Origin of the sequence: Flavobacterium hibernum, from assembly GCF_000832125.1 — a bacterium.
In the GTDB taxonomy this organism is placed as follows: domain Bacteria; phylum Bacteroidota; class Bacteroidia; order Flavobacteriales; family Flavobacteriaceae; genus Flavobacterium; species Flavobacterium hibernum.
On the sequence record NZ_JPRK01000008.1, the window covers coordinates 57,672 to 288,357 of the forward strand.

Sequence of the window (230,686 nt, forward strand, 5' to 3'; positions counted from 1 at the left end):
GAGCCGGAATCGGGATTTTGAGTACAAAACTGGCGTATTGGATGAATCCGTATATTACCAGAAAATTATTCAAATCATCGTCTGAAAGTAAGTCAACTTCTATGGTAATGCCTTTTTATAATGGGCAACAATATGGATTGGGATTTGTGAAGGTTTTTTAGATTCTTTATCTGCCACAGATTTCACAGATTAAAAGGATTTTTTTTTGAATGGCTTTATCAAGTTTTTCTGCCACGAATTACACAAATTTGCACAAATTTCATTCAAAATATAATCAATATAATTCGTACAAATTTGTGTAATTCGTGGCAAACAAACAATCCTTTTAATCTGTGAAATCTGTGGCAAAAAACTTTTTTATGTATTCGAAGTATTATTCTTAATCTCCATCACCTCTCTTTTTACCTCTAGAAGCAAATCTTTCATACTTTGAGATTCTGTCACTTCATGTCGTTTATCGCTTCGGCCAATGCTGCATTCGTATTCCCAGATTTCAAGAATATCTGAGGCTTTGACCTCATAATTTGGATAAAAACGATTATCTGATTCCAGAACCAAAGCATTCTTTTTATTCTTATTCAGACGTTTATACACCATTCCTTCATTTTTGGTAATCAGGATATAGGTTCTACCATCCATAACCTCTCCCAGCCTTTCGACATAACGACCAATAATAATCGAACCGTCTTCGTGTGGTGGCATCGAATCGCCTTCAACAGGAAATCCGCGGTGTTTTCCAGGTCCTAAAAACGGAAGAGAAACTTGCTGTAGACTTTCAATATATTCCGGATCGGCATAACCGTTTAGATAACCCGCTTTTGCTTTTTGAGATACAATTTCGATATAATTTTCTCCAAAACTATCTACTTGTATTGGTAAAATAAGTCGGTTACCTTCTAATTTTATAAGGTTTTCAATGTGTATCTTTCGTATATCGACAGACAATAATAAATCGATACTCATATGAAAATATAAAGCAATCTGCTTTAAAATGTCATACGGTGCCTCGGAGGTTCCATCTTCGTATTTAACGTATCTTCCTCGGGTAATTCTAAGGTTTTCAGCTAATTTCTCCTGAGATATTTTATGCTTAACCCTCAATGCTCTGATGTTATCTGAAAATAAGGACATAATTAATTTGTTATAATTTGGAACAACAAATATACAAAAAAATGTTCTTATCTGTACTAATTTTGTTTCATACAAAAACAAGGAGATGGCACGGGCAATTGTACACATGGATTTGGATACTTTTTTTGTATCCTGCGAAAGGTTAACAAACTCAGAATTAGAAGGAATAGCTCTAATTATTGGAGGCGGAGATCGTGGCGTTGTGGCCTCTTGTTCGTATGAAGCCAGACGTTTTGGAGTACGCTCAGCAATGCCCATTCAGATGGCAATGAAACTTTGTCCGCAGGCGAAAATTATTAAAGGTGATATGGAATTATACTCCCGATTATCGCATGATGTTACACAGGTTATTCAGGAAAAAGCACCGATAATGGAGAAAGCCAGTATCGATGAATTCTATCTTGATATTACCGGAATGGATAAATTTCACGGCAGTTATAAATGGACAGATGAACTAGCTCAATCTGTAATTAGAGAAACCGGATTACCTATTAGTTTTTCGTTATCTATCAATAAAACGGTTTCTAAAATCGCAACTGGCGAAGGAAAACCAAAAGGAAATTTAGAAATTCCGGAAAGTAATGTACAAGCGTTTTTAAATCCGTTATCGATCCAGAAAATACCAATGGTAGGAAATGTAACTTTTCAGCTTTTATCCAGAATTGGGGTTCGTACGATTCAGACTTTATCTGAAATGCCTGCCGAGGTTTTACAACAAATGATTGGCAAAAACGGTTTGGATATCTGGAAAAAAGCCAACGGAATCGATAATACGCCTGTAGAACCTTACACAGAAAGAAAATCAATTTCTACTGAACATACTTTTTCTCAAGACACGATTGATATTGAAAAACTCAAAAGAATACTTATAGGAATGATTGAAAAATTGGCTTTTCAATTGCGATCAGAACAATGGTTAACTTCAACAATTACGGTTAAAATACGTTATGCCAATTTTGATACCGAAACCAAGCAATGCAAAATAGCGTATACGTCAGCAGATCATATTCTGACCAAAAATGTAATGGAACTTTTTGATAAAGTATATCAACGTCGGATGCGATTGCGCTTGATTGGCATTCGCTTTAGCGGATTGGTTCGTGGTACGTATCAAATTGATCTTTTTGAAGATACAGAGGAAATGCTTTCGCTTTATGCTGCGATGGATAAAATGAAAAGCCGTTATGGTTTTGATGCCGTAATGCGTTGCGCCGGAGCTTCTTTTAAACCTAATAATAAAGATGAAATTTTAAAACGTATCAAATAAATGTATCTCAACTGTCATTCTTTTCATTCACTACGCTACGGCACCATTCCTCTTAAGGAGTTGGTTGACCAAGCCGTTTCTTGCGGTGTAAAAGCTATGGCGCTTACAGATATTAATACTGTAACGGGAATTTATGATTTTATAAGAGCCTGTTATAAATTTGAAATTAAACCTCTTGTAGGAATAGAATTTCGTTCTAATCATCAATTACATTATGTTGGTTTAGCCAAAAATGCAAGCGGACTTGGCGAAATGAATCGGTTTTTAACGAATCATAATTTCAGTGGAGAATCTCTGCCTATGATTTCTCCAGAATTCGAGTCGGTTTTTGTGATTTATACTTTAGAAAATGCACCGGCGGCATTGCGTGAAAATGAATTTATCGGAATTCGTCCAGATGAAGTTTCTAAACTTTTTACTTCTGAATTTAAGCGTAGAATTCCGAAAATGGTGATTCTTCAATCCGTAACTTTCAGTAACAAAAGAGAATTTAATCTGCATAAAATTCTACGTGCAATTGATACAAATATCATTTTATCAAAACTTACAGAAGCTGATTATTGCAGAACTTCTGAGAAAATGTTGCCTTTAGAATCGCTTTTACCTTATTATGAGAATTATCCCGAAATTATAGCCAACACTCAGCACATAATCGATTCTTGCAATTTTGAATATGATTTTACAACTCCTAAAAACAAAAAGTTCTTTACTGAAAATCGTGAAAGTGATATCGCAAAACTTAGAGAATTGGCTTATGAAGGTTTATTATGGCGTTATGGAAAAGAAAATACGCTCGCAGAAGCACGTATAGAAAAAGAATTAAAAGTAGTTGATGAATTAGAGTTCAGCGGTTATTTTTTAATCACTTGGGATATTGTTCGTTATAGCAATAGTCTGGGTTTTATGCATATTGGTCGTGGTAGCGGCGCCAATAGTATTATTGCCTATTGTCTGGGAATTACTGATATCTGCCCAATAGAATTAGACTTATATTTTGAACGTTTTTTGAATTTAAATCGAAAAAGCCCTCCTGATTTTGATATCGATTGGAGTTGGAAAGAACGCAACACAATTTTAGAATATATATTCGATAAATACGGTCGCGATCATGTTGCTTTTTGCGGAACTAATGTAGAATTCAAACATCGCTCTATTTTTAGAGAAGTCGGAAAAGTATTTGGTCTTCCAAAAGAAGAATTAGACATGCTGGCCAAAAATCCGATGGCATTACATGAAACCAATTCTATCGTAAAATTGGTTCAGGAATACAGTATTATGATGAATAAATATCCAAATCAGCGTAGTATGCATGCTTGTGGTATTATCATTTCTGAAGAACCAATTACCAATTATACGCCTCTAGAAATGCCTCCAAAAGGTTTTCCAATTGTGCTTTTTGACATGCATATTGCTGAAGAAATTGGTTTCGAAAAATTCGATATTCTAAGTCAGCGTGGTATAGGCCATATTGATGACAGCGTAAAACTAATTGAGAAAAACCGTGGTATAAAGGTTGATATTCGTAATACTTCAATTTCTAAAGACGAAGCTATATGTAATATTCATTTGGCTCAAGGCCTAACTATTGGCTGCTTTTATATTGAAAGTCCTGCAATGCGCGGATTATTACGTCGCCTCAATTGTGATAATTATAAAATTCTTGTAGCAGCTTCCTCAATTATTCGTCCCGGTGTGGCACAATCCGGAATGATGAAAGAGTATATTTTTCGTCACAATAATCCAGATCAATTTCAATATTTTCATGATGTTTTTAAAGAACAACTTGGCGAAACCTATGGTATTATGGTATATCAGGAAGATGTTATAAAAATTGCACTGCATTACGGAGGTCTTCCTGCAGCAGATGGCGATATCCTGCGTCGTGCCATGTCCGGAAAAGGACGTTCTATGGAGGCTTTGCAAAAAGTAAAAGATAATTTCTTTACCTGTTGTGCTCAGAAAGGACATCCCGAAGATCTTAGTCAGGAAATTTATCGCCAGATTGAATCTTTTGCCGGATTTTCATTTTGTAAAGCGCACTCGGCTTCTTATGCTGTCGAGAGTTACCAAAGTTTATATCTTAAGATTAATTATCCTGTAGAATTTATGACAGCGGTAATTAATAATCAGGGCGGATTTTACAGAACCGAAGTCTATGTGCACGAAGCGCGTATGTCTGGAGGAACGATCATGAATCCGTGCGTGAATAAAAGTGAATATCAGACTACGGTTTACGGAACTGATGTTTATCTTGGTTTTATGCATTTGCAAAGTCTTGAATCTAAAACGGCACATTTAATAGAATCTGATCGGGAGAAAAATGGTGATTTTCTTTCTTTGGAGGATTTTATTAATCGCATACCTATTGGAATTGAAAGCATGAAAATCCTGATTTTTATAGATGCTTTTCGCTTTACAGGAAAAACCAAAAATCAGCTTTTAGTAGTTGCCAGTTTGCTTTTAAATAATTTCAAACCCGAAAACAGAAGTTTAATGCTGATGCAGGAACCTGTAAAAGAATACAAACTTCCAACTTTAGAACGCTCTTTATACGAAGATGCTTTTGATGAGATCGAACTTTTAAGTTTTCCTGTATCATGCACCGTTTTTGATTTATTACAAACCAAATATCGAGGAAATATTATGGCGAAAGATCTTGTCTTATATCATAAAAAACAGGTACGCATGTTGGCTTATTTAATTGCCAGAAAACAAGTTCCTACCAAAAAAGGGAATATGTATTTTGGAACCTGGATTGATCATGAAGGTTCTTATTTTGATACGGCTCATTTTCCGGATAGTTTGGCACAATATCCTTTTCAGGGCGGAGGTTGTTATTTGCTTTTAGGAAATGTCGAAGTCGATTATCATTTTCCAACAATCACGATTATTAAAATGGCTAAGATGCCTTTTATTCCGGATCCTCGTTATATGGATGCTAAAGATCAGTTTAAAACACAAAGATTAATAAAAGAAGATGTGAGTCCTACGCATCGCGAGCCTTATCCGCAAGGACATGAAATTAATTTGCCCAGACATCGAATGAAATTTCAAAACACATAACTCGAAATTTGACACGAATAAAAATAGTTTTCACGTTATATAAATAAGATGAAAAAGCAAGAATACGCCATAGTAGATATCGAAACCACTGGAGGTAATGCCAGTGACAGCCGCATTACCGAAATTGCGATTATCATTCATGACGGAGAAAACGTGATTGAACGATATGAAACGCTTGTTAATCCCGAAAAAGAAATACCTATTCCAATTTTTGCCTTAACAGGAATTAATAATGAAATGGTAGCTAATGCGCCAATCTTCGATGATATTTCAGAGAAAGTATTAGAGATGCTCACAGATCGTGTTTTCGTGGCGCATAATGTTAATTTTGATTATTCGTTTGTTCGTCATCAACTTGAACAAGCAGGCTTTAAATGGACAGCAAGAAAGCTATGTACTGTTCGTGCAGCTAGAAAAATCAGACCTGGTTTTCCCTCTTATAGTTTAGGAAAACTGTGCAATTCGCTCGACATAACTTTAGAAAATCAGCACCGTGCTGGTGGAGATGCAGCGGCTACGGCTATATTGTTTTCACGATTACTCGTATGGGACGATGAAGGTCATATCGAACAAATGATCAAAAATACGGCACAAGATCAGCGTTTACCTCCTAACCTTCCTCCTGAAGATTTTAATAATTTACCCGAAAAACCAGGTGTATATTATTTTTATAATGAGGTAAAAAAAGTAATCTATGTGGGAAAAGCGGTTAATATAAAAAAGCGTGTTGCTTCTCATTTTAGCGGACATAAAATTAATCCGCAAAGGCAACATTTCTTACGTGATATTTATTCGATTTCTTTTGAAGTTTGTGGCAACGAGTTAATGGCTCTCTTGTTAGAATGCACCGAAATTAAACACCTTTGGCCAACTTACAATAGAGCTTTAAAACGATTTGAGCCAAAATTTGGACTGTACCAATACGAAGCCCGCAACGGATACAAATATCTCGCTATTGGAAAACTCAACAAATTTCAATCGTGTATTGAGCAGTTCAGTAGTTTACATGAAGCAACAAATATAATGCGAGGTCTGGCAGAACAATTTGAAATTGATTATAGATTTTGCAAATATTCAAAACCTCAAGAAGGAGAAATATTTCAAAATAATGATATAAAAGATTTGCCGAATGTTTTGCATCATAATGAGCAAGTCGACAATGCTATTGATTTTTTATTAAACAACAGACCTACTTTTGCCATTATAGAAAAAGGAAGAACAGCCCACGAACGCAGTTGTATCTGGATAGAAAATGGTCATTTTTATGGTATGGGATATATTCCTTTAGATGTCGCGATTACTGATCCTTTAGAAGTAAAAAATTATGCTACGCCGTATAAAAGCAATCAATACATTGAGCAGTTAATTTTTGCTTATGCAGAGAAAAATCCCCGAAAAGTTTTTTTCAATAAGAACTTGCTAAAATCAAGGATATGAAATTAATCTAATTTTAAAAATAGAGCTATAAACTTAAAGTATTGACTTATGACACTATTTAGCGATACCGAATTATTTGCTACAGGTTTAAAAGGAAAAAAAATATTTGACCTCCCTGATGCAGAACTTATTTTGATTGATAACTTTTTTACCAAAGAAGAATCTGATCGATTTTATGAAAGATTACTTCATCAAACTAAATGGAGAGAATATGAAATGGAAATGTATGATAAAGTTGTTACCGCTCCTAGAATGATTTCCTGGTATGAAGATAAAGATAATGTTGGTGCAGATCAAAATGGTCCTGACTGGACTTATGAATTATTAACTATTAGAGGCCGAGTTGAAAGAGAAACTCAGCTTGATTTTAATAGTTTATTGCTTAATTTATATCGAAACGGAAATGATGGCGTTGCCTGGCATAGCGATAAAGAACATAATTCAGGCCCAAACCCAATTATTGCTTCGGTAACTTTTGGAGAAACCAGAATGTTCAGACTTCGTCATAAATTTAGAAAAGAGATTCCGCAGGTCGAAATTCCGCTTCATCACGGGTCTTTTTTATTAATGGCGGGAACAACTAATAGTTTCTGGCAGCATCAGGTTCCTAAAACAGCTAAAAACGTTTTACCCAGAATCAATTTAACCTTTAGACGAACTAACCGAAGCGAATGATTTGTAAATCACTCTAAATGAGTTTTTTTTGACTTTGAAACGAAGAGGAAAATTCCTCCTCTAAAAGTTAAAATACTCAGTGTATGAACCTTTTATTAGGCAGAACCTATCTTTTTTACTACTTTTGCAACCTTTTTTTACATATACATTACCACAATGGCTCACTCAAACAATGATTTATTGCGTTTTTTAGATGCGCAAAACAAACTTTATCTTACTGCTCTTTCTGAAATCAAAAAAGGAAAAAAAGAAACACACTGGATGTGGTTCATTTTCCCACAGATTAAAGGATTAGGCAAGAGCGATACTGCAAATTATTATGCCATTAATGATCTAAAAGAAGCTACTGAATTCTTGGAACATCCTATTTTAGGAAAACATCTTATTGAAATTTCTGAGTTATTTTTAACTTTTAAAAGAAAATCAGCAGATGGAATTCTAGGAGATTTAGACGCACGAAAATTGCGTTCTTCAATGACTCTTTTCTCTTTGGTAGAAAACACAAATCCTGTATTTCAAGAAATATTAGATGCTTTTTTCTCTGGAGAAACAGATTCTCTTACATTATCTATTATTAATTCAACTATAAAATCTCCTGTAGAAACTGAAATGGCATAATTCCCATTCTCAATTTATTAGATTTTTTTCAATTAAAAAACACTACTTTTTTTTGCTTTTGCAATGGGTAGTGTTTTTTTTATGTTCAAACTTTAACGCTAAGGTTCTATAAAAATAATATCATTCGTTTTAGCCCAAAAAAATGCACGGCCTTTAAGGTGGTTGTTTTTATATAATTAAATTCTATATTCGTAATTCTAAAAATTAAACGCCTAACCTAAACCAAAGAAATAATGAACGAAAAAATTAGAATCCTTAAAGTTATCCATCTTGCTATTTGCGCGGGAACAATCATTGTCTATTTTATATTAGGACAAAACTCAATTACGAATTTAAAAATTCCTACTATTGACTCTACCTCGATTGTATATTTGGCTATTCCTATTTTAGCATTTGGTTTAAGCAACTTTTTATTCAAATTACGACTAAAGCAAATTGACCCAAAATTAAAACCAGAAGAAAAATTACCTCTTTACCAAGCTGCATCAATTACACGATGGGCAATTCTTGAAGGAAGTGCTTTTGTTATACTATTCCTAAAACCAGATTTTATAGCCTTTGGAATACTTATCATATTGTATCTTATCTTTTTAAGACCAACAGAAGAAAAAATAAATAATGATTTAAGCAATTAAACTTATTATCGTTTCTAAGAACTATAATGATTCAAACAGTTTAAGTTGACTTTTTTATTACTCAAAATAAAACACAAAAAAATGCCTTGCTAAAAACAAGGCATTTTTTGTGTTTAAAAAAACTTAGAAGCTTAGTACATCTTTTAAGATTCATTCGGTTTCGTTAAGTAATATATAGGAATCCCGCTTAACATAATTAATACTCCCCAACCACAAGTTGAGAATTTTGTCCATAATAATGAAATACAAATTGCTGTTGCAATAACAATGTACAGCATTGGTAAAAACGGATAACCAAAGGCTTTGTACGGTCTTTCTGCATCAGGCATTTTTTTACGTAAAATGAAGATTCCATAAATCGTCAAGATGTAAAAAATCAAAACAATGATAATTACAAAATCTAATAAATCGCCATATTTTCCAGTCAAACACAAAGCCGAAGCCCAAATACATTGCGCCCACAGCGCCCAAGCAGGAACACTTGATTGGTTTAAAACAGCGGCTTTTTTAAAGAATAAGCCATCTTTTGCCATCGTATAATATACTCTTGCACCTGCCATAATTAATCCGTTGTTACAGGCAAAAGTCGAAATCATAATCATAATCGCAATAATTAAGGTTCCAATATTTCCAAAAATATATTGTGAAGCCACCACTGCCACTCTATCAGATTTTGCGGTTGCAATTTCATCAAACGGAATAACAGCCAAATACATCAGATTGGTTAAAATATAAATAATCGTTACAATAAAAGTCCCTAGAAATAAACTGAAACCAACATTACGTTTTGGATTTTTAATCTCACCTGCTATAAACGTTACACCGTTCCAGGCATCACTTGAGAATAACGACCCAACCATTGCTGCCGAAATCCCACTAATTAAATCTGTTCCGCTAATTGGTAACCATGAACCGCTCTCTTTATTAAAAGAACGTGTTGTCCAGGCATCAGCCCAGTTCGCATCCCAAATCGAAGCTTTTGCTGCAAGCGTTAATCCAAAAACGATTAAACCCAACAAAGACAAGATTTTGATAATGGTTAAAATAGTTTGCAAAATTTTACCATCTTTTACACCACGGCTATTAATATAAGTAAGTAAAATAATGGTGAAAATTGATACAATCTGCGCTGCATTGAGTTTAAAAGAGCCTAGTTCCCAAAGTATATTTTCGTCACTTAATGGTTCATATAAATAAGCGGCAAACTTTGAGAAAGCAACACCAACGGCAGCAATAGTTCCGGTTTGAATTACAGCAAAAAAACTCCAGCCGTACAAAAAGGCAATTAATTTATTGTAAGCTTCTTTTAGATAAACGTACTGCCCGCCAGCTTTGGGAAACATCGCGCTTAACTCTCCATAACTCACTGCGGCTATAATAGTAATTAATCCTGAAATAAGCCAGATTAGTGTTAGCCAACCCGCAGAACCTACTTGTCTGGCTATATCGGCACTCACGATAAAGATTCCGGAGCCAATCATAGAACCTACAACAAGCATGGTTCCATCTAATAATCCGAGTTCTCTTTTAAAATTTTCTTGGTCGTTTTCTTGCATGTTTTTGGTTTTTGGTTGGTTAAAGATATACTTTTTTCTTAAACTCTAATTCTTGAAATTCTAAATTATAAAAGAGTAAATTCTGAGAACAGAAATTGAAATTCCAAAACAATAATTCTATATCTTCGAATCCTATTTTAAAAAACGATAATGAGCCTAAATCTTTTCCCAAACGAAACTTCAATCTTTGAATCAGAATATACATCTTTGGAAACAATACAGCTTTTAAAAGAGAATACTCTCGAAGGAACTATTAGTAGTACAGCACATAAAACAAATAAATTTTTTATTGGAGAAGTTGAAAAATATAGATTTAAAATTATCTCTTCTTACCCCAAAACTTCGATGTTTTGCGTTTTTGAAGGCAAAATTGACGAATCAATACCAACTCGAATTACGTTAACCAAAAAATTCCATTCTGCCTTTAAATGGCTTTTTATAATGTGGTTTTTGGGATTAACTGCCGTTATTTTTATAACTCCTAATAAAACAATGGAACAAAAAATTACAGAGGCTATTGTGTTTGCCGTTGTCGCATTTTTTGTTCGTTATTTCATCGTAAAATTATTTTTTAGAAAATCTGAAGAAATCGGTACAGAAGCTTTAGAAAACCTTTTAAAACTAAAAGAAATTCTATAATTTTTTTAGACTTTTACGTCATCCCGTATTAGAATAATACTTCAACTATTTATATTTGAAACATTAAAAATTTGTTCTTCTTAGCTATAAAATAAAGTTTTAACTTAAACCTTAATCCAACTAATAATCCTTTAATCTGTTTAAATATGAAAAAAGCATTACTTTTTATTTTGTTGTTCAGTATAAACTCTTATTCTCAAAAAGATTTAACCAAAAAAATTGCAGCTGTAGTTGTTGAAGGCAAAAACTTGTACAAATCAGAAATGGCTTCGTGGTACGGAACTGATTTATTTATTGAGCAATATAAAAATCAAGAAAATATTTGCGGTTACTTTTCTTATTCAGAAGGCGAAAATGCAAAATGTATATTCTTCTCAAAAGGTGATAATCCAAAAGTTATTGGTACAATAATCTTTGACAACACCTATAATATTAAGACTGCAAAATCAGAATTAGAAGAAAGAAGCTTTTCGAAAAATGAAAATGATTTATATTTAATACGTTCAAAGGCAATGAACGCTATAAAATCTGACACTATTTTTAAGCATTACAATAACTCAAATCTTAATTTGATTCCGTTAATCTCAAATAACGAAAAAAAAGTTTACGTTTTAACAGGACCAACTAAAAGCGGGGTCGTAATTTATGGAAATGACTATTTGCTAACTTTTAATAATGAAAACGAATTAAAAAGTACTAAACGTTTACATGCTAATATTATTCCTGTAAATTATGGTGACGACAAAAACATATCGGTAGCCGCAATGCACAGTCATTTACCGGAAACTGGTGAGTTAATTACCGCTACAGATATCTGCACTACAATGTTGTACGAAAAATTTACGGGCTGGGAAAACGTTTATGTAATGTCTAAGGAATACGTCTCGATATGGAATTGCAAAACTGACGAACTTAACGTTATGAAAAAAGAGGCTTTCGAAAAAATCAACAAATAAAACTATGTTTGAGTATGTTGGCTTAAACGAAAAACAATATTTTTTTAGAACCTTCTTATTACTCCTTTGCTACAACCAAAATCATGCATCACAAACTCAAATCAATTGATAAAACAGTACTAATTAACTGATTTTTAATTGATCTTACTTTTACATTGTTTAACAACAAATAATGCATTATTTTTATAAAATTTCAAATAATAGCTAATACGTGATATAAACCTGAAATAACTCATTAACAAATGTTTATCTTTTTTCACTAATACGCATCGCAATTGCCCCAAACGATTGTTACTGCAAAGTGATTCCGAAAGAAGTAATCTTTATAAGGCATCGCATCAAATTATTAACCTACAAATCCGAAAATTATGCCTCGAAGATTATTTTTTAAAAATTTTCGTCTTCCTAATGTTTTTGTTCTATTACTAATTGTATTATTTTCCTGTGCATTACTAATTTGCATTAATTTTTTTACGATAAAAATACTTTCAGCCAGTAGAGCTTATGTCAATGGAGAATCACATTACTCTAAAGGACAAAAAGATGCTTCAAGACATCTTATTACATATCTCTACACCAAAGAACTCAATCATTGGAAACTGTATATCGAAAATCTAAAAATCCCACAAGGCGACGGAATTGCACGTAAAACGCTTTTAAAAGTTGGCGATAATGAAGTAGCCCGAATTGGTTTTACTGCGGGCCGCAATCATGAAGACGATCTGGATGATCTTGTTTGGTTGTTTGTGAATTTTAAAGAGGTTTCGTTCTTCGCAAAAGCAATTCGAGAATGGGAACAGGGCGACAATTTAATTAATGAACTTTTTATTATTGGAACACAGATAAACGCAAAAATTCAGCGTAATACATTAACACCTGCAAATCAACAAAAGTTTATAGCCAGAATTAGTAACATCAGCGATAAACTAACTATTAATGAGCGTAACTTCTCCAATACTTTGGGCGAAGGAACACGAAAAATTAAAAACTTATTAATTATAACTAATATCATTTTTGTTTTAATTATCATTCTAAGTGTCTGTACCTATTATTTTATAATGGTAAAACGTTTACTTGTTTCAAAAAAAGAAATTGAGGTTAAAAACGAAGATTTAGTATTAGTGAATCGAGAATTAGATCGCTTTGTTTATAGTGCTTCACATGATTTAAGATCGCCCATAACTTCGTTAAAAGGCTTAATTGAAATTACGCAACTAGAAGATGATGTAAACCAAATTAAAGATTATTTGGACTTAATGCAGCAAAGTCTCACAAAGCAAGATCAATTTATAAATGATATTATTGATTATTCTAAAAACAAGCGTAAACAAATCATCATACAACCTGTTAGCCTACGCAAATTATTTGACGAAGCGATCTCTCAATTAACACATATAGAAAACGCCAGCAGAATCATTATTAAACAAGAAATATTAACTGACGAAATTTATAGCGACGGATTACGCTTAAAAATAATTATTGGTAATCTAATCTCTAATGCTATAAAATATGCCGATACTAATAAGCAGGAAATGTTTATCAATATTAAAACATATACTACCGAGGGTGCCCACAAAATTGAAGTTGCCGATAATGGAATTGGAATTAAGGAGGAATATAAGGAATCTATTTTCGAAATGTATTTTGGAACAAACAAAAATAAGGGCTCAGGATTGGGCTTATACATTGTAAAAGAAGCCGTTGAAAATATTAAAGGAAATATAACTGTAGTTTCTGAAAAAACTATTGGCAGCAAATTCATCGTAACAATCCCTAAAACACATGGAGTTTAAGGAAACTTTTTTGTTGATTGAAGATAATTTTATCGACTAACTTATTGTAAAACAATTATTTAAAAATGTACTAAAGATTGATCAGATTGCAATTGCAAATAATGGAAAAGAAGGGATTCAATGGATCATCGAAAATAAAAACAAAAAATCCTTAATTATTCTATTGGATATTCAAATGCCAATAATAGACGGATTTGATTTTTTGGAGTTGTATGCGAAATTGAAGAATGAATTAAAAAAAGATACTCAAATTTATGTTCTTTCGTCAACTTTGGATCCTGATGAAATCGACAGAATTAATGGAAATAATTATATTACTGGTTTTTTAAGTAAACCTTTCCCTACTGAAGAGTTTAAAATAATACTAATGCAAAAGTTAACAGATTATTCTAAAACACGATTTACTTGTGTAAAAGCTCTTTGATAATATGGCTCTTTGGTTGAAGAAATCATTACTCCACCGTGTGTAGAAGAATGAACAAATTTAATTTCGCCATCAACAACTTCTACCACCATTCCTACATGATTGATTTGACGTCTTCCGTTTGTTTTAAAAAAGATTAAATCTCCTTTTTTGGCTTCATCTGTTCCTACTTTTGTACCTACTCGAGATTGCTCTATTGAGCTTCTTGGCAATCTTATATCAAAGTTGCTAAAAGTACAAATCATTAATCCTGAACAATCAAAACCAGCTTTTGAAGTTCCGCCAGACCGATAACGAGTTCCAATATTTTCAGTCGCATTTACAATTAATTGATTTACTAAATCAGAATGATTGCTAACTCTAAATACTGTAGTTGTATCTTTTTTTACTTCAGAATTATCAGCAAGTTGTGTTGATTCTGATAAACCTTCATTAATTTGAGGATTTATTATCGAAGCCGAAGCTGCATCTGCCTTTTCTTTTGTAGTATTAATTTTTAGAAGATAACCAACTGGCAATTTTCCTTTTATAAATGGATTTTGTCGTTCCAGTTCTGCAACCGTTAATCCATATCTTTTTGCAATTGCGTATTTTGTTTCTTTTGGCTGCACCTCAACAACTACATCAACCTTATTTGAAGATTCATTTCCGCTTTTTACATCATCTGTTTTGGTAATGATTTCTGGAACTACATCTGTTTTCTCATTAATTTGAAATTGAGATGCAATAGCGGTATCATTTAGTTCCTGATTTGCTTTTTCTTTAGACGTTCTAATTTTTAAAACATAACCAACTGGCAACTTTTTCTTAATAAGTGGATTTTGTCGTTCCAGTTCTGCAACTGTTATTCCGTATTTTTTGGCAATAAGATATTTTGTCTCTTTTGGTTTTACCTTAACTTCTACTTCAACATCTTTTGAAGCGATTATTTCCGGTTTTTCTATTTTTTGATTTTTAGTTGTTTTTTCAGTCGACGCAATAGCATTGGAAGGAATATTAAGTTTCTGTCCTATTTTTAAATCTTCATTTTCAAGCGACAGATTTGCTTTTTTTAAATTTTCAACAGATACATTATACTTTTTTGAAATAACCCAAAGATTTTCTTTTTCAACAACTTCATGCTGACTTGAACTTACAGCTGCAACTTTGGTTGAATGTGCAGTCGTTTCATTTTTCTTTTCAGTATTTTTGATATTGTTATTCGGAATTAACAAAACCGAATTTAGTTTTAAAACTTTAGGAGCATTAGGATTTGCTTCTGTAATATCTTTTATTTTAACTCCATATTTTTTTGCAATAATAGAAAGATTCTCTCCATTTGAGATTTTATGCTTTGTGAACTTTTCTTGAGAAAAGACACCTACACTAAAAAAAAACAAAACTATTATTAGCCTAAAAACCATTATCTATTACATTTTAATACTTTATTATTCTTTTTTGAATTTATTCTCTAATTTTAAACTCAAAAAAACCAACTTTATTACTGAATAAGCGAATTTAACTTTTTAAAGTAAAAAAACCATGCTTTTTAACAACTAATTTGGTTCAAATTAACAAATTCGGCATAAAAATTGAGTCAATTGGCTGAAATAATGCTTCTTATAATATCAAGCATTTTTTTCTAGCCAAAAACCAACTTTAAACCTAAAATAGTGTGAAAAAATTACTTTTATTTTTCGTCCTGTGCCCTTTATTATCAATCGCTCAGAACATAAATGGCTCTGTAGTTTCGCAGAGAAACAACCTTCCCGTTGAGAACACTAATATATATGCACTATCAAGCAAAGTAGGAACTATAACAAATCAAGATGGTCAATTCTCTTTAAAACTCCTTACAAAATTTAAGGACGACGAAATATTAGAATTTTCGCATATTGGCTATATTACTGCACGATTTACTTTAAACTATTTAACAAAACACAACTATAAAATTTTCCTCGAAGAGGAAGTTCAAAATTTATCAGGTGTCACTATTACCGCCACTAAAAAGTTGAAGCTAAAACTTGGATTCAAACAATTAAATTCTATGAAAAGTCCCATTTCTGCATTTGGGTCTTTTTTGAAAGATGATAAAATGTATCTTGTTGGTGGTGATGCTTCTTATGAAACTGATTTATTTGAAAAATACAGAGCTGAAAGAGCCGATGCTGATTTATTCAATTTTCTTAAAGTTGGAAATGATGCTTATGTTCAATTTTACAAACGAGATTTATGTATTTATGATTTTAAAACAGATACTTGGGAATTACAGAAATTAGATTTAGAAAAAAGAGCATATCATAATATTCATTTTTACGATAATGCTATTTATATTTTAGGTGGAAAAAAAATTCTCATAAATAAAAGTACTACTTGGGAATACATCCAAGATAAAATTGAAGTTTTAAACCTTACCAATCAATCCATTCAAATAGACAAAACAAATCCGCATCAAGCTGCTAATTTTGCTTCGTTTTCATATAAAGACAACATTATTGTTATGGGAGGTTATCTGAGAACGGCAGAAAATGGCGTAAAAGATTTTACGAGTAAAATTCACCTTTATAATATTACTTCTGGCTACTGGTACGAATTTGGTAATCTGCCAACCCCTCGCGAGACTACAGGTGTTATGATTGGAGATCAAATATATCTGATAGGTGGAAATGACGGAAAACCTATTACCAAAATTCAAAGTTTTGATATTAATACACAAATATGGCAAACAGAAGCCGAATTATTTTCTGATTTTGAGAGACCTGCTATAACGCATCATGATGATATTATTTACTTTTTTGAAAATCAGAAAATGTGTACTTATAATCTCAAAACAAAACAACTTAAGGAATATGAAATTGAGCTAGGATATAAATATTCTACTATGTATTTCTACAATCATAAATTGTACATTTTTGGAGGTCGTACGGAAAATGAATATTCTAAAATTTCTTCTTCAAAAGTATTTAGCGTTGACATAGGTGAATTTAAAAATACGATACCAACTAGAACCAAAACTTTCTTTCAAGAAATAAATTTAGCAAAGGCTGATTAACACCTTTTAAATAATCCAAACTAGAAAACAAGCCACCCAATTATACCTTTAAATATTGTGAAAAAACTACTCTTTATTTTTCTTCTCTCTCCTTTATTATTAACCGCGCAAGATATAAAAGGAACTATCGTTTCTCAATTGAGCAATTTACCAATTGATAATACAAATGTTTCTGCATTATCTAGTAAAAGTGGAACGGTTAGTAACGACAAAGGAGTGTTTTCGATCTATATTCTTCCAAAATTTAAGGATGATGAAATACTAGAATTTTCTCATTTGGGTTACATTACTCAAAAACTATCTATAAGCTCTTTAAAAAAGAATGCTTATAAGGTTGTGCTTGAAGAAGAAATCCAAAATTTATCTGATGTTACCATTGCACCTAATCAAAAATTGAAGACCAAACTTGCGTTCAGTGAAATAAGTACTCTAAAAAATCCTATCTATTCATTTGGCTCTTTTTTTAACGAAGGAAAAATTTATGTTAGTGGTGGCGATGGTTATGAGGATATAGACAAAATGGCAAAAGTTCGAGCAGAAAAAGCCGTCCCTACTATGGGTGACTTTTTGGATGCCAATCAAACCAGTGTAAAACGTCATTATAAAAAATATCTTTCTATCTATGATATTAAAACAAATTCTTGGGAATTTCCAGAACTAAAATTACAAGGGAGAGCTTACCATAATATTCATTTTTGCAATAATTTGATTTATGTTTTGGGCGGAAAAAAAGTGTTCGTAAACAAAATTAGCAGTTGGGAATATTTGCAAGATCAAATTGAAGTTTTAGATCTTGATAAATTGTCTGTCAAAATCGACAAAACCAATCCGCATCAGGCCGCTGATTTTGCTTCGTTTACTTATAATGATAATATTATTGTAATGGGCGGTTCTGTAAAAATGACCGAAAGTGGCAAAAAAGATTTTACCAACAAGGTACATCTATACAATACTACTTCTGGTTACTGGTATGAACTTAACAATATGCCAACTGCAAAGGAAACTACCGGGATCTTGATTGACAATAAAATTTATTTGATTGGGGGAAACAATGGAAAAGCGATTTCGCAAATCGAATCGTATGATTTATTAACTGAAAAATGGAAAACGGAAGGTGAATTATTTTCGCCATTTGAACGTCCGGCTATCACTTTTCATGAAAATATGATTTATTTTTTTGAAGATAGAAAAATGTGCACTTATGATTTGAAAACAAAACTTTTGAAAGAATATGAAATTGATTTGGATTTAAAATATGCTGCTATTTACTATGACAATGATAAGTTATACATTTTGGGCGGACGTATTGATAATAGTTACTCTAAAATACCTTCTGCAAAAGTTTTAAGTATTGACATTAATGAGTTTGAAAATACAAAACCTACGAGAATTAAGACGCTGAATAACGAAATATAGCTAAAGCAAATTAAAAAGCTTTTCCTTATTCGAAACTAACTTACTTTTTACAAATCCAAAACATAAGAAGTTTACAGATTTTTCAAAAAAGATAATCTTCAACTAAACATATTTTTTAAGTTTATTATTCCAAAAATCTCAAACAAAATTAATCAATTTAAAAAACAGGCTCTATAAAAATAGCGCCTGCTTTACTATTAAATAGATTGTACAACTTCCTCTAATTCAAAACGAGATTTTGGCAAAACAGATGGATGTGCCCAATCACTTAAATCCGCATATCCAACTGAAACAGAAAACAAAGGTGTATAACCATCTTGAGACAATATTTGCTTGTATGCTTCAATATTAATTCCCTCCATTGGCGTAGCATCAAGTCCCATGCTTATACAGGCACTCAAAAAATAACCTAAAGAAAGATAAACCTGATGTTCCATCCAAGATTTTGTTGCCACATCTCCGTTCGACTTTATCATTGGTTCGTAAAAAAGCTTCCTCCACGCTTCTGGCAAAATGGAGATATTACGTTTCTCAAAATACTCAATATCTTCCATTACACTAAACACAACTAAAAGATTAACATCATTAATCGATTGTTCATTCATATAGGATTGAGCTGCTAATTCTTTTTTCACAGCCTCGTTGGTAACAAAAGTAAATTTCCATGGCTGGCTGTTTATAGAAGAAGGACTTAATCTTATTATTTCTTTCAACTCTTCAATTTTTTCTTCGCCTATCTTTCTAGTAGCATCGTACTTTTTTGTTGCATATCTACTTTTTGCAAGATCTAAAAAACTCATATTTCTATTTTTATGTTATATACTATACTTTTTACTGTTGCAAAACTAAGTATAGTAATCTATCTTTGCAATAACGGTTAAAGTTGATAGTAACAGATGTATAGTATAGACAATAAGCAATATCCTTGTAGCACTAGCCTAACAATGAAGTATATAGGCGGTAAATGGAAGGCAGTAATTCTAATTCATTTAATCGAAAAAAAGCGATATAGTGAATTACGAAGAGAATGTAAAGTTATTACAGAGCGAACATTAAGCCTTCAATTAAAAGAACTTGAAGAAGATGGTCTTATTATACGAACCGTACATACAAATAAACCTCCACTAAAGGTTGATTACGAATTAACCGCATTTGGCAGAACATTAATTCCATTACTTCAAGCCATTGCTCAATGGGGCATTGAAACAGCTGAAGTTTTAAAACTCTAAAAAAAATTTGATTAGTCTGTATAAAAAAACGCCCTGTTTTCACAGCGCGTTTTTTTTATAATTAGTTTTAAAGAATTAAGCTTTTCCAGCAGCAATTAAGTTTAATGCTGAACCTGCAACGAACCAGCCAATTTGACCTGCGTTGTAAGTATGGTTTGCCAAGATAATATCTTTTGTACCATTTGCATGAACAAACTCTAATGTTAATGGTTTTCCTGGAGCAAAATCTACTAAATCAAGGAAATTGATTGTATCATCCTCTTGGATTTTATCATAATCGGCTTCGTTAGCAAATGTTAATCCTAAAAGACCTTGTTTTTTAAGGTTTGTTTCGTGAATACGAGCAAAAGATTTCACCAATACTGCTTTAACTCCTAAGAAACGAGGTTCCATTGCAGCATGTTCACGAGAAGAACCTTCGCCATAGTTATGATCTCCCACAACAATAGACGGCACTCCAGCCGCTTTGTAAGCACGTGCAACCGCAGGAACAGCGTCGTAAGTTCCTGTTAATTGATTTTTAACTGAATTTGTTTTTTGATTGAATGCATTTACTGCTCCAATCAGCATATTATTAGAAATATTATCTAAGTGTCCGCGGAAACGTAACCATGGTCCAGCCATAGAAATATGATCTGTCGTACATTTTCCGAATGCTTTGATTAATAATTTTACACCTGTAATGTTTTTACCATCCCAAGCATCAAACGGAGCTAATAATTGCAAACGCTCTGATGTTGGACTAACTACTACCTGAACTCCTGAACCGTCTTCAGCCGGAACTTGAAATCCTGGATCTTTAACATCAAATCCTTTTGGAGGCAATTCGTCTCCTGTAGGCTCATCTAACATTACTTCTTCTCCATCTTCGTTGATCAAAGTGTCTGTTAACGGATTAAATCCTAAATCTCCTGCAATAGCCATTGCGGTTACCAATTCTGGAGAACCAACAAATGCAAGTGTATTTGGGTTACCATCGGCACGTTTTGAGAAGTTACGATTGAATGAGTGCACGATTGTATTTCTTTCTTCTTTCTCTGCACCATCTCTATCCCACATACCAATACATGGTCCGCAAGCGTTAGCAAAAACGGTTGCTCCAATTTTATGGAATGTATCGATAAATCCATCGCGCTCGATAGTATAACGAACAACCTCTGAACCCGGAGTAATTGTAAACTGTGATTTTGTTTTTAAATTCTTAGCACTTACTTGTCTGGCTAAAGACGCTGCGCGAGAAATATCTTCGTAAGAAGAGTTTGTACAAGAGCCTATTAAACCAACCTGAATTTGTAGTGGCCAGTTATTTTTGATCGCCGCTTCTTTCATTTTAGAAATTGGAGTAGCTAGATCAGGAGTAAAAGGTCCGTTTAAATGTGGTTCCAATTCAGATAAATTGATTTCGATAACCTGATCAAAGTATTGCTCTGGATTAGCATAAACTTCTGGATCTCCTGTTAGGTAAGAAGCTACTTTATCTGCAGCATCTGCAACATCTGCTCTATTAGTAGAACGCAGGTAACGCCCCATAGAAGCATCGTAACCAAAAGTTGAAGTTGTAGCTCCAATCTCGGCACCCATGTTACAAATCGTTCCTTTTCCTGTACAAGACATAGAAGTTGCTCCTTCTCCAAAATATTCAACGATTGCTCCTGTTCCTCCTTTTACGGTAAGAATACCGGCAACTTTAAGGATAACATCTTTAGGAGCTGTCCATCCTGATAATTTACCAGTTAGTTTTACTCCAATTAATTTAGGAAATTTAAGCTCCCAAGCCATACCAGACATAACGTCTACAGCATCTGCTCCACCAACACCAATGGCCACCATTCCTAAACCACCTGCATTTACAGTGTGAGAATCAGTACCAATCATCATTCCACCAGGGAAAGCATAATTTTCAAGTACTACTTGGTGAATAATTCCTGCTCCTGGTTTCCAGAAACCTATTCCGTATTTATTAGAAACTGACGACAAGAAGTCGAAAACTTCATTACTTTGTGTCTTTGCCCTAGCCAAATCTGTTTCAGCATCTACTTTTGCCTGAATCAAGTGATCACAGTGAACCGTTGTAGGAACTGCTACTTTTGGTTTTCCAGCATGCATAAATTGCAACAATGCCATTTGAGCAGTTGCATCTTGACAAGCTACACGATCGGGCGCAAAATCAACATAATCAACTCCTCTTCCAAACGCCTTTGTTGGATTTCCATCCCACAAGTGATTGTATAAAATTTTCTCTGTTAATGTAAGTGGACGACCAACAATCTCGCGTGCTTTATCAACACGACCTGGCATGTTCTCATACACTTTTTTAATCATTTCAATATCAAAAGCCATAAGTATAATTGTTTTTGTTTTTTTTATTTTGAACATACCAAGTTACAAAAAATAGAACAGCTAGAAAAGAAAAAGCCTGAGTTTATAAACTCAGGCTTTTTATATATAATGATTATAACTAATCGTATGATTACATTACTAACAGTTTGTGAGAAGGTGCAAACCTAGTTAGGCTAATACCATCCACTGCAGCTGTATATTCAGCAAGTGTAGGAGTTCTACCCAAAATTGTAGATAAAACAACAACTGGTGTAGAAGAAAGCAATGACTCTCCTTTTTTACCTTCTGTATCTTCTACAACTCTTCCTTGGAAAAGACGTGTAGATGTTGCCATCACAGTATCTCCTTTTGCTGCTTTTTCCTGATTACCCATACAAAGGTTACATCCTGGACGCTCTAAGTACAACATGTTCTCATATTCAGTACGTGCAGCTCCTTTTGGTGCAGCATCGTTGAATTCGAAACCTGAGTATTTTTGTAAAACTTCCCAGTCACCTTCAGCTTTAAGCTCATCTACAATATTATATGTAGGTGGCGCTACTACTAACGGCGCTTTGAACTCGACTTTACCGTGTTGCTCTTCGATATTTTTTAGCATTTGAGCTAAAATTTTCATATCCCCTTTGTGAACCATACAAGAACCAATAAATCCAAGATCTACTTTTTTATCTCCTCCGTAGAAAGATAAAGGTCTGATAGTATCATGAGTATATCTTTTAGAAACATCAGCATTATTTACGTCTGGATCTGCAATCATAGGCTCGATAATTTGATCAAGATCAACCACAACTTCAGCATAATATTTCGCATTTGCATCAGGAGTTAAAGCTGGTTTTTCAGCCGATTTAATCTCTGCAATTCTCTTATCTGCTTTGTTGATCAATCCTTGAAGAACTTGTTTTTCATTGTCCATTCCTTTGTCGATCATGATCTGGATTCTACCTTTTGCAATCTCTAGAGATTCAATTAAAGTATCATCTTCAGAAATACAGATAGAAGCTTTTGCTTTCATCTCTGCAGTCCAGTCTGTAAATGTAAATGCCTGATCAGCAGTAAGAGTTCCTAGATGAACCTCAATAATTCTACCTTGGAATACATTTTCTCCACCAAACTTTTTAAGCATTTGAGCTTGTGTTGAGTGAACTACATCACGGAAGTCCATGTAGTCTTTCATCTCTCCTTTGAATGTAACTTTCACGGATTCAGGAATTGGCATTGAAGCCTCTCCTGTAGCAAGTGCAAGCGCAACTGTTCCTGAGTCAGCACCAAAAGCAACACCTTTTGACATTCTTGTATGAGAGTCACCACCAATAATGATCGCCCACTCATCAATTGTAATATCGTTAAGTACTTTATGAATTACATCTGTCATTGCGTGGTAAACTCCTTTAGGGTCACGTGCAGTGATTAAACCGAATTCGTTCATGAATTTCATCAATTTTGGAATATTTGCCTGAGCTTTTTTATCCCATACTGAAGCAGTGTGACATCCAGATTGGTATGCACCATCAACGATTGGCGAAATTACTGTAGCCGCCATAGACTCTAATTCCTGAGCAGTCATAAGACCAGTCGTATCCTGAGAACCTACAATGTTTACTTCTACACGAACGTCTGAACCTGCATGTAAAACTTTACCCGGAGCAATTCCAACAGCATTTTTGTTGAAGATTTTTTCTACTGCCGTAAGCCCTTGTCCTTCAATAGAAATCTCTTTTGATGGAGCAAATACAAGCGGAGCTTCGACATCTAAAATTTTTGCTGCTAATGTTTGAAGCTTTTTACCAAATACAATTGCATATGATCCTCCAGCTTTTATAAATTCCATTTTCTGAGGCGTAAATGCCTTAGAAATATCTATTAATTCTTTGTCACCATTATAAAGTTTCTTAGTCTTTGTATTGATCGTCAATACAGTACCTGTAGCAACAGAATATGTTTCTTCAAGAACAGGGTCACCGCTTTCGTTACGAACTACGTTACCCTCTGCATCTAATTTTTTAACCCAGTTTTTAAGGTCTAAACCAATACCACCAGTAACATCAACAGTTGTTAGGAAAATTGGAGAAATACCATTTGTACCTCCTACAATTGGAGCAATGTTTACGAATGGAATGTATGGACTTGCTTGTTTACCACTCCAAAGTGCCACGTTGTTTACACCTGACATTCTTGAAGATCCAACACCCATTGTACCTTTTTCTGCAATTAACATTACGCTTTTATCTGGATGTAATACTTGTAATGCCTTAATTTCTTGTTGTGCCTGAGGCGTAATCATACATTGCCCGTGAAGTTCACGGTCTGAACGTGAGTGAGCTTGATTACCCGGAGAAAGTAAATCTGTAGAAATATCTCCCTCTCCAGCAATAAAAGTAACTACTTTAATTTCTTCAACTACTTCTGGCAGTTTTGTAAAAAATTCTGCTTGTGCATAGCTTTCAAGAATTTCTCTAGCTATTGCGTTATCATTTTTAAATGCTTCTTTTAAACGATCTGTATCTGCCTCATAAAGATAAACTTGTGTTTTAAGTACATCTGCTGCTTGTTGTGCAATAGCAGCATCATCACCTAAAGCTAAATCTAACAATACTTCGATAGACGGCCCACCTTTCATGTGTGATAATAACTCAAACGCAAAAGCAGGGGTAATTTCTTTTACTACAGATTCTCCAAGAATAATTTCCTTTAGAAACTTAGCTTTTTCACCAGCAGCACTTGTAGTTCCTGGTATAGTATTATAAATAAAGTACTTAATCGAATCTTCTCTATATTCGTTATCTAAATCTTTAATCTGTGCAATGATTTCACTTAATAATTCAGCTCCATCAATTGGCTTCGGGTGAAGTCCCTGATTTTTTCTTTCTTCAATTTCTTGGATATAATCCTGATAAATATTCATAATAAAGGCAGATTTATTTTTTTACGCAAATTTAAGCATTAATGACGATAATTAAAAATTATATAACAGAACTCACCTTTTCAAAAATTATTATTGCTAAAAAACGATTTTGACTGCTTGTTTTTGTCAAAATATCAATTTTGTATTAAAAAAATGAATTATTGATATTTAAAAATCTTTTCTTTAACAAAGTCGAAATTTAATGTTATATCAGAAGTGAGATTTTACCTCTATTTTACCTAAGAACCTTTCTAAATTAGCAATTATAACGTTATAGTTAGCTTTTAATCTTCTCATTTTACTTCCACTCAACCAAGTTCATCGCATTAAAAAATATGTCTAAAAAAACTTGTAATTCAAATTTTCTTATAACTTTGTAATTCAAAGTACTTTTAAATAAATACAACTATGAAAAACAAATTAGATCTTTTTAAAAATTACACTCAAAAAACCGGAGTCACAATTAGTTTAGCAGTAGCCACCTTTAGTACTATCTTACTAATAAGCTCCCTTTCTTGCAAAAAAATGTTTTTTTACAATTTCGACTCCATTGTAATCATAAGCTTGGTGATTGAATTTATTTATGGAGCCAGCCTTTCCTTTATGATTCTAAGGGATAAAGAACGATACATTCATTTAACTCCATTTTTGATTTTGAACTGGTTTATTGGATGTTTTTGCTTAAATATTTTCATTCCTGTTTTCAATGATTTACCAATATGGGTTTATTTCGCAACGTTGGCCTTTTGCTTATCTAATTTCTTCATTTATAGAAATTCAGAAGACGAATACAACATTTCGATTCCGCTTTTCATAAACGGTTTGTCCTTCACAATCATTTTATATTTTGCAATTTTTTTAATTCCAATAATACCCGTTTCCTTTGCTGCTATACTAGCTTTAGGAATGGGCTTTTATGGATTAGTTCCGGCGATAGTACTTATTATTCATTCACTAACAATTATTAGGCATTTATCTCACAACAGAAATTATTCCCTTTCATTTGGCGCAGGATTCTTAATTGTATTAGTCGGATTGACAATATTCACCATTGGCTTAAGTCTCGAAAGCAATAAAATTGCCAAAGTCAATGCCTTAAACTCTTTCAGCAGCGATAGTGATTTACCTAACCATATAGCAATTTCGCAAAACTTAAAACCTAACTTTTTTAATGAAATTCTCTTAAAAAAAGGTATTATCTATGTTCCGCTACACGATATATTCAGACTTGGAGGATTTGATTCTTTCGGAACGAAACAATTCAATGAAAGAAAAACGCACAACCCTTTTATAGCTATTGCTTATTTATTCTGTCATGATCTCGATTTAAGCAGTGATGAACGTATAAATATTTTGAAGTCAAATTTTGATAAAAGATTAGAAACTGAAGAGCAACTTTGGAGCGGTGAGGATTTAGTAACAAAAAGTATTAAAGAAGATGTGAAAATTTATGCAGATGCTCGTTTAGCTTATACCGAAATCACGATGCAAATTGCCAGTACTAAAGATTCGTCGCTCGACAAAGAAGCAATTTACTCTTTTCAGCTACCCGAAGGCTCAGTTGCAACTTCTCTATCGTTATGGGTTAATGGAATCGAACGAAAAGGAGTATTAACAACTAAGGAAAAGGCTCAAGCCGCTTACAAGCAAATTGTTGGAGTCGAAAGTCGTGATCCTTCTTTAATGCAATGGAAAGAAGGAAACAAAGTCGTAGTACGCGTTTTTCCCATCAATTTTAAAACTCCAAGAACTTTTAAATGCGGTTTTACAACTCCTTTACAAGTCGAAGATAATGAAATGAAGTACAAAAGTCTTTCTATAAAAGGACCAAACATTTCAAATGCCGAAACTATTTCGAGAATTGAAACTGTGGGGAATGCAAAAATAAAAACCACTAAAGATTTCGAACTTACCAAACACTATTACATTAACCAATCTGAAGGATTAGACGACTGGGAAGCTTTTGTACCACTAACAAAAAATACAAAATCAAATTCGTTTGCCTGGAAAGACAAAATTTATGAAATAAGAGACATCAGTAAATCAGTGGTTCCCTTTAAGCCTTCAGAAATCATTTTAGATTTAAATAGCAGTTGGACAATCAAACAAATTGAATCTTTTGTCAACCTGAACAAAAAGAATGTGTTTGTTTTTTTAAACGGCAAAAAAACTGCTATTAATAAAGAAAACCTGAGAGCTATTGAATTGGATTTTGAGGATTTACAATATTCATTGTTGCCTCTTTATAAAATTACACCAAATAGTTTAATTGTTACAAAATGCGGTTCATTTTCGGCCAATTTTGAAGAGCTTGAGGATTCTGATTATCTAAAAAAAATAAAAACAGAAACAAAACAGCGAAATCTAAAAGTAATTAACATCTCGTCAGATATTAATCCGTTTTGGCAAACGGCGAAAGAACAGAAATATGTAGATTACTTTCAGACCAGTATTACAGATTGCTTGAAATTAATCAACCAAAATCAATTTATACTGTACAAAACCGAAAAAAACACAGTTAATATTGAGCCTGCTCATATCTCGATTACTGAAAATCTAAAAACGGACTCTCTTAAAAGCAAAGGGCCAGATCACATTTATAGAATGTATGCTTTTGGAAAAGTTCTGGAGGAACAAATTAAAATACAAAATGAAACTTTAGCAAATAATCAATATGTTGATTTAGCCAAAGATGCCAACATTGTTACGCCTATTTCATCACTAATTGTTCTAGAAACCGATGAAGATTACAAAAACAACGGAATTGAGAAAAACGTCAATACTTTAGGAAATGCATCAATCAACAATGACGGAGCGGTGCCGGAACCACACGAATGGTTATTAATTATTATTGGCTCTACAATTCTGTTTTTCTATTATCGAAAATCAAAACAAACGATTTAATGCATAACTTCATTATTCAACATTCTAAAAAGATTGCTCTAATTATTTTAGGTTGCCTTCTGGCAATCAACTATATTATTATAGTAAACGGAATTAACAGTAATCTTTTTGGAATTTTATTTTCGATACTATTATTTCTAATTGGAGGTAGAAAAACTTCCTTTAATATGAATTACCCCCTTTTGGGATTAATTTTTCTATTAGAATTTATCAGTTTTCGTTTGCACACCAAATCCATACATTTTTTAGCTTTATCTCTATTTGTCTGTTTTGTATATTATAGTTTTACGCAACGATTTTCGTTTATTTCTTTTATCTGTATTCTGTTATTTTCCTCGCTCTTTAATACGTTTTTTGATTATCTAACTGTAGAAATTAAGCAAACACTTTGTTATAGTGTTTATTTAACTTTGAAAAACTTTATTCATTTTGATAAAATTGAAGGTGTAAATTTTTACATCAATAACGCAAAAATCACAATAGATACTGCCTGTATGGGATTGTCTATGTTTAAAACCGGTTTACTTGCCGGTGCTTTTTTACTAACTCTAGAAGAGCGAAAACAACAAAAATACTTCAACCTTAAACAAATTTTATTGTTTTGCTTTTTCGTCATTCTATTAAATATTATTTCGAATTATTTCAGAATTATAACTTTGATTTTATTTAATTGCACCGAAGAGAATACTTTTCACCATACTATTGGTTTGCTTTGTTTTGTATTTTATCAAATGGCACCAATGTTATTTTTAATTCGTTTTTTTAAACCTTCAAAAGAAACCATTACAGATTCTAAACCTGAATATTTAAAATTGTTACCGTTTATTACAGCAATAATAACTCTTATTGCAACAAGTCTGGAAATCCAAAAAGATCAAGATCATAAATTGCTTGATAATATAAACCCTACTTATAATACGAGTAAAGGAATTTGGGTTAACAAAGAGGTTTTTAAAATCGTAACTCCAAAAAAACTTATTTATATAAAAACTCCATCGCACAACCCCTTAGTTTGCTGGACTGGAAACGGATATAAAGTGATCGAATCAAAAATTATTGAAAAGAACAATGAAGAAATCTGTTTTGTGAGAATGGAGAAAAACGGCGTGCAATATTTTTCGTATTGGTGGTATGAATGCAATAATAAAAAGTACACTTCTCTTATTGAAGTTTCACTAATAAAACTCTTTTACAATAAACCCATTCGGCTTATAAATGAAACGAATAAAGCACAATAAAAAAAGCCTAACAGATCTTAAAATCTATTAGGCTCTTTTTTCTATTTGCATAAAACTTACATTAGTTTCTGAATAATAATTTCTTCTGTTATTCCTTCAGCATCTGCTTTGTAATTTTTAATAATTCTGTGTCTCAAAATTCCGGTTGCAACTGCTTTTACATCTTCGATATCCGGAGAAAATTTGCCATTAAATGCAGCGTGTGCTTTTGCGGCCAAGATTAGATTTTGAGAGGCTCTTGGTCCAGCTCCCCAATCTAAATAATTCTTTACAAAATCATTAGACAAAGCATTATCAGGACGTGTTTTACTTACTAAAGTTACTGCGTATTCAATTACATTATCTGCAACAGGAATTCTACGAATTAAATGCTGAAAATCGATAATTTCCTGAGCTGTAAACAATGGATTTATAGTTGTTTTTGCATCAGAAGTTGTACGCTTTACAACTTGTACTTCTTCTTCGAAAGTTGGATATTCTAGTTTAATTGCAAACATAAAACGATCTAATTGTGCTTCGGGCAAAGGATAAGTTCCTTCTTGCTCAATTGGATTTTGTGTTGCTAAAACAAAGTATGGTAAATCTAATTTATAGTTTTGTCCTGCAATTGTTACTGAACGTTCCTGCATGGCTTCAAGCAAAGCTGCTTGCGTTTTGGGCGGAGTTCTATTAATCTCATCTGCCAAAATTATATTAGAGAAAATTGGTCCTTTAATAAATTTAAATTGTCTGTTTTCATCTAAAATTTCACTTCCTAAAATATCAGAAGGCATTAAATCCGGCGTAAACTGAATTCTTTTAAAATCTAAACCTAAAGCCTGAGACAAAGTGTTTATCATTAACGTTTTTGCCAAACCCGGAACACCTATCAAAAGGGCATGTCCTCCAGAAAATATACAAAGTAAAATTTGATCTACAACTGCATCTTGGCCTACTATAATTTTTGCTATTTCGTTTTTTAATTCATTTCGTTTTTGAACTAAATTATGAATTGCTGTTACGTCAGACATTTAAGTATGTTTTAAAATTAAAAAAGAGTTAGCTCTACTAATTCATAAAACTAACTCTTTTTATTTATTTAATAAAAATTATTTTTTCAACCAATTGTATACAAAATTACAATCTCTGTACTCTCCAACAATTTTAATGTAAGTATCTTTTATTTTAGTATCAAACCACTTTGAAATTGTTGTGATTTGTTTTTCTTTCAATGCTAATTCTTTAATTTTAGTATAATCTTTAGCATAATCTGCCACGTGCTGATCAATTCTATTGGTAACCGTTATTAGCTTGTAAGTCTTTTTACCTTTATCATCTGTGTTTAAAATAGGCTGCGAAACCTCGTCATCTTTTAGATTAGAAACCTGGCTATACAAAGTAGGATCCATTTTTGTCAATTCAAAACGTGTGTCTTGAGTATTTGGGTTTACTAATGTTCCTCCGTTTGCTCTTGTTTCTTTTTCATCAGACTCAGTTCTTGCTGCATCTGCAAAAGAAATTTCCTTGTTTACAATCTTATTTCTAATATTTGTAATTCTTTCTTTAGCATCTTTTAGTGCATTTTCAGAAACTGTTGGTGCAATCAAAATATGACGCAATTCAACTTCTTGTCCTTTTATTTTGTCTACCATAATAATATGGTATCCAAAATTAGTTTTAAAAGGTTCTGAAATTTCTCCTTCACCTAAACTAAAAGCAACATCTTTAAACTCTTTTACGAAAGGAGTTTTTCTCGTCATTTTATAAAAACCTCCGTTTGGTGAAGATCCTGGATCTTGTGAATATAAAACTGCTTTTGTTGCAAAACTAGATCCTTCTAAAACATCTTTTCTAATCGCATTTAATCTGTCAATTACCTTTTGTTCGTCTTCTTTAGAAACTTTAGGTTCTACCACAATTTGTGCAACTTCCATTTCTGCTCCAAAAGTTGGCAATTCATCTTTTGGTATCTTTTTAAAGAAATTACGAACTTCTTCTGGTGTTATCTCTACAGCATCAACGATTTTCTTGGTCATTTCCTGAGCTAATTTTTGCTCTTTTAAGATATCAGCAAAATAAGTTTTAAACTCTTCTACTGAATTCTTTTTGTAATAAGCCACAACTTTATTAATATCTCCTACTTGTTGAAGCATATAATTCAATCGTTCATCCATCATACCTTTAACTTCGGCATCACTAACTACAATACTATCTTGAATTGCCTGATGCGCATAAAGTTTATCTTCTAAAAGTTTTCCAAGCATTTGGCATCTTGTAATATCTTTAATAGAACCACCTTGACTAGAAATCTCTAAATATCCTTTGTCAATATCAGAATCTAAAACAATATAATCTCCAACATTTGCAATAATACCGTCAATTTTTAATTTCTGCCCTGATGGCGCAGCTACAACCGGTTTCTTAGCTACTGAATCTTTAATGACTTCCTGAGCCGTAATAATTGAGCTGAAAAAAAATAAAAAACACATCGTCAACACTAACTTGAAATCAATTGTTTTTAGCGGTAATTTTTTTAATAACATTATTTTAAATTTAATTTGAATGTAAGGATCTTGCTTTAGAATTTCGTTTTAAACCAAAACCCTTTTAAATGCATTTTCAATCAACAATACTGAAAACACTAAATAATTAAGATCTAGTTCTTTTTAACTTATAACGAACAAAAATAACAATTCAATTACATAATACAACTATCGACTATACTATTAACAAAAAATTATATGGATAGCTCTTTAATCTTATAAAAGGAATCTTGATTTGAGGAACTAAATACTTCCAAACAATGAAAATCTACCTCTTTTAAAAACTTAAAAACAGCTCTTTAGAAACTCTCACAAAAAAATCTAAGTCCCTAGTTTACTTTATAATAAAAAAAAGTTCTCAACACTACAACGTTTTCGTAATATAAATATTTTCTGATAATTTTAATCAAATCAAAAAATACATACTTTAGATGCATAATTAATAATTTACAGAGCTAAAATTGAGAATTTCACTTTTTAACCGACCCGTAAATATGTAATTATAAATTTATTAACCTTAACCCAATCTATTATGAAAAAACCTAATGCAAAGATTTACTTTTTTGCAGCAATTACGGCAATCTTTGCTGCTTGCTCGCAAAACGAACCAAATGAGGTAGATGCAAAAGCTGAAAGTCACCAGTTTCAAATTATTAACGTTACACACGACGGAAAACCTTTTAGTACCGGACTTTCTAAATCGTCATCAACAGGAAAATATGTAGATAATCCAGGCGGTGGCGTTATGATGCAGGCTTTTTATTGGGATGTTCCTGCCGGTGGAAATTGGTGGAATACGGTGAGTACAAAAGTAACGGACTGGTCAAATGCCGGAATTGGCTCTATTTGGTTACCACCAGCTTCGAAAGCCCAAAATGGTGCTTTCTCTATGGGATATGATCCAACCGATTATTTTGATTTTGGAGATTACAATCAGAATGGATCTATAGAGACCCGTTTTGGATCTAAAACCGAATTGGTAAACCTAATCACAAAAGCACATACTGAGAATATGAAGGTTTATGCTGATATTGTTATCAATCACAATAGCGGCGGACAATCTGAAGCGAATCCATTTACTGGCACTAATACTTGGACTAATTTTACAGGAGTTGCTTCGGGTAAATTTCCTCGTAACTATAATGATTTTTACAAAAACAGTTACGGAAACAATGACGAAGGATCTTTTGGAGGGTTTCCGGATTTATGTCATGCTGCGCCAAATGTGCAAAACTGGTTATGGTTGAGGGCAGATGGTGTGGGTAAATATTATAAAAACACGATGAAATTCGATGGTTGGAGGTTTGACTATGTTAAAGGTTTTGGTGCTTGGGTTGTAAACTCTTGGAACGCAAATGTTGGTGGTTTTTCTGTGGGAGAACTATGGGATTCGAATGTAAATGTATTAAATGATTGGGCAAACAATGCCAATAGTTCTGTATTTGATTTTGCATGTTATTATAAAATGAATGATGCTTTTGACGGAAATAATCTTGCTCTTTTAAATGATGATATGATGTGGAAAAGAAATCCGTATAAAGCGGTAACTTTTGTGACCAATCATGATACTGACGAAATCTACAGTAAACTATTAGCCTATTCTTATATTTTAACGCATGAAGGATATCCAACAATTTTCTATAGAGATTATGAAGAATGGTTGGATAAAAGCAAATTGAATAATCTAATCTGGATTCATAATAACAAAGCGACAGGTACTACGTCAATTTTATATTCAGATAATGACGAATACTTGGCAAGAAGAAATGGATACAACGGAAATCCAGGATTAGTAGTTTACATTAACAACTCTGATACTTGGCAAGAAAGATGGATTCAGACGAATTGGGCAAATACCCAGATTAAAGATTTTACAGGAAACTCCACTTGGTATCCAACAACTCAGGCGGATAAATGGGTAAAAATACAATGTCCTCCAAAAGGATATTCAGTTTGGTCAATTAATCAATAATTCTCTTTTTGAATATCAATTTAAGGCTGTTTTAAAAAACAGCCTTATTTTTTTATAAAAAACTGAGGTTTTTAAAAAAGGCTCAGCACTTAATTTAAGAAGTGAATATTTTTATTAAGCCGTAATTAATAGTACTTTTGCAACCTATTTATACGAAATATGAGCTTTTTAAAAGAAATACAACGCAGAAGAACATTTGGAATTATATCGCATCCTGATGCCGGTAAAACAACTTTAACTGAGAAGTTATTGTTATTTGGAGGTGCAATTCAGGAAGCTGGAGCTGTAAAAAACAATAAAATAAAAAAAGGAGCAACGAGTGACTTTATGGAAATCGAACGCCAAAGAGGTATTTCGGTTTCGACATCTGTACTTGCTTTTAATTATCAAGATAAAAAAATCAACATCCTTGATACTCCCGGACACAAGGATTTTGCCGAAGATACCTTTAGAACTTTAACTGCTGTTGATAGCGTTATTGTTGTAATTGACGTTGCAAAAGGGGTTGAGGAACAAACTGAAAAATTGGTTGCAGTTTGTAGAATGAGAAATATCCCGATGATTGTTTTCATCAATAAGTTAGACCGTGAAGGAAAAGATGCTTTTGACTTAATGGATGAAGTGGAACAAAAACTAGGTTTAACCGTTACTCCTTTGAGTTTCCCGATTGGAATGGGTTACGATTTTCAGGGAATTTATAATCTATGGGAACAAAACATCAATCTTTTTAGTGGAGACAGCAGAAAAAATATCGAAGAAACAATTGCTTTCTCTGATGTTCAGAACAATCCGGAACTAGATAAAATTGTAGGTGAAAAAGCAGCTGAAAAACTTCGTGAGGAATTAGAACTAATTGATGAAGTTTATCCAAAATTTGACCGTCAGGATTATTTAGATGGAAAGCTTCAACCTGTATTTTTTGGTTCGGCTTTGAACAATTTTGGGGTTCGCGAATTGCTAGATTGCTTCGTTCAAATCGCTCCGTCTCCAAGACCAAAAGATTCTGAAACTCGTTTGGTTGATCCGGCAGAGGAAAAAATGACTGGTTTTGTATTTAAAATCCATGCTAATATGGATCCAAAACACAGAGACCGTTTAGCCTTTATAAAAATCGTTTCGGGAACTTTTGAAAGAAACAAACCTTACTACCACGTTCGTCAGAAGAAAAATTTAAAATTCTCGAGTCCAAATGCTTTTTTCGCAGAGAAAAAAGAAATCGTAGATATTTCGTACCCTGGTGATATTGTAGGTTTACACGATACCGGAAACTTTAAAATTGGTGATACTTTGACTGAAGGAGAAATCATGAGCTTTAAAGGAATCCCAAGTTTCTCTCCAGAACACTTTAGATACATTAACAATGCTGATCCTATGAAAGCTAAACAGCTTGATAAAGGTATTGATCAGCTAATGGACGAAGGTGTTGCACAGTTATTTACTCTTGAAATGAATAACCGTAAAGTTATTGGAACTGTTGGAGCACTTCAATATGAGGTAATTCAATATCGTTTGGAACATGAATATGGTGCAAAATGTACTTACGAAAACTTCCCTGTACATAAGGCATGTTGGGTAAAACCTGATGATGCTAAAAATAATGAGTTTAAAGAATTTAAACGTATTAAGCAGAAATTCTTAGCACACGATAAGTATGGTCAATTGGTATTTTTAGCCGATTCTGATTTTACAATTCAAATGACACAAAGTAAATATCCAAGTGTGAAGTTATTCTTTACTTCAGAGTTTGATTAAATCTACTTGAAAAAGACAAAAGCATAAAAAAGACTTTCTAAATTTTAGAAAGTCTTTTTTATCTCTACAAAAATCTAAATGTTTCTTTTTGTCTTTTTTAATTCCTTTTCATGCGAATAATTAACTCCTAATCCACCTAAAATCATAGTGCTCAATTTCGAAAGCTCATCTTCGTCAATAATTATGTTTTGTTCTAATGTATTATTCTTAACAGAGTTTATAGAAAAAGGTATCTCTTTTGAAAAATAATAATCATCACTCGTGATTGTAATCACAAGAGTTTTACTACTCTTCAAAACTTGCACAGGAATAGAAAACTTACCCGTTTTTGAATCTATTTTTAATGGACTTTGTGAACCATTAATCATAAGTACTAAATTTGAGTATTTCTTATCTGTAAATGGTTTATTTGTTTTAGTCTCCAATAATTTTCCTTTTACAACAACAAGTATTTCCGCAGAATCAGTCCCATTATAAGCCACTTTACCCATAATCAGCATATTTGGATCTGCACTATTAATCTCAGTTTGAACCGGTGTTTTTTCTTGCCCAATAGCATTTGATGCTAATAAAATTGATGCTGCTACGGCTGCGTATTTAAAATTATTAAGTTTAGAAGTTTCTCTGCACTCAAACTCTTCTTCTAATTGTGTCACTTTTAATCGCGCACAAATATTTTGATCTTTATTTTCTGAAATGAATTTAGCTACTTCAGAATTTGTTTTTCTACTCAAATCTATTACATTCTTTGCACAAGAATTACAAAATGAACCATTAGTACTAGGAATCATTTTATCAAAATTTTCAGAGCAAGGATTTATTATTTCTAAAGTGAATTTCTTTTTCATACTGTATTTTTTAAATTACATTTTATCAAAAATGACTGTTAAATATATAGAGTACGTTTATTAGGAAAAGGTTGGAAAGAGAATAAAAATATTTTTTTTTCGAAATTTAACTTCTTCTGGAAAAGGTTTAGAAATCAATAAAAAAAGCGCCAATTTTACAATTAGCGCTTTTTTTTAATTTGAATTAATCCAACCTTAATGAGTTATTATATTCCAAAAAAATGATCCTTTTTTATAGGGAAACCGAATTTAAAAAAATAATACTAAAACAAAAAAAATAGCCGATGAAAACTACATTAAATCAGTTGAAATACATTTTTCAATTTCTTTGAAATAAAAAGCCCCATTTAAAAAATGGGGCTTTAAAAATTTATGCTTGTCCTGCCGGACCAAAATTAAGCGGTATTGGTGCTTGTTCAGTTTCTTTGATTTCGCCATGAGCGCTTTCAAATCGATGAATATTTTCTCCAATTGCTTTTAATAATCTTTTAGCATGTTGTGGTGTCAAGACAATTCTTGACTTTACTTTGGCTTTAGGAATACCAGGCATAATACTCACAAAATCTAAAACAAATTCTGATGATGAGTGATTGATAATCGCAAGATTAGAATAAATTCCCTCTGCGACAGTTTCGTCTAACTCAATATTAATCTGTTCTTGTTGTTGGTTCGGATTACTCATAGTTTCCTAATTAATAAATATATTCTTCTTTATTAGCCATCATTTCATTGTAATCGTCTTTAGATCCTACGATAGTATTATCATATTCTCTCATACCAGTTCCCGCAGGAATTCTGTGTCCAACAATTACATTTTCTTTCAATCCTTCTAAATCATCTACTTTACCAGCTACAGCAGCTTCGTTAAGTACTTTTGTTGTTTCTTGGAAAGAAGCAGCAGAGATGAATGATTTAGTTTGTAGCGAAGCTCTTGTAATACCTTGTAAAACTGGCGTTGCAGTTGCAGTAATTACATCTCTAGCTACAACTAGATTTTTATCATTTCGTTTCAACAATGAGTTTTCATCACGCAATTCACGAGGCGAAATAATCTGACCTGGTTTCAATACAGCAGAATCCCCAGCGTCTTCAACTACTTTCATACCATATAATTTATCATTTTGAACGATAAAATCTTTAGTATGAATTAATTGATCTTCTAGGAATAATGTATCACCTGGATCTTGAACTCTTACTTTACGCATCATTTGACGAATAACTACCTCAAAGTGCTTGTCATTAATTTTTACCCCTTGTAAACGGTATACCTCTTGAATTTCATTTACCAAGTACTGTTGAACAGCAGCTGGACCTTGAATTCTTAAGATGTCGTCTGGTGTAATTGCACCATCAGACAATGGTACTCCTGCTCTTACGAAGTCATTTTCTTGTACTAAGATTTGGCTTGAAAGTTTAACTAAATACTTTTTAATCTCACCAAATTTAGATTCGATAACGATCTCACGGTTACCTCTTTTGATTTTTCCAAAAGAAACAACACCGTCAATTTCAGAAACAACCGCTGGGTTTGAAGGGTTACGAGCTTCAAGCAACTCAGTAATTCTTGGTAAACCTCCCGTGATATCGCCTGCTTTAGAAGAACGACGTGGAATTTTCACTAATACTTTACCTGCTTTAATTTTCTCACCGTTCTCAACCATAAGGTGGGCTCCTACTGGTAAGTTATACGAACGAATCAATTCACCTTCTTTACCGTAAACCAATAAAGTTGGAATTAATTTTTTATTTCTAGCTTCAGAAATTACTTTTTCCTGGAATCCTGTTTGCTCATCGATTTCAACCATGAACGATTGTCCTTGCTCTAAATCCTCGTAAGCAATCTTACCAGTAAATTCAGAAACAATTACACCATTATATGGATCCCACTTACAGATCACAGATCCTTTAGTAACTACTTCACCATCCTTAACGAAAATACTAGATCCGTAAGGAATATTGTGTGTATTTAAAACGATTCCAGTTTTCTCATCAACTAATTTTAATTCAGTTGAACGTGATACTACGATATCAACCGCATTACCTTCACTGTCTTCACCTTTTACAGTTTTTAAATCTTCAATCTCAAGTCTACCGTTGAATCTTGTAACAATACTAGACTCTTCAGAGATACCTCCAGCAACCCCTCCAACGTGGAACGTACGAAGTGTTAACTGTGTACCTGGCTCTCCAATAGACTGAGCTGCAATAACTCCTACTGCTTCACCTCTTTGTGTCATTTTACCAGTAGCTAAGTTTCTACCGTAACATTTAGCACAAATACCTTTTAAAGCCTCACAAGTTAATGGAGATCTAACCTCTACTTTTTCAATCGGAGAAGCTTCGATAACTCTCATGATTGCTTCAGTAATTTGTTGTCCAGATTGAACCAGAACTTCATTAGTAAGAGGATTAATAACATCTTGCAAAGCAACACGTCCTAAAATTCTTTCTCCTAAAGATTCAACAATTTCCTCATTTTTCTTCAAAGCAGAAACTTCAACACCTCTTAAAGTACCACAATCTTCGATGTTTACAATAACATCTTGTGATACGTCATGAAGCCTTCTTGTCAAGTATCCAGCATCGGCAGTTTTAAGAGCCGTATCCGCAAGTCCTTTACGAGCACCGTGAGTAGAAATGAAGTACTCAAGGATCGAAAGACCTTCCTTAAAGTTAGAAAGAATCGGGTTTTCAATAATCTCACCACCACCAGCAGTAGATTTTTTAGGCTTAGCCATCAAACCACGCATACCAGTTAACTGACGAATTTGTTCCTTAGAACCCCTCGCTCCAGAGTCAAGCATCATATATACAGAGTTGAAACCTTGTTGGTCTTCTCTAATATTTTTCATTGCTAATTCTGTTAACTGTGCATTTGCTGAAGTCCATACGTCAATAACTTGGTTGTAACGTTCGTTATTGGTAATAAGACCCATGTTATAATTCACAGAAATACCTTCAACTTGCTCTCTGGCGTCTGCAATTAATTTTGTTTTTTGTTCTGGAATTCTAATATCACCTAAAGAGAATGATAAACCTCCTCTAAATGCAAATTTATACCCCATATCTTTCATATTGTCCAAGAAAGCAGCAGTAGTAGGTACATCAGTCACACTTAAAATGTGTCCGATAATATCTCTAAGGTTTTTCTTAGTCAATACATCATTGATATATCCAGCTGCTTCAGGTACTACTTCATTAAATAATACACGTCCTGCAGTTGTTTGAATAATTTTGAACACTAATTCTCCAGCTTCATTAAAATCTTTTGCTCTGATTCTTACACGAGCATTCAATTCTAATCTTCCTTCGTTTAATGCAATATTTACCTCTTCAGCAGAATAGAAAGTTAAGTCTTGACCTAAAATTATGTGTTCTGGTGTCGAGATACGTTCTTTGGTCATATAATATAGACCCAAGACCATATCCTGAGAAGGTACAGTAATTGGAGCACCATTTGCAGGATTCAGGATATTATGAGAAGCCAACATTAATAATTGTGCCTCTAAAATAGCCTCTGGTCCTAATGGCAAGTGAACTGCCATCTGATCCCCATCAAAATCGGCGTTGAAAGCCGTACATACTAATGGGTGCAATTGGATCGCTTTTCCTTCAATTAATTTTGGTTGGAAAGCTTGAATACCAAGTCTGTGTAACGTAGGAGCACGGTTAAGTAATACAGGGTGTCCTTTAATTACATTTTCAAGGATATCCCAAACTACAGGCTCTTTTTTGTCTATGATTTTCTTAGCAGATTTTACTGTTTTAACAATACCTCTTTCAATCAATTTACGGATAACGAAAGGTTTGTATAATTCAGATGCCATATCTTTTGGCAATCCACATTCGAATAATTTTAATTCAGGACCAACAACAATTACCGAACGAGCAGAATAATCCACACGTTTTCCAAGTAAGTTTTGACGGAAACGTCCTTGCTTACCTTTTAAGGAATCAGATAATGATTTTAATGGTCTGTTTGATTCTGTTTTAACAGCAGAAGCTTTACGAGTGTTATCAAATAATGAATCTACCGATTCTTGTAACATACGTTTTTCATTTCTTAAGATAACTTCTGGAGCTTTAATCTCCATTAATCTTTTCAAACGATTATTACGGATGATTACACGACGGTATAAGTCATTTAAATCTGAAGTTGCAAAACGACCTCCATCAAGTGGCACAAGCGGACGTAATTCTGGTGGAATAACAGGAACCACTTTCATAATCATCCACTCAGGACGGTTTTCACGGTTTAAGTTAGACTCACGGAAAGACTCAACAACTTGTAATCTTTTTAAAGCTTCAGTTTTACGTTGTTTAGATGTTTCGTTATTAGCACTGTGTCTCAATTGGTAAGACAACTCATCTAAGTCGATACGTGCTAATAAATCCATAATACATTCTGCTCCCATTTTGGCAACAAATTTATTAGGATCCATATCATCTAAATATTGATTTTCTTGCGGAAGAGTATCTAAAATATTCAAATATTCCTCTTCAGTTAAGAAATCTAATCTTTGTAATGATTCTCCATCTGCATTCTTAGCAATACCTGCTTGAATTACTACGTATCTTTCGTAGTAAATGATCATATCTAATTTCTTAGATGGAAGACCAAGGATATAACCAATTTTGTTTGGAAGAGAACGGAAATACCAAATGTGAGCAATTGGCACAACAAGGTTGATGTGTCCTACTCTATCACGACGTACTTTTTTCTCAGTAACTTCAACACCACAACGGTCACAGATAATACCTTTGTAACGAATTCTTTTATATTTACCACAAGCACACTCAAAATCCTTAACAGGTCCGAAGATTCTTTCACAGAAAAGTCCGTCACGCTCAGGTTTGTGAGTTCTGTAGTTAATAGTTTCAGGTTTCAGAACCTCTCCTCTTGATTCTTTCAAGATAGATTCTGGTGAAGCCAATCCAATAGAGATTTTATTAAATCTTTTTACAGGATTTTTATCTTTATTATTATTTCTATTATTCATCATAGTTTTTACTATTGATTTATCTGCAATTAAAAATTGATTTTATTTGAGTCTAAAGTCAAATGTCATAAAGTTTTTAAAGTCACGAATGACTTTAGACTTTGGACTTTCAAACTTTCGACTAAACACTACCTCGGATTACTTCTCTAAACTTCAAACTAAATTGAAGTGCTAATTATAAAACTTTTCAGGTTTAAATAAAAAATCGGAACGGGTTACGGGTATAAATCCTAAAAACTTTTATAAATGAGTAATCAGCCCCGATAAAAATCGGGACTGATTACTTCTAATACTTATTATTCTTCTAAACGAATGTCAAGTCCAAGACCTTTCAATTCATGCATTAATACATTGAATGATTCTGGTAATCCTGGTTCTGGCATAGACTCTCCCTTAACGATAGCCTCGTAAGTTTTAGCTCTACCAATAACGTCATCCGATTTAACTGTTAAGATCTCACGAAGAGTACTTGATGCTCCATAAGCCTCAAGTGCCCAAACCTCCATCTCTCCAAAACGCTGACCTCCAAATTGAGCTTTACCTCCAAGTGGTTGTTGAGTAATCAACGAGTATGGACCGATAGAACGTGCGTGCATCTTATCATCAACCATGTGTCCTAATTTAAGCATGTAAATTACACCCACAGTTGCAGCTTGATGGAAACGCTCTCCAGTACCACCATCATAAAGGTGTGTATGTCCGAAACGTGGCACTCCAGCTTCATCAGTCAAAGCATTGATTTGATCTAAAGAAGCACCATCAAAAATTGGAGTAGCAAATTTTCTACCTAAATTTTGTCCAGCCCATCCAAGAACAGTTTCATAAATCTGACCAATGTTCATACGTGAAGGTACCCCAAGTGGATTCAATACGATATCTACTGGTGTTCCGTCTTCAAGGAAAGGCATATCTTCATGACGAACGATTCTTGCAACAATACCTTTGTTACCGTGACGTCCTGCCATTTTATCCCCTACTTTCAACTTACGTTTTTTAGCGATATAAATTTTCGCTAATTTCAAGATTCCAGATGGTAATTCATCTCCAACTGTAATAGTGAATTTTTCTCTTCTTAAAGATCCTTGTAAGTCGTTCAGCTTAATTTTATAGTTATGAATCAAATCATTAACCATTTTATTAGTAGCATCATCAGCAACCCATTGACCTTTGCTTAAGTGAGCAAAATCTTCTACTGCATAAAGCATTTTTTGAGTATATTTTTTACCTTTTGGTAAAACTTCTTCACCCAAATCATTCATTACACCTTGAGATGTTTTTCCGTTAACGATCAAGAATAATTTTTCAACCAATCTGTCTTTTAATTCAACAAATTTAGTTTCGAATTCCATTTCTAAAGCGCCTAAAGCATCTTTATCCTGAGTACGTTTACGTTTATCTTTTACGGCTCTTGCAAATAATTTTTTATCAAGAACTACACCGTGTAAAGATGGAGAAGCTTTTAATGAAGCATCTTTTACATCACCTGCTTTATCCCCGAAGATTGCACGAAGCAATTTCTCCTCTGGAGTAGGATCTGATTCTCCTTTTGGTGTAATTTTTCCGATCAAAATGTCACCAGGTTTAACCTCTGCTCCAATTCTGATCATACCGTTTTCATCTAAATCTTTAGTAGCTTCTTCAGAAACGTTAGGAATATCGTTTGTTAACTCTTCATTTCCTAACTTAGTATCTCTAACCTCTAATGAATAATCATCAACGTGGATAGAAGTAAAAATATCATCACGAACTACTTTTTCAGAAATTACAATCGCATCCTCAAAGTTATACCCTTTCCATGGCATGAACGCAACTTTTAAGTTTCTACCTAAAGCTAATTCTCCATTTTGAGTAGCATATCCTTCAGACAATACTTGTCCAGGAATAACTCTATCACCTTTTCTCACGATTGGCTTCAAGTTAATACTTGTACCTTGATTGGTTTTTCTAAATTTAATAAGGTTGTATGTTTTCTCATCAGCATCAAAACTAACCATTCTCTCGTCTTCTGTACGATCGTATTTAATAGTAATGATATTAGCATCAACATATTCAACAGTTCCATGCCCTTCAGCATTGATTAACACTCTTGAATCTGAAGCTACCTGACGTTCTAAACCTGTACCAACAATAGGTGCTTCCGGACGGATCAAAGGAACCGCCTGACGCATCATGTTTGATCCCATCAACGCACGGTTCGCATCATCATGCTCCAAGAAAGGAATCAATGACGCAGAAATCGAAGCAATCTGGTTAGGCGCAACGTCTGTATAATGAACTACAGATGGCTCAACAACCGGGAAGTCACCTTCCTCACGAGCAATAACATTACTAGCTGTAATTTTACCAGTTTCATCCATTTCAATGTTTGCCTGAGCAATCATTTTACCTTCTTCTTCTTCAGCACTTAAGTAAATTGGAGTGCTTTCTAAATCAACTACACCATTAGTTACTTTACGGTATGGAGTTTCGATGAAACCCATTCCGTTAACTTTTGCATAAACACCAAGAGATGAAATCAAACCAATGTTTGGTCCCTCTGGAGTTTCAATCGGACATAAACGACCATAGTGCGTATAGTGAACGTCACGAACCTCAAAACCAGCTCTCTCTCTCGAAAGTCCACCAGGTCCAAGTGCAGAAAGTCTTCTTTTGTGCGTAATCTCAGCTAATGGATTCGTTTGATCCATAAATTGAGATAACTGGTTAGTACCAAAGAAAGAGTTGATAACCGATGATAATGTTTTAGCATTAATCAAATCGATTGGTGTAAACACCTCGTTATCTCTAACGTTCATTCTCTCACGGATAGTTCTAGCCATACGAGCTAAACCAACACCGAATTGTTGAGACAATTGTTCTCCAACTGTTCTAACACGACGGTTTGACAAGTGATCAATATCATCAATCTCTGCTTTAGAGTTGATCAATTCGATCAAATATTTTACAATGGTAATGATATCTTCTTTGGTAAGCACTTGCTTTTCCATAGGGATATCTAAACCAAGTTTTTTGTTCATTCTATAACGACCAACTTCACCTAAGTTATAACGTTGATCAGAGAAGAACAATTTATCTATAATACCACGAGCAGTTTCTTCATCAGGCGGTTCTGCATTACGCAATTGTCTGTAGATATGCTCAACGGCTTCTTTTTCAGAGTTTGTTGGATCTTTTTGTAATGTATTGTGGATAATAGCATAATCTGCTTGGTTATTATCCTCTTTATGTAACAAAATAGATTTAACGTTAGAATCGATGATTTCTTCAACATTATCTTTGTCGATAATTGTATCACGATCAAGGATGATTTCGTTACGCTCGATAGAAACTACTTCACCAGTATCTTCATCAACGAAATCCTCGTGCCATGTGTTCAATACACGCGCAGCAAGTCTTCTTCCAATATATTTCTTGATACCAGTTTTAGAAACTTTAATTTCCTCTGCTAAGTCGAAAATTTCAAGGATATCCTTATCTCTTTCGAATCCAATTGCACGGAATAAAGTTGTTACAGGTAATTTTTTCTTTCTATCGATATAAGCGTACATTACACTGTTGATATCTGTAGAAAATTCTATCCAAGAACCTTTAAAAGGAATTACTCTGGCAGAATAAAGTTTTGTTCCATTTGCGTGGAATGATTGTCCAAAGAAAACCCCAGGAGAACGGTGTAGTTGAGATACTACTACACGCTCAGCACCATTGATAACAAAAGTACCGCTTGGAGTCATGTAAGGTATTGTTCCAAGATAAACGTCTTGTACAATAGTTTCAAAATCTTCGTGTTCTGGATCTGTACAGTATAGTTTTAACCTTGCTTTTAAGGGCACACTATAAGTAAGACCTCTCTCTATACATTCTTGAATTGTATAACGTGGTGGATCAACAAAATAATCTAGGAATTCCAATACAAAGTTATTTCTTGTATCTGTAATTGGGAAGTTTTCCATGAAGGTGTTGTATAACCCTTCGTTGCCTCTTTCGTCAGATTTCGTTTCTAATTGAAAGAAATCTTTAAAAGATTTAACCTGAACATCTAGAAAATCTGGATAGTCAGGGATATTTTTTGTAGAGGCAAAATTCAATCTTTCAGTCTGATTTGTTATCATCAATGGACAAAATTTTGATTAAAAAAAAGTAATTTTTTTGTGTAAAACACACTGTTTAATCTATACTTTCTTATTATAATCAATACATCTTTAAAATAAACCAGTATAAGACAGTTTAATTTTTTTCTTCGTATTGATCAAAAACTTTTTCGTATTTTAAACTATTTGATAATAAAACTTGATCTATTTTATTATACGAAAAATGGTTTAGGTCATTGAGTTAACTCAAGACCTAAACCTAGTTCTTAAAACTGAGTTGAATTATTTAAGCTCAACTACAGCTCCAGCTTCTTCTAATGATTTTTTAAGACCTTCAGCCTCTTCTTTAGAAACACCTTCTTTAACGTTACTTGGAGCACCGTCAACTACATCTTTAGCTTCTTTCAAACCTAAACCTGTAAGTTCTTTTACTAATTTCACAACTGCTAATTTAGAAGCACCAGCTTCTTTTAATACAACTGTAAATTCAGTTTGCGCTTCTTCAGCAGCACCTTCTCCACCACCAGCAGCAACTACTACAGCTGCAGCAGCAGGCTCGATACCATACTCGTCTTTTAATATTGTTGCTAATTCGTTAACTTCTTTAACTGTTAAGTTAACTAATTGTTCTGCGAATTGTTTCAAATCTGCCATTTTTTCTATCGTTTAAAATGATTTGTAAAATATAATTTATTTATTGTGCGCTAATTAAGCTACAAGGAAATAAAATCCCTCGTACGAATTATTATGCCTCAGCTTCTTCTTCGCTACCAGCGAATTTGTTTTGTAAAGCTGAAATAATTCTTTGTGCTGGTGATTGCAATAATCCAATAAGTTCTCCAAGAAGTTCTTCTTTAGATTTAATAGTTGCTAATGCATCTAATTGATCATCTCCAATGTAAACCTCAGAATTAATATAAGCTCCTTTTAATACAGGTTTAGCTGATTTTTTTCTGAAATCTTTAATAATTTTTCCAGGTGCATTTGCAACATCTGAAATAAATATAGCACTGTTACCTGTCAATACTGAAGGTAAATCTCCATAGTCATTAGCAGAAGCTTCCATTGCTTTTGCAAGCAAAGTGTTTTTTACAACCTCTAATTTAATACCTGCTTTAAAACAAGCTCTTCTCAAGTTTGAAGTTGTTTCTGCATTTAATCCAGAAATATCAGATACATAAATAATATTTGTACCAGCTAACTGTGCAGTTAAATCTTCAATCGCGATTGATTTTTCTTCTCTAGTCATACTAAAAATTATTAACTACCAATTATACTGCTTTAGGGTCCAATGCAATTGCAGGACTCATAGTGCTTGTAAGGTGAATACCTTTAATATAGGTACCTTTAGCAGCAGTTGGTTTAAGTTTGATTAATGTTTGAATAATTTCGTGTGCATTGTCATAAATTTGCTCAGCTCCAAAAGAAACTTTACCAATTCCTGCATGTACGATACCAGTTTTATCAACTTTAAAGTCGATTTTACCAGCTTTAACCTCTGCAACAGCTTTTGCAACATCCATAGTTACAGTACCTGTTTTAGGGTTCGGCATTAAACCTCTAGGTCCTAAAATACGACCTAATGGACCTAATTTACCCATAACAGCTGGCATAGTGATGATTACATCAACATCTGTCCAACCATCTTTAATTTTTTGTAAATAATCGTCAAGACCTACATAATCAGCTCCAGCTTCTTTAGCTTCCGCTTCTTTATCTGGAGTAACTAATGCTAATACTTTAACGTCTTTACCAGTTCCGTGAGGTAATGTAACTACACCTCTAACCATTTGATTCGCTTTTCTTGGATCTACACCCAAACGAACTGCGATATCAACAGACTCATCAAATTTTGCAGAAGCTATAACTTTAATTAATGCAGCAGCATCTTTTAAAGAGTATAGTTTGTTCTTTTCAATTTTTGAAGCAGCCTCTTTTTGCTTTTTTGTTAATTTTGCCATTTCTTTCTCTTAATTAAAAAGGAGCATCTCCTGATACAGTTATACCCATAGATCTAGCAGTTCCAGCGATCATGCTCATTGCAGATTCGATTGTGAATGCATTTAAATCTACCATTTTATCTTCAGCAATTGCTTTGATAACGTCCCAAGTAACACTAGCTACTTTTTTACGATTTGGTTCACCTGATCCAGACTTTAGCTTTGCAGCTTCCAATAATTGGACAGCAGCTGGAGGAGTTTTTACAACAAAATCAAATGATTTGTCTTTATACACAGTAATTTGTACTGGGCATATTTTGCCAGGTTTATCTTGTGTTCTAGCATTGAACTGCTTACAGAACTCCATGATATTAACCCCAGCAGCTCCTAAAGCAGGTCCAACCGGTGGCGACGGATTCGCAGCACCTCCCTTAACTTGTAGTTTAACTACCTTACTAATTTCTTTAGCCATTTTTTAAAAAATTTAACACTATAATCATTGGAAGCGATTACAGTGGTTATTATAGATGTAACAAAAATTATACTTTTTCAACTTGCATAAAACTTAATTCTAATGGAGTTTTTCTTCCGAAAATTTTCACCATTACTTCAAGTTTACGCTTTTCTTCATTAATTTTCTCAACTGTTCCGTTGAAGCCGTTAAATGGACCATCGATCACTTTAACAGTTTCTCCTAAGTTGAAAGGAATAGCACGAGTATCTGTATTTACAGCTAATTCATCTACCTTACCCAACATTCTATTTACTTCAGAAAGTCTCAAAGGAACAGGTTCTCCGCCTTTGATCTCACCTAAAAATCCAATTACACTAGTAATAGATTTAATAATATGAGGTATCTCACCAACTAAATTGGCTTCGATCATAACATATCCAGGGAAATAAACTTTATCCTTAGACATTTTCTTTCCTTCTTTTACAGTAACTACTTTTTCCGTAGGTACTAAAACTTGGGAAACATAATCACCCATACCTAATCTGGCAATCTCAGTTTCGATATAAGCTTTGACTTTATTCTCTTGTCCGCTTACAGCTCTAACTACGTACCATTTTTTCACATTATTATCTGCCATCACAAAAAAATTATCCTTTTAACCAGTTAAAAAATCCGGCCAAAGCTTTTGCAAAAAATTCGTCTACTCCCCATGTTGCCAAAGCGAATAAAACCGAAAATACAGCCACAACAATTGTCAATTTTTGAACCTCAGCCCAAGCAGGCCAAGTAACATTTGACTTTAACTCTTCGAAAGCCTCTGATAAATAATTAGTAACTTTTGTCATTTGATATATTTTTTATTGCACGGGCGGAGGGATTCGAACCCCCATCAACGGTTTTGGAGACCGCTATTCTACCCTTGAACTACGCCCGTAATTAAAGCCAGTGATCTCAATTAAGAAAATCAACTGGCTTTTATAATTATTTATAGGATTATCCTACAATTTCAGTTACCTGTCCAGCACCTACAGTTCTACCACCTTCACGGATAGCGAAACGTAAACCAACACTCATTGCGATTGGGCTTAATAAAGCAACATTAATTGTTAAGTTATCTCCTGGCATTACCATCTCTACTCCTTCTGGTAAAGTAATAACTCCTGTTACGTCAGTTGTACGTACGTAGAACTGTGGACGGTAGTTATTATGGAATGGAGTATGACGTCCACCTTCTTCTTTTTTCAAGATATAAACCTCAGCTTTGAAAGTAGCGTGTGGTTTTACTGATCCTGGCTTAATGATAACCATTCCTCTTTTGATAGATTCTTTATCAATACCTCTTAACAATAAACCAACGTTATCTCCAGCTTCACCTCTATCAAGGATTTTACGGAACATCTCAACTCCTGTAATAGTAGAAGTTAATTTATCAGCTCCCATACCAATGATTTCAACTGGATCTCCTGTATTAGCAATACCTGTTTCGATACGACCTGTAGCAACAGTTCCACGACCAGTAATTGTAAACACATCTTCAACCGGCATCAAGAATGGCTTAGCTACGTCACGCACTGGCTCTTCGATCCAAGCATCAACAGCTTCCATTAATTCAATGATTTTTGGTACCCAAGCAGGATCATTATTCAATCCTCCTAAAGCAGAACCTTGAACTACAGGACCATTATCTCCATCATATTCGTAGAAAGATAATAAATCTCTAATTTCCATTTCAACAAGCTCTAACAACTCAGCATCATCAACCATATCCACTTTGTTCATGAAAACAACGATTCTTGGAATACCAACTTGACGACCTAAAAGGATATGCTCACGAGTTTGTGGCATTGGACCATCTGTTGCAGCAACTACTAAGATAGCTCCATCCATTTGAGCCGCTCCAGTAACCATGTTCTTTACGTAATCCGCGTGACCTGGACAGTCAACGTGAGCGTAGTGACGGTTAGCTGTTTCATACTCTACGTGAGATGTATTAATAGTAATACCTCTTTCTTTCTCCTCTGGAGCGTTATCGATTTGATCAAACGATTTTGCTTGACAGTAACCAGCATCAGACAATACTTTTGTAATTGCTGCAGTTAATGTAGTTTTTCCGTGATCCACGTGTCCAATTGTACCTATGTTTAAGTGCGGTTTGGAACGATTAAAATTCTCCTTTGCCATTTTACTTAATTTTTAATCTTAGTTATATATTAATTTCAATTTCCTACTTACTTGAGCCAATGTCGGGAATTGAACCCGAGACCTCTTCCTTACCAAGGAAGCACTCTACCCCTGAGCTACACCGGCAGAGTTCTAATTTTAGGTTTTTGATTTTAGATTTCGGATTTTTAAAAATCTAAAAACTAAAAACTTACCTTCTTATTTTGTGGGGAGAGCAGGATTCGAACCTGCGAAGTTCACACAGCAGATTTACAGTCTGCCCTCGTTGGCCGCTTGAGTATCTCCCCGTTTTTTTATCAATAATTACATGAACGAATTTCAAATCGCATTTGAAACATTTTGAGCCGGCGGAGGGACTCGAACCCACGACCTGCTGATTACAAATCAGCTGCTCTAGCCAACTGAGCTACGCTGGCAATATCAATAAAAAAGTCCGCTATTTCTAACGGACTGCAAATGTAGGTATTTTATCTTTTAATCAAAACATTTTTTTAAAAAAATTTTCAATTATATGTGTGTTCTTATTTTTTCTTTCCTTTTTACCAATAAACGTTCTAAAGATTCTGCAGAAAGCTCTATTGCCTCCTCAAAAGTCTTACATTGCTTTTTAACCAAAAAATCATCTCCAGGAACATTAATCTTTATCTCTACTGCCTTATTCTCTTTATCACTTGTTCTTTCAACTTTTAAAAAAACATCGGCCGAAACAACTCGATCATAATATTTTTCTAGCTTATCCATTCTTTCCTGAATAAAATCTACCAATTTTCTGTCAACAGTGAAGTTAACTGCATGAACATCTACCTTCATAATACTAATTTTAGGGTTAAACATTTCAGAACCGTTATTTGTTCCGAGGATGCGCATCTGCATATACTTTTTTAAGCTCTGCTAAGCTATTATGAGTATAAACCTGCGTAGACACTAAACTCGAATGCCCTAACAACTCTTTAACTGAATTTAAATCCGCTCCGTTATTTAGCAAGTGAGTCGCAAAAGTATGCCGAAGCACATGCGGACTTTTTTTTACCTTTTCAGAGACTTTACTAAAGTAAGAATTTATTAATCGATACACAAAAGATTCACTCAATTTTAACCCTTTTCTGGAAATAAAAAAATATTCCTCATCAACAATAACATCAACAGAAGCACGCTCCTTTAAATACACATTAAACTGCTCAACAATTATTGGCAAAACAGGAATAATACGCTCTTTATTTCGCTTCCCTAAAACCTTAACTGCATTTGAAGACAAATCAACATTACTCTTCATTAAATTTATCAATTCCGCCCGACGCATTCCCGTAGTATAAAACAAATCTATAATCAATTTGTCACGAACTCCTTCAAACCCATCCAGGTCACCAAACTGCCCCATCAAATCCACCAACTCTTTTTCAGAAAAAGGAACCTGAACAATTTTAGGCGTTTTTAACGCCTTATGTTTCAGCATCGGACTCACCTGTATTTGTTTTGTTTTTAAAAGAAATCTATAAAAAGCTTTCAAAGAAGACATTTTTCGATTTATGGATACATTAGAAATACCATCATCAACAAGCGAAACAATCCAACTCCTGATTTGACTATAATTCACCTGCTCAATACTACCCTGCTCAAAACAAACCTTGTTAAACATTTCAAAAAACAAGATATCATTCAAATAAGCATTGACCGTATGTGAGGAATATTTTTTCTCCAACTGAAGATAATCACGAAATGCATCTTTATTATTTAATTTCATAAGAATATACACTTTATCATTTCACACAAATCCACATTCCATCACTAAACAAATATTAGTTATCTCAAAATTAAACATAAAAAAACCGTTAGCATCAAAATTTTGACAACTAACGGTAATTATTTCTGAAAAGCTAATACTAACTCTCTAAACCATCTCTCATGTTTTGGATGTAAGCAGCTTTTTGAATTTGTGCTCTTTTGATAACAGAAGGCTTAATAAAAGCAGTACGTGCTCTTAATTGACGAACAGTTCCTGTTTTATCAAATTTTCTTTTGTAGCGCTTTAATGCTCTATCTATATTTTCTCCGTCTTTAATTGGTATAATTAACATAATATTGACACCTCCTCTCGTTAAGGCTGCAAAAGTATATATTAATTATTAATTATGAGTTATGAATTCTTGTTTTTTTTTAGAAAAAAAGAAAAAAGAGAAAAGATTTCAACTAAATCATTACCCTTTACTCTTTATTACTCTTTACTCTTTCAACAAATTCCTTGAGATAACTAATTTTTGAATTTCAGTTGTTCCCTCTCCTATTGTACATAATTTAGAATCACGATAGAATTTCTCTACGGGATAATCTTTCGTGTAACCATAACCACCATGAATTTGAACAGCTTCGTTGGCTATTTTGACACAGGCTTCTGAAGCATACATTTTTGCCATTGCACCAAGTGTTGTAACTGGCTTGTGCTGTTGTTTTAAAAATGCAGCCTTATGCAACAATAACTCTGAAGCTTCAATTTCTGTAGCCATATCAGCCAATTTAAATGAAATACCTTGAAAACTACTAATAGGTTGTCCAAATTGATGTCTTTCTTTCGAATATTTTAAAGCAGCCTCGTAAGCACCCTTTGCAATACCTAATGACAGTGCACCAATTGAAATTCGTCCTCCGTCTAATACTTTCATTGCCTGAATAAATCCCTGCCCCACTTCACCTAATCTATTTGCATCTGGCACTCGACAATTATCAAAAACAAGCTCTGCTGTTTCGCTGGCACGCATTCCTAATTTATTTTCTTTTTTACCCGAAGTAAATCCAGGCATTCCTTTTTCAAAAACAAAAGAAGTCATTCCTTTCGAATCACCTTTTTCTCCAGTTCGCACAATAACAACTGCAACGTCTCCAGAGATCGCATGTGTAATAAAGTTTTTCGCTCCATTTACAATCCAATGATCTCCATCTTTTACTGCTGTAGTATTCATACCTCCCGCATCTGAACCAGTATTATGTTCCGTTAATCCCCATGCACCAATATACTCTGCAGTTGCTAATTTTGGCAACCACTTTTTCTTTTGCTCCTCGTTCCCAAAAGTCAAAATATGATTTGTACATAATGAGTTATGTGCGGCTACCGACAAACCGATTGAAGGATCAACTTTTGAAATTTCCTCTACCACGGTAATATATTCATGATATCCTAATCCTGATCCTCCATATTCTTCAGGAACCAGAACCCCCATAAATCCCATTTCACCTAATTTTTTAAATAAGGGAATTGGAAAAATTTGAGCTTCATCCCAATCCATTATATAGGGCTTAATATTTTTCTCGGCAAAATCTTTTATAGATTGAGCAATCATAGACTGCGTTTCGTTATAATCAAAATTCATTGTGTGATGCTTTTTTAGAACTCCAAATATAAACTAATTATTTTTGCTTTATCAACAGGAAAATCTTTAATTTTTGCTAAATCCTCAATATTATCAAAATTTCCATTCATACTTCGAGCAGTTACAATTTGTTTCGCCAATGCATATTTGAAATAAGGAAACTGAGATAATTCTTTTAAAGAAGCATCATTTATTTTAATTCTTTTAAAGTTTGGAGGTAGCAAAACTTTAAAATGCTTATTTAATTGTAACAAAACTTCTGGAGAAAGCCCCCAAATATCGTTCATTTGTTCCATCGAAACAAAACAACCAAAGATTTCTTTTTGTTTTAAAATTCGCGAAGACAATGCTTCTCCTATGCCATATAATTTAATCAAATCTTCTTGATTAGCTTGATTTATATCTGAGAGTATTATTTTTTCCTTCTTCTCGTAATCTTTCTTAGTATATTCTTTTTTCTCTCTATTATATACACTTTTATTCTGAATCCAATCGGGAAACTTGAACAAAGGTGATATCGCTGATAATAATGAATCTGATATTTTGGTCACTCCCTGAAATTCTTCCGCAGAACTAACATACTTATTCTCTTTTCGAAAAGATAATAAACGATCTATTTCTTGAGTAGACATTCCTAATTTATACCCTTTATAATCTGAAATAAAATTAGGATTAAAAGTATAGACTTTTGGTTTTTCATTAAATCTAGATGATTTCATAGAATCTATCTCTGATTGCAAAGCCATCCATTGTTGTTTTTCAGGATACTCTTTTTCAGCAAAACTAAAATCAGCAAAAAAATAAACTCCTTGTAAAATAATGATAATTACAAACAATAGAAAAACCCCTGTACGTTGTTGATTGGTAAATTTAAAATAAGCCGATACTACTTTAAGATTCATTGATAAATATTTTTTTGCATCTATTACATTAAAACAAAAGTAGCTGAAAAAACAAATAAATTATTAAGAAAATTACTAAAAATTATTACATTTACAAAATTATCATTCTGACATTAAATAAGAAATAATTTAATAAATAAATGATGCTTGACTAGGTTTATCGGCAGTTTTATTAGAATTTTAAATATTTTATAACTTAAAAGAAGATAATTGTTTTTATTTTTTACAAAAAACGATACATTTGGAGCTTAATAACAATAAACCAATAAAATTATATGTCAATTTGGAAAACTAAACCACTTTCGGTATTGCTTGACGAAGCATCCGAATCTGAAAAAGGCTTAAAAAGAACATTATCTTCACGGTCGCTTGTTGCGCTTGGAGTTGGTGCCATTATTGGAGCCGGATTATTCTCGCTAACAGGAATTGCAGCAGCAGAACATGCTGGACCAGCAGTAACTCTTTCTTTTATTTTAGCAGCTGTTGGATGTGCTTTTGCAGGACTTTGTTATGCAGAATTTGCCTCTATGATTCCAGTTGCAGGTAGTGCTTATACCTATTCGTATGCTACTATGGGAGAATTCATGGCTTGGATTATCGGTTGGGATTTAGTTCTAGAATATGCTTTGGGTGCAGCCACAGTTGGCGTGAGTTGGTCCCGTTATTTACTTGAATTATTAAATAAATACGGAATACATCTCCCGCACGAGTTTATATGCTCTCCTTGGGAAACTTTAAAATTAAGTGATGGTACCGTAATTGAAGGCGGAATAGTAAATCTACCTGCAATCTTTATTGTTTCGATGTTATCTCTATTATTAATTAGAGGAACAAAAGAATCTGCGTCATTAAATAACTTTTTAGTAGTTGTAAAAGTTGCTGTTGTAATTGTTTTCATTGTTTTAGGATGGAAATTTATCGACACATCAAACTACACTCCATACATTCCAGCAAACACAGGTGTTTTTGGTGAATTTGGATGGTCAGGAATCGCTGCTGGAGCTGGAACTGTGTTTTTTGCTTTTATTGGTTTTGACGCTGTATCGACAGCTGCTCAAGAAGCTAAAAATCCACAAAAAGGAATGCCGATTGGTATCTTAGGATCATTAATAATTTGTACTTTATTATATGTGTTTTTTGCTCACGTTATGACTGGTCTTGTTAATTATAAAGAGTTTGCAGGAGATGCAAAACCAGCTGCAACTGCATTTGCAAAAACGGGTTACGATTTTCTACAAACAGGTTTAATCGTTGCTATATTAGCTGGTTATACTTCTGTAATGTTAGTAATGCTTATGGGACAAAGTCGTGTATTTTACACTATGAGTAAAGATGGTTTATTACCTCCATTCTTCAGTTCAATACACTCTAAATTCCGTACTCCTTGGAAAACAAACCTTTTCTTCTTAGTATTTGTAAGTTTATTTGCTGGTCTTGTTCCAGTAAGTGATCTAGGTCATATGGTAAGTATTGGAACTTTATTAGCGTTTGTACTGGTATGTATTGGCGTAATGGTAATGCGTAAAAAAATGCCGAACGCTCCAAGATCATTTAGAACTCCTTTGGTTCCTTTTGTACCAATTGCAGGTATCATAATCTGTCTAGCTTTAATGTATTCATTACCTAACGAAAGCTGGTTAAGACTTGTTGTTTGGATGGCACTAGGAGTTGTAATTTACTTTGTATATGGTAAGAAAAACAGCAAACTAAACAATCCACAAGAATAGATAGTTTCAACATAAAATAAAAAAAGGGCTTTAAAAGTAATTATTTACTTTAAAGCCCTTTTTTTATGCTTAAAACTTTCTTTTATAAATCAAAAACCGAAGTTCGTTTCGCACGAATTAAATCCTTTAATCGAATCCAGAAAGCTAACGTAAGATAAACACCAAAACCTAAGCCGGCTGTTACGAATGAAATATAAATAAAAAACAGCCTAACACTTGTTACACGCATACCCAATTTGTCTGCTAATCTTGAAGAAACATGAAATCCGTATTTCTCGAAAAAGAACTTTAGTTTTAAAATAGCTGACATGTTTTTTATTTTTAAGTTTTATCCTTCGGCTAAGCTCGGGACTGCAAAAGTACAAAATTATCTCATCGACACATTTTCTAATTATCTAATTATTCTTCAATAGCTCCATTCCTATTGCACATTTAAGACATGCTTTTTGATTGCAATATTCATTTTTTAATTCTAGCAATGTTTGAGTTTCAAATGCACTATTTGAAGCTATTCCAAACGATTCAAATTTACTTATGATGGCATTTTTCTCTGGAGCCACTTCATTCAGAAAAGCAATTAGCTCTTCAGAAATCGATTCTCCCATTACACTCGAATAAGCAAACTGAAGTGGAATTATCGTATTTATAATTAATAAATCTATGAATGATTTAGATAATAACTTTACTTTTTTCGGGCTTTCTTTATCAAACTGATAATGATTTTGCCAATACAAACCTGTACAAATATTTAACAACTGATAAACTTCTTTAACTGATTTTAAAGTGATTATTTTTGAAAAAAGATTCTGATGTTTGTGATATAAATTAGCCAATTGAGAAAGACGAATTGTTGGAAAATTATCCGGACGATGTTTAAAAAACTGGACTGGATCTGCATAACTTCTATTCAATTGATATTTATTCAAAAGATAATAACATCTGATTTTAAGGTCAGTAAAATAAACATCTTCTTTCTCAGAATCCAGCAAACCTGAAAAACCAAAAAGCAATGCCTCAAGATTTTCAACTTCAAAACTTTCTTTTCTAACAATTGAAAACGGAATAGATTTCGCAATCTGAAAAAAGATATTTCCGTTTGTATTCAAACCAAAATTCTTTGATAATAAACAAAATAAAACGGCTTCCCAATCTTGATTTGTCTCTTCGAGCAGATCGTATATAATTTTTGATTTTCGCTCTAAACGATCGAAAAACAATCGTTCTTGCCAATTTTTAAATGTAAACTCATCTATTTCGCTTATATTTTTCTCACAAAATATCCAGGATTTTGGAGTAATTAAGGAATTATAACTAGAGATTATGTCTTTGGAAACATAGTCTTTTAAAACTAGAACAGGAATTTCTGAATTATTCTTGCCAAATATTTCGGTATCATGCTCCCAGACTACATGCAAAATGACATTATCATAAGCCGGGTCTTTCTCATGCCCATGAACATACCAATCTGAAGATTTTATGTGAATTTCGATATTTCCTGCCCATTTCTGATTTCCAATCTTAATTTGAGCATTAAAAAAATCAGGGCCAGAGAGTTCTAAATAATCACCTGTTTTCACAATTGTAATTATTTCATTTTGAGTAGTTCTTAAATTTAGAGCATCAAATTTTTTGAATCTCCAGAGATAATGAAGAAAGTCTTCTTTCATATTTAGGCTTATACAAGGATTTATAAAAGTCTAAATTAATTAAAATAATATTAATCTTACAAATAACTAAATGTTTTTTACTTTAGTAAATACAATTTCGCGCACGCTCGAGCATCAGATAATGCCTCGTGATGATTTAATTGGATTTTCATTTCACGACAACAATCACTTAGTTTGGTAGGTTTTAAACCTTTTGCTTTATAAATTTTAACGGTACACTCCCAACGTTCAGCAATATTTAAATCTTCGTACTGTAGGCCATAAAGTGCCATTGATTTAGCTAGAACATTACGATCAAAGCTTTCATTATGCGCAACCACAACTCTATTTTTTATTCTTTTTTCAATTTCGGGATACACTTGCAAAAATGATTTTGCGTTAACCGTATCTCGTGGATAAATTCCGTGAACCTGGATCGTAAACGGATTATACACGTTATTTGGCGGTTTAATCAATGTAACAAACTCATCTACAATTATTCCGTTTTCAACAGTAACAATCCCAACAGAGCACGGATGATATCCTGTTGCAGTTTCAAAATCTATAGCCGTAAAGTTCATTTTTAAAATTTAGTTAAGCGAAAAATCCATAAATCTAATCTTGCAAACTAGATTTATGGATTTATAATATTACAAAAAACTGTCTTATTTTATTGATCCAATAATATCATATTTTGTAATAATATGATGATTTCCATTTTCTAAATCAACCAAAACAGCGTCATTTTCTTTCGTAAATAGTTTAGAAACTTCTTCAATAGGCGTTCCTAGTTTCACTATAGGAAAAGGTTTCCCCATTACTTCTTTAATTGGTTTTTCGGCTACGTTTTTATCAGCAACATAACTTCTAAACAAATCTGTTTCATCAACAGAACCAACAAATCCGTTAATATCTACTACCGGAATTTGCGATATTTTATATTTACGCATACGCTCGATTGCGTGCGAAACTAGCTCTTCGGTACGAACTACGATCAATTGTTTGTCGAGATGGTCTTTAATAACGTCTTCTGCTTTTGTAACGTTTTCTTCTAAGAATCCGCGTTCACGCATCCAATCGTCGTTAAACATTTTACCAACATAACGGCTTCCTGAATCGTGAAAAAGAACTACAACTACATCTTCTGGTTTAAAATGTTCTTTTAACTGCAACAATCCTTTTATACAAGCTCCTGCTGAATTTCCAACAAAAATAGCTTCTTCAAGTGCAATTTTTCTGGTATAAACTGCTGCATCTTTATCGGTTACTTTTGTAAATCCGTCTATTAAAGAAAAGTCAACATTTTTAGGCAAAATATCTTCTCCAATTCCTTCTGTAATGTAAGAGTAAATTTCGTTCTCATCAAAAATTCCAGTTTCATGATATTTTTTAAAAACGGAACCATACGTATCAATTCCCCAAATTTTAATATTTGGATTTTTCTCTTTTAAATATTTTCCAACTCCGGAGATTGTTCCACCTGTTCCTACTCCTACAACAAAGTGAGTGATTTTTCCGTCAGTTTGTTTCCAAATTTCTGGTCCTGTTTGCTCATAATGTGCCAAAGAGTTTGACATGTTATCATATTGATTTACATACCAAGAATTTGGTGTTTCACTCGCCAAACGTTTTGAAACTGAATAATAAGAACGTGGATCTGTAGGTTCTACATCTGTAGGACAAACTACTACTTTGGCTCCAACGGCACGCAAAATATCCATTTTTTCTTTAGATTGTTTATCTGATATTACACAAATTAACTTATATCCTTTAATGATTGCAACAAGTGCTAATCCCATTCCGGTATTTCCAGATGTTCCTTCAATGATTGTTCCTCCTGGTTTTAATCGACCATCGGCCTCTGCATCTTCAATCATTTTTACGGCCATTCTGTCTTTTACTGAATTTCCAGGATTAAAAGTTTCGACTTTTGCCAATACTAGCGCATCAATTTCAGCAACAATTTTGTTGAGTTTTACCAATGGTGTATTACCAATTGTTTCTAAAATGTTATTTGAAAAGTCCATTTTTATTTTAATTTAAATATTTGGTTTTTAATATAAAGAGAGTCCTAATTTATTGGAAGAAATTCCAAACTAAACCAAATCGGATAACAAAATCACGATATGGATTATTAGGCGCTGAGTAATAATCGCTTTTTGAAAAAAGTGCGTTTATATGTTCTGCTTTTAGATAAAATCTTGTCTGTCTAATTCTGGCATTAAGGAAAAGATCGAATAATGGATAACCTCCAATTTCTTTTTTGTTTTGCACAAAGAATTCTCCAATAACCGGGTTATAATCGTTTGCGTAATACTTTGTAAAATAGTTAAAAACTACACCGGTTTGCAAATACAATGCTTTATCAAAAAATTGACTTGAATAATAAAATGTATTTCTGGTAACAAAATGAGGCACATTTAAAATTTGATCTGATTGACCTACTTTTTGATACAATAAAGTATTATCTAATGCAAAATGACCAAACTTAAATTCGCGACTTGCTTTTATTTCTAAATAGTTGATTGCATTTCCATATTGTGCAGGATTAACAATTTGTGTATTTACCGCTGCTTGTGCCGGTTTAGAAACATCTTCAAAATACAAATGATCTTTTAAAACTGTGTATTGAACCTCAGCATTTAACCACGGAGTTAAAACACTAGCGCTTAGAGAATTAATTTTCTCGTTTTTGAAATTTTTCGACCAATTATATTCTACATAACTACTTTGATATAAGTTGTAATTATTGTTTGGCAATTTATTTATGTTACGATATCTAAAATCAAACTGAATTTTATCATTATAATCATATCGCAGTTTTGCATCTAAATTAGAAAGCGACTGATTTGTAATTGATCTTGAATATAAAAATCGACCATTCCATTTATTTTTTTGATATTCGTATTGACCTCCAAAATTATTAATTTGAAGGAATAGATTATTTGGAACTACATCACCAGAAGGATAAACAATAACTCTTCCGTATTCATAATTTGATCTAAAATCGTCTACAAAAAAATTAAATTTTCCTAAAAGAGTGTTTTCATACGCTACTCCTACCTTATTATAAAGTCTTTCGTATTTTGTTTGATCATTTATACCACTTGTTAGATATGACTCTCCAAATCGCATTACAGGTGATGTACCCACGGTTGATAACACTGTAGCTTGATTGTATTCGAAAAACTTATTCTCGTAATTAAATTGATGTGTTACATACAAATTATTATTTCCTTCTTTAGAATTGATTCTGAAAGCGTGATCAAAAAATAAACGTCTTCCTTTTAAAAATGATTTTGCATCCGTAAGATATACTTGCAATCGCTGACGATTTTTAAAATCCTTGTTGTCACTCTCAAAATCTGCGGGTGTTGTAATTCCGCCATTCTCTTCATTCGAGATATCCTGAAAAGCATAATGAGCATTTATCGAATATCTTCTATCTGTTGTAAAATAACTGGTCGTAAATCTAAAGTTTCCTGCACTAACCAATTGATTTATATAGTCTCCCTCTGAACGCAAACCTTTATATGCAATAGAAAAGTTAAGGTTCTTTGAGGTATTTAAGGTTATAAAAGAATCTACGTTTTGTCCTTTATTTATTGTTGTATTAAAGAATAATTCTGTTAACGGTGTTGGTACTGAATAGTATCTGATTTGATCAGCTTCCATGTAATTAAAATGCTTACCACTAAAACCAATTTCAGGATAAGGAGAAAAATTAGTTAAACTATATTGTAAGGTATTATAGGTTTGTCCAATATTTGAAAAAGGCAGAAGTCCAAACTCATCCTTTCTAAGATGGTTTTGTTTGTAGGCACTTTTTATGGTTAATGAAGTATCAACATGTATACTATCATGCTCTAATGTAATAATTTGATATTGCTCTATTTTTGCGACTAATGATTTTTTCTTTTTTACGGTATCAGTTATGCTAGAATATTTTGTATTCATATCTAAACTATTCTTAGGAGCTTTTTTTTCTTGAGAAAACAATAAAGTTGGTACAACTAATAGATATAGAAAAACGAATATTCTCATTTGATGGCTTTATATGTAATTATTTTGACAAAATTTATCAGGCAAAGGTAAAAGATAAAAACGTATAAAAAAACAAATCATTGTTATTGAAGTCTTTTTCAAATCATAATATTTTAAGGAAAAAACCCCCAATCAAAAAAGTGATTGAGGGTTTTAAAAAAAATGAAACTTCTTTTCTAATACTTCCAGAAATATTTTATCAAAATCTCCGGTTAGTATTTAATCCAAGCTAAAATATTGTCTATAAAAATGAGCCAATACTTTAAGTGTTCTTACTGTTTTTTAAAAACTATAGTTCGTTTTGAACAATTAATGGATTAGCATTAATCTCTGCTCTAGGAATTAACCATTGCCATCTTTTATCTGTAGCCGGAACATTTATAACTCCGTTTGTAATTGCAGAATCATGATTAGCGCCTGATCTGTCTAAAGCAGAATTTGTTCTCTTTAAATCGTAAAATCTAAATCCTTCACCCCATAATTCAATTCTTCTTTGAAACCAGATTTCATCAACTAAGGCCTGACCTGTTTTTGTAGATAAAACATAAGACGGATTTCTAGTTTTTACCAAATTAAACAATACTGTGCTTGCATCGGCTAATCCTAATTTTGCTTTTGCTTCTGCTTCTATAAGATACATCTCTGCAACGCGCATGTAAGGAATATCACACCTACTGTCACCAGTACTAATTGCTAAATATTTTTGACTTGTATAAGGAAACTTAGCAAAAGTTGAAGGTAAATTCAATGCTGTATGTTTTCCTGTTTTGTCAAACAAAGCTGCACGAATATCAGTTGCAGGGATTAAATTATAAAGTTTACTATTGATTGCTTTTGGACAAGAACGAATAACTGTTGAATTATAGTTTCTTGACATGTAAGCTCCAAAATTACCAAAATAATCAGTTTGAACTTCGTTGATATGGCTACCCCACATCCACTCTACATTATTATAATCATTAAATCCTTTTACATATTCAGTTGTAGCCATCAAACTAATGCCTGTTTTAGCTTTGGCAGCATAATCTGCAGCTATTGCCCAATTTCCTTGAGTTAGTGCTACTCTTGCTTTTAAACCTTGCGCGACTTTTAAACCTAAATGAGAATTGTTTGGTTTTACGTAATCAACTAATAAAACATTTGCCTCATCTAAATCTTTATTAACCTGAGTATACACTTCTTCAACTGTAGAGCGAGGAAAATTATCATTACCTACTGTTAAGATAACTGGCACTCCAAGTTGAGAGTTAACTGTTCCGTTTATATATCTTTTTCCAAACAACTGAACTAATTGATAATGACAGAAAGCTCTATAAAGTAAAGCTTGACCTTTTACTATTTTTTTATCAGCATCAGAACCAATTGCTGCATCTGTAGCATTAATAATAGTATTTGCATTTCTGATGATTCTGTAGTAAGTTCTGTAAGGGAATCTAATATCCTGAGAATTCTCATTTGCTACACCATTCCAGTTATACACTTGTAAAAACCATGAATTAGTAACTGGATAAACGATGTCATCTCCAGCAATGTCAACTTGTTCCATCAAACTTCCTAATCCATTTTCATTTTGATTTGATTCATATCTCACATAAAGTGATCTGTGAATACCATTTAAAAGAGTCATTAAATTTGCGGTCGTTTTTGTCGAAGCCTCATAATCTATAAATTCTGTAGGTTTTTTTTCTAAAAAATCATCCGAACAAGAAGTAAGTATCAACAAGGATATTGCAAAAAATATCTGTTTTATATAATTTGATTTCATAATATTAAATTTTAAAAGTTTAAGTTTAAACCTAACGAGATAATTCTAGAAGGAGTAAATCTATTTTGAGTAGTTCCATTAAAAGTTTGACTTGGATCTAATCCTTGACGCTTAGTAAACAACATTAAGTTTTCACCATTTACATATAAAGTAGCATTATCTACACCTAATTTAGAAATTAAGTCTGATGGCATACTATAAGATAAATTAACTTGTCTTAATGATAAGTAGTCAGAACCAATTAACCATCTGTCAGAAGCTGCAGTAGACTGTGTATTTCTGTTAATATCCATTCTTGGAACATCTGTTATGTCACCAGGTTTTTGCCATCTTTTAAGTGCATCAACACTTAGAGCAGAACCGTAGTTATTACCAGTATGCATAAGGGCAGAGTAGTTAGTATCATACATTTTTCCTCCTATTTGATAAGCAAATAAAACGTCTAATTTTAAACCTTTGTATTTTACATTAGTTCCAAAGCTTCCAAACAAATCAGGAATTGCAGACTCTGCATAATGATATAAAGCTTTGTTTTGATCTGTTGTTACATTAACACCATTCACAACTCTTTGAGTAGCATCACCCGCAACAATTAAAGTTGGATCTGAAACGTACAAAGCATATCCATCAGTAGCGTCTACACCATACCAATCTCTCAACCAATAATCGTAAATAGAATGCCCTGCCATTAATTTTTTAGTTCCATTAATGATCTCTTTTTGAGGCAAACTTGTAATCTCATTTTGAATTGTAGAAGCATTGATACTCAATCCCCAAGAAAAATCATTAGTTCTAATAACTGTTCCATCCAATGAAACCTCAAAACCTTTATTAACCATAGATCCAATATTCTCAACTCTATTATCTAATCCTGAAGATAATGGATTTGGCACAGAGAATATTAAGCCATCTGTATTTCTATTATAATACTCAACACTTCCTCTAAGTCTATTTCTAAATAATCCGAATTCAACAGCGATATCTTTTTGTGTATTTTTCTCCCACTGTAATTCTGAAGCACCAGCAGCATTTGTTACAACTCCACCTTCACTACCATTATCATATCCTAAACTAAATGTTGGTTGACTAACGTAAAAACTTAAACCATCATTACTAGTATGAGAGTCATTACCCACCTCTCCCATCGAAGCTCTTAACTTCAAGTCATTGATCCAAGAACTGTTCTCTAAGAAACTTTCTTTAGAAAGCACCCAAGCACCTCCAACTGACCAGAAATTTCCCCAACGATTATCTTTTGCAAATTTTGAAGAACCATCTCTTCTTAAAGATGCTGAAACAATATACTTGTCTTTATAATCATACCCTACTCTTGAAAAATAAGATTCAGTACCATAATTTCTAGTATAAGAAGTTAAATCTGTAGTGGTTGCATAGTTAATAAACTCTGGATTATCAGGAGAAACTTGTCCAGTTTTTGTACCTGTAAGCCAATTTCTTTCGTAATCAAAACTCTCATGACCTGCTAAAAAAGAAATCGTATGGTTTCCGATTTTTTTATCATAATTCAACAATTGGTTATAAGTAACACCTGTTAAGATTCTATCTTCTTTTGATATTAATCCTGTAGGTGCTCCATCTCCAATTTGAGTATTATAAGTATACGTTCTGTTATAATATGATTTATCTAAAGACGCATTAAATGTAAATTTGAAATCTTTCAAAAATTTAATTTCGGCATACGTTCTTGCAGAAAGCGCCAAACCTTTTTGGTTATCTGTATTATTTAATGTTTCGTAAACAATATTCCTACCATTCGAAGCTCCTGAACCTCTTACAGTTGAATATACTTTATTACCAGTAACATCGTATACATAATCTCCATTTGCAGTGTGATCAAAAACCGGGTAAATTGGTCCCATGTATCTGATAGATCTAAAAGGATTATTAAAAGAACTTGTATTATCAACACCATCAACAGCTAAATTTGAATCTGTAGTTGTTCCTGATAAGTTGATACCAGTTTTGAACCATTCTTTCAAAGAAGTATTAAGATTTAAACGAGCAGCAATTCTTTGATAATCAGATTTCTGAATATATCCATCTTCATTCAAATAACCAATCGAAGCAAAATAATTAGATTTTTCAGATTTACCTTGATAAGAAAAATCAACATTCTGACGAACTCCAGCTCTCTCTAAGGGAGCAGCCCAATCTAAATCTTGTGGATACAATAATTTAGCAGCTGGATTCATTTTACCATCTGTACCTACAATTTGAGCATTTGGTACATTAAACGGATTTGTTACCAAAACAACCGGTACTCTTCCAGAAGCAAATAAATTTGCTGCATCAATTTGAGTCTGATTTGCCATTGGACGGCTATTTCTAATTGCTTCCCACTCTAAAGGATAATAATCAAAAGCATCAACTCTTTCATATTCTTTAATCAATCTTGAAGTCATACCCTGACTAACATTCAAAGAAAATTTATCTTTTGACGATTTACCAGTTTTTGTGGTAATAATAACAACTCCATTTGCAGCTTTTGATCCATATAGAGAAGTTGAAGATGCATCTTTTAAAACTGACAAGCTTTCAATATCATTTGAACTCAAGTTACTAATGTCTCCCGCAAAAGGAACTCCATCAACAACATACAAAGGAGTATTTGATCCGTTTACAGAACTAAATCCACGAATTCTAATAGCTGGAGCCGAACCTGGTTGTCCTGCAGCACTTTGTATTTGAACGCCTGATGTAGCACCCTCAATAGCAGACAGGACATTAGTCACCGCTCTGTTTTGAAAATCTTCGCCTTTAATCGAAACTGCCGAACCTGTGTAAGAACTTTTCTTAGCCTGACCGTAAGCAATAACAACTACCTCATCTAGAGATTTTCCAGAATCTTTCATTTTAACACTCACTATAGAAGATGGACCTACAACAGCTGAAATATCTTCCATTCCAACGTAAGAAAAAAGCAGAACATCACCAGCCTTAGCTTTGATAGAATAACTTCCGTCAAAATCTGTTTGGGCACTGACTTTTGTCCCTTTAACAATAACATTTACCCCTGGAATAACTCCCGTATCTCCAGAAACAGTTCCTGAGACAGTTTTCTCTTGAGCATAAGAAAACTGAATGAACAACGCTACTAGTAGCGTAAAAATCCAATGTAATTTTAATTTCATTTTAATTTGTTTTGAATTAGCATCCGACAAACATCATAATAATTTCTTAAAATAACAAAGCGATTTTAACACAGAAGCAACTTTTCTTTAATGTAATTTTAACACAAAAGAATAATAAATAAACATTTAGCTACAAAAAATCATTTTTCATAACAATTAACACAAAATATAGCGTTTTCGTCAAAAAAAATTTTAACAAATAATTAACATAAAGTACAGGATGGATTTCTAATCTAGATCTAATTTTATTCAAAAAACAGATCGGTTTTCTTACTAAAATAAAATTCAAAAAACACCTTTTTAACACAAATCATCTTCCTCATTCTATTTTTAATTTTTTAAGCAAAATAAGATCGTTAGTTCTTGTAAAATTAATTGCACAAAAAACAAAGTTAAATAGATCAAAAATGCTCCCAATCAAACTTAATTCGCACATAAACACTATAATAAAGCAAAGTAAAAACGCATACAATACTTACAAATAGCACTTAAAGGGACTTGATGCAACGCTAAAAAACTAAAACATTTAAACCTATTAATGAGTTAGTAAAACATATTTTATTTTTGAATAATTGTTTCTCAAAAAAATTCACAATATTTGCCCATTAAAATTCAAAAAGATGCTTCAAAAAAATTATTCGGGCTTTATTCTTGAAACAGGAACCGACGAAGCTGGCCGTGGCTGCTTGGCTGGACCCGTAACGGCAGCTGCTGTAATTTTACCGGAAGATTTTGAAAATCAGATTTTAAATGACAGTAAGCAATTGTCTGAAAAAACAAGAGTTCATTTAAAACCAATTATTGAAGAACATGCCGTTTGTTTTGCAGTTACACATCTATTACCTGATGAAATTGACGAAATAAATATATTGAACGCATCAATGAAAGGAATGCAGGAATGTATCTTGAAACTAAAACATGTTCCAGAATATATTATTGTAGACGGAAATCGATCTTTAAATGCTAAATTAGGTTTGAAGAATACTTTTGGCAAACAATTTTCGATGGAAGAAATCGAACTCTTAAAATCAATTCCTAATCAAAGTATTATAAAAGGTGATGCTAAATTTTTAAGCATAGCCGCAGCTTCTGTTTTAGCAAAAACGTATCGCGACGAGTATATGGATCAAATTCATGAAGAATTTCCAATGTACAATTGGAAAAAAAATAAAGGCTATCCAACCAAAGAACATCGTGAAGCTATAAAAAAACATGGCACAACAAAATACCATAGAATGAGTTTTAGACTCTTACCGGAACAATTAAAATTAGAATTTTAAATAACGAAAAAAGCTTCTCAAAATTGAGAAGCTTTTTTTATTATACACATGATTAATTATCAAAACTGATTAAACAAATTCAGCTTCAAATAACTGAGTCAAATGTTTTACTATTTTAGCTTTTACTTCGGCTTCATCTACTTTTTCTACACCAAGTTCAACGTTTAATGAAGTAACGCCTTTTCCGCGAATTCCACAAGCAATAATATTATCAAAATAACCCAAATCGACATTTACATTTAAGGCAAATCCATGCATGGTTACCCAGCGTGACGCACGTACACCAAGCGCACAAATTTTACGAGCAAACGGAGTTCCAACATCTAACCAAACTCCGGTTTCACCTTCACTCCTACCACATTTCAATCCATATTCTTCCAAAGTTAGAATAATAGATTCCTCTAGAAAACGTAAATATTTATGAATATCAGTAAAGAAATTTTCTAAATCTAAAATTGGATAACCTACTATTTGACCAGGTCCGTGGTACGTAATATCTCCACCACGATTGATTTTATAAAAAGTTGCACCTTTGGCTTCTAGTTGCTTATCGTTTAAAAGCAAATTTTCCAAATCTCCACTTTTGCCCAAAGTATAAACGTGCGGATGCTCTACAAACAATAAATAATTTGGCGTTGGTAAATCAAGTTCTTCTCTTCTGTTTTTGATTTTTAGGTCGACTATGTCCTTAAAAAGTTCTTCTTGATATTCCCAAGTCGATTTATAATCTTTATTACCTAAATCTTGAAGTTGAATTTTTTTGTTCATTTTTATTATTTTTCAAACTCTACTTCAAAGTTGAGTTTGTCAGGATTCTCCATATAATCCGTGAAAGGGTATTGAATTGTAATTGATTTTCGATCTTCACTAAACAAAGCACTCGGATTTGATACTTTCTTGATTCGTTTAGGAAAATGATACTTTATAATGTAATTTGATGAAGCAAAAATCATTTTAGACATATCTGCCGAAGAATCTTTTGCTTTTGCAGCTAGCTTTTGTTTATCGATAACCGCTTTACGTGTAAATTTCTTTCCATCATAAGTATAACTTAGCTCACTATTATTATCTCCTAAACCACCCGAAAAAGGTGCCGAAGGATTACCATTGCTTTCTAATTTCTGAAGTGTGCTTAAAGCTTGTAACGCATCTTGTAACTCATTTACATTTTTAAAGTCAGTAGAAAGCGTCATTAAGAACACTTTTTTCTCAGCATTCATTTTGGTATTTACCACAAAATTTTCAAGCTTTTTTAGCTCTTTCTGAGCCTCCGGAGATAATTTTGCAATACTATCTTTTTTCTCTTCAAATAATTGTTTGAAGGTAAAAGTAGAATCTACATTTTTTTTAAGATCATCACCCATTTGATCTCCAAGTTGATCTCCAGCCATTGCCATTAAAGATGAACCATCCATATCAATAGAGAACTTTCCGGTTCCGTTATCACTTATATAAATGTTTTCGGTTAAAGTACAACTCGTTAATGTTGCTATTAAAAATAAAAAACTAAGTAATTTATACAATCTCATATGGCTAATTTTTTATCAAAGATACAAACTCTATTTCAAAGAATAGTAGTATTCCTGCTTTGCTATTAATTTTCAAATACTACTTTAAAACCAAGTTTTTCTTCATCATCCGGAAAATCTTTCATCGGGATTTCAAGAATAAAACTTTTTCTGTCTTTTGAAATTATGGCATTTTTTAATGAAACTGTTTTTATCTTTTTCGGAAATTGATATTCAATCGAGTATTTACATTCCTTTAAAATATCATCCATTTTTTTAGAAAAATCATTATCCGGATTTTTCTCTTTCTCTTTCTTCTTCTTATTTACTTTAGCATCCTCAGGCAATAAAATCACTTTCTCAAAAACCTTCCCATCATAATTATACGAAAACCTTGTTTTTTTATTTTCTTTTTCAGGAACACTTAAAGAGCCCAACTGCTTGCCAGGGCCAATTTTAGGCATTGATTCAAGCACCTCCAACGGCGATACTACCTTTTTAAGACTATCAATTGACGAGAAATTATATTCCATGTCAAATCTTAATTGTTGTTTAGCCTCGTTTGCTTTTGCACTGACTTTAAAGTTTTCAAGCATTTTTATTTTTTCCCTCTCCAGCTCTGGCAGTTTAGCAATACTATCTTTTGCTTTTGCAAAAACTTCTTTAAAAGTAAAAACCGTATCAATAACTTTATTCTTTTTTGTCGAATCAGAACTCTTAAAACCCAATTTAAATATTCCTCCCAAATCAAATCCATAAGAAAAACTTCCCGAACCATTTTCATTCAGTATCAATTTCTCTTTCATTACACAATTAGAAAAAGTAAAAACAAGCAACAAGCAAACTAAAATTTTCTTCATTCTTTTTTATATATTTAAATTTATTTATTCTAAAATCACTTCTAAATTTGTCAATTCTGGATTTTTCCAACAATCAGAAAGTTGAAATTCTAATGTCATTGTTTTCTTATCCAAACTTACAATCGCTTTTTCATTTGAAACAGATTTTATTTTTCTTGGAAACTGATATTTTAAAGTATAGGATTGCGTCAATTTATATTTCGAATACATTTTTTCTCTTTCTTCAACATTTCTTTTATCCAGATCAAATTTTTCCTGATCTGTAATTATCCCCTTTCTTTTAAAAATTGATCCATCAAAACTGTAATTAATTTTATAGAATTGCTTCACTATCGGATAATTTTCTTTTAAAGAATTTGCCAACCTAAGACTTTCATAAAGATTAGGAATCTCATCCAACTTCTTGAAATCTAACGAAACTATATTAAAATTTTCTACTTGAATTGGATCTACTTTTATATGCATTTTTACATTAGCATGCTCTTGAAAAAGTGCTTGATCGGATTTATTGTATTTTATAAAAGTTCCCTGATACTGTAAGATATAATCCTGAAAAACAAATGTTGTGTCTCTAAATTTATCCAAACCAAAGCGTTGTTTTCCTAATTGCTGAAAACTATTTTCGTCGCGAAGACTATAAACTTCAATACTGCCACTTCCGTCAGAATTAAGGCAAATGGTTTCCGTAATTTGACAACTTACAAAGAGAAATAGAATTATTAAAACGGATATATATATCATTTTTTTCTGAAAGATTCTGAGGTTCTGAGTGGCTAAGATACTGAGCTTTTTATTTAATTTCTTATCGAAATTAAATTCCATCGAGTTGTTTGTCATTCTGACGAAGGAGAAAAACAATGTCAAAAATCTAACTATACTACAACTAAAAGCTCTTTTGAAAACTAAAATTTCTTGAATAGCCCGATAGAAATAAAATCCTTTTATGCCAGTCCAAAGGCTTCGCGAGGCATCAAAGATTGAAATGGATAGCAGACCAAAAGGCAATTGAAATACAATAATTTGATGCTTTAAAAAATCTAAAAACAGCATTCTAAAATCTACATTCTTTTCTTTATCTTTGCACACTTAAAAAAGAGCACAAAATGGCATTATCAGAACAAGAAATCATCCGAAGAGAAAAACTTCAAAACTTACGCAACTTAGGAATCAATCCTTATCCAGCTAATCTTTTTCCTGTAAATCATACTTCGAAGCAGATTAAGGAATCTTTTGAAGAGGGTAAAAAGGTGATTGTTGCCGGGCGTTTGATGAGTGTTAGAGATCAAGGAAAAGCTTGTTTTGCTGAATTGCAGGATAGTGAAGGACGTATTCAATTGTACGTTAATCGCGATGTTTTATGCGAAGGTGATGATAAAACTTTATACAACACCGTATTTAAAAAATTAACCGATTTAGGTGACTTTATTGGTATCGAAGGAGAATTGTTTACTACACAAGTTGGTGCAAAATGTATTCGCGTTAGCGGATTTACTTTCTTAAGTAAAACATTACGTCCGCTTCCTTTACCAAAAGTTGATGAAGATGGAAATATTCACGATGCATTTAATGACGCTGAATTACGTTATAGAATGCGTTATGTAGATTTAACAGTAAACCAACACGTTAAAGAAACCTTCATCAAACGTACCAAGTTATTTACTGCAATGCGTGGTTATTTTAACGACGCTGGATATCTTGAAGTTGATACTCCGGTTTTACAATCGATTCCTGGTGGTGCTTCGGCAAGACCATTTATCACGCACCATAATTCACTTGATATTCCGCTTTACATGCGTATTGCAAATGAGTTATACTTGAAAAGATTAATCGTTGGTGGATTTGAAGGTGTTTACGAGTTCTCTAGAAACTTCCGTAACGAAGGAATGGACAGAACACATAATCCTGAATTTACCGCAATGGAAATATATGTAGCTTACAAAGACTACAACTGGATGATGGAATTTGCAGAAGGTTTATTGGAACATTGTGCAATAGCTGTAAATGGCACAAGCGAAGTTACTTTTGGCGAACACCAAATTAATTTTAAAGCGCCTTATGCACGCGTTACAATGACAGATTCGATCAAACATTTTACTGGTTTTGACATTTCTGGAAAAACTGAAGAAGAATTGTTTGACGCTGCAAGAGGAATGGGAATTGAAGTTGATAAAACAATGGGTAAAGGAAAATTGATTGATGAAATTTTTGGAGCGAAATGCGAAGGAAATTACATTCAACCAACTTTTATTACAGATTACCCTAAAGAAATGTCTCCTTTATGTAAAGAGCACCGCGATAATCCTGAACTTACGGAGCGTTTTGAATTAATGGTTTGTGGTAAAGAAATAGCAAATGCTTATTCTGAACTAAATGACCCAATTGATCAGCGTGAGCGTTTTGAAGACCAAATGCGTTTGGCTGCAAAAGGTGACGACGAAGCTAACGGAATTATTGATGAAGATTTCTTAAGAGCACTTGAATACGGTATGCCTCCAACTTCTGGAATGGGAATTGGTATGGATCGTTTAATTATGTACTTAACAAACAATGCATCTATTCAAGAAGTTTTATTGTTCCCGCAAATGCGTCCGGAGAAAAAGCAATTAATTGAATTATCTAACGAAGAGAAAGCAATTATTCACTTCCTTAAAGAAAACGAAAACAAAATGGATTTAGCGCAACTAAAAGTTACAGCAAATTTAAGCGGTAAAAAATGGGATGCAGCTATGAAAAATTTATCAAAACATGGTTTGACTAAAGTTGCTGTTGAAGGTGATTATAAAATGGTTGAATTGGTATGATAATTTTTCTATTCTAAATAATATTCAAACCCGACAAGTTTTAAAAACCTGTCGGGTTTTATTTTTTTCTAAAACGAGTACTTCTCCAACTTCTTCCCATCAATATCCAAAACTTTTGTACTTTCTCTTGAAGCGTCTTCTTTGACAACTTCCTGAACAGATGGATTTGACGGATATTTTCCATTTTTCAATTTTAGAAGATGAAATTTTCCTCCACTTACAGCTATTAAATCATAGAATTTTTCAGATACAGAAGTGGTTACATAAATTGGGAAATCAGTTACCGTAAATTTATTGATTAAGCTCCCGTCGTTATTTAGAATATATCCTGAGCAACCGCCGCTTCCGCAAAAATAAGGATTTGAGAAACCTACAAAATACTCGTCTTTTTTATCATTATTTAAATCGAAAGCACTATAATAAAAATATCGATCGTCTTTGGTCAAAGCTGGTAAATCTGCTTTTAGCAAAACCAAAAGCTGTTTTCTAATTAACTCGACCGCTTTATCATCCTTTACAGGAGCATCACTTACATCTGCACTACCCGTCGCTGTCTTTGTCAACGTATCGTTTGCAACTGCTTCAACAACATTTTCTTTTTCTGTTTTTACTTTATTCTGACACGAGATCATTCCTAAAATCACAAATGCCACTAAAATTTTTCTTTTCATAATTTCTTTTTTATAAGTTTAAAACACAACGAATATTCACCATCAAAAACTCGATAGTCCTGAAGTCTCGGGATAAAAACCTGTCGGGTTTACTAATCTGATTTCAATTAAACCAACAATGCCGCTTTATTTTCAATATCATTTTGAGTCAATAATGATTTTATATTACCAAAAGTAACCAAAGCAATTTGCGTCAACGCTTCATTCGTAAAAAATGCCTGATGAGCCGTTACCAAAACATTTGGAAAACTCATTAAACGCTGAATTGCGTCGTCCTGAATAATATCATCCGAAAGATCTCTAAAGAATAGTTTTTCTTCCTGTTCGTAAACATCAATTCCCAAATAACCAATTTTACCTTCTTTCAAACCTTCAATTACTGAAGCAGTTTCGATCAAAGCACCGCGACTTGTATTGATAATCATAACACTATCTTTCATCAAATCAATTGACTTTTTATTGATCACGTGTTTGGTTTGATCGTTTAATGGGCAATGAAGCGAAATAATATCACTCGATTTAAAAATTTCTTCTAAAGAAACAAATACAACTCCGTCTTTTTCCATTTCCGGATTTGTAACAATATCATATGCCAAGACCTTACATCCAAAACCTAAGGCAATTTTTGCAAAAGCTTTTCCAATATTTCCAGTTCCAATAATTCCAATAGTTTTTCCAAATAAATCAAAACCTAACAATCCGTTTAAAGAGAAATTTTGCTCTCGAACCCTGTTATAAGCTTTATGCGTTTTTCTATTTAAAGTCAAAATCATTGCCATAGCATGTTCAGCCACAGCTTGCGGAGAATAAGCTGGTACGCGACAAACTTTTATATTATATTTTTTAGCCGCCTCTAAATCAACATTATTAAAACCTGCACAACGTAAGGCAATAATTTTTACATTTTTTTCCGACAATTGTTTTATAACTGCTTCGTTTACAATATCGTTCACAAAAACACAAACTATTGCTGCGTTTTCAATTAAAATCACAGTTTGAGGATTTAATTGTGTTTCGAAAAAGTCTAATTCAAAACCAAAATCTTCATTGTACTTATTAAAGAAAATCTTGTCGTAAGGCTGTGTTGAAAAAAAGGCTATTTTATTATTACTGGATGTGGTATTTAAACTCATAGTAGTTTGTTCTAGATTCTTAGCTTGTTTGTACCCTAAAAATAAACAATTAATTCTACAATTTAAACCAAAAAGAGTCGTTTTAATCTTCTACGGTTCAATATGTTAAATAAAATACAATTCTGATGATCCAATTAAACCTATTTAATTTGATAAAGTCTAATTGGTATAACAATTAAAAAACTTACATCATGAAAAAATTATTTATCGCAGCTCTGTTATTCGTTGGAATGGCAAGTTTTGCGCAAGAAGCGGACCAAAAACCAACACGCGAACCAAGAGAAAAACTGACTCCGGAACAACGTAATGATAAGCAATTAAAAAAACTAACATCTGAACTAAACTTAGATGCTAATCAACAAGCTCAGGTTAAACAACTTTTAGTAGATAGAAGTGCTAAAGCAGAAAAAATTAAAGAGGAACGAAAAGATAGAAAAGACAGTAATGTAAAACCTACTGCTGCTGAAAAAGATGCTTTCAAAAAACAAATGATGGATGAAAAAGATGCTAATGATGCAAAAATGAAATCTATACTAACTGCTGACCAATACAACAAATGGAAAAGCATTCAGAAAGAAAATCAAGATAAGATGAAAGACAAAATGAAAGAATACAAAAAAGAAAACAACTAATTTAATACAACAAAAAAGAGGCTAAATAGCCTCTTTTTTATTTAATATAATATTATTTCGGATTTAAAATCAAATCAATTCTTTTGATACAATCTTCATAATGATATTTTGTTTCAGTATTTACAGGTCCTACTTTTGCAGTTAAAAGTGTCCCTTTTAAAGCACTTAATTCTCCACGTACCAAAGCTCTCAAATCAGATTGTGCTACATTATAATATACTGTAGATCTGTCTGTAGGTTTAATTTCCTCAGTCATCAAAGCGCCCATTCTATCAATATAACCACGCTGTAAATTTCTTCTGTATATCGTTACATTTCCTGCTGCAGATGCTTCTTTCCAAATTCCTTTTCGAGTATCTCTAAATAAATCTAAAGCTTTATAAGTATCTGTTCCCAGAATTTCATTGTCCATCAATCGGCCAATGCGTCCAAGACTTAATAAATTATTTAAATGACGAACCTGTAAACTTCTAAATTTTTCAGTGTAACCTGCAACATCAGTATTTTTAAGCGTATTAATATTAACAATCCATGTTGGCGAAGCAAAAGCATTTGCCTGAAGCCAATTCATCGCTTCTATTTGTTTTGCTTTTGGTACAACTTCATAAATATTCCCAGCCTGATTTGGCTTTTTCGTATTTTCATAAACACCACCAACATTAGTCACTACATGGCCAACATATCTGCTCCAAACGTCAAGAAATTCCTTGTACAACTCATCTAAATCATCATAATTATTAGTCACAGTACTAGTCCATTCGCTTAAATGATTGGCTACATATTCCAGATTTTTCATTCCATAAGAACTCGCTTTCATCGAATTATTTCCAATATCCTCCGTTTGAGTTGTTGGGTCAAATGCACTACTCTGTTTTCCGTATTTATAAACAGGATTCCCTGCTTTATCTAAAATCCATTTGTCTAAAGTTTTAACTTCATCCTGAGGCGATTTTGTATTAGGAATCACACGGTATCCCCAATTTAATGCATAATGATCGTAAGCTCCCATTTTACGAATAAAACGAATATTTTTATCTCCCGGTTGTGCAATATAATTAAAACGAGCATAATCCATTATACTAGCCGAGATTCCGTTTTGCTGTGTAAAATTACCGTTTCTGTAACTTTCAACATCATAAGCACAACTTGCGCCCATATTATGCGGAAATCCTAAGGCATGTCCAACTTCGTGAGCAATAACCATTCGCATCATATCGCCCATTTCTTCATCACTGGTTTGTAAAGTTCTCGCTGAAGGATTTGCTGCTCCTGTTTCTAACATATATCTATTTCTATAAGAGCGTAAATGATTGTGATACCAAATTACATCACTCTCGATAATTTCACCCGTTCTTGGGTCTGAAACACTTGGCCCAACCGCATTTCGAGTTGTACTTGCTACGTAACGAATAACAGAATAACGAACATCTTCTGGGCTAAAATCAGGATCTTCTTCTTTAGTTGGAGCATCTTTAGCAATAATAGCATTTTTAAAACCAGCCGTTTCAAAAGGTTTTTGCCATTCCTCGATTCCTAATTTTATATATTTTCTAAGTTTTTCAGGCGTTGCAGGATCTAAATAATAAACAATAGGTTTTATAGGCTCAACCAATTCTCCTCTTGCATAAGCTTCCGGATCTTTTGGCTCCAATCTCCAACGACGAATATAAGTTTTAAGATCAGATTTTAATTCATTACTTCCATAATCGTATTGGCTTACACTAAAATAACCAACTCTCGAATCCGCCAATCTTGGCTTCATTGGTACTTCTGGCAATAAAACCATCGATTGATTCATTTGAATACTTATCGACTCAGTTGCCTCCAACATTGATGGTTTCGAAGCATTATAAGTCATATCCTGAATTACTTCGATATTCATCGGAAAACTTTTAATTCCATTAATAAAACTTCTTGAATCATCAAGTCCTTTTACTTTATAAGTTTCGCGCATTTCGGCAGATATTCCGCTAATTGCTTTTACATCTGTACTATAAAACTTAGTAACATCTATTACAGTATTGGCAGAATCTTTACTAAAAGCAACAATATCAAAAGCAAATAAAGTGGGCTCGTAATTGTTTGATTTTACCGAAAGACTAATGGGCAAAGTATCATTTGCAACAGCATTATATGATTTTGATTTAATGAGAATTTTATCCTGAAAACGTTGCCAAACGATCAATTGCTCGTTCGTTTCAGATCCTGCATTTACATATCCTCCACCCAAATTAGCAGGAAGTTTAGACAATCTGCTTACTAAAAGCATATCCTTATCTAAATATTTATTTGGAATTTCGAAGTAGTATTTTTTGTCTACTTTGTGAACTTTAAAAAGTCCATCATCAGAAACAGCATCTTTTGTAATTACTTTACTATAATCTTTAATTGTCGATTCTGATTTTTTTTCTGTTGGAGCAACAACAGGTTCTCCTTTTTTTGGCTCTTTCTTATTTGATTGGGCAAACTGTTGAGCAGGAAACAGCATAAATACTGTCATTGTAATAAAAATGAAAAATTTATTCATTTATGGTAGGTTTAATGGTTATTTGACAAACAAAAATAATTTTTATTCTAAATATATGCAGAAAAACATTACCGTTAACATTTTATTAACTATTACGCTTTAAAACATAAAATCATAAAAAAAGGTTCAACTTTACTAAAAAGCTGAACCTTAAATTGAAAAAAATATATTCTAGTTTTTACGTTTTAAAATGTCTTTGAAACCTTATCAATAGCATTAATTGTAAAATCTAAATCTTCATAAGTTAATGCATCTGTAATAAACCAAGTTTCGTAAGCAGATGGAGCAATATAAATTCCTTCTTGCAATAAACCGTGGAAAAATTTCTTGAACGTTTCATTATCTCCTTTTGCTGCGGTTTGAAAATCTACAACCGGATTTGCATCAAAGTGAACAGAAATCATTGATCCTACTCTATTAATAGTAAAATCGACATTGTTTGCTTTTAAAACGCGATCAATTCCTGCTTCTAAGTAAGCCGTTTTTTCTTCTAAACGCGTAAAAATTTCACGGTCATTATTTAACGATTGCAACATTGCTAATCCCGCAGCCATTGCTAACGGATTTCCAGACAACGTTCCTGCTTGATAAACTGGCCCAAGCGGCGCCAAATAATTCATGATTTCTTCACGTGCAGCAAAAGCACCAACTGGTAAACCTCCACCAATTACTTTCCCGAAAGTTACAATATCAGCATTGATATTATACAATTCCTGAACTCCACCGCGAGCCAAACGAAAACCTGTCATTACCTCATCAAAAATTAATAAAATTCCGTTTGCAGTACACAATTCTCTTAAACCTTCAAGGAAACCTTTTTGAGGCGGAATACAACCCATATTTCCTGCAACAGCTTCGATAATAATGGCTGCAATTTCTCCTTTATTCGCTTCGATTAAAGTTTTTACATTTTCTAAATCATTGTACTTTGCCAACAAAGTATCTTTTGCAGTTCCCTCCGTAACTCCAGGACTATTTGGAGAACCAAATGTTACAGCTCCACTTCCAGCCTGAATCAAAAATGAATCAGAATGTCCGTGGTAACAACCTGCAAATTTTATAATTTTATCTCTTTTTGTAAATCCACGAGCCAAACGAATCGCGCTCATACAAGCTTCTGTACCAGAATTTACAAATCTAATTTTATCAATATTTGGAACCATCGAAACCGCCAAAGCAGCAATTTCAGTTTCCAGTTCAGTTGGCATTCCAAATGAAGTTCCCAACTTTGCTTTTTCGATTACAGCATCAACAACAGGTTGGTAAGCGTGACCCAAAACCATTGGTCCCCAAGAGTTGATATAATCTATCAATTTATTTCCGTCCTCATCATACAAATAAGCACCTTTGGCACTTTTTACAAAAATTGGAGTTCCTCCTACTGCTTTAAAGGCTCTTACTGGCGAATTTACTCCTCCCGGAATTACTTTTTCTGCTTCAGCAAAAAGCTGACTACTTCTTTTATATAACATTTTTATATTTTAGATTTCTTGATAATTGTTAATAGTCAATTATCAATTGATAATTATTTCACTTTCAATCGCTGCCCAATAGAAATTGCATTATCTGAAAGATTATTTTTTTGTTTTAAGTCATCGACCAATAAGTTGAATTTTTTTGATATCGAATATAGAGTATCTCCTTTTTGAACCTCGTATAAATTTGGATCGTTCGAATTCGAATTTGCAATGCTTCTGCTTGGAGTTGATGTACTTCTATTTGGAGTCGAAGTACTTTTTGTTGCTGCCGATTTCTCAAAAGGTTTATAGTTTCTTCCTGTAATCAGACAATCGTATTGATGCAAATTATAACGTTCGATATAACTTATTAATTTATCAGGATAATTTGGATCTGTAGCATATCCGCATGCTCTCAATCCTTTTGCCCAAGCTTTATAATCGTCTTTTTCGTAAGTAAATAAACTTGCGTATCTATTTTTTCCAACCAAAAACAAAGCATGATCACGATAAGATTCTGAAGCCTCTGAATATTTTCTAAAACATTCCTGTTCCGAGTCATCGTCATGACGTACACTTTCGCCCAGCCAATCTTTATGACACTTAATTCCAAAATGATTATTAGCCGTCATAGCCAAATCTCCTTTTCCTGCACCAGATTCTAAAATTCCCTGTGCCAAAATTATACTAGCCGGAATGCCGTATTTTTGCATATTGCCCATTGCAATATCCTTAAACTGTAAAATGTAATTATTGATTAAATCGCTGTTTACAACTGTTTTTGAAGTAGATTGAATAACCTCAGTTGTATTATTTGTAGAAGGGTAATTTTTAGCTATTGGCTTAATTGGAGCCTGTTTTTTAGTAGTTGCGACTCTTGTTCTCTGAATCTCTGCTGCCCTTTTTGTCGTCGCAATTGCAGGTTTACTAGAAGAACAACTTACTAAAGTTGCCAAAATTATGAATGTAAATATTTTTTTAACCATTGCTTTTGAGTATTGGTAATTTTTTCTGCTTCAATTTCATATTCATCCCTTCAATTCCTTGTAATCCGCCGGTATGAATGAGTAATATTTTTGAATGCTCAGGAAAATAGTTTTTATGTATTAAATCTATAACGCCAAAAACCATCTTTCCTGTATAAATTGGATCTAAAGGCACTTTTGTTTCTTCAAAAAAACTATTGATAAATTCAATTAATTCTAAATTTATCTTGCCATAACCTCCAAAATGATAGTCAGATATTAAATTCCAGTTGTCTTTCTTTGCAAAAATACAAATTTCATCGTTTAAAAAGTCACCTTTTAGCGCAGGAAACCCTAAAATTTTCTGATTTGGCAAGGCGCTATTAATTAATCCGGAGATTGTTCCGCCAGTTCCAACCGCACAGCAAACATAATTATAGATAGAATCTTCTTCAGTCAAAATCTCTTCGCAGCCTTTTACCGCCAACTCATTTGTACCGCCTTCAGGAACCAAATAAAAATCGCCAAACTTATCTTTGAGCTTTTCCAAAAATGAAATTTCACTTTTAAGTCGGTATTCCTCCCTCGATACAAATTCAAATTGCATTCCGTTTTCCTGAGCAAATTTTAAAGTTGGATTCTCTTCAATTTTAGCTCTTAATTCATCACCACGAATAATACCAATCGTTTTAAAACCTTGCTCTTTTCCAGCATACGCCACCGCAGCAATATGGTTCGAAAATGCACCTCCAAAAGTCAATAAAGTTTCTTTATTTTCGGCTTTCGCCTGAAGTAAATTATACTTTAACTTCCTGAATTTATTGCCCGAAACAAACGAATGAATTAAATCTTCGCGTTTTATGGTTAATGAAATATCATTTGGAAAAGTGATATAAATTTCTTGATTCAAAGTCTATTATTGTTTTAATGTTAAGTACTTAAAAAAGCCTAAAAAAGAGCGGTTTTTTAAATAATTTAAATCTGTTTCATTAGCATAAGCTTCTCTTTCAAAACTAATATTTCGATAGGCCAAAGCTGCATTTTTGTATTGCACAAGACGTAGTAAATACTCTAAAAAATACCAAATAAAAAAAGGCAGAATCAACAGTTCCAATTGCTGTCTTAAATGTATTTTTTCGTGATTTATAAAAATCTGATTTTCTCTATCAAAATCGTATTTCATCAATACAAAGGGAAACACAGTCATTCCTCGATATCCTTTAGGAATTAAATATTTAGCAACAATCAGAAACATTGGCTGTAAAATTTATAAATTTGTAGATAAAAAATGTTCGATTTCATTAAAATCATAATAAATTTGATTCTAATAAAAGAAAAACGCTAACTCTAAGCAGATTTATGAAAGAGCAAAGTAATGAAAATAAATTAATCGAAGGCGAAGATTTTTACTATACGCCCGAAGGTTATAAATGCTTTACTGAAAAACACCACCTAAAACGTGGATATTGTTGCAAAAGCGGCTGCCGTCATTGTCCGTACGGATTTGATAAAAACACAGGTCAAATTAGAAAAAAATCTAATTAGAGAATGTGTCAATTTGATAATGAGATAATTTTAAAAAATAGATCAACAATCTAAAATCTAAAATCACCAATCTAAAATATTATATGGATATTCTCTTGCGAAAATTTAGGATTACCATCCACAAATCCTATCATAGGTCGGATATCCGTTATCCCTAGTTTTTTTAATTAGAAAATGTGACAATTTGAAAATGAGATAATTCGAATAAATTCCAAATTCCAATTGCATCAATTAACCGTTAGTCACATTTAAGTCCTAGCAGGACAAAATAATTTTAAAAAACAAAAAATTAATCTGTTGTTAATCTAACTAAAATACCTTAGCGTCTTAGATTCTTAGCAACTTAGCATCTCTTAAAAAAAAATGACTTTTCAAGAACAAATAAAACAAGGAATTCCATCTATATTACCTCCAAAGGCAACTTACGATTTGGCAATTAACCACGCGCCAAAACGAAAAGAAATACTTTCGGCAGAAGAAAAAAAACTCGCTTTAAAAAATGCATTACGCTATTTTGAACCAAAACATCATGCGGAATTAATTCAGGAATTCTCTGAAGAATTAGAAAAATATGGTCGTATATATATGTATCGTTTACGTCCGGATTACAGAATGTATGCGCGTCCAATTGACGAGTATCCAGGAAAATCAATACAAGCAAAAGCCATTATGCATATGATTCAGAACAATCTGGATTATGCTGTGGCGCAACATCCGCATGAATTAATTACATATGGTGGTAACGGAGCTGTTTTTCAAAACTGGGCTCAATATTTATTAACGATGCAATACTTGTCTGAAATGACAGACGAGCAAACTTTAACAATGTACTCAGGACATCCAATGGGATTATTCCCTTCTCATGCTGAAGCACCAAGAGTTGTAGTTACCAACGGAATGGTTATCCCAAATTATTCTAAACCGGACGATTGGGAAAAAATGAACGCCTTGGGTGTTTCGCAATACGGACAAATGACGGCAGGAAGTTATATGTACATTGGACCTCAAGGAATTGTACACGGAACTACGATTACAGTTTTAAATGGTTTTAGAAAAATAAAACTAAATCCCGAAGGTAATGTATTCGTAACTTCAGGACTTGGCGGAATGTCTGGCGCACAACCAAAAGCCGGAAATATTGCAGGCTGTATTACTGTTTGTGCCGAAGTAAATCCTAAGATTACTAAAATTCGTCACGAACAAGGATGGATTAACGAGATTGTAACTTCTACTGAAGAATTGGTAAAAAGAGTCACTTTGGCGAAAGCCAATAAAGAAGTGGTTTCTATTGCTTATTTAGGAAATGTAGTTGATGTTTGGGAATGTTTCGATCAGGAAAATATCAAAATTGATTTAGGTTCTGACCAAACTTCGCTTCATAATCCTTGGGCTGGAGGATATTATCCTGTTGGAATTTCGTTTGAAGAGGCTAATGAAATGATGGCCAACAATCCTGAGTTATTCAAAGAAAAAGTACAAGAATCTTTACGCCGACAAGCGAAAGCAATAAACAAACATACCGCAAAAGGAACGTACTTTTTTGATTACGGAAATGCCTTTTTACTAGAAGCTTCTCGTGCTGGTGCAGATGTAATGGCAGAGAATAATATCGATTTTAAATATCCGAGTTATGTTCAGGATATTATGGGACCAATGTGTTTTGATTATGGTTTTGGACCTTTTAGATGGGTTTGTACTTCAGGAAAACCCGAAGATTTACAAAAAACAGATACCATTGCAAGTCATGTTTTAGAAGAATTGGCAAAAACTTCTCCAAATGAAATTCAGCAACAAATGCAGGATAACATTAAATGGATTAAAGGCGCGCAGGAAAATAAATTGGTGGTTGGTTCTCAAGCCAGAATTCTTTATGCTGATGCCGAGGGAAGAATTAAAATAGCAGAAGCTTTTAATCAAGCGATTGCCAAAAGCGAAATTGGAACTGTTGTTTTGGGGCGCGATCATCATGATGTTTCTGGAACTGATTCTCCTTACAGAGAAACTTCAAACATCTACGACGGATCACGATTTACGGCCGATATGGCGATTCAAAACGTGATTGGAGATAGTTTTAGAGGAGCAACCTGGGTTTCTATACATAATGGTGGCGGAGTTGGCTGGGGAGAGGTTATAAATGGTGGCTTTGGTATGGTTCTTGATGGTTCTAAAGAGGCTTCAAAACGTTTAGCATCAATGCTTTTCTGGGATGTTAACAACGGAATTTCAAGACGAAGCTGGGCTCGAAACGACGAAGCTATTTTTGCCATAAAAAGAGCGATGGAAGTTCAGCCATTATTAAAAGTAACTTTACCTAATATAGTAGACGAAAAGCTATTTTAGATAAAGATTTTCACCTTGAGCGAAGTCGAAAGGCTTACCAAGAAAAAAAAGAACATTAAAATTTTAAACATATGAAAACATTCAAATTAGTACCCGTTTTTTTGCTTTTGATACTAGCCTCTTGCAGCACTGTTAGTGTTTACTCTGATTACGATAAAAACGTAGATTTTGCTCCTTATAAAACCTATGCTTTTTTTAAGCCTGGAATTGACAAGGTCGAAATTTCTGATTTGGATAAAAGACGTATTCTACGTGCTATAGATGAGCAAATGCAAGCCAAAGGTTTAACCAAAAGCGACAATCCTGATTTATTAATTAACATTTTTACTAAAGCAAGAGAGCAAGTTAATGTAAACCAGTTTAGCGCCGGATGGGGTTACGGTTGGGGTTGGGGATGGAATCCTTACATGATGTACGGAGGAAACCAAACTACCGTTTCTACTTCTACAGAAGGAACTTTATTCATTGATTTTATTGATGCCAAAAAGAAAGAAATGATCTGGCAAGGTGAAGGTGTACGAACCTTAACCAAAAACGTAGATAAAAAAGATGCAAAAGTTGCCGAGTTTGTTGCTAAAATTTTAGCACAATATCCTCCGGTAAAAAAATAATTAATACATTTGCGATTCAATTATCTAAAATGAAAAACTTAAATATCATTATTATCTCTATTAATATTATTGCTATTCAGCAATAATAGTGAGGTATTATATAAATAAGTAAACAAAATACAATTTATTAAACCTCCCAAATCGGGAGGTTTTTTATTTTAATTATTTTGCCACAGATTTCACGGATTCTCACAGATTAAAAATTCTTATAATCTTTTTAATCTGTGGCAAGAAACAACAACATAAAATTATGAATCTATTTAACGAAGTACTTGCTGCCAAAAAGCAACTGGAAAATGTAGTTGCCGCTACTCCACTCACACAAAATCTCAACCTTTCGGATGAATTTAAATCTACAATTTTATTAAAAAGAGAAGATTTACAAATTGTACGATCGTATAAAATTAGAGGTGCTTACAACAAAATTTCTTCGCTAAATGATACCGAAAAAGCAATTGGAATTGTTTGCGCCAGCGCGGGAAACCATGCACAAGGCGTAGCATACTCTTGTAATCTGTTAAAGATAAACGGCAAAATTTACATGCCTAAAACCACTCCAAAACAAAAAGTAAAACAGGTACAACTATTTGGGAAATCATTTGTTGAGATCGTTCTTACGGGCGATACTTTTGATGATGCTTATGCATCGGCAACTGCAGATGCAATCCAAAACTATAAAATATTTATTCATCCTTTTGACGATGAAAAAGTAATTGCAGGTCAGGGAACTGTTGGCTTAGAAATTCTTGAAAGCTTTAAAGAACCTATCGATTATGTTTTTGTTCCAATTGGCGGCGGCGGATTAGCTTCTGGTTTATCTGAAGTTTTTAAACATTTGAGTCCAAATACCAAAATCATTGGAGTTGAACCAAAAGGTGCTCCATCCATGAAAACTTCTATTGAAGAAAACAAAAATACAGCCTTAAAAACAATAGACAAATTTGTTGATGGCGCTGCCGTAAAACAAGTTGGCGACCTCACTTTTGAAATCTGTCGTAATAATCTGGATGATATTATCCTCGTTCCCGAAGGCAAAGTATGCACTACCATTTTACGTTTGTATAATGAAGAAGCAATGGTTGTAGAACCTGCCGGAGCATTAACAATTGCAGCACTGGATTTTTATAAAGACAAAATTAAAGGCAAAAATGTAGTTTGCGTTGTAAGCGGAAGCAACAATGATATTGAAAGAACTGCCGAAATAAAAGAACGTTCATTACTTTATGAAGGTTTAATGCATTATTTTATGATTCAGTTTCCGCAACGTCCCGGAGCTTTAAAAGAATTTGTAAACAATATTTTAGGACCTGACGATGACATCACTTATTTTCAGTTTGCCAAGAAAAACAGTCGAGAAGTGGGTTCTGTAGTAGTTGGATTAGAATTAAAAAACAAAAAAGACATTCAGGCAATTAAAATGAATATGACCAAAAACGGTTTTGAGTTTCAATATTTAAACGACAAGCACGATCTATTTGCGCAGTTAATTGGATAAAAAAAAGTTAAATGATAATTATCAGAAAACAAAGACTCAGTTGTATTGTATTTTTGCCATCTGAATTTTATACCAAAGAAAATGGCAACTCAAGATATTTCAAGCTTAGGCGATATTAAACTTTTAGTAAATACTTTTTATGCAAAAGTGCAGGACGACGATTTGATAGGTCCAATTTTTAACCAAAAAATGTTAGGAAGATGGCCTGAACATCTCGAAAAAATGTACCGCTTTTGGCAGACTATTTTATTAGAAGAACACACTTATTCTGGAAGTCCATTTCCTCCACATAAACAACTACCAATAGATCAAGCTCATTTTGATCGCTGGATGGAAATTTTTACTTCGACTGTAGATTTTTTATTTGTTGGAAAATTAGCCGAAGAAGCAAAAGTTAGAGCGGCAAATATGGCATATATGTTCAATTATAAAATTGAATATTTTAGAAATGCTGAAAAACAATAAATTAATTCGAAAAAAGCAAAAAATATCATTTCGAATAAAACTTTTGTGATTATTATCACAAAAAAGGTAGCTTAAATTCGTAATTTTACAATCTAATCTACAACGTTTTCAAGATGAATGCAAGCATTGAAACAAATCCATTATTAGAGCGATTGCCTAAACATTTAAAGCAATTTATTAAGCCACAAGATTATAGCGATTACACGCCCATTAATCAGGCGGTTTGGCGATACGTAATGCGCAAAAATGTAGATTATTTATCAAAAGTAGCACATAGCTCGTATTTAGACGGTTTACGCAAAACTGGAATCGAGATTGATTCTATTCCAAGTATGTACGGAATGAATAGAATTCTGACTGAAATTGGCTGGGCTGCTGTTGCCGTTGACGGATTTATTCCGCCAAATGCATTTATGGAATTTCAGGCTTACAACGTTTTGGTTATTGCCTCAGATATTCGTCAATTAGAACATATAGAATATACACCAGCACCGGATATTATTCACGAAGGTGCAGGCCATGCTCCTATTATTGCAAATCCTGAATATGCTGAGTATTTGCGCCGTTTTGGTGAAATTGGTTGTAAAGCGATTTCATCTCATAAAGATTATCAAATGTACGAAGCGATTCGTTTGCTTTCGATTTTGAAAGAGGCGGAAGATACACCTCAGGAAAAAATTGATGAAGCCGAAAAAGCGGTTGCCGATTTACAAAATAATATGGGCGAATTGTCTGAAATGGCTCAGATTCGAAATCTACATTGGTGGACTGTTGAATATGGCTTGATTGGAACTGTCGAAGACCCTAAAATATACGGTGCAGGATTACTTTCGTCTATTGGTGAAAGTGCTTGGTGCATGACCGATAACGTGAAGAAAATTCCTTATGACATCTCGGCCGCGAATCAAAATTTTGATATTACGCAGTTACAACCTCAACTTTATGTTACGCCTAATTTTTCTTATTTAAGTTTGATTCTGGAAGAATTTGCCAATAAAATGGCGTTGAGAACCGGAGGTATTTCTGGAATTCAAAAACTAATTCATTCTAACGCTTTAGGGACTATTGAATTGAGTACTGGTTTACAAATCTCAGGTGTTTTTACAAATGTTGAAGAAGAGGAAGGAAAACCTGTTTACATTCAAACCACAGGAAAAACGGCTTTATCTTATCGTGAAAAAGAATTAGTTGGTCACGGAACTTTAACGCATCCACACGGATTTGGAAGCCCGATTGGGAAACTGAAAGGCTTTAATTTAGCGATTGAAGATATGAGCCCGAAAGATTTACAAGCGTATAGTATCGTCGAAAACGAAACTGTAAAATTGGAATTTGAAGGCAATATTATTGTTGAAGGTGAAATTATTACTGGTTCGAGAAACTTACACGGAGAAATTATTTTAATCAGTTTTAGAAATTGTACCGTTACTCACGGCGAAACAGTTTTGTTTGCGCCAGAATGGGGTAATTATGATATGGCAATTGGTAAAAAAGTTGTTTCTGCTTTTTCCGGTCCAGCCGATGTGAATAGCTTTGACCTTATAAATACAGTTCCAAAAACTACTACTATAAAAGCAAAACACTCAGAAGAGCGTGATGATTTAGAAGTTCTTTATCAAACAGTTCGCCTGATTAGAGAAAATAAAGATTCTAAATCTGAGCTAAAAGCTGTCTTTGAAAAACTTCAAAAAAATCATACTAACGATTGGTTGCTTTCTGTTGAAATTGCAGAACTTTTGAAAGATTCTGATGAAAAACAACTTTTACAGGAAGTATTGGTTTATCTGGATCAATTGAAAATAAAACGTCCTGAAGTGGCGCATTTAATTTCTGGAGGTTTAGATTTGATTTTTGATAAAGAGAAATGCTAAAACTATAGTTTGTCATTTCGACCGAAGAGAGAAATCACACCTAATAGACCGAGATTAAAAACTTTCTTTGTCGAGTTTCTTTTGTGATGTCTCTCTTCGGTCGAAATGACAAGTTTGCAAAAAAGCTATGACCTCTGAACCTTTGTCACTTTGAACCTTTGTTACTCTGAACCTTTGTTACTCTGAACCTCTAAACCTCAATTTACAACTTTAAATCCTGATTCAATTCTTTTTCAGATTCGATAGTTTTTCCGTTGTATTGTAGTTTCCAACCCATAGAATTGGTTAAAATTAAAATTTTAGACAATTCGCTGATTAGTCTGTTTTGCGCGTTTGTTTTAAGTGTAGAATTTTCAATCTTTTTAGCCAAATTTGCTTTTACAGATTTATTTATTTTATTGTAATCGTCTCCTGTAAACGGATTCAGTTTACTTTGTTCTACATCATAAAACTGAATATCGGGATTGATTGTAATTTCTTCTTTTGGAATATTTAAAATCGTGATTGTTTTGTTCTTCTCGTCAATATCATATTTCATTTTATGCAAATCATACGCTACGGTAACATTTGCATTAACAACCACTAGAGCTTTCTTCTCAAAAGAAACCATATCCATTAAATATTTCTGCTGATTTTTATAGGTTATAACTTCAGAGAAATGTCCTTCGGTAACTACCAATTTACCAACGTTCAAGATTTGTTGTTGAATTAAATTGGTGTTATAATCGATTGTAGAATCGTCGGCTTTTTTGAATTCGCAATATTTGAAAGCCAAAATAATGGCTAAAACAATAACTCCGATTCCTATAATTCTTTTGACTAAGTTTTGCATTCTATTAAATTGTTTAGACGAATTTACTTCTTTTTTTTATTTTTACATGGCATGAATTATTATTCTTTTGCCACGAATTTCACGAATTTTCACTAATGCTTTGTCTATAATTTATTAATGATACGAATTTAAAATTTGTGAAATTACTTATTATACACAAACTGCGAATTAGTGAAAATTCGTGAAATTCGTGGCAAAAAAACATCAAAAATTTTCTAAAAAGGATATCCAATTGCGATATTAAGTATCAGGTTTTCTTTACGCCACGGGCCGCTTCCAAAATTAATATCGTCAATTACCCATCGATCTCCTTGAGGCAAATACGGTTTTCTAAGTGGGAATGCTAAATCTGTTCGTAAAACAAAAAACGATAGATCGAAACGTAAACCTGCTCCTGCACCTACGGCAATATCCTTCATGAAATCTTTAGTAATTTCTCCGCCAGGTTTATTTGGATCGGCATTCATAAGCCAAATATTTCCCGCATCGACAAATACTGCACCACGAACAATACTAAATAATTTCGCTCTGTATTCTGTACTAAATTCAAGTTTTAAATCTCCTGATTGATCTGGCAAAAACGAATTATCTGTTTTTGTATTTAAATAACTTCCCGGTCCAATTGATCTCGCTCTAAAGGCTCGAATACTATTGGTTCCTCCAACTACAAATTGTTTTGATGTTGGCAGAGCACCAGAATTCCCGTATGGAATTCCAATTCCTAAAATGATTCTGCTCGCTAGTTCACTATTCTTAGTAAGTTTTAGGTAATGTCTAAAATCACCTCTCATTTTTACATATTGACTAAACGGAACGTCGAATATTTTTATAGTGTCATTCTTTTTGACATTTGCGCCTGTTGCCAACCCTGTTATGTTTCCTGCCAAATCTAAATCTCCACTAAAATAAAACGTATTTTTTTTACGCTTCTGCATGGTGTTCGTATACGTGAAGTTGTACGTTGGACCAAATATCAATTGTTTTTCAATTACTTTAGCCAATGATTCATCTTCTTTTATATCTGCCAAATACTCAGCCGTGACATGGTTTGGACTTACATATGTAACATCAATGACATTTAGCTGGTGCTCTTTTCTAATATTTTCTTTCCATAAATAACCAAAAGAGGTCTGAAAGGAATTCAAGGCATACAATTGTGTTCTGTTTTGGTATTCGTAACGCAATGTGGCTTTGGTTCTTGGCACATATTCACTCGAACCTTCGATACGAAATGGCGTTACAAATCTAGGCCACGTCAAACTGGTTTCTGTACCTAGTTTATATATATTTTTTCCGCTATTTGCTCCTGAAAGCTGAAAATCGGCACCACCAAAAACAGATACTGTTAGCAATTCGGCACCGCCAAATAAATTTCGGTTGTTCCAGTTTACATTAATCTCTGAACCTGTATAACTCGCTGAATTGGTTTTTCCTAAAACCTCGACACGAATAAATTTTTTCGGCAAAAGCGTCAAATAATAATAGGTATCTAAAGTATTGGGTAAACTGTCAGATAGTTTAAACTCATTTTTTACGAAACTGAAAGTTCCGAGATTTACAAATCGGTTTAAAGTTAAATTGTGATCTTTACGGTTGTAAAGATCACCTTGTTTAAAATATATGGCACGATCGAAAACTCTAGGATTAAACGTATTTGCGGTGTCAATAATTGTAAAATCTTTATATTGTACAATGTCTTCTTTTCGATATTTCACACTATCTTTTGAAAGTGTAAAATTAGGATACACAACAATTTTATTAATCTTATATGAAGTAAGTGCTTTTGGCGGCGTATCGGCTTTTATTACCAATCTAATTTTTACTTCATAATCTCCTTTAGTACTGTCCACCTGAGCTAAAATATAATCAGGATTAAAATAATAATATCCTTTTTCTTTTAGTCTGGCATCTATACGTTCGCGTTCGGCTTTAATAACATCCAAATCATAAGGTCTACCTACTTTTAATAAACTTCTTCGGCTTGATCTTCCAATAATTCTTGACATTGCCAAAGAATCGTCAGGAAAAGTCACGCTTTTAATTTTATATTGCCTCTTAGGTTCAACAGTATATTCTGCAGTTACTCTTTTATTACTAACAGTGGAATCTGAACTTACACGGGTTTTAAAATAACCTTTGTTTTCTGTAAAATTTCGCAAAACAGATGCATTATAATCTAAATCGACTTTACTAAAAAGCACTGGCGGTTCACCAACTTTAGTCCGCAACCAATATCGAATTCCTTTTTGTTTTTTGGGTTCGCCTGCAATATTGTAAAACCATAATTTAGGTCGCAATCCTAAAAATTGTTTATTGGGTAAAGGGCGCAACAAAGCGGTAAGATTTGCTTCTAATTCTTTTTTTTCTTTCTTTGTTATAATGGTATCCTTTATTGTAACAGAACCTCCTGTGTACAACAAATCGCCTTTAGGCAGGTATTTTGTATTGCTGCATCCAAAAACAAAAAATAAGGATATCGCAATAAAACATCTGATACATTTTGTTTTCATATTGCTATGTTTTTTGCTCATTTCCTTCTATTTGATTTTCCTCTTTGTCCTTCTCTTCTTTTTCTTTCTGTTTGTTTTTTTCCTTACGTATTTTTTCTTCTTTAATCATCTCCTTTTCTGCGGCACTACGACGAAAAAGTTCTCTGAATTTATTATAACTCATGGTAATAATAAAGGCAACTCCCGTTTCAACAACTTGTCCTTCTACAGCAACCTGATATTCATTTTTTCTATAGGCACGAACCATATAACGCCCGTCTTTTGTAAGTTGATAATCTAGCGCAACGTCGCCGGCAATATTGGTGCTTTGCTCATTGGCGCGTTCCTGGCCTTCAACTGCAAAACTACTACCAACTGTTACTTTTAATCGGTCGTTTAAAAGTTTTTTAGAAACACCAACATTCAAATCAGTTCTGTTTTCTTTTGCACCTGTTGTATAATCTTCTGTAGATTCCAGATCAAATTCTAATTGAACTCCCGAAATCAATTCTCCAGCCAAATCATTCAATTGTTGCGAAAGTATTTTACTCACACTTTGTCTTGCCAAAGATTCGGCACTTGTTCCGCCGCTCTCGCTCGCAAAAGGATTTTCACCAATAAATCGATTCAAAAGCAAAAGTGCAAATACTTGTTTATTTAATTCAGCAGGTTCTTGACGAAGCTGTTCTAGTTTCGTTTTAGACTTTGTAATAATATCTGGCGAAACATCATAATTTCCATCCGGAAGCACGATATCAAAAGTTATTTCCGGCTTTAATAATTCGCCATTCATTTTCAAATGTGTCTGAAATGGGATTTTTTGTTTGTATGTGTTTTTCTCCGCCGGACTCATAGTTCCCAATTGATTTCCTAATAAATCAATTGGCGCTGTATTTACTTTATAAATTGCAGTAATATTCAAATTCGCCATTGTTGGCTCTCCATTCCAAATGATGTAACTTCCTTTTTGAATATCAAATTTTCTGCGAATCATATTAAAACTCATTTCATATGCTCCTTCTGAAAATTCATATTTACCAGTTAAAGTTGTTTTTCCGGATGGGTCTATTCCTCCAATAAGTTCAGCTTCACCTTTTAGATTCAAATAATCTCCATTTCCTTTATCGATCACTAAGGTAAGTTCTGCTTTTTTGTCTATAGAGATCGCAACGCTTACATCCATACCAATTAATTGCGATTGATTAAGCTTATTCTCGATCGCAATGGTTTGTTTAAGTTGTAAATCATCTTCGTTTACAAATTCTACAATTCCTTCTCGCTCTGCAATTGATGGATCTGACTGCGGCAAAACAACTGTAAATTTGGTATCTTCATTGATTTTGATCGTTCCGCCCACAATAGGGTTTGCAAGTGTTCCCTTGATATTTAGTTTGGTATCTAAAATCAAGTCACCGTAAAACATGTCATTGTCGATTTCTTTAGAATGAATTGCTCTAAAATCGTCTGCTACAACCGTTAAACCAAAATCAAAGTTGCTATAATCAGCAGATTTTATTGTTCCATCTATGGTTAACTCATTATCATTTTCGTCATGAAAAGAAAATTTATCAAACGTAATTACGTCGTTCTGAACTGTTATTTTCTCGTCTACTGTTTTAAAGTATGAATTGAATTTTGTTACTCTGAAACCTGCTTCTTTAAAATTTAATTCGCCATTAACTTTTGGTGCGGTTGCTTTTCCTGTAATTTTAAAATTTCCAGCCAAAAATCCTTTTCCTTCAGTAAGATTTCCCATACTGAAACCTTGAATACTTTTAATTGTAAGTTTATTTACATCTAAATTAAAATCAAGATTTCCATCGTCAATTTTGTAATCGCCTGTCAGACTTACGTCATTTTCTTCGCCGGTAAGCGTTACATTTGCCGCTAATAAATTATCGGTCTTATTGTCTACTTTTATTGCAATATCTCCAACCGGTTCGCCTTTAAAAGCAAATTTTTCTACTTTTATATCTGATGTAAATATTGGCTTTGTCATTATGTTTTCAACCAAAGCTGATCCATTTATCAAACCTTGCATTAAAAGTTCGTCTTTTTTAACGAGGTTCATAATAGTCTCGATTTTGAAATTCACAAAATCGACTTTCAAAGGAGAATTATTTCCTTCATTTTGAGATTGTACTCTTAGTTCATTGCCTGAATTCTCTAAGAAAAATTTATTTACATAAAGTCTTTTATCATCGAGTTCTATACAGTTTTCCGGATCAAGATTCCATTTATCATAATTTAGCACAAAATTATTCGAATCCAATTTCAAGGTGTTTTTACCATTCTCATGCAGTAATTCTCCTTTTATTAAATACTGCTCTTTTTGTTCTTTATCTTTTACTTGTAAAGCGTAAGAAAGAATATTATTCTGAATATTACCGGACAAACCTGCAAAAGGAATTTTAAAATCTCCGCTTTCTACAGGCGCGATAGAAACTTGATATTCTAATGCATTTTCTTTGGCTTCGATATTTATTTTACCATCAGAAATTGTGTTTCCTCCATAAACGATTTTCGGAATTGTTCCTTTTATTGCTAAAGAATCAACAACATTATTGTATTTTCCGGTAAGGATAATAGGTTCTAAACTTGTTAATTTTGGAACGAGTTTAAAAAGCAACGGATCGTTGTCTATTTTTAATGTAAAAGCCAACCTTTGCTCATCTGATTCTCCATTTACTTTAGGATTTTTTAAATCCATGTATTTAGACAATGATTTTTTTATGGCTGCGGATAATGTCGTCAGTTTGTATTTTCCATCAACTTCTGCTTTTAAGAATTGAGAAGAGATTTTGATATTGTTTCGATTATTATCTGCAAAAGCAATTACGCTCATTGAGTCCAAAACAATTGGTTCTGCACCTTGTGCTACCTGAATGTTCGAAAGAAATACTTTTCCGTTTAAGAAATCAGGATTACTATTAGCAATATCGGCATCGACATTTCCGCGCAATTTCATTGGTCCCGCATGTAGATTTAGCTTTTCGAGATCTGCAATATCCAGATTTAGTTTTAATTGAATGCTTGGGTATTTATCTTTTGTGTCACCGCTGGCTACTAAATCAAAATGCAAATTAGGGTCTTTCATTCCAGATTTAACAGCAAATGACCCGTTTGCTATATTTCCTTTTAATGCTAAATCTTTATAGGTGTATTTATTAAATACGGCTTTCTGCACCAATCCGTCAAATTCAGCCTGAGCTGTTTTCGGATCTAAACCTTTGCCTTTTACTTTCGCTTTAAGCGTAATTTTTCCAATTGAATCATTTTTGATCAATCGTCCTAAATCGAAATTTAATAAATAAACAGTTGCATCATAGCGTTCTTTGTTTTTAACGCGTTGATCGAATAATCCGTCTACTTTTGCATTTCCAAAACTACTGCTTAAGATCAAATTGGTATTAAAACTCTGAGCTGAACCTTTAAATTTTCCTTGTAAATTTAATTGCGATGGTATCTGAATATTTTTTGGAATTGTTCCTGCTGGCACAAACGAATAAATATCTTTTGAGGTGCTGGATAGTTTTTTAATGTCTAAATCGTAATACGCTTTTTGAGCATCAGGCAAGCCTTTTATTTTTCCCGAAAGAGAAACTTTTGTTGTTCCTATTCCGCTCATTTCGAATTGCGTAATATTCAAATCATTTACTTTTCCGCTTACGCGTGTATTCAAGTACAAAATGGCATTTGGATTTGTTTTAAATGGATTTGTTTTTTGCAAATCCGGCACAAATAATAATATGTCTTTAAATCCTATTTTAGATTGCTTTAAATTGGCGTCGACAGAAAGCTTTTCGATATTTTTAGAAACTGCTGCAATTGATGGATAACTAACTTTTACTTTATCCTGAAGTAATGTTTGTGGGGTTTTTAAATACAAATCAGTTAAATATGCATTTTTTGGACCGTAAAAGAAATTGGTTTTGAAGGACTCAATCTGCAATCCGCTTTTATCATTTGCGGTTAAGGTTTTTATATTTCCAGAAATAGTATCGTTTCCGTAATATAATTTCTCTGCTTTAAAATTGATTTTATCCAAATCCATATGACTGTAATCGATACCTTTTAAAATAGGCTTCGATTGCATATCATCAAACTTGAAAGCGATATTTTCCAGACTAACATCGTTTAATTTTGCCTTCCAACCAGCCTGTTTTATTGCTGTTGTATCTAAATTTGGAGTTTGAATTTGTTTGTCTTTTGCTCCTAATCGAAGATTTCCTTTTAAATTTTTTAATTCGAAAGTTTCTAAATCTACAAGCTGATTATTGAGGTCTATTGTATTGAATACTAAATTCAGGTTTCCTAGTTTTATTCCTGAATCTAGTTTGGAATCTTTATTATCATAAGCAATATCAATTTTAGACAAACTGATTTTACCTAATTTTAAATTGAAGTCGTTTCTTTTAGAAATTGTATCGGCAGTTTTTACTGAAACTTCGGCTATTTTCTCGACAACATCTTGGTTTAAAACAACTTTTAGTCCGCTTAAATTTATGCTCGGAATATCGAAATCCATTTTATCCAAATCGAATTTATTGAATTTGGTATCGAAATTGGAAAGTTTTAGGCGAACGTCGTTTTTAGAAAAATCGTCTTTAAAATTAAAATTAACATTTTTCAAATCTATCTTGACTACCGAAATTTTAAATGGTTTACTATCCGGATCTTCGACTTTGGGTTCTTTAGATTCAAAAGCTTTTATGATATAATCAAAATTAAAAACGCCATCTTTATTTCTGGAAATATTCGCTTTTACATTTTCTAATGAAACTGAATTGATTTCGAGTTCACTGCTAACTAATTTAAACAAATCGACATCTAGCTCTAATCGTTTACCTGCCAATAGAGTATCTTTTTTTTGATCTTCAAAATAAAAACCTTCTAAAACTATGTCTTTTGGAAATTTAATAGAAATATGGTCTAACGAAACTTTAGTTTTAATTTTTCCTTGTAGATAGTTAATCGCTTTGTCCTTGGCGAAATTCTGAACTGATGGAACCTGAATTAAAACAATAAGAAGTAGTAAAAGTGCAATAATCGAAACCACGCACCAAAGTAGTATACGCAGTGCTTTTTTTAGAAAATAAATTGGTTTCTTATTCATACGGTAATAAAACACTTTTAGACAATTGCGTTACTAATATTGTAGTCTTATACAATTTACAAAATTGTAAAAAATATAGCTCAAATTTTTATATAATTAAGGTCAATTATTCTATAATTCTATTTATATGTAACTATTTTCTTATTTAAACTAGAATCTGATATGCGGAAGCTTCTTTTCTAGAAGTTCCATTTTTTGTTGAAGTTTGGCTAAGAATTTCTGATGTTGTTCAGACTCCGGATTAAAACTTCGATGGCGCAGACTTTTTTGAATTTCATCGACTTCCTGCATCAATGAAACACTACTTTCATCAATATAATTTTCACTAAATCTATTCCAGATATAATCTATTGCAACCTGATTGGGATGCAACATATCCTCCGAATAAAAACGATAATCACGAAGTTCATCAATCATAATTTCGTACGAAGGAAAGTATTCTAATTTTAGATTGCTGATTTTAGATTTTAGATTAAAATGAAGTGCTGCAAACAAATGCGATTTGCTTAATTGGTTTTCGACAAATCCGTCTTTTATGTGACGAACCGGCGATATTGTAAAAATGAAGTTTATGTTTGGATTTAAAGTTTGAATGAATTCGATGGTATTTTGAATACTTTTCTGAATAACTTCTACTGATAATAATTCCTTTAAAAATTGCTTCTGAGGTACTTTATGACAATTGGCTACAATTTGATCGCTTTCTATATTTCTATAAATCCATGAGGTTCCATAGGTTATAATAATATGTGTCGCTTCGGTTAATTGCTTGTAAGTTTCTGAAAGTGCTTTGTTTAAAGTTTCTAATAATTCTTGTCTGTCAGAATTACTTAAATCCGAATGTACTTCATAGCTATGCCAACGTTCGTTGTAAAAGAAAACATCTTTCTCTGTGTAAAATTCTTGCTGTACAACTCTTTTAATTATGGTTTCGATCGAAACGGGATTGAAAATAATTCCAAACGAATTGGTTTCACTTTGAAACTTAAAATAATCGAATTTCTCAGCCATATTTTCTGCAAAACAAGAACCAAGTGAAATTACTTTCGAATTATAATCGATTGGATTATTTGTTTTAGAAATTGGAATTTGGGTTCTGAATTGCATGAAGTTTTATTTAAGTACGAATTTCGCCTATTTTCATCAATAAAAAAACCAAATACAGAAGTATTTGGTTTTTAATATAATTTTGAATTTCGATTCGTTAATACGTGTATTCTATTTCATATTCTACAGTTTTACCGTCGCCTGCTAATGACGTTTGTTTCGTTGGAAAACCTTTATCATTATAAATATAACTTGTTAAATAAACAGAAGAATTAGGCAAATCACTATCTACTCTTTTAATTTTTAATATGTTGTTATTAGAAATTTCTGTTTCTTTTAATAATAAATCTAAGCCTAAAATATTTTTTAGAGGATTATTTTTGGTGTCATATTCATAAGTTCTTGTCGATGTTACAACTCCTCTAACATTTTTATCTTCGATAAGATTACCGTCTTTATAAGTAAAACTTCCTTCGCTAATTTTTGTTTCATTTTTAGTATCTGGATCAACTTTGTAATCTATATATGAAATCAAATTATTAGAAACATGAGTATAAACTGTTTTGCCAATGTATTGTCCGTTGGGATATTTAGTTGTGAAAGATTCTCTTGTAATTCTGGTTTTTAATTTCCCGTTTTCATAAGTATATTCAGCCTCCATATCTTTAGTTTCTAAACCTTTAGAATCCACATCAAATAACTGCTGTTTGGTAATAAAATTTCCTGTATATGTAAAATTTACTTTTGAAATTTGTGATACACTACTTACTATTTTATTTCCATCATAAGTCAAAGTATTTTTAGTATTTGTTCCTAAATATACTGAAGGATAGATATAAGAAATTGTTTTAGGCAATATCGATTTATCTTCAGAAGAAGAGTTTTCGTCGCTTGAACACGACGTGAACACTAAAGTAAATGCACAGAAAAGCAATAAAAGTTTTTTCATATTTTTTGGTATTTGTTTTTGGTCGCGCAAATATAATTTAAAATAATATGAATACTAAAAATTAATATTCTCGCGTAAAAATCAACGATATATAGCCAAACTATTCACTACTTTTGCATCTTCAATAAATTTAAATTCACTTATGAAATTACTATATTCCTATATAATCAAACATAAAATGCTTCTGTTTTTTGCTTTGATTATGGCTACAATAAACATCTGTTTCAGCTTATCAGACTCTGTAATTACTGGAAAATTAATGCAAGACTGCGGTGTTGGTTTGCATAAATACGAAGGAAACGAAATGGGTTTCATAAAATCATTATCGTTTTGGCTCGGACTTTCGCTTGGTGCTGCAATGATTTCCAGAATTACGAAAAACTTTCAGGATTATTTTACCAATGTTGTGATCCAGCGAACTGGAGCTCAAATGTATACGGACGGAATTAAAAAATCTCTCGATTTACCTTACGCAGAATTTGAAGATCAACGCAGTGGTGAAACTTTAAGTAAATTAACCAAAGTACGTACTGACTCTGAAAAATTAATTACGCTTTCGATTTCTCTAATTTTTCAAACCATAATTGGGTTCATATTTGTAATTGTATATGTTGCCAGAATCGATTATCGTATTTCGATTATCTTTTTGATTACGGCGCCTATTATTGCTTTGATTAGTTCGTATTTAGGAAAAAAAATAAAAATTGTTTCTCGAAAAATTGTCAATCAAACTAATGCTCTTGCAGGTTCTACAACGGAGAGTTTAAGAAATATTGAACTTGTAAAAAGTTTAGGTTTAACGTATCAGGAAGAAAAACGTTTGAACTTAAATACTTTTAAAATTCTACATCTTGAACTGGAAAAAATTCGTTTCATTAGAAGTTTGAGTTTTATTCAAGGTACAACCGTACACTTTTTAAGAACTTGTGTGGTTTTTACTTTGTATTATTTTTTGTTTGGGAATAAAATTATTGTGGGTGATTTACTAACGATGGTATTTTTTACTTTTTTCATCTTTGGACCTTTACAAGAATTAGGGAATTTTATCATTGCCGTAAATGAGACTAAAGTTTCGATGGAAAACTTCAAGACTTTATTGAGTGCTCCAAAAGAATTTCGCCCAAAAAATCCTAAACATGTTGGAGCAATTCAGTCTTTATTATTTTCTAATGTGAGTTTTCAGCATAAAACGGCAAAATTTAAAGCGGTCGAAAATATCAATTTTGAAATCAAACAAGGGCAAACTGTTGCTTTTGTTGGGCCATCCGGTTCTGGAAAAACAACTTTAGTAAAATTATTGGTTGGATTATATACGCCCGCTGAAGGTCGTGTACTCTACAATGATATTGATTCTACAGAAATTGATTTATTGGATTTAAGAAAACAATTAGGATTTGTAACGCAAGATGCTCAGTTATTCTCCGGAACTATTCGTGAGAATTTATTGTTTGTAAAACCAAATGCAACCGACGAAGATTTATACGATGCACTGAAAAGAGCAAGTTGTGACAAACTATTAAAACGTGCCGAAGATGGTTTAAACACTACAATTGGCGAAGGCGGAATTAAGGTTTCGGGTGGAGAGAAACAACGTTTATCGATTGCTCGCGCGATATTAAGAAATCCGAATTTATTGATCTTTGATGAAGCAACGTCTGCATTAGATTCTATTACCGAAGAAGAAATTAATACTACCATCAGAAACATATCTGACAAAAACAGAATCACGGTTTTAATTGCTCACAGATTATCTACTGTAATGCACGCCGATAAAATATTTGTTCTGGAACAAGGAAAAATTATTGAAGAAGGAAAACACGAAGATTTAATTGTTGAAAAAGGTTTGTATTACGCTATGTGGCGCCAGCAGATTGGGGAGAGAAAATAGTTTTTTTTTAAATCTCGCAAAGACGCAGAGTCGCAAAGTTTTCTTTAATTCTTTGCGACTTTTTTTATTACTAAGTTTTTAAGTTTAAAAAGCTAGAGATTTGAAACTACTCTTTTTATACCAAGTTTTATTATTGGTACATTAAAGTTTATAAGTAAACCTAACTTCATTTTCGTGATTTTGAGATAAGTCAAAACTTGCTTTGCATGAACATCGGTAAGTTGTTGAATTGATTTGATTTCTAAAATTACCTTATTTTCAACTATTAAATCTGCTCTAAAGCCAATATCTAAGTTTATTTGATCCCAAATAACAGGTAAAACTTTTTGTCTTTCTACATTCAAACCTCGCTTAGTTAATTCATGATGCAGAATTACCTCGTAAACAGATTCTAACAATCCTGGACCAAGTTTTACATGGATTTTATAACATACATCGACTACAATAGCTGAAATTTCATTTTCTATCATTTTCTCTTTTTTATAAAATTAAAGAAAAAACTTACATAAAACTATTAAACTAAAAAAAAGTCGCAAAGCATATAAAATACTTTGCGACTCTGCGTCTTTGCGAGATTAAAAAATTACTTCACAAAATCTACGGCTTTAGCCAAAGCTTCAGCGATTCCATCAACGTTTTTACCTCCTGCAGTAGCAAAGAAAGGTTGTCCTCCTCCTCCACCTTGGATATATTTTCCTAATTCACGAACAACTTGTCCTGCGTTTAAGTTTTTCTCAGCAACTAATTCTTTAGAAATATAGCAAGTTAACATTGGTTTTCCTTCATGAGCTGTAGCGAAAACTACAAATAAGTTATGATAAGAATTACCCAATTCGTAAGCCAAATCTTTTGCTCCTTCCGGATTCAAATCAACTTGTTTTGCTAAGAATTGAACTCCGTTAATTTCTTGCAATTCTTTAGCCAAATCAGCTTTCATGTTTTTAGCTTTATCTTTCAATAAAACTTCCAATTGTTTTTTCAACTGAGCGTTTTCATCCTGTAATGCCAAAATAGATTTTACAGGATCCTGAGCATTTTTAAGTGCTTCTTTAATTTCACTTAACGCAACAGCTTGTGACTCAAAATATTCTTTTGCAGCTTCACTTGTAATTGCTTCAATTCTTCTAATTCCTGATGCAACAGCACCTTCTGAAACGATTTTGAAATGCCAAATATCAGATGTATTTGCTACGTGTGTTCCTCCACATAATTCGACAGAATCTCCAAACTTAATCATACGAACTAAATCTCCGTATTTCTCTCCAAACAAAGCAATTGCTCCTTCTTCGATTGCCTGATCTTTTGGAATTGCTCTTTTCTCGATTAATGGCAAACTTTCGCGAATCCTTGCATTTACAAAGTTTTCTACCTCTAATAATTCCTCATCAGTAACTTTAGAGAAGTGAGAAAAGTCAAAACGCAAAGAAGCATTACGAACCATCGAACCTTTTTGCTCAATATGCGTTCCTAAAATCTTGCGTAAACCTTGGTGCAATAAATGCGTAGCCGAGTGGTTTGACGAAGTTTTTGCTCTTTGATTAGCATCTACAACAGCATTAAAAGTTCCGGTAATGTTATCCGGTAACGATTGTGTTAAATGTATTGTTTGATTATTTTCTTTTTTAGTATCAATGATATAAATGATATCTCCGTTTTGAGCTTCTAAATATCCTTTATCTCCCGTTTGTCCTCCGCTTTCTCCGTAAAATGGAGTTGCATTGAAAACCAACTGATAAATTTCACCATCTTTTACACTATCAACTCTACGGTATTTAGTAATTTTTACTTGGTGTGATAATCTATCGTAACCAATAAATTCCTGAATATCATCTTCAACAATTACATTCCAGTCTCCAGCCGTAACTTTTGATGCAGCACGAGATCTTTCTTTTTGCAATTGCAATTGTTCCTGGAATCCTGCTTCGTCTAATTTTAATCCTTTTTCAGAAAGAATCAAAGCCGTTAAATCGATTGGAAATCCATAAGTATCATACAATTCGAAAGCTTTTTTACCATCGATTGTATCTCCTTGATTATTTAAAATTACAGCATCTAACAAGATTAATCCTTGATCTAGTGTACGCAAGAAAGAGTTTTCTTCTTCACGAATTACATTCGAACAAAGGGCTTTTTGAGTTCTGATTTCTGGGAAAGAATCTCCCATTTGCTCGCTCAAAGTTTCAACCAATTTAAAAATAAATGGCTCTTTTGTGCCTAAGAAAGTAAATCCGTAACGAATTGCACGACGCAAAATTCTACGAATTACATATCCAGCTCCGGTGTTAGACGGCAACTGTCCATCGGCAATAGCAAAAGCTACAGCACGAACGTGATCTGCAATAACACGAATTGCAATATTTACTTTTTCCTCAGCTTCATTTGATGCTTTAACAGTATAATTTGCTCCAGTAATAGTTTCAATTTCTCTAATCAAAGGCATGAAAACATCAGTATCATAGTTTGATGTTTTTCCTTGCAAAGCCATACACAAACGCTCAAATCCCATTCCGGTATCAACGTGTTGTGCAGGAAGTTTTTCCAGAGAACCATCTGCTTTACGGTTGAATTCCATGAATACATTGTTCCAGATTTCAACAACTTGCGGATGATCATTGTTTACTAAACTTTTTCCTGAAACGGCTGCTTTTTCTTCTGGAGTACGTAAATCAACATGAATTTCAGAACAAGGTCCACATGGTCCCTGATCTCCCATTTCCCAAAAATTATCTTTTTTATTTCCAAGAATAATTCGGTCTTCATCGATCAATCCTTTCCAAATATCCCAAGCTTCCTGATCAAAAGGAACGTTATCTTCTTTACTTCCTTCAAAAACAGAAACATAAAGATTTTCTTTTGGGATTTTATAAACTTCAGTCAATAATTCCCAAGCCCAGTTAATTGCTTCTTTTTTGAAATAATCTCCAAAAGACCAGTTTCCTAACATCTCAAACATGGTGTGGTGATACGTATCGATACCAACCTCTTCAAGATCGTTATGTTTTCCTGAAACACGAAGACATTTTTGCGTATCGGCTATTCTAGGACTTTTTGGAGTTCCGTTTCCTAAAAAATATTCTTTAAACTGGGCCATTCCCGAGTTGTTGAACATTAAGGTTGGATCGTCTTTAAGTACAATAGGAGCCGATGGAACAATTGTATGTCCTTTGCTCTCAAAAAAATCTAAAAATTGTTTACGTACGTCTTGTGATTTCATGTTATAATTAGAAAATGTGTCAATTTTGATAATGTGATAATTCGAAAATTTGTCAATCAGATAATTAAAATTTATTGTAACAATAATTATCTAATTGTCGCATTATCTAATTATCTAATTGTTTTTTATTCTTGAAAAAAAGCTTCGAACAACTGAAACATTTATTAATTTTGTTCGACTCACTAATTTTACAAGCTGCAAAAATAGGGTATTTTAAAATATGGCGAAAGTAAAATATTATTACGACTCAGAAAATCTGGCTTATACGAAAATAAAAACCAGAAAACGGGCTAAATTTGGCTATGCATTGTTGTTTTTGGTGGCTTCGGCCTTGTTTGGTTTTTTAGTTTTTATACTCTTAATCAACACTCCTTATTTCGAAACTCCAAAAGATCGTTTGCAAGCGCGTGAGATTGAGAACCTAAAACTGCAATACGCCATTTTGAACCGAAAAATGGATCAAATTGATGATGTAGCCGAAACATTAGAAGAGCGAGACAATAATATATACAGAGTTTATTTTAATAAAACCGAAATACCGGATTCGATTAGAAAAGCAGGTTTTAGAGATTCTAAACGATACAAAGATTTAGAAGGCTATAACAACTCACAACTGGTTTTAAATACAACAAAACGAATTGACCGATTATCTAAAGAATTAGCCATTCAATCTAAATCATTAGATGATATTTTGAAATTGGCAAGCACAAAAGGAAACTTATTATTAGCCATTCCGGCGATTCAGCCAGTTCGAAATGAGAATTTAAAACAAGTCGCATCGGGTTTTGGGTATAGAACTGACCCTTTCACGAAAGTGCGAAAAATGCATAACGGAATGGATTTTACTGCTCCAACAGGTTCACCCGTTTATGCCACAGGTGACGGCGTTGTTGACAGAGCTGACGCTTCTGCATCGGGATTTGGAAATCATGTCGTGATCAGGCATGGTTTTGGATACGAAAGTTTATATGCACATTTAAGCAAATACAACTGTAGACCAGGACAACATGTCAAACGCGGTGATGTTATTGGATATGTGGGAAGCACAGGTAGATCTGAAGGACCGCATTGTCATTACGAAGTGCATAAAGATGGAAAAGTCGTGAATCCGCTAAATTTTTACTACGGAAATATTTCGGCAGTCGAATATGTGGCGATTTCGCAAATGGCAAATCAAGAGAATCAGTCATTAGATTAATACTCGAAAAAGTAGTATTTTTGAAATTAAAATAGAAAATAAAGAAACATGCATATTGAGCTTTCAAAAGATAAAAGATATTATAGCATTGGCGAGGTTGCCAAGGCATTTAATGTCAATGCATCATTAATCAGGTTTTGGGATAGTGAATTTGATATCTTAAAACCAAAGAAGAATGCCAAAGGCAACAGAATGTTTACTCCGGACGATATTACAAACCTGCAATTGATTTATCATTTAGTCAAAGAAAGAGGTTTTACACTCGAAGGTGCCAAAATACATTTGAAAGAAGGACAAAAGAAAACTTTAGATAAATTCGAAATAATACGTAAATTAGAGACCATAAAAACACAATTAAACGAAATTAAGAACGAATTATAGTATATTTATTAAAAATTAGAAACAAACTTAAATTAAATACACATGAAAAGATTTTTGCCTTGGATTATTGGAGCAGTTGTGATTATTGGAATATACAGCTGGGTTAAAGGAATAAACAATACTGCCGTTACATTAAATCAAACTGTAGAGCAATCTTGGGGAGATGTTCAAACGGCTTACCAAAGACGTAATGACCTTATTGGAAATTTAGTGAACACAGTAAAAGGTGCTGCTGATTTTGAAAAATCTACATTGACTGCCGTTATCGAAGCTCGTGCAAAAGCAACAAGTGTAACGGTTGATCCAACGAACATTACGCCAGAACAACTTGCTGAATTCAATAAAGCACAAAGCGGTGTATCTTCATCTCTATCTAGATTATTAGTTTCTGTTGAACAATATCCAACACTAAAAGCTAATGAGAACTTCTTAAAATTACAAGACGAATTAGCTAGTACTGAAAATCAAATTTTAACAGCTAGAACTCGTTTCAATGAAGCTGTTAAACCATACAACAATCATATTAAAACATTCCCAAATAGTTTGTTTGCTGGTATGTTTGGATTCAAAGAAAAAGCATATTTTAATGCTGTTGAAGGTGCTGATAAACCAGTTGAAGTAAAATTCTAAAGATTTAATATTTTTGATTAACGATTTTAGATTGCAGATTAAATCTAAAATTTAAAATCGTTAATCTAAACTCTAAAATTACCCAAATGTCAAAAGTAGAAGATTTTTTAACCAAAGAAGAAGAACAAGATATTGTTGAAGCAATTCGTGTGGCCGAAAAAAATACTTCTGGCGAAATTAGAGTACATATAGAACAAACAACTTCTAAAGTTCCTTATGATAGGGCTTTAGAAGTTTTTTATGATTTAAAAATGAATGAAACCCAACAACAAAATGGTGTTTTATTTTATTTTGCCGTAGAAGATAAAACTTTTGCCATTTGCGGAGACAAAGGTATTCATGACCTTGTAGCCACAGATTTTTGGGATTGTACCAAAGATGCTATGGTAGCTCAGTTTAAATCAGGAAACTTTAAGCAAGGTATCGTTGATGGAATTCTAAACGCCGGAGAACAATTAAAAAAATATTTCCCTTGGTCTGAAGGCGACACCAACGAATTATCTAACGAAATCTCAAAAGGATAAATAATGAAAATTTCCAAAAACAAAACATCATATTCAAAAGGACTTTTTCAACTATCCTTTCTATTCATAGCATTCTTTATTACCAATTGTACTTTTGCACAATTTGAGATTCCTAAAGTCCCAGAAATACAAACTTCAGTTTATGATTATGCCAACGTTTTAAGCGCATCTGAAAAAGCTCAACTTGAAGAAAAACTAATTCGTTACTCAGACTCCACAACAACTCAAATTGTGGTAATTACAATTGAAAGTTTGAAAGGTGAAGATGTTAGCCAGTTAGCCACAAAATGGGGACAAACCTGGGGAATTGGAGGAACTGCAAAAGATGATAATGGTGTAATAATTTTATTGGCAAAAAACGAAAAAAAGATTGCCATTAATCCCGGTTATGGCGTTGAAGATCGTTTGACTGCCGGAATTGGCGGAACCATAATTCGAAATATAATTATACCTGAATTTAAAGCCGGAAGTTTTTACAACGGTCTTGACAAAGGAACTGATGCTATAATTGATGTTTTTAAAGGAAAATTTAAAGGCGAGCGTAAACAACAAGCAAAAGGAAAAGATTTTCCAATATTACCTTTTATTGTAATTATTGTTATTGTTTTAATTCTGCTTTCTCGAAATAAAGGCGGCGGAGGAAATTCGGGCAACAATGGTGGTGGAGGCCCTAGCCTACTCGATGCTATTATTCTAAGTAATCTTGGAAGAAGTAGCGGAGGCGGATTTGGAGGTTTCGGTGGCGGATCATCTGGTGGAGGTTTTGGCGGTGGAGGAGGCTTCGGAGGAGGTTTTGGCGGCGGCGGATTCTCTGGTGGAGGTTCTAGTGGAGGCTGGTAGATTTCAGTTTTCAGTCGCAGTCTCAATTTTCACTTTTTTATTTCATTAAAATCTATTTATGAGAATTAGTATTTATTTCTTTATTTTTTGTTCTTATTTTACCTCTTACTCGCAAGAGTTTATTGATAATGATAAGATCGAAGCTGGCAAGCAAATTGAAGAATTAAATACTATAATCGCTCAGAATCCAAGTGCCGAAAACTATTATTACAGAGGTTATAATAACTATGTAAATGAAAATTATTCTGATGCACTTGAAGATTACAACAAGGCGCTTTCAATAACGCCAAATGATTTTAATATCTATTTTAGTAGAGGAAATCTAAACATTAAAACACAGAATTATAAAAATGCCGTTGCAGACTTTTCTAAATGTATTTCATTAAATAAAGATTCGCAAAAAGCATATTTTAACCGAGCGTATGCGGAACGAAAACTTTTTAATCGTACGGCTGCAATCGAAGATTATACTAAAAATATCGCGCTTAAACCTGATAACTTAGCTGCTTACCAAAATAGAGGATTACTAAAAAAAGAATTAAATTTACATAAAGAAGCAATTGCTGATTTTGATAAAGTAATTGAAATGGATCCAAAATCAGTTGACGCCTATCAAAACAGGGGAATTTCAAAAGCAATGCTTAACTCAAAAGACGCTTTGACTGATTTTAATACAGCAGTAAAATTAGCGCCGGAAAATGCGGAAACTTATTTTAATAGAGCACTTTATTTTATTAATTTCAAAATAAAAGGAGATTATTGTTCAGATTTAAAAAAAGCGTTTAATTTTGGGTATTTATCAGCACAGGAATTAATAATCGAACTTTGTAAAAAATAATACGGAAAAATGTTATCACATAAAGCAAAATACGCCCTTAAGGCCTTACTTTATCTAGCAGAACAAGATGAGAATCACATTTCTAGAACTATAGAAATTGCTGATGGCGCCAATATTCCTAAAAAGTTTTTAGAACAAATTTTATTAGATCTAAAACGAGGACGTTTTGTGAGCAGCAAACAAGGAAAATTTGGCGGATATTACTTGATACGTTCAAAAAACGACATTACTTTGGCAGAAATTCATCGTTTATTTGACGGTGCAATTGCGCTTTTACCATGTGCTTCGTTAAACTTTTACGAGCCATGCTCTGATTGTAAAACCGAGGAAGAATGTAGCCTGAGACACGGTTTAATGATCATTCGTGATGAGACTTTAAAAGCAATGCAAGGCATCACAATCGCCTCACTTGTAAAGAAATAAAAAAATATTTTCTAATTCCTAGTAAATCGATAGAATTAATATTTATATTTGCAGAAAATAATTAACAAACCATTTACAAAATTTTAACCCTATGAAAGTACATTACAATCTATCTGGTGGATCTAAAAATCTTTTGCAAAGAAACCAAAATAGTCAATTTACAACCTTGAAAAATAATTCTTCTATGATGTGTATGTGTTGGTAAAAAAAATTTATTATAAATTCTACTAATTACATATACTTAATATAAAAATGAAAAATTCTATCAAAAATATACTTACCCTATTATCTTTTTTAACTTTCTCAATATCATTCGCACAAAACATAGATGGTGTTGTTAAAATAAACGATAACACACCTTTAGAAGCAGCAAATGTCGTTGTAAAAGGAACTACTTCTAACACTACCACCGATCAAAACGGAAAATTTAGTATTGATACAAAAGGAAAACTTCCGTTAACTATTTTAGTTCAATACGTAGGATATAAAACTACAGAGATTCAACTTACAGATTTACCAACATCTCCTTTACAAGTTTTCTTAAAGGAAGAAAATGAACTTATTGAAGTTGTGGTTTCATCAAGACGTAGAATCGAGAAAGTTCAGGATGTGCCAATTGCTATCTCTGTAATTACTGGTAAACAAGCAGAACAAACAGGAGCTTTTAATGTTAATCGTATTAAAGAATTAGTTCCATCTGTACAATTGTACTCTTCAAATCCTAGAAATACCGGTATCAATATTCGTAGTCTTGGTTCGCCTTTTGGACTTACAAATGATGGAATTGATCCTGGAGTTGGTTTTTATGTTGATGGTGTTTATTATGCTCGTCCTGCTGCCACTACTCTTGACTTTATTGATGTAGAGCAAATTGAGGTTTTACGTGGGCCACAAGGATCTTTGTTTGGAAAAAATACAACATCTGGTGCTTTTAACATTACTACTCGTAAACCAAGTTTTACTACTGGAGCTGACTTTGAGGTGAGTTACGGAAATTACAATTTTCTTCAGGCAAAAGCTTCGGTTACTGGAGCATTGAGCAGTAAAATTGCAGGTCGTATTTCCTTTTCAGGTACGCAACGTGATGGTTTAATTGATAATGTTGTAACAGGAAGACCAACAAATACTTTAAACAATCAAGGAATTAGAGGTCAATTACTTTTTACTCCTTCAGAAAATACTAACATTATATTTGCCGGTGATATTACTACTCAACGTCCTGATGGATATGCTCAGGTTGTTGCAGGTGTTGCACCAACACAAAGAGCTGCTTACAGACAGTTTGATGCTATTATTAAGGATTTAAACTACCAACTTCCAAGCCGTAATGCTTTTGATCGTAAAATTGATCATGATACGCCATGGCGTTCTGGACAAGATATGGGAGGACTTTCTCTTAATATTGATACAAAAATTGGAACAGGAACTCTTACATCAACAACTGCTTGGCGTTTTTGGAACTGGGATCCATCAAATGACAGGGATTTTACAGGATTGCAAGTTTTGGCAAAATCACAAAATCCTACAAGACAAACTCAATTTACTCAAGAAGTTCGTTACGCAGGTCAACTTACCTCAAAAATAAGTGGTGTTGTGGGTGTGTTCTTTATTGATCAAACATCTCAAACAGACGGAACTGAGGAATCTGGTAATGCACAATGGAGATTTGCTCAAAGTACGACTAGCCCATTATGGAAAACTCCGGGTCTTTTTGAAGGATACGGAATTAAAACGGATGCCAACATTAGATCTTCAAGTGCGGCAGTTTTTGGTCAAATTGATTGGGCTATTACAGATCGTTTACACATTTTACCAGGTTTAAGATATAACTTCGATAAAAAAGATGCGCATTATGCTCGTACAACTTACGGAGGTTTACAAACTACTGATCCTGCATTATTGGCGTTGAAAAAACTAGTTTATTCTGATCAGGCATTTGATTCTAGTACTGATAACACTGACTTTTCTGGAAACTTAACATTGACTTACAAAGCTTCGGACAAAATTAATTTTTATGCTACTTATGCAAAAAGTTACAAACCAGTTGGTGTAAACGTAGCTGGACTTCCTACTGATGCAAAAGGTCAGCCATTATTAGATCTTGCGGTAATTAAACCCGAAAAAGTTAATCACTATGAAATTGGTGTAAAAACTTCTCCTTTTAAAAATTCAGTATTTAACCTTGCGTTCTTTGATACGGATATTAAAGATTTCCAAACGAATGTACAAGCTGCAGAATTGGGTGTAAACCGTGGATATCTTGCAAACGCTGACGAAGTACGTGTAAAAGGGGCTGAACTTGATGCTAGTTTTGTTTTTAGCCAACACTTTACTTTAAATGCTGCTGCAACGTATACTGATGGTAAATATGTTAAGTTTACAAATGCACCACTTCCATTAGAAGAAACTGGAGCTCCTGTAGCTTTTAAAGATGTTTCCGGAACTGAATTGCCAGGTGCTTCAAAATGGGCAGGATCTTTGGGTGGTGAACTTTCAAACACTGCAAAATTCTTTGGAAATAAAGGAAAAGTTTTCGTTGCTCTAGATGGCTACGCCCGTTCTAAATTTTCATCAAGTCCATCGGCTTCAAAATATTTAGTTGTTCCGGGTTATGCAATTTTTAATGCTCGTATTGGTTTTAGAGCATCTGAAGGTTTATCAATTCATTTCTGGGGACGTAACCTTTTAAATAAAGATTACTACGAACAATTGTTACCAGCAGGTGGAAACACTGGACAATATGCAGGTGTAATTGGTGACCAAAGAACTTATGGAGTAACTTTAAAATATTCATTGTAAGCACTTAGTTAATTTTATATAAAGTAAACGAGGTCGGTTTTATAAACTTACCTCGTTTTTTTGTTTTACATCAAATTCGTAAAAATTCAAAATCAATATTGCTTACGCATTTCGCAAAAGGTTTTCATTTTATTAAATCGAATTCATAGCACAAAAAAAAAAAAGCACAACTGTACGTCTCTAATTTAAAACCTTTGTCCCTCTGAACCTTTAAAAAAGCTATTCCTCTCCTCTTTGTCTTTTCTTTTTTCCTTTTTCAGCAGCAGCAAAATTTCCTATTTTATAACTCAGTGAAAACATTACGTAACGCTTTAGAACTGTATTTTCTTCATCGCGAATTGAGGTTGCCGAGATAGTTCTGGTTGCACTTTGGTTCTGATTTAAAACATCATATACTTTTATTTTAGCATATACTTTTTTATCAAAAAAACCATAAGACAAACTTGTATTCCATAAGTAGAAATCTTTTTTGAAATTACTCGAAATACTAGAATTGTATGTGTAACCAAAATCGTTTCCAAAAATTAAATTTTCTGGCCAGTAACTTGTTGTTTGAAAATTGATTCGATGCACAACGTTTGAACTCGCATCTCGTGAAGAATTCTCATAATTGGTTTGATTGTATGATAAACTATATGATGGCGAAATAACCAAAACTTCTCCATACTCATAAGTAAGATTTACTTTTGGCGTAATGGCTGTAGATTTTGCGTTGTAAATAATAGCATTGGTATAGCCTTTATCAAACGAATAACTACCGTTTAGCCCAAAACCATATCTAAAAACATTAGCATCTTTTTTTATCGATTGATTCCAGTTTCCACCAACAGATGCGATGTAAGTGCCCGAAATATTTGCGTATGTAGTAGTTCTTTTTCCACTGTCATCATAAATCGAAGTCGAAACCACATCGTTATTATAGTAATCTCCTTTTACATACAAACTATATCCGGAACGCGTACGGAAATCATAATTTCTAAAACTAAAGTTCGCACTATTTTTCTCGATCGGTTTTAAATTAGGGTTTCCAATTAAAGTATTTAACGGATTGCTTAAATTTAATACCGGCATTAATTGCACTGCAGATGGAAGTGCGTTCGAATAATCGTATTTGAATGATAGATTTTTTGATCGGCTAAACTTATAACGTATCTGAAAATCTCCATATGGCAACGCATATTTCTTGTTTAAATCTGTCGCATTGTTCAAATATAACGAATGATTATCAAACTGAATAAGTGCTGTTCTAGTGTTTAAATTGACTGTAAACTTACTCTTCTGCCATGTAATCCCCACTTTTGGACTAAAGGAATTTTGCCTTGAAGTAGTGTAATTAGACAATGAATCATTTAAACTAGAATAAGATTGCGATGTAGCATTATAATCGAATGTTTTTGTATCCTTCATGTCATTACTCCAATCAAAATCAGATCCAAAACGAATTCTTAACGAATCTGTAACAGGCTCTGTATATTCAAGTTCAAGAGAGTAAGTATCATTTTTATTCTTATTGATACTTTTCTGATTTCTATCATCGTTGGGCTTGTTGTCCTTATAAAAAATAGTTTGAGAAAGATTCAAGGCATCAGCATCAGTATTAGAATTGTTGTTATCAAAAACAACACTAAAATTACGTGACTTTTTCTTGAATGCTTTATTAAAGTTAATGGTATTGGTAAAACTTGTATTGGTACTTTCTGAGAATGATTTAGCGTTACTTTCGTTCAAAGCAACTCCATTCTCATCTTCTGAAGCACTCGATGAAGACGAATTACCATTCGAACGGGATTGATTAACTTTTGGCACAATTACCAATCGTGTCGACGGATCTATTTTATACTCCAATTCTAAATTTACATTATTACTTGTGCTTTCATTTCTAGTTTTTGAATCGGCCGAAGTTGCAATGTTTCCTGTGGGTAAAAAACTAACCTGATCTGATTTGCTTTCGTTATTATTAATGGAATTCGAAAAATTATAACTTCCCATAGCCATTAACTTCTCCGTCCAATCGTCAGAATAATTAAGCCCAACTAAATTCGATTGTGTAATTCCTTTACCGCTTCCGGAACTTCCGACACTGCCTTTGCTGTTTCGGCCGCCGCCCATATTATCAAAAACCTCATCCATTGCAAAACCGGTTGAGTTAATATTATTTGACGATGCCAAAACACTTATTTTTTGTTTGTTATTGAAAAAGTTTAACAGAAGACTACTTTCATAACGTTCATCAGAACCATAGCCTCCAAGTATTTTTCCAAAATATCCCTTGTTTTTCTTTTCGTCGATTGTAATATTGATACTGGAATAATCTGAAGTCGATTCTTGTTTAGAGAGTTCCTCTTTCTTTGTTTTAAAATCTGAAACTTGGATTTTTTTAATAATTTCAGCCGGAAGATTTTTCAACGCAATGGCACCATCTTTGTCAAAAAACGTCTTTCCGTTTACCAAAACCTGATTTACCTCTCGTCCGTTTACGGTAACTTTACCATCTGTTCCCACATCAAAACCTGGCAATTGTTTTAGCAGCGTTTCTACATTAGAATCTGGGCGAACTTTATACGATGCAGCATTAAACTCTAAAGTATCTTTTTTTATAGTAATTGGCGGAGCTTCACTTTTTATAACTACATTATCTAAAGCATTTGCAGCCTCGAGCAAATATAATTTACCGTAATCCTTATTTTCTAAAAGACTTTTTTCTTCTTCAAAATAAGGTTGATACCCCATATAATTTACCTTCAAAAAAACGGGCTTATCAATTTTTTTAGTTCTAATGCTAAAAGCACCGTTTTTATCGGTTGTAGCATATTCGATTACTGTAGAATCTTTGACTGTTGTAAAATAAACCGTTGCCAGTTCTAGCGGCAATTGTGTATTAATATCGACAACTGTTCCTTTAATAACAATTTCGTTCTGAGCACTTGCCGAATAACAAAAGAGGGAAAAAATTAGAAAATAATAAATTTTGGTCATAAAATGGTTAGTTAGAAATAGTAAGACCCAAATAGAGTCAAATGGTTTAATTGTAAGTTTAACATTTACTCAAACAGTGTGCCACTAAACTCACCAAAAACATTTCTGATTAATAAAAGGCATAAAAAAAGTCCCCATTTCTGAGGACTTTTACTTTTATTTTTCTCTGATATAAATATCAATTGGCACTCCTGCAAAGTCCCAATTTTCTCTAATTTTATTTTCAAGATATCTTTTATATGGTTCTTTAACATATTGTGGCATGTTAGCAAAAAACACAAACTGAGGCGTTAATGTTGGTAACTGCATACAATATTTAATTTTTACATATTTACCTTTTGTTGCTGGCGGTGGATAAGCTTCGATTACCTTCAACATATATTCGTTGAATTTTGAAGTTGCAATTCTTTGTTTTCTGTTTTCGAAAACCTGAACTGTAGCTTCTAATGCTTTCAATAAACGTTGTTTCGTTAAAGCCGAAACGAACAAAATTGGCACATCTGTAAAAGGCATTAATTCTTTTTTGATTTTCTCTTCGTAATCACGAGTCGACATGGTATCTTTTTCAACCAAATCCCATTTGTTTACTAAGATTACAACACCTTTACGGTTTTTCTCGGCCAACCAAAAAATACTTTGATCCTGACCTTCAAATCCACGAGTTGCGTCGATAACCAAGATACAAATATCTGCGTGCTCAATTGCACGTACAGAACGCATTACAGAGTAAAACTCTAAATCTTCTTTAACTTTTGCTTTACGACGGATTCCCGCTGTATCAACCAAGTTAAATTCGAAACCAAAACGGTCAAATTTTGTATCAATTGCATCACGAGTTGTTCCTGCAATATCAGTTACCATGAAACGTTCTTTACCAATTAATGCATTGATAAAACTTGATTTTCCTGCATTTGGACGACCTACAACAGCAAAACGAGGCAAAACCACTTCTTCCTGTACTGGCTCTGGTTTCTCTGGAAAAGATTCAATTAAAGCATCTAACAAATCTCCTGTTCCACTTCCTGAGATACTTGCAAACGTAAAATAATCTCCTAAACCAAGATTATAAAACTCAAGCGCATCTTTTTCACGCATTGCGTTATCTACTTTATTTACAGCCAATAAAACTGGTTTTGTTACTTTACGCAATAAACGTGCAACAACATCATCCATCGGTGTAATACCTTCTTCTACATCAACAACAAAAATAATAACATCTGCTTCGTCGATAGCAAGCTCCACTTGTTTACGGATTTCACCTTCAAATACGTCATCAGATCCGCGAACGTATCCGCCGGTATCAATTACAGAAAACTCTTTTCCGTTCCACTCGCTTTTACCATAGTTTCTATCACGGGTAACCCCAGATACTGAATCTACAATAGCTTCTCTTCTTTGTATCAGCCTATTAAAAAGGGTTGATTTCCCTACATTAGGTCTTCCTACTATCGCAACAATGTTATTCATTTTTTTGAATTTTTGATTTCAGATTATAGTTTTTAGTTTTTTAGTTTCCTAAAAAGCTAATCTCTTGTAATCCAAAATGCTTTATTTTAATTTTTTGCAAAGGTAGTCTTTTTTAGTTTGCAGTCACAGTTTTAAGTATTCAGTAAAAAAACTGATAAAAATGTAACTCTAAACTCAAAATTGACTCCTTTTTTCTAAGAACTATTTCCCGTTTTATTTTAGTTTTCAGACAGAGACTGTTTACTGAGACTGAAAACTTTTTATTGGTTATATCCAAATCGTTTCAACATATTAGCGTTGCTTCTCCAGTTTTTATTCACCTTAACAACAAGTTCAATATGAATTTGTTTTCCGAAGAATTTCTCTAGATCGGCGCGAGCTTCTGTACCCACTTTTTTCAAAGCAGCACCTTTATGTCCAATAATGATTCCTTTTTGAGTTTCGCGTTCTACCATAATAATCGAACGGATTCTGATAATATTCTCGTCTTCAAAAAATTCTTCTGTTACGATTTCAACCGCATATGGAATCTCTTTGCTGTAATTCAACAAGATTTTCTCACGAATAGTTTCGTTTACAAAAAAACGTTCTGGTTTGTCTGTTAATTGATCTTTTGGATAATATGCAGGAGATTCTGGCAGCAATTCGATGATTCTTCCAAAAACTTCCGGTACATTAAAGTTTTGCAAAGCCGAAATTGGGAAAATTTCAGCATTTGGTACTTTAGCAGTCCAAAATGCTACTTGCTCTTCTAATTGTTCTTGGTTTGAATTGTCAATTTTATTCAACAATAACAAAACCGGAATTTTAGCGTGAATGATTTTATTAAAGAAAGCTTCGTCTTTTAAGTCCTGCTCTCCTATCTCGACCATGTAAACTAGTATATCAGCATCTTCAAAAGCCGATTTTACAAAGTTCATCATCGATTCCTGCATTTCATAAGCGGGTTTGATGATTCCTGGAGTATCCGATAATATAAGTTGAAAATCTTCGCCATTCACGATTCCAAGAATACGGTGACGCGTTGTTTGTGCTTTTGATGTAATAATCGATAACCTTTCTCCAACAAAGGCGTTCATCAATGTTGATTTTCCAACGTTTGGATTCCCGATGATGTTTACAAAACCTGCTTTATGTGACATTTGCATATTATTTATTTTGCAAAGGTAGTCATATCAACTCAATACAGAAAATAAAACATTTTTTTAAGTTTTCGTTGGATTTCTAGAAAATCGGCGTATCTTTGCACCCGAAACATCGCGGGATAGAGCAGTAGGCAGCTCGTCGGGCTCATAACCCGAAGGTCACAGGTTCGAGTCCTGTTCCCGCTACTAAGAGAAAAAGCTTCAGAGAAATCTGAGGCTTTTTTTTTACTGGATTGCTTACTCTAGCTTTATTAAATTATCTTTTACTTTAGCATAAATGTCAAGACTTATAAACTTGCCATTTTTAATTTCACAGTCTTTCATAGTTCCTTCGTATTGAAAGTCAAGTTTAGCCATTACGCTTTTACAATTTTTATTTTCAGACTCAACAAATCCTTCAATTCTGTGAAGTCCTAAATTGTAAAACCCATAATTACAAATTAAAGGTATTGCTTCTTTAATAATTCCATGTCCCCAAAAATTTGGTATTAACCAAAAACCGATTTCTGCTTTTTTATGTTCTTTACTTAAATTACTTAATCCGCCCGCTCCGTAAAATGTTTTGTTATCGGCCGAGCAAATAGCAAACCAAATTCCAGTATCGTTTTTTTCAAGATCAGCAAAAAAAAGCATTTGTTCTTTAGTTGCTTCTAATGTTTGAAAACTCACTCCATAATATTTGATAACTTCTGGATGCGAAAGTCCTTCGAAAACATTTTCAAGATCATTATCTGCAAATTGTCGCAGTAAAAGTCTTTCGGTTTTTATAGTTGGAAATTCTTTCTTCATGATTTTTTTTTCGTGTCAGATTATCCGTTTTCGTCATCACACTTCACAAAGGGAAATTACCAAATCGTTATTCTGTCTTTCTCTGGCAAAAACATTTTATCTCCAGGTTTTAGATTAAATGCTTCATAAAAAGGTGTTGTATTCATTAAAGGACCATTAACACGCCAGTTTGGTGGAGAATGCGGATTGTTGTTAATCCACAAACGCAGAAATTCGTCTTTCATTTTTACTCTCCATATTTTGGCCAAAGAAATAAAGAAGCGTTGATCTGGGGTATAACCGTCAATTTTGGTATTCCCTTTTCCTTGTTCGGTCATTTTAAAAGCATCGTAGGCAACTGCTAATCCAGCAATGTCTGCCGTATTTTCGCCAACTGTCATTGCGCCATTAATGTGTAAATCGCCTAAAACGGTATATGTATTGTACAAATTGATAACTTGTTGTATTCTTGACTTAAACTGTGCATAATCCTCTTTTGTCCACCAGTTTTTTAAGTTGCCATTCTTGTCGTATTGAGCACCTTGATCATCAAAAGTATGGGTTATTTCATGTCCTATAACCATTCCGATACCTCCATAATTAAGGGCATCATCGGCATTATTATCAAAATATGGAGGTTGCAAAATACCTGCTGGAAAAACAATTTCATTTGCAGTAGGATTATTATATGCCGTAACTGTTGGAGGTGTCGTAAACCATTCTGATTTATCGACCGGTTTGCCCACTTTTGCCAATTGAAATTGATATGCCGCTGTAGCAGCCGAAACCATATTTTCAAAATAGGTGTTTCTAGCTACGTGTACATTGCTATAATCTCTCCATTTATCGGGATATCCAATTTTCTTAGTAATGGCTGCCAATTTTTCTTTAGCTTTTTGTTTTGTAACCGGACTCATCCATTCTAATTTGTCAATTCTTTTAGCATAGGCTTTTTGCAGATTATTCACAAGTATTAACATGCGTTTTTTAGCATCTTCCGAAAAATATTTCTTTACATACAATTCGCCCAACGCTTCGCCTAAATAAGTATCAACGGTATTTGCCATTTTTTCGCCACGTGATTTTTGAACAGCCTGACCAGAAAGCACTTTGGTATACTCAAATGAAGCATCGACAAAAGGTTTACTTAAATCATCGGCATATCTTTCCAGAGAATTTGCTTTCAAATAAATTTTCCAATTATTAATAGGAATGGTTTTTAAAAGTTTATTAAGAGCATCATAATAAGCTGGTTGACCTACATTAATCGAATCGGTTTTAGCACCTAAATTATTCAAAAAAGTAGCCCAGTCTATATTGGGATTTCGTTTTGCAAGAGCCGCCAGAGCCATTTTATTGTAATTTGCCTGCACATCTCGAAGTTCAACTTTTGTTTTATGCGAAACAGCAAGTTGTTTATCAATATCGTAAACCAAATTGGCATTCTTTTCAGCCTCTTTGGCGTTGCTGCCTATTTGCTGAAATAATGTAGCAAGGTATTTTTTGTACGATTTCTGTATGGCAACAGTTGATGAATCTGATTTAAAATAATAATCTCTATCTGGCAAACCAATACCCGTTTGATAAATTTGGGCAATGTTCATACTACTGTTTTTTTCATCGGGCGAGACTCCAAAACCTATAATCGAAGAATTATTTACTTTTACCTCATTTGCCACAAAGTTCATTAAGGATGGCAAATCGTTAATTGCTTCAATTTTGGCAAGTAATGGTTTGATAGGTGTATAACCGCGTTTGTCAATCGTTACAGTATCCATACCTGATGCATAAAAGTCTCCTACCTTTTGCGCTATTGTTCCTGCCTGATTCTTGCTTTGCGAAATGCTATCTAATATTCCTTGTAGGCGCATTCGTTGTGGGTAATTCATAAACATATAAACACCTACTCCCGCTTGAGATGCCGGTATTTGTACAGAATCGTACCATTTGCCATTTACATATCTAAAAAAATCATCACCAGGTCGCAATGTGGAATCTATGCCTGTGATTGTGATATTTTTCTTTTCTTGATGTTTTGAGCACGATGTAAGAGATAAGAATGCAATGAAGAGTATTAATGAATTTTTCATAATCTAGATTATTTCTATTAAAATGAACCAAAAAATATTTTAAGGCAAACATTTTAAATTGTATATACTTGGTATAGTTAGTTTTACCAGAACAATATACGAATTCAGTTTTTAATACTAAAGTTTTTGTTAGAATGCTTCCCTTTTACGAAGTAAAAAACTTCAGAGAAATCCGGAACTCTTTTCTTTGTTAGCATCCCGTTGTGTTCACCAGTGAGGTGCTCGCTCCAGCTACTAAGAAGAGCATTGAAATAAATAAGCTATAAAAGCGATTTTCATCGAAATCTCTTCTACTTTTGCCAAATGTTAGAAATTCTTTATCAAGACGAATATATTATAGCCATTAATAAACCAAGCGGATTATTGGTTCATAAATCCTTTTATGCACGCGATGCAAAAGTTTATGCCATTCAGGAATTGAGAAATCAAATAGGACAGCATGTTTATCCTATTCATCGGTTAGACCGTAAAACATCTGGCGTTTTGTTATTTGCATTGGATAAAGATGTCTTGAAAATTATGAATGATCGCTTTGCCACACGCGAAGTCGAAAAAAAATATTTAGCAATTTTACGTGGTTGGTCTCCCGAAGAACTTACAATTGATTATGATTTAATCAATGATGACGACATTAAACAAAATGCAATAACATACTTTCATCGTTTGCAAAACACCGAAATTGAGTTAGAATTTAACAATAAACCAACGTCACGATATTGTTTGGTCGAAGCGATTCCCGAAACTGGCCGTATGCATCAATTAAGAAAACATTTCAAACATATTTTTCATCCCATTTTAGGAAGCCGTCCTCATGGTTGCAACAAACAAAATAAATTATGGTTGGAGAATTATGACTTAAAAGGAATGATGCTTCATGCACATCAATTAATTTTTAATCATCCAATAAGCAATAAACAACTTATCCTGAATGCAAAGATTAATGAAGAATTTAGCCGAGTAGGAAATATTCTTAACCTAGATTTGAGTAAATATAATTAGAATAATAATCCTCAAAAACGGACTGGATATTTCGGCACTTCCTGCTACTAAAACAAAAAACACCACTTAAAAAAGATGGTGTTTTATTATTTCGACTTGCCTATTTTAGTTTCCTAATTTAAATTCTAGCTATTGGTGGCAGTTTATTTAAGTACGGTATTTAATTCAACAACTTCAAAGTCGTCATTATTTTGTAATAGGTGTTTTAATATAGGAATATGTCCTTGTCCAAATATTAATATAACGTATTTGTCATTTGCATTTACTTGTGTCGTGATATTAGCATAAATAGCAAGATTTCTTAAATACCAATCTGATACAGATTCTGCTCCGGCATAATTTTTACCTGCTCCAATCTTTGCCATAAATTTTAAATAAATCGATAAATTTCTTTTTAGTTGGTCAGGTTTATTTATGTACTTTAAAACTTCGGTTATTGTACCTTTCTTCAATTGATTATCAAAATCACTTATCATTGCTTTTGCATGAGTCCCTAAATCTTTTAGTAAATAAAGTTGATTGTTTTCTTTTGCGGTTGCTCCCACTAAACTATCGCTCATTCCATAGAATTTGTCTACACAGTTTATTTGATTTAGTTTTAATTTTTTACCTAACCTAAAGCCAATTTGTTCTCTCTCTGAAACTGTAAGTTTATAATGACCTGTTAAATATAAATTATACAAACTATCGGTAGAACGTTGATTTTCGAATGGCTTTTCAATCATCACTTTAGTCGCTTTTGTTTGAGATAAAACATTCGTTAAATCTTCTAATTCATTTTGTCGTTTAGCACTTAAAAAATCGTCTACTTTTAGTTCAAAACTATCTGTATGAGGCGTTTCGAAGTGAATTGTCCCAATTAATAAGATTTTAGTTTTTTGTTTAGATTCTTGTCCAAAAGTTGTTGTTACAATTAAAAGCGCAATTAAAAATGTAGAAATTGTTTTAATGAAATTCATTTTTTTTAGTTTATTTTTTATTATTGTCGTTCCTCAAAATTGCCAGCAACTTATTTGTATGTGTGATAAGTATTACACTTATTTGTTTTCAAATATATAATTTTTCTATTGTAAATCATCGTAAGGACTTTTTATTTACTAAATGTTTTTGACACATAAAATGAAGGTGGATTTGTAAATAAAAAGAAGAGAAAAAATTAAGCTGCCATTTTATAATTCTTCATTCTTTTAGTTAATCATTTCTTAATCCCGTAAGAAAGTCATTTGTATTAATATAAATTCGTTCTGTCAATTCGTATGAAAAAGCTATGTTTTAAAACTACTAATTAGCATAATATCACAAAGCAAATCTTAAAAACAACTTTTAAATTTAAAAATTGATTTATACCACACTTTTAAATATTGCTGTATTTCAGGGAATAGTCTTAGGCTTAATTATTTTAAAGTCTTCTGTATTCAATAGTAATTCAAATAAATATCTGGCGTACTTACTATTTACGCTTTCAATTATTTTACTAAATCATGTTTTTGAGATTGAAGATGTGTTTACCGCCCATCCTTTTCTACGCTTTATTGATAACATCGAGTGGATATTTCTATTACCTCCATTTCTATTCCTATTTATTGTAAACCGGATTGATAAAATTGCAAAAAGCAAGCAAAAATTCTATTTGTATTTCACTCCATTTGCTTTTTCTGCCATCCTTAATATTGCCCGTGATCTTGATCTTGTTGCAGGAATATATACTATTCCTGAGTCAAGCATATATATATTCAAAATACTTGGTGTAATTCATCTTATCCTAGCAGTTACATTTATTCCATTTCTTCTTTGTTATTCTTATTTTATGATAAGACATTTAAAAGATCCACAGGAAAAAAAATGGATCATTACCTTACTAACAATCATTTCTTCATCGATATTTGCTTTTCTTATTATCTACCTAACCAGCTTATTTATTCAATTTGACCTTTCTGCCACTATGAGCATTTTGGCTTTAGCTGCAACATTCATAATTCACTGGACGTCTTATATGGGTATCTACAAATACAAACTTGCCAAAAACAAAGAGGCTGTCTATAATTTTCTAAACCAGGAGTTAACTATTTCATATAGTAATACTCAAATGTTAAAAGATGTAAGAGTCGAAGAATATAGAGAATCTATCACAGCAGATAATCCTTATTTTCAAAAACTGGAACTTCTTTTTAAAGAACAGCACATTTATACTGACAGTACATTAAACCGAGAAAAAGTCGCTGAAAAATTAGACATAAGCGCGGGATATGTTTCGCTAATTGTAAACACGATAACGGGAGACAACTTTGCCAATTACATAAATCAATATCGGGTTGAAGCTGTAAAGGAAATGATTTCAAATTCTGAATACGAAAACTATAATTTGCTGGCAATGGGATTGGAATCTGGGTTTACTTCAAAAACAACTTTTTATAAAGCTTTTAAAAAAATTACCGGTCAAACACCAAATGAATATAAAAATACCAGTAAATAGGTACCATTTTATACATTTTTGAGCTTTTGAAACCTTTTCTATTTTTTCTTAAGTGAATTTTGGAGCAAAATAATTCAAATCACTTTTTATGAAAAAAATTTTATTCCTTATCATTTTGTCTACTTTTTATTCTGTCAATGCTCAAAATGAAACTGATCCTTATCAGAAAAACAATGAAATTAAATTAAATGCACTTGCACCTTTATGGCAATCTTTTCAGCTTAGTTACGAAAGACATTTAAATCATAATTCCTCATTAGGGCTTTCTTTTTATTATGTATTTGATAATACAAAAAATGAAAAAGATTTAAATTATTCAATATCTCCGTATTACAGAAGATATTTTGGTAAAAAATATGCATCAGGATGGTTTGTTGAAGGATTTGGAATGCTAGCTTCAACAGATGGCAAAAAAATATACACATCAGAAGATCATTCAATATATACCGAGAATCCCGACGTTATTAATTTTGCTCTCGGTGCCGGCGGAGGCTGGAAATGGGTCAGTAAAAGCGGATTTCTTTTTGAAGCAAATGTTGGTTATGGCGGTATATTAATCAATGCAAAAAAAACAGACCATACTATTGTTGCAAAATTTGGACTGAGTGCTGGATATAGATTTTAATAAATAGATATTACCGATTCAATCAAAAAAATGAAGTCAAGTTCTTGTTGGAGCTTTATAAAAATCTATGATAAACTGGTTAGATATTTAATTGTTTCCTGCCACTACAACAAAGCTCCAGTAAAATCTGGAGCTTTGTTTATTATTCAATTGCATACATTGACGCTACCTCTATGTATTTCTTTTTTCCAAAAGCTTCTTCAACCAGAACTACAACATAGTTATTAAAATGTTCCCAAAGCTTGTAATCATTTAATTTTTCTTTTCTATTATCATCATATGACTTCGAAGATCTTACATATTTCTCGAGACTTAAAATTTCTTTAGGACTAAAATTATTGAGCGCTTGAACTGTTTCGAAATAAAAACCACCGAAAGTAACATCATGACTATCTTTAAGCAAAAAAGATGTTGATTTAGATGAAGGTTTAAAAATATAATTATTATCCAATTTAAAAAAAAGCGTGTCTTTTATTTTATTGGTAATGATATTCTCGCCATCGCGTATAGGATAATATGATGAATATTCTAAAAATCTAGGCTGTATAAATTCATCACCATTCACAAAAAAAATAGTATACTTGTTGGTCAACGAGTCTTTTAGTTTTTCTTTATCTATGATTTTATTGTATTTACCATCAAAATAGAATTTCCTGTTTTCTATGTAATCTTTGATCGACAAGATTTTTTTTGGCTTCAAGCCTTTTACCAAATAACCATCACCAACAAAAAAAATATAACCATTTGTTTTAGTTTGCTTCATTTGCTCTTTTTCAAACTCTAGCCTTTCTGGATAAGTTTGTTTTGAGAGATTTGCAGTTATTGTTGGAGATAAAGTATAATATTTATCAATACTAAAAAACAAAGTATCTTTTGATCTCTCTTGTGCTTTTAGTTCCCCAATAGAAAATAATATTAGTAAAAAAAGTGAGATGTTCTTCTTATTTAACATTCTTATTCGATTTCAAAACTTGATTTTACTTGAATATATTCCACTTTTTTATCGATAGTTTTAACGAAAAACACAAAATAATTACTAAAAAAATCGGCAATTTTTTCATCGTTCAATTTTTTCGTTTTATCATAAAAAACCGAAGAGCGCACATACTTTTTGAGTGACAAAATACTTTTAGGGTTTAGATTGCTTTTAACATCTCCTTTTCCGAAGAAAAATGTTCCATGACTGCCACCACTACTATCCTCTAAGTAAAAATGGTTTGGCATTTCTGCAAACGTCTTTATATACTTATTGTCATATTTAAAAAATAAAGTATCTTTTTTTTCTTGAGCTTTTAAAGTCGTATTGAACAAAAAGATAAAATAAAACAAAATAAAAAAACAAACCTTTTCATAATCAAAGTTATATAATAATATTATTAATTAGAACAAGAACTGCATTACTCAAGTATTTCGATTTACTTGCATGAGCTATAATTTTCTTATTTCTGACAGATTTGACAATCCTAGCAAGTAGTTGTAAAAATTCGTAAAACTTGTATTTTTTAACAACACAAAAAATTGTGTAAAAGCGGAGACATCAGTTTAGCTTTTTACAAGGAAATCCTAACAAAGCAAAAAGGTAATTTATTTTCAATAATAATTTCCGTCATTTATTTCTTTTAAGAATTTCCATTTCCCGTTTTTCATTTTCATTATAATTATTGAATTTGGTATAATAAATTGTTTTTTAGTTGTAGTTTCAGATTTTGCAAATATTGCATATTTGTTGTTTTTATAAAAAATTGGATCAGAAAATGCAAAGACAGTAACTTCAGCTTTTTTTTCGGTCATGTATTCATTATATGTTGAAGGTTTAGGAAAAGCATCTTCTTCTATGAATTTTATTTTGATGTTTTTGAAATTATTTTGGTCCCAAAAAACGCTTTGTAACCAAATTTCGTTTGTTTTATCATTGCGATATTTTTTATTCATGATGTCCCAATACTTTTCATGAAATGTTGGATCTTTTAATATGACGCTATTTTCGAGAGTGTTGATGTTTGCGGGAGTAATAGATCTTGTTTTAAAAAGATCTATCGCATAATTATTGTTTATCTTATTTGTAATAATAATGATAGTGTCATTATTGCTAAGTTTAGAACTAAGGTATGTGCTTACAGGAGATTGTAAGTTTTCTTTAATAGAAGAACAACTACAAATTGACAAAATTAAAATTAATACGAGAATGATGCGTTTGTTCATAGTGTCAAGATTAGTTAATGATGCATGGTTTTCCTATAGCAGTTTAATTATTAATTAATGGTTGAGTTTCTACTTTCATCATTATATTTAGTTTAAAAAAATTGCGCAAAAGCGGAGACATTTACGCAGTTTTTCATAAGAAACTATTGCGAGAGAGAAACATCTTAATTTTAATTTTACTACTCCTTTATTGGTTGAATTACTTTAATTCGGATTACGGTAAGATTACCATATTTTTGAATATCTTCTTTTGTCAATAATAATTCTTTCCCTTTCGGTCTTTTTTCAAAATTCCAGTCAATAGGAGCTTCTTTTACATACACATATAATGACACGCGATCATCTTCATCTCCTTCATTTCTTTTTACTTGCTCTGGCGTTATAAATTTAAAAGTAAAATAGGAATGACCTTCATCATTATTTCCATAACCCATTTTTATCTCAGGCTTTATTTCTTTTAAAACATTTTCTAACGGCTTATTAAAAAACTGTTTTTGTAGTTCTTTTAGCTTATAAACATCTTTTGTTGTTTGAACCATTTGTTGTGCTTTGCAACTAGTGTTTACTAGTAAAAATAGAATTGCGAATGTTTTTAATATATTTTTCATTTTTCCCAGTTGTCTTATGAGTTTCAAAAATGTAGCAGGTTTAATTATATACACCATTTACAGCCCCTTGTACAACCACCCATTTACCATCTTTTTTCTCTAAAACTAATATCGAAGTATTTCCAAGAATCATATTAGTTGTATTTGTTTTTTGCACGGTAAAAACGGCATATTTTTTAGCATAATATATTGGCTCAGAAAAAGAAAAAACAATATAATAATCGTCAAAATTAAATTTTTCATATTCCCCTGGATTTGGAAACTTAGCACGTTCAAAAAAGAGGATATTCTGAATTTTAAAATCTTTAGAGGTCCAATTATTATTCCGAATCCAAAAATCTGTAATATATTTACTCTCGTATTTTGATTTCATTTTTTCCCATTTTGTTTTAACAAATAATGGTTCTTTTATTCCTTCATTACGTTCGTATTTATTTGATAATGGCTCAAAATAAAATTTACCTTTAAAAATATCAATAGTAGTATTGTTATTTATTTTTTCTTGAATAATCATTATTTTTTGATCTCCTACCTTTTGAGATTCCAAATAATCATTTATTGGAGCATTATTATTTTTTGTAACTGAGCAGCTACAATATAAAACAATCAAAAACAAATATTTAATTTTTTTCATAGTAAAAATCAATTACAAGGTTTACCAACTACGTTTTGAAGCTGTCCATTATTATATTCAATAGAATTTCCTGTTTGTTCTGCCGCATATCGATTCTCAACTCTTAATCTTTCTGGAGTACCAACTTTAAATTTCTCATCAAATACGGGAGTTCCTATTGATCCTCCCCAAGCTAAGTCTGTATAAACTTCATATGGTATACTACCACTTGGGTCTGCAGATTTATTGTACTCTTGTAAAGTTTGTGCAATTACATCAATTAATGTTTTATTCCTGATTCTCATCATTTTAATAATTGATTAATACCATTACTAAAGCAAAAATAGATACTCTTTATATAAGTTTTAACTTCTCTAGTTTTTTATTCTCATAATATATTTTAAGATTTTTCTTTCCAAATCAAATTTATACATTTTGTGTACTTAAAAAAATCATTCACTGTTTTTTTACTATTTTATTTACAAAAACAAATTCAATTACTTAAAAACTAAAACATCTATCAATATACCTCGATCGAAAAAAGGAGATTTTGAAGGTTAACTTTCGACATCACTAGAAGCAAGAACCTGATTGATTTCGCTCAGTAAATCAAACTCGTCGTTAGGAAAAAGCTGAAGCGCAACTTCCAACACAAGACCTACATCGATAGCGGGTTGTTTAACAGTTTCCGAAATTTCATACTCATCTTGATTTAGTGCCAAAATGCATAATTTGAGCATGTTTGTAATAATACAACCAAGTTCAGAATAGTTCATTACTTTGATTTCGGCAGTATAAAATTCTCTTTTATCATTAGTTGGTTTTAGTGTATTTAAATATCCATCGGCTAATCTTTTAAGATTATCTAGATTTTTGGTTTCATTTATTTTCATCGATATATTTTGAATTAATTTTACTTTTTTTGATAATTCAAATTTTATGATATAATTTCAAAAAGTGGTTATCTTATATGATAAGTTCGAAAATAAAATCTATTTTTCCACTAGAAAACAGATTTTGATTGAGAAATCGGTTAGCATCCAAAGAAAGAGAGCAACAACATTAGAAATGAAAATTTACAAAATATACTTATTACTTCTTATTTTAAACATTTTGGTTCAGCCCATAATCTTACTGTTTACCGCATACAAACAGTATTATTATTTTACGAATGGATACAAAACTGAAATTATGAGTGTCGAAAAATCTACAAGTGGTTCTAGCTCAAAAAGAAAATCTGTTAGTGTAGAAGGCACGATAAATAAGAAACCTGCCTTTTTTGGATTATTTGATGATGATGCTTATAATTTTCTTTCTTACCTAAATGATTCTCAGCTCGAAAATCTACAAAACATTGATTACGGAAATTTAAAACCGCTCAACTTACATGTAAGAGTTGTTCAATTTGGCGATTCAAAAAACGTAATGTACATCAAGAAATACCAAACGGCAGAAGAAGCTTTAGAAAAAAATTTACTTCCCTGGATTATAATCGAATTTGTTTTTGCAGGTTTATTATTAATCTTTTATTTTTTAAAACCGAAACAAACTAAAAAGTAATTACTTCTTTTTATCCAACGGATTTCCAACTATTATTTAATTACTTTTTGGGCTTTCGATTTGGTTGAATGGCTTTCCTGCAAGGATTAATTGTATTGAATTACTAATTTCATCCAAATTATTTTGCTTGTTATTTGTCATTAAAATAATTGTGAAATTTGGATTACTGACTAGTAAGGCTTGATAATTGAACACGGCACCATCGTGTATATGGTTTTTTACCTGACGATCTTGAATTTCTCCTTCTCCAAGACCGGTTTGATTTCCTATTGAAAAAGGAACAAAAAGTTCATGTGTCGATTGGGGCGTAATAAGTTTAAAAGAATTAATTGCTTCAGACCATTTATAAAAATCTTCCAAATTTAATGCGGTCCAACCAGAAATATTATACTTAAGAATGTCTTGTTTTCCTTTATTATTAAAGGATTTTGCAAAGAGTTTCTCATTTTCAGTAGGATCGACAACTCCGTTTTTTATCCCTGCTGGACGAAGTATTTCTTTTACAACAAAAGAATTGAAAGGCACATTGGTAATTTTTTCTATAATTCTCCTTTGCAAAAACACATTGTTATTGTTATAATCATACTTTGTCCCTGGTTCGAAATCGAGAGCTACCGTTTTTTTTAACGCCATCATATTATCAGAATCCTGATTCACTTCATTCCATTTTATTTGCGGAAGACCACTTGTATATTGAAGCAAATGGATGATTTTAATTTTGTTTGCCCAAGAAGGCAACTCAGGCAAAAACTTCGAAATTGAATCTTCTAGTTTTAACTTTCCTTGCTCTTTAAGCATCAAGATACTAACGGCATTAAATTCTTTGGCGATTGAACCTATATGAAAACGGTATTTTTTATTTAGCTCAGTTATGCCACTTGCATCAGCGCGTCCAAAGGCTTTCTCGTAGATAATTTTTCCGTTTTGAGAAACTAAAACATTTCCGTTAAATGCTTTTGAGTTATATGCTTTTAAGAATAAACTATCAAGATTTGCTGATTTTTGAGAGGATTGACTGAAACCACTATTACAAACGATTAGCAAAAAAGTAAAAAGTAAAATTCTGTTTGTTTTAATTATATCCATTGTATGAAGTTTCAATAAATATAACAAAATTGTACAAAGAGAAAGATAGTTGTAAAACTTTTTTCTTAGGAATATTAGAGAATACAATTGTCACAAGTCTGGTTTTTATTTACGCCAATCTAGAATTATTTTGTAGTAAAATTAATTCTATATTAGCTATCGAAATGAGCTTACTGATCGTTGCTAAATTAACAATCCTGTTATTCTTGATTCTAAAAATAACCACAAACTATTTATCCTAAAACTAAAAAATGAAATCAAAACTTTTTTTTATTAACCGCTTACTACTAATTACATTTTGTTTAACTGCATTATTTTGCAATGCTCAAACAGAGAATAAAAAGAAAAAACCAGAATTAATTGTTATTGGAACTGTACATTTTCCAACAAAAAATATAAATGCAGATACAATCTACAAGGTTCTAGAGAACTTAAAACCCGATATCGTTTTGATGGAATCTGATATGACAAATTTCAATTCAGATTTTACGTTTAAAAAAACTTACGACGAAAATGAATGGAATGCGGTTTTGAAATATAAAGCCAATTTCAAGAACACCTTATTTAGACCAATAGAATTTGAAGGGAGAAATGATTACAGAAAACAAAACGGAATACAGAATTCTGATGCAGTTGTAAATGAAATAAATACGCTTGATTCATTAAATACCCTTTCGATAAAACATAAAAAAATATGGAATAGATTTGTTGATTTATCCAATTCGTTAAACGAATTAGACAATAGTTCATTAATAGAAATAAATTCTATTGCCACATCAAATTTGGTAAATGAAAGACAATTTTATCAATATCAAAAAATAAATGAGATCGTTGACGAAAATAGCGAATTTGCCAAATTAAAAATAAAAACCGCTACTAAAGACGCCATTTCGTTTAGAGAATTATATAAAAGATACTGCTATTTTGAAACGCTAAGAAACAGAACAATCATTGACAATATTTTAAAATGGAAAACTCAATATCCTGATAAAAAGATAGTTGTTTTGATTGGTTTCTATCATAAATACTTTCTCGTAAATGAATTAAAATGGAAGCAAAAAGAATATAATTTTGAGTTAAAAGAATTTTAAATAATAGTCTTGTTCTCCGAACATTTTTTTTGAAGCTGCACAAATATCTCTGACTTTGCGCTGTTTTAAATTTTCATTTCATTTAAAATCACCCTATTTTCCATGATAAATTTTTAATATCTTACAATCACTTTTTTGTATTTCTATATAAGCAACGCCTCCTTTAGCTCCAAGATCAAGATCTTTTAAAGTTCCTTTTACAATCCATACTCCAGAAGCACTAAGTTCAGCTACAAATGGCTTTTCATTATATATTTTGTTTCCGTAAAGTGGCAACCAAATCGCTTCAGCAATTTTAATGGCTGTTTGTTTGTTAGGGACTAAATTATTCGGAAGAGGATCATCAGGATGTGTATCAACTCTTTCATAAACGATTTTTTTTTCATCTTTTTCTTGTGCGCTTAATTGATAATTAATAAGTAAAAGAATAAAAGCCAATAAAATTTTCTTGTTCATATCTCTTAAAATTAAATAATTTATATTCCACAATTCACTCCCAAATCATCATTGTGCTAAAGGCAAAGTAAACTTAAAAGTACTTCCTTTTCCGGGTTCTCCATTTGCCCAAATTTCGCCTTTGTGTTTTTTTATAAATTCATGGCAAAGTAATAAACCCAAACCACTTCCTGTTTCATTTTCTGTTCCTTTTTGAGTCGCTTTTCTGTTTATTTTAAACAACTTTTCTTTTACTGTATCTGTAATTCCAATACCGTTGTCTATAATTGATATTTCGGCCTTTTGATCTTTCTGATTTAATGTTACAGTAATCTCACCATTTTTTTCGGTAAATTTAATGGCATTGGTTAGTAAATTACGCACCACGGTTTCAATCATATTTTTGTCAGCTTCGACTTCAACAATTTCGGCCGATTCAAAACGAAGATTGATGTTTTTATGTAATGCTGCATTTTTATTGAGTTCTATATTTTCATTAATCAACGTATTCAATGTTATTTTTTGAGGACTAAATTCGATCATTCCGGTTTGCACTCGCGACCAATCTAAGAGATTTTCGAGCAATTTATAACTGTTTTTGTTCGATTGATGAAGCATCTCTGTAATTTCCTTAATTTCTTCAAGACTATAACCGTCGATCTCTTCAACTAATATTTCCGAAAGTCCTACTGATGATCCTAGCGGTCCTCGCAAATCATGTGCTATGATGGAAAAAAACTGATTTTTGTCGTTTAAAAGTTTCCTGATTTTAAGATCTTGTTTTTCTTTTACCAACAATAAAAATCCAACTGTACCAATAAGCGTTAACAAAAAGAGACTAACACTGTACAAGCTGTCAAAAACAGTATGATTAAAAAACTGTTCCTGCGGATTGAAATAATTATAAACTGCTCTTATAGTAATTAGAATTTCGAACGCAGCATAACAAAACACATAGAAGCTTCTGAAAAAGTTATTTTTCTTTTCAAAAATATATCCAATGGTTGGCGGTAAATAGATTGCAAATATTCCGGCAGAAACTACTAAAATTCGTGTGTTAATTGTACCGTTTAGTAATACTACTATATTAAAAATTATTGCTGCAAGAATTGTTATTGCAATTTGCAATTTGTAACATTTTTTTGATTTGTTTTTAAGCAATGACAGCATTGCTATAGTCTCATAACAGCAGGCCGAAAAAAGTATTGTATTGGCTATATTGATGGAGACAAAATCTGGAATTAAATTTCGCAAAGCAATTAATATCCAACCCATCGTTAATAACAATTTTCCTAAGCCGAAAATTTTTAAGATTTTCCTATTATCACTGGTCGCATAAGAAAACGAATAACTAAAAATAAGAATGCAGATAAAAAAGTTTGCCCAAAAATAAAGGAGAAAAAGTGTTTTTGGATCTAGCGGTAATAATTCGAACATTATAGACTTTAGTTTATTTAAAAAACTGATGCCCAAATATACGAATAAAGCCAATAGCCAAATGTCGTAAGTTTTGTTTTACGGAAAGGTTTTCATTCGATACAAAATAAGAATCTATTTTCCTGTATTCTCTAATTTTTCAAATGCATTTGCACTTAACTCTTTTGCTTGTTTAAAAAATGCAATACACTTATTTTCAAGGAATTTATTGTCCAAAATATTACCATTGACTTTCTTTTTTTTAATTGAAACTTCGGTAGTTTCAATTAAATATTGATAAAGCGTACTTTCTTTTCCATTATCACAATCAAAGGGAAAATCTACTTCATCAATATATTTTAAAAGCGAAAACAAATAGTTTATCGAAAACTTCCCTGCATGATAACTCAAAAACAAATAAATAAGTCCAATTGCAATTTGCTCTATAACTTTTCTAAAAAGTACTTTTTTTATAATAATCGAGTCATCGCTAAAACAATTTTGCGCAAGGCTAAACAATTGTTGAGCTATCAAGATTCTATGTTCTACATATTTTTTACAAAAATTAAGGTCTCGTTCTCCTATATTCGTTTCGGGATAAGCCAAATACAGCGGATTATTATAGACCAAAAGTCCGTTTGTTATAATAGCATCAAAAAAGTATTTCTGATTTTGATTTTTCTTACGCACAAAATTGGAGTTATGATACAAAATTGTGACTTTGTACTTTTTACCAAATTTAGCCTGAATCAAATTCTGCATTAACAGTATCGCTTTTTCCGTATGCTCCAGATAAACTACTAATAAATAAAAGTGATAATTGGGTACTTTTTTAGAATAGCTTTCTTTTTTCGTTTTCTTATTTTCATTGTGAAAAGTATTATAACCAAAACAATAAACAGATCGTATTTTAAAACACTCTGCCAGTACTGTACTTACCTCATCCAAGGCATTATCTATAATATAATTGGGTGAAATTTTATGGTTAAAAATGGCTCTTCCAAGGAATTTTTGACGATTTAGTTCTCTTACCTTTTCCTTACACAACTCAACATATTCTGCAAAAAGTCTTTTTAGTTCTCGTTGCATTAACTCAATTTTTGCTTTTGCTGTTGCAAGCATTGCATTATCGACATTACTAATTGATTTATTGTGCACTATACAGTTGTAAGCAGCATTTAGCATCATCAAAATTTCTTTATCCTCTTGAGATTCTTTATTAAGTATATTTTTAAATGTGGGTGCAAAATCATTTATATAATCGTAATGTATGAGTAAACAAGTCGAACTAATAAATTCAGGACTCATAAACTCTGAGGCGCAAATATAAATGTAACGCAAGGTTTGGTGTAATGCAAAAGCTGCTTCGACACTTTTTTGGTTTCTGGCAAAAATAGACACGTTTCGCAAAGAAACTGTAGCCGCTTCAAAATCTGTATTAAATCTCTTTTTTGCTTTTTGAACCAGAACCTTCGACGTATTTTTGTAAGGATAAAATACTTTTGCATTTGGCTCAAAATAAACCAATTCTTTTAGTGTACAATGCTGAATAAAATAGGGCTTTCCCTTTTTAAATCCGTACGAAGCCCAACTATAATTAATAAACTTAAAGATAAAGTCAGGATATAATTTTATTAGTTTATCTAAAGTATTTCCTAAAGTATCGCCATCCTGATCGCAGTTTTTTCTTAGCACAGAAGTAATCACTACAACATTGGTTATATTATTATACGAAACATAAATTGCTCCTGCATTTATAAAATGAAGTAAGTCTATAATTGCGGTCTCCAACCGTTCACGATCAGGAGCATTCTGAGCTATTTTAATTAGATCCTTCATATTTATCTTTACTTTTTAAATCTGACTTCTCTTTTTTTGATGCTTATTGTCTTTTCCAATTGCTCAAATCTGAAGTACATTAGAGCATTATTTCTCAAATTTTCAATCAGATTGGTAATGATAATTGGGATCATAAGCGTACTTCTTATTTTTTTTTGTACGTTTGCTTATTACTCAAATTTGTTTCTTTTTACTTACAAATATAGAGAGTAATAACTACATAAAGAAATAAAAAAGAGTAAATAATCTATAATATATAAAATGATTATCAATAGAATCCTACAAATAATTGAATATAAAGGAATTAATAAAAGAAAATTCTACATTGAAACAGGTCTTTCTAATGGTTTCTTAGATAAGGTCAAAGACATTGGCGGATCGAAGATAGAACAGATACTTATTACTTACCCTGAAATCAATCCTGAATGGCTTTTGACCGGAAATGGCAACATGACCGAAGCCTATTATTATGAGAATGAGTTTGGCCAAGCAATTGATCAATTTAATGAACCTCCAACTGCATATAGAAGAATCGAAAAACAAAAAGTTCCGCTATATAATGTAGAAACCACGAACGGGGCTGTTTCTTTGTTTGAAGATCTGGAATTAAAACCAATAGATTATGTTTCGGTTCCAAATTTGCCCAAATGCGATGGTGCAATTTATGTCAATACAGATAGTATGTATCCGCTTTTAAAAGGAAGAGATATTGTTTTGTACAAAAAATTAGCCCACAGAATTGACAATATTTTTTGGGGCGAAATCTATTTAATCTCTTTATCTACAAATGATCTTGAAGATTTTTTAATGATAAAATGGATTAAAAAATCGGACAAAGGAGAAGATTGGATAAAATTAGTGAGCGAAAATCCCCAACACGAATCAAAAGATGTTCTTTTCTCAAATGTAAAAGGACTTGCCTTAGTTAAAGCCAGTATCAGAATCAATTCTGCCTATTAAACCTTAAACACTCACAACTAATACGTTACAAAATTCACTCTGAAATTGTGAATATCTATTTCGTATTTTAAGAATTTATTTTCCTGTAAAATCTATCTTTGGCATCCTTAAAAAAATTAAAGAGATGAGCGCAACTTGGTACGAATGCAAGGTAAAATATAGAAAAACGGACGAAACTGGTGGACAAAAAGTACTTACTGAACCTTATTTGGTAGATGCTTTGTCGTATACTGAGGCCGAAAAAAGAATTAATGAGGAGATGGCGGCTTATATTAGTGAAGAATTTAAAATCACGAATATTAAAGTAGCTAATTATGCCGAGATTCATCCTTTTGAAAATGCAGATCGCTGGTTTAAATCAAAAGTTTCTTTATTGGCTTATGATGAAGAAAGCGGAAAAGAAAGAAAAACTAATATGTATATGTTGGTACAAGCGAATGACGTGAGAGAAGCTTACGACAACACGCTTCATATCATGCAAAGTACAATGGGAGAATATTCTATTCCGGCAGTTTCTGAGTCTCCAATTATGGATGTATTCCCGTATTTTAGCGGTGAAGAAGGCGAAACAGAACAATTAGAAAGATTCAATAAATTGAAAGCTTCAAAACCTGCTCAGCCAGATGTAGAAACTGTTGACCACATGGAATTTGAAACTGCGATGGAGGAATAAATCCTGAAACAATATAAAATATACTAAAGCCTTAGAGAAATCTGAGGCTTTTTTTGTTTTTAGATTATAGTATAACAATCTCATTTTAAACTTAATTCAAAAAAAATGATATATTCGCTATACATTTTGATTTGATTTCTTTTGTTCAAAAAATCAAAACCACCCAACCACGAAACCAAAACCTCAATGACCAAAAAAACTATAATTCTACTCGGATTTATTATTTTAAAATTTGCCTTGCAATATATTTTAATAAGTCCCGAATACGATTTGCAACGCGACGAATATTTGCATCTTGATCAGGCACATCATCTCGCGTGGGGTTATTTATCCGTTCCGCCCGTAACATCCTGGATTTCGTATTTAATATTTTTACTTGGAAATTCTGTTTTCTGGATTAAGTTCTTCCCCGCCCTTTTTGGTGCACTAACACTTGTAATTGTCTGGAAAACTATCGAATTACTCAAAGGAAATCTTTACGCATTAATTTTGGGTACTACTTGCGTTTTGTTTTCGTCATTGTTACGTCTCAACACCTTGTACCAACCCAACTCCTTAGATGTTTTGTGCTGGACGGCATTCTATTACATTATTATACAATACATTTCGACAGAAAAACCAAAATGGTTGTACATTGGTGCCATTACTTTTGCTATTGGTTTTTTAAACAAGTACAACATTCTCTTTTTACTTATAGGCCTCTTGCCTGCTCTATTGTTATCTAAACAAAGAATAATTCTGGCAAACAAAAAAGTCTATTTAGCTCTAGTTTTAGGACTCATACTGATTTTGCCCAATCTATTATGGCAATACAACAACCATTTCCCAATTGTGCATCATATGAAAGAATTGGCCGAAACGCAATTGGTAAATGTTGATAGAATTGATTTTCTAAAAGAGCAACTATTGTTTTTCATAGGTTCATTTTTTGTAATTCTTGCAGCTTTGTACGCTTTGTTATTTTACAAACCTTTTGATAAATACAAATTCTTTTTTGCTACAATCGTTTTTACACTTATTGTGTTTATTTATTTTAAGGCCAAAGCTTATTACGCCATTGGTTTATATCCTATTTATATTGCATTTGGAGCAGTTTTCCTTTCGGAAATTCTAAAAACAAGTTGGAAACGTTTTCTAAGACCGATTTTCATCATTATTCCGTTATTGTTTTTTATACTAATGTACAACTTGGTTTTTCCAAATAAGAGTCCGGAATACATCGTGAAACATCCTGAGAAATATAAAAAGCTAGGAATGCTTCGATGGGAAGACGGAAAAGATCATGCATTACCTCAAGATTTTGCCGATATGCTGGGTTGGAAAGAACTCGCCCGAAAAACAGATTCCGTTTATGCATTAATTCCAAATCCTGAAAAAACATTAGTACTTTGCGATAATTACGGACAAGCCGGCGCCATAAATTATTATTCTAAAAAAGGAATTAAAGCGGTTTCTTTTAATGCCGATTATGTTAATTGGTTTGACCTTACGATTCCATACATAAACCTCATCAGAATAAAAGATTACGAAGAGAAAAGCACTGAATTTGAAGAAACTGGCCCATATTTTAAATCATCTGCCATTGCTGGCAAAATAACCAATAAGTTTGCGCGCGAATACAAAACCACAATTTTTGTTTTTACAGATGCCAAAATCAATATCAACAAACGAATTGAAGCCGAAATAAATGACGAAAAGAATTATATCAAAGAATAAAGATTCAAATTCTATTTTAGCTTTTTTAGATTAAAATTAGAACAATGACAGACTTTAGCAACATTGAATATTTAAAAAATGGAAATCAAAAACAGGTTAAGGCTTTTAAGGTCTTAACTCAAAATAAGGTTTTATCGAACCTTGCCGAATTTGCCCCAATTTTGGTTGGAACAATTCCGCTTAATATTGATATAGAAAACAGCGATTTAGATATTATTTGCTATTGGAAAAGCAAAGTAAGTTTTATAGAAAAGATAAACTTGCTTTTTGAAAAAGCAACTGACTTTAATATTAGAGAGACAATTATTAGTAATAAGGAATCTATCATTGCCAACTTTAAAATAGATAGCTTTGAAATTGAAGTGTTTGGACAAAATATCCCCACAAAAGATCAAAACGGATATAGGCATATGCTTATCGAATATGAGATTCTACAATCAAAAGGCGACGATTTTAGATCAGAGATCATCAAACTCAAACAAAAAGGTTACAAAACCGAGCCCGCTTTTGCTTTTTTATTAGGCATAAAAGGAGATCCTTATGCCGAATTACTAGAATTTAAAATCTAAGCTTTATACCACACAAATATAAACCACTCTTTTTTAGATATTTAAAATCTAAAAACATAAAAACATAAAATAATTCATAATTTTCTTTGCATAACCGTATTTAGTGCTTATCTTTGCACCCGAAACAACGCGGGATAGAGCAGTAGGCAGCTCGTCGGGCTCATAACCCGAAGGTCACAGGTTCGAGTCCTGTTCCCGCTACTAAGATAAAAGCTTCAGAGAAATCTGGAGCTTTTTTTTTCTACTTTTCTGATTCTCTTTGTGGGCACAGATTGCAAATCTGCTCTATCGTTGTCTACATATCGGAGCGATCGGGTCCCCAAATCTTGCAAATACAAACCAATTTTCCCATTAAACCACATGCCCAAATTGCTTGTAGCGCGTGTTGGCAAATGTTATTTTCATTTTAGTTGGAATCTAAAATTCATATCTGAATTTACATTTTCTCCTCTTATTTGAGCAGGTTTCCAATTTTCAGTTTTTAGATATTTTTTGATTTCTTTTTCTAACTCTTTTTTAAACTTGTAATTTGTTTCTATATTAGTTAAAAAGTTGAAATTTAGTGCTTTTGATTCGCCTTTTTTGCTTACATAGAAACGTATATCTACAAAAGCATAATCATCATTTTTTCTTCTTTTTATATATCCTTTTGGATAAATCATTTTTGTTTCTACTTCTTTTTGTAATACATCGCTATAATCATCTTGATATTCACTATTATCATTTGGATAGTTTGGACGTTTGTCGCAATCAGCATAATATAAAGTATCATTTATGCTGTTCTTAAGATATAATTTATCTGAAACATCTAATATAGAATCAATAAATTTCTTTCCATATTTTTCGCTAATCTTTTCTTCCATAAAAGGACAGTAACATTGTGTTTGATTTGGATCTACAACGTCCGAAACAGCGATACCTCTAAATTCAATGTTATTTTGCTTTAAGACTAAAGTAAGTTCTTTTTCAGAACGTAATCCATGATATAATAAACCGCCCATTACATAACAGTAGACTAATTTGCCTTTTTGAATATCAATTTTTGCTTCTTTAATGCCATTTAAACAAGTTGTATCCTTTTCTGAAATATTATCAAATCTGCTTTTGCTTTCTTTTTTTACAAAATCACAAGAAAATAATGTTAAGCAAATTAATATTAGAATTATTTTCTTCATTATTTAGATTTTCATTTAGTTCGGTGATAATATCTGTCAACTAGTTTATTCTAAAGATGACATCAGAGATATTACCCAAAAATCAGGTAATTATGTCCGATAAAAGTCAGGGTTAATTTTTTCAAATATATAATTTTTTAACTACAAACTATCGAAAGGACTTTAAACTTGATTGATGAATTTTGGCACTTATATGAGTATATATGCAAATAAAAAGCAAAAAAAATTAAGATGCGCAAGTTAAAAATCTGTAATAATCCAAGATAATCTGGTTAGATATTTGAATGCTTCACACCACTAGAACAAAAGCTTCAGAGAAATCTGGAGCTTTTTTGTTTTAGATTATTTTGAGACAACTTATGCGTTCACGAGCAGGAGACATTCGCCAGCTTTCCATAAGAACTCTTCGAAGAGCGGGCCCTATTTTCGGGTTTACCAAATCATCACTAATACAAAACCAACTTTCCATTAAGCCAACTGTCCAAATGCATTGTAGCAGCTGTTATGTCCAGTTTTTTTATTGCTTATATTTTGAAACAACATATTTTCTAAGTTTTTTATTAAACCTCGGATCTGTTCCAAAACTATAATTTTTAGGCAAACCAAATTGAATTTTAAAATCAATGGTTGGATAAGCATATACTCTATCACAACCAAATGAAGAGAATACATTCCAAAACCAGAGACTATAAATTTTTCTTCCATTTAGAGTAAGTACTATTGGCAATCCCGGTAAAGGAATTTTCAAATCTGTAAATTTATGTTTCCCTTTTTCTGTTAAAATGATCTGTTGATTCTTCCAATTAAAATTCTTGATATCTTCCTCATTTAATATCGGGGCTGACTCTAACTGGGCTGTTTGCAAGTCAAAACAATATTTACAATCAGAATTTGAGTTTATATAATTTTTTACAAAGAAAAATTCAATTCCGGATTTTTGTGCGTATAGATTAGATCCAATGAAAAGTAAAAACACAAAAAATAGATTTTGTTTCATTGTTTGCAAGGTTTTTAAAATTGGCTATAACGTTCTGGTACTACAGCGGGCTTGGGACTAAATTAAGCCTTGTCTTTAGATTTGCAAAATACACGAATTGTTTTATTATTTATCTTCAGTAGTAATTTTCCAATTAATGCCAAATTTGTCAATACAAATACCATAATAAGAACCCCAAAAGGCTAAATTCATAGGCACTTTTACTTGTCCATTTTTAGACATTTCGCTAAATAATCTATTAGCCTCTACTTTACTATCTGTATGAATGATAAGAGCAAAATTATTATATTCAATTGATTCTTTATATGCTACTGAGTTGTCAGAACCCGATAATATTGTTTCTTCACTAATAGGTAAAGTGATATGCATAATTTTTTCGTCAGTTTCTTCAAAAATTTTTCTATCAGTTTTTGGAACATCTTTATAACGTCCAATATATGTAATCTCCTTTCGAAAAACTGTTTTATAAAAATTAAATGCTTCTTCGCAATTACCGTTAAAATAAATATATGGATTTAATGTAGTCATAAAAATTAAATTTAATTATTGCTATTCCACTAAAATAATACACAACATGTTCATATGTGTGACCAACTATACAAAGCTATCTAAATTTGGTAACTTTTTATAATTAAGCATTATAAATTGTTAATATCCCCATGGGATGATACTATAATAATCTTCAGAAAATTGGTTAGATATTTGAATACTTCCCGCTACTAAGAGAAAAACACCACTTGAAAAAGATGGTGTTTTTTTATTATATAGCAATTTTGTGTCATAGAAGAATTCGTTGTTAACATTATTTATTCAAAAAAATAACACTGGCTTTACTTCTAATTTAATTATTAAGTAAAATCCGAATATTTTTAAAATCATGCGCAACCTTTTACATAATTCAAAATCTATTTATTATAACTAAAACTTAATAAATTATGAAAAAGAGTATTATTTTTTTAATGCTAATTGGCCTTTTCGTTTCTTGCGATAATGAGAATGAAAACAAATCAGCAACTGAGTTAATTGGAACTTGGAAACTAATTGAAATTTCGGCCGCTCCAGGCAATAGTAGTCAGAGTTTTAAACCTGTACAAAGCAACAAAACTCTCGAATTTAAAAGCAACGGAACTATAGTAACTAATACTTCTTTATGCGATCCGTACTCAGACGAAGTTAAAAGTTCCGGAAGTTTTAGTATGGCTACTAGCTCCATAACGACTAATTGTCAAAACCCAAATATTGCAACAATCTCTTTTGAACTAAAAAACGGCGATCTGATTTTAAACTTCATTTCTAATGAAGGATATTCTCAAAAATTTCAAAAGAGCAATTAAATGATTAAACGTTACAAACAAACCTAATAAAAAAAAGCTTCAGAGAAATCTGGAGCTTTGTTATTTTTGATTGTTTTGAGGCGACTATGCGTCCGCGAGCGGGGCATTTATATGTTTTCGTATTAGCATTTAAATTCCCACGTTCTTCTAGATATCAATTGTTTGGTTAATAAAAACTTAAGAAAGTTTTTTTTATAGATCTTCAATTAATTATTACAAGCATATTTTTTCTCTTTAATTATCTTATAGTTTTTACCATCTTTTTTTTGGATAACCCAAAATGAATAATCTATGGTAGAAAAATTTCCTTTATCTATAAACGAAGTCAAATCAACTGAATATCCCGATTTAATAAAAACACTATTAATATTTTCTTTACTTGAAAGAAATAAAAATTTATCATCTATTACAGTTGTATAAATGTTTGTAATGCCTTGTGAAGCTATTAAATTTCCAAGACTATATTTAGTGATTAATATCATATCATTTTTCAGAACCTCAATGCTCCACTGAACACTTTTTGTTTGACAAAGACTATCTTTTGTCATAATTCTTTTTATTGTAGATTTCAGATGCGAATCATTTAAAAAGATAATTTCTGATGTATGAATTTTTCCTAAGGCTTCGCTTTGTGAATAACCGAAATTGTTAAATGTGAAAAACAGAAATAATATATTAAAGAGCTTCATGGTATTTTTTACTTTTGAGATTTTCTTGTTAGAACTAGCATTTCTTTTAACTCAAAACTTGGAAACCCAAATCCTGAAATATTCATCGCTTAAACAGTATAAAGTCACATACATTTTCGCAGCTTTTTATAAGGAACTCTTCGCAAACGAAGCTAGTTTCATTATTACTTCATAAAAATACTTAATCTGAAACATTATCAAATTCATTATAAAGTTGTAGAATTTCATTTTTTGTTTCTTCACTCAAAGAATCATAATCAATCGAATCATTATTAAAGATCTCCAGAAACTTCAACTTCAAATCAGGATAATTTTTCCAAAAATTTTCATCAATACTTAAAAGCCTTAATAGCAAATCTCCTTCAAAATACTCCGCATCTATAAGAGGATTATTAGTTAGAATTTCAATAGCAATTGGTACTAAATATTTTAATCCAATATTTTGCCCTATTAACAATCTAATATCCTCAGGTTGTAAAAGCCGTATTCTCTTGTCCATAAGTTCAAAGGTTCGATCTACTGTAAAAGAGTTGAATTCTGGCTTTTCAGACATACATTTTCCATCCAAGTCATTGATACTTTTTTCCAATATTTCATTATTATTTTCCCAATTCATTTTTTACTTTCTTTAAAAACACATTCTGTATTTGGTCTTTCTTGCTTTGCATTTCATTTCCGAAGTATTCATAATTTAAGCACCATAAAGTCAGATACATTTTCGCAACTTTTTATAAGGAACTCTTAGCAGTGCAAAATTCTTCTTTGATAAAGTCGCTAATAACATTCGGGATTAAAAGCATTCCTATTAACTTATCGATCATTTGGGTCGTAGACATTTTCAGGATGAGTTTTTTTCATTTCTTCAAAGCTTTTCCTTCCTTCTTTCATTTCCTTAGCTTCTTGCCAAACACGACTATCCCAAAATCTTGTATCATTAATATTGTATTTACCCTCAATGTTGTTCATTTCCCCTAAATAAATTCTTCTAATCATTTCAGAAGCTTTTTCTAGTGATTCGGTTGATGTCGAGCTATATTTTAATTTGTCAAAAAATTCAATATTGTTTCTTTTGTATGCTATATAACATTCTCCTTCATATTGCATACCTTTTTCTGCATATTCATTCTTTTTAGTCAAGAGTGCCAAGAATACAATTTTTCCATTATTCCCATAAAATACCGTATCTATTTTAGCCCCTAAAAGCGTGGTTACATAACGGGGATTTAATACGCTATTGATAGAATCATAATAGACCTTTATTGCAACAGTCAAAAGCGACAAATCTTTCTTATATACATCCTTTTTGACTTTATTGACATTAATAAATTCTTCAGGTGTACTTGTTTTACTTTGACATGAAACAATAAATATTAAAAGCATTGAATAAAATAAAATCTTCATTTTTTTTTAGTTTTTACAATTTTCACATTTTCCCGCCCCAGAAGTACTCATCATTTAAACAGAACAAATCATAGACATTTACACACCTAATTATGAAAAACTTTTAAAGAAGAAAAACTGATTAATCTTTAAAAAATCTTTCATCGTTATCATCTCCTAAAAATATTTTTCTTTTATGTTTTGATTTTTTTGAAGGGTGAATAAAAGAAACAAATGGTGCTTTTATTTTGCTAGATATAGTTATTACCGTATCTAATACAGAAACACCACTTGAATCAATTTTAAAATTAACCTGAATATCTGAAGAGCTTATCTTTATTTTTGGCTCATAAAAAGAACATAGATTTTCTTTATCTATAGTTCCATATATTGACTTATCGAATAAAACATTTCCTTCTATCGAAACAATAATCCTATCATTGTTATAAGCATATCCCAAAATTTTAACCTCTTTTTCTTTTGAGCACGAAAAGAGAAAATAAAATGAGCACATTAATATAATTAATTTATATGTTTTCATTTATTACTATTAATTAAATTTCAAACCATTAGAGGTATTCATTATTTAAGCAACACAAAGTTAAAGACATTTACAAAGCTTTACGTTAGAAACTCTTCTTGGAACGAGAGAAATAAACAATATGCTGTTTTATAACTTCTCTAACAAATTACCATCTGAAACACTACACGATTTTTACCACCACAAAATTTTCTCTTCAGCTTTTTTTAATTTAATTTTCAAATCTACATTTATTTGATTCTTTTCTAAAATAATTTCTTTTCTATAATCATAACAATCTTCAAATCTTGCTATTACAGTATAATCCTTATCAAGTATTAAAGTTTCTTTCCTTGAATCATATCCTCCTTCATCATAATATACTTTATAAACATTCTTATAGTTTTTGAAATTTACTTTTCCTTTTGTACACAAATAAAAATTATCTAATTTTCTGTCAACAAAATAACAGGTATCTTTAAGTGTGGGAGAGAAAAACATATACCTACTCTTATCATTTTGTATATTGGAAAAAATATAAATATCCGTTCCCTTTCTATAAAAATCACGCAAATAAGCATTATTCTTTTTTCCATTTAGGCTTATTGATAGGTATTTTTCAATAATTGTATCTTTTCTAAACTCGTATTTTCTAATAGAAAATCCAATTAAACTATCATTTCTCGAATACAATTTGTAATACATATTCTTTTCTGTGATTGTAGCATTTTTACTTTTTTTTCACAACATACAAATAGAATTATAATACTAAAAATCAAAACACTAAGTTTTAAAACTATTTTATTCATTTTATTTTTCTTTTTCGCTCCCCAAAATATTCATCATTAACGCTACACAAATGTCTCCAACTTTCAAACTATAGTTTAACACAAATTGTTTCTTGTTAGAGGTTTAAATATATACAATCTAGTTTATACCACATAAATTTCTTCTGTGTGATTTCCGTATTGTCAAAATTAATTTCCTTTATTTCTTCAATAGTTTTACTAAAAAGGCATACAACCTTAAAACATTTACAAAGTTTTTTTTATAAAAAAATCTTCACACAATCCTTCAGTTTTTTTCTTTTATATTTACTTTCTTTAAACAAAATCACTCAAAGTTCGAAATTCGCTAAGTTTTTCATATGAAAATTTTGGAAACGCAAAGAAAATAATTATCACTATCTAATTTTTGCCTTAATTGTACTATTCTATGACATTTTTAAAATTGGAAAAAAAACAACTTCTTGTTCTATTTTTACTAGTATTCCAAATTGGATTTTCTCAAGACAAAATTCTCTTTGTTTACGACAAAACAACAAATCTACCTATTGAGAATGCCAATATTTTTTATCCAAACCTCAACGAAGGAACATTTACAAACTCCGAGGGAAAAGCCTCTATCTACATTAGAAACTCAGATTTAAAAATTTCAAGCATTGGTTTTGAAGATGAGATTCTAGACATGAATAAAAAGAAAACCTTAGATACAATATTTCTAAAACCTACAATTGTTCAGCTAGACGAAATTGTTGTAAAATCATTTAATCTAAATAAAGCGTTACAATATGTATTAGATAAATATGATGAATTATACGCAAATACTCCATTTGAAAAAGAATGCAATTTTAAAGAAACCGTAATAGTTGATAATCAGCTAAAAAGATTAATCCTGGCAAAAGTTAATTGGTGGGATAAAAAATATGAACTCCAAAAGAAAAGCGACATAAAACTAAGACTTGGAGCTATTGATTACAATAAAAATATTCCGCTTAATATTTTTATTGATGTTCCACGAATCAACGAAAACAAAAGTGGTTACGTTGTGCCAAATTCATTAGTTAGTACCATTTATCTGAATTCACTTCTTTCAAATTTTATAAAAAACACTAAAAATTTATCAAGCAAAGTCGAAGAATCTTCGCCTGATCAGATCGCTGTTTCATTTGAATCTGAGTGGGCAATTATAAATGATGTTTCCAGTCGATCAATTGGCAAGTTTGTTTTTGATAAAAATTCAAGAGCTATTCTAGACTTCATCAATACAATCGAGTACAGAAACAAGTTGACAAAAGGTATCGTGAAAGAGAATCAAAAAGAATCCATAAACGAAACAAAAAAATCATACATGAGATTAACGTTTTACAAAATACCTAATGATAAATGGACATTAAAATCTTTTGAATCGAATGTAGAAGGATCTATTTCTTACGATAACAAAACGCATCCGTCTGTTTTTGGAAATTCTATTTACGTTTTAAAAGAAACAAGTATAAACAAAGTAAACAATGATGGATTAATTGATTTATCTAAACCCATCTATCAAAGTTTGCCTGCTAAAACAATTACCAGCACAAACTCTATACTTTTAAATAAAGAAGAAAGCGATTTTGTAGAAAATAAATAAGATAACTTTATAAAAACACAATAAAAAATTATAAAAATATTCTTTCAAATAAAGAAAATATTAAAATATTTTTCAATTTTATAAAAAATAATAATTTTAAAAAAACGCTGCTTTATCTTTCCCTACATGCAAAACAAAACATTATTTATCAAACAAATACACTTTACTTAGCTCAGTTTTTTTGCGTTTGATATTTTCAAAATGTGCCATTTTACAAAAAAATCAAAAAACTTTTTTTCAAAATCGTTTTGTGTATTCTAAAAATAGTTGCACTTTTGCACCCGCAATAACAAAGCAGGCCCGTTCGTCTATCGGTTAGGACGCATGGTTTTCATCCATGTAAGAGCGGTTCGATTCCGCTACGGGCTACAAAACAAGCTTCAGAGAAATCTGGAGCTTTTTTTATGCAAAACATTTACCTCGCTACTTTTATCATTCATAAAATCGAAGAAAATTTACCGCAAAGAACGCTAAGTTTTTTTTACTCTTAGCTTTTATAAAAGATAAAGTCCGCAAAGCTGAGTCAATACAAAGCTTTGCGGACTTTGTGCTTTAAAAGCATTCTTAGATAAAAATCTTTGCGGTCTTTGCGGTAAAAAATAATTAAGTACTTTTTTTTATGCTTTCCCACTACATTAACGTTGATCTGAAAACACCTAATAATACATCATAAAAAATAGAGCAATTTCCATAAGATTTACCATTTCCAAAAACCTTCAAAAACCTTGTAGTATCAAAAATAATTTCTACAAATTCTAACAATGAACGCTTCGAAATACAAGGGATAATTAACAATTTATTCTTATGAGAACTGGGGTTAGATTGATAAAATATTTATAGATTTGCAAACTTTTACAAAATAGTTTTTACGTCGTAGTATTTTAGATTTGATAGGCAACCACTCTATCATTTCGTCTTTTAAACAATAATAATTATAAAGTCGTTTTTTACTTTTATAATTACTAAAAAAGAGAATAAATTACTCTTGAGAAGTATACTTCTTTAGTCTTAAACTATTTGCATTTAAAACCATTAATTTAAACTACTAACCTACAAACGAGTACAAAAACAAATCATTACAACATCCTTTATCCAAATTATTTACAAACACAACTAAATCTAATGTTTAAAAAAAACAAACCCCAAATTTTATTTTTTATTCTTTTAAGTCTATTTTTTTCAATCAGTTCCTTTTCTCAAAAAAATGTTTACGCCGGAATTGAAATCGGACGTCGAGCAATAAAAGTTTCTGTTCTCGAGGTTAACAATATCAAAAAAGCCGATTATAAAATCCTTTATTTCGCAAACGAAAGACTTAGCCTTGCCGACCACATTACGGCTACTGGCGCACTTACTCAGGAAGACATCAACAAAACTGGTGTTATCATTTTTGATCAATTACGAAAAATAAGAAAGGACTTTAAACTTCTTGAAGAAAACATCTTTATTGTGGCTGCCCCAGTTTTCTCATCTGCCAGCAACATCGATGCTTTAAAAACCAAAGTTAATTCTCTAACAAACAAAACTTTTGACATTATTGATGTTAACGAGGAAGCTAAAATACTAGTTAAAGGCGCTATTCCTCCTGTTGATTATGCCAATGCTCTATTGCTTGATATTGGTGCAAAAAGCACTCGAGGCGGGTACATCGAAGAGGTTAACGACAACAAATTAGAATTTATTCCGCTTGAGCTTGATTTTGGTACCACAACTCTTACTGATGCAGTAAAGAAAACAGTTGCCAACAAAAGCCAAACAAACGACATGGCGGTATATCAGGAAAAATCTTTTGATTTTAACACCGTTCTACGCAAGAAGATTAAAGAAATGCTAGATGCAAACCCGCTTTTAGCTAAGAAAGAAAAGATCTATTTATCTGGTGGAGCTGTTTGGGCTTTTTCAACGTTATACTATGATGAAAACGTTAAAGATCATTATGTTCCTTTAACGATGGAAGACATTTTAGAATATGATGCAATCTTAAAGAACAACTTCAACAAATATAACAACCTTGCTAAAACCAATAAAGAAGCTGCAAGAGTTTTAAGCACATACGACCAAACCTACCTAATTTCTGCAAATAACATACTATTGTCATGTGTAGAAGGTATTCCAAATCTAGAAAAAAAGAAAATGTACTTTGTAAAAGAAGGACAAGTAACTTGGCTTATCTCGCACATTGCAGATCGTTCTAAAAAAGTAAATACTAACTTTTAAAGCACTGCTTTATCAGAATATAATACAAAAGAAAGCTTCAGAGAAATCTGGAGCTTTTTTAATTTCAGCCTCATTCATTAAAAACTCCTAATCAATTTATTTTTAGATCTTAAATCATCTTACATAACAAATAAAACTTGTATTTTTATAATGAAGTAAATGAGTGTATTTATTATGGCGGAGACGAAAAATTCAAATACTACTATAAACCTTTTCAAGAAAAGAATCGTTATCTACTTTTCTAAAAATGGCAGACTAATGAGCCAGATTGTCTTGACATTTACTTTTTTCGTGATAGGTTTTTGGTTTATAAAAAACGAACAAAACGAGCTTTATCAAATTAAAAACAGCATTACCAATGCAAAACCTATATGGTTACTCGTTGGGCTTTTAGCCACTATTTTATACATCTTTTTACAAGGTTTAATGTATGTCGTATCATTCTCTGCGATTGATGCCAGAATAACCTGGAAAGATGCTACTTCTCTATTTCTAAAACGCAATTTTATAAGCGTGTTTATTCCCGCGGGAGGCATAACATCACTTTTATATTTTACTGAGCCATTATTAAAAAAAGGAACTACAAAAACACAAGTTCATCTTGCTTCTGCGATATATGGTTTTGTTGGTATTGTATCTGTGATTCTTTTTGCAATACCACTGTTTCTTTTCTCGCTACTAAAAGAAACTATTGGTTACGACGAATGGCTGGTTTTAGGCCTTATAATTCTCATAATTTCATTATTCTTCTTTATTTTTAATTCTATACTTCAAAGAGGAAAAATCCATGATTTCATTATTAAAAAATTCCCTAAAACCGAACCTTTCTTAGCAGATTTACAAGATCACAAAATAGATCGAAATAAATTTTTCAGAATAATTTTATGTTCTGTAATTATTGATATTGTTGGTGTAACGCATATTTATATTGCAATGAAAGCGCTTTTGTTTGAGCCATCTTTTTATGCCGCTGCAATGGCTTATGTTGTTGCAGTAATCTTTTTGATTATTTCTCCCTTTTTAAGAGGTTTGGGCGCTGTCGAAGTTTCTATGGGATACATATTAATTAAGTATGGCTTTAACAATATCGAAGCAGTTGCCATAACTTTATTTTATCGTTTTTTCGAATTTTGGCTTCCTCTTCTTGCAGGTATAATTCTTTTTGTATCAAGAATACATAAGCTTTTAATGCGTGTTGTACCAGCTTTACTTTTAATGATTTTGGGTATTATTAATATCATCTCTGTACTTACTCCCGCAATTAACGACAGACTTCACGCGCTTAAAGCTTTTTTGCCCATAGAAGCTATAAGCACCTCAAATTATCTGGTATTAACTACAGGACTTTTTCTATTGGTAACAGCTGCTTTTATGCTAAAAGGACTTCGAATGGCTTGGTGGTTTGCAGTACTTTTGGCTGTAGTTTCTTTGATAGGAAACCTTACTAAAGCAATTGATTTTGAAGAATCTACTGTAGCTTTTGTTGTTTTATATGTTTTGTTTATCACGAGAAAAGAATATTATATACAAACAAATCCCCGACTTGGTCTTATTGGTTTACAAACCTCTTTATTAAGTGTTTTGGCAGTTCTTATTTACGGCGTTTTGGGCTTTTATTTTTTTGATAAAAAACATTTTAATATTGATTTCAGTTTAGACCAATCGATTCGGTACACGCTTCAGAATTATTTTTTGGTTGGCAGCGACGATCTGCATCCAACGGGAACTTTTGCTGTCCATTTTTTAATTTCACTTAAAATTAGCGGATTACTTTCTTTTGGATTTTTAATCTATACTTTGGTAAAACCTTACATCTTAAAAAATACACCTACAGAAGAAGAAAAAGCGATTACAACACAACTAGTCCAGCAATACGGAGATTCGAGTCTTGATTATTTTAAAACTTATTTTGATAAATTATTCTTTATTTCAAAAAGCAAAAACGCCTTTATTTCGTACCGATTGTCAGGAAATTTTGCTGTTGCTTTAGAAAATCCTGTTGGAAATTCCAGCGAAGAAATTAAATGCTGTATTCTCGAATTTGATACCTTTTGTTATGATTTTGGATTAAGAAGCATTTATTACCGAATTCCGGAAACTGACTTAAAAACGTATACTGAAATTGGCAAAAAATACTTTTTTCTTGGTCAAGCTGCAATTGTAAATCTTCAGGAGTTTAATATGGAGGGACAAAACCGAAAATCACTTCGAAATGCAATTAAAAAAATTACCGATATTGGTTTGAAAGCCAGCATAAATGAACCTCCTATAAAAGATGGATTATTACAGCAAATTAAAGCGGTTAGTGATCAATGGCTACAAGAAAATTCACGAAAAGAATTGCTTTTTTCGCAAGGAATTTTTCTGTGGGAAGATCTCAAAAAACAAACAATTATAACGGTAGAAAACAACGAAGGAAAAATCCTTGCTTTCTTAAATATCATTCCGGATTATGCGAAAAATGAAAGTACTTACGACCTAATCAGGAAAACAAATGATGCTCCAAATGGAGTTATCGACTTTATTATGGTCGCGCTTTTTAATCATTTAAAATCAAAAGGAATTACTTATGTCGATCTTGGTTTAGCGCCAATGAGCGGCATTAAAAACCCGCAAACAATTCAGGAAAAATCTATGAAATATGTGTACGAACGAGTAAAATCATTTTCGCACTATAAAGGTTTACGCGATTTTAAAGATAAGTTTTCGCCTTCGTGGCACAATCAATACATTGTTTTTTCAGATGATTATGACCTGATTCAGATACCTCGTATTTTATCGAAAGTAATAAAACCTTAGATTTAATTATATTAAACCAACCTACAAGTGCCTCCAAAGCAACCCTAAACCGTTTTTAGAATTTTTACAAAAAAATTAACAAGCTAACCAGCCAAATAAAATTATATTTGCCACCGACTATGACAAAAAAGTTCTACATATTGCTATTCGTAACGCTTGGTTTCCTAATGGGACCAACTTTGACGTATGCGCATGGAACGAAAAAAGAAATGTCATGTTGCAAAAAAGAATCTTCGACAAAAGACTGTTGCAAGAAAAAAGGTTCTAAAGAAAAAGGTCACGATTGCGAAAAAGGTTGTCTAGGGAATTCTTGTACTTCTCCAACCGGTAATTGTAGTTTTTCGCCAATGGTTCTTTTTCAGACAGAAAACAATTCACTTTTTAGTTTCTCTGAAAAAAGACAAACGTATTACTATTCAGAAATCTTTATTTCTTCAGATTTCCGTTCTATCTGGCTTCCACCTAAAATAAGCTAGATTTATTTCCTGACAGCCATAAGTCTGTCTTTTTTAAAGTCTGTTTTTACAGCAAAAAAATCATTTACATTTTAATCCAATTCTATTTTCAGAACTAGCTGTATTTGCTATAGTTTCTGCTGTGTTTTAGGATTAATTCAATCAACAAAATTCACATACGATGAACTCAATAAAACAATTATTGATGGTAATGACTTTATTACTATCTGTTACTTTCGCGAGCGCGCAAATCAAAAATAAAACTACCGAAACTGTAAAAATCAATGGCAATTGCGGCATGTGCAAGAAAACCATCGAAACCGCTGCCAATATTGATAATGTTGCCAAAGTAAACTGGAACAAAGACACGAAAATTGCTACTGTTACTTACGACAAAAAGAAAACGAATCTGGACGCGATACTTAAACGTGTTGCTGATGCAGGATATGATAACGAAAAATTTAAAGCTTCGACTGCTACTTACGACGGATTGCACGGATGTTGCCAATACGATAGAGACGCTAGCCCTAAAAAAGCAGAATAATCAAAATCATTTAAAAAAAACATCATGTTCAAAATAAAAAATACAATCACATTATTCACTCTTATAGCAACCGTTGCTGTAGCAAGTGCACAAATAAAAGTAGGAGATTCATTTCCGGATGTTCAACTTCAAAACGATAAGAATACCACCGTAAAACTTAATTCATTTAAAGGAAAAACTGTTTTAGTAGATTTTTGGGCTTCTTGGTGTGCGCCTTGCCGAATGGCCAATAAAAAATTAGTAAAACTGTACGATCAATACAAAGGTCAGAATTTTGAGATTGTTGGAATATCAATCGACAACGACAAAACAAAATGGCTTAAAGCTATTGAGAAAGACAAAATGAAACATCAGCAATTAATCGATCCAAAAGGTTTTGATGCTAAAACAGCTGTAACTTTTGGAGTTGATGCCTTGCCTTCGACTTTTCTTTTTGATGCATCAGGAAAACTGATTGCCATAAACCCAACTGAAGCTCAAATTACTGCTCAAATCACAAAAAACAAAAAATAAAATGAAAACTCTAAATATAAAATTCATCGCCGCAGCACTTGTACTATTATTAACTGGTGTAAACTCTTATGCGCAAACAACAAAGGTCGAAATAATGGCAACAGGACTAACGTGTTCTATGTGCTCGAATGCCATCAATAAACAATTAAAATCATATGCTGAAGTAGACAGTATTGGTACAGATTTAAACACTAATACTTTTACGGTTTACTTTAAAAAAGACCAATCATTGCAACCTAAGGTCTTGAAAAATGCAGTCGAAAAAGCTGGTTTCTTTGTTGGTTCTATGGTTTTAACAACAAAATTTCATACGGATAAAATTGAGGATAATACAACGCTAAAAGTAGACGATGCAACGTATAACTTTATCGATATTAAAAACCCTGTCGCACATGCAGAAGCAAAATACAGAATCTTGAATAAAGGTTTTGTAACTCAAAAAGAATACAAAAAACTACTAAAATCGTATTCTAAATATCCTACTTACGCGGTAGAAACTGAAAATGAATATTACTTAAAAGCACTATAAAAATGAAATATCTATCAATAATTTTATTATTCTTTTTTTCATACACTATAGATGCACAAGAATTATTTGTAGTAACCGAGCCCGCTAGTAACGTTCCAGCGGGTTCTATTGGAGTTCGTGTTGGACAATCGCTTATGGATAACAAATTTAAAAGCGGTTCTATGTACAATTTAACACCAGAGGTTACCTGGGGAATCAACAAAAATTTAATGGTTCGTACCTCAGCTTTTTTAAGCAATCAGGACAACGGATTAGGGCTTAAAGGTGGTGGCGTTTATGCTAAATATCGTTTCTTTTCTGTAGATGATTTACAGAGTCATTTTAGAATGGCGGCTTTTGGACGATACAGTTATAATAACTCATTCTTCAATCAGGAAGCGATCGATTTAGCCAACGGAAATTCGGGTTACGAAGCTGGTTTAGTGGCAACACAATTAATTCATAAAGTAGCTTTAAGTTCATCTGTAAGTTATGTGCGTGCGCTTAATAATCCTGATTATAGTTTTCCGGATGCTTTGGGTAAAAATGCTATAAATTATACTTTCTCAGTTGGTAAATTAATGTATCCGAAAAAATATACAAGTTTTAAACAAACCAATATTAATGCCATGTTGGAGTTTACCGGACAAACGATTACCGAGAACGGAAAATCATATTTAGACGTCGTTCCTTCGATTCAGTTTATCATCAATAGTCAGGCTAGAATTGACCTTGCCTACAAAAAAGAATTGTACAGTTCTATGCAACGCGCGGCAACTGATGGTGTTTTCTTAAAACTGGAATATACTTTTTTTAACGTGACGAAATAAATTACTTTTTAAGGTTTTAATTATTTCACGCAGATTTTATACTAATTTTTGTCATCCTGACGAAGGAAGACACGAGCGATCGCGAACTGGCGAAGCAATCTCCACAATAAACTTCGACAAAGATTAAACAACTTTGCAGAGTTACTTGCGAAGATTCCTCCTCTGTCGGAATGACAACTGCACGCGAAGATTCCACGAAAAAAACTTTTCATATCTGGCTAAATATTGTTTCACGCAGATTTAAAAAAGATTTAAGCAGATTTTAATTTATAAAAAATCTGTTTAAATCTGTAGAATCTGCGTGAAACAAAAATCCTTTAAATCTGTGGCTGAAAAAACTATTTAGCATACAGAAAAATCACATCATCACCAGAACAAATCGTTCTGAATAAATATATAATATGAAGAAAATCTTTTATTTATTATTTCTGTTCTTTGCTTTTTTTAAAGCCGAAGCGCAGATAATCAATCCGGTAAAATGGGAAGCTTCAATTGAGAAAAAATCCAACTCAGAGTTTGTTCTTTCCTTTAAAGGAGACATCGAAAAAGACTGGCACGTTTACTCTCAATTTACACCAGAAGATGGTCCGCTTCCTGCCGAATTTCTTTTTCATGATCACAAAAACAATTATGAACTTGTTGGAAAAGCAACCGAAAGCGAAACAAAACGTGAGTTTAACGACGTTTTTGGTGTCGACGAAATCTTCTTTACAGACAAAGTTGTTTTTACGCAATTAATCAAACAGATTAATCCCGAAAAAGAAACGATTCAAGTAGAACTTTCGTATCAGGTTTGCAAAGAAAACTGTATTAGCGAAAGCAAATATTTTGAGTTTAATCTTAAAACGCTTAAAGCGAAAGAGATTCAGGCTGCCGATATTTCGAACGAAAAAACAACCAAAAAAGAGACAAAAACGATCGTAGAAAAACAACCTGAATCTAAGAAGTCTGATTCTAGTTTATACATGATTTTCTTTATTGCTTTCTTGTCCGGATTTGCGGCATTGCTTACGCCTTGCGTGTTCCCGATGATTCCAATGACCGTAAGTTTCTTTACAAAACAAAGTAAAACCAAAGCCAAAGGAATTAAAAATGCAATTATTTATGGTGTTTCAATCATCTTAATTTATGTATTTCTAGGATCAGTAATTACCTTACTTTTTGGTGCCGATGCCTTAAATGCATTATCTACCAATGTTTGGTTTAATGTTATTTTCTTTGTTCTATTGGTTGTATTTGCTTTATCATTTTTAGGAGCTTTCGAAATTATGTTGCCAAATTCATGGGCGAATAAAGTAGATCGTCAGGCGGATAAAGGCGGAATTTTAGGAATCGTATTTATGGCATTGGCGCTTGCAATTGTTTCTTTTTCTTGTACTGGGCCAATTATTGGAACTTTATTGGTTGAAGCTGCTTCTAAAGGCGGAATTGCTCCTATTGTTGGAATGCTGGGTTTTTCATCTGCATTGGCATTGCCTTTTATGTTGTTTGCCATGTTTCCGGGTTGGTTAAATACATTGCCAAAATCTGGCGGATGGCTCAATACGGTAAAAGTCTTTTTAGGTTTTCTGGAATTGGCTTTGGCATTCAAATTTTTATCTAATGCTGATTTGGTTTTACAATTGCATTGGTTTGAAAGAGAAATATTCTTAGCCATTTGGATTGCTATTTTTGGTACTTTGGCTTTCTACCTATTCGGAAAAATAACATTACCGCACGATTCTCCATCGTCATCAATTTCAGTAGGGCGATTGTCTATGGGATTAATTGTATTGGTCTTTACTATTTATCTGATTCCGGGATTATGGGGCGCACCTCTCAAATTAATTAGTGGCTTCCCTCCTCCTATGACGTATAGTGAATCTCCGTATGGCGTTGGTGGTTCTAACCGCGAAACTGCATCATCCGCGAAAGCGTTACCAGACGGCGCACATAAAGGTCCGCATGATATTATGGCATTTACAGATTACGAAAAAGGATTGGCTTATGCCAAAAGTGTAAACAAACCTATTCTTCTGGATTTTACAGGATTTGCATGCGTTAATTGCCGAAAAATGGAAGATTACGTTTGGTCTGATCCACGCATTTTATCAATCTTAAACAATGAAGTTGTTTTGATTTCGCTTTATGTTGATGATAAAAGAGAGTTACCTCTTGAAGAACAATATGTCTCCGAAGAAACTGGAAAAAAAATAAAATCGATAGGGAATAAATGGAGCGATTTTCAAATTACACGTTATAAAGCAAACGCTCAACCTTATTATATTATCTTAGATACTAACGAGAAAAGCTTGAATAAAGCAACAGGATATACACCCGATATTGCCGAATATGAGCAATGGCTGAAATCTGGTATCGAACAATTTAAAAAATAATAAAAACTGCCCGAAGATTAATTTTCGGGCAGTTTCTTTTTACTATAAATTACAAAAGAAAACAAGTCTTAAACAAAGAATAATACTCTAACTTTGAGTATTACTTTAAAAAAAGAAGTTCAAGTTTTCAGTTTAAACTACTAATGAAAGATACACAAACCAATCAAAAAGGCTGCGTTATTCAGGAATGCGACACAGATTATATCAATCAAAGTACAGGTTCTCCGATGTATAATATCTTTCTTTTGGAAGGAACAGGAAAAGTAAGTGTCGATTTAGTCGAATATGCTTTTGAGGGTAAAATTGTCTTGTTTACAACTCCTTATCAAATTATTTATTTTGATACTGAACGACCGATTAAAATGAGAAGGCTTCAATTTCATGGTGACTTTTATTGCATCGAATATCATAAAAAAGAAGTGGCTTGCAATGGTCTTTTGTTTAATAATATCTACCAACAAACTTATATTAATCTTGACAACGAAGATTATATTGAAATGGATTATATACTGAAAAAAATAATTCTCGAACTCGAAGATTCCAGCAGTTATGCGACCGCAGTTGTTAAAGCTTATTTACAATTGATTCTGGCCTTGTGCAGTAAAATTAAATCGAAAGAAATTAGTATTGCGGAAGAGAAAACGACGAATCATCCGTTGATGAAGTTTAAAATATTATTGGAAAATAATTTTCATAAAGAAAGACAACCTTCTTTTTATGCAGAACAAATGGGTTTGTCTCCCAATAATTTTTCGAAGATTTGCAAACAACATTTTTTAAAATCTCCTTCGACTTTAATTCATCAAAGGGTGATTTTGGAATGTAAAAAATTGATTCATCTGAGTTACAAAAGCATGAAAGAAATTGCGGCGGAATTAAATTTTGATGATGAGAATTATTTTAGCCGATACTTTAAAAAACATACCGGAATTACGCCAACTGCTTTTCGGGAAAATGTTGGAATTTCGATTGTGGCAGATTTGTCTAGGGAATAGCCACATTTGTCCATTGCGACCGTAATAGTGTATTCTTAATTTTGTATATCAATTTTAAACGTATGAAAATGTTAACAATCTTAGCAAAATTACAAGGTCAATTTTTCAATTTAATGCGAATCGCGATCTTTATCGTTATGGTTTGGATTGGCGGTCTTAAAGCTTTTCAATATGAAGCAGATGGCATTGTGCCTTTTGTAGCCAATAGCCCTTTGATGAGTTTCTTTTATCATAATCCGAGTGAATATAAAGATCATAAAAACAAAGAGGGGGAAATGGTTCAAAAAAATATTGAATGGAATACCCAAAACGGAACTTATACTTTTTCGTATGTATTAGGAACCGTTATTGTTATTATTGGGTTATTGACTTTATTGGGTATTTTTAATAATCGTTTGGGGCTTATTGGTGGCTTACTTACCGCTGGTATGGCAATCGTTACGCTTACTTTTTTAATTACAACTCCCGAGGTATGGGTACCCAATCTAGGTGGAGATTTACCAACACCTCAATATGGTTTTCCATATCTTTCTGGTGCAGGTCGATTGGTTATAAAAGATATTATTATGTTTGCAGGAGGTTTAATTGTAGCTTCTGATTGTGCTAAAAAATTATTGAATGACTCAAAACGTGGATAAAACTAAATTAATTCGTTACGGCTTTGCACTTCTTATAATTGTTTTGATGGTTGGCGCATCTGAATGGTTTGGAGAGAAAGAAATTTTGTTTCCAGAGATGGCTGCATTAGCACTTGGCTTATGGGTTATCGATAAAAAAATATGGACGATTAGCAGACCAATGCTTGTTGTTTTAATGACTTTTTGCGCCTTTTTTGGAATTTTAATTGTAAGCTACTCTCCGTTTCCTCTTTTAGTAAATATTGCTATTTCGTTTATCTACACTTCCCTTTGCCTTATCGTTACACGAACAACATTAATACCAATAACCTCAGCGGCAATGCTGCCTGTTTTATTAGGAACAGATTCTCTAATTTATCCCATTTCTGTTTTTGTCATGAGTGTTTTAGTGGTTTCTGGACAATGGCTTTTGGAAAAAAATGCATTGCGTAAACCTATCTCTTTCGACAAAAAAAAGGGATACTACAAACACAATACAAAGCATTGGACTAAATTATTTTTTTGGTTGCTGGTTATAGCTGCAATTCCAGTTTATACGGGCAAAGTATATTTTATTGTACCTCCGTTAATTGTAATGTTTATAGAATTTAGTTCCTCGTCATCAGGGTTTCGTAATCGTCCGTTGCAAGTATATTTTGTAGTGATTACGGCGGCAATTCTAGGAACTTTTACACAATATTATTTGCATAACACATTGGGAATTTCTCAAGTATATTCTGTTCTATTGCTGTTTATATGCCTTTTCTTTCTTTTCGAAATTGTTGGAAAACCATTTGCTCCGGCTTGTGCAATTGCGATGGTTCCTATGATTATTCCGCAACAAAATATATTGTATTATCCTGCTGAAGTGGCAATTGGTGCTGCCGTATTTTTGTTTGTGTCGATGATCTTTTTTCTAAAATGCTATCGCTGGAAACGCGAACATCTTATGGTCTGTTTTGTCCCTGATTTTTTAAGAAGCAGAATCGAACGTCCAAACCGAAAAGAGAAAGAAATACTTTAAGAAATTAGAAAATTTTAAATCAGGAAAGTACATCACTTTCTATTCTTTAGCCATTCTTCGAGAGGTTCAATAATTGTATTTAAAGTCACCACTAAAAAAGTACAAATTAAGGTTTCTATAAAATAACCCGAAGCAGCCATACAGCCAATTGCAGCACTACACCATATTGTTGCTGCCGAATTTAACCCATGTACATTTGGACCTTCTCTAAAAATAACTCCAGCACCCAAAAATCCAACTCCCATAACGACCTGAGCCGTAATACGGGTTACATCAATATTTGGTGTTGCTTCTGCAACTTTTATAGACAACAACACAAAAGTTGCTGCTCCAATCGCTACTAGCATATTGGTTTTTAATCCGGTTTCTTTATGATGCCATTGTCTTTCAAAACCAATTATTAATCCGGCCAATGTGGCCATTCCAACCCGTACTAAAAATTCTGTTGTACTCAAAATGATTATCTTTTTTTAGTATTAAAAATAGTCTAATTTCTTTATCCTATTAAAAGTAAAAATAAACAAAATCATCGCAATCCTAAATAAAATACAATTACTCTAAAGAAATAACTAGCAGCAAATATCCTAAATAAGCTTTCTATTCTAGCTGATTTAGTAAATACAAATAGGGTGGAAAAGAATGATGAATCATTAAATCCTTGCTATTATTTGGAAATTTTTCATAATAAACAGCATCATTTGGATTTGGATAAAGAACAATTGTATTTCCTGTACGCACGTAATTATTGCTGTTGTAAAATTGCGGTGCTACAAACTCAGGTAAATAATCATCTTTTACTTTTTTTGCTATTTCTGTTCCCAGTAATTTTTGATAGGTTTTAACGGTTTTACGTGAAGGATTTGTTAGTTTCCCGTACACCATATTCAAGAACATTCTTTTAAATAAAGTCTGTTGTTTTATTGTTTCTTCTACTAACGGTATTGGGCTTACTATTGGTAAATCTTCCGGCATTTCGACAGAAAATGGGGTTTGCGGAACCCAATCTGCTGCACTTACAACATTATATGCCCAACCGTTTTGAGTTTTACGCTCGTAATCGTACGCGAAATATAAATTCCCTGGTTTTGGCGCAGCACTGCAATAGGTTTTAAAACGAATATCGGCAGGTAAATCACCACTGCTTTGTAAATTATAAAAGTACGCTGTAAGCAAATAACTGATTCCTCCGCCCTGACTATGTCCCATGATAATGAAATTCTTGATTCCGGCTTTGTAACAGGAATCGATTCTTGGGAGCATATCTTTAGAAAGAAAAGCGGTACTTAAAAGATATCCTGTATGAACTGCCGCATGATCATTTGTAGATAATTCGTATTTAAAGGTTTCGGTATTGGATACTTTTAATTCTCCTTTTGCAGGCGACATTGCAGCATAAAGATTCGCAAGCCAGCTCTCTGGTTTTTCTGTAGTTCCTCTTGTACATATTACTGCTGTGTTACCATCTTTGAGCCATAATTCCCATAAATTATCCAATCCCATTGGTTTACTTTTATACAATAATTTTGAATGTTCCGGTAATGGGATTTCTTTTGCTTTCTCTGGCGATTCTGTCGATCTCGTGGCGATATAAATTAGTTCTTTATATTCAGCTTTATCAAATCCAGGTTTTAAATTTTGTGCTGTAATCTCTAAAAAAGGAATTAAAACAAGAAAAAAAACAGCTATTGATTTTAAACATTTCATAAGTACAAAGTATTAATTACTATTAGGATCAACTCCCTTCAAAATCCAAAATTTATCTTACAATAAATATACTCAATATTTTAAGCATTGTTGTTATTCTAAAAAATAAATTAAAGGAGAATTAATAAATCTGATAATTGAAAATAACTTTTCCTTTTAAAATACAAGCCGTAAATCAGCGCCTTTAGGAATTTTAAAAAATACTGTAAATCAAATATTTGCAACTATTTTATTTATTTTTTCGTAAATTTGAGAGAGTAGCTTCATCAAAAGTTCCACATTTTACGCTAATTAAAAGATAAAACTATGCGAGTTCCTGTTATCCGAAAAAACATATTATTTTCCCCAGATTCCAAAAGAGTTGTTGCCCGATATTTTATGAATGGTGATGAGCGAACCCAACAAATGGTAGCCCGAATTATGACGCTTAACGAAAAGCAAGTCGTTGATACTTTAGAACATACACTTCGCGAGTTTGCGAGACGTCATCGAAATATTTCGAGTATTTTCCTGAAGCATTTTGGAAAAATTAGAGGCATAATTGATGGAATGCACATCGATCATGATGCGATGTCTTTGGATAGAAAAATGCTCATTGGATCGTATTGTACAATGGAATATGCGATAGAATCTGCGGCCATTTTCAACCCTTCTATTGTGGAGGATTTCGATCAATCTGATCTGCAAATAGGCGAAAAAAGGGTTATTATTTCTTTTCGTGCTACTGGTGAAGGTCATATTTCGTCAATTGTTTTTAGAAGAGGAATTCTTGATAAGGACAACAATCTTCAGGTAATGAAAATTGGTCATAATATTGATAAGGCCGAAATTGTACATAAAACGTTATACAATAAAGAACGCTTTTTAACGAAGCTTTCAGAAATGCATACACACGATAAATACACAACTCAAATCATGCAGGATTTACCGGATGAGTTCGAGTATGCTGTATTAAAAAGTATTGTAAATACTGCTTTGACTGATCCGTCTATTCGACAAGAAAGAAGAACGGCGCTCGAGGAGGTAATTTGGCTAGCCGATTCGTTTTACGATTTACAATTTAAGCACGATTCAGATATTACGGAACGTGTTATTTTCCCGATATCAGATTCTGAAAGTAAAGGAATCGAAGATGCGCGTTTTGTTCGTTTTGTAGATGATGATAAATCCGAAAAAGTTATGGCAACTTATACGGCTTACAATGGTCACGCTATTCTTCCTAAACTTATTTCGACCGAAGATTTTTATTCTTTTCGCGTAATGCCTTTGCATGGAGTTGGCGCGCAAAACAAAAATCTGGCGCTTTTTCCTCGAAAAATTAATGGAAAATATGCCATGCTTTCGAGAATCGATGGTGTAAACAATTATATCATGTATTCTGATAGAGCCACGCAATGGAATAAACCTATTCTTCTACAGGAACCACGCTATACTTGGGAATTTACTCAAATTGGAAACTGTGGTTCGCCTCTTTGGACAGAAGAAGGCTGGCTTGTTATCACTCACGGAGTTGGCGCTATGAGACGTTATTGTATTGGTGCTTCGTTATTTGATCTTGACGATCCGTCTAAAGAAATTGGTAGACTTAAAGAGCCTTTGCTTTCGCCTTTAGAAGATGAGCGAGAAGGTTATGTGCCTAATGTTGTATATTCTTGTGGCGCTATTATTCATAACAATAGCCTGATATTGCCTTATGCAGTTTCTGACTATTCGTCGACTTACGCTATTGTAGATATGGTTGAATTGATAAGTGCTTTGAAGAACAGTAAATAATATTTTATTAACCCATATAAGTAATATAAGAATATTAAAGTTAGACTATGAAATCTACTTATATGAACTTATATTACTTATATGGTTTAAAAAATAAAACTAAGCTTTATAAAGCATACTTGCAGCTCCTAACAAAGCGGCAACTTCGTTGTCTGTAGAAATAAAAACTGTGATTTCCAGACCAGCTTCTTTAATTTTCGCATTGAAACTTGGCAGAAAAAACTCGCTTGCATTGGCAATTTTTCCTCCAATAATAAAACTGTCTGCTTCAAATTTTTCTAACCACGGAATTACAATTGCGGCTAAATCTTCTCCCATTTGCTCAAAGGTTTTAATGGCCATTGCATCTCCGGTTTTTGCCAAATTAAAAAGCTCTAAACCGTTGTTTACATTTTTTCCGCTTAAAGCGAAATATCCAGCCAGAAGTCCGCGTGCCGAAACAAAATCTTCTGCCATTCCTTCTTTATAAGGAAGATTGTAAATTTCGCCATCTGTTGGTACTAAATCTCCGGTAGAAATTGATATTCCTTTGTCTATAAAACAAGCTCCAAGTCCTGTTCCTAAAGTGATTGCCATTACTTTTTTAGAAAGATTATCTGAGTCTTTAAAAACTTCACCTTTGCCAAAACAAACGGCATCATTTTCAAAAAGAATTGGAAAATCGACAGAAAGATCTAGTTTATCCTGAAATAAATCACGAACATTTAATCCGTAAAAATGCTCATATTTAGACTGTTCTTTTATCCAGCAAATTCCATTAGTATAGTCAAATGGCCCAGGCATACATACTGCTAATCCCGAAGTTTTTTCAACCTTTGAGTTTTCAAAGGAAGTACGAATTGCTTTTTCCCAAACATCCATAACTTCATTTACTGGCATATTAGAATCGAAAGTTTCTTTATGTACCGAAAAATCCATTACTTTCATTTCTGCCATATCAATAACCGCTGCGGTAATATGTGTGCCTCCAATGTCTAATCCAACGGCATATTCTTTATTCATTCTTTTGTATTTTGGATTTGAATCTTCTAGAGATTAAGAAATTTTAGCTTTGTTTTTATTAATCTCTAAATGATAAATATTCTGTTTTAAATGTTTTTATCTTTTAATATTTGTGGATAATGAATGCTTGTATGAACAATCATTTCTCCAAACAATGTATTTGCCCAAGCAAACCATTTTCTGGTAAACTTTGTTACATCATCTTTATGGAACGACTCGTGCATAAATCCTGTATCGGCATTTGTTTTGATCAAATTGCTAATACAATGTTTTATCTCTTGTTCGTCGACACTTGTAATAGCTCTTAAAACGATACTCATTGGCCAAATTGTGTCTGTTCCGGTATGTGGCCCACCTACTCCTTCGCCCGCTTTTCCTTTGTAGAAAAATGGGTTATTTTCTGAAAGTACAACTTTACGCGTATTCAAATAAAGTTGGTTATCTGGCTCGATTGCTCCTAAATAAGGTAATGATAATAATGAAGGAACGTTGGCGTCATCCATCATATGGAAACTTCCGTATCCGTTTACTTCAAAAGCAATGATTTTTCCGAATTTTGGATGATCTATAATAGCATTTTCTTCTAATCCTTTCTGAACTTGTCCTTGCATTTCTTTTGCTTTGGCAACTAAATCTTTATCTAATAAAGCTGGCAAAGAGAAAATTTCCTGAAGATATCCTAACACTTCAATTGCAAACATATTACTCGGTATTAAATACCCGAATAATGTACTGTCGTCACTTGGTCTAAAAGTCGAAACTATTAATCCGCATGGTTTTACAGGATATCCGTAACCACCAAGAGGAACTCCATCTGTTGCCCAAGCTGTTACTCTCTGGAAATTGTATGGTCCTTTATCGTGCATTCTTTGTTGTTCTTTGAAAGTTTGCAGTACCAAAAGCATTGCTTCTTTCCACTTACTATCGAACAAACTTATATCTCCGGTTTCTTTCCAATACCCGTGTGCCAATCTTATTGGGTAGCATAAACTGTCAATTTCCCATTTGCGCTCGTGAATTCCCGGCTGCATTTTGGTCATGTCATTTTTCCACTCACTTACCTGATTGAAATCTTTGTAAAAAGCATTTGCATATGGGTCTAACAAAATACATTTTGTCTGACGGTTAATTACTCCTTTTACTAATTCGGCTAGTTTTTTATCTTCTTTTACAAAAGGAATATACGGCCAGATTTGCGCTGTACTATCACGCAACCACATGGCATCGATATCTCCTGTAATTACATAGGTATCAGGTTTTCCGTCGATGATTTCAAAATCGACAGTTGTGTCTAATGTATTTGGAAAGCAGTTTTCGAACAGCCAAGCCAATTCTGGATTTGCTATTTGTTTTTTGATTCTTACAATCGCCGCTTCAATCGCTTTACTTGTAAATTTCCTTTCGGCTACAGGAGGCCTTTTGGTAATAAAATCTTTTAATGCAAAATTGAATGTATCTGATTGCATTCCGAAAGCATCTGTTTGGATGGCCAATAATCCTGCTGAAAATATTCCAGCGTTTTTTATGAATTTTCTACGTGATTGCATAATATTATTTTGAAGTTGAATAAGAATATGGAAAAGCGCTTTTTGATGTTCCTCTATCTAAATTAGGTGTATTGTTCATGTCAAAATTTAACTCTCCTCCTTTTAATACATCAAAATGATTGATATAATTTTTGGTATGAGTTGCATTGTTGAATTTTAATTCCTGAACATATTTATTCGTATCTGAATTGTTTGGTGCATTGATTACCAATTGTTTTCCGTTTTCTAATTGTAATGTTAGTTTCTTAAACAATGGTGCTCCAAGAACATATTCTTCTGTTCCCGGGCAAACTGGATAGAATCCCATTGCTGAGAAAACGTACCAAGCTGAGGTTTGTCCGTTATCCTCATCTCCACAATATCCGTCTGGAGTTGGTTTGTACAAACGGTTCATTACTTCACGAGACCAATATTGTGTTTTCCAAGGTTCACCTGCATAATTGTACAAATAAATCATGTGTTGAATTGGCTGATTTCCGTGTGCATATTGTCCCATGTTCATGATTTGCATTTCGCGAATTTCATGAATTACAGATCCGTAATAACTGTCGTCAAAAATTGGTGGTGTCGAAAATACTGCGTCTAATTTTGCCGTAAAATTCTTTTGTCCGCCCATTAAATCAATCAAACCATTTATGTCATGAAAAACACTCCAGCTGTAGTGCCACGCATTTCCTTCGGTAAAAGCATCTCCCCATTTAAACGGATTGAAATTTTTAGGAAAACTTCCGTCTTTGTTTCTACCGCTCATTAATCCGATTTCCGGATTATAAAGATTTTTATAATTCATCATTCGTTTCTCATACAAACTGATTTCTTTTTTAGGACGATTTAAAGCTTTCGCTAATTTCCAAATCGTAAAATCGTCGTAAGCATATTCTAATGTTCTAGCGGCATTTTCGTTGATTTTTACATCGTAAGGAACATAACCTAAGGTATTGTAATACTCAACTCCTTTTCTTCCTACTGCATCCATTGGACCTTCGTTATTGGCACCGTGCAATAAGGCTTCGTATAATTTATTGATATCGTATCCTCTTAATCCTTTGATGTAAGCATCAGAAACTACAGATGCTGAGTTATTTCCAACCATTACATTTCTAAAGCCCGGACTTGACCATTCTGGCAAGAAACCTCCTTCTTTAAAATCGTTGATTAATCCTTCTTGCATTTCTTTATTGATAGAAGGATATGCTAAGTTTAATAAAGGATATAGGGCACGGAATGTATCCCAAAAACCTGTTCCTGCATATTTATAACCCGGTAATGTTTTGCCATTGTACGGGCTGTAGTGAACAATTTCTCCTTTTGCGTTTATTTCGTATTGTTTTTGAGGAAAACAAGCGGTGCGGTATAAACAAGAATAAAACGTTTTTAATTGCTCTTCTGTTCCGCCTTCGGCAGTTAATTTTCCTAAAACTTTATTCCATTCTTTTTTAGATTGGGCTACTGTCTGATCAAAAGAAGCTGTTCCTAGTTCTGTCTTCAAATTCAATTCTGCTTGTTCTAAGCTGATGAATGATGAAGCTACTTTTACATTTACTTTTTCTCCCTTTTTAGTTTTAAATCCAACCACTGCACCTGCGTGATCATCTGTTAATTCAAGTTTATCATTTACTAAGCCTTTTTCATTCCAAGTATTATTTGATGCAAATGGCTTGTCGAAAATAAGTACAAAGTAGTTTCTGAAATTTTCTGAAACTCCTCCACTATTACGAGTTGTATAACCAATAATTTTATTTTCTGACGGAATTATTTTTACATATGATCCTTTGTCAAAAGCATCAATTACGATAGAAGATTGCTCATTTTCAGGAAATGTAATTTGAAAATGTGCTGCTCTTTCTGTAGCTGTAATTTCGGTGGTAACATCGTAATCAGCAAGGTATACGCTGTAGTAATATGGTTTTGAGACTTCAGCTTTATGGCTAAACCAGCTTCCTCTTTCTGCTTCGGCCACAACTGTTTTACCAGTTACCGGCATGATCGAAAACTGTCCGTAATCGTTCATCCAAGGCGATGGCTGATGTGTTTGCTTGAATCCTCTAATTTTCTCTGCGGTATAAATATACGCCCATCCGTCGCCCATTTTACCTGTTTGCGGTGTCCAGAAATTCATTCCCCAAGGTCTGCAAATTGCTGGATAGGTATTTCCGTTAGACAGACTATGTAAAGATTGTGTTCCCATTAACGGGTTTACATATTCTACTGGATCTAATGCTTTAACTTGCGCATTTACAAAAATGCAGCATTGTAATACTCCTAAAAAAATTAAACTTTTTATTTTCATATTTTTTGTTTTTTGCTTTACGCTGTAAGCTGTAGGCTTTAAGCTAAAACGGTGAGTAAATACTCTAAACTCTTTATTACTATATGTCTACAAGGTTTTTAAAACCTGTTAGGAAACTTAAATCTAAAATCTATACTCTGAAATCTAAGATTAAAGCGGTCTATCAGCTTTTTTAACTCCAAAAGTTGTCGATGGTTTGCTTCCCATAAACAATTTTAATTCTCCTCCTTTTACAATCATATCATGTGTGATGTATGATTTTGTATAAGGTTTTCCGTTGTATTCTGCTTTTTGAATATAGATATTTGTTTTGCTGTTATCTACTGCTTTTATGGTAAACGAAATTCCTTCTTTATGATGAATTACGGCTGTGTTTACTAACGGGCTTCCCATAACATAAACTCCGTTTGCAGGATTTACAGAATAGAATCCCATTGATGATAAAATGTACCATGCTGACATTTGTCCTAAATCTTCATTTCCACATAATCCGTCTGGTTTTGTTGAGTAAAATTTCTCATCAATTTCGCGGATTAGTTTTGCTGTTTTCCAAGGTTGTCCTGCATAGGCATAAAGATATGGAATATGGTGATTTGGCTCGTTTCCTTGTGCATATTGACCTATTAATCCGCTAATGTCTGGTGAGATTTCTTCTCCTTCTACTTTATCTGTTATCAGGAATAATGAATCTAATTTGGCTAAGAATTTGTCTTCGCTTCCAAATAAATCGATTAATCCGTAAGGATCTTGTGGAACTAACCATGTGTATTGCCAAGCATTTCCTTCAACATAATCGTCTTTACGATGTGCTGACGAAAGCGGATTGAATGGTGTTCTCCAGTTTCCGTCTGTCAATTTTCCTCTCATAAATGTGCTTTCTTTATCGAAATAAAGTTTGTACAAATTGGCTCTTTTTGAGAAGTAATTGTAATCGTCTGTTTTGTTCAAATCTTTTGCCATTAGTGCAATACAATAATCATCGATAGCATATTCTAATGCATTACCAACTGATTCTAACATTTTATCGGCAGGAATATATTCTAGTTTTTGAACGTAATCCATTCCTTCACGCGTTTGCATAGCAGTTTTTTTAATGGCTTCGTATGCTAATGCTATGTCGTAATCTCTATATCCTTTCATATAAGCATCTACAATTACAGCGATCGAGTGATTTCCGTTCATTGTATTGGTTTCATTACCCATTAAATGCCAAACTGGTAATCGTCCTTGTTGTTCGTAAATTGCCAAAAATGATTTTACGATGTCATTAATTCTGTCTGGATGTGTAATGGTGTATAAAGGATGTAAACCTCTGTAGGTGTCCCAAAGTGAAAAAGTGGTGTAGTTGGTAAAGTTTGCTTTTTCGTAAACTTTTTTATCTGTTCCTCTATAATCTCCGTTTACATCATTAAAGATTGATGGCGCAAACATGGTGTGATACATGGCAGTATAAAATACTTTCATGGTTTTATCGTCTGCTTTGATCTGTATTTTATTTAATTCTTTGTTCCATTTTTTAGTGGCGTCTTTTACTACGGCATTAAAATCCCAAGCCGGAATTTCTGCTTTTATGTTTAAAACTGCGTTTTCGTAACTTACTGGAGAGATTCCAACTTTTACTAAAACTTCTTTGTTTTTTAAGGTTGTAAAATCTAAAACTGCTTTCATTTTTAGACCTTCGCCTTCGTTTCCTTTTACAGCTGTTTTGTCGTCGTACAATGCTATATTCGAAATTGGTTCAGAGAATTCGATCGCAAAAAAGATGCGTTGATCTGCCGCCCATCCTGTTGAATATCTATATCCTACAAGGGTTGTTTCGTTTACTTTTTTTATGAATGTTTTTACTGGTTTATCCCATCCTATACCATCTGCAAGGTCTAATAATACGTGATTATCCTGAGTTGCATTAAAAGTATATTTATGAAAACCTACTCTTTCGCTTGCTGTTAACTCGGCTTTAATTTTGTATTTATCAAGCAATACGCTGTAATATCCTGCTTTGCTTACTTCATTTTTATGAGAGAAATAGGAACCGTAGCCGGTTTCCATATCTTCTTTTGTTCCTTTTGTAAGTGGCACTTTTCCTGAAACGGGTAATAAAAGAATGTCGTTTAAATCGCCAATTCCTGTTCCGCTTAAATGGGTATGTGTAAATCCTAAAATGGTATTACTTGCGTAGTTATATCCGCTACACCAATCCCAACCTTCAAAGACATTTACGGGTCCTAATTGTACTGCTCCAAAAGGAACATTGGCTCCCACAAATACGTGACCATGACCTGCTGATCCTATAAACGGATTTACATATTGGGTATAATCTAAGTTGGTTTGTTTTGCCTTTTTTTCCTGTGAGGTTACAGGATTAGCAAAAAACAGACTTAGGGCTAAAATACCACTAAAAGCAATTTTGTTGTATTTTGTAAACATATTTCTTTTTTTTTGTTTGACTTGTGTAATGGGCCACGGATGACACTGATTAAACTGATTTACACAGATATATTTTTTATTTTTTAATCTTTATGAAAGACGCACTGCTGTGCCTCGACAAAAACCTTTGTACTTTCGAAACTCTAAGACGCACTGCTGTGCGCCTCTAAAGAAACCTTTGTACCTTTGCAACTCTGAACCTTAGTACCTTCCTAAAACATTAAATAAAGAGTAAACTTTCACTTCTGGTTTTGTTATTTTTCCTTCAAAGGTGATTGTTTTTTCTTCTCCTGCTTTTAAATCGATGTAATTATCGCTCCATTTTCCGGTGTATCCTTTGATGGAAACATTTACATATTTTGCAAATTTTGATGCTTTTAAAATCACTTTATTTCCTTGTACTTTCCATGTGATTTTTGGGTCTTCGAGTTTTAAATCTTTCGGACGTGTTAGGTCAATTTCTGCTGTTTTATCATCTCGATAGGCTTCTTTCATGGCGTACCAAGCTGCTTTGGGTTGACGATCATAATAATCGCTTACGCTCCAACTTGCTACTGGCCAGCAATCGTTTAGTTGCCATACTACGGTTCCCATATTATAGGGCGCTTTTGAACGATGGATTCCTATAATATTTTTAAGTGAGTAATAGTGTAAACATTGTGTGAGGTAGCTATAATCCTCAACATTCATTTTCTTTATTTTGGTCGAATCAATAAAATAACGATTCAGATAGGAATCTAATTTCATGAATCCTTTTCCGGCTTTTTGATGCGCTTGCAGAATATCTGAATATAAATATCGGTCTTCCGGCAAGGTAAATTTTTCGATAGACGAATAAGTTGGCATTGCCTGCATTCCGTATTCGCTTACAAAACGACCCGTTTTATTTTGTACGGCTTCTACATCTTCTAATCCCCACCAAGTTCCCCAATAATGACTGTCTGCTTCGGTTAAGCTTTTTGCTTTAGACCAATGAAATAATGGCGAAGTACTAATATAAGGACGTTTTCCGTCTACTTGGTTTACCCATTTCGGGATACTATCCTGAAACAAGCGAACATAATCTTTCCATAAACGTGTTGAATCTTGCTTTGACATTTTCATGCTTTTTTGCCATCCCCAACTTTTAAAGGCTTCGTCGATTTCATTATTTCCACACCACAAAACAATACTTTTGTGATGACGTAAACGTTTTACCTGATATTGAACTTCTTTTTTTACATTGTCAAAAAAGGCATCATCGCCTGGCACCATTGTTCCGGCAAACATAAAATCTTGCCATACATTGATTCCGTATTTATCGCATAAATCGTAGAAATAGTCATCTTCGTAAATACCTCCACCCCAAACACGCAGCATGTTCATATTGGCATCTTTTGCCAGACTTACTACTTTTTCGTATTCTTTTTTTGTCATTCTGGAAAGGAATGCATCTGACGGAATATAGTTTGCTCCTTTCATATAGACTGGCTTTCCATCTATTCTAAAATAGAATGTTTTACCTAAACTATCCGGTTGCTGTACTAATTCGATCTTGCGATCTAACACATAAGGTTTCTCAGGAGTTTTCTCGTCGTAAGCTTCTAATCTTGGCGTTTTCCAAATTCCGCAAGTCGTTAATTTTGGTCCCCAATCCCATCCAAAATGATATTGCGCTTTTCGTACATAAGCACGAGGATTATCTGGAATTACAAATGGAAAATCTTTTTTAGCCAATGAATCGACTACGTTTTGTGCCGATTTGAATACTATGGTTAAATCGTTGTTGCCAGATTTTAGTATCTTTTTTACATCGACACGCCATTGACGGAACATATTATCGGCTTTTAAAACCAATTTATCATTTAGATAAACGGTTGCATAAGTATCTAATCCGTCAAAAACCAGTTCTGTATTTTTTTTGTTTAGTGTTGATGCTGCAACTTGAAAAGTGGTTTTATACTCCCAATCTTTCTTTTCTACCCATTGCACTTTTTTTTCATTGTCGCGATAAAACGGATCTGGTATTGTTTTATTCTTCAACAAATCTGTATGAATTTCTCCTGGAACTGTAGCCGGAAACCATTTTGTTGTTTTTGTTTCGCGGTAATGCCAACCTGATTTTAAATCAACGTTCTGAGCATTTGCTGTCAGTGATAAATTGACAAGACAAACACCTACAAACCAATAAAATCTTTTTTTATATTCCATTCTTACTGAAAACTTATTATTATGTACTTACAATTTAAATGTTGGCAGTTTGAGAAGGATAATTAATTTTACTTAATTATGCTCTTCTCTTTAAGGTTTTATTACGGAATAAAAGTAACTAACAAAATATTCTGAAATCAATTTCCCTTTTTACGGCTGCCAAGCTTTATTTTAATTTTAGATTTTTGATTGTAGTCCCGAAGCCTCGGGATAGATTTTATCTAATACTTAAAAAAGTCAATTATTTATTAATACATTCTTTTGAGGATAATTCCATCTTTTTCAGCAGAAGTTTATTTGTCTTTTGCGAAAAAAAGGGTTTTATAACTAGAGAAACAATTTTTAAATATTAACTGTCTAATTTAGTGAAAATCAAATAGAAAATAAGCCGGGTGGATCAGGTATTCCTACCCGGCTTAATTCAACTAACTAACCAAATTTTCTAAACTTATTGTTTATCCCACCAAATTCTTGTTGTCATTAAATCCAACCCTTGACGTGATATTGCTTCTTTATAATTTACAGCGTTTGTTATTAACTCTGATTGATCATAAATTAATCTTCTTGGGATTGTTCCTTTTGTTTCTCCAAGTGGATCATTAACTGGAACTAAAACTGGATATCCTGTTCTTCTATATTCTGAAAATGCTTCAAAACCATTAAACAACAATACAATCCATTTTTGAGTAATAATTTGCTCGATTTTTTGAGCTTCAGTTCCTGTTGCTTTAAAAGGATGTGCTGTCATATAAGTATTATACTCTGCAAGTGAAACTGCTGGTACTTTGTCTCCAAAAATTGTAAGAACTTGCATTGCTGCTTTTACTCCATCTTCGTAGTGTTTTTGTGCTGATGCTCCAACATTCCAACCTTTTACAGCTGCTTCTGCCAAAATAAACTCTACTTCTGCATAAGACATAATTAAAGTTGGTGCATCTAAACGTAATACTGTTGATGTGTTTGGATCTGAGAATAATTTTTTATCTCCACCCGGAAACTCTTTTGCATCGTTTGCAAGACCTTGTTGGTTTGCTGGATTATTGTCTCCAGTTGCTTCAAGTTTTGCATAAATTCTTAAACGTGGATCGTTATTGTTTTTCAACTGATCGATAAACGTTTTACTGAATTTTGTGTTTGCTTCACCACCAAATAAGTCATTTCTAACCCATGAAGAAGTGATTGGATTTGTTTTAACTCCTTGTGGTCCTGCATCGTGTTGTAAAACTAAACTATCATCATTAGAAGCAAAAACTCCTTTTGCAAAAGCTTTTTCTACATATTGCTTTGCTTTTGCCGGATTTACTTTAGACAAACGCATTGCAACTCTTAACATTAATGAGTTTGCCAATTTTTTCCATTGCGGAATATCACTTTGGTAGTACAAATCGGCGTTACCTACAAATGCTTTGCTTGCATCTAAAGCATCTCCTGCTTCATCTAACTCTTTTAAAAGGTCATTGTAGATTGCTTCTTGTGTATCATATTTTGGAGCAAAAACATTTCCGTTGTATCCTTTTGCTGCTTCAAAATAAGGAACATCACCATAGGTATCTGTCAATTTTTGAAACATGAATACTTTCATGATTCTACAAGCCTGAATCATGTTACTGTTTTCAGGCGTGTCTTTTACAACAGATAATAATTGAAAAATCTGATTTAATCCTTTACCGTATGATTCTCCAAAAAGTGCTCCTGAATATTCAGAAGAATAAGTGTATTTTGAACCTGCGCCACTTAAGGATGAAAATTGCTGTACAATTTGCGCAGCATAAATATTGTTTCCTCTTGTATTAGAAAAGTCTTGCCCGTCTACATAAATCTCAGCAAGTGTAAACATTGATTTTACTGCCGGATCTGTCAAAGCATTTGGATTCGTGTTCATATCTTCGAATCCTTTATCGCATGAAGTTAAGGTGATTGCACCTACAATTGCGATACAGAATATTTTTATAAATTTATTTTTCATCTTTCAATTTGTGTTATTAAAATTTGACATTCAGTGTTAAACCGTAGTTTCTTGTCAATGGCATAGATGCTCTTTCAAGTCCTTGTGCATTGCTGTTAGAATAGTTTGACTCTGGGTCAATGTTTGGAACTTTGTCATAAATTGTCCATAAATTATGAGCAGAAAATGCTAAGCTAATTGATTGAAATGGTGTTTTTGACAAATATGATTTTGGGAAATTGTAGCTAAAAGAAACTGCTCTTAACTTAATGAAATCAGCATCGTATACAAAGTTTGATGTTACATCACTATAACTTCTCCAGTAATCGTATGCAGAAACTGTTGTGTTAACCGGGTTTCCGTTTACATCATGTCCAGATACTGCAATTCCGCCTTCACGACCAGTAACTGTGTCTTCAGACAATCCGTAACGTGTTCCTAATTGGTTTGTTGCAGAATAGATTGACCCTCCAAATTTAGCATCTACAAAAACTGAAAGTGTGAAATTTTTATATGAAAAATCATTTGAGAATCCCATTGCCATTGGCGCTACACCACGACCAGCATTGATTAGGTCACCTCTCATAAATCTACCATTTGTATCAAGTACAATTTGTCCTTTTGAATCTCTTAAATAATCGTAAGCTTTGATGATTCCAAAAGGCTGTCCTTTTTCTAAAACTACTGAGGCTCTAGAATCTCTGTTTCCTTCTAATGTTTTAGTCGTGATTTTGTCTGAAAGACCAATTACTTCACTATCATTGTAAGCAAAGTTATATCCAATGCTCCAATTAAAACTTGGTGTTTTTACTGCTTTTACATTAATAGCAAACTCAACTCCCTGATTTAAAATTTCTCCTACATTGATTTTTGTAGTTCTGTAACCAGAAGCTAAAGAAATATCAGCATCAGTAATATCGTTTGTAGTTTTCTTGCGGTAGAAAGTTAAATCTGTACTTACTCTATTACGGAAGAATGTGTTTTCGAAACCAAATTCGATTGTACTTACATTATATGGTTTCAATGTTCTGTTTGGAACTGTCTCTCCGTTAACTCCCAAAATTGGTTGTCCTAAAGAATCTGTTTGTCCGTCTGGTGCTGTATACGTTAATGCTAAAGCATAAGCGTCTGGCAAAGCTCCTCCTACGTTACCCCAACCTGCTCTAATTTTACCATAAGACATCCATTCTGGTAATTCGATTACTTCAGAATAAATAAAACTTGTACTTACAGATGGGTAAAATGTACTGTTGTTTGATGGATCTAAAGTTGAGAACCAATCTTGACGACCTGTTAAACTTAGATATAAATAATCTTTGTATCCTAAATCTGCCGAATAGAAAAGTGAGTTTACTTCGCTTTCAGAAAATAATTTTTCTGTTTTGTCCGGTTGTGTATTTCCGTAGAAATATTTGAATGGAACAATAAAATTGTTTCCTTTCATTTTTATACCGCTGTATCTGTTGTGTTGACGGTTAGCACCAACGAAAGCATCTAAAGAAAGGTTTTTAGCGATATCGCCTTTGTACCCTAAGAAACCAGAAGCATTTACTTCTGTACGTCCTTCTACTCTGTTCTCGTAAGATCCACCTGGGTTGTAGTTAATTCCAGTTGGCTCAATTTCAGTATATTCGTAATTGATATCATCAATACCAATAACTGCTTTTGCATAAATTCTTTCTGTAATGTTGTAATTTACTTTTGCAGAACCAATAAAACGCTTTCTAAGATCATCATTTAAAGGTGATTGTGTTGCGAAATAAGGGTTAGTTTGGTAAGTGTTTGCTCCAAAATAATCTGCTTCACCACCGTTTGCATCAAAACCATTACTTAACCATCTGATGTCTGTTCCAGGAGTTAAGAAAGTTGTTGGGAAAGAAGCATTTCTAGGAGAATCATTCAAATATGGTCTGTTATGACTTTTCTCAGAAATATATTGAGCATTGGTTTCTATGCTTATTTTTTTGTTTGGAGCTGAGTTTAAACTCAAAGAAACGTTGTTTCTTCCAAAATTTGTTCCTGGCATGATAGATTCATCTTTTGTGTTTCCAAAAGACAATCTGAAATTAGTAGTTTCGTTACCACCAGAAATTGCTAAAGTATTACTGAAAGAATATCCTGTTCTATAGAAGTTCTTTACGTTGTCTTTACCATAAGCTTGGTATGGTTTTGTACTTCCGTCTAATGCAAGAGAAGGCGTTCCGTCATATCTATCTCCCCAAGCAAAATAGTAAGAATCTCTAAGTTCTTGCAAGTTAGTAAATCTTTGCGCAACACCATTTACCGGTGCTCCTGCTCCGTATTGATCTTGCCAATTTAAAAGACTTACTGGAGTATTAAATGTAGAGTTTGTACTAAAATCTACTCCAAGTCCTGTACCGCTTTTACCTTTTTTAGTTGTAATTAAGATAACACCGTTTGATCCTCTGTATCCGTAAAGAGCAGATGCAGCACTACCTTTTAATACTGACATCGATGCGATATCGTCTGGATTGAATGAAGACATTCCGTCTCCTTTATCAGCTCCACCCCACATTCCTGCGTTTCCTTGTTGGCTGTTATCGATTGGAATTCCATCGACAACATACAAAGGTTGGTTAAGCCCTGAAGCTGAAGTTGCTCCACGAATTACTACACGGCTAGATCCAGATGGCCCTGAAACTGGTGCAGAAACGTTAACTCCGGCAATTTTTCCCTGAAGAGCATTTCCTAAGTTAATTTCTTTATTTTTTGTCAGTTCTTCACCTTTCAGCTCTCCAACTGCATAACCTAAAGCTTTCTTTTGTTTTTTAACTCCAAATGAAGTTACTACTACATCTTTTAATTCCTGTGCATTTTCTGCTAATACAACCGAAATTTTAGTATCATTTTCCTGAACTACTACTGATTTTGTTACGTAACCAATAGATGATATGTTTAGTGTAACTTTTCCTTCAGGTACACTCATTTTAAATCGACCTTCAACATCTGTAATTGAGCCATAAGGCTTTCCTTGAACCTCGATCGACGCAGCAACAACTCCCTTGTTTTCTGCATCAACCACTATGCCTGTTATTTGTCGGTTTTGCGCGACAGCACTTAAGCTGCACAACAATACCATTCCTAACATTGCCAATATTCGTTTCATAAGCTTTTGTTTTGTTTTAATGTGATTGTTTTAATAATTAATAAAATTCTTGAATCAAATTCAATATGGTATTTACTGGGCATTCACCTTATAAATACTATGGTTTAATAGTAATGTAAACACTTCCTAATTTCAAGAAATCGATGTAGTAAACAGATCAAAAAAAATAACTGATTTCCAGTATTATTCATCCAAAACTTACTAAAACGATTTAGCAAAATGACTAAAAAAAAACGAATCGTTTTTTTTCTTTTTTTATTTAAAAATTCCTCTTTAAAATTAGACTGATTCTCTAACAATCAGCTTTCCTTTTTTGAGGCTTTTTTCGACTTCAAATTTTTCCATATCGGTCATCTGACTCATCAATAATTGTATTGATTTTACAGCAATCTCTTCAATGGGTTGTGCAATAACACTAATCGTTGGTGTATGCAATTTAAAACTGTCATGATCATCAAAACTAATAACCGAAACATCTTCAGGAATCCTGACTCCCATTTCTCTAAAAGCCTGTAATCCTGCAAGTGCTATATAATTTGTCAAAAACAAAACGGCATCAATGTTAGCATTTTTTTCTAAAAAACTAACTATTCCTGCAATTCTGGTTTCTTCACTTGTGTTGTAATCCATATGAAGAACAAGCGCCGGATTATAGTTTTCGATCTCTTTTAAAGCATCTCTATAACCATCTTCTCTTAATTTCATCTGAACCATTTCAGACGAAATATTGACTACTGCTATATTTTCACATCCTTTATTGATCAGAAACTTTGTTGCTGAATTTGCTGCTTCGTAATTATCCATTACGACATGACTCACTCTTTGTCCCGGAAAATACCTATCGATTAATACAACTGGTTTTTTCAATTTTAAAAGCAACTCGATACTTTGTTCAAGATTTTGTGTTGGCGTTACAATAAAACCATCCACATTTGCTTGCAACAAACTATGTATTAACTCTTCAGAACGATCATCATTTCCGCCGGTACTACAATAAAAAACTCTATAATCAATTCTTTTTGCTTCGTCTTCTATAACTCTGGCAAGATGTGCAAAGAACTGATTCGAAATATCTTCAACAATTAATCCAATTGATCTTGTCTTTCCTGTTCTAAGACTTGTAGCAATCATGCTAGGTCGATAATTTAGCTTTTCTGCAACTTGCTGCACTTTCTTAATTACCGCCGGACTGATGCCCATTTTCTCGCCTTTATCATTAATGACAAAAGATACAGTAGATATAGACACTTGTGCCTCTGTGGCAATATCCTTAATAGTAATCTTTTTCATCTAGCGAGTTAATTTTTTATTAAGCTGTTATTAATCTTATCACAAATATAAATAAAAAATTATATCACAAATATAAATAAAAATAATTACTAAAACGATTTTGTAATTCTTTTTTTAAACAAATCGTTATTTTAGAGTTAATTATACATATAATCATCAATTATTATAAGTATTTTTACTATTAATCATTTTACAGCTATTCACAGGGATTTTGCTTTTTATTATGAATAATTTACAACTATCTATTTGAGATAGAGCTACAAAGTGTATTTTTTTATTATCAATCACTTTGCAACTCTTTTGATTTTTTTTTTAAATATAGTTTTTCCTATTTGCAATCTTTAAGAAATATACACTTCTAAAATTGATGCTGAACCGTTTAGCACATAATTACGCATGGCAGCAGGAATTAAAACAGTATCTCCTTTTTTATATTGATAGGTTACATTTTCGTATCTAATCTCAAAAGCGCCTTCGATACACATGTAAACCGTAAAAGTATTTCCGTTTTTATTTCCCTCGATTGTTCCGTCTAACGGAATAAAGTTGGTTGTAAAATATGGACAGTCAACAACTACATTCGATTTGTTTGGAGTGGTTTCATATTTTTTATGCGTATCGACTTTATTATAGTTTATAGCGTCAAGAGCTAAATCAACATGAAGTTCTCTTGTATTTCCTTGCGCATCTACTCGATCGAAATCGTACAAACGATATGTAATGTCTGATGTTTGCTGAATTTCTGCAACAACTAATCCTGCTCCAATTGCATGAACTGTTCCGGTCTCAAGAAAAAACACATCTCCTGCTTTTGCTTTTACATCGTCAAGAATAGAAACTAGAGTTTTGTTATTCAAGTTATCTAGATATTCTTCTTTACTTGAATCTTCTTTAAAACCAACTATAATTCTTGCATCAGTATCGGCTTGCATCACGTACCACATTTCGGTTTTCCCAAAAGAGTTATGGCGTTCTTTTGCTAATTGATCATTAGGATGAACTTGAATCGATAAATCTTCTCTTGCATCAAGATATTTAAACAGTAATGGGAACTGATTTCCAAATCGTGCATAAACAGCTTCTCCTAAAATTTCGTTTGGTAATTTGTCGATTAACTCTGTTAATGATTTCCCCTTTAATTCACCATTAGCAACAACGCTTACATCTCCTTCTACGGTGGACAATTCCCAACTTTCTCCAGTAATTTTAGATGTAATAGATTTATTAAGAACTGTGTTTAATTTTTCTCCTCCCCAAATTCTGTCTTTCAAAATTGGTTCAAATTGCAAAGGGTAAATTTTTATGCTCATTTTTTATGTTTTTTAAATTAATATCTTGTTTTTTTTTGCCACAGATTACAAGGATTAAAATGATTTTAAAATATCTGTGTGCTTTTTTTCGCCACGAATTGCACAAATTCTCACTAATTTTTTTCTTTATCTCTATCTACTTAACGAGCCTGAGACAAAATCATTTTAATCCTTGTAATCAGTGGCTAACCTTTTTCTCTTGCAGATTTGGCAGATTAAGCAGATTTTTTTCACCAAATGCCAGTAAGAAAAAAATCCGTTTTAATCAGTGTTTTCGCGATAGCGAATCTGTGTCATCCGCGTACTATCTCAAACAATTTATTTTACAGAAATAGCAACTCCGCCACTAGATGCCAGTTTTTGCTTTAATTTGGTTTTACTGTTTACTGTTATTTTTCGAATGTTGTACGATTGCGGATTCGTTTTGTAATCTGCAGTTTTTCCATCTTCATAAATTATTGCTGTGTATGATTTCCCCGCAGGTAGAAAACTAAAATCAATTGTTGCCGTGCGTGAATTTTCATCTGTAATCCCGCCTACAAACCATTCTTGCTTTCCTTTAGTTTTTCTTGCAATAGTAATATAGTCGCCTGGTTCTGCTTCAAGAATATAAGTTTCATCCCAATCTAATGCTACATCTTTAATAAACTGAAACGCATCATTAAAACGTAAATAATTCTCAGGTAAATCGGCAGCCATTTGCAGCGGACTGTACATTGTTACATATAGAGCCAATTGTTTTACTAATGTTGTACTTAACTTATTCTTTTTAGATCCGTAAACCGACAAATCTCCCTGAAAAATCCCTGGTGTATAATCCATCGGGCCACCCATTAATCTTGTAAAAGGTAAAATTGTTGTATGATCTGGATGAATTCCTTCCATAGATTCAAACTCAGTTCCTCTTGCTGATTCCTGAGCAAACCAGTTTGGATAAGTACGATGTAACCCTGTAGGTCGAACTGCTTCATGAGAATCTACCATGATTTTGTGTTTGGCAGCTTCTTTTGCAACATAAGTATAATGATTAACCATTTGCTGTCCGTCGTGATGTTCTCCTCTTGGAATTATTGGCCCAACATAACCTGTTTTCACTGCGTTATATTTATTGTCTACCATAAAATTTAATGCGTCATTTAATTGTCGCTCATACTCTGAAGTCGAAGATGTAGTTTCATGATGCATGATAATTTTCACATTCTTTTTAGCAGCGTAATCGCTTAAATCTTTTACATCAAAATCCGGATATGCTTTTGTAAAACTATAAATGCGTTCTTTCTTAAAAGCTGTATTGTCTTCCCAACCTTCATTCCATCCTTCGACCAAAACGGCATCAAAACCATTTGTTGCAGCAAAATCTATATATTCTTTTACGTGCTTAGTATTCGCCCCGTGAGTTTTATTTGGCTTTAATTGCGAAAAATCAGTTTTCCCAATAACAACATCCTGATTGTCTGAATATGCCCAAGTCGATCCTCCACCGGTAAAATATTCCCACCAAACACCAATATATTTTACAGGCTTAATCCAAGAAGTATCTTCAAAATCGCAAGGCTCATTTAAATTTAAAATCATTTTTGAAGTTAAAATTTTGCGCGCATCATCGCTCACAACAATTGTTCTCCAAGGCGTAAAACTTCCGGTTTGAATATATCCTTTATTTCCAACTGCATCAGGAACAAGGTGCGAACTCATCGAATATGTTTTATCATCTACATTCAAACACATTGCGGGATAATTTTTTAAAGCTGCTTCGTGAATATTAATGTAAAGTCCCTCATTGGTCTTCATCATTAAGGGCGTTTGAGTTGCCAAATTTTTAATGGTTGCCTGTGCCGCAAGCGGAACATGGGTTGCATTATAAACCAAAGATTGCATCTCTGATATTTTAGAAGTTGTATAACTATATTCGTTGGTATCATAATCTCCCGGAATCCAAAAAAGTTTATGATCGCCAGTCAGGTTAAACTCTGTTGTTTCTTCCTGAATAACAAAATGACGTAAATTATCCTGTACTGGAAATTCGTATCTAAAACCTAGACCATCGTTAAACAAACGGAAATAAATAGATACTTTTCGTTTACTTTTTTCTTGTACAAGATCGGCCTTTAATTCATTGTATTGATTTTGAATTTCTTTTTGCTCTCCTAAAACAGGTTTCCAAGTGCTGTTTTCTGATTGGAATTTTGTTGCCGCAATTTGAAAACCTTGATTAAGCATTATATCAGATTTTAAAACAAAACCTAACTTGCTTTCTTTAATTACTTCTTTTTTCTTGTAGTTTAGAGAATAAGTTGGAACCCCCTCTTTATTGAGTTGGAATGTTAGTGTCAAATTTCCATCGGGCGATTTTAATTCCTGAGCATTTACAAATGCATTCGAAACGACAATAAAAAGACAGAGTAAAAGTATATTTTTCATAAATCAAGAAAGTTTCAATAGTTGCTAAATCGATTTAGCAAACATAATAAAATTTATGAAAAGGTTATACTTTAAAGACTAAAAAACTGCGATTACAAAATTAGCCGTGTTTTTATTGTGAAATTTCTGCGTAAAATTAAGTACAGATTTATTGGAAAATGAGCATAAAAAAAGACCATTCACAGGAACGGTCTTTTAAAAATCTTAAAGCAACATATAAATGCTTAAGCCATAAACAAAGCATTTTTGTTATAGTTGTACAAAACCTGATCGTAAGGTACTAAAGGCGTTGAAACTTTTTCTGACGAAGCATTAAATGTAATTCCGTTATGTTTTCTAAACAAGTAAATTTCTTTTAGACAGTTCGACAAACTCTGATGAATTGAGGTTGTAAAAATTGGCAATTGCTTGTCTCCTACCAATAAATCGATTTGATAATTAGAACTACTTTTAGATAAGTTATTCCCAATGATTCTTATTGTAAATGTAGTTGGCTTTCCGTATTGTTCACCTTGATACTGTACTACCATAATTTTATAATTAAAAAGGTTAAATTATTATTTTTTTGTACTTCAATTTATTTATTGTGCAAAATTGAAGTAATAAAGTTATGCAAAAAAAGTAAATAACTAAAAAATACAATCTAAATTAAATGTTATTTTTTTGATGAAATAACATTGTTTTTTAAGCGTAAAAAAACCGTAACGAATTACGGCTTTTAAACAATTAACTAAATATATTTAATCATCTATTTGAACGATTGTAAATTCATTTATAAGCACGATTAATTTGGGGTAACAATTGTAATTTCTTTTTCGGTATTAATTTCTAATAAAAATGGTTTTCCATTTTCATCAGAAATTTGGAATATTTTCGCTTGGCCAAATTATAAATTTTATAGCTATAATACACATAATACCGACAAAGTGTTAATAAATTTTATTTTAACGCTAATTATTTTACAATAAAGTAAAACTGTTAAATTAGCCGTTTTTTTGTTTAAATTTGATACACTAATCTAAAAACCTCATATTATGGAATTTAACCCTATCGCATTCTTTCTATCGGCACTTGTAACACTTGTTGTTGGATTTATTTGGTACAATCCAAAAGTGTTTGGAACTATCTGGATGAGAGAAAACAATCTTACTCAAGAAGAACTTAAAACTGGAAATATGCTCAAAATATTTGGGTTTACTTACATTTTTTCGTTAATGATTACTGTTATATTAATGGCACTAACTATTCATCAAACGGGCGCAATTGGAATGGTTGGCGGACCTCCTTTATTAGATACTGCAAAACCATCATTTGCTGCTTTTATGGCAGATTACGGAACTGCTTACCGTACTTTTAAACACGGAGCACTTCACGGCTTTATGTCGGGCTTATTTTTTGCTTTTCCTATGATTGGCATTAATGGTTTATTTGAAAGAAAATCATGGAAATACATATTTATTCATGCAGGATACTGGATTGTTACGCTTACTTTAATGGGTGGTATTATCTGCGGATTTGCATAAATCATTTAGTCTGAAACTCGTTTGAAATTTTATTTCAAACGAGTTTTTCTTAATAATAACTTAAACAAACTAAGTTGTTACAAATATTATCTAATTTTGAAGAAATTAGCACACTCTTTTGAATACAACTTATTCTTTCGAAATTTACAACAACACATCTTTACTGCCTTTAGAATGGAATTCGCTGGCTGTAGATAATATTTTCTTGACCAGAGAATATCTCGAGGTGCTGGAAAACTCGTGTCCTGTAAATATGATTTGCCATTTTATTGGAATTTTTAACGACGATAAATTAGCAGGAATTGTTATCACTCAATTTTTATTTGCCGAAAGACTTGAATCTTTTGGAGAACGCGATCAGTGTTTAAAGACTTCTGTACGAAATTTTGCTTTTAAAAATTTTGCTTCTCATGTATTATTTGTCGGCAACAATATGCTTACAGGTCAAAATGCTTTTGCTTTTGACCAAAAAGTAAGTCAGACCAAACTGATAAAGACCTTGCATAAAGCAATTAATCAGCTTAAGAAAGACTTGAAAACTAGTGGCAAAAAAGTTCATATTACAAGTATAAAAGATTTTACATCTGAAGAAATTGAACCTTTGCAAGCTGAATTTAAAAACAATTATACGTTTTCGACTCAGCCAAATATGGTTTTTGAAATTAATAAAAACTGGAATTCTGAACAGGATTATATTGATGCCTTATCAAAGAAATATAGAGACCAATACAAACGTGCACGAAAAAAAGCAGACGGAATAGTTAAACAAAAAATGGGTTTGGCTGATATTAAAAGATATGAAGACGTTATTTACGACTTGTATTTTCATGTAGCCAAGAATGCTCCTTTTAATACTTTTTTCTTAGCCAGAAATCACTTTAGTTTTTTTAAAGAAATTATGAAAGATGATTTCTTATTTTACGGATATTTTATAGATGAAAAATTAATAGGTTTCAATACATTGATTAAAAACGGAAATGTAATGGATACTTATTTTTTAGGATATGACGAAACGATTCAGCGTGAAAAAATGCTGTATTTAAACATGTTATATGATATGATCGCCTACTCTATTAATCAAGGTTTTTCTGAAATTGTTTTTGCCCGAACTGCTCTTGAAATTAAAAGTTCTGTGGGAGCAAAACCTTTAAAAATGTACGGACTTATTACACACAGCAATAGTTTAATCAATCATAATATTGCTAAACTGTTCAATTATTTAGAACCTAAAACGGATTGGCAGGAAAGAAATCCTTTTAAATAAAGAGCTTTTACTATAGTTGGTCTGCGCTTTTTTGTCATTTCGACGTAGGAGAAATCGCATCCAATATTCTACAAAAATTGACGACTTTAGAAACGGAATTTCTAGTGTGATTTCTCCTTCGTCGAAATGACAATGATTGTGGTTCTTTTGTGCAAAACTTTGTCAAAGTTCAATTTTCATTTACGGTATCGCAATCTTCATTTGCTTGTGTAAAATATGAATTTCTAAATCAGTTTGTGCACCGCAATACTCTCCATCAATTTGAAAATTAACTGGATAATCTGTTTTTATTGTGGCTCTATCTGTCGAAATAATCACAATATCGTCTGAGTCAATTGGCATATTTCCCGTGATAATCTTTCCGATTAATAACAAATCGAGGCTTTTTAAAATTACCAATTCAAATTTCCCGTCGTTCATCGCTCCGTTTGGATTTATGATTACGCCTGTTCCATACTTTTGAGAATTGGCTATAACAATCATTCTTGCCGTGTGCTCTACAACTTCATTATTGGCTGTTATTGTAGCTACAAAAGGTTCTTCGGATTCTTTTAATGCCGAATAAGCTTGCAATGCATAACCCCACAAGCCTCTTAAATTACTTTCTTCGTAATTCTTTACCAAACTAGCATTGACACCAATATCGCTTAAATGAATGCTTTTTTTGCCGTTAATACTAATCATATCCATTTCGATATAACTACTTAGAAAGGCAATTTTTAGATTCTCTTCTATTGTAGTTGGTAAATTTAAATCGACAGACAATCCGTTCGCAGAACCGGCAGGCAAAATCCCAATAATTACATCATATTTTTCCATTGCTTCTGCAACCATTTTTATGGTTCCGTCGCCGCCAGCCACGACAATTCGCTCTGGTTGGTATTCATTATAAAGTGATTGTATTTTTTCCTGATCTTTTTTTCCTGTGGTTTCATAAACTTCCAGATGAAAATGATTTGTAGTCGCAAACTCTTGCACTGCATCAACTAAATCTGATTTATCCAGATCTCCCGAAATAGGATTTACAACAAATATGATATTCTTTTTCAAAATTTAATTTTTAAAGTCAATTAAAATAATTAATTTACAGCATCCATCTATAAATATACGCAATTAATGAAACCAATTTTACAATTATATCGAGGTTATGCCAATGAAGAAGAATTAATTGTAATGGGTCATGTTTTTAAGAGAACGTATGACTATGATTTTCAGAAGAAAAACTTTAAAAATGCAACTTCGATCATTAATCAGTTCAGAATAAAAACGCTTCAAAATTTTGATGTTTATCTAAAATGTGGCAATCAGGAAATCCACACCAAAACACTGGATGATGGCTATTTTAAATTTTGTATTCCGCTAGAAAAAGAAACTCATTTTGGATGGATTCCATACGAAGTTACTATCAAATCTGAAAACGAATCAATTACAGAAAAAGGCACTTTTATAAGACCTCATAAAGGAAAACTCGGAATTATATCTGACATTGATGATACTTTTTTGATTTCGCATACGCACAATTTCTTTCGAAAAATATACATTTTACTTTTTAAAAATGTGAATGACCGAAAGGTTTTTAAAGATGTTGTACCACATTATCAAGCTTTAAGCTCGGCGGGTCGACATAATAAAGAGGAGGAAAATGCTTTTTTTTATGTTTCAAGCAGTGAGTGGAATTTGTACCGATTTATTGTGAAATTCACCAAAATACATCACTTACCAAGAGCGGTAATTTTATTAAAAGATATTAAACGAAGTATTGCCGATTTTTTTATGAGCGGACAAGGGAATCATGATCATAAGTTCGACAAAATTAAACATGTTTTAGAATTTTATCCTAATCTTAAATATGTTTTATTGGGAGATGATTCGCAACATGATCCTATTTTATACGAACGTATTTGTAAAATATTTCCCGTTACTGTAAAAGCGGTTTACATTAGGCAAACCGGAAAGAAACAAAAAGAATCAACCAAGACTATTTTGAAGAATTTAGAAAACTTAGAAGTTGCTGTTTGTTATTATAAAGATAGCAGCGAAGCGATTATGCACTCAAAATCTATTGGGATTATTAAGTAGTTTATTGTGATATATGAAATGTGAAAAGTAAGCTAGCTTAGTCGTTTACCGCATTTTGTCATCTCGACCGAAGGGAGAGGTCACACACGAAACTCGACAACGATTGGCTATTTTTCTTGAGGAATTACTTGCGGAGATCCATCGTTCCCCGGGATGACAAATTTTGTGATAAACTTGAAACCTGTAACAAAAAAACGAAACCTTTTTCTAGCCCAGATTGAAGAGGAAAGCCCGTAGCAAAAAAAAATGCATTTCTTGTTGAAAAAAAGCGACTGAAAGAAGCTCTTTATGCAACATTAGAAATGCATTTTTTTTGTGAGGACTTGAAACGAAAAGCTGGAAATAGCTCCTAAATCAAATATTAAGCATTAAAGTTATCAATCTCTTCCTGAACAACTTCCCAGTCCAATAGCAATTGATCTAAATCTTTTTTCTTTTTGTTATATGCTGTAAAAAACGAAGCGTCTTCAATATGTTTATCATAATTAGAAAGCAACAATTTATCGTCGTGCTGAATGTCTTTTTCTAATTGTTTGATTTGACTTTCAACTTTACTTAAACGGTTTTGCAACGCTTTTCCTTTTTTCTGATCTTCGTATGAGGTCTTATTACTTTCTTTTGGAGCAGCTGCTTTTGCAACATCTTTTTTCTCAACTTCACGCATATTTTCAAGATTGCGTTGCTCTAAGAAATAGTTGATGTCTCCTAAATATTCTTTTATTTGTTGGTCTTTAAATTCATAAACGATATTTGACATTCCTTGCAGGAAATCTCTATCGTGAGAAACCAATAATAAAGTTCCACCAAATTTTTGAAGTGCTGCTTTTAGAACATTTTTAGATTTAATATCTAAGTGATTCGTTGGCTCATCCATTAGCAAAACGTTAATTGGCTGCAACAATAACTTACAAAGTGCTAAACGGTTACGCTCTCCTCCTGAAAGTACTTTTACTTTTTTCTCAACATCGTCTCCACGGAATAAAAATGATCCTAACATGTCACGAACTTTAGAACGATTCGTGTCCATTGCAGCATCTTCCATAGTTTGCAATAAGGTAATTTCTCCATCAAGGTATTCTGCCTGATTTTGGGCAAAATATCCTAATTGTACATTGTGTCCAAGTTTGATATTTCCTTCGTATTCAAACTCATCAACAATCGCTTTGATAAATGTTGATTTTCCTTGACCATTTTGTCCCACAAAAGCAATTTTACTTCCGCGTTCTACCAATAAACTGATTTCTTTTAAAATCGTTTTATCTCCGTAAGCCTTCGTTACTTTGTCAGCTTCTACAACAACTCTTCCTGGTTCTTTTGAAACTGGAAAAGAAATATTCATTACAGAATTGTCGTCTTCATCAACTTCAATTCTTTCAACTTTATCTAATTTTTTAATCAACGATTGCGCCATTGAAGCTTTAGAAGCTTTTGCGCGAAATTTCTCAATTAATTTTTCTGTTTCTTCAATTTTCTTGGCCTGATTCTTTTGAGTTGCCAATTGCTTTTCGCGAATTTCGTGACGCAATTCTAAATATTGAGAATATGGTTTATTAAAATCGTATGCTTTTCCTAATGAAATTTCGATCGTACGGTTTGTTACATTATCCAAGAACATTTTATCGTGAGATACAATTACTACTACTCCGGGATAATTACGCAAGAAACTCTCTAACCAAATAATACTCTCGATATCTAAGTGATTGGTTGGCTCATCCAGAAGCAATACATCATTAGATTGTAATAATAATTTTGCTAACTCGATACGCATTCTCCAACCTCCTGAAAATGTTTCGGTTTGGTTGTTAAAAACTTCTCTTTTAAATCCTAACCCTAAAAGAATTTTCTCTGTATCTCCAACATAATTATAACCTCCAAGAAGATCAAAACGATGTGTATAATCAGAAAGATCTTCGATAATCTGGCCGTATTCTTCACTTTCATAATCGGTTCTGGTAACCAATTGATGATTGATTTCTTCTAATTTTTTTTCTACAACTTTAATTTCGGTAAAAGCTTCATAAGCTTCTTCTAATACAGTTCTTCCACGTTCAAAATCAATATCCTGGCGTAAAAACCCCATTCGAATATCTTTCTCTTGAGAAATAACTCCAGAATCAGGAGCAAAATCTCTTGCCAGCATTTTAAGCATAGTCGATTTTCCTGCACCATTTTTTCCGACAAGTCCAACTCGATCTCCAGCACCTAAACGAAAAGTTACCTCTTCGAATAAATAAGTACCACCAAAAGAAACCGATAAATTGTGTATATTAAGCATGTAATGTTATTTTATAACTAATTGATTGTGTAAATTTACACTCCCAAATTGATGGGATAATTTAATTTTTTGCAAATGTTAAAAAAAGGATCCAAACTAAATAGTATTTTAACAGGAAGTTGTCCAAAATGCCAAAATGAAAGCATGTATTCAGACAAAAACCCTCTTCATTTGACTAAAGTTCTCAAAATGAACGAAAATTGTAGTCATTGTGGATTAAAATATCAAATCGAACCTTCTTTCTTTTATGGTGCAATGTATGTAAGTTACGGTTTGAATGTTGCCGTAGGAATTGCTGCCTTTATTGTGTCGTTTGTTTTCTTTAATGCTAGTATCGAAGAGTCATTTTTGGCAATCGTTATCACATTAATTGTATTGTTCCCGTTTGTTTTACGACTTTCAAGAAATTTGTACATCAATATGTTTGTTTCTTATGATCCTAAGGCCGGTCAGAAATAAGTGTCTTTAGGTATTTTTTATGAAATCGCTTAATATCAATTTCACTATCTAAAGGAATTTCATTTTCAATTTTATCGAATAGAGCTTTTGCCATTGCCGGGCCAAGCATTACGCCGCGTGTTCCTAATCCGTTAAGAATGTGAAGGGATGTGCGTTCATGATGCGTTCCTATTAATGGTCTTCTGTCTTTTACCGTTGGACGAACTCCGCCAAAATGCTTTACGATTTCGAAATCACACATGAGAATTTCTTTAATACGTTCTACAAGTTCTTGTTTTCCTTCTTCAGTAGGATCGTCTGTTTTGTCCTGCCAATTGTATGTTGCTCCAACTTTAAACAAATCATCTCCTAATGGCAGAATAAAAACACTGGTATTTACTATAACATCCAATTTTAAATTTGGTGCTTTTATAATAAACAATTCTCCTTTTGTTCCATCTAAAGGTAAATAATTAAAGAAGGGATTTTTGTGCAATCCAAATCCTTCAGCAAATATAATATTGCGTGCCTGAATATTTTTATACTGAACGCCAAAATCAAAGAACTCAATATAACCTGCATCAAAAGTTTCTTCTAATAACAAATTATTCTCTAGTAAATATTCTTTGTATCTATCCAGTAATAAAGCTGTATCTACATAACCTGTATGCAAAACCTCTCCATAATCGTATGGTGAATCAATACCATCATACTTTTTGGAGATTAATTTTGTTGATAAAAAAGGTGCTAAATTAACTTTGTCAGAAGCCGTAAACCAATTGTTTTGCTCTTCGATTGAAAAAAACTTTCTTAAAATTGGAAGCTTAAAATTAAACTTCGTTTGTAGCTTATCTTCAATCTGCGAATAAAATTCATCCATTAGAACTAATTGTTCCTGAGCTTTCCACACTTCACTAAAGCGTTTCAAAATAACAGGATTGTATAATCCTCCCGCCACTCGAGATGATACTTGAGATTTATTATCTAAAACCAAAATAGATTTATTGTTTTTATGGGCAATTTCAGCAAATGAAATTCCAGCCAATCCAGATCCGATAATTAAATAATCAAGCATGTAGTGTTTGTAATAAAATAAAAAAAAACTCTTAACTACAAAGGTAGTAAGAGTTTTTGTTAAATTGTAATTTAGAAACTTAGTAGTTCCACATATCTTCCTCGAAGTTACGAATCTTTTCTTTTACTCGTTCGGACTCTAGCAATTGTTGTAGCGCATCATCTTTCATATAATCTTTGATTTCTCGATCTCCATACACATTTTCTTCTTTATAGATAATCGCATTAAAATATCGAGAATTTAAAATCTGATCAAAAGAAATTGGTGCTGCTGAATTCTTGTCATTAAAAGCTTTAGCTTCATTTAATACAACCCTTGCGTCAGGAAAGAAAACCCAAAATAACTCAATGTAATCCTTCTCATCGCTGTTCATTGTATAAACATCGGGAGTGACAGGGCAAATTCCTAACAAACGATACTTCAGTTCACTTTGACGTTTGTCAAAATACCAATAACCTTTAATTTTATATTGTGTAACATCTGCCGCCGTAAGATCTTGCTTTAAAATATACTCTGCTGGCACAGTCCTTTTTGGCCCTAAAGTTTCCTCAACATAATTAACCTTTTTATTTTTACCTGTTCCTGTAACAACTTTTTTCTTTACAACACGCGTTCTATAATCATCCGGATATTGATTGATAAGCTCTCTACCGGCATCTGTTGTATCAACACGAGACAATGCACCTTGAATATCTTTTAAAGATTTTTTAGTATTGAAGTAGCTGTCACTATAAACTTCATTTATTCTTCCATTTCTAATGTTTTTTGTTAAAACGTCGTACAATGATCGCCTATCAGAACCAATATTAACCGTATCAACAGGAAAATATAAAGGAAAATTGATTTTCTCATTTAAATCAATAATTTCCCAGACTGTCTTTCCCATCAAAACATCTCTATCATCAATATAACCATAAGCCAAAGGCTTATCATTGTCTGAGATAAGTTGCGCATGGGACTTAAGCCCAATCTGATCAGCTGTTTTCGCATTTAATAAGTTAGACTGTGCGCTAGTATTAAAGCCCCCAACAATAAGAACAATAACTATTAAAAAATTTCTTAATTCCATCATAAAATCATTTATAAGAGACATAACGGAGCTATATTCATTTTATTGTTATTTTTCCTACTTTATTTTTAAAAATAAAAATAACACTGCAATTATCTTCAAATTTAAATCTTACTCAGAAATCAATCTATTAGATACATTATAAGCCTAAAACAAAAAAACTCTCACTACAAAGGTAGTGAGAGTTTTTATTATAATGTTATTCAGATACTTAGTAATTCCACATATCTTGCTCGAAGTTACGAATCTTCTCTTTTACTCTTTCAGATTCTAACAATTGGTTTTGTGCATTATCTTTCATGTAATCTTTGATCTCACGATCTCCGTACAAGTTTTCTTCTTTATAGATTACTGCATTAAAACGTCTTGAATTTAAGATCTGATCGAATGAAATTGGAAGCGCAGAATTATTATCGTTAAAAGCTTTTGCTTCGTGTAATGCTTCTCTGGCATTAGGGAAGAAAACCCAAAACAACTCAATATAATCCTTTTCGTCACTATTCATTGTATAAACATCTGGAGTTACTGGACAAATACCAAGTAAACGATATTTCAGTTCACTTTGACGTTTGTCAAAATACCAGTATCCTTTAATTTTATATTGTGTAACATCTGCTGCTGTAAGATCTTGTTTTAAGATATACTCTGAAGGAACTGATCTTGTTGGACCAACTGTTTCTTCAACATAGTTAACCTTTTTATTTTTACCAGTTCCTGTAACTACTTTCTTTTTCACAACACGTGATTTGTAGTCGTCTGGATATTGGTTAATAAGTTCTCTACCAGCATCTGTTGTATCAATACGAGATAACGCCCCTTGAATATCTTTCAAAGATTTTTTAGTATTGAAATAACTGTCACTATAAACTTCAGTTATTTTACCGTTCTTCACAGCTTTCGTCAAAACGTCATAAAGTGAGCGTCTATCTGAACCAATATTAGCCGTATCAACCGGAAAATACATTGGAAAGTTGATTTTTTCGTTTAAATCAATAATCTCCCACGTAGTTTTTCCCATCAATATGTCTCTATCATCCACATAACCATAAGACAAAGGCTTATCATTATCTGAGATAAGTTGCGCAGGAGTTTTAAGTCCTATCTGAGCAGGTGTTTTCGCATTTAGCAAATTAGATTGCGCATAAGAAGAAAAACCTCCAGCGATAGAAACAATAGCTATTAAAAAATTTCTTACTTTCATCGTGGTATTATTATAAAGTATTAAATGTAGGTTTACCCACTTTTATTATTGTATTTCAAAAATTACCGGAGCAGTTCTTGGCAATAAGTAACTACCAGCTCCAACAAGTTTAGTTTTAATTTCAGAAATAGTTACCTGATCTCCTTTTCCAGCTCTTGAAAGTACTTGTTTACATTGTGCATTTAATTTGTTACCAGTAACAACAACAGTAGGTTGTCCAGCAATTTTCATATTAAATCCAACAACATCTAAACCAACTTCAAAATCAAAGTCATTTAATTTAGCTCCAATAGTAGCAACTTCTAAGTTAGATTTAGGTCCTTTAACAACACCTGGCTCACCTCTAATTGTACCTGTTGGACCAGGAATACCTTTAATTCTAAATGTTTTCTTATCTGAAACTTTATCTCCGTTTGGTAAAGTTCCTGTAACAGAAATTGTAGCTTCATTACCTGAACCTGGGCTCATGTTATATTTACCTGGTTTACCAGCAGAAACTAATCCCGGAGCACTTGCAACAACTTTGTTGTCAGCAACACCAGCGAATGATACAGAGATTGGGTTAACAACACCTCTATAAACAACATTCATTTTATCAGCAGAAATTGTTGCTGAGTTTGGTTTTGGTACTACAACATAAGTTCCTTTAAATTTAAGTGGAATAGTTTTTCCATCTTCTAAGAAAGTAAATTGGCCATTAATATTTTGCTCACCTATACCTCCAGCAGTTAACGAAATAACAGCTTGTCCATTAACAATTTGTCCAGGACCTTGGAATGAGGTTGGAGTAGTATTTTCGTCATAACGACCTAAAACAACTTTACCGGTAACTTTTTCTCCTTGGAAATATGCATTCTTATCTAACACTACAATTGCTTGATAATTACTGTAAGAAGCAGCAGCAACTGCAGCTTTTCCTAATGCTGCACTGTAAACATCAGATTCTGCTTTTTGAACATCATTCTGCCAAGCCGAAAGCTTCGCAACTGATGCTACTGCAGGGAATCCTTTGAAGTGATAAGACAAATACTTATCTTTTACTCCATCTTTATTTTTAACATCAGAAACATCAAATTTCTTTTCAACCTCTGCAATAACTGTAGCGTATTTATTCTTTTTATCAGACAAAGCAGCTTTCATATCTGCCTTATACTTTTCAATTTTAGAAATAATCTCAGTTCCTTTTGCACTGTAACCTTCACCCTTAAACCAACTATCAACATTGTCGCCTTTGTCCATAGCTTCGTAAGGCAATTTACCAGTCTCTTTCTCTACGTCAAATCCTTTAACAACATCCTTTTTTAAAGTTTCGATATAGGCATAAAAATCTTTCGAAATTGTTTCAACTTTATGAGCAGTAGCTGCAGCATCAATAAATTCTCCTTTTGCCTCAGCAGCTTTTTGATCTAATGTAGTCAACAAACCAGCGTTTGTTTCTATTGAAGATTTATTAGCACTTTCAAATTTTTCATTCATTAAGCCAAAAGCAGATAAAACTTCTTTTGACATATTCATTGCTAACATTGCGATGAAAACCAGATACATCAGGTTCACCATCTTCTGTCTAGGGGTTAATTTTCCTCCTGCCATTTTTTTATAATTAGTTCTTTATTAATAAATTTAATATAATAGTCAAAAACTAATTATCCTTTGTTACTCATTGCAGAAAGCATTCCACCATAAACATTGTTTAATGAAGCAATGTTTGCAGTCATAGATTGCATTTGTTCTTTTAATTTAGAAGCATTTTCAGCGATTTCACTGTTTGCTTGTGCATTTCTTGCAGCACTTTCTAATTGTACTTTATATAAACTATTTAATGATTCCATTTGTGCAGCAGCCATAGACATTTCTTCAGCATATTTCTTTTGTCCTGCAATAGAATCTACCGTTGGAGAAATTGCTTTTGCAGCTCCTTCGAAATTTTTGATAGAATTTCCTAAACTTGACATCAATTCACCATCAATTTTAGCTTCTTTCAACATTACGTCTAATTTTTGAGACAACAATCCTTGGGCATCAGATGGAGCTTCAACTTTATCAGCTTTTTTTCTAGCTTGACCGTTTGCTAACTCTGGGTAAACAAGAGTCCAATCTAACTCGTCATCAACTGGATCAAAAGCAGACAAGGCAAAAATAAACGCTTCAACACCAAGACCAATAATCAACATAATACTAGCTCCTTGCCAGTGTTGCAATTTAAAAAGTGCACCGATGATTACTACTGCCGCTCCCATACCATAAGCGAAATTCATTGTTTTTTTACTTAATAATGCCATAATACTTTTTTTTAGGTTTTAATTTAAAATAGATTTGATTTGGTTATTGAATTTGAATTTAATTATTTACTTTTTTTTCCGCTTCCAGTTGTTTGAGTTCCCATGTAATCTTGTACAGTTCTGAAACCAATATAACTTCTAGCTGAATCAGCATATTCATGATCACGAGTACTTACCTGTAGGAAATAAGCAACGTCTTTCCAAGATCCACCACGAACAACTTTTCTTTGATTGTTTCCGTCAATTACGTTAGGATTCATTGTAGAAACATATTCGTAAGCATTTGGATTATAAGCTGAATCTGTCCATTCTGAAACGTTTCCTGCCATGTTGTATAATCCGTAACCATTTGCCTCATATGACTTAGCTTCAACTGTATACAAAGCCTCATCAGCAGCATAATCTCCTCTGTTTGGTTTGAAGTTTGCTAAGAAACAACCTCTGTCACTTTTAGTGTAAGGTCCTCCCCATGGGTAAGTTGCAGATTCAAGACCTCCTCTAGCAGCATATTCCCATTCTGCCTCTGTTGGCAATCTGAAAGCATTTACTAAATCACGTCCTTTTTTTCTAGACTTGATATAACTGTTTTTATTTAAGGTTCTCCAAGCACAAAATGCTTTAGCTTGTTTCCAAGTCACACCAACTACAGGATAATCTCCGTAAGCTTTGTGCCAGAAATAATCGTTGTGCATTGGCTCATTATATGAGTAAGCAAAATCTTTAATCCAAACTGTAGTATCTGGGTAAACACTAACTTGTTCTGTTTTAACGAAGTCTTTTCTTTTTCCAACTTTAGCTTTTGCAGCAGCCTGAATATCCATCCAAGAATAACGGAATTTCAATTTATTAACGTCAATTGTTCTTAAACCATTGTATGATTCTTCTATTGGCAAATACATAGAATCCATTACCTCAGTATAATACTCATCCGGGTAAGCTTTGGTATCTTTAATTAACTTAACTTTTTTGTTTAATTTTCTACCAGCATATGGATCATCTTTTGTTCCTACACTATAATAGTTATCATACATATATTTATCATAAGCCGTCATTTTGTCTGGCTCTGAATCGTTAAATGCATAATCTGCAATACTACCACCTTTTTTACCTTTGTCACCAGTACTTTTTTGACCAGTTTCATCAGCTAAAATAGCTAAACGAACTCTCATTGTAGAATCTTTTACCCACTCCACAAATTGACGGTATTCACTGTTTGTAATCTCAGTTTCATCCATATAGAATGAACGTACTGTTACTGTTTTAGTTGGAGCATCTTCTACATTAGCTAAATCAGCATCTGATTTACCCATAATAAAAGACCCACCCGGAACCAATGTCATTCCGTAAGGTTTTTCAGGATGCCATTTACCTCCTGTAACACCAACTAACTCACCTTTGTCACCTGACTTACCACAGCCGATTACTAGTGTTAACATTGCTGCAAATGCAATAAACTTCTTCATATAAATTTGGGATTATCTATTCATTATTATAAGTCCGTAAACGTATTTATTATTTAGCTAAAAAACAATACTAGTTGCGAAATTTATTTTATCGTTCAAAAATAATGTTAAATAAAATAAAAAAAAATATTTTATCGACAAACTAACACAAAATATCGATGTAAAACACAAAATTTTATATATTATATTTATTTTCCTACTAATAAAAATTAACTATTTTTACAGAACTTTAGAAAATTATGATTTTTACTACTATTTCACTTTATAACGCATTTTTTCTCTGCGCTTTCCACCATCTTTCAGGCAATTCTTGGTTACAAGCACTCAAATATTCTTCGTATGAACACGGTAATAACGTATTTCTTTTAAGTTTATTGTGTCCATTTGATTCAAACGGAATTTCAATCCACCAACGATCTGTTTTATCACTTTTGTAAAAAATCAACTCTTCATCATCAAGTGGGATGATGTACTTTAAATACGTTGCTCGACTACCAAAAGGATATTCTTTAGATCGATAATGATATCCTTCTATAAAATACCAAACTATTTGAGCAATAATACCAGATTCTGGTACTGTACTATTATTATTAAAAATTCCAAAAGAAGAAACTTTATCACTAATTCCGGCATATCTAGCCAATGAACATATTTCTTTTCCGTTAAAACCATTCGGCTCAAAAGAAACCATATTTCCTGAAGCAGATGATTTTACCGAATTCAAATCGATACTAACTAAATCTGCATCTCTAAAAACAGGTTCTGCCAATGCAATATTATTCGAAATTTCACCTAAACGGTAGGCATCAAAGAATAACTTCTCGATCAAATCAATTTCTTCTTGTGAGTTATAATAGGTTTGATATCCTACATTACAGTAATTAAAAAGATTATTTGGTTCGTCGATTATAATTTTTGTTAGGTACGAATTTGCCGAAACTGTTTCATTTTCTTTACCAAAATCGAACTTGTTATCAACGGCAACCAAATTTACCATTTGTTCCAAGTCGTCATATGCACGATACAAAGCGTAGGTCAAATCTTGTGAACCTCCCACAACTATAGGAATCACTTTATTCTTAATTAATGTAGAAGTAACTTTTTTTAATGCAAAATAAGTATCCTCTACAGCTTCTCCGGCGAGAATATCTCCTAAATCTGCAATAGAAGCATCCCAATTACCTGGAAACATGCCGTAAAGCTTTTTACGAACAGCATTTAAATTAACATCATTAATTACATTACTATTTCGGCGATCTTCTAAAACTCCAATAATAGCAATATTTATTTTACTTATATCCGGAAATTGATCTTGCGTGTGCAAGACTATTTTACTACCTAATTCTTGTGAAGACAATGAACTAATGAATTTTAAAATTCCTTCGTTAACTGGTTGTAGAAAATCAAATTCCATTTATTATTTCTTTTTAGCAGCTGGTTTTTTAGCTGGAGCTTTTTTAGTTGTTGTTGCTTTTTTTGCTGGAGTCTTTTTTGCCGGTGTTTTTTTAGCAATCATTTCCTGAACTTCGGCTAATGTCAATTTTGTTGCATCAACATCTTTACTTAATTCAATTTTGATTTTACCTTTTGTAATAACCGAACGTCCCCAACGCGCTTTTTCAACCAAAATCCCTTCGTCTTCCCAGTTATGAAGCACTTTATCAATGTTCTTTTGTAATTTATCTTCAATCAATTCTTCGATTTCCTGTTGCGATAAATTATCAAAATTGTATTTTTTACTTACGTTGATAAAAATTCCGTTCCATTTAATGAAAGGACCAAAACGCCCCACACCTTTCTGAACACCTTCACCTTTATAAACTGCAATTGGAGCATCGGCAATTGCTTTTTCATCAATTAATTCCTGCGCTCTTTCTTTAGAAAGACTTAAAGGATCTTCTCCTTTTGGCAAAGAAATAAAAACACTTCCGTGACGTACATATGGCCCATAACGACCATTACTTACTTCTACTTCTTCACCTTTATATTCTCCTAGGTTTTTAGGCAATAAAAATAAATTTAAAGCTTCTTCAAGTGTTATATTTCCAATATTTTGATCGGCCATTAAACTGGCGAATTTTTTATCTTCGTCATCTGCTTCTCCAATTTGAGCCATTGGACCAAATTTTCCTAAACGAACAGAAACTTGCCTTCCGTCAGCATCTTTTCCTAAGATTCTTTCTCCGCTTTCACGTTCTGCATTAGCTTCTACCTCTTTTACATTTGGATGAAATTTATTGTAGAATTCCTGCATCATAATTGCCCAGTCGATATTTCCTTCGGCAATCTCATCAAAATCCTGTTCTACTTTTGCAGTAAAATTATAATCTAATATGTTTCCGAAATTCTTAACTAAGAAATCTGTAACGATAGTTCCGATATCAGTAGGAACTAATTTTCCTTTATCAGAACCTGTATTTTCTTTTAACAACTTCTCTCCTACTTTATCTGCCTGTAAAGTAAGTTGAGTGTAATTACGTTCCTGACCTTCAAGAGTTCCTTTTTCAACATAATTTCTATTAATGATAGTCGAAATAGTTGGCGCATATGTAGATGGTCTACCAATTCCTAATTCTTCTAATTTTTTCACCAAAGAAGCTTCTGTGTAACGAGCCGGTGGCCTTGAGTATCTTTCAGTAGCCGTAATGTAATTATTCGCTAAATTTTCATTTACTTTTAATGCAGGCAACATTCCTTCCTGTTCTTCCTCATCATCATCATGACCTTCTAAGTAAACTTTTAAGAATCCTTCAAAAAGTAAAACTTCACCAGAAGCTGTAAAAATTTCGCTGTGATTATTAGCTTCAATTTTTACGTTTGTTCTTTCTAGTTGCGCATCGCTCATTTGAGATGCCAAAGTTCTTTTCCAGATCAAATCGTACAAACGAGCCTGATCACGATCGATATTTACCGTATGGCGCGACATATCAGTTGGACGAATTGCTTCGTGCGCTTCTTGTGCTCCTTTATTTTTATTAGCGAAAGTTCTAGGCTTAGAAAACTCTTTTCCGTACGATTTTATGATTTCAGCTTCAGCAGCATCCATCGCTTCTTTAGAAAGATTTACACTATCTGTTCTCATATAAGTAATAAGTCCAGCTTCGTACAAACGTTGTGCAAGTTGCATTGTAATTCCAACTGGCAAATACAATTTTCTAGCCGCTTCTTGTTGCAATGTAGAAGTTGTAAATGGCGCTGTTGGGGATTTTTTGGTAGGTTTAGTTTCTAAATCTGCTACCTTATATTTTGATCCGATGTTTTGTTTTAAGAAATCTTCGGCCTCGTTTTTAGTATTAAAGTTTTTTGGCAATTTAGCTTTGAAAGACTTCCCTGCTTCATTAACAAACTCAGCTACAACAGAATAAGTAGCTACTGCATTAAAGTTTTGAATTTCGCGTTCTCTCTCTACAATCAAACGAACCGAAACTGATTGTACACGTCCAGCAGAAAGTCCGCCTTTAATTTTCCTCCATAAAACCGGAGATAATTCATAACCTACTAAACGATCTAAAACACGACGTGCTTGTTGCGCATTTACAAGATTATAATCTATTTCTCTCGGGTTCTCAATTGCTTTAAGAATTGCCGACTTTGTAATTTCGTGAAAAACTATTCGCTTAGTTTTTTTAGTATCTAGTTTTAATTCTTCCGCCAAGTGCCATGAAATAGCCTCACCCTCGCGGTCCTCATCGCTCGCTAGCCAAACCATTTCGGCATTCTTAGATAGTGCTTTCAATTTGCTTACCAAGGCTTTTTTATCTGGAGAAACTTCGTATTTAGGTTTAAAACCATTCTCGACATCTACTCCAATTTCCTTTGATGGTAAGTCAGCTATGTGACCATAACTTGACTCTACCTGAAAATCACTTCCCAAAAATTTCTCGATCGTTTTCGCCTTTGCAGGTGACTCCACTATTACTAAATTCTTTGCCATTGCTCTATTTTTCTGCAACAAAAGTATCTATTTTTTTTAAATATCAGCCTCGTGAATTCATTTTTGAGTTATTTTAATCTTATGTTTCTTTAAAATGAAGATTTATCTGTATTCCTACCTATTATATATATAGGTATAATTTTTATGGGTTTATGACCAACAAATGTGCTTTTTACAGGGTAAATCTTTTGCTATAAATTTAACCGCAAAGTCCACAAAGTTTTACGCAAAGTTCGCTAAGTTTTTATATAAGCTGAAAATTTCAGGCGAAGCTCTCAAAGCTTTGAGAAATTTTCATAAATCCTCAGAAGAGATCATAAAAAAACTCTATTTCTCACTTCTATTCAACAATATAAAATTTATCCCGTCCCGAAGTTTCGGGATCGGAACTAAAATCTAATTTAATTGTTAATTCTTTCTCTGCCATCTTGTCATATTGACCTCATTTACGTTATCTTTGCACTTTGAATTTATACAATGGAAAAGATTATTGAAGAAAGCAAACAAGGCGAAAGTCTAGTTTTGGAAAATAAACCTGAGAATACTAAAAAACTTTTTATAGAAAGTTACGGTTGTGCGATGAATTTTTCGGACAGTGAAGTCGTAGCTTCCATTTTATCAATAAACGGATATAATACTACACAAACTCTTGAAGATGCTGATTTAGTTTTAGTAAACACTTGCTCGATTCGAGATAAGGCGGAACAAACTATTCGTAAGCGTCTGGAAAAATATAATGCGGTAAAACGTATTAATCCAAAAATGAAAGTAGGCGTTTTGGGCTGTATGGCTGAACGTTTGAAAAGTCAGTTTTTGGAGGAAGAAAAAATAGTTGATCTTGTTGTTGGTCCAGATGCCTACAAAGATTTACCAAATTTATTGGCCGAAGTTGAAGACGGTCGAGATGCAATTAATGTAGTTTTATCGAAAGAGGAAACTTACGGAGATATTTCGCCGGTTCGTTTAATGAGCAACGGAATTACTGCATTGGTTTCAATTACTCGTGGGTGCGATAATATGTGCACATTTTGTGTTGTACCTTTTACTCGTGGACGTGAACGTAGTCGTGAGCCTCAAAGTATCATGAAGGAAATTCAGGATTTATGGGACAAAGGTTTTAAAGAAATCACTCTTTTAGGACAAAACGTTGACAGTTACCTTTGGTACGGCGGAGGTTTGAAAAAAGATTTTGTAAATGCTTCTGACATGCAAAAAGCTACAGCGGTTGACTTTGATCAATTGCTTGAAATGGTTGCTGTTGGTTTCCCTAAAATGCGAATCAGATTTTCGACATCTAATCCGCAGGATATGCACGAAAGCATCTTACATGTTATTGCTAAATATCCAAATATTTGCAAACACATTCACCTACCTGTTCAATCCGGAAGTAATAGAATTTTAAAAGAAATGAATCGTTTGCACACTCGCGAAGAATACATGACTTTGATTGACAAAATCAAAGCAATTATTCCGAATGCTTCGATTTCGCAAGATATGATTGCCGGTTTCCCAACAGAAACAGAGCAAGATCACCAAGATACAATGAGTTTGATGGAATATGTAAAATATAATTTTGGTTATATGTATTCGTATTCTGAACGTCCAGGAACTCTTGCTGGTAGAAAAATGGAAGATGATGTTGCCGAAGAAACCAAAGCGAGAAGATTACAGGAAATTGTCGATTTACAACAAAAGCACGCTTGGTTCCGCAGTGAGGAATTCGTTGGACAGGTTGTAGAAGTTTTGGTAGAAAAAGTTTCTAAAAAATCAAAAGAAGAATTCTCAGGCAGAAACTCTCAAAGTATTACGGTAGTTTTCCCAAAAGAGGATTATAAAATTGGAGATTTTGTAAACGTAAAAATTACAAGTTGTACTAGTGGAACTTTAAAAGGGGAAGCTATTGGTTTAAGCAGCATGAATTAATTTTTTTTTCGGCACGAATTTCACTAATTTACATGAATTTTCTTTCAAATTATTTTTGAATCTATAAATTTGTTTAAAAAAAACTATTTATGGAATTGTATCGAAAAGAGGAGTATTATAAGATTGTTGGAATTTGCATGGAAATTCATAGAATTCTTGGAGGAGGACTTCTCGAAATCGTATATAAAGATGCACTGGAATATGAATTTAGAAAACACAATATACCTTTTGAACGCGAAAAGCAATATGATATTCAATACAAAGATGTTGTTTTAGCACATAAATTCTATGCTGATTTTGTAGTTTACGATGAAATAATTTTAGAAATAAAAGCATCTAAAGAAATCATTGATGAACATACAGCTCAAACAATTAATTATTTAAGACTGGCAGATAGTGATCTAGGAATAATTGTTAACTTTAATAAAAAGTCCTTACAACATAAAAGAGTTATTCATTAGCCCGATTTCAAAAAATTCGTGAAATTTGTGAAATTCGTGGCAAAAGATAAAAAACATACATGGAAACAGTTCAAGCAATAAAACAGCGATTTGAAATTATTGGAAATGACCCCAAATTAAATCGCGCCATTGAAAAAGCCATTCAGGTTGCTCCTACTGATATTTCGGTAATGGTAACTGGGGAAAGTGGTGTTGGAAAAGAAAACATTCCGAGAATAATCCATTCGCTTTCGCATAGAAAGCACGGAAAATATATTGCTGTAAACTGTGGTGCAATTCCAGAAGGGACGATTGATAGTGAACTTTTTGGCCACGAAAAAGGTGCTTTTACAGGTGCGACAAGTACACGTGAAGGTTATTTTGAAGTAGCTGACGGCGGGACTATTTTTCTTGATGAAGTTGGTGAATTACCACTTACGACTCAGGTTCGTTTGCTTCGTGTACTTGAAAATGGTGAATTTATAAAAGTTGGTTCATCTCAGGTTCAGAAAACAAATGTTAGAATTGTAGCCGCTACAAACGTAAACTTATTCAATGCTATTGAAAAAGGAAAGTTTCGTGAGGATTTATACTATCGTTTAACAACTGTCGAAATTACTTTGCCACCATTGCGTGAAAGAAATGAAGACATTCATTTGTTATTCAGAAAATTTGTCGCCGATTTTGCACACAAATATAAAATGCCTCCGTTGAAATTAGACGATGATGCAGTGCAACTTTTGCAAAAATTCAGATGGAACGGAAACATTCGTCAATTACGAAATGTAGCCGAACAAATTTCTGTTTTAGAAACCAATCGCGATATTTCTTTAGCAACTTTACAATCTTATTTACCTACCGAAGGAACTAATTTACCTTCTGTAATTAGTGATAAGAAAAATGAAAGTGATTTTAGTACAGAGCGAGATATTTTATACAAAGTTCTTTTTGATATGAAAAGTGATTTGAATGATTTAAAAAAACTCACTTTGGAATTGATGAAAAATGGAACAAAAGTACAAGACATCAATCCAAATTTGATTCAGAAAATATACGGTTCGCAAGAAAATGAAAGCGAAATAGATTTTGAAGAAGAGCCTAGAACTGCGGTCATGACTCCTGCAACTCGCGAAGACAATTATCAAATGCAAGATGATAATTACTTGTTTGCCGAAACGATTGAAGAAGAAGAGGTTCTACGTTTGGAACAAAAAGAAATCGAAATGATCAAAAAATCATTAGAAAAAAACAAAGGAAAACGAAAAGCTGCCGCAGACGAATTAGGTATTTCTGAAAGAACTTTGTACCGAAAAATTAAACAATTTGATCTATAAAATAGAAAATTTCAAAAAATAAATTCCAAATTCCAAATTAGTATATTTGAAAAAAAATGGAGTTTTCCTCCAAGAACTGGAATTTTAAAATTGAGATTTTCACATAAACATTTATGAAAAAAATTTATTCTTTATTAGCCTTAATGAGTCTCTTTATGCTAAGCGGCTGCTCTGTTTATAATTTTACAGGAACAGGGCCAATTGATGCAAAAACATTTCAAGTTAACTTTTTCCAAAATAATGCCGATTTAATTGAGCCGGGAATTGACAGACAATTTACACTGGCTTTACAAGATTTAATTCAAAGTCAAACCAATCTAAACTTAGTAAGTAATAGTGGTGATTTAGTTTACGAAGGAGAAATTGTAGATTACAGAACAACACCAATGACAGCAACTGCTGTAACATCAACTGGTGATGTAGGTGCTGCACAAAACCGTTTAACAATTCGTGTAAAAGTTAGGTTTACCAACAAAAAGAAGGAAACTGATGATTTTGAGAAAACATTTGAGTTTTACTTCGATTATCCAGGAGGGACATTACCAACAGGAAGTCTTTTAAATACTGCAATTACCACTATTTTTGAAAGAATCACACAAGATATCTTTAATGAGTCACTGGCCAAATGGTAATTTTTATGTTTAACTGGTAAATCGTTTATTTGTTTAACCGATAAAACTATTAAACAAATAAACAATTCAACGCTTAAACAATTTCAACGATTAAACAAATAAAATGAACGTAACTGATTATACCTACTTAATGAACAAACCCGATGCTATCACAGAAAAGCAAGCGGATGCATTAGGAAGTGTTTTGAATGAATTTCCATATTTTCAAAGTGCGCGAGCATTACGATTAAAAGGACTTTTCAATCAAAATAGCTTTAAGTATAATTATGCCTTAAAAGTTACTGCTGCGCATACAACAGATCGTACTGTTTTATTTGATTTTATAACGTCTGAAGATTTTACTTCTATTCAGAGCGAATATTATGATCGAAAATTGAGAGATCTTTTAAATATCACTGTTTTTGAAAGCGAAATTATTTCGCCGGAAGAAATTAAAAAAGTAATCGAAGTTCGAATTGATCCAATTGAGCAATCTATTCTGGATTCTATAAAAGAAGCAACAACGGTAACTTTTGAAGAACCTGCAAAAATTGAAGAAAAACCAATTGACCCAATTATTGAGCAATCTATTTTAACTTCTATAAAAGAAGCGACTCCTATTATTAAAGAACCTACTCCAACTTTCTTTGAAGAAATAGTAGAGGAAGAAGAGGACGTTGCCCCTGTACGAATTGACCCAATTGAACAATCGATATTAACATCTATTAAAGAAGCCTCAAAAATAGTTTTTGAAGAAGTAAAAATAGAAGAAACTCCTCAGGTAATTGAAGTTCCTGAAACGGTGAAAATAGCCGAAGAAAATCTGGAAATAGGAAAACCATTGGATTTTTCTGTTAACGAAAAGCACTCTTTTCAGGAATGGTTAAATTTGTCCAGAACCGAGCCTATTGACAGAACCAACGAAAATCCGAGAGAAGAGATCAAAGAAACTACTGAATCAATAGCCGAAGCAAACGCAATTGAAGAAGAAAAAAAGAAAAAAGCGGAATTAATTGATAAATTTATCGAAACAAACCCAAAAATTTCTCCTGTAAAACAGACTACAACTGCACCAGCAGCACAATTTGACCTAAATAAAGAAGAGAATTCTTATTTAATGACAGAGACTTTGGCAAGAGTATATTTGGAACAAAAAAAATATACAAAAGCAATACAAGCATATGAAATATTAATTTTGAAATATCCAGAAAAAATTAGTTTCTTTGCAGACCGTATTTCGGATATAAAGATTTTACAACAAAATAACAATAATAATTAAGCAATGAGCACATTTTCAATTTTTTTAGTTTTAATCACAATAGTTTGTTTTCTATTGATCGTAGTAATCATGGTTCAAAACCCTAAAGGAGGCGGATTATCGTCTACTATCAGCGGAACTCAAATGTTAGGTGGAGTACAAAAAACAACTGACTTTTTAGATAAAAGTACCTGGACATTGGCTACTATTTTGATTGCTTTAATTTTATTATCAAGTTTAAGCTTTACAGGATCATTAAGTGATACTGACTCTAAAATCATTGAAAAAACTGAAGCTCCAGCTAATACGCCAGCAGCTCCGGTTCAACAAACACCTGCTCCGGCAACACCTGCAGCAAAATAATAATTTTGAAATAAATATAAAATGCCAGCCTGTCAAAGCTGGCATTTTTTTTAAGAAATAATGTCAGTTTTAAGAGCATGGCATAATTTCTGAAATCCAATAAAACATAAAATTCGTATAACTTATAATAATTATAAAACATAAAATCATGGCCTTAAACATTAAACCGCTTTCAGATCGCGTACTTATTGAGCCTGTTGCAGCTGAAACCAAAACTGCCTCAGGTATTTTTATTCCTGATACTGCCAAAGAAAAACCACAAAAAGGAACTGTTGTAGCTGTTGGTAATGGATCTAAAGAACACACTATGACCGTAAAAGTTGGTGATACTGTACTTTATGGTAAATACGCAGGAACAGAATTAAAACTTGAAGGAACTGATTATTTGATTATGCGCGAAGATGACATCTTAGCGATAATCTAAAAAAATATCTATTGAGTTTTTAGTATTAGAAACTAAGACTAAGTAACTTGAAACAAATCAAACATTAAACATACTTAATTCAGCAGTAGAGAGAGCCTACTGCCTAAAGCAAATAAAAAATGGCAAAAGATATAAAATTTGATATTGAAGCACGTGACGGATTAAAACGTGGTGTTGATGCATTAGCAAATGCTGTAAAAGTAACTCTAGGACCTAAGGGTCGTAACGTAATTATTGGTAAATCTTTTGGTGGACCAACAGTTACTAAAGATGGAGTTTCGGTTGCAAAAGAAATCGAATTAAAAGACCCATTAGAAAACATGGGCGCGCAAATGGTTAAAGAAGTTGCTTCTAAAACTAATGATTTAGCGGGTGACGGAACTACAACTGCTACAGTTTTAGCTCAGGCAATTGTAAAAGAAGGTTTGAAAAACGTTGCTGCGGGTGCAAATCCAATGGACTTGAAACGTGGTATCGATAAAGCTGTTGAAGCTATCGTTGCTGACCTTGCAAAACAAGCCAAAGTTGTTGGAAGTGATTCTGATAAAATCAAACAAATTGCTTCTATCTCTGCAAATAACGACGAAGTTATTGGTGAATTAATCGCTACAGCTTTCGCTAAAGTAGGTAAAGAAGGTGTTATTACTGTTGAAGAAGCTAAAGGAACTGATACTTTTGTGGACGTTGTTGAAGGTATGCAATTTGACAGAGGATATCTTTCTCCATACTTTGTAACAAACCCAGAGAAAATGGAAGTTGAATTAGACAATCCATATATCTTATTATACGATAAAAAAGTATCTTCTTTAAAAGAATTATTGCCAGTTTTAGAGCCAGTTGCACAATCAGGGAAACCATTATTGATTATTGCTGAAGATGTTGACGGAGAAGCTCTTTCTACATTGGTAGTAAACAAATTAAGAGGAGCTCTTAAAATTGCTGCTGTAAAAGCTCCAGGTTTTGGAGACAGAAGAAAAGCAATGTTAGAAGATATCGCAATCTTAACAGGAGGAACTGTAATCTCTGAAGAGAGAGGATATACTCTAGAAAATACAACTATCGAAATGTTAGGAACTGCAAAAAGAGTTTCTATCGATAAAGACAATACAACTCTTGTAAGTGGTGCTGGCGAAGCTGACATCATCAAAAACAGAGTAAACCAAATTAAAGGTCAGATGGAAACTACTACATCTGATTATGATAAAGAAAAATTGCAAGAACGTTTGGCTAAATTAGCTGGTGGTGTTGCTGTTCTTTATGTTGGTGCTGCATCTGAAGTTGAAATGAAAGAGAAAAAAGACAGAGTTGATGATGCATTACATGCTACTCGTGCTGCTGTTGAAGAAGGAATTGTTGCTGGTGGTGGTGTTGCTTTATTAAGAGCAAAAGCTGCATTAGCTGATCTTAAAGCTGATAACGCTGACGAGGCAACTGGAATTCAAATTGTTTCTCGCGCTGTTGAGTCTCCATTAAGAACTATTGTTGAAAATGCAGGTCTTGAAGGTTCTGTAGTTGTAGCAAAAGTTGCTGAAGGTTCTGGAGATTTTGGATACAACGCAAAAACTGACGAATATGTAGACATGCTAAAAGCAGGAATTATCGATCCTAAAAAAGTAACTCGTGTAGCATTAGAAAATGCTGCTTCTGTTGCAGGAATGATCTTAACTACAGAGTGTGCCTTAATTGATATTAAAGAAGAAAGCGCTGGCGGAATGCCAATGGGTGGCGGTATGCCAGGAATGATGTAATATTCATTTTAACTTCATATTAAAATCCGTTTACCGAAAGGTAAGCGGATTTTTTTTACACATAATTCTCTGATTTTGATAAATTTCAAACAGAAACATTATGAATGTTTTAACTATCTCAGATTATTATTGCTACTAAATTTATACAGTACTTTTAATACTATTATTGTCTTAAACTTTTTCTTGTATGAAACTAATCTTAAAGTTTTTCGCTTTACTGTTTTGTTTACAATCTTTCTCTCAAACTTCTGATAATACCGAAAAAATAAAGAATTATATTGAAGCTTATTTTCATTACGATCGAGAAAATCTTCACATACAATTTAACAAAGACATTTATTTAAACAATGAAGATATAGCTTTTAAAGGTTATGTCTTTAGTAAAAACACCAATACACCCAACCTTAATACTACCAATATCGAATTAATTGTCTACGATGATCAGCAACAAATAATTCAGAAGCAATTGCTTTTTGCCGAATTTGGTACTTTTTCTGGCGGAATTCATCTTAACGGAAAACTTAAATCCGGTAAATACCATTTTCATTTTTACACCAATTGGATGAATAATTTTAAGGAAGATGACTCTTTCAATCAAACCATTGAAATTATCGACCGAAAAGATAATTACCGTTTTGAAAACAGTGAACCAGACTACAAAACAGCCGAAATAAATTTGTTTCCAGAAAGTGGTGTCATAATAAATGATATTGTAAATACTGTTGGAATTAAAATAAAAGACTGTAATAAAAAAGGAATTGAGGTTAAAGACGGAATTATAGTCGATTCAAAATCGAATGAAATAGCACACTTTCATACGAACAAAATGGGAAATGGTGTTGTTTATTTTAAAGCCGATTTAAACGAAAAATATACCTTAAAAATAAACACTGACAAACTGAAGATTTCAAAACCTCTAGACAAAGTACAGGAAACAGGAGTTGTAGTTAGTTACAATAACAATTTAGCGCAAAACAGATTACTGGTTGTCGTTAAAACAAATGATAAAGGTCTTGAAGTATATCAAAATAAAAAGTTTATTCTGTTAATACAACAAGACGGAGTTTTCATGCAGAAGGAAATTACATTTGCCGATAAAAAGACTGATCAGATTTCTTTCTTTGATAAGAAGTTTTTGTCAATCGGAGTCAATACAATTCGCATACTTGATGAAAATCTAAATGAAGTAGCTCAGAGATTAGTATATATTGAAGGTGATACTGTTCCTGCAACAACATTAGAGACCAAAACTGTATCTACCGACAGTATTTCATTATCAGGAAAAACAGCCTTAAACAAACCACGTTTAAGCATTAGTGTACTTCCTGAAAACACAATTTGCATAAACCAAAAACGATCTTTAGCTGGAACTTTTTATCTAAATGCCTATTTAGATCAACCTGAAATAGCAAATTATGACTATTATAATCCGGACAACGCAAATCGCAAACAGGATATGGAACTCTTGATGCTCAATCAAAATAAATCCAAATTTAATTGGGAAAGTATAAAATCTGATCCTCCAAAAATTACTTTTAAATTTCAAAAAGGAGTTACTGTAAGTGGCAGAGTTGAGCAGAAAGAAAAATCGAATTCTAAGAACAAAATGTCACTCATTTCGTTAAAAAGCAATTTATTTGAAGAATCTCCTATAGACTCTGATAATGCTTTTAAGTTTGAACATTTTTTCGCTCAGGATTCTACCGTTCTAGTATTGCAAATGGTTAATGAAAAAAACTTGGCTCAGCTTACAAAAGTAGAAGCGCGAGTTTCCAGAGATGAATCTCGTTTTGTTTTAGGTCCTACATTTGATAAATCAATTTGTCCATCGCCTATTAAATCCGAAAACACTTTTAGTTTTAGCCCATTAAAACCTGAAGATCATGCCATAAATTTGGAAGGAGTTGCGGTACAAAACAATTTCAAAAAAGAAGTACTCGTACATAAAGGCGACATGAGTTCGAGCGCCAGAGCATTCAAGATTAAAGACAATGATTATAGAAGTATTCTCAATTTTCTTTCTTTTAACGGGTATGTAACCGGCGTGAATCCAAACGACAATAATGTGTATGTGCGAAACAGTAGAAGTACCTATCTAGGCGACTCGGCTACATCGCCTGCAGTATACATAGATAATTTTTTAGTTTTTGATATGAATCAATTGTTTAATCTTACTTTAGATCAAATAGACGAGATCTATATTGACCAAACTGGCAATTCTGATCAAACAGCTTCTGGCAATGGGACTATTAAAATTTTCATGAAAAACGATGTGAAAAACAAGTACTTTAAACCTAAATATAGTTCCATCGTCGTAACAAAAGGTTTTACTCAAAATATACAATTTAAGAACATCAAATTTGAAACTCAAAATGAGTTTAACTATTTTGGTACGCTATATTGGTCTTCCGATTTAAAGATAAATGACAATTCTGGTTTTGAATTAAAACTGCCAAAAAACGATCAAAAAGAAATTCAGATTTTACTGGAAGGATTCTCTGATGACGGAAAGTTAATATCTGAAATTAGAAAAATTCCTGTAAACAATACTAAATCATAATAATTAGGAAATCGTAACCAATTTAGATGACTTTATTTTTTTTCGCCACGAATTTTCACGAATGCTTTGCGCATAAAAGTTGCCACAGATTAAAAGATTATTACTGATTACAATCTTTTTAATCCTCTAATCTGTGGCTAAAAAACAATTAGTAGTAAACTCTTTTTTAATTTATGATTGTTTAACATTCTGTTTTTGCCGTTAAAAACAGTTAGTTGTAACTTTGCATCTCTATTAAAATTTCAAAATGAGAAAATCTACAACTCACCTTTTACTTTTTACATTCTTACTTCTTACCACTTTATTACAAGCGCAAACCAATAAAAACAATTATGTTGTATTAGTTTCTATGGATGGATTTCGTTGGGATTATGCAAAGAAATTTAATTTGCCTAATTTAAAACAAATTGCAAAAGAAGGCGTTCATGCAAAGTCAATGAAACCATCGTATCCAAGTAAAACTTTCCCTAATCATTATTCTATAGTAACAGGACTTTATCCAGATCATCACGGAATCATTAATAATGTTTTTTATGATGCAACTCTAAACGAATCATTTTCATTATCATCGAATGCAAAAAATGATTCAAGATTTTATGGTGGAAACCCAATTTGGAATGTTGCCGAACAACAAGGTGTAAAAACGGCTTCGTTTTTCTGGCCTGGATCTGACACTGATAAAAAGAGACCAAGTATTTATAAGAATTACGACAACAAAATTCCATACGAAACAAGGATTGATACGATTTTAAAATGGCTGCAACTACCAGAAAAACAACGTCCGCATTTAATTACTTTATATTTTGACGAACCTGATCATACTGGACATGATTTTGGTCCGCTTTCTCCTGAGAACAAAAAAATGGTCATCAAAATGGATTCTCTAATGGGTCAATTATCATCTAAACTCAACCAACTATCGATTGGAAAAGAAATTAATTTAATTATTGTTTCAGACCACGGAATGGCAAATATTAGTAATGATAAAAAAGTTGCCGTTCTGGATTATTTAAAACCAGAATGGCTAGATTATAAAGCAGTCGTAAATCCAATTATGAGCCTACAGGCAAAAGCAGGTTTTCAGGATTCTATTACAAAAGCATTAAAAAAAGTACCACATATTAAATTCTGGAAGTCAAGTGAAGTTCCAAAAAGATTGCATTACGGTACAAATCCACGTGTGCACGATTTTGTTATTGAAGCTGATAAAGGATATAGCTTAGTAACTAAAACATCTCAAAATGTAAAAGGCGGAAATCATGGATATGACAATAATGAAAAAGATATGCATGCGATTTTTTATGCTAAAGGACCTGCTTTTAAAGTTGACAAAACAGTCAAAACCTTTCAAAATGTTTCAGTTTATACCTTAATTGCCCATATTCTAGGGCTACAAATTGAAGAAGTTGATGGAAAGTTTGGTGAAGTAAAATCGATGCTTGTTAATTAGGTAAAGTGATAATTTGACCATTAAATGATAAATTAAAAAAGCGCCAAACAGAAAAATTTCTGTTTGGCGCTTTTTTATTGCTTAATATCAACAACATATTTAACTGTAAATAAACTAATTATCGAATCAATATATTTTCTAACTTAGTATGTAATCTAAAAGTTAATTTCATTCTTGCTTAAAAAATTCTAACAAATGAAAAAAATACTTCCCTTGCTCCTTGTTCTTGTTTTATTAAGTTGTAAAAAAGAAATCGTTAATCCGGCTGATAGCATTTATTATGGAGGTGATATCGTAACTATGGAAGGTGATAAACCAAGCTATGCAGAAGCTGTTGCGGTAAAAAACGGAAAAATTGTTTTCGTTGGAAAAAAATCAGATACCGAAAAATTTCATGGGGATAAAACTATAATGAATGACTTGCAGGGCAAAACATTACTCCCAGGTTTTATAGATGCTCATGGCCATGTGTGGAATGCGGGTTTTCAGGCTGTATCGGCTAATTTACTTCCCGCTCCAGACGGCACAGGAAACGATATTCCAACCATAATTTCTTTATTAAAAGAATGGAACATCAAAAATCCAAAGGCAGTTGGAAAATACGGCTGGATTGTAGGTTTTGGCTACGATGATGCACAATTAAAAGAAAAACTTCCTCCTACCGCTGACGATCTTGATAAAGTATCAACTACAGTTCCAGTGCTAATTATCCATCAATCGGGACATTTGGCTGTGATGAATCATAAAGCTTTAGAATTGGCTGGATATAATGCTTCAACAAAAGATCCTGCCGGTGGTGCAATCCGCAGAAAAGAAGGATCGCAAGAACCAAATGGTGTTTTGGAAGAAATGGCAATGTTTATTCCGTTATTCAAAATAATGGGAACACTTGATCAAACCGCCAACGTTAAAATTGCAGAAGCCGGTATTGCAGCTTACACAAAATTTGGATTTACAACTGCTCAGGAAGGACGTGCAAGCAGCGATGCCTGTAACACCTGGCAAAAACTAGCTGACCAAGGAAAACTTTCAATTGATGTTGCAGCTTATCCTGATATCCAGACTCAAATGGCGTACATGAAAGCAAACGGAGTTCAAAAAGATTATAAAAATCATTTTAGAATTGCTGGCGTAAAACTCTCGCTTGATGGGTCTCCACAAGGCAAAACAGCTTGGCTTACAAAACCGTATGTCGTGCCACCTCCAGGAAAACCAAATACTTATGTGGGATATCCTGCGTTTCCAAAAGAAAGTGATGCTATTGCATTAGTCGATTCAGCTTATGCCAATAACTGGCAAATTCTTGCGCATTGTAACGGTGATGCCGCAATTGACGAATATATTAAAGCAGTTCGAAACGCAACTAATTTATACGGGGCAAAAGATAGAAGATCAGTAGCAATTCATGCGCAAACAGCACGTTTTGATCAGCTTGATTCTATGAAGGTTTTAAAAATCATACCTTCCTTTTTTGGAATGCATACTTACTATTGGGGCGATTGGCACAGAGATGAAACATTAGGAAAAGAGAGAGCCTATCGAATTTCACCAGCCGCAACTGCTTTAAAAAAGGGAATGATTTTTACAGAACATCATGATGCTCCTGTTGCACTTCCAAACAGTATTATGATATTGTATTCTACAGTAAATAGAATCAGTAGATCTGGCGACGTAATTGGTCCCAACGAAAGAATTAGTCCTTATAATGCTTTGCGCTCTATAACAACTTGGGCAGCTTATCAATATTTTGAAGAGAATTCAAAAGGCACAATCAAACAAGGAAAACTGGCAGATTTTGTTGTCTTAGATCAAAATCCTTTAAAAATTGATCCTAAAAAAATTAAAGATATTCAGGTTCTGGAAACGATAAAAGAAGGAAAAACTGTTTATAAATTAGCGAAATAGACAAATTAGAAAATGTGCAAATTAGATAATATGATAATGATATCGATTGTCTTCAAATTTTTCATTTTTTTGAATTATATAATTGCCACAATGAACAATTTTCTAATTAAGAAACCACTTTATAAGTAGGATCTTCGATAATATTTACTTTAATAACAGCATCGGCATTTTTAAGAAGTGTTCTACAATCTGAACTTAGATGTTCCAGTTCAATTATTTTATTGGCTTGGCTATATTTTTTAGTCAAGTTATTTAATGCTTCAATGGCAGACATATCGGCTATTCGACTTTCTTTAAAATCTATAATAACATGATTTGGATCGTTTTGAATATCAAATTTTTCCATGAATGCGGAGATTGAACCAAAAAATAACGGTCCAAAAATTTCATAATGCTTTACTCCTGCTTCATCAATAAAACTTCTTGCACGGATTCTTTTGGCACTTTCCCAGGCAAAAACTAAAGCCGAGATAATTACACCAATTAATACTGCCAAAGCTAAATTGTGCAATACGATAGTAACAAGTGCTACCAAAATTCCAACAAAAATATCGTGTTTTGGCATCTTATTAATAATTCTAAAACTTGACCACTCAAATGTTGTAATCGCAACCATCATCATTACACCAACCAAAGCTGCCATTGGCAATTTCCCAATTACGGGCGCACCAAAAAGTATAATCAATAAAATAGTTAATGAAGCAATTATTCCTGATAGTCGAGCTCTAGATCCGGCAGAAAGATTCACTAACGTTTGGGCGATCATAGGACATCCTCCCATTCCAAAAAAGAAACCATTTAAAATATTTGAGCTTCCTTGCGCGATGCATTCTCTATTACTGTTTCCTCTTGTTCCGGTAATTTCATCAACCAAATTCAGCGTAAGCAAACCTTCGGTCAAACCAACCGCTGCAACTATTACAGAATACGGAAATATAACTTTAAAGGTTTCAAATGAAAGTGGAATATTCGGAATATGAAACGGTGGGAATCCGCCTTGAACAGAGGCTATATCTTCGACCGTTTTGGTATCAATATTAAACAAAAGTACTATAGCAAAAACGACCAAAATGGCAACCAAAGAGGCAGGAACCGTTTTGGTGAGTTTAGGAAAAAGCAAAACAATACTAATTGTCAAAGCTACCAAACCCAACATAATGTATAAAGGTGTTCCTTGTAACCACGAAACTTGCCCATTAACTACAGTTTTAAATTGTTCTAACTGCGACATAAAAATGACAACTGCCAAACCGTTTACAAAACCAAACATTACGGGCTGAGGAACTAATCTAATAAATTTTCCGAGTTTAAAAAGTCCAATACATATTTGCACAACTCCACCAAGCGCAACGGCCGCAAAAACATATTCGATTCCGTGCGATTTCATTAGCGCAATCAAAACAATTACTGTTGCTCCTGCTCCACCGGAAATCATTCCGGGTCTTCCTCCAAAAATGGCTGTTACCAAACCTGCAATAAAAGCAGCATATAAACCAACTAAAGGTGGAAATCCGGCTAAAATAGCAAACGACAAAGATTCTGGAATCATTGTCATGGCCACAGTTAAACCAGCTAAAATTTCGTTTTTGTAATTGACTTTTTGAGTAAAATCAAATAGTGGGAGTACTTTTTTCATAAGAGCACAAATTTAGAAAATAATGCTCATAAACAGCATAAAGCTTTACTCCTGAAAAAGAAATTTTGAAACCTAAAAAACTACTTTATAAATAGTTTTACTAGTAGTAAAAAACACGAAATAATAAAATTGATCATAATACAGTTATTCTAATTGTAAACAAATATACCCCAGACAATTCATGTAATCTATTATATTGTTTACTTCCAGATCTACTCCTTCTACGCGTAATATTCGATCACAATCATCCAAATCAAAATTGACTTTATAATCTGGGAATTGTCTGTTTATAATTGCAATTATATAATTTGTATCCGTTTCTTTCTGAACATTTGTTTTAAAAACTTCTACCATATTCTCAAATATTAATACATCTTTACTTAAAATCAGTACCATTCTCTAAAAGGGATTATATGAAATTCCAAATCTAAAGTATCCTTGCGCATCCTCTTTTTGATCATAGACATAACGATTTGTTCGTTGGCCTTTTTCTGTTATTCGCGTGCTTAATACATTATTTACACCTCCTTTAAACGTACCAATTATTTTAGAGCTAAGCCTATATTCATACGTTATTCCAGATTTTAATTCTAACTGATTTAGCTCGTAAACGCCTTTTAAATTTTGTGTATTTAAATTTAAGTAAAAACTTTCAGAATTTAATTCTGTACCTAAGGAAATTCTTCCATTTTTTAAAAGTTCTCTCCTAAACAATATTCGTTGCGGAAGTATGAAATCAACATCCCATTTTGAACTTTCAAACTTATGATTATAAGTAAAAAGAGGTGTAAGTGGTATAATTGATGATGGATCCAGCATTACTAAAGCACCAACTGTAATTGTTGTATTTTCAGTTCTTTTCAGTACAACATTTGCAGTTACAAATCCTTTAACGCGCTGTACATTTTCCTGATTTCCATCGACAGTTGCTGTAGCATTGTAAACAATTGGTTTACTAAAAAGCGTCGATACGTAAGTAGCACTCATAGCGGCTGCAAAAAAATGGATTTCTTCTTTTTCTCTGGTAAAAGGCACAGTTGTATTGACTTTATAAATATCTCCAAACTCATACGTTTCATATTTGTATCGCAATGAACTTGTTAAAACAAACCGCTTCGATTCTGATGCAAAAAAAGGTACATTAATAGCCACTTTCAATCGGTCATGACTGTCTATTCTCCCCTTTTCAAAACGATCACCAAAAAGCTTCGAATCAAAATTACTTGGCCCTAATTGCTCATATTGCACATCTAAAATTCGGGTTGTTGGAAATTTATCTGTTATCACTTTTACAACAGTTTTTGCTGGAGTATCTTTTTCCTGAGCTATTGTTTTTAAAGACACGCATACAAGTAAAACACAAACGATTTTTGCTTTCATAAATCAAGATAAAATTAAAGTTACTTTTGGAAGAGATTTAAAACCCGAAGCAAAAGTAATCTCGATGCCTTGATTATAATAGCTTAATTATACTAGTGGCGTATCATTTATACCAATGGCGTTTGTATAATTTTAAGCTACAAATCATTCTAAACTATAATATTACCTTAATTTTGTCGTTATGACAATTCTTAAAATTTATCAGAACTTTTTTCTTCGTAACATCATTATAAATCTCATTATATTCGGGATTATTTTTGTCTGTGTATATGACGAAATAAAACTTGATGGACACAGCGTTTCTTATATGCTTTCAAAAATAAGTCTTGGATATTTTCCTTGTATAATCTGGGTTACGTTTTTTAATCTATACATAATCAAACCGTTTTTATTCCGAAAAAAAATTAAAACGTTCTTCTTTCTGTTTACTATCTATTGGGTTGGCTTTTATTTTTTTATGAATTGGTTTTTCCCAATTGCGGGACTTGGAAAATTTAGAACCTTATCGATTTTATCTCTTGTACTTAACGGAACTGCTTTTTATTTCTTGCATATTGTAATCATGAAAAAAGTTTCGCAGTCGGATAAAGACATTATCAAATTCAGGTCTGAACTTTCATTTTTAAAACAACAACTTAATCCGCATTTTTTGCTTAATGCAATGAATAATTTGTACGGCGAATCATTATCTGAACCTGATAAATTACCTGATAGAATATTAAATCTTTCAGACATGCTGCGTTATCAGATTGAGGCTACCAAAAAAGATTATGTTTTATTGGAGGAAGAAATTGCTTTTATAAAAAAATATATTGAATACAGTACTTTCCAGAACGAACGTCTATTGGTTACGAGAACTTTTGAAGGTGATTTTGACCATATCGAAATTCCTCCTTTGTTCTTTTTACCGTTGGTTGAAAATGCTGTTAAATTTTCGGCCGAAACTCCAGAACCGTATATTATTATTGACTTAAAAGTAAGATGCGGCAATTTATCCTTTACTTTAAAAAATAATTTTTTAGAATCGGGATCCCGACTTTCCAGCACTGGAATTGGAATCGAAAACCTAAAAAGACGTCTTGAAGTTTATGGTTTAAGACATGACTTGAGTTGCAAAAAAGAAAAAAACATCTTCATCGTAAAACTAAAAATATGGCACTTACCTACCGCTGTCTTATCATAGACGATGAGTCGCCGGCTCATAAAGCACTGGCATCACATATTTCGAAATTTGACGACCTGGAACATTCCGGAAGTGCTTTTAGTGCCATGGAAGCTGTAAAAATGCTTAATGCCAACAGCTACGATATTATTTTTCTGGACATTAATATGCCTGTAATTTCGGGCGTTGAATTGATGGAATTACAACCCAATCGACCGCTTACAATTGTAACTACTGCTTACTCTGACTTTGCTCTTTCGGCTTATCAAAACGATGCGATAGATTATTTGCTAAAACCCATTTCGCCTGAAAAGTTTGCCAAAGCAATCGAAAAAGCTAAAATTTATTTTTCTGGAAATACTTTAAAGAAGGAAGATAATACCAATGCAAAAGTCCTTTCGCATCGTGTAAACGGTCAAATGACCGATATTCTTTTAATTGATATTTTATATATTGAAAGTTTAGGCAACTACATGAAATTGTACAGCAAAAAACTAAAATCGCCCATTATTATTTATGGTTCACTCTCTAGTATTGCAGACGAAATTAATAGTACAGACTTCATTCAAGTACATAGATCGTATATTGTAAATATTCGCGAAATTGCAACAATTACTTTTAAAACGCTTACAATGTCAAATGGAGAAATTATTCCTGTGGGTAGGAAATACCAGATTTTATTAGACAATTTACCTTCGAGATAAATTAGAAAATTTTGTTCTTTAACAATATTCAAAAAAGCATTATCCAACCAATAGAAATAGTAAAATAATTTTTAAAAAAACATCTATATCTAATAATTAAAATTGCGAATTGATCCTAACCGAGGCCTTAACTAAAGCAATTGCTTTGATACTGCTAATAGGAAATTCTATAGTTTGATGATCTGGATTTTGAGAAACAAACTGCACATAAGATTCACGCTCGGATTTTTTTAAAAATCTCGTAAAAAAAAATTCATTATCATCATTGTTTACATAAACCAAATACATCTCGCCCCAAATGATATTATTTTGTAGGTTATTAATTTTTTTATAAACTACAATATCACCACTTTTAAGCAAAGGATACATACTATCCCCAATAATATACAATGCTCCATCGTATTTGTCTATTTTAGATACCTTGATGTAATCTACAGGAACTTGAGAATTATTATCTCCAAACAAATCAACAATTCCGTCAACAGTCTGTACATTATAAACCGGAATATTTTCTATTATTGCTATTTCCTCTTTTAGTTGATGTACCTTAGGGTCATTATATTCTAGTACAACTTCCTTTAACATATTACCGTTTCCAGTTAAGAGCCATTCTACATTAATATCTCCATAAATTTTTAAGATATTTTCTAATTTATCAACTCCTATGGTCTTATTGTTTTTCAATTGACTGGCAAAAGAGCCGTTAGACATCCCTACCTCCCGCTCCAAAACACTGACCCTTATCCCCCTAAAATCAATATATCTCTTTATCCTTTGTAATGTATTTTCAATCATAAATACTTTTTTTAAGAAAAAACCTTACTTATTTTTTATTTTTAAGAAATATCTTATTATATTTGTATTGTTTTTAATACAAAGAGACTAATGGACAAAAATATAAAAACAAAAGTGAGCTACAACCAACATGCCTTAAAGATTATAAACAACAGGTATGGTTACTCCTATGATTATATTAGAAAAGCGATTCGTGGCGATCGTGTAAGTCTAATTTGTGACACAATTAAAACAGAGTATTACAAACTCAATAACGAAGCAAAAAGAGCAATAGAAAGTCAAGCAGACAAGCTTTAACAAAACATAACGCCAACACCATCAGAAAGTTACAAAAAAAAATTAACAACAATCAAATGTACAAAGTTATTTTTTTTAAGTACCTGTATATCACCATCAATCTACATTAGATTCACTTGAAATAAAAAACAAAAATGCTTTCATCAAAAACGTAAGTAATTAATATTTTCTAAAATTATAAAAAAGCCCAATAGCACTATCTCCATTAAACATCAAGAGACAAAAACAGGGAGGTCTTTTTATACTTTTTTTTTCAAATTTAAACATTATTTTTTATCATAAAAAACTAAAAATAGACTCCAAAAAAGATTTAACTAAAACACTATGTTTAGACTTGAATTAAACAGAATTTTTTTATTTTATCGCAAGGAAAACTAATTAAGAATTGCAATAAAATTAAAAACACAAATAGTACATACATACTTTTATGTTTTTCCTTTCCAAAAGATGACAAAACTCATAAATCTTCTTCTCTTCACTTTTTACTTTCTATTAGACCGAAATATAAAAAGTAACAACAACAACAACAACAACAACAACAACAACAACAACAAACATAAGCATTCACCTTGTTGTCTTTGTTGATTAACCAATGCAATCCTTCTTTCCTCCTTAAGATTTGTTTTTCAAAAAAAACCTTGATTAAACTAATTTTTCTTACATAAATAATTATATTAGCAACGCCACTAATTACCTAAAATAATTATACACAAATGACCCTTTTTAAGTTCCTATTTAGAAAATCAGATTTAGAATGCCCTAGATGTCTCGGAAAAACTTTTGTTGACTGGGATGATATACGCCGCTTAAACAAAATCCTAAAATGGGTACCTGCACCCTGCGCTTACTGCTTTGGTTCCGGAAGAGTTACTCCCGAAATGATTTCAAAAGTTCCTGTTGACTATACTTACCTCACGATAGATTTACCCGAACCTGAAATGGACAAAATAAAAGAGGGCAATCCTGAAACTCTTGAAAGAGGGCGACTACGCGAAATTTTTTTAGACGATCTAATAAAATATGCCGAAAATCATTACTTATACGATAAAATGAATGCTGAAAGCATTGCAGATTTGTATCTGAGTACCGAAGATGAAGCTGCATTATTTTCGCTAGAAAGAGAAAATCTAATTCGGTTTATTGAAAAAGTAATTGAGATGAAAAGACCAGAAGTAAATTAATTTACGCAATGTTTTCCAATCCGTCAGGAAAAGGTCGATAGGCATAATAATGCAAAACTTCTTCAATCGCTATTTTTAATGCTTCATTTATAGGCAATAAAGTCATTCCCAATCTAAGATCAATTTGTGCCAGTTGCATATAATAATTAGTAAAAATAGGTACATATATTCCGTTATTAATATCTTTTTCGGCTGTTGCAAAGTTTTTACTTTGTTGTTCCTTAATAATATTACAAGTTGCGAGTCGCAATTTTCCAAATTTATCGCTGGTTGCACCATATCCAAAAAGTCGGCATATTAATCCACGATATCGATAATTACTGCAACTCCCTTTATGATTTTCTAAGACAGAAATTGAGCGGTATAAAAAACAATTTTTAGTAGCGGTATTTTTTAGCAACTCTAAAGTTTCTTCGGCTTTACCATTCAAAAACAAATAAAATGCCCAAGGAAAAAATTCTAAAGGCGATGCATCTATATTTGGTGTCGAACAGCATTTACCACAGCCAACGTTACAAGACAAATGAGTTCTGGATTTGAAAGTTGAAATTTCAATTTCAAGACGATCAAATAATGCCTCAACCTCTCGAACCTTTTGTTCTATTGCCATACGTTTTTTTGTAAGGTAGACTAATAGAAATGGCTCAAGCTATCTAAAGTTTTTTTTATGAATAGTTTAGGGTTTGATCTTTTAAAGTTTCAGTTTTCAGGTTAAAGCTGCTCAAATAAAAATACTAATAGACTTTAAGCTTTTACAAAAACACGTATAAATACGCATAGTCATAACCTTATTATTAGTTAATATTGTTATGATTTTTTTTTAGTTTTAAATATAGTTTTCTGCAAGAGAGCTTTTTTAATTTTTGTCATTTTTTTTGAATAAGAAGTGGGATTTCAAATTGTTATTAGCGATTTGAAATCCCACTTTTTTTTCTACAATACTATAAATGTTCAGCCATTTAACAAAATGGCTGAACTTAATATTCATTCTTTTATCTACAAAAATAATTCGAATATCAAATATGTGGTCGTACTTTTGCGTTATTAAATGCCCACTTAAATTAAGCTCAAATCTGTATGACACGAGAACATTATATTCCCTTTAATAAGGAATTCTTACTCGAACAACAAATAACTACTTTCGTAAAAGATAAAAAAATTGTCGACGATTTTAAAAGACTTTTTGATATCATCGAACATTATTATCATTACGAAGCTTTTAATCTAAACCGCAATTTAAAACAAAACTATGCTTTGTTTGACCCGGATTTAAGTTTAAAAGAACGTAAAAATTTTATTGGAAAAAGTGATTTCTCGGTTTTTAAAAAAACTTTACTTACTGTACTGAATCAAGGAAATTATACACGTGTTGATCAGGAAACTTTAGATAAAGCTTTTAAGGATTCGGACCTAATTGGTTTAAAACTTTCGATCGATTTTAATGCTTTTCAAGATTTTGAATTATATGTTCGTGGACATCACAAATCGAAAGAGAAGGTCAAGAAATATTTTTTTTGGAAGAAAGAAATTGAGATCGAATACTATGACCGTGTCTTGATTTATTTGCATTACAACGACACGCATTTCCTGAAGGAAAAGAAAGTTAAATTGGGAAAAATGCCAATTGAGCCTGGATCTGTGGTTTTAAAAATTTTTAAACGCGTTCCTAAAAATGACATCGAAACTATTTTTCCAAATGCAATCCCAAGAATGTCAACAACAGATAAGTTGCTGCTTTGGATTCCCGGAATTTTTGGTGGCGTTTCATTATTAAGCGCTAAAGTAATTCCGGCTTTAATAATGATGTACGATGCTTATCAAACCGGAGAAACTATTGATTTATTAAATAGTAAAACTTCTTTAAATCAAGGTTTAATCGCTTTAGGAATTCTTTCTGCTTACTGTTTTCGTCAATACAATAACTTTGTAAATAAGAAAATAAAATACTCCAAAATACTTTCAGATAGTCTTTATTTCAAAAATCTTGGAAACAACAGCGGTGCTTTTTATTCACTCTTAAACTCATCTGAAGAAGAAGTGCTTAAAGAAACTATTTTGGCCTATACGTTTTTATATAAAAGTGATAAACCTTTAACTGCGGATGAACTTGATTCTCAAATTGAATCTTGGTTTGAAACAAAATTAAACACTGAACTTGATTTTAATGTAAAAGATGCTTTATTGAAATTGAAAAACATTGGGCTTGGTATAGAAAACAACGGAAAATGGCAAGTAATTGCATTAGAGGATGCGCTTATTAAAATTGATGAATTATGGGATAATGTTTTTGATTACAATCAGAAAGCTATTTTTAGTTGATAATATTAAATGTATATTCGTACAATCGGGTTATTGTTTTGTTTAATAATAATTCTTTTTAACAATTAGAATTTAAGCAACATAGCATTTCCAAAAGCATATGAATCAATTTAATAATTTCTGCATTAAAATTAGCCATTCAAAAATAAGCTTATTCAAGTTTATTTTATTTGTAATTATTTTTAACCTGCTATTATCATTGCTTTTTTCTTTTATTACTAATCATTTCTTCAGTCGCCCGCTAAGAGATGGCTTTAAAGATGATTTTGGGTCATCATTACAGGAGAAGGCCTTACTGATTATTGTTTTCATTCCATTGTTAGAAACTATATTATTTCAGTACGCCATTATAGAGACGGCAAATAAAAAATTTTCTCCATTTATAAGCTGTATAATTTCGGCTTTCTTTTTTGGATTAATACATTCATATAATTTGTTCTATGTCATTATTACGTTTATAATGGGATTTTTACTTGCTACAATATATAATATCGCAAGCATAAACAAAAGGGGAATTTTATATACCTTACTTACACATATGCTCTGTAATGCCATTGTATTTATAGTAACTGAATTCAATCATTAAACTATCATTTCAAAGACATCTACTACAGATAAATTCAATTGCTAAAAGATAATAGTTATAACTACTAATGTTATGAATGAAGTTAGTACCGTGAAAATAATTAATGCCCCAAAAAAGAGTTTTAATCTTTCTTTTTTACTTCCTGCATTATTACCTTTAGATTGTGAATAATCGTAAGATTTACTTTTTTCCAGACTGAATTTATCAACTATTTCTTTATTTTCTAGAATATAATAAAGTAATACTCGAAAGGCTTTTTCTAAATCTTTTGGCTGCATAATTTAAATTTCATAGAATTATTTGTCAAAGCAAAATTAATTATTAAAGAAATAGTACATGTCCTGCATAAGTTTTTAAAACAACTAAATAGGATATACTCTCTATTTTTTTGAGTTTTTACTCTATTATTTAAAAGCCTGAAATCTAAAAGAAATTTTATTAGATTTACGTATACCTAAATCCAAAACAATGAAAACATTAGAACAATGGTTTGAAGAATATGCCGTAAGTCATCAGAACCCAAAGAATAAGGCAATACATTATGTATGTGTTCCGGCAATTTACTTTTCGATAGTTGGTTTATTAATGAGTATTCCAAGCGGTTTTATTGCCAATATTTTAAAACTAAATGCTCCCATTATCGAAAATTGGGCTTTTATTATATTGCTTTTTGTTCTTTTTTTCTATATCAGATTATCTGTTTCAATGGCTTTTAAGATTGCCATTTTATCTGCAATTTGTTTGGTAGTGAATTACTACATTAGTCAAATTTTTCCTCTTTGGATATTTTCTATTGGCGTGTTTATAATTGCATGGATCGGACAATTCTACGGACATAATATTGAGGGCAAAAAACCTTCTTTTTTAAAAGATCTTCAATTTTTGATGATTGGTCCAGCTTGGGTTGTAGAGAATTTGTTCTCTAGGAAATAAGAACGTTGATGATAAGAAAAAGAAAAATTCACATATGAAGTTTGAAATACCTTTTGACGAAAAAATTTACAAAAAGCAAATAGAACTAACTTTTAACCAATCTTGGTCGTACTCGAAAACAGAAAATAAAAAATTAATAACAATTGCAGCCATTTTTATTTCCCTTGGAATTATTATTCTATACGGAAATGGTGATATTGGAAATTTATTCATACTCCTTGGAATAATTGCCATCATCGCTTATATATACCGATTACGGCGATACAAAAAAGCAAAAAAAACGACTGAAAATTTAATGAATGAAAACATCAAAATTTGGAATATAAATCCAATAAGCATTTGGGAGTTTGAAAATGATTTTTTCAGATTTAAATTTTACGGTGGGGATTATAAAATTAACTGGGAAACTATTAAATATTCTGAAGTTGTTGATGATACTTTTTTCTTTGGATTCAAAAAAGGAGGAAATTATTATACTTTATCAGAAAGCGAAATCGGAAAAACAAATTTTTTAAAAGTTGTTGAATTTGTAAAACAAAAAATAGAACCCACGATCAACTTATAATTACTAAAAAAAAATGACACTATTCTAAAGCCAAAACTTCGTGAAATATACAAACCCGTAAATCAAACTTCCTTAACAATCTAAAAAAGACATAAAAAAAAGCCTGCAAAATATTCACTTTGCAGGCTTTCATTTTTTTATAGTGACCGCGGAGGGGTTCGAACCCCCAACCCTCAGAGCCGAAATCTGATATTCTATCCAGTTGAACTACGCGGTCATTTTTATTGTAGATTTATGATTTTAGAATTCAGATTTAATCTAAAATCTGAACTCTAAAATCTAAAAATATTCTTATACCAATAATTTTTTAACAATTGCAGAAATGGTTTTTCCTTCAGCAGTTCCTCCTAATTGTGCAGATGCTAATCCCATAACTTTACCCATTGAAGCGATTCCTGAGGCTCCAGTTTCAGCAATGATTTTTGCTACTACTGCTTCTACTTCTTCTTCGCTTAATTGTGCCGGTAAAAACTTCTCAATTACAGCAACCTGAGCTAATTCTGGCTCAGCTAAGTCAGGACGATTTTGTTCTGTAAAAATTCTTGCACTTTCTTTACGAGTTTTAACCAATCTCTGAAGTAATTTAATTTCGTCATCTTCTGTTAATTCTTCTTTAGAACCAGAAGCTGTTGCAGCTAATAACATTTCAGATTTAATTGCTCTTAATGCTTCTAATGCTACTGTATCTTTTGCTCTCATGGCGGTTTTAATCTCGTCCATGATTAATGTTTGTAAACTCATATGTTTTTTATTTAAATAAGCCAGGCTTATAAATTTATAGAATGTTTGAGAATTTGTTTTTGACTTTTAGCTTTTGTCAGGCTAAGCGTCCCGAAACTTCGGGAGAAGCTCCATTTAGTAAGCAAGCCTTTGACTTCGCTTAGGGTGACAATATTTCTTAAATACTTTCCTTTTTAAGTCAAATTTTAAATTCTGTGCGAAGATAAAAAAAATAACCCGAAAATTAAATCCAATTTTCGGGCTACCCTATTATTATGATTGTAAAATTAATCTACGTTGTCGTGCAAAAATGAATTGTTTGAACGTAATTGTAAATCGTTGTTACTATCTGTACCAACTGAAATTCTAGAATTTGTATTATTTGATTGTGAATTTGACAAATCGATTCCTAATCTTTTGTAAGCAGGTTCTTTTTCAAGTTCGTCAATTCTAGAAACGTTATTATGGAATTTATAATTAAATTCTTTTAATTTTTTTCTTCTTTCCTCAGCTCTTAAACGTAAAGTTTCCTCGATCGTTAATTCCATCGGAGAAACCTCAGATGTAGTTGTAAAACTAGCTTCGCTGGCAAAATCAACTTTTGGCTTCATAGTGATATTTAATTCCTCAGGAATTACTTCTTCTGCTACTTTTTCAACCGCTTTTGATGCCATTAAATCGTTCTCAACTTCCATATACTCTTCAAGAGAATATTTGATGATTCCGTTATCAGAAAGCTCTGTTACCGGTACAAACTGTACTGGATCGTTTACTTTTATGTTACGAGTCTCATTTGATAATTCAAACAACACTTTGTTTTCTTGCTGAGCAACTGGTTCTTTTTTTACTTCTGGCTCTGATCTAAAAAGAGGCAAATCAAATGAAAAAGTCGTTTGCTCTTCTCTTTCAAAAGTTCTTTGTTGAACTTGTTGAATTGGTTTTATTTCCTGGAAATTTTGTACTTCCGGAGCTGAAATTGTAAAATCGATATCTGTAATAGGCGAAACGATTTCGAAAGTTACATCAAGGTTTTTGATAAACTCAGACATAACCACTAATTCCTCTTGGTTCATAGATGAATTACTTGCAGCGTTCGCTGATGGACTAACAGCAACCGGCGCAACTTCAATTGGAGCAACTTCAACTGGAGCAACATGCGTAGCTGTAAACGGAGTTATCGCATCTTCATCATCATCCATTAAATCAAAAACAATTTTTTCTTCAGATTTTGCAGTAGGTGTTTCAGCGTTTAAATCAAAAGATGTAACTGATTTATTCGTTAAATTATGAACGCTTCTTTGTTCATCTTCTAACGTATGAATAATTTTTTTAGGTTCTGTATTTACAATTTCGTTTTGTTGTTCAACATCAAAACCTGTTGCAATAATAGTTACAGCAATAGCATCACCAAGAGTTTCGTCTTCACCAACTCCCATGATAATATTCGCGTTATGTCCTGCTTCTACTTGAATGTGATCATTGATTTCTCCAATCTCATCCAATGTAATTTCGTTTGATCCAGAAACGATAAGCAACAATACGTTTTTGGCTCCTGTAATTTTGTTATCATTTAATAACGGAGAATCTAATGCTGAAACGATAGCATCTTTTGCTCTGTTCTCGCCTGCCGCAACAGAAGATCCCATGATTGCTGTTCCACTGTTTGACAAAACAGTTTTAGCATCACGTAAATCGATATTTTGAGTATAGTGATGCGTAATTACTTCAGCAATACCTCTAGAGGCAGTTGCCAAAACTTCATCAGCTTTAGAGAATCCTGCTTTAAAACCAAGATTTCCGTATACTTCTCTTAATTTATTATTATTGATCACAATTAACGAATCTACTTGCTTACGCAATTTTTCGATTCCCAAAAGCGCTTGTTCCTGACGCACTTTCCCTTCAAACTGAAATGGAATGGTCACAATACCAACTGTTAAGATTTCTCTTTCTTTGGCTAATTGTGCAATTACCGGAGCTGCACCTGTACCTGTACCACCACCCATACCAGCGGTAATAAATACCATTTTAGTACCACGGTCTAACATTTTTTCGATATCGGCGATACTCTCAATAGCTGATTGCTGTCCTACATCTGGATTTGCCCCTGCTCCAAGACCTTCTGTTAAGTTCATA

At 32.6% G+C, this 230,686-nt stretch carries 188 protein-coding genes and 8 tRNA genes (2 of these 196 only partly in view); 86 read left to right on the forward strand and 110 right to left on the reverse strand.

Annotated elements, in window-relative coordinates:
- Nucleotides 1-161, forward strand: the 3' end of a protein-coding gene (locus tag IW18_RS09420) for a phosphatase PAP2 family protein (protein ID WP_041517348.1). 601 nt of this gene lie to the left of the window's left edge; only the last 161 of its 762 coding nucleotides appear in the window; its start codon lies beyond the left edge, outside the window; the stop codon is at nucleotides 159-161.
- A 196-nt stretch (nucleotides 162-357) separates the two neighbouring features.
- On the opposite strand, the gene IW18_RS09425 is transcribed toward IW18_RS09420, so the two are convergent.
- On the reverse strand, nucleotides 358-1,131 hold the full coding sequence (locus IW18_RS09425; protein WP_041517349.1) for an XRE family transcriptional regulator: 774 nt from the start codon (nucleotides 1,129-1,131) through the stop codon (nucleotides 358-360).
- Between the two features lie 85 nt (nucleotides 1,132-1,216).
- Here IW18_RS09425 and dinB point away from each other — a divergent pair, with 85 nt between their 5' ends.
- The 6 genes from dinB (at nucleotide 1,217) to IW18_RS09455 (ending at nucleotide 8,826) form a co-directional block, all read left to right on the forward strand.
- Nucleotides 1,217-2,398 carry a DNA polymerase IV gene (dinB, locus tag IW18_RS09430; protein ID WP_041517350.1) on the forward strand — a complete coding sequence of 394 codons (1,182 nt, stop codon included), beginning with the start codon at nucleotides 1,217-1,219 and terminating at the stop codon, nucleotides 2,396-2,398.
- Nucleotides 2,399-5,461 (forward strand): DNA polymerase III subunit alpha, encoded by a 3,063-nt coding sequence (locus IW18_RS09435; RefSeq protein WP_041517351.1) that lies wholly within the window; start codon nucleotides 2,399-2,401, stop codon nucleotides 5,459-5,461. It abuts the gene before it with no gap.
- Nucleotides 5,462-5,509: 48 nt separating this feature from the next.
- Entirely contained in the window at nucleotides 5,510-6,898 is a 1,389-nt protein-coding gene (locus IW18_RS09440) for an exonuclease domain-containing protein (RefSeq protein WP_041517352.1), read from the forward strand.
- Between the two features lie 48 nt (nucleotides 6,899-6,946).
- Nucleotides 6,947-7,573, forward strand: a complete 627-nt coding sequence (locus IW18_RS09445) for an alpha-ketoglutarate-dependent dioxygenase AlkB family protein (RefSeq protein WP_041517353.1) — start codon at nucleotides 6,947-6,949, stop codon at nucleotides 7,571-7,573.
- 156 nt (nucleotides 7,574-7,729) lie between these two features.
- Nucleotides 7,730-8,191 (forward strand): DUF1810 domain-containing protein, encoded by a 462-nt coding sequence (locus tag IW18_RS09450; protein ID WP_041517354.1) that lies wholly within the window; start codon nucleotides 7,730-7,732, stop codon nucleotides 8,189-8,191.
- Nucleotides 8,192-8,424: 233 nt separating this feature from the next.
- Nucleotides 8,425-8,826, forward strand: coding sequence for a hypothetical protein (locus IW18_RS09455; RefSeq protein ID WP_041517355.1), 402 nt, complete (start codon nucleotides 8,425-8,427; stop codon nucleotides 8,824-8,826).
- Between the two features lie 143 nt (nucleotides 8,827-8,969).
- Here the strand turns inward: IW18_RS09455 and IW18_RS09460 are convergent, their stop codons facing one another.
- Nucleotides 8,970-10,382, reverse strand: a complete 1,413-nt coding sequence (locus tag IW18_RS09460) for an APC family permease (protein WP_041517356.1) — start codon at nucleotides 10,380-10,382, stop codon at nucleotides 8,970-8,972.
- Between the two features lie 150 nt (nucleotides 10,383-10,532).
- Between IW18_RS09460 and IW18_RS09465 the strand changes: the two genes are divergently transcribed.
- From IW18_RS09465 to IW18_RS09480, 4 genes are all read left to right on the forward strand, one after another.
- Nucleotides 10,533-11,021 carry a hypothetical protein gene (locus IW18_RS09465; RefSeq protein ID WP_041517357.1) on the forward strand — a complete coding sequence of 163 codons (489 nt, stop codon included), beginning with the start codon at nucleotides 10,533-10,535 and terminating at the stop codon, nucleotides 11,019-11,021.
- A 146-nt stretch (nucleotides 11,022-11,167) separates the two neighbouring features.
- Nucleotides 11,168-11,977, forward strand: coding sequence for a hypothetical protein (locus tag IW18_RS09470; protein ID WP_041517358.1), 810 nt, complete (start codon nucleotides 11,168-11,170; stop codon nucleotides 11,975-11,977).
- A 368-nt stretch (nucleotides 11,978-12,345) separates the two neighbouring features.
- Nucleotides 12,346-13,770: a sensor histidine kinase gene (locus tag IW18_RS09475; RefSeq protein WP_041517359.1), complete on the forward strand. Its 1,425-nt coding sequence runs from the start codon at nucleotides 12,346-12,348 to the stop codon at nucleotides 13,768-13,770.
- Nucleotides 13,771-13,813: 43 nt separating this feature from the next.
- On the forward strand, nucleotides 13,814-14,194 hold the full coding sequence (locus IW18_RS09480; RefSeq protein WP_255313515.1) for a response regulator: 381 nt from the start codon (nucleotides 13,814-13,816) through the stop codon (nucleotides 14,192-14,194).
- Here IW18_RS09480 and IW18_RS22930 read toward each other — a convergent pair.
- The gene (locus IW18_RS22930) at nucleotides 14,155-15,597 is read right to left on the reverse strand and encodes a C40 family peptidase (RefSeq protein ID WP_041517360.1); all 1,443 of its coding nucleotides are present in this window, start codon (nucleotides 15,595-15,597) and stop codon (nucleotides 14,155-14,157) included. The two genes, IW18_RS09480 and IW18_RS22930, sit on opposite strands and share 40 nt — an antisense overlap.
- A gap of 251 nt (nucleotides 15,598-15,848) precedes the next feature.
- Between IW18_RS22930 and IW18_RS09490 the strand changes: the two genes are divergently transcribed.
- Complete coding sequence (locus IW18_RS09490) at nucleotides 15,849-17,225, forward strand: Kelch repeat-containing protein (RefSeq protein WP_041517361.1); 1,377 nt, start codon at nucleotides 15,849-15,851, stop codon at nucleotides 17,223-17,225.
- Between the two features lie 57 nt (nucleotides 17,226-17,282).
- Nucleotides 17,283-18,641: a Kelch repeat-containing protein gene (locus IW18_RS09495; RefSeq protein ID WP_041517362.1), complete on the forward strand. Its 1,359-nt coding sequence runs from the start codon at nucleotides 17,283-17,285 to the stop codon at nucleotides 18,639-18,641.
- A gap of 197 nt (nucleotides 18,642-18,838) precedes the next feature.
- Here the strand turns inward: IW18_RS09495 and IW18_RS09500 are convergent, their stop codons facing one another.
- Entirely contained in the window at nucleotides 18,839-19,441 is a 603-nt protein-coding gene (locus IW18_RS09500; RefSeq protein WP_041517363.1) for a nitroreductase family protein, read from the reverse strand.
- Nucleotides 19,442-19,537: 96 nt separating this feature from the next.
- Between IW18_RS09500 and IW18_RS09505 the strand changes: the two genes are divergently transcribed.
- Nucleotides 19,538-19,870 carry a winged helix-turn-helix transcriptional regulator gene (locus tag IW18_RS09505; protein WP_041517364.1) on the forward strand — a complete coding sequence of 111 codons (333 nt, stop codon included), beginning with the start codon at nucleotides 19,538-19,540 and terminating at the stop codon, nucleotides 19,868-19,870.
- Nucleotides 19,871-19,945: 75 nt separating this feature from the next.
- On the opposite strand, the gene IW18_RS09510 is transcribed toward IW18_RS09505, so the two are convergent.
- Both IW18_RS09510 and IW18_RS09515 read right to left on the reverse strand, forming a co-directional pair.
- A complete protein-coding gene (locus IW18_RS09510; protein ID WP_041517711.1) occupies nucleotides 19,946-22,210 on the reverse strand; it encodes an aconitate hydratase in 2,265 nt (754 codons plus the stop codon).
- 130 nt (nucleotides 22,211-22,340) lie between these two features.
- The gene (locus tag IW18_RS09515) at nucleotides 22,341-25,112 is read right to left on the reverse strand and encodes a bifunctional aconitate hydratase 2/2-methylisocitrate dehydratase (protein ID WP_041517365.1); all 2,772 of its coding nucleotides are present in this window, start codon (nucleotides 25,110-25,112) and stop codon (nucleotides 22,341-22,343) included.
- 408 nt (nucleotides 25,113-25,520) lie between these two features.
- Between IW18_RS09515 and IW18_RS09520 the strand changes: the two genes are divergently transcribed.
- Both IW18_RS09520 and xrtN read left to right on the forward strand, forming a co-directional pair.
- Nucleotides 25,521-28,016 (forward strand): XrtN system VIT domain-containing protein, encoded by a 2,496-nt coding sequence (locus IW18_RS09520; RefSeq protein ID WP_240475546.1) that lies wholly within the window; start codon nucleotides 25,521-25,523, stop codon nucleotides 28,014-28,016.
- Nucleotides 28,016-29,254, forward strand: a complete 1,239-nt coding sequence (gene xrtN / locus IW18_RS09525) for an exosortase N (protein WP_160113218.1) — start codon at nucleotides 28,016-28,018, stop codon at nucleotides 29,252-29,254. Before IW18_RS09520 ends, xrtN begins: the two co-directional genes overlap by 1 nt.
- Before the next feature lie 56 nt (nucleotides 29,255-29,310).
- Here the strand turns inward: xrtN and IW18_RS09530 are convergent, their stop codons facing one another.
- A complete protein-coding gene (locus IW18_RS09530) occupies nucleotides 29,311-30,264 on the reverse strand; it encodes an AAA family ATPase (protein WP_041517368.1) in 954 nt (317 codons plus the stop codon).
- A gap of 78 nt (nucleotides 30,265-30,342) precedes the next feature.
- Complete coding sequence (locus IW18_RS09535) at nucleotides 30,343-31,776, reverse strand: peptidylprolyl isomerase (RefSeq protein WP_041517369.1); 1,434 nt, start codon at nucleotides 31,774-31,776, stop codon at nucleotides 30,343-30,345.
- Nucleotides 31,777-32,308: 532 nt separating this feature from the next.
- Between IW18_RS09535 and IW18_RS09540 the strand changes: the two genes are divergently transcribed.
- Nucleotides 32,309-33,748 carry an alpha-amylase gene (locus IW18_RS09540; protein WP_041517370.1) on the forward strand — a complete coding sequence of 480 codons (1,440 nt, stop codon included), beginning with the start codon at nucleotides 32,309-32,311 and terminating at the stop codon, nucleotides 33,746-33,748.
- A 159-nt stretch (nucleotides 33,749-33,907) separates the two neighbouring features.
- Nucleotides 33,908-35,500: a peptide chain release factor 3 gene (locus tag IW18_RS09545; protein WP_041517371.1), complete on the forward strand. Its 1,593-nt coding sequence runs from the start codon at nucleotides 33,908-33,910 to the stop codon at nucleotides 35,498-35,500.
- Nucleotides 35,501-35,574: 74 nt separating this feature from the next.
- Here IW18_RS09545 and IW18_RS09550 read toward each other — a convergent pair whose 3' ends face one another.
- The 20 genes from IW18_RS09550 to IW18_RS09645 all read right to left on the reverse strand — a co-directional run bounded on the left by IW18_RS09550 (nucleotide 35,575) and on the right by IW18_RS09645 (nucleotide 54,275).
- The gene (locus IW18_RS09550; protein ID WP_041517372.1) at nucleotides 35,575-36,348 is read right to left on the reverse strand and encodes a hypothetical protein; all 774 of its coding nucleotides are present in this window, start codon (nucleotides 36,346-36,348) and stop codon (nucleotides 35,575-35,577) included.
- 370 nt (nucleotides 36,349-36,718) lie between these two features.
- Nucleotides 36,719-37,030, reverse strand: coding sequence for a DUF3467 domain-containing protein (locus IW18_RS09555; protein ID WP_041517373.1), 312 nt, complete (start codon nucleotides 37,028-37,030; stop codon nucleotides 36,719-36,721).
- A 10-nt stretch (nucleotides 37,031-37,040) separates the two neighbouring features.
- Nucleotides 37,041-41,351: a DNA-directed RNA polymerase subunit beta' gene (gene rpoC / locus IW18_RS09560; protein ID WP_041517374.1), complete on the reverse strand. Its 4,311-nt coding sequence runs from the start codon at nucleotides 41,349-41,351 to the stop codon at nucleotides 37,041-37,043.
- 293 nt (nucleotides 41,352-41,644) lie between these two features.
- Nucleotides 41,645-45,457 carry a DNA-directed RNA polymerase subunit beta gene (gene rpoB / locus IW18_RS09565; RefSeq protein WP_041517375.1) on the reverse strand — a complete coding sequence of 1,271 codons (3,813 nt, stop codon included), beginning with the start codon at nucleotides 45,455-45,457 and terminating at the stop codon, nucleotides 41,645-41,647.
- 261 nt (nucleotides 45,458-45,718) lie between these two features.
- Entirely contained in the window at nucleotides 45,719-46,090 is a 372-nt protein-coding gene (rplL, locus tag IW18_RS09570; protein WP_007807437.1) for a 50S ribosomal protein L7/L12, read from the reverse strand.
- 91 nt (nucleotides 46,091-46,181) lie between these two features.
- The gene (gene rplJ, locus IW18_RS09575; RefSeq protein WP_041517376.1) at nucleotides 46,182-46,685 is read right to left on the reverse strand and encodes a 50S ribosomal protein L10; all 504 of its coding nucleotides are present in this window, start codon (nucleotides 46,683-46,685) and stop codon (nucleotides 46,182-46,184) included.
- A 22-nt stretch (nucleotides 46,686-46,707) separates the two neighbouring features.
- Nucleotides 46,708-47,397: a 50S ribosomal protein L1 gene (rplA, locus tag IW18_RS09580; protein WP_007807440.1), complete on the reverse strand. Its 690-nt coding sequence runs from the start codon at nucleotides 47,395-47,397 to the stop codon at nucleotides 46,708-46,710.
- Nucleotides 47,398-47,410: 13 nt separating this feature from the next.
- Entirely contained in the window at nucleotides 47,411-47,848 is a 438-nt protein-coding gene (gene rplK, locus IW18_RS09585; protein WP_007807442.1) for a 50S ribosomal protein L11, read from the reverse strand.
- A 67-nt stretch (nucleotides 47,849-47,915) separates the two neighbouring features.
- A complete protein-coding gene (gene nusG, locus IW18_RS09590) occupies nucleotides 47,916-48,467 on the reverse strand; it encodes a transcription termination/antitermination protein NusG (protein ID WP_029273444.1) in 552 nt (183 codons plus the stop codon).
- A gap of 10 nt (nucleotides 48,468-48,477) precedes the next feature.
- Nucleotides 48,478-48,675: a preprotein translocase subunit SecE gene (gene secE / locus IW18_RS09595; RefSeq protein ID WP_041517377.1), complete on the reverse strand. Its 198-nt coding sequence runs from the start codon at nucleotides 48,673-48,675 to the stop codon at nucleotides 48,478-48,480.
- 18 nt (nucleotides 48,676-48,693) lie between these two features.
- Nucleotides 48,694-48,764 (reverse strand) — tRNA-Trp (locus IW18_RS09600).
- 59 nt (nucleotides 48,765-48,823) lie between these two features.
- Nucleotides 48,824-50,011, reverse strand: a complete 1,188-nt coding sequence (tuf, locus tag IW18_RS09605) for an elongation factor Tu (protein ID WP_031456758.1) — start codon at nucleotides 50,009-50,011, stop codon at nucleotides 48,824-48,826.
- 54 nt (nucleotides 50,012-50,065) lie between these two features.
- A tRNA-Thr gene (locus IW18_RS09610) sits at nucleotides 50,066-50,137 on the reverse strand.
- A gap of 80 nt (nucleotides 50,138-50,217) precedes the next feature.
- Nucleotides 50,218-50,298 (reverse strand) — tRNA-Tyr (locus tag IW18_RS09615).
- A 55-nt stretch (nucleotides 50,299-50,353) separates the two neighbouring features.
- Nucleotides 50,354-50,427, reverse strand: a tRNA-Thr gene (locus IW18_RS09620).
- Between the two features lie 91 nt (nucleotides 50,428-50,518).
- Entirely contained in the window at nucleotides 50,519-50,821 is a 303-nt protein-coding gene (gene hpf, locus IW18_RS09625) for a ribosome hibernation-promoting factor, HPF/YfiA family (protein WP_041517713.1), read from the reverse strand.
- A gap of 34 nt (nucleotides 50,822-50,855) precedes the next feature.
- On the reverse strand, nucleotides 50,856-51,752 hold the full coding sequence (locus IW18_RS09630) for a tyrosine-type recombinase/integrase (RefSeq protein ID WP_041517378.1): 897 nt from the start codon (nucleotides 51,750-51,752) through the stop codon (nucleotides 50,856-50,858).
- 139 nt (nucleotides 51,753-51,891) lie between these two features.
- Nucleotides 51,892-52,086, reverse strand: coding sequence for a 30S ribosomal protein S21 (gene rpsU, locus IW18_RS09635; RefSeq protein WP_026985791.1), 195 nt, complete (start codon nucleotides 52,084-52,086; stop codon nucleotides 51,892-51,894).
- A 144-nt stretch (nucleotides 52,087-52,230) separates the two neighbouring features.
- On the reverse strand, nucleotides 52,231-53,373 hold the full coding sequence (locus IW18_RS09640; protein ID WP_041517379.1) for an acyl-CoA dehydrogenase family protein: 1,143 nt from the start codon (nucleotides 53,371-53,373) through the stop codon (nucleotides 52,231-52,233).
- A 14-nt stretch (nucleotides 53,374-53,387) separates the two neighbouring features.
- On the reverse strand, nucleotides 53,388-54,275 hold the full coding sequence (locus IW18_RS09645; RefSeq protein WP_041517380.1) for a ComEA family DNA-binding protein: 888 nt from the start codon (nucleotides 54,273-54,275) through the stop codon (nucleotides 53,388-53,390).
- 275 nt (nucleotides 54,276-54,550) lie between these two features.
- Here IW18_RS09645 and IW18_RS09650 point away from each other — a divergent pair, with 275 nt between their 5' ends.
- Nucleotides 54,551-56,002 (forward strand): amino acid permease, encoded by a 1,452-nt coding sequence (locus IW18_RS09650; protein WP_041517381.1) that lies wholly within the window; start codon nucleotides 54,551-54,553, stop codon nucleotides 56,000-56,002.
- An 82-nt stretch (nucleotides 56,003-56,084) separates the two neighbouring features.
- Here the strand turns inward: IW18_RS09650 and IW18_RS09655 are convergent, their stop codons facing one another.
- The 7 genes from IW18_RS09655 to IW18_RS09685 form a co-directional block, all read right to left on the reverse strand.
- Nucleotides 56,085-56,312: a PspC family transcriptional regulator gene (locus IW18_RS09655; RefSeq protein ID WP_007810860.1), complete on the reverse strand. Its 228-nt coding sequence runs from the start codon at nucleotides 56,310-56,312 to the stop codon at nucleotides 56,085-56,087.
- 85 nt (nucleotides 56,313-56,397) lie between these two features.
- On the reverse strand, nucleotides 56,398-57,669 hold the full coding sequence (locus tag IW18_RS09660) for a DUF2851 family protein (RefSeq protein WP_041517382.1): 1,272 nt from the start codon (nucleotides 57,667-57,669) through the stop codon (nucleotides 56,398-56,400).
- A gap of 77 nt (nucleotides 57,670-57,746) precedes the next feature.
- Nucleotides 57,747-58,229 (reverse strand): 3'-5' exonuclease, encoded by a 483-nt coding sequence (locus IW18_RS09665; RefSeq protein ID WP_041517383.1) that lies wholly within the window; start codon nucleotides 58,227-58,229, stop codon nucleotides 57,747-57,749.
- An 84-nt stretch (nucleotides 58,230-58,313) separates the two neighbouring features.
- Nucleotides 58,314-59,675, reverse strand: a complete 1,362-nt coding sequence (locus tag IW18_RS09670; protein ID WP_041517384.1) for a pyridoxal-phosphate dependent enzyme — start codon at nucleotides 59,673-59,675, stop codon at nucleotides 58,314-58,316.
- Nucleotides 59,676-59,724: 49 nt separating this feature from the next.
- A complete protein-coding gene (locus IW18_RS09675; RefSeq protein ID WP_041517385.1) occupies nucleotides 59,725-61,692 on the reverse strand; it encodes a putative porin in 1,968 nt (655 codons plus the stop codon).
- 289 nt (nucleotides 61,693-61,981) lie between these two features.
- A complete protein-coding gene (locus IW18_RS09680; protein WP_052480126.1) occupies nucleotides 61,982-63,457 on the reverse strand; it encodes a RagB/SusD family nutrient uptake outer membrane protein in 1,476 nt (491 codons plus the stop codon).
- 11 nt (nucleotides 63,458-63,468) lie between these two features.
- Complete coding sequence (locus IW18_RS09685; protein WP_084607942.1) at nucleotides 63,469-66,609, reverse strand: SusC/RagA family TonB-linked outer membrane protein; 3,141 nt, start codon at nucleotides 66,607-66,609, stop codon at nucleotides 63,469-63,471.
- Between the two features lie 620 nt (nucleotides 66,610-67,229).
- Here IW18_RS09685 and IW18_RS09690 point away from each other — a divergent pair.
- Complete coding sequence (locus IW18_RS09690; RefSeq protein ID WP_041517386.1) at nucleotides 67,230-67,889, forward strand: ribonuclease HII; 660 nt, start codon at nucleotides 67,230-67,232, stop codon at nucleotides 67,887-67,889.
- Between the two features lie 69 nt (nucleotides 67,890-67,958).
- On the opposite strand, the gene lipB is transcribed toward IW18_RS09690, so the two are convergent.
- The 4 genes from lipB to IW18_RS09710 all read right to left on the reverse strand — a co-directional run bounded on the left by lipB (nucleotide 67,959) and on the right by IW18_RS09710 (nucleotide 70,998).
- The gene (gene lipB / locus IW18_RS09695; protein WP_041517387.1) at nucleotides 67,959-68,657 is read right to left on the reverse strand and encodes a lipoyl(octanoyl) transferase LipB; all 699 of its coding nucleotides are present in this window, start codon (nucleotides 68,655-68,657) and stop codon (nucleotides 67,959-67,961) included.
- Between the two features lie 5 nt (nucleotides 68,658-68,662).
- Nucleotides 68,663-69,418, reverse strand: coding sequence for a hypothetical protein (locus IW18_RS09700; protein ID WP_041517388.1), 756 nt, complete (start codon nucleotides 69,416-69,418; stop codon nucleotides 68,663-68,665).
- A 65-nt stretch (nucleotides 69,419-69,483) separates the two neighbouring features.
- Entirely contained in the window at nucleotides 69,484-70,257 is a 774-nt protein-coding gene (locus IW18_RS09705) for a hypothetical protein (protein ID WP_123902600.1), read from the reverse strand.
- A 24-nt stretch (nucleotides 70,258-70,281) separates the two neighbouring features.
- Nucleotides 70,282-70,998 (reverse strand): hypothetical protein, encoded by a 717-nt coding sequence (locus IW18_RS09710; protein ID WP_041517719.1) that lies wholly within the window; start codon nucleotides 70,996-70,998, stop codon nucleotides 70,282-70,284.
- Nucleotides 70,999-71,360: 362 nt separating this feature from the next.
- Here IW18_RS09710 and lysS point away from each other — a divergent pair, with 362 nt between their 5' ends.
- Nucleotides 71,361-73,058, forward strand: a complete 1,698-nt coding sequence (lysS, locus tag IW18_RS09715) for a lysine--tRNA ligase (RefSeq protein WP_041517390.1) — start codon at nucleotides 71,361-71,363, stop codon at nucleotides 73,056-73,058.
- Nucleotides 73,059-73,126: 68 nt separating this feature from the next.
- Here the strand turns inward: lysS and IW18_RS09720 are convergent, their stop codons facing one another.
- Together IW18_RS09720 and IW18_RS09725 are read right to left on the reverse strand one after the other, a co-directional pair.
- Nucleotides 73,127-73,729, reverse strand: a complete 603-nt coding sequence (locus tag IW18_RS09720; RefSeq protein WP_041517391.1) for a hypothetical protein — start codon at nucleotides 73,727-73,729, stop codon at nucleotides 73,127-73,129.
- Between the two features lie 107 nt (nucleotides 73,730-73,836).
- A complete protein-coding gene (locus tag IW18_RS09725; protein ID WP_041517392.1) occupies nucleotides 73,837-74,862 on the reverse strand; it encodes a 2-hydroxyacid dehydrogenase in 1,026 nt (341 codons plus the stop codon).
- Nucleotides 74,863-75,053: 191 nt separating this feature from the next.
- Here IW18_RS09725 and IW18_RS09730 point away from each other — a divergent pair, with 191 nt between their 5' ends.
- On the forward strand, nucleotides 75,054-75,494 hold the full coding sequence (locus tag IW18_RS09730) for a hypothetical protein (protein WP_041517393.1): 441 nt from the start codon (nucleotides 75,054-75,056) through the stop codon (nucleotides 75,492-75,494).
- A 52-nt stretch (nucleotides 75,495-75,546) separates the two neighbouring features.
- Here the strand turns inward: IW18_RS09730 and IW18_RS09735 are convergent, their stop codons facing one another.
- The 5 genes from IW18_RS09735 to IW18_RS09755 all read right to left on the reverse strand — a co-directional run bounded on the left by IW18_RS09735 (nucleotide 75,547) and on the right by IW18_RS09755 (nucleotide 81,698).
- Nucleotides 75,547-78,021, reverse strand: a complete 2,475-nt coding sequence (locus IW18_RS09735; protein ID WP_041517394.1) for a zinc-dependent metalloprotease — start codon at nucleotides 78,019-78,021, stop codon at nucleotides 75,547-75,549.
- 185 nt (nucleotides 78,022-78,206) lie between these two features.
- On the reverse strand, nucleotides 78,207-79,493 hold the full coding sequence (hemL, locus tag IW18_RS09740; RefSeq protein WP_041517395.1) for a glutamate-1-semialdehyde 2,1-aminomutase: 1,287 nt from the start codon (nucleotides 79,491-79,493) through the stop codon (nucleotides 78,207-78,209).
- Nucleotides 79,494-79,546: 53 nt separating this feature from the next.
- The gene (locus IW18_RS09745; RefSeq protein ID WP_041517396.1) at nucleotides 79,547-80,464 is read right to left on the reverse strand and encodes a glucosaminidase domain-containing protein; all 918 of its coding nucleotides are present in this window, start codon (nucleotides 80,462-80,464) and stop codon (nucleotides 79,547-79,549) included.
- Nucleotides 80,457-81,353, reverse strand: a complete 897-nt coding sequence (locus tag IW18_RS09750; protein WP_041517397.1) for a 1-aminocyclopropane-1-carboxylate deaminase/D-cysteine desulfhydrase — start codon at nucleotides 81,351-81,353, stop codon at nucleotides 80,457-80,459. The genes IW18_RS09745 and IW18_RS09750 overlap by 8 nt, the downstream gene beginning before the upstream one ends.
- A 6-nt stretch (nucleotides 81,354-81,359) precedes the next feature.
- Nucleotides 81,360-81,698: a hypothetical protein gene (locus IW18_RS09755; RefSeq protein ID WP_041517398.1), complete on the reverse strand. Its 339-nt coding sequence runs from the start codon at nucleotides 81,696-81,698 to the stop codon at nucleotides 81,360-81,362.
- Nucleotides 81,699-81,802: 104 nt separating this feature from the next.
- On the opposite strand from IW18_RS09755, the gene IW18_RS09760 reads away from it, so the two are divergent.
- The 6 genes from IW18_RS09760 (at nucleotide 81,803) to IW18_RS09785 (ending at nucleotide 88,770) form a co-directional block, all read left to right on the forward strand.
- Nucleotides 81,803-81,988 (forward strand): DUF5522 domain-containing protein, encoded by a 186-nt coding sequence (locus IW18_RS09760; protein ID WP_041517399.1) that lies wholly within the window; start codon nucleotides 81,803-81,805, stop codon nucleotides 81,986-81,988.
- A gap of 363 nt (nucleotides 81,989-82,351) precedes the next feature.
- The gene (locus IW18_RS09765; RefSeq protein ID WP_041517400.1) at nucleotides 82,352-84,328 is read left to right on the forward strand and encodes a urocanate hydratase; all 1,977 of its coding nucleotides are present in this window, start codon (nucleotides 82,352-82,354) and stop codon (nucleotides 84,326-84,328) included.
- A gap of 71 nt (nucleotides 84,329-84,399) precedes the next feature.
- Nucleotides 84,400-84,939, forward strand: coding sequence for a DUF4136 domain-containing protein (locus IW18_RS09770; RefSeq protein ID WP_041517401.1), 540 nt, complete (start codon nucleotides 84,400-84,402; stop codon nucleotides 84,937-84,939).
- 250 nt (nucleotides 84,940-85,189) lie between these two features.
- Nucleotides 85,190-86,434 (forward strand): threonine ammonia-lyase IlvA, encoded by a 1,245-nt coding sequence (ilvA, locus tag IW18_RS09775; RefSeq protein WP_041517402.1) that lies wholly within the window; start codon nucleotides 85,190-85,192, stop codon nucleotides 86,432-86,434.
- Nucleotides 86,435-86,515: 81 nt separating this feature from the next.
- Nucleotides 86,516-86,899: a group III truncated hemoglobin gene (locus IW18_RS09780; RefSeq protein WP_041517403.1), complete on the forward strand. Its 384-nt coding sequence runs from the start codon at nucleotides 86,516-86,518 to the stop codon at nucleotides 86,897-86,899.
- A gap of 113 nt (nucleotides 86,900-87,012) precedes the next feature.
- Nucleotides 87,013-88,770 (forward strand): aromatic amino acid hydroxylase, encoded by a 1,758-nt coding sequence (locus IW18_RS09785; protein WP_041517404.1) that lies wholly within the window; start codon nucleotides 87,013-87,015, stop codon nucleotides 88,768-88,770.
- Between the two features lie 202 nt (nucleotides 88,771-88,972).
- On the opposite strand, the gene IW18_RS09790 is transcribed toward IW18_RS09785, so the two are convergent.
- The 5 genes from IW18_RS09790 to IW18_RS09810 form a co-directional block, all read right to left on the reverse strand.
- Nucleotides 88,973-89,602: a DUF4230 domain-containing protein gene (locus IW18_RS09790; RefSeq protein WP_041517405.1), complete on the reverse strand. Its 630-nt coding sequence runs from the start codon at nucleotides 89,600-89,602 to the stop codon at nucleotides 88,973-88,975.
- A gap of 215 nt (nucleotides 89,603-89,817) precedes the next feature.
- On the reverse strand, nucleotides 89,818-92,112 hold the full coding sequence (gene tamL, locus IW18_RS09795) for a translocation and assembly module lipoprotein TamL (protein WP_394331626.1): 2,295 nt from the start codon (nucleotides 92,110-92,112) through the stop codon (nucleotides 89,818-89,820).
- Between the two features lie 4 nt (nucleotides 92,113-92,116).
- Complete coding sequence (locus IW18_RS09800; protein ID WP_041517407.1) at nucleotides 92,117-97,207, reverse strand: translocation/assembly module TamB domain-containing protein; 5,091 nt, start codon at nucleotides 97,205-97,207, stop codon at nucleotides 92,117-92,119.
- Nucleotides 97,208-97,357: 150 nt separating this feature from the next.
- The gene (locus IW18_RS09805) at nucleotides 97,358-98,314 is read right to left on the reverse strand and encodes a GSCFA domain-containing protein (RefSeq protein WP_041517408.1); all 957 of its coding nucleotides are present in this window, start codon (nucleotides 98,312-98,314) and stop codon (nucleotides 97,358-97,360) included.
- Nucleotides 98,315-98,411: 97 nt separating this feature from the next.
- Nucleotides 98,412-99,203: a hypothetical protein gene (locus IW18_RS09810; protein ID WP_041517409.1), complete on the reverse strand. Its 792-nt coding sequence runs from the start codon at nucleotides 99,201-99,203 to the stop codon at nucleotides 98,412-98,414.
- A gap of 142 nt (nucleotides 99,204-99,345) precedes the next feature.
- Here IW18_RS09810 and IW18_RS09815 point away from each other — a divergent pair, with 142 nt between their 5' ends.
- A complete protein-coding gene (locus IW18_RS09815) occupies nucleotides 99,346-101,091 on the forward strand; it encodes an ABC transporter ATP-binding protein (protein ID WP_041517410.1) in 1,746 nt (581 codons plus the stop codon).
- Nucleotides 101,092-101,183: 92 nt separating this feature from the next.
- Here IW18_RS09815 and IW18_RS09820 read toward each other — a convergent pair whose 3' ends face one another.
- Together IW18_RS09820 and alaS are read right to left on the reverse strand one after the other, a co-directional pair.
- A complete protein-coding gene (locus IW18_RS09820; protein ID WP_041517411.1) occupies nucleotides 101,184-101,561 on the reverse strand; it encodes a GxxExxY protein in 378 nt (125 codons plus the stop codon).
- A gap of 113 nt (nucleotides 101,562-101,674) precedes the next feature.
- Nucleotides 101,675-104,305 (reverse strand): alanine--tRNA ligase, encoded by a 2,631-nt coding sequence (alaS, locus tag IW18_RS09825; protein ID WP_041517412.1) that lies wholly within the window; start codon nucleotides 104,303-104,305, stop codon nucleotides 101,675-101,677.
- A 220-nt stretch (nucleotides 104,306-104,525) separates the two neighbouring features.
- Here alaS and IW18_RS09830 point away from each other — a divergent pair, with 220 nt between their 5' ends.
- The 8 genes from IW18_RS09830 to IW18_RS09865 all read left to right on the forward strand — a co-directional run bounded on the left by IW18_RS09830 (nucleotide 104,526) and on the right by IW18_RS09865 (nucleotide 111,938).
- Entirely contained in the window at nucleotides 104,526-105,503 is a 978-nt protein-coding gene (locus tag IW18_RS09830; RefSeq protein WP_041517413.1) for a peptidoglycan DD-metalloendopeptidase family protein, read from the forward strand.
- A gap of 48 nt (nucleotides 105,504-105,551) precedes the next feature.
- A complete protein-coding gene (locus IW18_RS09835; RefSeq protein WP_041517414.1) occupies nucleotides 105,552-105,884 on the forward strand; it encodes a MerR family transcriptional regulator in 333 nt (110 codons plus the stop codon).
- A gap of 42 nt (nucleotides 105,885-105,926) precedes the next feature.
- Nucleotides 105,927-106,514, forward strand: a complete 588-nt coding sequence (locus IW18_RS09840) for a LemA family protein (RefSeq protein WP_041517415.1) — start codon at nucleotides 105,927-105,929, stop codon at nucleotides 106,512-106,514.
- Between the two features lie 86 nt (nucleotides 106,515-106,600).
- Complete coding sequence (locus IW18_RS09845; RefSeq protein WP_041517416.1) at nucleotides 106,601-107,038, forward strand: TPM domain-containing protein; 438 nt, start codon at nucleotides 106,601-106,603, stop codon at nucleotides 107,036-107,038.
- Between the two features lie 3 nt (nucleotides 107,039-107,041).
- Nucleotides 107,042-107,878 (forward strand): TPM domain-containing protein, encoded by an 837-nt coding sequence (locus IW18_RS09850; protein WP_041517417.1) that lies wholly within the window; start codon nucleotides 107,042-107,044, stop codon nucleotides 107,876-107,878.
- A gap of 58 nt (nucleotides 107,879-107,936) precedes the next feature.
- Complete coding sequence (locus IW18_RS09855; RefSeq protein WP_041517418.1) at nucleotides 107,937-108,716, forward strand: tetratricopeptide repeat protein; 780 nt, start codon at nucleotides 107,937-107,939, stop codon at nucleotides 108,714-108,716.
- A gap of 9 nt (nucleotides 108,717-108,725) precedes the next feature.
- Complete coding sequence (locus IW18_RS09860; RefSeq protein WP_041517419.1) at nucleotides 108,726-109,139, forward strand: RrF2 family transcriptional regulator; 414 nt, start codon at nucleotides 108,726-108,728, stop codon at nucleotides 109,137-109,139.
- Between the two features lie 252 nt (nucleotides 109,140-109,391).
- Nucleotides 109,392-111,938, forward strand: a complete 2,547-nt coding sequence (locus IW18_RS09865; RefSeq protein ID WP_041517420.1) for a TonB-dependent receptor — start codon at nucleotides 109,392-109,394, stop codon at nucleotides 111,936-111,938.
- Between the two features lie 219 nt (nucleotides 111,939-112,157).
- Here IW18_RS09865 and IW18_RS09870 read toward each other — a convergent pair whose 3' ends face one another.
- From IW18_RS09870 to era, 3 genes are all read right to left on the reverse strand, one after another.
- Nucleotides 112,158-114,914: an outer membrane beta-barrel protein gene (locus IW18_RS09870; protein ID WP_041517421.1), complete on the reverse strand. Its 2,757-nt coding sequence runs from the start codon at nucleotides 114,912-114,914 to the stop codon at nucleotides 112,158-112,160.
- A gap of 156 nt (nucleotides 114,915-115,070) precedes the next feature.
- Nucleotides 115,071-116,381, reverse strand: coding sequence for a ribosome biogenesis GTPase Der (gene der / locus IW18_RS09875; protein WP_041517422.1), 1,311 nt, complete (start codon nucleotides 116,379-116,381; stop codon nucleotides 115,071-115,073).
- Nucleotides 116,382-116,641: 260 nt separating this feature from the next.
- Entirely contained in the window at nucleotides 116,642-117,523 is an 882-nt protein-coding gene (gene era / locus IW18_RS09880; RefSeq protein WP_041517423.1) for a GTPase Era, read from the reverse strand.
- A gap of 116 nt (nucleotides 117,524-117,639) precedes the next feature.
- Here era and IW18_RS09885 point away from each other — a divergent pair.
- Nucleotides 117,640-117,712: transfer RNA gene (locus IW18_RS09885), tRNA-Met, on the forward strand.
- Nucleotides 117,713-117,763: 51 nt separating this feature from the next.
- Here IW18_RS09885 and IW18_RS09890 read toward each other — a convergent pair.
- Both IW18_RS09890 and IW18_RS09895 read right to left on the reverse strand, forming a co-directional pair.
- On the reverse strand, nucleotides 117,764-118,315 hold the full coding sequence (locus IW18_RS09890; RefSeq protein ID WP_041517424.1) for a GNAT family N-acetyltransferase: 552 nt from the start codon (nucleotides 118,313-118,315) through the stop codon (nucleotides 117,764-117,766).
- A 56-nt stretch (nucleotides 118,316-118,371) separates the two neighbouring features.
- A complete protein-coding gene (locus tag IW18_RS09895; protein WP_041517425.1) occupies nucleotides 118,372-120,384 on the reverse strand; it encodes a M13 family metallopeptidase in 2,013 nt (670 codons plus the stop codon).
- Nucleotides 120,385-120,687: 303 nt separating this feature from the next.
- Between IW18_RS09895 and IW18_RS09900 the strand changes: the two genes are divergently transcribed.
- Nucleotides 120,688-121,383: a pseudouridine synthase gene (locus tag IW18_RS09900; RefSeq protein WP_041517426.1), complete on the forward strand. Its 696-nt coding sequence runs from the start codon at nucleotides 120,688-120,690 to the stop codon at nucleotides 121,381-121,383.
- 143 nt (nucleotides 121,384-121,526) lie between these two features.
- On the opposite strand, the gene IW18_RS09905 is transcribed toward IW18_RS09900, so the two are convergent.
- Nucleotides 121,527-122,342, reverse strand: coding sequence for a DUF5694 domain-containing protein (locus tag IW18_RS09905; RefSeq protein ID WP_041517427.1), 816 nt, complete (start codon nucleotides 122,340-122,342; stop codon nucleotides 121,527-121,529).
- A gap of 377 nt (nucleotides 122,343-122,719) precedes the next feature.
- Here IW18_RS09905 and IW18_RS09910 point away from each other — a divergent pair, with 377 nt between their 5' ends.
- Nucleotides 122,720-123,856, forward strand: a complete 1,137-nt coding sequence (locus IW18_RS09910; protein ID WP_041517428.1) for a helix-turn-helix domain-containing protein — start codon at nucleotides 122,720-122,722, stop codon at nucleotides 123,854-123,856.
- Nucleotides 123,857-123,944: 88 nt separating this feature from the next.
- The gene (locus IW18_RS09915) at nucleotides 123,945-124,481 is read left to right on the forward strand and encodes a DUF3575 domain-containing protein (protein WP_041517429.1); all 537 of its coding nucleotides are present in this window, start codon (nucleotides 123,945-123,947) and stop codon (nucleotides 124,479-124,481) included.
- A 142-nt stretch (nucleotides 124,482-124,623) separates the two neighbouring features.
- Here the strand turns inward: IW18_RS09915 and IW18_RS09920 are convergent, their stop codons facing one another.
- From IW18_RS09920 to IW18_RS09950, 7 genes are all read right to left on the reverse strand, one after another.
- Nucleotides 124,624-125,433 (reverse strand): hypothetical protein, encoded by an 810-nt coding sequence (locus tag IW18_RS09920; RefSeq protein WP_041517430.1) that lies wholly within the window; start codon nucleotides 125,431-125,433, stop codon nucleotides 124,624-124,626.
- Nucleotides 125,434-125,435: 2 nt separating this feature from the next.
- Nucleotides 125,436-125,705, reverse strand: a complete 270-nt coding sequence (locus IW18_RS09925) for a hypothetical protein (RefSeq protein ID WP_123902513.1) — start codon at nucleotides 125,703-125,705, stop codon at nucleotides 125,436-125,438.
- Between the two features lie 366 nt (nucleotides 125,706-126,071).
- The gene (locus IW18_RS23105) at nucleotides 126,072-126,683 is read right to left on the reverse strand and encodes a hypothetical protein (RefSeq protein ID WP_123902515.1); all 612 of its coding nucleotides are present in this window, start codon (nucleotides 126,681-126,683) and stop codon (nucleotides 126,072-126,074) included.
- 179 nt (nucleotides 126,684-126,862) lie between these two features.
- Nucleotides 126,863-127,291 carry a hypothetical protein gene (locus IW18_RS09935; RefSeq protein WP_084607943.1) on the reverse strand — a complete coding sequence of 143 codons (429 nt, stop codon included), beginning with the start codon at nucleotides 127,289-127,291 and terminating at the stop codon, nucleotides 126,863-126,865.
- A 40-nt stretch (nucleotides 127,292-127,331) separates the two neighbouring features.
- Nucleotides 127,332-127,925 carry a hypothetical protein gene (locus tag IW18_RS09940; RefSeq protein WP_041517434.1) on the reverse strand — a complete coding sequence of 198 codons (594 nt, stop codon included), beginning with the start codon at nucleotides 127,923-127,925 and terminating at the stop codon, nucleotides 127,332-127,334.
- Nucleotides 127,926-127,933: 8 nt separating this feature from the next.
- Entirely contained in the window at nucleotides 127,934-128,212 is a 279-nt protein-coding gene (locus tag IW18_RS09945; RefSeq protein ID WP_123902517.1) for a hypothetical protein, read from the reverse strand.
- A gap of 249 nt (nucleotides 128,213-128,461) precedes the next feature.
- Nucleotides 128,462-128,797, reverse strand: coding sequence for a hypothetical protein (locus IW18_RS09950; RefSeq protein ID WP_041517436.1), 336 nt, complete (start codon nucleotides 128,795-128,797; stop codon nucleotides 128,462-128,464).
- A 175-nt stretch (nucleotides 128,798-128,972) separates the two neighbouring features.
- Here IW18_RS09950 and IW18_RS09955 point away from each other — a divergent pair, with 175 nt between their 5' ends.
- Nucleotides 128,973-129,464, forward strand: coding sequence for a hypothetical protein (locus IW18_RS09955; protein ID WP_123902519.1), 492 nt, complete (start codon nucleotides 128,973-128,975; stop codon nucleotides 129,462-129,464).
- Nucleotides 129,465-129,500: 36 nt separating this feature from the next.
- On the opposite strand, the gene IW18_RS09960 is transcribed toward IW18_RS09955, so the two are convergent.
- Nucleotides 129,501-130,550 carry a serine hydrolase domain-containing protein gene (locus IW18_RS09960; RefSeq protein WP_052480128.1) on the reverse strand — a complete coding sequence of 350 codons (1,050 nt, stop codon included), beginning with the start codon at nucleotides 130,548-130,550 and terminating at the stop codon, nucleotides 129,501-129,503.
- A 251-nt stretch (nucleotides 130,551-130,801) separates the two neighbouring features.
- Here IW18_RS09960 and IW18_RS09965 point away from each other — a divergent pair, with 251 nt between their 5' ends.
- Nucleotides 130,802-131,641, forward strand: a complete 840-nt coding sequence (locus IW18_RS09965; protein ID WP_041517438.1) for a hypothetical protein — start codon at nucleotides 130,802-130,804, stop codon at nucleotides 131,639-131,641.
- 93 nt (nucleotides 131,642-131,734) lie between these two features.
- Here the strand turns inward: IW18_RS09965 and IW18_RS22665 are convergent, their stop codons facing one another.
- The 3 genes from IW18_RS22665 to IW18_RS09980 form a co-directional block, all read right to left on the reverse strand.
- Nucleotides 131,735-132,097: a YbbC/YhhH family protein gene (locus IW18_RS22665; protein ID WP_123902521.1), complete on the reverse strand. Its 363-nt coding sequence runs from the start codon at nucleotides 132,095-132,097 to the stop codon at nucleotides 131,735-131,737.
- A gap of 48 nt (nucleotides 132,098-132,145) precedes the next feature.
- Nucleotides 132,146-133,351 (reverse strand): sensor histidine kinase, encoded by a 1,206-nt coding sequence (locus IW18_RS22670; RefSeq protein WP_160113217.1) that lies wholly within the window; start codon nucleotides 133,349-133,351, stop codon nucleotides 132,146-132,148.
- 276 nt (nucleotides 133,352-133,627) lie between these two features.
- The gene (locus tag IW18_RS09980) at nucleotides 133,628-135,331 is read right to left on the reverse strand and encodes a hypothetical protein (RefSeq protein ID WP_041517439.1); all 1,704 of its coding nucleotides are present in this window, start codon (nucleotides 135,329-135,331) and stop codon (nucleotides 133,628-133,630) included.
- A gap of 261 nt (nucleotides 135,332-135,592) precedes the next feature.
- Between IW18_RS09980 and IW18_RS23360 the strand changes: the two genes are divergently transcribed.
- From IW18_RS23360 to IW18_RS10005, 5 genes are all read left to right on the forward strand, one after another.
- Nucleotides 135,593-136,291: a S24 family peptidase gene (locus IW18_RS23360; RefSeq protein WP_041517440.1), complete on the forward strand. Its 699-nt coding sequence runs from the start codon at nucleotides 135,593-135,595 to the stop codon at nucleotides 136,289-136,291.
- 124 nt (nucleotides 136,292-136,415) lie between these two features.
- Entirely contained in the window at nucleotides 136,416-136,964 is a 549-nt protein-coding gene (locus tag IW18_RS09990) for a DUF4494 domain-containing protein (RefSeq protein WP_041517441.1), read from the forward strand.
- 186 nt (nucleotides 136,965-137,150) lie between these two features.
- Nucleotides 137,151-138,680 (forward strand): glycosyltransferase family 39 protein, encoded by a 1,530-nt coding sequence (locus IW18_RS09995; RefSeq protein WP_041517726.1) that lies wholly within the window; start codon nucleotides 137,151-137,153, stop codon nucleotides 138,678-138,680.
- Nucleotides 138,681-138,724: 44 nt separating this feature from the next.
- Nucleotides 138,725-139,249: a DUF4269 domain-containing protein gene (locus tag IW18_RS10000; RefSeq protein ID WP_041517442.1), complete on the forward strand. Its 525-nt coding sequence runs from the start codon at nucleotides 138,725-138,727 to the stop codon at nucleotides 139,247-139,249.
- A 128-nt stretch (nucleotides 139,250-139,377) separates the two neighbouring features.
- A tRNA-Met gene (locus tag IW18_RS10005) sits at nucleotides 139,378-139,450 on the forward strand.
- Nucleotides 139,451-139,650: 200 nt separating this feature from the next.
- Here IW18_RS10005 and IW18_RS10010 read toward each other — a convergent pair.
- From IW18_RS10010 to IW18_RS10020, 3 genes are all read right to left on the reverse strand, one after another.
- Nucleotides 139,651-140,424, reverse strand: coding sequence for a hypothetical protein (locus tag IW18_RS10010; protein WP_041517443.1), 774 nt, complete (start codon nucleotides 140,422-140,424; stop codon nucleotides 139,651-139,653).
- Between the two features lie 517 nt (nucleotides 140,425-140,941).
- On the reverse strand, nucleotides 140,942-141,421 hold the full coding sequence (locus IW18_RS10015) for a hypothetical protein (RefSeq protein WP_041517444.1): 480 nt from the start codon (nucleotides 141,419-141,421) through the stop codon (nucleotides 140,942-140,944).
- A 105-nt stretch (nucleotides 141,422-141,526) separates the two neighbouring features.
- Nucleotides 141,527-141,949 (reverse strand): VOC family protein, encoded by a 423-nt coding sequence (locus tag IW18_RS10020; protein ID WP_041517445.1) that lies wholly within the window; start codon nucleotides 141,947-141,949, stop codon nucleotides 141,527-141,529.
- A 407-nt stretch (nucleotides 141,950-142,356) separates the two neighbouring features.
- Between IW18_RS10020 and IW18_RS22675 the strand changes: the two genes are divergently transcribed.
- Nucleotides 142,357-142,755, forward strand: coding sequence for a lipocalin family protein (locus tag IW18_RS22675; RefSeq protein WP_052480131.1), 399 nt, complete (start codon nucleotides 142,357-142,359; stop codon nucleotides 142,753-142,755).
- 206 nt (nucleotides 142,756-142,961) lie between these two features.
- Here IW18_RS22675 and IW18_RS10030 read toward each other — a convergent pair whose 3' ends face one another.
- The 5 genes from IW18_RS10030 to IW18_RS10050 all read right to left on the reverse strand — a co-directional run bounded on the left by IW18_RS10030 (nucleotide 142,962) and on the right by IW18_RS10050 (nucleotide 146,049).
- Nucleotides 142,962-143,444 (reverse strand): hypothetical protein, encoded by a 483-nt coding sequence (locus tag IW18_RS10030; RefSeq protein ID WP_041517446.1) that lies wholly within the window; start codon nucleotides 143,442-143,444, stop codon nucleotides 142,962-142,964.
- 181 nt (nucleotides 143,445-143,625) lie between these two features.
- Complete coding sequence (locus IW18_RS10035) at nucleotides 143,626-144,060, reverse strand: contact-dependent growth inhibition system immunity protein (protein ID WP_052480132.1); 435 nt, start codon at nucleotides 144,058-144,060, stop codon at nucleotides 143,626-143,628.
- Between the two features lie 194 nt (nucleotides 144,061-144,254).
- Nucleotides 144,255-144,845 (reverse strand): hypothetical protein, encoded by a 591-nt coding sequence (locus IW18_RS10040; protein WP_041517447.1) that lies wholly within the window; start codon nucleotides 144,843-144,845, stop codon nucleotides 144,255-144,257.
- A 121-nt stretch (nucleotides 144,846-144,966) separates the two neighbouring features.
- Nucleotides 144,967-145,365, reverse strand: a complete 399-nt coding sequence (locus IW18_RS10045; protein WP_041517448.1) for a hypothetical protein — start codon at nucleotides 145,363-145,365, stop codon at nucleotides 144,967-144,969.
- A gap of 174 nt (nucleotides 145,366-145,539) precedes the next feature.
- Nucleotides 145,540-146,049, reverse strand: a complete 510-nt coding sequence (locus IW18_RS10050) for a hypothetical protein (protein WP_041517449.1) — start codon at nucleotides 146,047-146,049, stop codon at nucleotides 145,540-145,542.
- Between the two features lie 525 nt (nucleotides 146,050-146,574).
- Here IW18_RS10050 and IW18_RS10055 point away from each other — a divergent pair.
- The 13 genes from IW18_RS10055 to IW18_RS10115 all read left to right on the forward strand — a co-directional run bounded on the left by IW18_RS10055 (nucleotide 146,575) and on the right by IW18_RS10115 (nucleotide 160,630).
- On the forward strand, nucleotides 146,575-147,753 hold the full coding sequence (locus tag IW18_RS10055; RefSeq protein ID WP_160113216.1) for a carboxypeptidase-like regulatory domain-containing protein: 1,179 nt from the start codon (nucleotides 146,575-146,577) through the stop codon (nucleotides 147,751-147,753).
- 297 nt (nucleotides 147,754-148,050) lie between these two features.
- Nucleotides 148,051-148,122 (forward strand) — tRNA-Glu (locus IW18_RS10060).
- Nucleotides 148,123-148,875: 753 nt separating this feature from the next.
- Nucleotides 148,876-149,970 carry a Ppx/GppA phosphatase family protein gene (locus IW18_RS10065; RefSeq protein WP_041517451.1) on the forward strand — a complete coding sequence of 365 codons (1,095 nt, stop codon included), beginning with the start codon at nucleotides 148,876-148,878 and terminating at the stop codon, nucleotides 149,968-149,970.
- Between the two features lie 258 nt (nucleotides 149,971-150,228).
- A complete protein-coding gene (locus IW18_RS10070) occupies nucleotides 150,229-152,769 on the forward strand; it encodes a phosphatidylglycerol lysyltransferase domain-containing protein (protein ID WP_240475547.1) in 2,541 nt (846 codons plus the stop codon).
- Nucleotides 152,770-152,888: 119 nt separating this feature from the next.
- Nucleotides 152,889-153,245 carry a DUF6769 family protein gene (locus IW18_RS10075; protein ID WP_041517452.1) on the forward strand — a complete coding sequence of 119 codons (357 nt, stop codon included), beginning with the start codon at nucleotides 152,889-152,891 and terminating at the stop codon, nucleotides 153,243-153,245.
- A gap of 160 nt (nucleotides 153,246-153,405) precedes the next feature.
- Nucleotides 153,406-153,768, forward strand: coding sequence for a heavy-metal-associated domain-containing protein (locus tag IW18_RS10080; protein WP_041517453.1), 363 nt, complete (start codon nucleotides 153,406-153,408; stop codon nucleotides 153,766-153,768).
- Nucleotides 153,769-153,792: 24 nt separating this feature from the next.
- A complete protein-coding gene (locus tag IW18_RS10085) occupies nucleotides 153,793-154,281 on the forward strand; it encodes a TlpA family protein disulfide reductase (RefSeq protein WP_041517454.1) in 489 nt (162 codons plus the stop codon).
- Nucleotide 154,282: 1 nt separating this feature from the next.
- Nucleotides 154,283-154,810: a heavy-metal-associated domain-containing protein gene (locus IW18_RS10090; protein WP_041517455.1), complete on the forward strand. Its 528-nt coding sequence runs from the start codon at nucleotides 154,283-154,285 to the stop codon at nucleotides 154,808-154,810.
- Nucleotides 154,811-154,812: 2 nt separating this feature from the next.
- Nucleotides 154,813-155,619 (forward strand): hypothetical protein, encoded by an 807-nt coding sequence (locus IW18_RS10095; protein WP_041517456.1) that lies wholly within the window; start codon nucleotides 154,813-154,815, stop codon nucleotides 155,617-155,619.
- 401 nt (nucleotides 155,620-156,020) lie between these two features.
- Nucleotides 156,021-157,994 (forward strand): protein-disulfide reductase DsbD family protein, encoded by a 1,974-nt coding sequence (locus IW18_RS10100; RefSeq protein WP_041517457.1) that lies wholly within the window; start codon nucleotides 156,021-156,023, stop codon nucleotides 157,992-157,994.
- Nucleotides 157,995-158,137: 143 nt separating this feature from the next.
- Complete coding sequence (locus IW18_RS10105) at nucleotides 158,138-158,989, forward strand: helix-turn-helix domain-containing protein (protein WP_240475548.1); 852 nt, start codon at nucleotides 158,138-158,140, stop codon at nucleotides 158,987-158,989.
- 62 nt (nucleotides 158,990-159,051) lie between these two features.
- Nucleotides 159,052-159,627, forward strand: a complete 576-nt coding sequence (gene rclC, locus IW18_RS10110) for a reactive chlorine resistance membrane protein RclC (RefSeq protein WP_041517458.1) — start codon at nucleotides 159,052-159,054, stop codon at nucleotides 159,625-159,627.
- Nucleotides 159,608-160,630 (forward strand): hypothetical protein, encoded by a 1,023-nt coding sequence (locus tag IW18_RS10115; RefSeq protein WP_041517459.1) that lies wholly within the window; start codon nucleotides 159,608-159,610, stop codon nucleotides 160,628-160,630. The genes rclC and IW18_RS10115 overlap by 20 nt, the downstream gene beginning before the upstream one ends.
- A gap of 32 nt (nucleotides 160,631-160,662) precedes the next feature.
- Here IW18_RS10115 and IW18_RS10120 read toward each other — a convergent pair whose 3' ends face one another.
- Nucleotides 160,663-161,085 carry an MgtC/SapB family protein gene (locus tag IW18_RS10120; RefSeq protein WP_052480135.1) on the reverse strand — a complete coding sequence of 141 codons (423 nt, stop codon included), beginning with the start codon at nucleotides 161,083-161,085 and terminating at the stop codon, nucleotides 160,663-160,665.
- Nucleotides 161,086-161,227: 142 nt separating this feature from the next.
- A complete protein-coding gene (locus tag IW18_RS10125; protein ID WP_041517461.1) occupies nucleotides 161,228-162,334 on the reverse strand; it encodes a lipase family protein in 1,107 nt (368 codons plus the stop codon).
- Nucleotides 162,335-162,640: 306 nt separating this feature from the next.
- Here IW18_RS10125 and IW18_RS10130 point away from each other — a divergent pair, with 306 nt between their 5' ends.
- Complete coding sequence (locus tag IW18_RS10130) at nucleotides 162,641-164,107, forward strand: glycoside hydrolase family 130 protein (protein ID WP_041517462.1); 1,467 nt, start codon at nucleotides 162,641-162,643, stop codon at nucleotides 164,105-164,107.
- A gap of 99 nt (nucleotides 164,108-164,206) precedes the next feature.
- On the opposite strand, the gene IW18_RS10135 is transcribed toward IW18_RS10130, so the two are convergent.
- The 11 genes from IW18_RS10135 to IW18_RS10185 all read right to left on the reverse strand — a co-directional run bounded on the left by IW18_RS10135 (nucleotide 164,207) and on the right by IW18_RS10185 (nucleotide 184,186).
- Nucleotides 164,207-165,109, reverse strand: coding sequence for an ROK family protein (locus IW18_RS10135; RefSeq protein ID WP_041517463.1), 903 nt, complete (start codon nucleotides 165,107-165,109; stop codon nucleotides 164,207-164,209).
- A gap of 86 nt (nucleotides 165,110-165,195) precedes the next feature.
- Nucleotides 165,196-166,656, reverse strand: coding sequence for a glycoside hydrolase family 125 protein (locus IW18_RS10140; protein WP_041517464.1), 1,461 nt, complete (start codon nucleotides 166,654-166,656; stop codon nucleotides 165,196-165,198).
- 4 nt (nucleotides 166,657-166,660) lie between these two features.
- The gene (locus tag IW18_RS10145) at nucleotides 166,661-168,946 is read right to left on the reverse strand and encodes a GH92 family glycosyl hydrolase (protein WP_041517465.1); all 2,286 of its coding nucleotides are present in this window, start codon (nucleotides 168,944-168,946) and stop codon (nucleotides 166,661-166,663) included.
- Nucleotides 168,947-169,096: 150 nt separating this feature from the next.
- Nucleotides 169,097-171,373 carry a GH92 family glycosyl hydrolase gene (locus IW18_RS10150; RefSeq protein ID WP_041517466.1) on the reverse strand — a complete coding sequence of 759 codons (2,277 nt, stop codon included), beginning with the start codon at nucleotides 171,371-171,373 and terminating at the stop codon, nucleotides 169,097-169,099.
- Nucleotides 171,374-171,574: 201 nt separating this feature from the next.
- Entirely contained in the window at nucleotides 171,575-173,563 is a 1,989-nt protein-coding gene (locus tag IW18_RS10155; RefSeq protein WP_084607937.1) for a beta-mannosidase, read from the reverse strand.
- A 448-nt stretch (nucleotides 173,564-174,011) separates the two neighbouring features.
- Nucleotides 174,012-175,529: a SusD/RagB family nutrient-binding outer membrane lipoprotein gene (locus IW18_RS10160; protein ID WP_041517467.1), complete on the reverse strand. Its 1,518-nt coding sequence runs from the start codon at nucleotides 175,527-175,529 to the stop codon at nucleotides 174,012-174,014.
- Nucleotides 175,530-175,545: 16 nt separating this feature from the next.
- On the reverse strand, nucleotides 175,546-178,635 hold the full coding sequence (locus IW18_RS10165; RefSeq protein WP_041517468.1) for a SusC/RagA family TonB-linked outer membrane protein: 3,090 nt from the start codon (nucleotides 178,633-178,635) through the stop codon (nucleotides 175,546-175,548).
- A gap of 279 nt (nucleotides 178,636-178,914) precedes the next feature.
- Complete coding sequence (locus tag IW18_RS10170; RefSeq protein WP_041517469.1) at nucleotides 178,915-179,925, reverse strand: LacI family DNA-binding transcriptional regulator; 1,011 nt, start codon at nucleotides 179,923-179,925, stop codon at nucleotides 178,915-178,917.
- 341 nt (nucleotides 179,926-180,266) lie between these two features.
- A complete protein-coding gene (locus tag IW18_RS10175) occupies nucleotides 180,267-181,235 on the reverse strand; it encodes a type I phosphomannose isomerase catalytic subunit (protein WP_041517470.1) in 969 nt (322 codons plus the stop codon).
- A 318-nt stretch (nucleotides 181,236-181,553) separates the two neighbouring features.
- A complete protein-coding gene (locus tag IW18_RS10180) occupies nucleotides 181,554-183,656 on the reverse strand; it encodes a glycoside hydrolase family 97 protein (RefSeq protein WP_041517471.1) in 2,103 nt (700 codons plus the stop codon).
- Nucleotides 183,657-183,880: 224 nt separating this feature from the next.
- Complete coding sequence (locus IW18_RS10185) at nucleotides 183,881-184,186, reverse strand: hypothetical protein (RefSeq protein ID WP_041517472.1); 306 nt, start codon at nucleotides 184,184-184,186, stop codon at nucleotides 183,881-183,883.
- Between the two features lie 504 nt (nucleotides 184,187-184,690).
- On the opposite strand from IW18_RS10185, the gene IW18_RS10190 reads away from it, so the two are divergent.
- The gene (locus IW18_RS10190) at nucleotides 184,691-185,179 is read left to right on the forward strand and encodes a DUF1761 domain-containing protein (protein WP_041517473.1); all 489 of its coding nucleotides are present in this window, start codon (nucleotides 184,691-184,693) and stop codon (nucleotides 185,177-185,179) included.
- Nucleotides 185,180-185,297: 118 nt separating this feature from the next.
- A complete protein-coding gene (locus IW18_RS10195) occupies nucleotides 185,298-186,443 on the forward strand; it encodes a peptidogalycan biosysnthesis protein (RefSeq protein ID WP_041517474.1) in 1,146 nt (381 codons plus the stop codon).
- A gap of 180 nt (nucleotides 186,444-186,623) precedes the next feature.
- Here the strand turns inward: IW18_RS10195 and IW18_RS10200 are convergent, their stop codons facing one another.
- Nucleotides 186,624-187,493, reverse strand: a complete 870-nt coding sequence (locus IW18_RS10200; protein ID WP_041517475.1) for a diacylglycerol/lipid kinase family protein — start codon at nucleotides 187,491-187,493, stop codon at nucleotides 186,624-186,626.
- 66 nt (nucleotides 187,494-187,559) lie between these two features.
- Here IW18_RS10200 and IW18_RS10205 point away from each other — a divergent pair, with 66 nt between their 5' ends.
- Nucleotides 187,560-188,522 carry an App1 family protein gene (locus tag IW18_RS10205; RefSeq protein ID WP_041517476.1) on the forward strand — a complete coding sequence of 321 codons (963 nt, stop codon included), beginning with the start codon at nucleotides 187,560-187,562 and terminating at the stop codon, nucleotides 188,520-188,522.
- 361 nt (nucleotides 188,523-188,883) lie between these two features.
- Here IW18_RS10205 and abc-f read toward each other — a convergent pair whose 3' ends face one another.
- Complete coding sequence (gene abc-f, locus IW18_RS10210; protein ID WP_041517477.1) at nucleotides 188,884-190,797, reverse strand: ribosomal protection-like ABC-F family protein; 1,914 nt, start codon at nucleotides 190,795-190,797, stop codon at nucleotides 188,884-188,886.
- A gap of 75 nt (nucleotides 190,798-190,872) precedes the next feature.
- Between abc-f and IW18_RS10215 the strand changes: the two genes are divergently transcribed.
- The gene (locus IW18_RS10215; RefSeq protein WP_041517478.1) at nucleotides 190,873-191,256 is read left to right on the forward strand and encodes a DUF983 domain-containing protein; all 384 of its coding nucleotides are present in this window, start codon (nucleotides 190,873-190,875) and stop codon (nucleotides 191,254-191,256) included.
- On the opposite strand, the gene IW18_RS10220 is transcribed toward IW18_RS10215, so the two are convergent.
- The 8 genes from IW18_RS10220 to topA form a co-directional block, all read right to left on the reverse strand.
- Entirely contained in the window at nucleotides 191,237-192,310 is a 1,074-nt protein-coding gene (locus tag IW18_RS10220; RefSeq protein ID WP_041517479.1) for an NAD(P)/FAD-dependent oxidoreductase, read from the reverse strand. The two genes, IW18_RS10215 and IW18_RS10220, sit on opposite strands and share 20 nt — an antisense overlap.
- 79 nt (nucleotides 192,311-192,389) lie before the next feature.
- Nucleotides 192,390-193,379, reverse strand: coding sequence for a type IX secretion system ring subunit PorN/GldN (gene porN, locus IW18_RS10225; RefSeq protein WP_041517480.1), 990 nt, complete (start codon nucleotides 193,377-193,379; stop codon nucleotides 192,390-192,392).
- A 211-nt stretch (nucleotides 193,380-193,590) separates the two neighbouring features.
- Nucleotides 193,591-194,580: a type IX secretion system ring subunit PorN/GldN gene (porN, locus tag IW18_RS10230; RefSeq protein ID WP_041517481.1), complete on the reverse strand. Its 990-nt coding sequence runs from the start codon at nucleotides 194,578-194,580 to the stop codon at nucleotides 193,591-193,593.
- Between the two features lie 45 nt (nucleotides 194,581-194,625).
- Complete coding sequence (gene porM, locus IW18_RS10235) at nucleotides 194,626-196,170, reverse strand: type IX secretion system motor protein PorM/GldM (RefSeq protein ID WP_041517482.1); 1,545 nt, start codon at nucleotides 196,168-196,170, stop codon at nucleotides 194,626-194,628.
- Nucleotides 196,171-196,223: 53 nt separating this feature from the next.
- Entirely contained in the window at nucleotides 196,224-196,859 is a 636-nt protein-coding gene (gene porL / locus IW18_RS10240) for a type IX secretion system motor protein PorL/GldL (protein WP_041517483.1), read from the reverse strand.
- A gap of 62 nt (nucleotides 196,860-196,921) precedes the next feature.
- Nucleotides 196,922-198,322 (reverse strand): T9SS ring complex lipoprotein PorK/GldK, encoded by a 1,401-nt coding sequence (gene porK / locus IW18_RS10245; protein WP_041517484.1) that lies wholly within the window; start codon nucleotides 198,320-198,322, stop codon nucleotides 196,922-196,924.
- A gap of 262 nt (nucleotides 198,323-198,584) precedes the next feature.
- Nucleotides 198,585-199,736, reverse strand: a complete 1,152-nt coding sequence (locus tag IW18_RS10250; protein WP_041517485.1) for a formimidoylglutamase — start codon at nucleotides 199,734-199,736, stop codon at nucleotides 198,585-198,587.
- Nucleotides 199,737-199,739: 3 nt separating this feature from the next.
- Nucleotides 199,740-202,256, reverse strand: coding sequence for a type I DNA topoisomerase (gene topA, locus IW18_RS10255; RefSeq protein WP_041517486.1), 2,517 nt, complete (start codon nucleotides 202,254-202,256; stop codon nucleotides 199,740-199,742).
- 477 nt (nucleotides 202,257-202,733) lie between these two features.
- Here topA and miaB point away from each other — a divergent pair, with 477 nt between their 5' ends.
- The 11 genes from miaB (at nucleotide 202,734) to IW18_RS10310 (ending at nucleotide 216,272) form a co-directional block, all read left to right on the forward strand.
- A complete protein-coding gene (gene miaB / locus IW18_RS10260) occupies nucleotides 202,734-204,179 on the forward strand; it encodes a tRNA (N6-isopentenyl adenosine(37)-C2)-methylthiotransferase MiaB (protein WP_041517487.1) in 1,446 nt (481 codons plus the stop codon).
- Nucleotides 204,180-204,268: 89 nt separating this feature from the next.
- Entirely contained in the window at nucleotides 204,269-204,640 is a 372-nt protein-coding gene (locus IW18_RS10265; RefSeq protein ID WP_041517488.1) for a GxxExxY protein, read from the forward strand.
- Between the two features lie 59 nt (nucleotides 204,641-204,699).
- The gene (locus tag IW18_RS10270) at nucleotides 204,700-205,953 is read left to right on the forward strand and encodes a sigma-54 interaction domain-containing protein (RefSeq protein WP_041517489.1); all 1,254 of its coding nucleotides are present in this window, start codon (nucleotides 204,700-204,702) and stop codon (nucleotides 205,951-205,953) included.
- 113 nt (nucleotides 205,954-206,066) lie between these two features.
- Nucleotides 206,067-206,585: an LptE family protein gene (locus tag IW18_RS10275; protein ID WP_041517490.1), complete on the forward strand. Its 519-nt coding sequence runs from the start codon at nucleotides 206,067-206,069 to the stop codon at nucleotides 206,583-206,585.
- 103 nt (nucleotides 206,586-206,688) lie between these two features.
- A complete protein-coding gene (locus tag IW18_RS10280) occupies nucleotides 206,689-207,843 on the forward strand; it encodes a tetratricopeptide repeat protein (protein WP_041517491.1) in 1,155 nt (384 codons plus the stop codon).
- A 3-nt stretch (nucleotides 207,844-207,846) separates the two neighbouring features.
- Nucleotides 207,847-208,185, forward strand: a complete 339-nt coding sequence (secG, locus tag IW18_RS10285) for a preprotein translocase subunit SecG (protein WP_041517492.1) — start codon at nucleotides 207,847-207,849, stop codon at nucleotides 208,183-208,185.
- 148 nt (nucleotides 208,186-208,333) lie between these two features.
- Nucleotides 208,334-208,609, forward strand: a complete 276-nt coding sequence (locus IW18_RS10290; protein ID WP_041517493.1) for a co-chaperone GroES — start codon at nucleotides 208,334-208,336, stop codon at nucleotides 208,607-208,609.
- A 119-nt stretch (nucleotides 208,610-208,728) separates the two neighbouring features.
- A complete protein-coding gene (gene groL / locus IW18_RS10295; RefSeq protein ID WP_041517494.1) occupies nucleotides 208,729-210,357 on the forward strand; it encodes a chaperonin GroEL in 1,629 nt (542 codons plus the stop codon).
- A gap of 187 nt (nucleotides 210,358-210,544) precedes the next feature.
- Complete coding sequence (locus IW18_RS10300; protein ID WP_041517495.1) at nucleotides 210,545-212,917, forward strand: hypothetical protein; 2,373 nt, start codon at nucleotides 210,545-210,547, stop codon at nucleotides 212,915-212,917.
- 247 nt (nucleotides 212,918-213,164) lie between these two features.
- Nucleotides 213,165-214,367: an alkaline phosphatase family protein gene (locus IW18_RS10305; protein WP_041517496.1), complete on the forward strand. Its 1,203-nt coding sequence runs from the start codon at nucleotides 213,165-213,167 to the stop codon at nucleotides 214,365-214,367.
- 195 nt (nucleotides 214,368-214,562) lie between these two features.
- Nucleotides 214,563-216,272 (forward strand): amidohydrolase, encoded by a 1,710-nt coding sequence (locus tag IW18_RS10310; RefSeq protein ID WP_052480136.1) that lies wholly within the window; start codon nucleotides 214,563-214,565, stop codon nucleotides 216,270-216,272.
- Between the two features lie 106 nt (nucleotides 216,273-216,378).
- Here the strand turns inward: IW18_RS10310 and IW18_RS10315 are convergent, their stop codons facing one another.
- From IW18_RS10315 to IW18_RS10325, 3 genes are all read right to left on the reverse strand, one after another.
- Complete coding sequence (locus IW18_RS10315; RefSeq protein WP_041517497.1) at nucleotides 216,379-217,908, reverse strand: SulP family inorganic anion transporter; 1,530 nt, start codon at nucleotides 217,906-217,908, stop codon at nucleotides 216,379-216,381.
- Nucleotides 217,909-218,052: 144 nt separating this feature from the next.
- Nucleotides 218,053-218,304, reverse strand: coding sequence for a hypothetical protein (locus IW18_RS10320; RefSeq protein WP_240475549.1), 252 nt, complete (start codon nucleotides 218,302-218,304; stop codon nucleotides 218,053-218,055).
- Between the two features lie 3 nt (nucleotides 218,305-218,307).
- Nucleotides 218,308-219,288, reverse strand: coding sequence for a hypothetical protein (locus IW18_RS10325; protein WP_041517498.1), 981 nt, complete (start codon nucleotides 219,286-219,288; stop codon nucleotides 218,308-218,310).
- A 457-nt stretch (nucleotides 219,289-219,745) separates the two neighbouring features.
- Here IW18_RS10325 and IW18_RS10330 point away from each other — a divergent pair, with 457 nt between their 5' ends.
- Both IW18_RS10330 and IW18_RS10335 read left to right on the forward strand, forming a co-directional pair.
- The gene (locus tag IW18_RS10330) at nucleotides 219,746-220,471 is read left to right on the forward strand and encodes a sensor histidine kinase (protein ID WP_240475550.1); all 726 of its coding nucleotides are present in this window, start codon (nucleotides 219,746-219,748) and stop codon (nucleotides 220,469-220,471) included.
- The gene (locus tag IW18_RS10335) at nucleotides 220,441-221,154 is read left to right on the forward strand and encodes a LytR/AlgR family response regulator transcription factor (protein ID WP_041517500.1); all 714 of its coding nucleotides are present in this window, start codon (nucleotides 220,441-220,443) and stop codon (nucleotides 221,152-221,154) included. Before IW18_RS10330 ends, IW18_RS10335 begins: the two co-directional genes overlap by 31 nt.
- Before the next feature lie 96 nt (nucleotides 221,155-221,250).
- On the opposite strand, the gene IW18_RS10340 is transcribed toward IW18_RS10335, so the two are convergent.
- The gene (locus tag IW18_RS10340) at nucleotides 221,251-221,949 is read right to left on the reverse strand and encodes a S24 family peptidase (RefSeq protein WP_041517501.1); all 699 of its coding nucleotides are present in this window, start codon (nucleotides 221,947-221,949) and stop codon (nucleotides 221,251-221,253) included.
- 90 nt (nucleotides 221,950-222,039) lie between these two features.
- On the opposite strand from IW18_RS10340, the gene IW18_RS10345 reads away from it, so the two are divergent.
- Together IW18_RS10345 and IW18_RS10350 are read left to right on the forward strand one after the other, a co-directional pair.
- Nucleotides 222,040-222,246 carry a hypothetical protein gene (locus IW18_RS10345; protein ID WP_041517502.1) on the forward strand — a complete coding sequence of 69 codons (207 nt, stop codon included), beginning with the start codon at nucleotides 222,040-222,042 and terminating at the stop codon, nucleotides 222,244-222,246.
- Nucleotides 222,247-222,959: 713 nt separating this feature from the next.
- Entirely contained in the window at nucleotides 222,960-223,427 is a 468-nt protein-coding gene (locus IW18_RS10350; protein WP_041517503.1) for a hypothetical protein, read from the forward strand.
- Between the two features lies 1 nt (nucleotide 223,428).
- Here IW18_RS10350 and IW18_RS10355 read toward each other — a convergent pair whose 3' ends face one another.
- Nucleotides 223,429-224,037 carry a YkgJ family cysteine cluster protein gene (locus IW18_RS10355; protein ID WP_041517504.1) on the reverse strand — a complete coding sequence of 203 codons (609 nt, stop codon included), beginning with the start codon at nucleotides 224,035-224,037 and terminating at the stop codon, nucleotides 223,429-223,431.
- Nucleotides 224,038-224,504: 467 nt separating this feature from the next.
- On the opposite strand from IW18_RS10355, the gene IW18_RS10360 reads away from it, so the two are divergent.
- On the forward strand, nucleotides 224,505-225,746 hold the full coding sequence (locus tag IW18_RS10360; protein ID WP_041517505.1) for a TMEM143 family protein: 1,242 nt from the start codon (nucleotides 224,505-224,507) through the stop codon (nucleotides 225,744-225,746).
- A gap of 100 nt (nucleotides 225,747-225,846) precedes the next feature.
- A complete protein-coding gene (locus IW18_RS23450) occupies nucleotides 225,847-226,332 on the forward strand; it encodes a CPBP family intramembrane glutamic endopeptidase (protein WP_084607938.1) in 486 nt (161 codons plus the stop codon).
- Between the two features lie 41 nt (nucleotides 226,333-226,373).
- Here IW18_RS23450 and IW18_RS10365 read toward each other — a convergent pair whose 3' ends face one another.
- Nucleotides 226,374-226,610, reverse strand: a complete 237-nt coding sequence (locus IW18_RS10365) for a hypothetical protein (RefSeq protein ID WP_041517506.1) — start codon at nucleotides 226,608-226,610, stop codon at nucleotides 226,374-226,376.
- A gap of 190 nt (nucleotides 226,611-226,800) precedes the next feature.
- On the opposite strand from IW18_RS10365, the gene IW18_RS10370 reads away from it, so the two are divergent.
- The gene (locus tag IW18_RS10370) at nucleotides 226,801-227,265 is read left to right on the forward strand and encodes an Mpo1 family 2-hydroxy fatty acid dioxygenase (protein WP_041517507.1); all 465 of its coding nucleotides are present in this window, start codon (nucleotides 226,801-226,803) and stop codon (nucleotides 227,263-227,265) included.
- A gap of 34 nt (nucleotides 227,266-227,299) precedes the next feature.
- Nucleotides 227,300-227,830: a hypothetical protein gene (locus IW18_RS10375; RefSeq protein ID WP_041517508.1), complete on the forward strand. Its 531-nt coding sequence runs from the start codon at nucleotides 227,300-227,302 to the stop codon at nucleotides 227,828-227,830.
- 143 nt (nucleotides 227,831-227,973) lie between these two features.
- Here IW18_RS10375 and IW18_RS10380 read toward each other — a convergent pair.
- From IW18_RS10380 to ftsZ, 3 genes are all read right to left on the reverse strand, one after another.
- Nucleotides 227,974-228,047, reverse strand: a tRNA-Arg gene (locus IW18_RS10380).
- Between the two features lie 74 nt (nucleotides 228,048-228,121).
- Nucleotides 228,122-228,571, reverse strand: a complete 450-nt coding sequence (locus tag IW18_RS10385; RefSeq protein ID WP_041517509.1) for a GatB/YqeY domain-containing protein — start codon at nucleotides 228,569-228,571, stop codon at nucleotides 228,122-228,124.
- Between the two features lie 266 nt (nucleotides 228,572-228,837).
- Nucleotides 228,838-230,686, reverse strand: the 3' portion of a protein-coding gene (gene ftsZ, locus IW18_RS10390; protein WP_041517510.1) for a cell division protein FtsZ. 209 nt of this gene lie beyond the right edge of the window; 1,849 of the gene's 2,058 nt are visible here — the last part of the coding sequence; its start codon lies off the right edge, out of view; the stop codon is at nucleotides 228,838-228,840.

Excerpts from the sequence above, each read along its gene's own strand:
- IW18_RS09770 (WP_041517401.1), top strand. The coding sequence starts at position 84,400 with ATGAAAACATTCAAATTAGTACCCGTTTTTTTGCTTTTGATACTAGCC.
- porL (WP_041517483.1), bottom strand. The coding sequence starts at position 196,859 with ATGGCATTATTAAGTAAAAAAACAATGAATTTCGCTTATGGTATGGGA.
- IW18_RS09940 (WP_041517434.1), bottom strand. The coding sequence starts at position 127,925 with ATGAAAAAAATTAAATATTTGTTTTTGATTGTTTTATATTGTAGCTGC.
- IW18_RS09500 (WP_041517363.1), bottom strand. The coding sequence starts at position 19,441 with ATGAGTTTTTTAGATCTTGCAAAAAGTAGATATGCAACAAAAAAGTAC.
- IW18_RS10270 (WP_041517489.1), top strand. The coding sequence starts at position 204,700 with ATGGAAACAGTTCAAGCAATAAAACAGCGATTTGAAATTATTGGAAAT.
- IW18_RS09845 (WP_041517416.1), top strand. The coding sequence starts at position 106,601 with ATGTCAAAAGTAGAAGATTTTTTAACCAAAGAAGAAGAACAAGATATT.
- IW18_RS10300 (WP_041517495.1), top strand. The coding sequence starts at position 210,545 with ATGAAACTAATCTTAAAGTTTTTCGCTTTACTGTTTTGTTTACAATCT.
- porN (WP_041517480.1), bottom strand. The coding sequence starts at position 193,379 with ATGGAATTAAGAAATTTTTTAATAGTTATTGTTCTTATTGTTGGGGGC.
- IW18_RS09925 (WP_123902513.1), bottom strand. The coding sequence starts at position 125,705 with ATGCCAAACCATTTTTACTTAGAGGATAGTAGTGGTGGCAGTCATGGA.
- rplA (WP_007807440.1), bottom strand. The coding sequence starts at position 47,397 with ATGGCAAAATTAACAAAAAAGCAAAAAGAGGCTGCTTCAAAAATTGAA.
- rpsU (WP_026985791.1), bottom strand. The coding sequence starts at position 52,086 with ATGTTAATTATACCAATTAAAGACGGAGAAAATATAGATAGAGCATTA.
- IW18_RS10185 (WP_041517472.1), bottom strand. The coding sequence starts at position 184,186 with ATGGTAGTACAGTATCAAGGTGAACAATACGGAAAGCCAACTACATTT.
- IW18_RS23450 (WP_084607938.1), top strand. The coding sequence starts at position 225,847 with ATGAATCAATTTAATAATTTCTGCATTAAAATTAGCCATTCAAAAATA.
- hemL (WP_041517395.1), bottom strand. The coding sequence starts at position 79,493 with ATGTTATATAAAAGAAGTAGTCAGCTTTTTGCTGAAGCAGAAAAAGTA.
- IW18_RS09705 (WP_123902600.1), bottom strand. The coding sequence starts at position 70,257 with ATGAAGAAAATTTTAGTTTGCTTGTTGCTTGTTTTTACTTTTTCTAAT.
- IW18_RS09790 (WP_041517405.1), bottom strand. The coding sequence starts at position 89,602 with ATGCAAAACTTAGTCAAAAGAATTATAGGAATCGGAGTTATTGTTTTA.
- IW18_RS10340 (WP_041517501.1), bottom strand. The coding sequence starts at position 221,949 with ATGATTGAAAATACATTACAAAGGATAAAGAGATATATTGATTTTAGG.
- IW18_RS10015 (WP_041517444.1), bottom strand. The coding sequence starts at position 141,421 with ATGAAACAAAATCTATTTTTTGTGTTTTTACTTTTCATTGGATCTAAT.
- IW18_RS09855 (WP_041517418.1), top strand. The coding sequence starts at position 107,937 with ATGAGAATTAGTATTTATTTCTTTATTTTTTGTTCTTATTTTACCTCT.
- IW18_RS09810 (WP_041517409.1), bottom strand. The coding sequence starts at position 99,203 with ATGAAAAAACTTTTATTGCTTTTCTGTGCATTTACTTTAGTGTTCACG.
- tamL (WP_394331626.1), bottom strand. The coding sequence starts at position 92,112 with ATGAAAACAAAATGTATCAGATGTTTTATTGCGATATCCTTATTTTTT.
- IW18_RS10095 (WP_041517456.1), top strand. The coding sequence starts at position 154,813 with ATGAAATATCTATCAATAATTTTATTATTCTTTTTTTCATACACTATA.
- IW18_RS09655 (WP_007810860.1), bottom strand. The coding sequence starts at position 56,312 with ATGTCAGCTATTTTAAAACTAAAGTTCTTTTTCGAGAAATACGGATTT.
- IW18_RS10020 (WP_041517445.1), bottom strand. The coding sequence starts at position 141,949 with ATGACTACATTAAATCCATATATTTATTTTAACGGTAATTGCGAAGAA.
- IW18_RS09545 (WP_041517371.1), top strand. The coding sequence starts at position 33,908 with ATGAGCTTTTTAAAAGAAATACAACGCAGAAGAACATTTGGAATTATA.
- IW18_RS09510 (WP_041517711.1), bottom strand. The coding sequence starts at position 22,210 with ATGGCTTTTGATATTGAAATGATTAAAAAAGTGTATGAGAACATGCCA.
- IW18_RS10370 (WP_041517507.1), top strand. The coding sequence starts at position 226,801 with ATGAAAACATTAGAACAATGGTTTGAAGAATATGCCGTAAGTCATCAG.
- IW18_RS22675 (WP_052480131.1), top strand. The coding sequence starts at position 142,357 with ATGAAAAAGAGTATTATTTTTTTAATGCTAATTGGCCTTTTCGTTTCT.
- IW18_RS10360 (WP_041517505.1), top strand. The coding sequence starts at position 224,505 with ATGACACGAGAACATTATATTCCCTTTAATAAGGAATTCTTACTCGAA.
- IW18_RS10080 (WP_041517453.1), top strand. The coding sequence starts at position 153,406 with ATGAACTCAATAAAACAATTATTGATGGTAATGACTTTATTACTATCT.
- hpf (WP_041517713.1), bottom strand. The coding sequence starts at position 50,821 with ATGAAGGTAGATGTTCATGCAGTTAACTTCACTGTTGACAGAAAATTG.
- IW18_RS10265 (WP_041517488.1), top strand. The coding sequence starts at position 204,269 with ATGGAATTGTATCGAAAAGAGGAGTATTATAAGATTGTTGGAATTTGC.
- miaB (WP_041517487.1), top strand. The coding sequence starts at position 202,734 with ATGGAAAAGATTATTGAAGAAAGCAAACAAGGCGAAAGTCTAGTTTTG.
- IW18_RS10150 (WP_041517466.1), bottom strand. The coding sequence starts at position 171,373 with ATGTTTACAAAATACAACAAAATTGCTTTTAGTGGTATTTTAGCCCTA.
- IW18_RS09745 (WP_041517396.1), bottom strand. The coding sequence starts at position 80,464 with ATGGTTAAAAAAATATTTACATTCATAATTTTGGCAACTTTAGTAAGT.
- IW18_RS10375 (WP_041517508.1), top strand. The coding sequence starts at position 227,300 with ATGAAGTTTGAAATACCTTTTGACGAAAAAATTTACAAAAAGCAAATA.
- IW18_RS10310 (WP_052480136.1), top strand. The coding sequence starts at position 214,563 with ATGAAAAAAATACTTCCCTTGCTCCTTGTTCTTGTTTTATTAAGTTGT.
- IW18_RS10090 (WP_041517455.1), top strand. The coding sequence starts at position 154,283 with ATGAAAACTCTAAATATAAAATTCATCGCCGCAGCACTTGTACTATTA.
- IW18_RS10030 (WP_041517446.1), bottom strand. The coding sequence starts at position 143,444 with ATGAAGCTCTTTAATATATTATTTCTGTTTTTCACATTTAACAATTTC.
- IW18_RS10050 (WP_041517449.1), bottom strand. The coding sequence starts at position 146,049 with ATGTATTACAAATTGTATTCGAGAAATGATAGTTTAATTGGATTTTCT.
- dinB (WP_041517350.1), top strand. The coding sequence starts at position 1,217 with ATGGCACGGGCAATTGTACACATGGATTTGGATACTTTTTTTGTATCC.
- IW18_RS10100 (WP_041517457.1), top strand. The coding sequence starts at position 156,021 with ATGAAGAAAATCTTTTATTTATTATTTCTGTTCTTTGCTTTTTTTAAA.
- IW18_RS09765 (WP_041517400.1), top strand. The coding sequence starts at position 82,352 with ATGACTTTTCAAGAACAAATAAAACAAGGAATTCCATCTATATTACCT.
- IW18_RS10330 (WP_240475550.1), top strand. The coding sequence starts at position 219,746 with ATGAATTGGTTTTTCCCAATTGCGGGACTTGGAAAATTTAGAACCTTA.
- IW18_RS10135 (WP_041517463.1), bottom strand. The coding sequence starts at position 165,109 with ATGAATAAAGAATATGCCGTTGGATTAGACATTGGAGGCACACATATT.
- IW18_RS10305 (WP_041517496.1), top strand. The coding sequence starts at position 213,165 with ATGAGAAAATCTACAACTCACCTTTTACTTTTTACATTCTTACTTCTT.
- IW18_RS10000 (WP_041517442.1), top strand. The coding sequence starts at position 138,725 with ATGACAGACTTTAGCAACATTGAATATTTAAAAAATGGAAATCAAAAA.
- lipB (WP_041517387.1), bottom strand. The coding sequence starts at position 68,657 with ATGAACAAAAAAATTCAACTTCAAGATTTAGGTAATAAAGATTATAAA.
- IW18_RS10315 (WP_041517497.1), bottom strand. The coding sequence starts at position 217,908 with ATGAAAAAAGTACTCCCACTATTTGATTTTACTCAAAAAGTCAATTAC.
- IW18_RS09780 (WP_041517403.1), top strand. The coding sequence starts at position 86,516 with ATGGCAACTCAAGATATTTCAAGCTTAGGCGATATTAAACTTTTAGTA.
- IW18_RS09675 (WP_041517385.1), bottom strand. The coding sequence starts at position 61,692 with ATGAGAATATTCGTTTTTCTATATCTATTAGTTGTACCAACTTTATTG.
- IW18_RS09460 (WP_041517356.1), bottom strand. The coding sequence starts at position 10,382 with ATGCAAGAAAACGACCAAGAAAATTTTAAAAGAGAACTCGGATTATTA.
- IW18_RS09515 (WP_041517365.1), bottom strand. The coding sequence starts at position 25,112 with ATGAATATTTATCAGGATTATATCCAAGAAATTGAAGAAAGAAAAAAT.
- IW18_RS10335 (WP_041517500.1), top strand. The coding sequence starts at position 220,441 with ATGGCACTTACCTACCGCTGTCTTATCATAGACGATGAGTCGCCGGCT.
- IW18_RS10115 (WP_041517459.1), top strand. The coding sequence starts at position 159,608 with ATGACTCAAAACGTGGATAAAACTAAATTAATTCGTTACGGCTTTGCA.
- IW18_RS10355 (WP_041517504.1), bottom strand. The coding sequence starts at position 224,037 with ATGGCAATAGAACAAAAGGTTCGAGAGGTTGAGGCATTATTTGATCGT.
- IW18_RS09520 (WP_240475546.1), top strand. The coding sequence starts at position 25,521 with ATGAAAAACAAATTAGATCTTTTTAAAAATTACACTCAAAAAACCGGA.
- IW18_RS09450 (WP_041517354.1), top strand. The coding sequence starts at position 7,730 with ATGGCTCACTCAAACAATGATTTATTGCGTTTTTTAGATGCGCAAAAC.
- IW18_RS10350 (WP_041517503.1), top strand. The coding sequence starts at position 222,960 with ATGACCCTTTTTAAGTTCCTATTTAGAAAATCAGATTTAGAATGCCCT.
- IW18_RS22670 (WP_160113217.1), bottom strand. The coding sequence starts at position 133,351 with ATGGGTTGGATATTAATTGCTTTGCGAAATTTAATTCCAGATTTTGTC.
- IW18_RS09805 (WP_041517408.1), bottom strand. The coding sequence starts at position 98,314 with ATGCAATTCAGAACCCAAATTCCAATTTCTAAAACAAATAATCCAATC.
- IW18_RS09840 (WP_041517415.1), top strand. The coding sequence starts at position 105,927 with ATGAAAAGATTTTTGCCTTGGATTATTGGAGCAGTTGTGATTATTGGA.
- topA (WP_041517486.1), bottom strand. The coding sequence starts at position 202,256 with ATGGCAAAGAATTTAGTAATAGTGGAGTCACCTGCAAAGGCGAAAACG.
- IW18_RS09680 (WP_052480126.1), bottom strand. The coding sequence starts at position 63,457 with ATGAAATCAAATTATATAAAACAGATATTTTTTGCAATATCCTTGTTG.
- IW18_RS09900 (WP_041517426.1), top strand. The coding sequence starts at position 120,688 with ATGTTAGAAATTCTTTATCAAGACGAATATATTATAGCCATTAATAAA.
- IW18_RS09550 (WP_041517372.1), bottom strand. The coding sequence starts at position 36,348 with ATGAAAAAGAAATTCACTTTAGAAATAATAAATCCTTGCTCTGAAAAT.
- IW18_RS09535 (WP_041517369.1), bottom strand. The coding sequence starts at position 31,776 with ATGTTATTAAAAAAATTACCGCTAAAAACAATTGATTTCAAGTTAGTG.
- IW18_RS09835 (WP_041517414.1), top strand. The coding sequence starts at position 105,552 with ATGCATATTGAGCTTTCAAAAGATAAAAGATATTATAGCATTGGCGAG.
- IW18_RS10385 (WP_041517509.1), bottom strand. The coding sequence starts at position 228,571 with ATGAGTTTACAAACATTAATCATGGACGAGATTAAAACCGCCATGAGA.
- IW18_RS09980 (WP_041517439.1), bottom strand. The coding sequence starts at position 135,331 with ATGAAGGATCTAATTAAAATAGCTCAGAATGCTCCTGATCGTGAACGG.
- IW18_RS09690 (WP_041517386.1), top strand. The coding sequence starts at position 67,230 with ATGCTTCAAAAAAATTATTCGGGCTTTATTCTTGAAACAGGAACCGAC.
- IW18_RS09860 (WP_041517419.1), top strand. The coding sequence starts at position 108,726 with ATGTTATCACATAAAGCAAAATACGCCCTTAAGGCCTTACTTTATCTA.
- IW18_RS10280 (WP_041517491.1), top strand. The coding sequence starts at position 206,689 with ATGAACGTAACTGATTATACCTACTTAATGAACAAACCCGATGCTATC.
- IW18_RS09760 (WP_041517399.1), top strand. The coding sequence starts at position 81,803 with ATGAAAGAGCAAAGTAATGAAAATAAATTAATCGAAGGCGAAGATTTT.
- IW18_RS09730 (WP_041517393.1), top strand. The coding sequence starts at position 75,054 with ATGAAAAAATTATTTATCGCAGCTCTGTTATTCGTTGGAATGGCAAGT.
- IW18_RS09710 (WP_041517719.1), bottom strand. The coding sequence starts at position 70,998 with ATGATATATATATCCGTTTTAATAATTCTATTTCTCTTTGTAAGTTGT.
- IW18_RS10035 (WP_052480132.1), bottom strand. The coding sequence starts at position 144,060 with ATGAATTGGGAAAATAATAATGAAATATTGGAAAAAAGTATCAATGAC.
- rplJ (WP_041517376.1), bottom strand. The coding sequence starts at position 46,685 with ATGACTAGAGAAGAAAAATCAATCGCGATTGAAGATTTAACTGCACAG.
- IW18_RS09960 (WP_052480128.1), bottom strand. The coding sequence starts at position 130,550 with ATGGATATAATTAAAACAAACAGAATTTTACTTTTTACTTTTTTGCTA.
- IW18_RS10215 (WP_041517478.1), top strand. The coding sequence starts at position 190,873 with ATGTTAAAAAAAGGATCCAAACTAAATAGTATTTTAACAGGAAGTTGT.
- IW18_RS10085 (WP_041517454.1), top strand. The coding sequence starts at position 153,793 with ATGTTCAAAATAAAAAATACAATCACATTATTCACTCTTATAGCAACC.
- IW18_RS09425 (WP_041517349.1), bottom strand. The coding sequence starts at position 1,131 with ATGTCCTTATTTTCAGATAACATCAGAGCATTGAGGGTTAAGCATAAA.
- IW18_RS09990 (WP_041517441.1), top strand. The coding sequence starts at position 136,416 with ATGAGCGCAACTTGGTACGAATGCAAGGTAAAATATAGAAAAACGGAC.
- IW18_RS10275 (WP_041517490.1), top strand. The coding sequence starts at position 206,067 with ATGAAAAAAATTTATTCTTTATTAGCCTTAATGAGTCTCTTTATGCTA.
- IW18_RS09865 (WP_041517420.1), top strand. The coding sequence starts at position 109,392 with ATGAAAAATTCTATCAAAAATATACTTACCCTATTATCTTTTTTAACT.
- IW18_RS09935 (WP_084607943.1), bottom strand. The coding sequence starts at position 127,291 with ATGAAAAATATATTAAAAACATTCGCAATTCTATTTTTACTAGTAAAC.
- rplK (WP_007807442.1), bottom strand. The coding sequence starts at position 47,848 with ATGGCTAAAGAAATTAGTAAGGTAGTTAAACTACAAGTTAAGGGAGGT.
- IW18_RS10170 (WP_041517469.1), bottom strand. The coding sequence starts at position 179,925 with ATGAAAAAGATTACTATTAAGGATATTGCCACAGAGGCACAAGTGTCT.
- rplL (WP_007807437.1), bottom strand. The coding sequence starts at position 46,090 with ATGGCAGATTTGAAACAATTCGCAGAACAATTAGTTAACTTAACAGTT.
- IW18_RS10220 (WP_041517479.1), bottom strand. The coding sequence starts at position 192,310 with ATGCTTGATTATTTAATTATCGGATCTGGATTGGCTGGAATTTCATTT.
- IW18_RS09555 (WP_041517373.1), bottom strand. The coding sequence starts at position 37,030 with ATGAGTAATCCGAACCAACAACAAGAACAGATTAATATTGAGTTAGAC.
- IW18_RS09890 (WP_041517424.1), bottom strand. The coding sequence starts at position 118,315 with ATGAAGAAAGAATTTCCAACTATAAAAACCGAAAGACTTTTACTGCGA.
- IW18_RS09630 (WP_041517378.1), bottom strand. The coding sequence starts at position 51,752 with ATGAAATTAAATAATAAAGATGCATTTCGTGATTATCTTCAGTTGGAG.
- IW18_RS09665 (WP_041517383.1), bottom strand. The coding sequence starts at position 58,229 with ATGAACTTTACGGCTATAGATTTTGAAACTGCAACAGGATATCATCCG.
- IW18_RS09470 (WP_041517358.1), top strand. The coding sequence starts at position 11,168 with ATGAAAAAAGCATTACTTTTTATTTTGTTGTTCAGTATAAACTCTTAT.
- IW18_RS10250 (WP_041517485.1), bottom strand. The coding sequence starts at position 199,736 with ATGGAATTTGATTTTCTACAACCAGTTAACGAAGGAATTTTAAAATTC.
- IW18_RS09440 (WP_041517352.1), top strand. The coding sequence starts at position 5,510 with ATGAAAAAGCAAGAATACGCCATAGTAGATATCGAAACCACTGGAGGT.
- IW18_RS09700 (WP_041517388.1), bottom strand. The coding sequence starts at position 69,418 with ATGAGATTGTATAAATTACTTAGTTTTTTATTTTTAATAGCAACATTA.
- IW18_RS09945 (WP_123902517.1), bottom strand. The coding sequence starts at position 128,212 with ATGATGAGAATCAGGAATAAAACATTAATTGATGTAATTGCACAAACT.
- IW18_RS09540 (WP_041517370.1), top strand. The coding sequence starts at position 32,309 with ATGAAAAAACCTAATGCAAAGATTTACTTTTTTGCAGCAATTACGGCA.
- IW18_RS10075 (WP_041517452.1), top strand. The coding sequence starts at position 152,889 with ATGACAAAAAAGTTCTACATATTGCTATTCGTAACGCTTGGTTTCCTA.
- IW18_RS09870 (WP_041517421.1), bottom strand. The coding sequence starts at position 114,914 with ATGACCAAAATTTATTATTTTCTAATTTTTTCCCTCTTTTGTTATTCG.
- IW18_RS23360 (WP_041517440.1), top strand. The coding sequence starts at position 135,593 with ATGATTATCAATAGAATCCTACAAATAATTGAATATAAAGGAATTAAT.
- IW18_RS10145 (WP_041517465.1), bottom strand. The coding sequence starts at position 168,946 with ATGAAAATAAAAAGTTTAATTTTTTTAGGAGTATTACAATGCTGCATT.
- IW18_RS09995 (WP_041517726.1), top strand. The coding sequence starts at position 137,151 with ATGACCAAAAAAACTATAATTCTACTCGGATTTATTATTTTAAAATTT.
- IW18_RS09830 (WP_041517413.1), top strand. The coding sequence starts at position 104,526 with ATGGCGAAAGTAAAATATTATTACGACTCAGAAAATCTGGCTTATACG.
- IW18_RS09505 (WP_041517364.1), top strand. The coding sequence starts at position 19,538 with ATGTATAGTATAGACAATAAGCAATATCCTTGTAGCACTAGCCTAACA.
- IW18_RS10045 (WP_041517448.1), bottom strand. The coding sequence starts at position 145,365 with ATGAAAACATATAAATTAATTATATTAATGTGCTCATTTTATTTTCTC.
- IW18_RS09850 (WP_041517417.1), top strand. The coding sequence starts at position 107,042 with ATGAAAATTTCCAAAAACAAAACATCATATTCAAAAGGACTTTTTCAA.
- IW18_RS09915 (WP_041517429.1), top strand. The coding sequence starts at position 123,945 with ATGAAAAAAATTTTATTCCTTATCATTTTGTCTACTTTTTATTCTGTC.
- IW18_RS09905 (WP_041517427.1), bottom strand. The coding sequence starts at position 122,342 with ATGAATTTCATTAAAACAATTTCTACATTTTTAATTGCGCTTTTAATT.
- IW18_RS09955 (WP_123902519.1), top strand. The coding sequence starts at position 128,973 with ATGAAAATTTACAAAATATACTTATTACTTCTTATTTTAAACATTTTG.
- IW18_RS09670 (WP_041517384.1), bottom strand. The coding sequence starts at position 59,675 with ATGGACTTTTCAAATAACATTTTAGAAACAATTGGTAATACACCATTG.
- IW18_RS09445 (WP_041517353.1), top strand. The coding sequence starts at position 6,947 with ATGACACTATTTAGCGATACCGAATTATTTGCTACAGGTTTAAAAGGA.
- IW18_RS10140 (WP_041517464.1), bottom strand. The coding sequence starts at position 166,656 with ATGCAATCACGTAGAAAATTCATAAAAAACGCTGGAATATTTTCAGCA.
- IW18_RS22930 (WP_041517360.1), bottom strand. The coding sequence starts at position 15,597 with ATGGTTTTTAGGCTAATAATAGTTTTGTTTTTTTTTAGTGTAGGTGTC.
- abc-f (WP_041517477.1), bottom strand. The coding sequence starts at position 190,797 with ATGCTTAATATACACAATTTATCGGTTTCTTTTGGTGGTACTTATTTA.
- IW18_RS09815 (WP_041517410.1), top strand. The coding sequence starts at position 99,346 with ATGAAATTACTATATTCCTATATAATCAAACATAAAATGCTTCTGTTT.
- IW18_RS09895 (WP_041517425.1), bottom strand. The coding sequence starts at position 120,384 with ATGAAAAATTCATTAATACTCTTCATTGCATTCTTATCTCTTACATCG.
- IW18_RS10180 (WP_041517471.1), bottom strand. The coding sequence starts at position 183,656 with ATGAAAAATATACTTTTACTCTGTCTTTTTATTGTCGTTTCGAATGCA.
- IW18_RS23105 (WP_123902515.1), bottom strand. The coding sequence starts at position 126,683 with ATGAACAAACGCATCATTCTCGTATTAATTTTAATTTTGTCAATTTGT.
- IW18_RS09465 (WP_041517357.1), top strand. The coding sequence starts at position 10,533 with ATGAGCCTAAATCTTTTCCCAAACGAAACTTCAATCTTTGAATCAGAA.
- IW18_RS10320 (WP_240475549.1), bottom strand. The coding sequence starts at position 218,304 with ATGGTACTGATTTTAAGTAAAGATGTATTAATATTTGAGAATATGGTA.
- nusG (WP_029273444.1), bottom strand. The coding sequence starts at position 48,467 with ATGGCAGATAATAATGTGAAAAAATGGTACGTAGTTAGAGCTGTAAGC.
- IW18_RS09920 (WP_041517430.1), bottom strand. The coding sequence starts at position 125,433 with ATGTTAAATAAGAAGAACATCTCACTTTTTTTACTAATATTATTTTCT.
- IW18_RS09660 (WP_041517382.1), bottom strand. The coding sequence starts at position 57,669 with ATGAAAGAAGACTTTCTTCATTATCTCTGGAGATTCAAAAAATTTGAT.
- groL (WP_041517494.1), top strand. The coding sequence starts at position 208,729 with ATGGCAAAAGATATAAAATTTGATATTGAAGCACGTGACGGATTAAAA.
- IW18_RS10010 (WP_041517443.1), bottom strand. The coding sequence starts at position 140,424 with ATGAAGAAAATAATTCTAATATTAATTTGCTTAACATTATTTTCTTGT.
- IW18_RS10175 (WP_041517470.1), bottom strand. The coding sequence starts at position 181,235 with ATGAGCATAAAAATTTACCCTTTGCAATTTGAACCAATTTTGAAAGAC.
- IW18_RS09685 (WP_084607942.1), bottom strand. The coding sequence starts at position 66,609 with ATGAAATTAAAATTACATTGGATTTTTACGCTACTAGTAGCGTTGTTC.
- IW18_RS10125 (WP_041517461.1), bottom strand. The coding sequence starts at position 162,334 with ATGAAATGTTTAAAATCAATAGCTGTTTTTTTTCTTGTTTTAATTCCT.
- era (WP_041517423.1), bottom strand. The coding sequence starts at position 117,523 with ATGTCACATAAAGCAGGTTTTGTAAACATCATCGGGAATCCAAACGTT.
- IW18_RS09435 (WP_041517351.1), top strand. The coding sequence starts at position 2,399 with ATGTATCTCAACTGTCATTCTTTTCATTCACTACGCTACGGCACCATT.
- IW18_RS10155 (WP_084607937.1), bottom strand. The coding sequence starts at position 173,563 with ATGGAATATAAAAAAAGATTTTATTGGTTTGTAGGTGTTTGTCTTGTC.
- IW18_RS09650 (WP_041517381.1), top strand. The coding sequence starts at position 54,551 with ATGTCAATTTGGAAAACTAAACCACTTTCGGTATTGCTTGACGAAGCA.
- IW18_RS09735 (WP_041517394.1), bottom strand. The coding sequence starts at position 78,021 with ATGAATAAATTTTTCATTTTTATTACAATGACAGTATTTATGCTGTTT.
- IW18_RS09725 (WP_041517392.1), bottom strand. The coding sequence starts at position 74,862 with ATGAGTTTAAATACCACATCCAGTAATAATAAAATAGCCTTTTTTTCA.
- IW18_RS10165 (WP_041517468.1), bottom strand. The coding sequence starts at position 178,635 with ATGAAACGAATATTGGCAATGTTAGGAATGGTATTGTTGTGCAGCTTA.
- IW18_RS09455 (WP_041517355.1), top strand. The coding sequence starts at position 8,425 with ATGAACGAAAAAATTAGAATCCTTAAAGTTATCCATCTTGCTATTTGC.
- IW18_RS09950 (WP_041517436.1), bottom strand. The coding sequence starts at position 128,797 with ATGAAAATAAATGAAACCAAAAATCTAGATAATCTTAAAAGATTAGCC.
- der (WP_041517422.1), bottom strand. The coding sequence starts at position 116,381 with ATGAATAACATTGTTGCGATAGTAGGAAGACCTAATGTAGGGAAATCA.
- porM (WP_041517482.1), bottom strand. The coding sequence starts at position 196,170 with ATGGCAGGAGGAAAATTAACCCCTAGACAGAAGATGGTGAACCTGATG.
- xrtN (WP_160113218.1), top strand. The coding sequence starts at position 28,016 with ATGCATAACTTCATTATTCAACATTCTAAAAAGATTGCTCTAATTATT.
- IW18_RS10325 (WP_041517498.1), bottom strand. The coding sequence starts at position 219,288 with ATGAAAGCAAAAATCGTTTGTGTTTTACTTGTATGCGTGTCTTTAAAA.
- IW18_RS10070 (WP_240475547.1), top strand. The coding sequence starts at position 150,229 with ATGAGCCAGATTGTCTTGACATTTACTTTTTTCGTGATAGGTTTTTGG.
- porN (WP_041517481.1), bottom strand. The coding sequence starts at position 194,580 with ATGAAAGTAAGAAATTTTTTAATAGCTATTGTTTCTATCGCTGGAGGT.
- porK (WP_041517484.1), bottom strand. The coding sequence starts at position 198,322 with ATGAAGAAGTTTATTGCATTTGCAGCAATGTTAACACTAGTAATCGGC.
- alaS (WP_041517412.1), bottom strand. The coding sequence starts at position 104,305 with ATGAAATCACAAGACGTACGTAAACAATTTTTAGATTTTTTTGAGAGC.
- IW18_RS10160 (WP_041517467.1), bottom strand. The coding sequence starts at position 175,529 with ATGAAAAATAAATTTATAAAAATATTCTGTATCGCAATTGTAGGTGCA.
- IW18_RS10105 (WP_240475548.1), top strand. The coding sequence starts at position 158,138 with ATGAAAGATACACAAACCAATCAAAAAGGCTGCGTTATTCAGGAATGC.
- IW18_RS10130 (WP_041517462.1), top strand. The coding sequence starts at position 162,641 with ATGCGAGTTCCTGTTATCCGAAAAAACATATTATTTTCCCCAGATTCC.
- IW18_RS10190 (WP_041517473.1), top strand. The coding sequence starts at position 184,691 with ATGGAATTTAACCCTATCGCATTCTTTCTATCGGCACTTGTAACACTT.
- secG (WP_041517492.1), top strand. The coding sequence starts at position 207,847 with ATGAGCACATTTTCAATTTTTTTAGTTTTAATCACAATAGTTTGTTTT.
- IW18_RS10290 (WP_041517493.1), top strand. The coding sequence starts at position 208,334 with ATGGCCTTAAACATTAAACCGCTTTCAGATCGCGTACTTATTGAGCCT.
- IW18_RS09755 (WP_041517398.1), bottom strand. The coding sequence starts at position 81,698 with ATGTTTCTGATTGTTGCTAAATATTTAATTCCTAAAGGATATCGAGGA.
- lysS (WP_041517390.1), top strand. The coding sequence starts at position 71,361 with ATGGCATTATCAGAACAAGAAATCATCCGAAGAGAAAAACTTCAAAAC.
- rclC (WP_041517458.1), top strand. The coding sequence starts at position 159,052 with ATGAAAATGTTAACAATCTTAGCAAAATTACAAGGTCAATTTTTCAAT.
- IW18_RS22665 (WP_123902521.1), bottom strand. The coding sequence starts at position 132,097 with ATGAACAAGAAAATTTTATTGGCTTTTATTCTTTTACTTATTAATTAT.
- rpoB (WP_041517375.1), bottom strand. The coding sequence starts at position 45,457 with ATGATAACAAATCAGACTGAAAGATTGAATTTTGCCTCTACAAAAAAT.
- ilvA (WP_041517402.1), top strand. The coding sequence starts at position 85,190 with ATGAATCTATTTAACGAAGTACTTGCTGCCAAAAAGCAACTGGAAAAT.
- IW18_RS09475 (WP_041517359.1), top strand. The coding sequence starts at position 12,346 with ATGCCTCGAAGATTATTTTTTAAAAATTTTCGTCTTCCTAATGTTTTT.
- IW18_RS09530 (WP_041517368.1), bottom strand. The coding sequence starts at position 30,264 with ATGTCTGACGTAACAGCAATTCATAATTTAGTTCAAAAACGAAATGAA.
- IW18_RS10040 (WP_041517447.1), bottom strand. The coding sequence starts at position 144,845 with ATGAAGATTTTATTTTATTCAATGCTTTTAATATTTATTGTTTCATGT.
- IW18_RS09965 (WP_041517438.1), top strand. The coding sequence starts at position 130,802 with ATGAAATCAAAACTTTTTTTTATTAACCGCTTACTACTAATTACATTT.
- IW18_RS10345 (WP_041517502.1), top strand. The coding sequence starts at position 222,040 with ATGGACAAAAATATAAAAACAAAAGTGAGCTACAACCAACATGCCTTA.
- IW18_RS09800 (WP_041517407.1), bottom strand. The coding sequence starts at position 97,207 with ATGAATAAGAAACCAATTTATTTTCTAAAAAAAGCACTGCGTATACTA.
- secE (WP_041517377.1), bottom strand. The coding sequence starts at position 48,675 with ATGACAAAAGTTACTAATTATTTATCAGAGGCTTTCGAAGAGTTAAAG.
- IW18_RS09645 (WP_041517380.1), bottom strand. The coding sequence starts at position 54,275 with ATGAATCTTAAAGTAGTATCGGCTTATTTTAAATTTACCAATCAACAA.
- IW18_RS10065 (WP_041517451.1), top strand. The coding sequence starts at position 148,876 with ATGTTTAAAAAAAACAAACCCCAAATTTTATTTTTTATTCTTTTAAGT.
- IW18_RS09820 (WP_041517411.1), bottom strand. The coding sequence starts at position 101,561 with ATGATAGAAAATGAAATTTCAGCTATTGTAGTCGATGTATGTTATAAA.
- IW18_RS09785 (WP_041517404.1), top strand. The coding sequence starts at position 87,013 with ATGAATGCAAGCATTGAAACAAATCCATTATTAGAGCGATTGCCTAAA.
- IW18_RS09640 (WP_041517379.1), bottom strand. The coding sequence starts at position 53,373 with ATGAATTTTGATTATAACGAAACGCAGTCTATGATTGCTCAATCTATA.
- rpoC (WP_041517374.1), bottom strand. The coding sequence starts at position 41,351 with ATGATGAATAATAGAAATAATAATAAAGATAAAAATCCTGTAAAAAGA.
- IW18_RS10365 (WP_041517506.1), bottom strand. The coding sequence starts at position 226,610 with ATGCAGCCAAAAGATTTAGAAAAAGCCTTTCGAGTATTACTTTATTAT.
- IW18_RS09720 (WP_041517391.1), bottom strand. The coding sequence starts at position 73,729 with ATGAAAAGAAAAATTTTAGTGGCATTTGTGATTTTAGGAATGATCTCG.
- IW18_RS10205 (WP_041517476.1), top strand. The coding sequence starts at position 187,560 with ATGAAACCAATTTTACAATTATATCGAGGTTATGCCAATGAAGAAGAA.
- tuf (WP_031456758.1), bottom strand. The coding sequence starts at position 50,011 with ATGGCAAAGGAGAATTTTAATCGTTCCAAACCGCACTTAAACATAGGT.